This is a genomic window from Mesorhizobium huakuii, from assembly GCF_030160235.1.
Taxonomy (GTDB): Bacteria; Pseudomonadota; Alphaproteobacteria; order Rhizobiales; family Rhizobiaceae; genus Mesorhizobium; species Mesorhizobium huakuii.
Genome location: NZ_BSNY01000030.1, coordinates 1 through 221988, shown reverse-complemented (window position 1 = coordinate 221988; position 221988 = coordinate 1). Strand labels below are relative to the sequence as shown.

General features: G+C 63.7%; 222 protein-coding genes, 1 tRNA gene and 4 pseudogenes (1 of these 227 only partly in view). 109 read left to right on the top strand and 118 right to left on the bottom strand.

The window, feature by feature from the left end; all coding sequences use genetic code 11:
• Positions 1 to 246, top strand: the 3' portion of a protein-coding gene (locus QQK95_RS17010) for a GNAT family N-acetyltransferase (protein ID WP_284274795.1). 222 nt of this gene lie to the left of the window's left edge; the window shows 246 of its 468 coding nt (coding positions 223–468); its start codon lies beyond the left edge, outside the window; it ends in the stop codon at positions 244 to 246.
• Position 247: 1 nt separating this feature from the next.
• Complete coding sequence (locus tag QQK95_RS17005; protein WP_284274794.1) at positions 248 to 559, top strand: DUF6665 family protein; 312 nt, start codon at positions 248 to 250, stop codon at positions 557 to 559.
• A gap of 3 nt (positions 560 to 562) precedes the next feature.
• Here QQK95_RS17005 and QQK95_RS17000 read toward each other — a convergent pair whose 3' ends face one another.
• On the bottom strand, positions 563 to 907 hold the full coding sequence (locus QQK95_RS17000) for a cupin domain-containing protein (protein WP_284274792.1): 345 nt from the start codon (positions 905 to 907) through the stop codon (positions 563 to 565).
• A gap of 315 nt (positions 908 to 1222) precedes the next feature.
• Between QQK95_RS17000 and petA the strand changes: the two genes are divergently transcribed.
• The 6 genes from petA (at position 1223) to QQK95_RS16970 (ending at position 6841) form a co-directional block, all read left to right on the top strand.
• Positions 1223 to 1783, top strand: a complete 561-nt coding sequence (gene petA, locus QQK95_RS16995) for a ubiquinol-cytochrome c reductase iron-sulfur subunit (protein ID WP_010911121.1) — start codon at positions 1223 to 1225, stop codon at positions 1781 to 1783.
• A 16-nt stretch (positions 1784 to 1799) separates the two neighbouring features.
• Complete coding sequence (locus tag QQK95_RS16990; RefSeq protein ID WP_284274790.1) at positions 1800 to 3101, top strand: cytochrome b; 1302 nt, start codon at positions 1800 to 1802, stop codon at positions 3099 to 3101.
• A gap of 27 nt (positions 3102 to 3128) precedes the next feature.
• Positions 3129 to 3986, top strand: a complete 858-nt coding sequence (locus QQK95_RS16985; protein WP_284274788.1) for a cytochrome c1 — start codon at positions 3129 to 3131, stop codon at positions 3984 to 3986.
• Between the two features lie 129 nt (positions 3987 to 4115).
• On the top strand, positions 4116 to 4811 hold the full coding sequence (locus QQK95_RS16980) for an acid phosphatase (protein ID WP_284274786.1): 696 nt from the start codon (positions 4116 to 4118) through the stop codon (positions 4809 to 4811).
• Between the two features lie 170 nt (positions 4812 to 4981).
• The gene (locus QQK95_RS16975) at positions 4982 to 6127 is read left to right on the top strand and encodes an alpha-hydroxy acid oxidase (RefSeq protein WP_284274923.1); all 1146 of its coding nucleotides are present in this window, start codon (positions 4982 to 4984) and stop codon (positions 6125 to 6127) included.
• Positions 6128 to 6295: 168 nt separating this feature from the next.
• Positions 6296 to 6841 (top strand): adenine phosphoribosyltransferase, encoded by a 546-nt coding sequence (locus QQK95_RS16970; RefSeq protein ID WP_284274783.1) that lies wholly within the window; start codon positions 6296 to 6298, stop codon positions 6839 to 6841.
• Positions 6842 to 6985: 144 nt separating this feature from the next.
• On the opposite strand, the gene QQK95_RS16965 is transcribed toward QQK95_RS16970, so the two are convergent.
• The 8 genes from QQK95_RS16965 to QQK95_RS16930 all read right to left on the bottom strand — a co-directional run bounded on the left by QQK95_RS16965 (position 6986) and on the right by QQK95_RS16930 (position 13227).
• Positions 6986 to 7459, bottom strand: a complete 474-nt coding sequence (locus QQK95_RS16965) for a MaoC family dehydratase (protein WP_284274781.1) — start codon at positions 7457 to 7459, stop codon at positions 6986 to 6988.
• Positions 7456 to 7926 (bottom strand): MaoC family dehydratase, encoded by a 471-nt coding sequence (locus QQK95_RS16960; RefSeq protein WP_284274778.1) that lies wholly within the window; start codon positions 7924 to 7926, stop codon positions 7456 to 7458. Before QQK95_RS16960 ends, QQK95_RS16965 begins: the two co-directional genes overlap by 4 nt.
• Before the next feature lie 114 nt (positions 7927 to 8040).
• Entirely contained in the window at positions 8041 to 9015 is a 975-nt protein-coding gene (gene corA, locus QQK95_RS16955; RefSeq protein ID WP_284274776.1) for a magnesium/cobalt transporter CorA, read from the bottom strand.
• Between the two features lie 150 nt (positions 9016 to 9165).
• Entirely contained in the window at positions 9166 to 9957 is a 792-nt protein-coding gene (locus QQK95_RS16950) for an APH(3')-II family aminoglycoside O-phosphotransferase (RefSeq protein ID WP_284274775.1), read from the bottom strand.
• 18 nt (positions 9958 to 9975) lie between these two features.
• Positions 9976 to 11079 (bottom strand): redox-regulated ATPase YchF, encoded by a 1104-nt coding sequence (gene ychF, locus QQK95_RS16945; protein WP_284274773.1) that lies wholly within the window; start codon positions 11077 to 11079, stop codon positions 9976 to 9978.
• A 95-nt stretch (positions 11080 to 11174) separates the two neighbouring features.
• On the bottom strand, positions 11175 to 11897 hold the full coding sequence (gene pth, locus QQK95_RS16940; protein ID WP_284274771.1) for an aminoacyl-tRNA hydrolase: 723 nt from the start codon (positions 11895 to 11897) through the stop codon (positions 11175 to 11177).
• A 22-nt stretch (positions 11898 to 11919) separates the two neighbouring features.
• Positions 11920 to 12561, bottom strand: a complete 642-nt coding sequence (locus tag QQK95_RS16935) for a 50S ribosomal protein L25/general stress protein Ctc (protein ID WP_284274770.1) — start codon at positions 12559 to 12561, stop codon at positions 11920 to 11922.
• A 237-nt stretch (positions 12562 to 12798) separates the two neighbouring features.
• Positions 12799 to 13227, bottom strand: coding sequence for a MarR family winged helix-turn-helix transcriptional regulator (locus QQK95_RS16930; RefSeq protein ID WP_284274768.1), 429 nt, complete (start codon positions 13225 to 13227; stop codon positions 12799 to 12801).
• Positions 13228 to 13375: 148 nt separating this feature from the next.
• Here QQK95_RS16930 and QQK95_RS16925 point away from each other — a divergent pair, with 148 nt between their 5' ends.
• Positions 13376 to 14233 carry an alpha/beta fold hydrolase gene (locus tag QQK95_RS16925; RefSeq protein ID WP_284274766.1) on the top strand — a complete coding sequence of 286 codons (858 nt, stop codon included), beginning with the start codon at positions 13376 to 13378 and terminating at the stop codon, positions 14231 to 14233.
• Between the two features lie 68 nt (positions 14234 to 14301).
• Here the strand turns inward: QQK95_RS16925 and QQK95_RS16920 are convergent, their stop codons facing one another.
• On the bottom strand, positions 14302 to 15543 hold the full coding sequence (locus QQK95_RS16920) for an MFS transporter (RefSeq protein ID WP_284274764.1): 1242 nt from the start codon (positions 15541 to 15543) through the stop codon (positions 14302 to 14304).
• A gap of 151 nt (positions 15544 to 15694) precedes the next feature.
• Here QQK95_RS16920 and QQK95_RS16915 point away from each other — a divergent pair, with 151 nt between their 5' ends.
• On the top strand, positions 15695 to 16573 hold the full coding sequence (locus tag QQK95_RS16915) for an AraC family transcriptional regulator (protein WP_284274762.1): 879 nt from the start codon (positions 15695 to 15697) through the stop codon (positions 16571 to 16573).
• Between the two features lie 51 nt (positions 16574 to 16624).
• Here QQK95_RS16915 and QQK95_RS16910 read toward each other — a convergent pair whose 3' ends face one another.
• The 10 genes from QQK95_RS16910 to QQK95_RS16865 form a co-directional block, all read right to left on the bottom strand.
• On the bottom strand, positions 16625 to 17602 hold the full coding sequence (locus QQK95_RS16910; protein WP_284274760.1) for a Bug family tripartite tricarboxylate transporter substrate binding protein: 978 nt from the start codon (positions 17600 to 17602) through the stop codon (positions 16625 to 16627).
• Positions 17603 to 17741: 139 nt separating this feature from the next.
• Positions 17742 to 18677, bottom strand: coding sequence for a ribose-phosphate pyrophosphokinase (locus QQK95_RS16905; RefSeq protein WP_019860650.1), 936 nt, complete (start codon positions 18675 to 18677; stop codon positions 17742 to 17744).
• Positions 18678 to 18845: 168 nt separating this feature from the next.
• Complete coding sequence (locus tag QQK95_RS16900; protein ID WP_284274755.1) at positions 18846 to 19469, bottom strand: hypothetical protein; 624 nt, start codon at positions 19467 to 19469, stop codon at positions 18846 to 18848.
• Between the two features lie 43 nt (positions 19470 to 19512).
• A complete protein-coding gene (locus QQK95_RS16895) occupies positions 19513 to 20664 on the bottom strand; it encodes a M24 family metallopeptidase (RefSeq protein ID WP_056578952.1) in 1152 nt (383 codons plus the stop codon).
• Complete coding sequence (gene pgeF, locus QQK95_RS16890; protein ID WP_284274750.1) at positions 20664 to 21458, bottom strand: peptidoglycan editing factor PgeF; 795 nt, start codon at positions 21456 to 21458, stop codon at positions 20664 to 20666. The genes QQK95_RS16895 and pgeF overlap by 1 nt, the downstream gene beginning before the upstream one ends.
• A 116-nt stretch (positions 21459 to 21574) precedes the next feature.
• Complete coding sequence (locus tag QQK95_RS16885) at positions 21575 to 22663, bottom strand: class I SAM-dependent methyltransferase (RefSeq protein WP_284274748.1); 1089 nt, start codon at positions 22661 to 22663, stop codon at positions 21575 to 21577.
• Complete coding sequence (gene lgt, locus QQK95_RS16880; RefSeq protein ID WP_284274746.1) at positions 22660 to 23520, bottom strand: prolipoprotein diacylglyceryl transferase; 861 nt, start codon at positions 23518 to 23520, stop codon at positions 22660 to 22662. Before lgt ends, QQK95_RS16885 begins: the two co-directional genes overlap by 4 nt.
• Before the next feature lie 133 nt (positions 23521 to 23653).
• Positions 23654 to 23887, bottom strand: a complete 234-nt coding sequence (locus tag QQK95_RS16875; RefSeq protein WP_284274744.1) for a BrnA antitoxin family protein — start codon at positions 23885 to 23887, stop codon at positions 23654 to 23656.
• A gap of 102 nt (positions 23888 to 23989) precedes the next feature.
• The gene (locus QQK95_RS16870) at positions 23990 to 24292 is read right to left on the bottom strand and encodes a type II toxin-antitoxin system RelE/ParE family toxin (protein WP_284274742.1); all 303 of its coding nucleotides are present in this window, start codon (positions 24290 to 24292) and stop codon (positions 23990 to 23992) included.
• The gene (locus QQK95_RS16865) at positions 24289 to 24549 is read right to left on the bottom strand and encodes a type II toxin-antitoxin system ParD family antitoxin (RefSeq protein ID WP_284274739.1); all 261 of its coding nucleotides are present in this window, start codon (positions 24547 to 24549) and stop codon (positions 24289 to 24291) included. Before QQK95_RS16865 ends, QQK95_RS16870 begins: the two co-directional genes overlap by 4 nt.
• Before the next feature lie 157 nt (positions 24550 to 24706).
• Here QQK95_RS16865 and QQK95_RS16860 point away from each other — a divergent pair, with 157 nt between their 5' ends.
• The 3 genes from QQK95_RS16860 to QQK95_RS16850 all read left to right on the top strand — a co-directional run bounded on the left by QQK95_RS16860 (position 24707) and on the right by QQK95_RS16850 (position 26225).
• Positions 24707 to 25009, top strand: coding sequence for an accessory factor UbiK family protein (locus QQK95_RS16860; RefSeq protein WP_027055368.1), 303 nt, complete (start codon positions 24707 to 24709; stop codon positions 25007 to 25009).
• A gap of 344 nt (positions 25010 to 25353) precedes the next feature.
• Positions 25354 to 25854 (top strand): type III secretion system chaperone family protein, encoded by a 501-nt coding sequence (locus QQK95_RS16855; RefSeq protein ID WP_013893499.1) that lies wholly within the window; start codon positions 25354 to 25356, stop codon positions 25852 to 25854.
• Positions 25855 to 25865: 11 nt separating this feature from the next.
• Positions 25866 to 26225, top strand: a complete 360-nt coding sequence (locus tag QQK95_RS16850) for a tRNA-binding protein (protein WP_284274722.1) — start codon at positions 25866 to 25868, stop codon at positions 26223 to 26225.
• 128 nt (positions 26226 to 26353) lie between these two features.
• On the opposite strand, the gene QQK95_RS16845 is transcribed toward QQK95_RS16850, so the two are convergent.
• The 4 genes from QQK95_RS16845 to QQK95_RS16830 form a co-directional block, all read right to left on the bottom strand.
• The gene (locus QQK95_RS16845) at positions 26354 to 27376 is read right to left on the bottom strand and encodes a glycosyltransferase family 4 protein (protein WP_284274720.1); all 1023 of its coding nucleotides are present in this window, start codon (positions 27374 to 27376) and stop codon (positions 26354 to 26356) included.
• Positions 27377 to 27631: 255 nt separating this feature from the next.
• Entirely contained in the window at positions 27632 to 29047 is a 1416-nt protein-coding gene (locus QQK95_RS16840; protein ID WP_284274717.1) for an ATP-binding protein, read from the bottom strand.
• A gap of 147 nt (positions 29048 to 29194) precedes the next feature.
• Complete coding sequence (locus QQK95_RS16835; protein WP_115142172.1) at positions 29195 to 29914, bottom strand: response regulator; 720 nt, start codon at positions 29912 to 29914, stop codon at positions 29195 to 29197.
• The gene (locus QQK95_RS16830) at positions 29901 to 30434 is read right to left on the bottom strand and encodes a MarR family winged helix-turn-helix transcriptional regulator (RefSeq protein WP_284274711.1); all 534 of its coding nucleotides are present in this window, start codon (positions 30432 to 30434) and stop codon (positions 29901 to 29903) included. Before QQK95_RS16830 ends, QQK95_RS16835 begins: the two co-directional genes overlap by 14 nt.
• Positions 30435 to 30694: 260 nt before the next feature.
• On the opposite strand from QQK95_RS16830, the gene QQK95_RS16825 reads away from it, so the two are divergent.
• The 3 genes from QQK95_RS16825 to QQK95_RS16815 all read left to right on the top strand — a co-directional run bounded on the left by QQK95_RS16825 (position 30695) and on the right by QQK95_RS16815 (position 32832).
• Positions 30695 to 31588 carry a branched-chain amino acid aminotransferase gene (locus QQK95_RS16825; protein ID WP_284274709.1) on the top strand — a complete coding sequence of 298 codons (894 nt, stop codon included), beginning with the start codon at positions 30695 to 30697 and terminating at the stop codon, positions 31586 to 31588.
• A gap of 145 nt (positions 31589 to 31733) precedes the next feature.
• Positions 31734 to 32051, top strand: a complete 318-nt coding sequence (locus tag QQK95_RS16820) for a hypothetical protein (protein WP_140889270.1) — start codon at positions 31734 to 31736, stop codon at positions 32049 to 32051.
• 142 nt (positions 32052 to 32193) lie between these two features.
• On the top strand, positions 32194 to 32832 hold the full coding sequence (locus QQK95_RS16815; RefSeq protein ID WP_284274707.1) for an MBL fold metallo-hydrolase: 639 nt from the start codon (positions 32194 to 32196) through the stop codon (positions 32830 to 32832).
• 173 nt (positions 32833 to 33005) lie between these two features.
• On the opposite strand, the gene QQK95_RS16810 is transcribed toward QQK95_RS16815, so the two are convergent.
• The 3 genes from QQK95_RS16810 to QQK95_RS16800 all read right to left on the bottom strand — a co-directional run bounded on the left by QQK95_RS16810 (position 33006) and on the right by QQK95_RS16800 (position 34380).
• A complete protein-coding gene (locus QQK95_RS16810) occupies positions 33006 to 33449 on the bottom strand; it encodes a BA14K family protein (protein ID WP_284274705.1) in 444 nt (147 codons plus the stop codon).
• Positions 33450 to 33637: 188 nt separating this feature from the next.
• On the bottom strand, positions 33638 to 33850 hold the full coding sequence (locus QQK95_RS16805; RefSeq protein ID WP_008877668.1) for a cold-shock protein: 213 nt from the start codon (positions 33848 to 33850) through the stop codon (positions 33638 to 33640).
• Positions 33851 to 34167: 317 nt separating this feature from the next.
• Positions 34168 to 34380 carry a cold-shock protein gene (locus tag QQK95_RS16800; protein ID WP_006202520.1) on the bottom strand — a complete coding sequence of 71 codons (213 nt, stop codon included), beginning with the start codon at positions 34378 to 34380 and terminating at the stop codon, positions 34168 to 34170.
• A 501-nt stretch (positions 34381 to 34881) separates the two neighbouring features.
• Between QQK95_RS16800 and QQK95_RS16795 the strand changes: the two genes are divergently transcribed.
• Entirely contained in the window at positions 34882 to 35295 is a 414-nt protein-coding gene (locus tag QQK95_RS16795) for a Kazal-type serine protease inhibitor domain-containing protein (protein WP_284274630.1), read from the top strand.
• Between the two features lie 59 nt (positions 35296 to 35354).
• Here QQK95_RS16795 and QQK95_RS16790 read toward each other — a convergent pair whose 3' ends face one another.
• The 6 genes from QQK95_RS16790 to QQK95_RS16765 form a co-directional block, all read right to left on the bottom strand.
• On the bottom strand, positions 35355 to 36917 hold the full coding sequence (locus QQK95_RS16790) for an EAL domain-containing protein (protein WP_284274627.1): 1563 nt from the start codon (positions 36915 to 36917) through the stop codon (positions 35355 to 35357).
• Between the two features lie 146 nt (positions 36918 to 37063).
• The gene (locus QQK95_RS16785; protein WP_019860622.1) at positions 37064 to 37282 is read right to left on the bottom strand and encodes a hypothetical protein; all 219 of its coding nucleotides are present in this window, start codon (positions 37280 to 37282) and stop codon (positions 37064 to 37066) included.
• A gap of 96 nt (positions 37283 to 37378) precedes the next feature.
• The gene (locus QQK95_RS16780) at positions 37379 to 37516 is read right to left on the bottom strand and encodes a hypothetical protein (protein ID WP_284274623.1); all 138 of its coding nucleotides are present in this window, start codon (positions 37514 to 37516) and stop codon (positions 37379 to 37381) included.
• Between the two features lie 40 nt (positions 37517 to 37556).
• Positions 37557 to 37823 (bottom strand): hypothetical protein, encoded by a 267-nt coding sequence (locus tag QQK95_RS16775; protein ID WP_284274621.1) that lies wholly within the window; start codon positions 37821 to 37823, stop codon positions 37557 to 37559.
• Complete coding sequence (locus QQK95_RS16770; RefSeq protein ID WP_199644013.1) at positions 37820 to 38089, bottom strand: hypothetical protein; 270 nt, start codon at positions 38087 to 38089, stop codon at positions 37820 to 37822. The genes QQK95_RS16775 and QQK95_RS16770 overlap by 4 nt, the downstream gene beginning before the upstream one ends.
• Before the next feature lie 168 nt (positions 38090 to 38257).
• Positions 38258 to 38464 (bottom strand): cold-shock protein, encoded by a 207-nt coding sequence (locus QQK95_RS16765; RefSeq protein ID WP_284274618.1) that lies wholly within the window; start codon positions 38462 to 38464, stop codon positions 38258 to 38260.
• 326 nt (positions 38465 to 38790) lie between these two features.
• On the opposite strand from QQK95_RS16765, the gene QQK95_RS16760 reads away from it, so the two are divergent.
• Together QQK95_RS16760 and QQK95_RS16755 are read left to right on the top strand one after the other, a co-directional pair.
• Positions 38791 to 39015 (top strand): hypothetical protein, encoded by a 225-nt coding sequence (locus QQK95_RS16760; RefSeq protein WP_284274616.1) that lies wholly within the window; start codon positions 38791 to 38793, stop codon positions 39013 to 39015.
• A gap of 42 nt (positions 39016 to 39057) precedes the next feature.
• The gene (locus tag QQK95_RS16755) at positions 39058 to 40836 is read left to right on the top strand and encodes a tetratricopeptide repeat-containing sulfotransferase family protein (RefSeq protein WP_284274614.1); all 1779 of its coding nucleotides are present in this window, start codon (positions 39058 to 39060) and stop codon (positions 40834 to 40836) included.
• Between the two features lie 130 nt (positions 40837 to 40966).
• On the opposite strand, the gene QQK95_RS16750 is transcribed toward QQK95_RS16755, so the two are convergent.
• Both QQK95_RS16750 and QQK95_RS16745 read right to left on the bottom strand, forming a co-directional pair.
• Positions 40967 to 41320: a DUF1428 domain-containing protein gene (locus QQK95_RS16750; protein ID WP_284274612.1), complete on the bottom strand. Its 354-nt coding sequence runs from the start codon at positions 41318 to 41320 to the stop codon at positions 40967 to 40969.
• Positions 41321 to 41413: 93 nt separating this feature from the next.
• On the bottom strand, positions 41414 to 41836 hold the full coding sequence (locus QQK95_RS16745; protein ID WP_284274609.1) for a VOC family protein: 423 nt from the start codon (positions 41834 to 41836) through the stop codon (positions 41414 to 41416).
• A 244-nt stretch (positions 41837 to 42080) separates the two neighbouring features.
• Here QQK95_RS16745 and QQK95_RS16740 point away from each other — a divergent pair, with 244 nt between their 5' ends.
• Positions 42081 to 42695, top strand: coding sequence for a glutathione S-transferase family protein (locus QQK95_RS16740; protein ID WP_284274607.1), 615 nt, complete (start codon positions 42081 to 42083; stop codon positions 42693 to 42695).
• 49 nt (positions 42696 to 42744) lie between these two features.
• On the opposite strand, the gene QQK95_RS16735 is transcribed toward QQK95_RS16740, so the two are convergent.
• From QQK95_RS16735 to QQK95_RS16710, 6 genes are all read right to left on the bottom strand, one after another.
• Positions 42745 to 42918, bottom strand: a complete 174-nt coding sequence (locus QQK95_RS16735; RefSeq protein WP_284274604.1) for a hypothetical protein — start codon at positions 42916 to 42918, stop codon at positions 42745 to 42747.
• A 92-nt stretch (positions 42919 to 43010) separates the two neighbouring features.
• Complete coding sequence (locus QQK95_RS16730; protein WP_284274602.1) at positions 43011 to 43397, bottom strand: nuclear transport factor 2 family protein; 387 nt, start codon at positions 43395 to 43397, stop codon at positions 43011 to 43013.
• Positions 43398 to 43536: 139 nt separating this feature from the next.
• The gene (locus tag QQK95_RS16725) at positions 43537 to 45060 is read right to left on the bottom strand and encodes an ABC-F family ATP-binding cassette domain-containing protein (protein WP_284274600.1); all 1524 of its coding nucleotides are present in this window, start codon (positions 45058 to 45060) and stop codon (positions 43537 to 43539) included.
• A gap of 247 nt (positions 45061 to 45307) precedes the next feature.
• Complete coding sequence (locus tag QQK95_RS16720) at positions 45308 to 46213, bottom strand: DMT family transporter (protein ID WP_284274597.1); 906 nt, start codon at positions 46211 to 46213, stop codon at positions 45308 to 45310.
• A gap of 161 nt (positions 46214 to 46374) precedes the next feature.
• On the bottom strand, positions 46375 to 49461 hold the full coding sequence (gene uvrB, locus QQK95_RS16715) for an excinuclease ABC subunit UvrB (protein WP_284274595.1): 3087 nt from the start codon (positions 49459 to 49461) through the stop codon (positions 46375 to 46377).
• 126 nt (positions 49462 to 49587) lie between these two features.
• Positions 49588 to 51219 carry a tlde1 domain-containing protein gene (locus tag QQK95_RS16710; protein WP_284274593.1) on the bottom strand — a complete coding sequence of 544 codons (1632 nt, stop codon included), beginning with the start codon at positions 51217 to 51219 and terminating at the stop codon, positions 49588 to 49590.
• A gap of 518 nt (positions 51220 to 51737) precedes the next feature.
• Between QQK95_RS16710 and QQK95_RS16705 the strand changes: the two genes are divergently transcribed.
• The 4 genes from QQK95_RS16705 to QQK95_RS16690 are packed head-to-tail and all read left to right on the top strand — an operon-like array spanning position 51738 to position 56597.
• Positions 51738 to 52607: a protein-L-isoaspartate O-methyltransferase family protein gene (locus QQK95_RS16705; protein WP_284274591.1), complete on the top strand. Its 870-nt coding sequence runs from the start codon at positions 51738 to 51740 to the stop codon at positions 52605 to 52607.
• 22 nt (positions 52608 to 52629) lie between these two features.
• Positions 52630 to 55338: a spermidine synthase family protein gene (locus tag QQK95_RS16700; protein ID WP_284274589.1), complete on the top strand. Its 2709-nt coding sequence runs from the start codon at positions 52630 to 52632 to the stop codon at positions 55336 to 55338.
• Positions 55338 to 56273 carry a hypothetical protein gene (locus tag QQK95_RS16695; protein ID WP_284274586.1) on the top strand — a complete coding sequence of 312 codons (936 nt, stop codon included), beginning with the start codon at positions 55338 to 55340 and terminating at the stop codon, positions 56271 to 56273. Before QQK95_RS16700 ends, QQK95_RS16695 begins: the two co-directional genes overlap by 1 nt.
• 39 nt (positions 56274 to 56312) lie before the next feature.
• A complete protein-coding gene (locus QQK95_RS16690) occupies positions 56313 to 56597 on the top strand; it encodes a hypothetical protein (protein ID WP_284274585.1) in 285 nt (94 codons plus the stop codon).
• A gap of 57 nt (positions 56598 to 56654) precedes the next feature.
• Here the strand turns inward: QQK95_RS16690 and QQK95_RS16685 are convergent, their stop codons facing one another.
• A complete protein-coding gene (locus QQK95_RS16685; RefSeq protein WP_284274583.1) occupies positions 56655 to 57911 on the bottom strand; it encodes a hypothetical protein in 1257 nt (418 codons plus the stop codon).
• A 160-nt stretch (positions 57912 to 58071) separates the two neighbouring features.
• Here QQK95_RS16685 and QQK95_RS16680 point away from each other — a divergent pair, with 160 nt between their 5' ends.
• Complete coding sequence (locus QQK95_RS16680; protein ID WP_284274582.1) at positions 58072 to 59094, top strand: CapA family protein; 1023 nt, start codon at positions 58072 to 58074, stop codon at positions 59092 to 59094.
• Between the two features lie 107 nt (positions 59095 to 59201).
• The gene (locus QQK95_RS16675; RefSeq protein ID WP_284274580.1) at positions 59202 to 60155 is read left to right on the top strand and encodes a hypothetical protein; all 954 of its coding nucleotides are present in this window, start codon (positions 59202 to 59204) and stop codon (positions 60153 to 60155) included.
• Between the two features lie 13 nt (positions 60156 to 60168).
• Here QQK95_RS16675 and QQK95_RS16670 read toward each other — a convergent pair whose 3' ends face one another.
• The gene (locus tag QQK95_RS16670) at positions 60169 to 60663 is read right to left on the bottom strand and encodes a YegJ family protein (protein WP_284274922.1); all 495 of its coding nucleotides are present in this window, start codon (positions 60661 to 60663) and stop codon (positions 60169 to 60171) included.
• Positions 60664 to 61104: 441 nt separating this feature from the next.
• Here QQK95_RS16670 and QQK95_RS16665 point away from each other — a divergent pair, with 441 nt between their 5' ends.
• The 3 genes from QQK95_RS16665 (at position 61105) to QQK95_RS16655 (ending at position 63806) form a co-directional block, all read left to right on the top strand.
• Entirely contained in the window at positions 61105 to 61347 is a 243-nt protein-coding gene (locus QQK95_RS16665) for a DUF1344 domain-containing protein (RefSeq protein WP_027047290.1), read from the top strand.
• Between the two features lie 198 nt (positions 61348 to 61545).
• Entirely contained in the window at positions 61546 to 63168 is a 1623-nt protein-coding gene (locus tag QQK95_RS16660; protein WP_284274576.1) for an FAD-binding oxidoreductase, read from the top strand.
• Positions 63169 to 63182: 14 nt separating this feature from the next.
• A complete protein-coding gene (locus QQK95_RS16655; protein WP_284274573.1) occupies positions 63183 to 63806 on the top strand; it encodes a hypothetical protein in 624 nt (207 codons plus the stop codon).
• 88 nt (positions 63807 to 63894) lie between these two features.
• Here QQK95_RS16655 and QQK95_RS16650 read toward each other — a convergent pair whose 3' ends face one another.
• From QQK95_RS16650 to QQK95_RS16640, 3 genes are all read right to left on the bottom strand, one after another.
• A complete protein-coding gene (locus QQK95_RS16650; RefSeq protein WP_284274572.1) occupies positions 63895 to 64416 on the bottom strand; it encodes a hypothetical protein in 522 nt (173 codons plus the stop codon).
• Positions 64417 to 64578: 162 nt separating this feature from the next.
• Entirely contained in the window at positions 64579 to 65709 is a 1131-nt protein-coding gene (locus QQK95_RS16645) for a hypothetical protein (protein WP_284274571.1), read from the bottom strand.
• A 6-nt stretch (positions 65710 to 65715) separates the two neighbouring features.
• Positions 65716 to 66150, bottom strand: a complete 435-nt coding sequence (locus tag QQK95_RS16640) for a hypothetical protein (RefSeq protein WP_284274570.1) — start codon at positions 66148 to 66150, stop codon at positions 65716 to 65718.
• A gap of 715 nt (positions 66151 to 66865) precedes the next feature.
• Between QQK95_RS16640 and QQK95_RS16635 the strand changes: the two genes are divergently transcribed.
• Positions 66866 to 67804 (top strand): diacylglycerol/lipid kinase family protein, encoded by a 939-nt coding sequence (locus tag QQK95_RS16635; RefSeq protein ID WP_284274568.1) that lies wholly within the window; start codon positions 66866 to 66868, stop codon positions 67802 to 67804.
• A 93-nt stretch (positions 67805 to 67897) separates the two neighbouring features.
• On the opposite strand, the gene QQK95_RS16630 is transcribed toward QQK95_RS16635, so the two are convergent.
• From QQK95_RS16630 to QQK95_RS16620, 3 genes are read right to left on the bottom strand one after another with little or no spacing between them, the layout of a single operon-like run.
• Entirely contained in the window at positions 67898 to 68815 is a 918-nt protein-coding gene (locus tag QQK95_RS16630; protein WP_284274566.1) for an NAD(P)-dependent oxidoreductase, read from the bottom strand.
• On the bottom strand, positions 68812 to 70026 hold the full coding sequence (locus tag QQK95_RS16625; protein WP_284274563.1) for a mandelate racemase/muconate lactonizing enzyme family protein: 1215 nt from the start codon (positions 70024 to 70026) through the stop codon (positions 68812 to 68814). The genes QQK95_RS16630 and QQK95_RS16625 overlap by 4 nt, the downstream gene beginning before the upstream one ends.
• Entirely contained in the window at positions 70023 to 71639 is a 1617-nt protein-coding gene (locus QQK95_RS16620) for a GMC family oxidoreductase (protein ID WP_284274561.1), read from the bottom strand. The genes QQK95_RS16625 and QQK95_RS16620 overlap by 4 nt, the downstream gene beginning before the upstream one ends.
• A gap of 266 nt (positions 71640 to 71905) precedes the next feature.
• Here QQK95_RS16620 and QQK95_RS16615 point away from each other — a divergent pair, with 266 nt between their 5' ends.
• Together QQK95_RS16615 and QQK95_RS16610 are read left to right on the top strand one after the other, a co-directional pair.
• Positions 71906 to 72880: a phosphoribosylaminoimidazolesuccinocarboxamide synthase gene (locus QQK95_RS16615; protein WP_284274559.1), complete on the top strand. Its 975-nt coding sequence runs from the start codon at positions 71906 to 71908 to the stop codon at positions 72878 to 72880.
• A gap of 72 nt (positions 72881 to 72952) precedes the next feature.
• Positions 72953 to 73348, top strand: coding sequence for an acyl-CoA thioesterase (locus QQK95_RS16610; RefSeq protein WP_010911043.1), 396 nt, complete (start codon positions 72953 to 72955; stop codon positions 73346 to 73348).
• A gap of 495 nt (positions 73349 to 73843) precedes the next feature.
• On the opposite strand, the gene QQK95_RS16605 is transcribed toward QQK95_RS16610, so the two are convergent.
• Positions 73844 to 74212 (bottom strand): winged helix-turn-helix transcriptional regulator, encoded by a 369-nt coding sequence (locus QQK95_RS16605; RefSeq protein WP_010911041.1) that lies wholly within the window; start codon positions 74210 to 74212, stop codon positions 73844 to 73846.
• 92 nt (positions 74213 to 74304) lie between these two features.
• Here QQK95_RS16605 and QQK95_RS16600 point away from each other — a divergent pair, with 92 nt between their 5' ends.
• On the top strand, positions 74305 to 74910 hold the full coding sequence (locus tag QQK95_RS16600; RefSeq protein WP_284274555.1) for an NADPH-dependent FMN reductase: 606 nt from the start codon (positions 74305 to 74307) through the stop codon (positions 74908 to 74910).
• A gap of 122 nt (positions 74911 to 75032) precedes the next feature.
• On the opposite strand, the gene QQK95_RS16595 is transcribed toward QQK95_RS16600, so the two are convergent.
• A complete protein-coding gene (locus tag QQK95_RS16595) occupies positions 75033 to 75755 on the bottom strand; it encodes an MBL fold metallo-hydrolase (protein WP_284274920.1) in 723 nt (240 codons plus the stop codon).
• A gap of 155 nt (positions 75756 to 75910) precedes the next feature.
• Entirely contained in the window at positions 75911 to 76318 is a 408-nt protein-coding gene (locus QQK95_RS16590; RefSeq protein WP_284274554.1) for a winged helix-turn-helix transcriptional regulator, read from the bottom strand.
• A gap of 97 nt (positions 76319 to 76415) precedes the next feature.
• Here QQK95_RS16590 and QQK95_RS16585 point away from each other — a divergent pair, with 97 nt between their 5' ends.
• The gene (locus QQK95_RS16585; protein WP_284274553.1) at positions 76416 to 77396 is read left to right on the top strand and encodes a quinone oxidoreductase family protein; all 981 of its coding nucleotides are present in this window, start codon (positions 76416 to 76418) and stop codon (positions 77394 to 77396) included.
• Positions 77397 to 77401: 5 nt separating this feature from the next.
• Here QQK95_RS16585 and QQK95_RS16580 read toward each other — a convergent pair whose 3' ends face one another.
• Complete coding sequence (locus QQK95_RS16580) at positions 77402 to 78082, bottom strand: TetR/AcrR family transcriptional regulator (protein WP_284274551.1); 681 nt, start codon at positions 78080 to 78082, stop codon at positions 77402 to 77404.
• Between the two features lie 193 nt (positions 78083 to 78275).
• Here QQK95_RS16580 and QQK95_RS16575 point away from each other — a divergent pair, with 193 nt between their 5' ends.
• Positions 78276 to 78746, top strand: coding sequence for a RidA family protein (locus QQK95_RS16575; protein ID WP_284274549.1), 471 nt, complete (start codon positions 78276 to 78278; stop codon positions 78744 to 78746).
• Positions 78747 to 78777: 31 nt separating this feature from the next.
• Here the strand turns inward: QQK95_RS16575 and QQK95_RS16570 are convergent, their stop codons facing one another.
• The 3 genes from QQK95_RS16570 to QQK95_RS16560 form a co-directional block, all read right to left on the bottom strand.
• Complete coding sequence (locus QQK95_RS16570; protein ID WP_284274547.1) at positions 78778 to 83805, bottom strand: autotransporter outer membrane beta-barrel domain-containing protein; 5028 nt, start codon at positions 83803 to 83805, stop codon at positions 78778 to 78780.
• 289 nt (positions 83806 to 84094) lie between these two features.
• Positions 84095 to 85336, bottom strand: a complete 1242-nt coding sequence (locus QQK95_RS16565; RefSeq protein ID WP_284274545.1) for an RNA polymerase sigma factor — start codon at positions 85334 to 85336, stop codon at positions 84095 to 84097.
• The gene (locus tag QQK95_RS16560; RefSeq protein ID WP_284274544.1) at positions 85333 to 85737 is read right to left on the bottom strand and encodes a YciI family protein; all 405 of its coding nucleotides are present in this window, start codon (positions 85735 to 85737) and stop codon (positions 85333 to 85335) included. Before QQK95_RS16560 ends, QQK95_RS16565 begins: the two co-directional genes overlap by 4 nt.
• 234 nt (positions 85738 to 85971) lie before the next feature.
• On the opposite strand from QQK95_RS16560, the gene QQK95_RS16555 reads away from it, so the two are divergent.
• From QQK95_RS16555 to QQK95_RS16540, 4 genes are all read left to right on the top strand, one after another.
• The gene (locus tag QQK95_RS16555) at positions 85972 to 86850 is read left to right on the top strand and encodes a DMT family transporter (protein WP_409371696.1); all 879 of its coding nucleotides are present in this window, start codon (positions 85972 to 85974) and stop codon (positions 86848 to 86850) included.
• Positions 86851 to 87204: 354 nt separating this feature from the next.
• Positions 87205 to 88698 (top strand): endo-1,3-1,4-beta-glycanase EglC, encoded by a 1494-nt coding sequence (gene eglC, locus QQK95_RS16550; RefSeq protein WP_284274542.1) that lies wholly within the window; start codon positions 87205 to 87207, stop codon positions 88696 to 88698.
• A 35-nt stretch (positions 88699 to 88733) separates the two neighbouring features.
• Positions 88734 to 90479: a type I secretion system permease/ATPase gene (locus QQK95_RS16545; RefSeq protein WP_284274540.1), complete on the top strand. Its 1746-nt coding sequence runs from the start codon at positions 88734 to 88736 to the stop codon at positions 90477 to 90479.
• On the top strand, positions 90479 to 91798 hold the full coding sequence (locus QQK95_RS16540; protein ID WP_284274538.1) for an HlyD family type I secretion periplasmic adaptor subunit: 1320 nt from the start codon (positions 90479 to 90481) through the stop codon (positions 91796 to 91798). The genes QQK95_RS16545 and QQK95_RS16540 overlap by 1 nt, the downstream gene beginning before the upstream one ends.
• Positions 91799 to 91832: 34 nt before the next feature.
• Here the strand turns inward: QQK95_RS16540 and QQK95_RS16535 are convergent, their stop codons facing one another.
• Positions 91833 to 93143: a hemolysin family protein gene (locus QQK95_RS16535; protein WP_019860558.1), complete on the bottom strand. Its 1311-nt coding sequence runs from the start codon at positions 93141 to 93143 to the stop codon at positions 91833 to 91835.
• A gap of 158 nt (positions 93144 to 93301) precedes the next feature.
• On the bottom strand, positions 93302 to 94009 hold the full coding sequence (locus tag QQK95_RS16530) for an LssY C-terminal domain-containing protein (protein WP_284274534.1): 708 nt from the start codon (positions 94007 to 94009) through the stop codon (positions 93302 to 93304).
• Between the two features lie 110 nt (positions 94010 to 94119).
• On the opposite strand from QQK95_RS16530, the gene QQK95_RS16525 reads away from it, so the two are divergent.
• Entirely contained in the window at positions 94120 to 94836 is a 717-nt protein-coding gene (locus QQK95_RS16525; protein ID WP_284274532.1) for a gamma-glutamylcyclotransferase, read from the top strand.
• 7 nt (positions 94837 to 94843) lie between these two features.
• Here the strand turns inward: QQK95_RS16525 and QQK95_RS16520 are convergent, their stop codons facing one another.
• From QQK95_RS16520 to QQK95_RS16510, 3 genes are all read right to left on the bottom strand, one after another.
• Positions 94844 to 95650 carry an extensin-like domain-containing protein gene (locus QQK95_RS16520; RefSeq protein WP_284274530.1) on the bottom strand — a complete coding sequence of 269 codons (807 nt, stop codon included), beginning with the start codon at positions 95648 to 95650 and terminating at the stop codon, positions 94844 to 94846.
• A gap of 111 nt (positions 95651 to 95761) precedes the next feature.
• Entirely contained in the window at positions 95762 to 96349 is a 588-nt protein-coding gene (locus QQK95_RS33525; protein WP_407660557.1) for an extensin-like domain-containing protein, read from the bottom strand.
• A gap of 667 nt (positions 96350 to 97016) precedes the next feature.
• The gene (locus tag QQK95_RS16510; RefSeq protein ID WP_284274528.1) at positions 97017 to 97442 is read right to left on the bottom strand and encodes a DUF3775 domain-containing protein; all 426 of its coding nucleotides are present in this window, start codon (positions 97440 to 97442) and stop codon (positions 97017 to 97019) included.
• A 142-nt stretch (positions 97443 to 97584) separates the two neighbouring features.
• On the opposite strand from QQK95_RS16510, the gene QQK95_RS16505 reads away from it, so the two are divergent.
• Entirely contained in the window at positions 97585 to 98121 is a 537-nt protein-coding gene (locus tag QQK95_RS16505) for a tetratricopeptide repeat protein (RefSeq protein ID WP_284274527.1), read from the top strand.
• On the opposite strand, the gene QQK95_RS16500 is transcribed toward QQK95_RS16505, so the two are convergent.
• The gene (locus QQK95_RS16500; protein ID WP_284274525.1) at positions 98122 to 98397 is read right to left on the bottom strand and encodes a hypothetical protein; all 276 of its coding nucleotides are present in this window, start codon (positions 98395 to 98397) and stop codon (positions 98122 to 98124) included.
• On the opposite strand from QQK95_RS16500, the gene greA reads away from it, so the two are divergent.
• A complete protein-coding gene (gene greA / locus QQK95_RS16495) occupies positions 98396 to 98869 on the top strand; it encodes a transcription elongation factor GreA (protein ID WP_008877613.1) in 474 nt (157 codons plus the stop codon). The two genes, QQK95_RS16500 and greA, sit on opposite strands and share 2 nt — an antisense overlap.
• A gap of 355 nt (positions 98870 to 99224) precedes the next feature.
• Here the strand turns inward: greA and waaC are convergent, their stop codons facing one another.
• Genes waaC through rfaD form a run of 3 tightly spaced genes read right to left on the bottom strand, consistent with a single transcriptional unit; the run spans position 99225 to position 102141 of the window.
• A complete protein-coding gene (waaC, locus tag QQK95_RS16490) occupies positions 99225 to 100214 on the bottom strand; it encodes a lipopolysaccharide heptosyltransferase I (RefSeq protein ID WP_284274515.1) in 990 nt (329 codons plus the stop codon).
• Complete coding sequence (gene waaF, locus QQK95_RS16485; protein WP_284274513.1) at positions 100211 to 101218, bottom strand: lipopolysaccharide heptosyltransferase II; 1008 nt, start codon at positions 101216 to 101218, stop codon at positions 100211 to 100213. The genes waaC and waaF overlap by 4 nt, the downstream gene beginning before the upstream one ends.
• The gene (gene rfaD, locus QQK95_RS16480; protein ID WP_284274511.1) at positions 101191 to 102141 is read right to left on the bottom strand and encodes an ADP-glyceromanno-heptose 6-epimerase; all 951 of its coding nucleotides are present in this window, start codon (positions 102139 to 102141) and stop codon (positions 101191 to 101193) included. The genes waaF and rfaD overlap by 28 nt, the downstream gene beginning before the upstream one ends.
• 143 nt (positions 102142 to 102284) lie before the next feature.
• Between rfaD and QQK95_RS16475 the strand changes: the two genes are divergently transcribed.
• The 6 genes from QQK95_RS16475 (at position 102285) to gmhB (ending at position 106434) form a co-directional block, all read left to right on the top strand.
• On the top strand, positions 102285 to 102407 hold the full coding sequence (locus tag QQK95_RS16475; RefSeq protein WP_284274509.1) for a type II toxin-antitoxin system Phd/YefM family antitoxin: 123 nt from the start codon (positions 102285 to 102287) through the stop codon (positions 102405 to 102407).
• 165 nt (positions 102408 to 102572) lie between these two features.
• Positions 102573 to 102929, top strand: coding sequence for a hypothetical protein (locus tag QQK95_RS16470; protein WP_284274507.1), 357 nt, complete (start codon positions 102573 to 102575; stop codon positions 102927 to 102929).
• Between the two features lie 41 nt (positions 102930 to 102970).
• Complete coding sequence (locus tag QQK95_RS16465) at positions 102971 to 103603, top strand: LysE family translocator (protein ID WP_172349016.1); 633 nt, start codon at positions 102971 to 102973, stop codon at positions 103601 to 103603.
• Between the two features lie 114 nt (positions 103604 to 103717).
• The gene (gene rfaE1, locus QQK95_RS16460) at positions 103718 to 105208 is read left to right on the top strand and encodes a D-glycero-beta-D-manno-heptose-7-phosphate kinase (protein WP_284274503.1); all 1491 of its coding nucleotides are present in this window, start codon (positions 103718 to 103720) and stop codon (positions 105206 to 105208) included.
• A 7-nt stretch (positions 105209 to 105215) separates the two neighbouring features.
• Positions 105216 to 105788 (top strand): D-sedoheptulose-7-phosphate isomerase, encoded by a 573-nt coding sequence (locus QQK95_RS16455; protein ID WP_284274501.1) that lies wholly within the window; start codon positions 105216 to 105218, stop codon positions 105786 to 105788.
• The gene (gene gmhB / locus QQK95_RS16450; protein WP_284274499.1) at positions 105781 to 106434 is read left to right on the top strand and encodes a D-glycero-beta-D-manno-heptose 1,7-bisphosphate 7-phosphatase; all 654 of its coding nucleotides are present in this window, start codon (positions 105781 to 105783) and stop codon (positions 106432 to 106434) included. Before QQK95_RS16455 ends, gmhB begins: the two co-directional genes overlap by 8 nt.
• A 15-nt stretch (positions 106435 to 106449) precedes the next feature.
• Here gmhB and QQK95_RS16445 read toward each other — a convergent pair whose 3' ends face one another.
• Positions 106450 to 107238 (bottom strand): glycosyltransferase family 2 protein, encoded by a 789-nt coding sequence (locus QQK95_RS16445; RefSeq protein WP_284274497.1) that lies wholly within the window; start codon positions 107236 to 107238, stop codon positions 106450 to 106452.
• 247 nt (positions 107239 to 107485) lie between these two features.
• Entirely contained in the window at positions 107486 to 107965 is a 480-nt protein-coding gene (locus QQK95_RS16440; RefSeq protein WP_019860544.1) for an Lrp/AsnC family transcriptional regulator, read from the bottom strand.
• A 248-nt stretch (positions 107966 to 108213) separates the two neighbouring features.
• On the opposite strand from QQK95_RS16440, the gene trxB reads away from it, so the two are divergent.
• Complete coding sequence (gene trxB / locus QQK95_RS16435; RefSeq protein WP_202358310.1) at positions 108214 to 109188, top strand: thioredoxin-disulfide reductase; 975 nt, start codon at positions 108214 to 108216, stop codon at positions 109186 to 109188.
• A gap of 90 nt (positions 109189 to 109278) precedes the next feature.
• On the top strand, positions 109279 to 110175 hold the full coding sequence (locus QQK95_RS16430; RefSeq protein ID WP_010911008.1) for a LysR family transcriptional regulator: 897 nt from the start codon (positions 109279 to 109281) through the stop codon (positions 110173 to 110175).
• Positions 110176 to 110211: 36 nt separating this feature from the next.
• Here QQK95_RS16430 and QQK95_RS16425 read toward each other — a convergent pair whose 3' ends face one another.
• The 3 genes from QQK95_RS16425 to QQK95_RS16415 form a co-directional block, all read right to left on the bottom strand.
• A complete protein-coding gene (locus QQK95_RS16425; protein WP_284274492.1) occupies positions 110212 to 110712 on the bottom strand; it encodes a methyltransferase family protein in 501 nt (166 codons plus the stop codon).
• Between the two features lie 833 nt (positions 110713 to 111545).
• Positions 111546 to 113597 (bottom strand): elongation factor G, encoded by a 2052-nt coding sequence (locus QQK95_RS16420; protein ID WP_284274490.1) that lies wholly within the window; start codon positions 113595 to 113597, stop codon positions 111546 to 111548.
• Positions 113598 to 113790: 193 nt separating this feature from the next.
• Positions 113791 to 115320, bottom strand: coding sequence for a putative bifunctional diguanylate cyclase/phosphodiesterase (locus QQK95_RS16415; RefSeq protein ID WP_284274489.1), 1530 nt, complete (start codon positions 115318 to 115320; stop codon positions 113791 to 113793).
• A 247-nt stretch (positions 115321 to 115567) separates the two neighbouring features.
• On the opposite strand from QQK95_RS16415, the gene QQK95_RS16410 reads away from it, so the two are divergent.
• A complete protein-coding gene (locus QQK95_RS16410; protein ID WP_284274487.1) occupies positions 115568 to 115963 on the top strand; it encodes a (R)-mandelonitrile lyase in 396 nt (131 codons plus the stop codon).
• Between the two features lie 26 nt (positions 115964 to 115989).
• Here QQK95_RS16410 and QQK95_RS16405 read toward each other — a convergent pair whose 3' ends face one another.
• The gene (locus tag QQK95_RS16405) at positions 115990 to 116649 is read right to left on the bottom strand and encodes a TetR/AcrR family transcriptional regulator (RefSeq protein WP_284274484.1); all 660 of its coding nucleotides are present in this window, start codon (positions 116647 to 116649) and stop codon (positions 115990 to 115992) included.
• 118 nt (positions 116650 to 116767) lie between these two features.
• Here QQK95_RS16405 and QQK95_RS16400 point away from each other — a divergent pair, with 118 nt between their 5' ends.
• Entirely contained in the window at positions 116768 to 118285 is a 1518-nt protein-coding gene (locus QQK95_RS16400; protein ID WP_284274482.1) for an MFS transporter, read from the top strand.
• A 70-nt stretch (positions 118286 to 118355) separates the two neighbouring features.
• Here the strand turns inward: QQK95_RS16400 and QQK95_RS16395 are convergent, their stop codons facing one another.
• On the bottom strand, positions 118356 to 119558 hold the full coding sequence (locus QQK95_RS16395) for a pyridoxal phosphate-dependent aminotransferase (RefSeq protein ID WP_284274481.1): 1203 nt from the start codon (positions 119556 to 119558) through the stop codon (positions 118356 to 118358).
• Between the two features lie 220 nt (positions 119559 to 119778).
• Between QQK95_RS16395 and QQK95_RS16390 the strand changes: the two genes are divergently transcribed.
• The 3 genes from QQK95_RS16390 to QQK95_RS16380 all read left to right on the top strand — a co-directional run bounded on the left by QQK95_RS16390 (position 119779) and on the right by QQK95_RS16380 (position 122425).
• A complete protein-coding gene (locus QQK95_RS16390; RefSeq protein ID WP_284274479.1) occupies positions 119779 to 120675 on the top strand; it encodes an EAL domain-containing protein in 897 nt (298 codons plus the stop codon).
• Positions 120672 to 121520 carry an EAL domain-containing protein gene (locus QQK95_RS16385; protein ID WP_284274477.1) on the top strand — a complete coding sequence of 283 codons (849 nt, stop codon included), beginning with the start codon at positions 120672 to 120674 and terminating at the stop codon, positions 121518 to 121520. The genes QQK95_RS16390 and QQK95_RS16385 overlap by 4 nt, the downstream gene beginning before the upstream one ends.
• A 293-nt stretch (positions 121521 to 121813) precedes the next feature.
• The gene (locus QQK95_RS16380; protein ID WP_284274475.1) at positions 121814 to 122425 is read left to right on the top strand and encodes a glutathione S-transferase family protein; all 612 of its coding nucleotides are present in this window, start codon (positions 121814 to 121816) and stop codon (positions 122423 to 122425) included.
• Between the two features lie 374 nt (positions 122426 to 122799).
• Here QQK95_RS16380 and QQK95_RS16375 read toward each other — a convergent pair whose 3' ends face one another.
• Positions 122800 to 123012 carry a cold-shock protein gene (locus tag QQK95_RS16375; protein ID WP_010910991.1) on the bottom strand — a complete coding sequence of 71 codons (213 nt, stop codon included), beginning with the start codon at positions 123010 to 123012 and terminating at the stop codon, positions 122800 to 122802.
• A 273-nt stretch (positions 123013 to 123285) separates the two neighbouring features.
• Between QQK95_RS16375 and QQK95_RS16370 the strand changes: the two genes are divergently transcribed.
• Positions 123286 to 123615, top strand: coding sequence for a hypothetical protein (locus QQK95_RS16370; RefSeq protein ID WP_284274434.1), 330 nt, complete (start codon positions 123286 to 123288; stop codon positions 123613 to 123615).
• A 23-nt stretch (positions 123616 to 123638) separates the two neighbouring features.
• On the opposite strand, the gene QQK95_RS16365 is transcribed toward QQK95_RS16370, so the two are convergent.
• A complete protein-coding gene (locus QQK95_RS16365) occupies positions 123639 to 124208 on the bottom strand; it encodes a methylated-DNA--[protein]-cysteine S-methyltransferase (RefSeq protein ID WP_284274433.1) in 570 nt (189 codons plus the stop codon).
• A 181-nt stretch (positions 124209 to 124389) separates the two neighbouring features.
• On the opposite strand from QQK95_RS16365, the gene QQK95_RS16360 reads away from it, so the two are divergent.
• Entirely contained in the window at positions 124390 to 125334 is a 945-nt protein-coding gene (locus QQK95_RS16360; protein ID WP_284274431.1) for a lytic transglycosylase domain-containing protein, read from the top strand.
• A gap of 5 nt (positions 125335 to 125339) precedes the next feature.
• On the top strand, positions 125340 to 125828 hold the full coding sequence (locus QQK95_RS16355) for a GNAT family N-acetyltransferase (RefSeq protein ID WP_284274429.1): 489 nt from the start codon (positions 125340 to 125342) through the stop codon (positions 125826 to 125828).
• Positions 125829 to 125848: 20 nt separating this feature from the next.
• On the opposite strand, the gene QQK95_RS16350 is transcribed toward QQK95_RS16355, so the two are convergent.
• On the bottom strand, positions 125849 to 126187 hold the full coding sequence (locus QQK95_RS16350) for a hypothetical protein (protein ID WP_284274427.1): 339 nt from the start codon (positions 126185 to 126187) through the stop codon (positions 125849 to 125851).
• Between the two features lie 177 nt (positions 126188 to 126364).
• Here QQK95_RS16350 and QQK95_RS16345 point away from each other — a divergent pair, with 177 nt between their 5' ends.
• From QQK95_RS16345 to QQK95_RS16325, 5 genes and pseudogenes are all read left to right on the top strand, one after another.
• The gene (locus tag QQK95_RS16345; RefSeq protein ID WP_284274425.1) at positions 126365 to 127108 is read left to right on the top strand and encodes a DUF899 family protein; all 744 of its coding nucleotides are present in this window, start codon (positions 126365 to 126367) and stop codon (positions 127106 to 127108) included.
• Between the two features lie 174 nt (positions 127109 to 127282).
• Entirely contained in the window at positions 127283 to 128284 is a 1002-nt protein-coding gene (locus QQK95_RS16340; protein ID WP_284274423.1) for a YihY/virulence factor BrkB family protein, read from the top strand.
• A gap of 126 nt (positions 128285 to 128410) precedes the next feature.
• On the top strand, positions 128411 to 128956 hold the full coding sequence (locus tag QQK95_RS16335) for a DUF4142 domain-containing protein (RefSeq protein WP_284274420.1): 546 nt from the start codon (positions 128411 to 128413) through the stop codon (positions 128954 to 128956).
• Between the two features lie 381 nt (positions 128957 to 129337).
• Positions 129338 to 129731, top strand: a pseudogene (locus tag QQK95_RS16330) (Rid family hydrolase).
• 174 nt (positions 129732 to 129905) lie between these two features.
• Positions 129906 to 130298, top strand: a complete 393-nt coding sequence (locus QQK95_RS16325; protein ID WP_284274416.1) for a RidA family protein — start codon at positions 129906 to 129908, stop codon at positions 130296 to 130298.
• 110 nt (positions 130299 to 130408) lie between these two features.
• On the opposite strand, the gene QQK95_RS16320 is transcribed toward QQK95_RS16325, so the two are convergent.
• The 4 genes from QQK95_RS16320 to QQK95_RS16305 all read right to left on the bottom strand — a co-directional run bounded on the left by QQK95_RS16320 (position 130409) and on the right by QQK95_RS16305 (position 137727).
• Positions 130409 to 131881, bottom strand: coding sequence for a TIR domain-containing protein (locus QQK95_RS16320; RefSeq protein ID WP_284274414.1), 1473 nt, complete (start codon positions 131879 to 131881; stop codon positions 130409 to 130411).
• 160 nt (positions 131882 to 132041) lie between these two features.
• Positions 132042 to 135545, bottom strand: a complete 3504-nt coding sequence (gene carB, locus QQK95_RS16315) for a carbamoyl-phosphate synthase large subunit (RefSeq protein WP_284274412.1) — start codon at positions 135543 to 135545, stop codon at positions 132042 to 132044.
• Between the two features lie 266 nt (positions 135546 to 135811).
• On the bottom strand, positions 135812 to 136798 hold the full coding sequence (locus QQK95_RS16310; RefSeq protein ID WP_284274410.1) for an SH3 domain-containing protein: 987 nt from the start codon (positions 136796 to 136798) through the stop codon (positions 135812 to 135814).
• Between the two features lie 170 nt (positions 136799 to 136968).
• Positions 136969 to 137727, bottom strand: a complete 759-nt coding sequence (locus tag QQK95_RS16305; RefSeq protein WP_284274408.1) for a metallophosphoesterase family protein — start codon at positions 137725 to 137727, stop codon at positions 136969 to 136971.
• Between the two features lie 238 nt (positions 137728 to 137965).
• Between QQK95_RS16305 and QQK95_RS16300 the strand changes: the two genes are divergently transcribed.
• Complete coding sequence (locus QQK95_RS16300; RefSeq protein WP_284274406.1) at positions 137966 to 138436, top strand: nucleoside deaminase; 471 nt, start codon at positions 137966 to 137968, stop codon at positions 138434 to 138436.
• Between the two features lie 33 nt (positions 138437 to 138469).
• Here QQK95_RS16300 and QQK95_RS16295 read toward each other — a convergent pair whose 3' ends face one another.
• On the bottom strand, positions 138470 to 138826 hold the full coding sequence (locus tag QQK95_RS16295; RefSeq protein ID WP_010910977.1) for an ArsR/SmtB family transcription factor: 357 nt from the start codon (positions 138824 to 138826) through the stop codon (positions 138470 to 138472).
• Between the two features lie 205 nt (positions 138827 to 139031).
• On the opposite strand from QQK95_RS16295, the gene QQK95_RS16290 reads away from it, so the two are divergent.
• Positions 139032 to 140210: an MFS transporter gene (locus QQK95_RS16290; protein ID WP_284274401.1), complete on the top strand. Its 1179-nt coding sequence runs from the start codon at positions 139032 to 139034 to the stop codon at positions 140208 to 140210.
• Positions 140211 to 140320: 110 nt separating this feature from the next.
• On the opposite strand, the gene QQK95_RS16285 is transcribed toward QQK95_RS16290, so the two are convergent.
• Positions 140321 to 140776, bottom strand: a complete 456-nt coding sequence (locus QQK95_RS16285; protein ID WP_284274399.1) for a MarR family winged helix-turn-helix transcriptional regulator — start codon at positions 140774 to 140776, stop codon at positions 140321 to 140323.
• A gap of 211 nt (positions 140777 to 140987) precedes the next feature.
• On the opposite strand from QQK95_RS16285, the gene QQK95_RS16280 reads away from it, so the two are divergent.
• Positions 140988 to 141782, top strand: a complete 795-nt coding sequence (locus QQK95_RS16280) for an SDR family NAD(P)-dependent oxidoreductase (RefSeq protein WP_284274397.1) — start codon at positions 140988 to 140990, stop codon at positions 141780 to 141782.
• An 85-nt stretch (positions 141783 to 141867) separates the two neighbouring features.
• Here the strand turns inward: QQK95_RS16280 and QQK95_RS16275 are convergent, their stop codons facing one another.
• The gene (locus tag QQK95_RS16275) at positions 141868 to 142467 is read right to left on the bottom strand and encodes a LysE family translocator (protein WP_284274395.1); all 600 of its coding nucleotides are present in this window, start codon (positions 142465 to 142467) and stop codon (positions 141868 to 141870) included.
• 95 nt (positions 142468 to 142562) lie between these two features.
• Here QQK95_RS16275 and QQK95_RS16270 point away from each other — a divergent pair, with 95 nt between their 5' ends.
• A complete protein-coding gene (locus QQK95_RS16270) occupies positions 142563 to 143432 on the top strand; it encodes a LysR family transcriptional regulator (RefSeq protein ID WP_284274392.1) in 870 nt (289 codons plus the stop codon).
• A 28-nt stretch (positions 143433 to 143460) separates the two neighbouring features.
• Here the strand turns inward: QQK95_RS16270 and QQK95_RS16265 are convergent, their stop codons facing one another.
• The 3 genes from QQK95_RS16265 to QQK95_RS16255 all read right to left on the bottom strand — a co-directional run bounded on the left by QQK95_RS16265 (position 143461) and on the right by QQK95_RS16255 (position 146492).
• Positions 143461 to 144111: a dihydrofolate reductase family protein gene (locus QQK95_RS16265; protein WP_284274391.1), complete on the bottom strand. Its 651-nt coding sequence runs from the start codon at positions 144109 to 144111 to the stop codon at positions 143461 to 143463.
• A 117-nt stretch (positions 144112 to 144228) separates the two neighbouring features.
• The gene (locus QQK95_RS16260) at positions 144229 to 145071 is read right to left on the bottom strand and encodes a protein-L-isoaspartate O-methyltransferase family protein (protein ID WP_284274389.1); all 843 of its coding nucleotides are present in this window, start codon (positions 145069 to 145071) and stop codon (positions 144229 to 144231) included.
• 56 nt (positions 145072 to 145127) lie between these two features.
• Positions 145128 to 146492: an Nramp family divalent metal transporter gene (locus QQK95_RS16255; protein WP_284274387.1), complete on the bottom strand. Its 1365-nt coding sequence runs from the start codon at positions 146490 to 146492 to the stop codon at positions 145128 to 145130.
• A 230-nt stretch (positions 146493 to 146722) separates the two neighbouring features.
• On the opposite strand from QQK95_RS16255, the gene mntR reads away from it, so the two are divergent.
• Together mntR and QQK95_RS16245 are read left to right on the top strand one after the other, a co-directional pair.
• Positions 146723 to 147175 carry a manganese-binding transcriptional regulator MntR gene (gene mntR / locus QQK95_RS16250; protein WP_027044183.1) on the top strand — a complete coding sequence of 151 codons (453 nt, stop codon included), beginning with the start codon at positions 146723 to 146725 and terminating at the stop codon, positions 147173 to 147175.
• Between the two features lie 86 nt (positions 147176 to 147261).
• The gene (locus QQK95_RS16245) at positions 147262 to 147450 is read left to right on the top strand and encodes a hypothetical protein (RefSeq protein WP_258609216.1); all 189 of its coding nucleotides are present in this window, start codon (positions 147262 to 147264) and stop codon (positions 147448 to 147450) included.
• Between the two features lie 122 nt (positions 147451 to 147572).
• Here QQK95_RS16245 and QQK95_RS16240 read toward each other — a convergent pair whose 3' ends face one another.
• On the bottom strand, positions 147573 to 149642 hold the full coding sequence (locus tag QQK95_RS16240) for a hypothetical protein (RefSeq protein WP_284274384.1): 2070 nt from the start codon (positions 149640 to 149642) through the stop codon (positions 147573 to 147575).
• Between the two features lie 180 nt (positions 149643 to 149822).
• Here QQK95_RS16240 and ypfJ point away from each other — a divergent pair, with 180 nt between their 5' ends.
• The 3 genes from ypfJ to QQK95_RS16225 all read left to right on the top strand — a co-directional run bounded on the left by ypfJ (position 149823) and on the right by QQK95_RS16225 (position 153081).
• On the top strand, positions 149823 to 150743 hold the full coding sequence (gene ypfJ, locus QQK95_RS16235) for a KPN_02809 family neutral zinc metallopeptidase (RefSeq protein ID WP_284274382.1): 921 nt from the start codon (positions 149823 to 149825) through the stop codon (positions 150741 to 150743).
• A 155-nt stretch (positions 150744 to 150898) separates the two neighbouring features.
• Complete coding sequence (locus tag QQK95_RS16230; RefSeq protein ID WP_284274380.1) at positions 150899 to 152164, top strand: TCR/Tet family MFS transporter; 1266 nt, start codon at positions 150899 to 150901, stop codon at positions 152162 to 152164.
• Positions 152161 to 153081 carry an aldo/keto reductase gene (locus QQK95_RS16225; protein ID WP_284274379.1) on the top strand — a complete coding sequence of 307 codons (921 nt, stop codon included), beginning with the start codon at positions 152161 to 152163 and terminating at the stop codon, positions 153079 to 153081. Before QQK95_RS16230 ends, QQK95_RS16225 begins: the two co-directional genes overlap by 4 nt.
• 2 nt (positions 153082 to 153083) lie before the next feature.
• Here QQK95_RS16225 and carA read toward each other — a convergent pair whose 3' ends face one another.
• Positions 153084 to 154289, bottom strand: coding sequence for a glutamine-hydrolyzing carbamoyl-phosphate synthase small subunit (carA, locus tag QQK95_RS16220; RefSeq protein ID WP_284274377.1), 1206 nt, complete (start codon positions 154287 to 154289; stop codon positions 153084 to 153086).
• Between the two features lie 271 nt (positions 154290 to 154560).
• Here carA and QQK95_RS16215 point away from each other — a divergent pair, with 271 nt between their 5' ends.
• From QQK95_RS16215 to QQK95_RS16200, 4 genes and pseudogenes are all read left to right on the top strand, one after another.
• The gene (locus tag QQK95_RS16215) at positions 154561 to 155010 is read left to right on the top strand and encodes a GatB/YqeY domain-containing protein (RefSeq protein WP_284274376.1); all 450 of its coding nucleotides are present in this window, start codon (positions 154561 to 154563) and stop codon (positions 155008 to 155010) included.
• Between the two features lie 202 nt (positions 155011 to 155212).
• Positions 155213 to 155539, top strand: a complete 327-nt coding sequence (locus QQK95_RS16210) for a PadR family transcriptional regulator (RefSeq protein ID WP_284274374.1) — start codon at positions 155213 to 155215, stop codon at positions 155537 to 155539.
• Positions 155536 to 156101, top strand: a pseudogene (locus tag QQK95_RS16205) (DUF1700 domain-containing protein). Before QQK95_RS16210 ends, QQK95_RS16205 begins: the two are co-directional and overlap by 4 nt.
• A gap of 48 nt (positions 156102 to 156149) precedes the next feature.
• Positions 156150 to 156857 carry a GIN domain-containing protein gene (locus tag QQK95_RS16200; RefSeq protein ID WP_284274371.1) on the top strand — a complete coding sequence of 236 codons (708 nt, stop codon included), beginning with the start codon at positions 156150 to 156152 and terminating at the stop codon, positions 156855 to 156857.
• Between the two features lie 82 nt (positions 156858 to 156939).
• Here the strand turns inward: QQK95_RS16200 and QQK95_RS16195 are convergent, their stop codons facing one another.
• Positions 156940 to 157863 carry a LysR family transcriptional regulator gene (locus tag QQK95_RS16195; RefSeq protein WP_284274369.1) on the bottom strand — a complete coding sequence of 308 codons (924 nt, stop codon included), beginning with the start codon at positions 157861 to 157863 and terminating at the stop codon, positions 156940 to 156942.
• A gap of 100 nt (positions 157864 to 157963) precedes the next feature.
• On the opposite strand from QQK95_RS16195, the gene QQK95_RS16190 reads away from it, so the two are divergent.
• Positions 157964 to 158755, top strand: coding sequence for an alpha/beta fold hydrolase (locus QQK95_RS16190; protein ID WP_284274368.1), 792 nt, complete (start codon positions 157964 to 157966; stop codon positions 158753 to 158755).
• A 40-nt stretch (positions 158756 to 158795) separates the two neighbouring features.
• Here the strand turns inward: QQK95_RS16190 and QQK95_RS16185 are convergent, their stop codons facing one another.
• Complete coding sequence (locus QQK95_RS16185) at positions 158796 to 159794, bottom strand: hypothetical protein (protein ID WP_284274366.1); 999 nt, start codon at positions 159792 to 159794, stop codon at positions 158796 to 158798.
• A gap of 377 nt (positions 159795 to 160171) precedes the next feature.
• On the opposite strand from QQK95_RS16185, the gene QQK95_RS16180 reads away from it, so the two are divergent.
• Positions 160172 to 160882 carry a DNA helicase gene (locus QQK95_RS16180; protein ID WP_284274364.1) on the top strand — a complete coding sequence of 237 codons (711 nt, stop codon included), beginning with the start codon at positions 160172 to 160174 and terminating at the stop codon, positions 160880 to 160882.
• A 31-nt stretch (positions 160883 to 160913) separates the two neighbouring features.
• Complete coding sequence (locus QQK95_RS16175) at positions 160914 to 161471, top strand: GNAT family N-acetyltransferase (RefSeq protein WP_284274362.1); 558 nt, start codon at positions 160914 to 160916, stop codon at positions 161469 to 161471.
• A gap of 18 nt (positions 161472 to 161489) precedes the next feature.
• On the opposite strand, the gene QQK95_RS16170 is transcribed toward QQK95_RS16175, so the two are convergent.
• Both QQK95_RS16170 and QQK95_RS16165 read right to left on the bottom strand, forming a co-directional pair.
• Positions 161490 to 162518 (bottom strand): DmpA family aminopeptidase, encoded by a 1029-nt coding sequence (locus QQK95_RS16170; protein WP_284274359.1) that lies wholly within the window; start codon positions 162516 to 162518, stop codon positions 161490 to 161492.
• Positions 162519 to 162584: 66 nt separating this feature from the next.
• A complete protein-coding gene (locus QQK95_RS16165; protein WP_143973511.1) occupies positions 162585 to 163001 on the bottom strand; it encodes a MerR family transcriptional regulator in 417 nt (138 codons plus the stop codon).
• Positions 163002 to 163112: 111 nt separating this feature from the next.
• On the opposite strand from QQK95_RS16165, the gene QQK95_RS16160 reads away from it, so the two are divergent.
• Positions 163113 to 165362 carry a heavy metal translocating P-type ATPase gene (locus QQK95_RS16160; RefSeq protein ID WP_284274355.1) on the top strand — a complete coding sequence of 750 codons (2250 nt, stop codon included), beginning with the start codon at positions 163113 to 163115 and terminating at the stop codon, positions 165360 to 165362.
• A gap of 14 nt (positions 165363 to 165376) precedes the next feature.
• Here QQK95_RS16160 and QQK95_RS16155 read toward each other — a convergent pair whose 3' ends face one another.
• The 3 genes from QQK95_RS16155 to QQK95_RS16145 all read right to left on the bottom strand — a co-directional run bounded on the left by QQK95_RS16155 (position 165377) and on the right by QQK95_RS16145 (position 168715).
• The gene (locus tag QQK95_RS16155; protein ID WP_284274353.1) at positions 165377 to 166561 is read right to left on the bottom strand and encodes an MFS transporter; all 1185 of its coding nucleotides are present in this window, start codon (positions 166559 to 166561) and stop codon (positions 165377 to 165379) included.
• Between the two features lie 148 nt (positions 166562 to 166709).
• The gene (locus QQK95_RS16150) at positions 166710 to 166919 is read right to left on the bottom strand and encodes a DUF2061 domain-containing protein (RefSeq protein WP_019860487.1); all 210 of its coding nucleotides are present in this window, start codon (positions 166917 to 166919) and stop codon (positions 166710 to 166712) included.
• A 131-nt stretch (positions 166920 to 167050) separates the two neighbouring features.
• Positions 167051 to 168715 carry a Na/Pi cotransporter family protein gene (locus QQK95_RS16145; protein WP_284274351.1) on the bottom strand — a complete coding sequence of 555 codons (1665 nt, stop codon included), beginning with the start codon at positions 168713 to 168715 and terminating at the stop codon, positions 167051 to 167053.
• Between the two features lie 377 nt (positions 168716 to 169092).
• Here QQK95_RS16145 and QQK95_RS16140 point away from each other — a divergent pair, with 377 nt between their 5' ends.
• The 9 genes from QQK95_RS16140 (at position 169093) to QQK95_RS16100 (ending at position 178023) form a co-directional block, all read left to right on the top strand.
• The gene (locus tag QQK95_RS16140) at positions 169093 to 169461 is read left to right on the top strand and encodes an RcnB family protein (protein ID WP_284274349.1); all 369 of its coding nucleotides are present in this window, start codon (positions 169093 to 169095) and stop codon (positions 169459 to 169461) included.
• A gap of 142 nt (positions 169462 to 169603) precedes the next feature.
• Entirely contained in the window at positions 169604 to 171538 is a 1935-nt protein-coding gene (gene dnaG, locus QQK95_RS16135) for a DNA primase (RefSeq protein WP_284274348.1), read from the top strand.
• 366 nt (positions 171539 to 171904) lie between these two features.
• A complete protein-coding gene (gene rpoD / locus QQK95_RS16130; RefSeq protein ID WP_019860483.1) occupies positions 171905 to 173929 on the top strand; it encodes an RNA polymerase sigma factor RpoD in 2025 nt (674 codons plus the stop codon).
• A 182-nt stretch (positions 173930 to 174111) separates the two neighbouring features.
• Entirely contained in the window at positions 174112 to 174405 is a 294-nt protein-coding gene (locus QQK95_RS16125) for a GYD domain-containing protein (RefSeq protein WP_183462185.1), read from the top strand.
• 108 nt (positions 174406 to 174513) lie between these two features.
• Positions 174514 to 174783, top strand: coding sequence for a putative hemolysin (locus tag QQK95_RS16120; RefSeq protein ID WP_038654549.1), 270 nt, complete (start codon positions 174514 to 174516; stop codon positions 174781 to 174783).
• A gap of 25 nt (positions 174784 to 174808) precedes the next feature.
• On the top strand, positions 174809 to 175867 hold the full coding sequence (locus QQK95_RS16115) for a DMT family transporter (protein WP_284274346.1): 1059 nt from the start codon (positions 174809 to 174811) through the stop codon (positions 175865 to 175867).
• 13 nt (positions 175868 to 175880) lie between these two features.
• On the top strand, positions 175881 to 176273 hold the full coding sequence (locus tag QQK95_RS16110) for a thiol-disulfide oxidoreductase DCC family protein (protein ID WP_284274344.1): 393 nt from the start codon (positions 175881 to 175883) through the stop codon (positions 176271 to 176273).
• A 102-nt stretch (positions 176274 to 176375) separates the two neighbouring features.
• Positions 176376 to 176990, top strand: coding sequence for a GyrI-like domain-containing protein (locus QQK95_RS16105; protein WP_284274342.1), 615 nt, complete (start codon positions 176376 to 176378; stop codon positions 176988 to 176990).
• Between the two features lie 346 nt (positions 176991 to 177336).
• A complete protein-coding gene (locus tag QQK95_RS16100) occupies positions 177337 to 178023 on the top strand; it encodes a PadR family transcriptional regulator (protein WP_284274340.1) in 687 nt (228 codons plus the stop codon).
• Positions 178024 to 178093: 70 nt separating this feature from the next.
• Here the strand turns inward: QQK95_RS16100 and QQK95_RS16095 are convergent, their stop codons facing one another.
• Positions 178094 to 178234, bottom strand: a complete 141-nt coding sequence (locus QQK95_RS16095; protein WP_284274338.1) for a hypothetical protein — start codon at positions 178232 to 178234, stop codon at positions 178094 to 178096.
• 135 nt (positions 178235 to 178369) lie between these two features.
• On the opposite strand from QQK95_RS16095, the gene QQK95_RS16090 reads away from it, so the two are divergent.
• From QQK95_RS16090 to QQK95_RS16080, 3 genes are all read left to right on the top strand, one after another.
• On the top strand, positions 178370 to 179011 hold the full coding sequence (locus QQK95_RS16090; RefSeq protein WP_284274336.1) for a TetR/AcrR family transcriptional regulator: 642 nt from the start codon (positions 178370 to 178372) through the stop codon (positions 179009 to 179011).
• 51 nt (positions 179012 to 179062) lie between these two features.
• Entirely contained in the window at positions 179063 to 179356 is a 294-nt protein-coding gene (locus QQK95_RS16085; RefSeq protein ID WP_095792876.1) for an HlyU family transcriptional regulator, read from the top strand.
• A gap of 130 nt (positions 179357 to 179486) precedes the next feature.
• Positions 179487 to 181925, top strand: coding sequence for a GcvT family protein (locus QQK95_RS16080; protein WP_284274330.1), 2439 nt, complete (start codon positions 179487 to 179489; stop codon positions 181923 to 181925).
• A gap of 63 nt (positions 181926 to 181988) precedes the next feature.
• Here QQK95_RS16080 and QQK95_RS16075 read toward each other — a convergent pair whose 3' ends face one another.
• The 6 genes from QQK95_RS16075 to QQK95_RS16050 all read right to left on the bottom strand — a co-directional run bounded on the left by QQK95_RS16075 (position 181989) and on the right by QQK95_RS16050 (position 187504).
• Positions 181989 to 182219, bottom strand: coding sequence for a hypothetical protein (locus QQK95_RS16075; protein ID WP_284274328.1), 231 nt, complete (start codon positions 182217 to 182219; stop codon positions 181989 to 181991).
• Positions 182220 to 182333: 114 nt separating this feature from the next.
• Positions 182334 to 183128: an ATP-binding cassette domain-containing protein gene (locus QQK95_RS16070; protein ID WP_284274326.1), complete on the bottom strand. Its 795-nt coding sequence runs from the start codon at positions 183126 to 183128 to the stop codon at positions 182334 to 182336.
• Entirely contained in the window at positions 183128 to 184225 is a 1098-nt protein-coding gene (locus QQK95_RS16065) for an ABC transporter permease (protein WP_284274324.1), read from the bottom strand. Before QQK95_RS16065 ends, QQK95_RS16070 begins: the two co-directional genes overlap by 1 nt.
• Before the next feature lie 51 nt (positions 184226 to 184276).
• Complete coding sequence (locus tag QQK95_RS16060; RefSeq protein WP_284274322.1) at positions 184277 to 185233, bottom strand: rhizopine catabolism ABC transporter substrate-binding protein; 957 nt, start codon at positions 185231 to 185233, stop codon at positions 184277 to 184279.
• A 256-nt stretch (positions 185234 to 185489) separates the two neighbouring features.
• Positions 185490 to 186389, bottom strand: coding sequence for a myo-inosose-2 dehydratase (gene iolE / locus QQK95_RS16055; protein WP_284274320.1), 900 nt, complete (start codon positions 186387 to 186389; stop codon positions 185490 to 185492).
• Positions 186386 to 187504, bottom strand: a complete 1119-nt coding sequence (locus QQK95_RS16050) for a Gfo/Idh/MocA family protein (protein ID WP_284274318.1) — start codon at positions 187502 to 187504, stop codon at positions 186386 to 186388. Before QQK95_RS16050 ends, iolE begins: the two co-directional genes overlap by 4 nt.
• Before the next feature lie 99 nt (positions 187505 to 187603).
• On the opposite strand from QQK95_RS16050, the gene mocR reads away from it, so the two are divergent.
• Positions 187604 to 189073: a rhizopine catabolism transcriptional regulator MocR gene (gene mocR, locus QQK95_RS16045; RefSeq protein ID WP_284274315.1), complete on the top strand. Its 1470-nt coding sequence runs from the start codon at positions 187604 to 187606 to the stop codon at positions 189071 to 189073.
• 50 nt (positions 189074 to 189123) lie between these two features.
• Here the strand turns inward: mocR and QQK95_RS16040 are convergent, their stop codons facing one another.
• Positions 189124 to 190830 carry a BTAD domain-containing putative transcriptional regulator gene (locus tag QQK95_RS16040; RefSeq protein WP_284274313.1) on the bottom strand — a complete coding sequence of 569 codons (1707 nt, stop codon included), beginning with the start codon at positions 190828 to 190830 and terminating at the stop codon, positions 189124 to 189126.
• 145 nt (positions 190831 to 190975) lie between these two features.
• On the opposite strand from QQK95_RS16040, the gene QQK95_RS16035 reads away from it, so the two are divergent.
• Positions 190976 to 191644, top strand: coding sequence for a peroxiredoxin (locus QQK95_RS16035; protein WP_284274311.1), 669 nt, complete (start codon positions 190976 to 190978; stop codon positions 191642 to 191644).
• Positions 191645 to 191681: 37 nt separating this feature from the next.
• The gene (locus QQK95_RS16030; protein WP_284274309.1) at positions 191682 to 192815 is read left to right on the top strand and encodes an NAD(P)/FAD-dependent oxidoreductase; all 1134 of its coding nucleotides are present in this window, start codon (positions 191682 to 191684) and stop codon (positions 192813 to 192815) included.
• 53 nt (positions 192816 to 192868) lie between these two features.
• Here QQK95_RS16030 and QQK95_RS16025 read toward each other — a convergent pair whose 3' ends face one another.
• Both QQK95_RS16025 and QQK95_RS16020 read right to left on the bottom strand, forming a co-directional pair.
• Positions 192869 to 194071: an MFS transporter gene (locus tag QQK95_RS16025; protein ID WP_284274307.1), complete on the bottom strand. Its 1203-nt coding sequence runs from the start codon at positions 194069 to 194071 to the stop codon at positions 192869 to 192871.
• A 389-nt stretch (positions 194072 to 194460) separates the two neighbouring features.
• Positions 194461 to 194919, bottom strand: a complete 459-nt coding sequence (locus QQK95_RS16020) for an Lrp/AsnC family transcriptional regulator (RefSeq protein ID WP_284274305.1) — start codon at positions 194917 to 194919, stop codon at positions 194461 to 194463.
• 169 nt (positions 194920 to 195088) lie between these two features.
• On the opposite strand from QQK95_RS16020, the pseudogene QQK95_RS16015 reads away from it, so the two are divergent.
• Both QQK95_RS16015 and QQK95_RS16010 read left to right on the top strand, forming a co-directional pair.
• Positions 195089 to 195822: pseudogene (locus QQK95_RS16015) on the top strand (AzlC family ABC transporter permease).
• Positions 195819 to 196118 carry an AzlD family protein gene (locus QQK95_RS16010; RefSeq protein WP_284274303.1) on the top strand — a complete coding sequence of 100 codons (300 nt, stop codon included), beginning with the start codon at positions 195819 to 195821 and terminating at the stop codon, positions 196116 to 196118. Before QQK95_RS16015 ends, QQK95_RS16010 begins: the two are co-directional and overlap by 4 nt.
• 6 nt (positions 196119 to 196124) lie before the next feature.
• Here the strand turns inward: QQK95_RS16010 and QQK95_RS16005 are convergent, their stop codons facing one another.
• The 3 genes from QQK95_RS16005 to QQK95_RS15995 all read right to left on the bottom strand — a co-directional run bounded on the left by QQK95_RS16005 (position 196125) and on the right by QQK95_RS15995 (position 200876).
• Positions 196125 to 198701, bottom strand: a complete 2577-nt coding sequence (locus QQK95_RS16005; protein ID WP_284274301.1) for a polynucleotide kinase-phosphatase — start codon at positions 198699 to 198701, stop codon at positions 196125 to 196127.
• Positions 198698 to 200128 (bottom strand): 3' terminal RNA ribose 2'-O-methyltransferase Hen1, encoded by a 1431-nt coding sequence (locus QQK95_RS16000; RefSeq protein ID WP_284274299.1) that lies wholly within the window; start codon positions 200126 to 200128, stop codon positions 198698 to 198700. The genes QQK95_RS16005 and QQK95_RS16000 overlap by 4 nt, the downstream gene beginning before the upstream one ends.
• Positions 200129 to 200243: 115 nt before the next feature.
• A complete protein-coding gene (locus tag QQK95_RS15995) occupies positions 200244 to 200876 on the bottom strand; it encodes an FMN-dependent NADH-azoreductase (RefSeq protein WP_284274296.1) in 633 nt (210 codons plus the stop codon).
• Between the two features lie 107 nt (positions 200877 to 200983).
• On the opposite strand from QQK95_RS15995, the gene QQK95_RS15990 reads away from it, so the two are divergent.
• Entirely contained in the window at positions 200984 to 201952 is a 969-nt protein-coding gene (locus QQK95_RS15990; RefSeq protein ID WP_284274294.1) for a LysR family transcriptional regulator, read from the top strand.
• Positions 201953 to 202015: 63 nt separating this feature from the next.
• On the opposite strand, the gene QQK95_RS15985 is transcribed toward QQK95_RS15990, so the two are convergent.
• Positions 202016 to 202621: a TetR/AcrR family transcriptional regulator gene (locus QQK95_RS15985; RefSeq protein ID WP_284274291.1), complete on the bottom strand. Its 606-nt coding sequence runs from the start codon at positions 202619 to 202621 to the stop codon at positions 202016 to 202018.
• Positions 202622 to 202687: 66 nt separating this feature from the next.
• Between QQK95_RS15985 and QQK95_RS15980 the strand changes: the two genes are divergently transcribed.
• Entirely contained in the window at positions 202688 to 203113 is a 426-nt protein-coding gene (locus QQK95_RS15980) for a VOC family protein (protein WP_284274288.1), read from the top strand.
• Between the two features lie 2 nt (positions 203114 to 203115).
• Here the strand turns inward: QQK95_RS15980 and QQK95_RS15975 are convergent, their stop codons facing one another.
• Complete coding sequence (locus QQK95_RS15975) at positions 203116 to 204066, bottom strand: S1C family serine protease (protein ID WP_284274286.1); 951 nt, start codon at positions 204064 to 204066, stop codon at positions 203116 to 203118.
• A 168-nt stretch (positions 204067 to 204234) separates the two neighbouring features.
• Between QQK95_RS15975 and QQK95_RS15970 the strand changes: the two genes are divergently transcribed.
• Both QQK95_RS15970 and QQK95_RS15965 read left to right on the top strand, forming a co-directional pair.
• Entirely contained in the window at positions 204235 to 205107 is an 873-nt protein-coding gene (locus tag QQK95_RS15970; protein WP_284274284.1) for a S1C family serine protease, read from the top strand.
• A gap of 8 nt (positions 205108 to 205115) precedes the next feature.
• Complete coding sequence (locus QQK95_RS15965) at positions 205116 to 205751, top strand: helix-turn-helix transcriptional regulator (protein ID WP_284274280.1); 636 nt, start codon at positions 205116 to 205118, stop codon at positions 205749 to 205751.
• 40 nt (positions 205752 to 205791) lie between these two features.
• Here the strand turns inward: QQK95_RS15965 and QQK95_RS15960 are convergent, their stop codons facing one another.
• Together QQK95_RS15960 and QQK95_RS15955 are read right to left on the bottom strand one after the other, a co-directional pair.
• Positions 205792 to 205980, bottom strand: a complete 189-nt coding sequence (locus QQK95_RS15960; RefSeq protein ID WP_284274278.1) for a type II toxin-antitoxin system VapC family toxin — start codon at positions 205978 to 205980, stop codon at positions 205792 to 205794.
• On the bottom strand, positions 205977 to 206192 hold the full coding sequence (locus tag QQK95_RS15955; protein WP_284274276.1) for a hypothetical protein: 216 nt from the start codon (positions 206190 to 206192) through the stop codon (positions 205977 to 205979). The genes QQK95_RS15960 and QQK95_RS15955 overlap by 4 nt, the downstream gene beginning before the upstream one ends.
• A 99-nt stretch (positions 206193 to 206291) precedes the next feature.
• Here QQK95_RS15955 and QQK95_RS15950 point away from each other — a divergent pair, with 99 nt between their 5' ends.
• A complete protein-coding gene (locus tag QQK95_RS15950; RefSeq protein ID WP_284274274.1) occupies positions 206292 to 207158 on the top strand; it encodes an SDR family oxidoreductase in 867 nt (288 codons plus the stop codon).
• Between the two features lie 98 nt (positions 207159 to 207256).
• Here QQK95_RS15950 and QQK95_RS15945 read toward each other — a convergent pair whose 3' ends face one another.
• Positions 207257 to 207775, bottom strand: a complete 519-nt coding sequence (locus QQK95_RS15945) for a TIGR00645 family protein (RefSeq protein WP_284274272.1) — start codon at positions 207773 to 207775, stop codon at positions 207257 to 207259.
• Between the two features lie 319 nt (positions 207776 to 208094).
• Positions 208095 to 210317, bottom strand: a complete 2223-nt coding sequence (locus QQK95_RS15940; protein WP_284274269.1) for an OmpA family protein — start codon at positions 210315 to 210317, stop codon at positions 208095 to 208097.
• Positions 210318 to 210515: 198 nt separating this feature from the next.
• On the opposite strand from QQK95_RS15940, the gene QQK95_RS15935 reads away from it, so the two are divergent.
• Both QQK95_RS15935 and QQK95_RS15930 read left to right on the top strand, forming a co-directional pair.
• Positions 210516 to 210962 (top strand): YcgN family cysteine cluster protein, encoded by a 447-nt coding sequence (locus QQK95_RS15935; RefSeq protein ID WP_284274267.1) that lies wholly within the window; start codon positions 210516 to 210518, stop codon positions 210960 to 210962.
• A gap of 204 nt (positions 210963 to 211166) precedes the next feature.
• Entirely contained in the window at positions 211167 to 211550 is a 384-nt protein-coding gene (locus QQK95_RS15930; RefSeq protein ID WP_284274265.1) for a hypothetical protein, read from the top strand.
• 227 nt (positions 211551 to 211777) lie between these two features.
• Here QQK95_RS15930 and QQK95_RS15925 read toward each other — a convergent pair whose 3' ends face one another.
• A complete protein-coding gene (locus tag QQK95_RS15925; protein ID WP_284274263.1) occupies positions 211778 to 212491 on the bottom strand; it encodes an SIMPL domain-containing protein in 714 nt (237 codons plus the stop codon).
• A 134-nt stretch (positions 212492 to 212625) separates the two neighbouring features.
• Between QQK95_RS15925 and QQK95_RS15920 the strand changes: the two genes are divergently transcribed.
• A tRNA-Ile gene (locus QQK95_RS15920) sits at positions 212626 to 212701 on the top strand.
• Positions 212702 to 213950: 1249 nt separating this feature from the next.
• Positions 213951 to 214172, top strand: a complete 222-nt coding sequence (locus QQK95_RS15915; RefSeq protein ID WP_284274262.1) for a hypothetical protein — start codon at positions 213951 to 213953, stop codon at positions 214170 to 214172.
• 236 nt (positions 214173 to 214408) lie between these two features.
• Here QQK95_RS15915 and QQK95_RS15910 read toward each other — a convergent pair.
• The 4 genes and pseudogenes from QQK95_RS15910 to QQK95_RS15895 form a co-directional block, all read right to left on the bottom strand.
• A pseudogene (locus QQK95_RS15910) lies at positions 214409 to 214600 on the bottom strand (Hsp20 family protein); the annotation flags it as partial.
• Positions 214601 to 215108: 508 nt separating this feature from the next.
• Complete coding sequence (locus QQK95_RS15905; protein ID WP_284274260.1) at positions 215109 to 215918, bottom strand: metallophosphoesterase family protein; 810 nt, start codon at positions 215916 to 215918, stop codon at positions 215109 to 215111.
• A gap of 15 nt (positions 215919 to 215933) precedes the next feature.
• The gene (locus QQK95_RS15900) at positions 215934 to 216896 is read right to left on the bottom strand and encodes a diacylglycerol/lipid kinase family protein (protein ID WP_284274258.1); all 963 of its coding nucleotides are present in this window, start codon (positions 216894 to 216896) and stop codon (positions 215934 to 215936) included.
• Positions 216857 to 217570: a phosphatase PAP2 family protein gene (locus QQK95_RS15895; RefSeq protein ID WP_284274256.1), complete on the bottom strand. Its 714-nt coding sequence runs from the start codon at positions 217568 to 217570 to the stop codon at positions 216857 to 216859. Before QQK95_RS15895 ends, QQK95_RS15900 begins: the two co-directional genes overlap by 40 nt.
• Before the next feature lie 214 nt (positions 217571 to 217784).
• Between QQK95_RS15895 and QQK95_RS15890 the strand changes: the two genes are divergently transcribed.
• The 3 genes from QQK95_RS15890 (at position 217785) to QQK95_RS15880 (ending at position 221473) form a co-directional block, all read left to right on the top strand.
• On the top strand, positions 217785 to 219272 hold the full coding sequence (locus QQK95_RS15890; RefSeq protein ID WP_284274916.1) for an ATPase domain-containing protein: 1488 nt from the start codon (positions 217785 to 217787) through the stop codon (positions 219270 to 219272).
• The gene (locus tag QQK95_RS15885; protein ID WP_284274255.1) at positions 219269 to 220309 is read left to right on the top strand and encodes a sensor histidine kinase; all 1041 of its coding nucleotides are present in this window, start codon (positions 219269 to 219271) and stop codon (positions 220307 to 220309) included. Before QQK95_RS15890 ends, QQK95_RS15885 begins: the two co-directional genes overlap by 4 nt.
• Positions 220310 to 220396: 87 nt before the next feature.
• Positions 220397 to 221473 carry a histidine kinase dimerization/phosphoacceptor domain -containing protein gene (locus QQK95_RS15880; protein WP_284274254.1) on the top strand — a complete coding sequence of 359 codons (1077 nt, stop codon included), beginning with the start codon at positions 220397 to 220399 and terminating at the stop codon, positions 221471 to 221473.
• Positions 221474 to 221988: the final 515 nt, after the last annotated feature.

Below are 221988 nucleotides of genomic sequence, written 5' to 3'. Positions count from 1 at the left end.
GATCCCTATGTCGAGGGCAGGGACCAGGGTCGGGTCCGGCACCTGTTCGTCAGCGCGCCTCACCGCCGCGCCGGCCTCGGCCGCATGCTGGTCGAGACCGTCATCGATCGGGCACGCCGCTATTTCACCGTGTTGAACACCCGCGCGCCGCAGGAAGCCTTTGGCTTCTATGAAAGGCTTGGCTTTCGGCGCGTGGAAGGCGAAGAATTCGTCACCCACCGCATGGTGTTCGGGAAGGGGAACTGAAATGTCCTTGCGTCCGCCATCTCATCTTGCCGGCTCCTCGGCCGCTGAAGCCGCCTTCGACGCGCTTGGCCACGAAGTCCTGGCCGAGAAGGCGGCCGCACTTGGCCGTGCCGGCCAAAAGGTCGAGGAAACGCTGGCCAGGCTGCGCGACAATGCCGATGAGGAGTTGCGCCCCAAGCTTCTCAAGCAGGCCGCCGAGGCGGTGCACGCCTATTTCATCCAGCGCGAGCTGTGCGGGCTGCGCAAGCACGACGGCGTGATCCGCGAATACGGCATCCCCAGGGCCGTGCTGGTCAGGCTCGGCGCCAAGTAGGGGTCACTCAAGCCACTTGGTGATGAACGTGCCGTTCTCGTGGATATCGGTCGTTTCCAGCGGGCCCGGACCGAGATTGGTGAATTTGTGCGGCGTATGGGGTGGCACGATGACGATCTGGCCGGCGGAAGCCTCGATTTCCTTGTCGCCCACGGTAAACAGGCCGGTGCCCTGGCGGATGATGAAGATCTCCGCATAGGGGTGCGAGTGCAGCCGCGGGCCACCGCCTTCATCGGGCAGGTAGTTGAAGATCAGGCAGGAGTTGGAGCCGTAGGCGCCGCCTTGCAGCTCGCCCTTCCAGTGGTCGGAACGAACCGCCCATTCCTCACGGTCTATGACGTGTGCCATGCCTGGGAGGATAGATCACACCGGCGCCCTGTGTCGAGGCAAGCTGGAGCCTTGGATTTTGCTGATATTTCCCGGTTGTTTAGGCGCCTTTTGCGGCCATTCGCCGTCCCGCCGGACAATAGGGGATTTTGTCCCCGCGACAATCTGCCCTTGTGCCTTGACCCGTCTGGACAAAAACAGGCTTCACGCATAAACCGAAGTCCAAATGCCGGAGGAATTCGCTAGCCTGTTCGCCATGCGCTGTCGGGTTGGCGTGATTGAGCGGGGAACAAGGCTCGGCCACCGGCGCGGAAGAGGCGAAAGGATCAGGCACCCGTGAGCGCAACCGACATCCACGATCCCAATCGTCGAGATTTTCTTTATGTCGCCACGGGCATGGCCGCAGTGGTCGGGGCTGGCGCCGTCGCCTGGCCGTTCATCGACCAGATGCGCCCCGATGCCTCGACGCTGGCGCTCGCCTCGGTGGAAGTCGATGTCGCCTCGCTGACGCCTGGCATGTCGCTGATCGTCAAGTGGCGCGGCAAGCCGGTCGTGGTGCGCAACCGCACCGAAAAGGAAATGAAGGACGGCGAGGCCGTCAACCTCTCCGATCTCAAGGATCCGATCGCCCGCAACGCCAATCTGCCAGCCGATGCGCCGGCGACCGACGCCAACCGCACCACGCCCGGCAAGGAAGCCTGGATGGTGATGGTTCAGGTCTGCACGCATCTGGGCTGCATCCCGCTCGGCCAGGAAGGCGATTTCGGCGGCTGGTTCTGCCCGTGCCACGGCTCGCAGTACGACACCGCCGGCCGCATCCGCAAAGGCCCGGCGCCCGAGAACATGGCTGTGCCGGTATTCAAATTCATTTCCGATACCAAGATCCTTATCGGTTGAGGCAGGGGATATTTCGATGAGCGAGGGACACTCGACCTATACGCCCAAGACCGGTATCGAACGCTGGTTCGACGCCCGCATGCCGCTGCCGCGGCTGGTCTATGACAGCTTCGTCGCCTATCCGGTGCCGCGCAACCTCAACTATGCGTGGACCTTCGGCGGCATCCTGTCGATCATGCTGGTGGCGCAGATCCTGACCGGCATCGTGCTGGCCATGCACTACACGGCCGACACCAATCTCGCCTTCGGCTCCGTCGAGAAGATCATGCGCGACGTCAATTCGGGCTGGCTGTTGCGCTACATGCACGCCAACGGCGCGTCGTTCTTCTTCGTCGCCGTCTACATCCACATCTTCCGCGGCCTCTATTACGGTTCCTACAAGGCGCCGCGCGAGCTGCTGTGGATCCTGGGCTGCATCATCTACCTCCTGATGATGGCGACCGGCTTCATGGGCTATGTGCTGCCATGGGGGCAGATGAGCTTCTGGGGTGCCACCGTCATCACCGGCTTCTTCAGTGCCATCCCGCTGGTCGGCGACTGGATCCAGCAGCTGCTGCTCGGCGGCTTCGCCGTCGACAATCCGACGCTGAACCGCTTCTTCGCGCTGCACTACCTCCTGCCGTTCATGATTGCCGGCGTCGTGGTGCTGCACGTCTGGGCACTGCATGTGGTGGGCCAGTCGAACCCGACCGGCATCGAGGTCAAGTCGAAGACCGACACCGTCGCCTTCACCCCCTACGCGACCATCAAGGACGCGTTCGGCATGATCGTGTTCCTGTTCTTCTTCGCCTATTTCGTCTTCTACCTGCCGAACTATCTCGGCCATCCGGACAATTACACGGTCGCCAACCCGCTGAAAACCCCGGCCCATATCGTGCCGGAATGGTACTTCCTGCCGTTCTACGCGATCCTGCGCGCCATCACCTTCAACATCGGGCCGATCAATTCCAAGCTCGGCGGCGTGCTGTGCATGTTCGGCGCTATCGTCATGCTGTTCCTGGTGCCGTGGCTCGACACCTCCAAGGTGCGCTCGGCGGTCTACCGGCCCTGGTACAAGCTGTTCTTCTGGCTGTTCGTGGCCGATGCCATCCTGCTCGGCTGGCTGGGCTCGCAGCCGGCGGAAGGCAGCTATGTGTTCATGGCCCAGATGGCGACGCTGTTCTACTTCGCCTTCTTCCTGATCGCGCTGCCGGTGCTCGGCCTGATCGAGACGCCACGCAGGCTGCCGAACTCGATCACCGAGGCGGTGCTCGAAAAGAACAAGGGTGGCAGCGGGCATCCGGCGGGCGCCACGGCCGCGCCAGAGACCAAGGGCTGAGCGGTAGAGAATCTAAGGGGATTTGGCATGAAAAAGATTCTCACCTCGCTGGCGCTGGTCGGCCTTGTGGCCGCCGGTACCGCAGCGTTCGCGGCCGAAGAGGCGCACAACGCGGCGGCACCCACGCATTTCCCGATCAACGAGCCGAAGGAAATGAGCTGGAGCTTCACCGGCCCGTTCGGCACCTATGACAAGGCGCAGCTGCAGCGCGGCCTGAAGGTCTACAAGGAAGTCTGCTCGGCCTGTCATTCGATGAACCTGGTGGCGTTCCGCACGCTGTCGGATCTCGGCTACAACGAAGCCCAGATCAAGACGCTGGCCGCCGGGTACACCATCCATGACGGCCCCAACGACGCCGGCGACATGTACGACCGTCCCGGCAAGCCGTCCGACCATTTCCCGGCGCCATTCGCCAACGAGGAAGCCGCCGCGGCCTCGAATGGTGGCGCGGCTCCGCCCGACATGTCGCTGCTGGCCAAGGCGCGCGGCGTCGAGCGCGGCTTTCCGCAGTTCGTCTTCGATATCTTCACCCAGTATGACGCGGGCGGCCCCGATTACATCCATTCGCTGCTGACCGGCTACGACCAGACGCCGCCGGCCGGAATGGTCATCCCGGAAGGCACGCACTACAACCCGTACTTCATGTCCGGCGTCTCGCTGAAGATGCCCAAGCCGCTCTCCGACGGCCAGGTGACCTATGATGACGGCTCGCCGCAGACTGTCGACCAATATGCCCGCGACGTATCGGCCTTCCTGACCTGGGCGGCCGAGCCGCACATGGAAGACCGCAAGAAGATGGGCTTCCGCGTGCTGGTGTTCCTGCTGCTCTTCGGTGCGCTGGTGTATCTGACCAAGCGCAAGGTGTGGGAAGGCGTGGCCCACTAAGCCGGCGTAGCCAACAGATTTCGAAAGGGCGCCGAAAGGCGCCTTTTTGCATTTCCGGCGGCAGGCTGTGTCACATGGCCGTCAACGCCAACAGCGATCCTGCGTCATTCCCACCAAAGGATCGCACCCATGAAGAAATACGCATCGCTGGCAGCTGGTCTGCTGCTGCTGGTCATCGGCTCAGCCGCCCAGGCCGAAGACGCCAAACCCTTCGTCACAAACAAGGACATCGACCTGACGATGATCCTGCCGCCGCCACCGGCAAACGATTCGGCGCAGACCAAGGCCGAACTCGGCGAGGTGCTGACGCTGCAGGTGACGCGCACGCCCGAGATGGTGGCCAGCGCCGTTGCCGACTCCGAGGAGAATGTCTGGCGCTTCGCCAATGTGATGGGGCCGAATTTCAACAAGGAGAAGCTGCCGAAATTCAGCGCCTTCTTCGATCGTGTGGTCGAGACCGAAGGCGCCGTCGTCGATCCGGCCAAGGATGTCTGGAAGCGTCCGCGTCCGCATCAGCTCAGCGACCTCGTCAAGCCGGTGGTCAAATTGTCGAGCTCCGGCTCCTGGCCGTCCGGCCATGCCACTGTCGGCACCATGATGGGCATCATCCTGGCCGACATGGTTCCGGAAAAGCGCGCCGAGATCATGGCGCGCGCGGCCGAATACGCGCACAACCGTGAGGTTGGTGGCATCCACTATGCGTCCGATGTCGAGATGGGCAGGATTTCCGGCAGCGTCATTGCCGCGGTCCTGCTCAACCGGGACGACTTCAAGGCCGAATACGAAGTGGCCAGGGCCGAGCTCCGATCCGATCTCGGCATGTAACCTCGTCAGCAGCCGGTTTCGACACGAGGGGCGCTTCAGGCGCCCCTCTTTGTTTCCGGTCATGCTTCGCGGGAGTCCAGCAATTAGCCCGTTGGCAGGGCGGCACCGGATTGATATTCGAGGCTTCGAAGGGCGGCGAAGGCTGACCCGCCATGGCCTGGGAATCGATGATGCGGCTTAACGACTGTCATAACTTTTCCGATTTCCGCCGCATGGCGCGGCAAAGGCTGCCGGGGCCGATCTTCGACTACATCGATGGCGCGGCCGACGACGAGGTCACCTATCGCCGCAACGCCGATAGCTTCGACACCTGCGACCTCGTTCCCAACGTGCTGCGCGGGGTGAGCGAGATCGACATGTCGGTGACGGTGATGGGGCAGAAGCTGGCAATGCCGTTCTATTGCTCGCCGACCGCCTTGCAGCGGCTTTTCCACCATCAGGGCGAGCGCGCAGTGGCCAAGGCCGCCGCCAAATACGGCACCATGTTCGGTGTCTCCTCGCTTGGCACCATCAGCCTCGAGGAGGCGCGCGGGATCAGCGCCAGCCCGCAGGTCTACCAGTTCTATTTCCACCGGGATCGCGGCCTCAACCGGGCGATGATGCAGCGGGCGAAGCAAGTTGGCGTCGAGGTGATGATGCTGACCGTCGACAGCATCACCGGCGGCAATCGCGAGCGCGACAAGCGCACCGGCTTTGCCATTCCCTTCAAGCTCAATCTCGCGGGGATGGCGCAGTTCGCGCTCAAGCCGGCCTGGGCGATCAATTACTTCACGCATGAGGGATTCAAGCTGCCGCAGCTCGACGAACATGTCGACATGGGCGGCGGCACCATGTCGATCAGCCGCTATTTCACCGAAATGCTCGATCCGTCGATGACTTGGGACGATGTCGCCGACATGGTCAGGCAGTGGTCGGGGCCGTTCTGCCTCAAGGGCATCATGTCGGTCGAGGACGCCAAACGCGCCGTCGAGATCGGCTGCAGCGGCATTGTGCTTTCCAATCATGGCGGCCGGCAGCTGGACGGTTCGCGGGCGGCATTCGACCAGTTGGCCGAGATCGTCGATGCCGTCGGCGACCGGATCGACGTCATCATGGATGGCGGCGTGCAGCGCGGCACGCATGTGCTGAAGGCGCTGTCGCTCGGCGCCAAGGCGGTCGGCATCGGCCGCTACTACCTGTTTCCGCTGGCGGCGGCCGGCCAGCCGGGTGTCGAACGGGCGCTTGAACAGATGCGGGTCGAGATCGAACGCGGCATGAAGCTGATGGGCTGCAGTTCGATCGGGCAATTGTCGCGCGAGAACCTGCGCTTCCGGTAACTCGGCAGGGCATCGGCGCGGACAATCGCCGCGCCGGCAAGACCAATCCTTTGCCGGATGCGCTTGTCTCGGCCGCCACATCGCGCTAGCCGTTGTCGGTCGCGCCGGGCTACGATCAGCCTCCCGCGCCGTTTCAAACCTGTCAGCTGGATCATCCGGAGCCGCCTCATGAAACCTTCGCTCGAAGACACGCTGCTGGCGGCGATCCGCACCATCCCGGACTATCCGAAGCCCGGCATCCTGTTTCGCGACATCACCACGCTGCTCGGCAATGCGCGCGCTTTCCGCCGCGCCATCGACGAACTGGTGCATCCCTATGCCGGCCAGAAGGTCGACAAGATCGCCGGCATCGAGGCGCGCGGCTTTATCCTGGGCGGCGCCGTCGCCCATCAGCTCTCGGCCGGTTTCGTGCCGATCCGCAAGAAGGGCAAGCTGCCTTTCGAGACGGTGCGCGTCGCCTACAGCCTGGAATATGGGCTGGACGAGATGGAGATGCACAAGGACGGCATTGCCCCAGGCGAAAAGGTGATCCTGGTCGACGACCTGATCGCCACTGGCGGCACGGCGGAAGCGGCGGTCAAGCTGCTGCGCCAGATCGGGGCCGATATCCTTGCCGCCTGCTTCGTCATCGACCTGCCGGATCTCGGCGGGCGCGCCAAGCTCGAGACGCTGGGCGTGCCGGTCAGGACGCTGATCGGGTTCGAGGGACATTGAGAGGCGCGAAATCCGCACGGCAGACAAATACGGGATCGAGCTTGATGTCCGCGGCCTGCCGGGTCCCCGCTGCTTCGCAGCGATCCGGCGTTCGTCGGCCTTTCATCGTGCCACTGGCACGATGAATTCGCTTACGCGAACCGGCTACTCACCCACTTTCACCAGCACGGCGCTTTCAAACTCCAGCACCTTGTCGCCGGTCGAATCGAAAGCTTCGGCGCGCAGCGACAGCATTCGCCAGCCGGGGCGCGAGGCGATGGCGCGATGGGACAGCGCGGTGCGGCTGAAGGTGACGGTCTCGCCGGCATGGACCGGCTTCAGCCACCTAAGGTTCTTGAAGCCGGGCGAGGGGCCGAATTCAGGGACCGGACCGGGGCCGTTCCAACCGGCCCCCTCGGCATCCATGCTCGCTTCGAGGTTGAGCTTCATCCAGGTGGCGGCGGTGTGCCAGCCGGAGGCGCAGAGCCCGCCCAGCACGCTCTTCCGAGCGGCCTCCTCGTCGATGTGGAAAATCTGCGGATCGTATTTGCGGGCGAACGCCTTGATCGCCTCGGGCTCGAAAGTGTGCGAGCCCAGCGTCATCGTGGTGCCGATGCGGAAGAATTGGTCGAGGGTCATGCCGCATTCCCCGCGGCATCGCGTGTCAGGAACATGACGGAATTCTCAAGCTCGAAGACGCTTTCGCCGCGCTGGTTGACCAACTCGCTGCGCATGGTGATGAAGCCGAGCTGCGGCTTCGATCGCGACAGGCGCTTGGCCAGGACAACCAAATTGCCTCTGAGCGTATCGCCGGCCAGGACCGGTTTCTTCCACTTGACCTGATCGACGCCGGGCGCGCCCTGGCAGGTGGAGTCCAGCAGGAAGGCGTCGCAGAGCATGCGCATGAACATGGCGCAGGTGTGCCAGCCCGAAGCCGAAAGGCCGCCGAGAATGCTGGCCTTGCCGGCTTCCTCGTCGAGGTGCATCGGCTGGGCATCGAATTCGCTGGCGAACTCGATGATCTCGGCCGCGCTCACCTGTTTCGTGCCGAGGTCGAACGAGGCGCCCTCGACGAAATCCTCATAGGCCCATGTCTTTGCGGTCATGTCGGCAATCCGGTTAAATCCCAAGGATCGGGCAACCCGGATGCAGGCCGGCAGCGTTTTGGTCAAGTCCTTTCTGGTGAGCCAGCCTGAGGCAGCCAGCGCCGCCGGCTGCGGTCAGAGCCAGCCGCGGCGTCGGAAATACCAGAAGGGCAGGATCGCCGACAGAATCATCAGGCCGATGGCGAAGGGATAGCCAAACTCCCATTTCAGCTCGGGAATGATGTCGAAATTCATGCCGTAGATCGAGGCGACCAGTGTCGGCGGCAGGAAGATGACGGCGGCGACCGAGAAGATCTTGATGATGGCGTTCTGCTCGATCGAGATCATGCCGAGCGTGGCGTCGAGCAGGAAGGAGATCTTCTGCGACAGGAAGGTGGCATGGTCGGCGAGCGACAGCACGTCGCGCGACAAGGTCTTGATGCGGGCGCGGACATCCTTGCTCATCTTGGTCTGGGTCGCGACATGGGCGAGGAAGCCGGCAAGGCGCTGCAGCGAGATCAGGCTGTCGCGCACGGACGAGGCGATGTCTTCCTTGCGGCCGATGGCCTTCAGCAGTTCCTGGAAGTCGCGGTTGCGCTTCGATACCTTGGTCGAGCGTGCTTGGAAAATGTCGCGCGAAATCGCCTCGATGTCGCGGCCGGCGCGCTCGAGGATGTCGGCGAGCCGGTCGACGATCGCTTCCAGGAGGCCGATCAGGATGGTGTCGCCACTGGTGCAGCCGGTCGCCACCTTCTCGGCGCGCAGCGGGAAGGTCTTGAAGGCCTTCGGTTCATGATAGCGAATGGTGATCAGCCTGTTGCCGGCAAGCGCGAAGGTGACCGGCGACATCAGGGGATCGTCGACCTCGGTCTGGGCGGGCAAAGTGGCGGTCATGAAGTAGGCGCCATCCTCGATGTAGAGGCGGCTGGAAATCTCGATCTCCTCCATCTCCTCGCGGGTCGGGATGGCGACGCCGAGCCAGCTTTCGATGGTGGCTTCTTCTTCCTTGGTCGGACTGACCAGATCGGCCCAGACAACCCTATCGCCCTCGGCCAGCAGGTCATCGACGACGCGCAGGCGATCATTGTCCACGACAAAGGCCTTGATCATCGCCAGATCTCCCCTGCGAAGGTGCGTTCGGATTGCGCGTCGTGTCGGATTGCACGGCTCCTCGTCGTGTGCGCGACCGTGTGCAAGCCGCTTAGACCTGTGGCATGACGAAATCAAGACAAGCCCGTGGAGCCGGCCAGGATCGGCCGCTCAGAAAAACTCGTCGAGCAGGCGGTACCAGGAACATTTCGCCGGTTCGGTTTCCGGCGGCCCGTACCGTTCTAGAAAAGGCTCTATCCAGGCCCCGCCGATGTTGTAGCGGATGCTCCGGCAGGCGAGCGCCAGATCCTGGTGGCGATCCGCCACGCCCAGCCGGCCGCAATCGATGAACCCGCTGAAACGGCCTTCGGTCGCCATGACATTCGGCAGGCAGGCGTCGCCATGGGTGACGACAAGGTCCTCGGTCGCCGGCCGGAGCGCCTCAAGCTCGGCGAAGACCTCGGCGGCGGTTCGCCCTTGGCGTTCCTCGTCGAAATCACTTTCGTCGACTTCGCCGGCTTCCATGCGGGCCCGCGCCGCCGCGATCCGCCTGAAGAGGCGATGGTCGAAGGGGCAGGAGCGGATGTCGAGCGCGTGCAGGCCGCGAAGCGCGCTGGCCATGATGGCGATGACGTGGGCCGGATCGATGGCCGCCGACGCCAGATCCTCGCCGGCGACGGCCGACATCAGCAGCCAGTCGTGACCGGCATGGCTTTCCAGGGCAATCACATCGGGGCAAGCAATGCCTTGTCCGGCAAGGCAGCGCAGCCGCGCGGCCTCATCGGCAAGTTCGGCAAAGGGGCCGTTGCGCTCATATTTCAGGAACAGGGCCGGCTTGCCGTCGGCCGCCAGCCGGAACACGCCGGCCTGCGACTGGCCGATGGTCTGGCGGTGCCAGCGATAGCCGGATGCCAGCTGGCGGAACCCGTTCGGCAGGTCGGTTTCCGGAGGACGGCTGGGCATCGTCTGCCGCCTGAGGCGTCAGGTGTTGAACTTGAACAGCATGATGTCGCCGTCCTGGACGACATATTCCTTGCCTTCGTCGCGCGCCTTGCCGGCTTCCTTGGCCGCCACTTCGCCGCCCAGCGTGACAAAGTCGTTATAGGCGATGGTCTGGGCGCGGATGAAGCCGCGTTCGAAATCGGTGTGGATGACGCCGGCCGCCTGCGGGGCCTTGTCGCCCTTGTGGATGGTCCAGGCGCGCGTCTCCTTCGGCCCGACGGTGAAATAGGTGATGAGATGCAAAAGCTCATAACCGGCGCGGATCACCTTGTTGAGGCCCGGCTCGTCGAGGCCGAGCGAGGACAGGAATTCCATCTCCTCCTCGTCGGAGAGCTGGGCGACTTCAGCCTCGATCGCGGCCGAGATCACCACGGTGCCGGCGCCTTGCGCGGCGGCCATCTTTTCCACGGCCCTGGTGTGCTCGTTGCCGGTCGCGGCATCGGCCTCCGCGACGTTGCAGACATAGAGCACGGGGTGCGAGGTCAGAAGGTTCAAGCCCTGCAGGATGCGCAGATCCTCGGTGGAAATACCCTTGAGCAATACACGGGTTGGCTTGCCGGCCTGCAGCAGTTCGAGCGCGGCCTCCATCATCGGCAGCACGGTGGTGGCTTCCTTGTCCTTGCTGCCGGCGCGCTTGCGGATCTGGACGATGCGGCGCTCGAGGCTGTCGAGGTCGGCGAGCATCAGCTCGGTCTCGACCGTCTCGGCGTCGGCGACGGGGTCGATGCGGCCTTCGACATGGGTGATGTCGTCATCCTCGAAGCAGCGCAGCACATGCACGATGGCGTCGACCTCGCGGATATTGGCGAGGAACTGGTTGCCCAGTCCTTCGCCCTTTGAGGCGCCGCGCACCAGGCCGGCAATGTCGACGAAGGAGATGCGGGTCGGGATGATCTCCTTGGACTTGCCGATGGCCGCGATCTTCTGCAGGCGCGGGTCGGGCACCGCTACCTCGCCGGTGTTCGGTTCGATGGTGCAGAACGGATAGTTGGCGGCCTGCGCCGCCGCCGTCCTGGTCAGCGCGTTGAAGAGCGTCGACTTGCCGACGTTGGGCAAGCCAACGATGCCGCATTTGAAACCCATTTTGTCCAGTCCTATCGGAAAAGCGAAATTTGATGAGGGCTATGGGCGATAGGGGTGATCAACGTCAAGCCCTGTAAGGCCGCATGCGGCTCCGCTCAGTCCTTGTTGCCGAAGAGTTTCTTCAGCATGGCGGCCATCGGGCCGGATTCCGGCAGCTTGGCGGGCGCCTGCGGCGGGCGTGCCTGGCGGATGTGGCTCTGTTGCTTGGGTGCCTGCTTCTGCGCCGGCTTTTCCAGTTCGGCTATCGCCTTGCCCTGGACGGCAAGGGCGGCCTTGTTCATGAAGCCGGATTCGTCGCCCTTGACGATCATGGCGGCGTTGTCGGCGATCGCATCGAGCAAGGGATCGAGCCATTCGCGGTCGGCCTTGGCGAAATCGCCGAGCACATGGTGCTGGACCATTTCCTTGACGCCGGGATGGCCGACGCCGATGCGTACCCTGCGATAGGCGTTGCCAACATGGCCGTCGATCGAGCGGATGCCGTTGTGGCCGCCGGCGCCGCCGCCGGTCTTGATGCGCAGCTTGCCTTCGGCGAGGTCGATCTCGTCATAGAAGACGGTGAGCGCGGCAAGCTCGAGCTTGTAGAAGCGCAGCGCTTCGCCGACCGACTGGCCGGACAGGTTCATGAAGGTCTGCGGCTTGATCAGGATGATCTTTTCGCCGGCGATCGTGCCCTCGGCGATCAGGCCCTGGAATTTCTTCGACCAGGGCGAAAAGGAATGGCGGCGGGCGATAGCGTCCGCCGCCATGAAGCCGACATTGTGCCGGTTATCAGCGTATTTCGCGCCCGGATTGCCGAGGCCTGCAAAGACAAGCATCGTCTGCTCCGGGCGGAAAGAGTTACTTCTCTTCGGCGGCAGGAGCCGCTTCAGGTGCAGCCACCTCAACCGTCTCTTCCGTCTCCGGCTTCATCGCCGACGAACCGGCAATGGTCGCAATGGTGAAGTCGCGATCGGAGATGACCGGCTTGACGCCGGCCGGCAGCTTGACTGCCGAGATGTGGATCGAGTCGCCGATGTTGGTGCCGGTGAGATCGATGGTGATGAATTCCGGGATCGCATTGGCCGGGCAGTGGAACTCGACTTCGTGACGCACGATGTTGAGCACGCCGCCGCGCTTGATGCCGGGCGACTTGTCCTCATTGATGAAGTGGACAGGCACGTCGACATTGACTTCGGTGTCCTTGCCGATGCGCAGGAAGTCGACATGGACAGGGAAATCCTTGACCGGGTCGAGCTGGAAGTCCTTCGGCAGGACCTGGATCTTCTTGCCGTCGACATCGATCGTGGCGATCGTGGTCAGGAACCCGCCGCCATGGATCTTGTAGTAGATGTCCTTGTAGGTGAGAGCGATAGCCAGGGGAGGCTGCTTGTCACCATAGATTACTGCAGGCACTTTACCGTTGCGGCGAACTGCACGGGCGGACCCCTTACCGACCTGTTCGCGCGCTTCGGCCTTGAGCTCGTAAGTATCGTGGCTCATGGCTTTTCCTTTCGCGTGTTATGGAGCGTTTTCGGAGAGCAAATTGCCCAAGCCGTAAACGTCGAAAGCCGCCAGACCTCGATGTCCGAATGAGGGCGCCCGCCTTGAGACGGAGCTTTGTTCGGAATCACAAGGGAAGGCAGCCTTCCGCCGCGTTGCCTCCAAGGGTGTCTACGCGGGTGGCGGCTCTATAGCGGAAGGCGGGCGAGGGTGCAAGCCGGAGCGGGAGGCGCGCGGCTACCGATCTCCGCTCAGCGCATCCCGCAGCGCCTGGATCTGCCGGTTCAACGCATCGAGCTCGGCCAGCGTCATGCCCGAGCGCTCGATCAGGGTCTCGTTGAGGCAGTTGCACTGGGTAAGCAGCGCGCGCCCGGCCGATGTCAGGTCGACCTGGACCTGGCGCTCGTCGGTGTGGCTGCGTTGGCGGGTGACCAGCCCGGCGTGTTCCATGCGCTTCACCAGCGGCGTGACGGTGCTCGATTCCAAAGCGAGCCGGTGCGCAATCGAGCCGACCGACATGCCGTCGGCCTCACCCAGTGCGTTGAGCACGAGATATTGCGGATAGGTGATCCCCATCTCGTCCAGCATCGGCTTGTAGGTGCGGTTGATCGCCATCGAGGTGGCGTAGAGCGTGAAGCAGAGCTGATTGTCCAACGGGAGAGGCACGACACATTCCTTTGCCGATTAATCAAGAAATATGTACCACGAAAAATGATATCGCGATACATATTTTTGTAGACAAGGGCTCAAGGTCGCGCTAGCCATATGGATATCGCGATATTGTTTATCGCGAAAACAATCAAAGGAGATTGAGATGGCTTCGCAGACGAAATCCGGTTCCGGCAGCGGCACGATCACCACCAAGGACGGCACGCAGATTTTCTACAAGGACTGGGGAACCGGCCAGCCCATCGTCTTCCATCATGGCTGGCCGTTGAGCAGCGATGACTGGGACGCCCAGATGCTGTTCTTCCTGGCACAAGGCTACCGCGTCATCGCCCATGACCGGCGCGGCCACGGCCGCTCGACGCAGACGGATATCGGCAACGAGATGGACACCTACGCCGCCGATGTCGCTGAACTCGCCGCGCATCTCGATCTCAAGAACGCCATCCATGTCGGCCATTCGACCGGCGGCGGCGAGGTGGCGCGCTATGTCGCCAAGTACGGCTCGGGCGGCCGCGTCGCCAAGGCGGTGCTGGTCGGCGCCGTGCCGCCGATCATGCTCAAGACGGCCGCCAATCCCGGCGGCCTGCCGATCGAGGTCTTCGACGGTTTTCGCTCCGGCGTCGCAGCCAACCGCGCCCAGCTTTACCGGGATGTCCCCGCAGGCCCGTTCTATGGCTTCAACCGTCCGGGCGCGGCAGTCTCGGAAGGGGTCATCGACAATTGGTGGCGCCAGGGCATGATGGGCGGCACCAAGGCGCATTATGATTGCATCAAGGCATTCTCGGAAACCGACTTCACCGAGGATCTGAAGGCGATCGACGTGCCGGTGCTGGTCATGCATGGCGACGACGACCAGATCGTCCCGATCGCCGATTCGGCGCTGCTGTCGATCAAGCTGCTCAAGAAGGGCGAGCTCAAGGTCTACAAGGGTTTCCCGCACGGCATGGCGACAACCCACGCCGATGTCATCAACGCCGACCTGCTGGCCTTCTTCAAGGCCTGAATTCTCTAAGAAAAAAGGCACCCGCCAATGGCGGGTGCCTTTCCGTATCCGTTCAGGGTCAGCCGAAGCTAGGCTGTTGCCTGAGCCTTCCGGGCTTCCTTCATGTTGGGCAGGAACACCGTCAACAGTCCCAGGAACGGCAGATACGAGCAGATCTGGAAGACGAAATCGATGCCCTTGATGTCGGCGACGACGCCGAGCACGGCCGCCGCTATGCCGCCCATGCCGAAGGCGAAGCCGAAGAAGATGCCGGCGATCATGCCGACGCGACCCGGCACCAGTTCCTGCGCGAAGACGACGATGTTGGAGAAGGCCGATGACAGGATGAGGCCGATCAGCACGGTCAGCACCATCGTCCATTCCAAATTGGCGTAGGGCAGCGCCAGCGTGAAGGGCAGCACGCCGACAATCGAGAACCAGATCATCGCCTTCTGTCCGTAGCGGTCACCGAACGGGCCGCCGAGCAGGATGCCCAGCGCCGATGCGCCGAGGAACAGGAACAGCATCACCTGGCTCATCTGCACCGACACCCCGAATTTATGGATGGAGTAGAAGGTGTAGTAGCTGGCGAGGCTGGCGATGTAGGCGTTCTTGCTCAGCACCAGAAGGGTCAGCACGACCAGCGCGCTCATGACCTTGCGGCGCGGGAAGGGCGAGACGAAGCTTGCCGCCTTGCGGGTGCCTTGCGCGGCGCGGAGCCGGCTGTACCAGCCGCCGACCTGCCACAAGACGACGATGCCGATCAGCGATCCGACGGCGAACCAGGCGATGCTGGTCTGGCCGAACGGCACGACGATGAAGGCGGCCAGCAGCGGCCCCATTGACTGGCCGAAATTGCCGCCGACCTGGAACAGCGACTGCGCCAGGCCAAAACGGCCGCCAGAGGCAAAGCGCGCGATGCGCGAGGATTCGGGATGGAAGATCGCCGAGCCGATGCCGATCAGCGAGGCGCCGATCAAGAGCAGATAGTAGTGTCCGGCATAGGCCAGCACGACCAGGCCGATCAGCGACGAGGCCATGCCGTAGGGCAGGGAATAGGGCATCGGCCGCTTGTCGGTGATCATGCCGATCACCGGCTGCAGCAAGGACGCCGTCACCTGGAAGGTGAAGGTCAGCAGGCCGATCTGCCAGAAATCGAGGCCATAATTCTGTTTCAGAAGCGGGTAAATGGCCGATAGCAGCGACTGCATGATGTCGTTGATGCAATGGCAGAAGCTCACCGCCAGGATGACGGTGAAGGCCGTCGCCTGGGCTGAGGCGTGACTGGCGGTCGCTGGTGACGCGACGCTGGCGGCTGTCGTATCGGTCAAGGCAGGCTCCGTGGTCTTTTTGGCGGGCAAGCCCGCGGGCAATCAGGCGGACGCTCCCGCGGCCGCCTTAGGGACGGTTGCCTTATAAGCTGCTTGCCGCGCGACTTCTTTCGTGGTTTGGTCCAATAGTTTCGCAAGTGGGCCATACCAGATGCCGCATGGCAGGGAAATTTTCCGCGCCGGCAATGCCGATCTCGGCCAACTGCACCAGAGCCGCTGGCAATGGCTGGAGGAGGTCGCCGGCCCGGCGGTGGCGTTGCCGACCGAATATCCCGACGGCTACCACGTGCCGCAACACCGCCACAGGCGCAGCCAGTTGCTGCACGCGCTGGTCGGCGTGGTGCTGGTGACGACGCGGCACGGGCGCTGGATGGTGCCGCCAGACCACGCGATGTGGATCCCGGCCGGCATCGAGCATTCCGTCGAGATGCTGGGCGATGTCTCGATGCGCTCGGTCTATGTCATGCCGGGCGCGATTCCGGGGCTGCCGGAGGGCTTGCGCGTCGTCGGCGTCACCGAGCTGATGCACAGCCTGATCGTGGAATCGGAGAAACTGCCGCAAGGCGGCGAGCTGGAAGGGCGCGGCGGGCTGATCATGAAGCTGTTGCTGCATGAGATCCCGACCTTGCCGGAACGGCCGCTCGGCCTGCCGTTCCCGTCCGATCCCAGGCTGGCGGCGCTGTGCCGCCGCTTTGTCGCGGCACCTTCGCCGCATGCGACGATCGACGAATGGGCTGACGCCGCCGGCATGAGCCGGCGCTCCTTCACCCGCGCCTTCCAGCGTCAGACCGGCCTGTCGCTGTCGACATGGCGCCAGCAGGCTTGCCTGTTCGCGGCGTTGCCTCGGCTCGCCGATGGCGAGCCGATCACGAGGGTGGCGCTCGACCTGGGCTATGACAGCGTGCCGGCCTTCATCACCATGTTCAAGCGCATGCTGGGCTCGTCGCCGCGCGGCTATATGCGCGGCGCGCGAGACAATGGCGAAGGCATAAGGCGAGCCACGCCTCGCCTCGAGGCCCCGGCGCCGTGAGGCAATCCCAGGAAAAGCGCGAAAGCGATTCCTGGAATTGCATCGGTGGGTCTAATCCATCTGAACGCCGCTCGCCTTGACGATCGGCTCCCACTTGGCGAGTTCAGCCTTCACGTGGGTTGCCAGCTCTTCCGGAGTGGAGGCCACGATAGAGGCGCTGAATTGGCCCATGCGCGCAATCACGTCGGGATCCTGCAACGCCTTGGCTGCCGCCTTGTGAAGAACCTCGATCACGTCCGCCGGGGTACCCGCGGGCGCGAACAGGGCGTTCCAGCTGTAGGTTTCATAACCGGGAATGGTCTCGGCGATCGCCGGGACGTCGGGGAAGGAGGGAACGCGCTGCTTGGTGGTGACGCCCAAGGCTCGCAGCGTCCCACCCTTGATATGCCCCGATGAAGACGGCAGGTTGTCGAACATCATCGGCACCTGATTTGCGATGACGTCGTTCAGGGCCGGTCCGGCGCCCTTGTAGGGTATGTGCTGCATGCTGACGCCGGCCATCGTCTTGAAAAGCTCGCCGGAGAGATGCAGCGGGGTGCCGTTGCCCGACGAGGCGTAGGCATATTTGTCCGGGTCCTTCTTCAACAGGTCGATCAGTTCCTTGACGTCCTTGGCGGGAAATTGAGGGTTCACGACCAGGACGTTCGGCACCAGCACAAGCAGCGATATCGGAGCAAAATCCTTCTCCGCATCGTAGGGCTTGGTCTTGAGGATGAGCGGGTTGAGCGCGTGTGTCGCGACCGTGCCCATCAAAATCGTGTAGCCGTCCGGATCGGCCCGGGCGACCTGGGCCGCGCCGATGCTGCCGCCGGCCCCGCCGACATTTTCAACGACAATCTGCTGCCCGAGGCTCTCGGACATCTTGTTGGCGACGAGGCGCGCGACCAGGTCCGTTGAGCCGCCCGCGGAAAAGGGAACAACCATCGTGATGGTCCGGTCGGGAAAATCGGCGGCAGAGGCTATCGGCGCCGAAAAGAGAGCCGCGACGGAAACGGCAAGCCCAAGCAAAGTCCTTCGCCGGATTGGCATGTGCTACTCCTCCATTGTTTGGAAGGGCAGTATGCCATGGCAAGCGCGTAAGGAAACCTCTGCTGGCGGCACAAGGCAGGCGAGCGGTCGATACTAGGGCGTCCCGCTGCGCCTTGCCGACATTTCGTTGAAAGAGGTTTTAGTCGAACAGGCTCGACACCGATTCCTCGGTCGCCGTGCGCGAAATCGCCTCGCCCATCAGGTCGGCGATCGAGATGACGCGGATGTTGGGGGCGTCGAGCACGCCTTGCGTCGGCTGGATGGAATCGGTGATGACCAGTTCCTGCAGCTTCGAGCCGCTGATGCGGGCGACGGCGCCACCCGACAGCACGCCATGGGTGATATAGGCGGTGACGCTGGTGGCGCCGTTGGCCAGAAGCGCATCGGCGGCGTTGCACAGCGTGCCGCCGGAATCGACGATGTCGTCGATCAGCAGGCAATCCTTGCCGGCGACCGCGCCGATGATGTTCATCACTTCCGATTCGCCCGGGCGCTCACGGCGCTTGTCGACGATGGCGAGCTGCGCATCGAAGCGCTTGGCCAGCGCACGCGCCCGCACCACGCCGCCAATGTCGGGCGACACCACCACGACATTGCCGAGCTGCTTGTATTTCGCCTTCACGTCGCGGGCCATCACCGGCACCGAGAACAGATTGTCGGTCGGGATATCGAAGAAGCCCTGGATCTGGCCGGCATGCAGGTCGAGCGTCAGAACGCGGTCGACCCCGGCGCGGGTGATCATGTTGGCGACCAGCTTGGCCGAGATCGGCGTGCGGCCGGAAGCGCGGCGATCCTGCCTGGCGTAGCCGAAATAGGGAATCACCGCCGTGATGCGCTTGGCCGAGGAGCGCATGAAGGCGTCGATCATGATGAGCAGTTCCATCAAATGATCGTTGGTCGGGAACGAGGTCGACTGCAGGATGAAGACATCCTCGCCGCGCACGTTTTCCTGGATCTCGACGAAGATTTCCTGGTCGGCGAAGCGCCTGACGCTGGCCTTGCCCAGCGGGATGTTGAGATAGCGGGCGACCGCTTCGGCCAGCACCCTGTTGGAATTGCCCGCGAAGAGTTTCATGCACCGTTCCTGGTGGGGGATGGGAAGGCCTGACAGACTCTCCCGCACCTTTTAATCGGGCTTTTAGCGGCCCGCGCTGGTATTGCAAGCGCCGAGATCGGGAATCCGCCGGCTAAGCTGAAGAAAGGTTCGTGCCATCGCCGAGAGGCAACACTCAAGCATGCCTTGCTAGCCAGCCTTGCCGCCAAGAAATGCCGCGAACTGGTCGATGGTCTGGTCGGCGATCGCCTGCATGGTGGCCGGCGAGACCCCCTTCCAGCTGTCGGCGCCTGCGCCGGAATTGGCCGAAGGCGCCTTCATCTGGCCGTTGATGCGGTGCAGGCGGTTGCCTGAGGGGTCGTAGACGTCCCAGACATAGATGACGGTGGTGTCCTTGCCCTCCGAAATCGCCGAGAAATAGCCCTTCAGCACATGAGTCGCGGTCTGGTCGGCGCTGCCGGCAAGCGTGATGCCGCGCTGCCTGGCGCGCGTCTGCAGTTCCGCCGTCAGCGGGGTCGCGGCCTCGACCGAAGCGCCGACGATCGGCGCGATCTGCAGCCGGGTCTTCGACAGGATGGCAGCGCTTTGGGCCGGGGTGAGCGGCGTGGTGGTGGCGGACGCCCCCGCCGTAGTGGTCGCGGGCGCAGCTGTCGATGGGGTGGGAACCGTGGCCGCCGTGCTGCCCGGCGCTACCGGCCCCGAAGTCGCCGGCGGGGTGATGGCGGAAGGTTCGAGAACGTCCTTTGCGTTGGTGCAGGCAGCCAGAGTCAATGCCACAAGCAATGACACGGTCGTCACATGCGATCGTCTCATTTGCCTTCTAACTCCTTGGCGAAGAACGCCTCCCATTATGGATTCACTGTACGATCAAGTCGAGATCATGGCGGGAAAGCGGCTTCGGCTGGGATTCGGTGGTCAGGTAGGTGCGGCCAAGCGTCATTGCCGTCTCGGTCTCGGAATCCATGATGATCATGTGGGCGAACAGCGTCATGTGCGGCGCGATCGGCTCCGGATTGCCCTGGTAGAACATCGGCATGTCCATCCAGGACGGCGTGAAGCGGGCGCCGACGGAGTAGCCGCAGGCGTTCAGCCGGTGCTTGGTCAGGCCATGCGCCTCCATGGTGCGGGCGTGGGCGTCGAAGACGTCGCCGAACGTGTTGCCCGGCGTCATCGCCTTTTCGACGGCGAGAAGGGCGGCGCGCGCGGCGTCGAACAGTTCCTGATGGCGCTTCGACACCTTGCCAGTCAGCACGGTGCGCATCATCGGCGCGTGGTAGTGATGGAAGACACCGGCCCATTCGAGCGTCAGCTGGTCGTTCTTGGTGAGCTTGCGGCGGCCGGCCTTGTAGCGGCACAGCAGAGCATCGACACCCGAACCGATGATGAACTCGTTGGCCGGATAGTCGCCGCCGCCGGCGAAGACCGCGCCCTGCATGGCGGCCAGAATCAGCGCCTCGTCGCCGCCCTGCTTGATCAGCGGCAGTGCCGCGTCGAGCGCGTCGTCGGAGAGATTGGCGGCCTTCTCGGCCTTGGCGATCTCGGCCGGGCTCTTGAACAGGCGCAGCCGGCCGACAATGCCGGACGCATCGGCGATCTGTCCGAAGGTCTGCAACTGCTCGTCCAGCCGTCGGCCATTATAGGCGGTCAGGCCATGGGTGTCGTATTCGACCCCGATGCGGGCGCCGAGGAGGTTGAGGTCGTTGAGCAGATTGCGCAGGTCGACCGCCGGGTTGGCGCCGTTGCGGTCGGTCCAAAGCACGATGTTGTCGATGATCGAGGTATGCCGCGCCTGGCGCAGGTCGGCCGATCGCGTCAAAAGCACCATCGAGCCGTCGGCCTTCACCACCAGGCACTGGAAGAAGCAGAAGCCGAACGTATCGTAGCCGGTCAGCCAGTACATGCTTTCCTGCGCGAACAGCAGGATGGCGTCGAGTTTCTTCTCGGCCATCTCGATCATCAGCCGGTCGCGCCGCGCGTCAAATTCCGATCGTTCAAAATGCAGCGCCATTATTCACTCTCCAAAACGATGGCCGAAACCTGCCGGCCGTAATCGGGTTCCTTGCGGTGCGTGGTGCGCCGGTAGGAGTAAAACAAATCTTCCTCGGCATAGGTGCAGCGGCCGAGGCCCTCGGCGGTCACGCCGGCCCTGATGAGCCGGTCGACCGTGTAACGGTTGAGGTCGAACATGGCATGGCCTGATGTGGCGGAGGGCGAGAAATAGCCGATGTTCTCCGCGTCGGCCTCGACGAAGCGGGCGACGAATTCCGGCCCGACCTCGTAATTGGCGGGGCCGATCGAGGGGCCGAGCACGGCGACGATGTTTTCGCGCCGGGCGCCCAGGCTTTCCATGGCGGCAACGGTGTTCTCCAGCACGCCCGTAAAAGCGCCTTTCCAGCCGGCATGCGCCGCGCCGATGATGCGCGCGCCGGAATCGGCAAACAGCACCGGGCCGCAGTCGGCAGTCGAGGCGCCGATGGCGATGCCTGGGCGGTCGGTGACGATAGCATCGGCCTTGGGCCGTTCGCCGGCAAAGGGTTCCCTGACGACAATGACGTCGGGCGAATGGACCTGCCAGGCAGTCAGCAGATGGTTCGCCGGCACGCCCATCCAGGCGGCGACACGGGCGCGATTCTCGGCCACCAGCGCCTTGTCGTCATCCGACCCGGTGCCGATGTTAAGGCCCTCATAGATGCCCGTCGAGACGCCGCCCGTGCGGGTGAAATAGCCGTGGCGGATGCCTTGTGCCTGCGCCTTGTCCAGCAGCGGCGACCGAACGGGATCCGGTTTGGTCTGATTCAGCATGCGGGCGTTGTTGTCCGTGTGGGCGGTTTCGTCAAGAAAAAGTCCGGAAGCGAGGTGGCCGGCGGTTCGGCCGCTCTTTTACCGGACGCGAGATTGGGAGAGGCAGCGGTGAAAAGTCAATCCGCCGTCGCAAAGGGCCGGATCGGCACGCCGCGCGGCAGGACGGCAAGCACCTTGAACAGGTCGCCCATGGCCTGCGGGCCAGCAAGACGCTCGACATCGCCTGATATCTTGTCGCGGGTCGCCTGGCCGGCATCGGCGCCAAGCCGGCCGGCGCGCTCGAGAATGCCCATGCCGAGCAGGAAATTGCCTTGCGTCGACAGATGGGCGTCGAGACCGTGGGCGCGCACCGTTGCGGCAAGGGCGGCGAAATCGACATGCGAGGTGAGATCGGCCTCGCCGGGATTGGCCAGCACATCTTCGTGATTGTGCCGGCGCAAGGCCTGCAGCGTGTCGCCGACCCCCGGCTGCAGATGGCCATAGTCGAGAAACAGCCCGGCGCCGCCGTTTCGGGCAATGCGCCCGGCAATGGCGGCCATCAGGGCGGTGCGGGCCGGTGCTACTTCGACGATCGCGCCTTGCGGCGCTTCAGCGGCGTCGAGGGGCAGCAGCGTCGAGTCGACCGAGCCGGCGCCGGCGAAGAAACAAAGGGTGTCCTCGTCGTCGAGGCCGACCACGCGCTCGCGCCAGCCCGTGCCGGCGCGGACGAACTGGCGGACCGGCACGGCGTCGAACAATTCGTTGCCGACGATGAGCAGCGGCTGATCAGGCAGTGTCTCGATGGTCTCGTGCCAGCCTATCGCGAATGGCGTCGCGCCAAGCGTCTGCTTCTGGATTTCAGTCAGGCGCGGGCTGGTCTCGATCATGGCGAAGGCCGCGCCATTGGCCAGGGTAGGATCCAGCCGCGACAGCGTGCGCAGCATGTCCTTCATCAGCGTGCCGCGGCCAGGGCCGATCTCGGCGATGGTGACCGGCATCGGCCGGCCAATCGCTGTCCAAGCCTGGTAGAGCCAGACGGCGACGAGTTCGCCGAACATCTGGCTGATCTCCGGCGCGGTGACGAAGTCGCCGGCGGCGCCGAAGGGCTCGCGTGTGGTGTAGTAGCCGTCCGCGGGGTCGAACAGGCACATCGCCATGTATTCGTTGACGGGAAGGGGGCCGAGCGCCTCGATCAGGTCGACGACGCGGGTCTTCAGCCGCGTCATGTCGCCTGCGGCTGTGACTGCGTCGCCGGCTTGGCGGTCGCCATCGCCCAGATGCCGGCCAGCACCATTGGCGTCGACAGGATCATGCCCATGGTCAGCCAGTTGGTGCCGAGGAGGTAGCCGAGCTGCTGGTCGGGTTCACGGAAGAACTCGACGAAGATGCGCGACAGGCCGTAGCCGCAGATGAAGGCGCCGCCGACGAAGCGCGGCGTCTTCAGCTTGAGGCGCGAATGGGTGAGGATGCGCAGCACGACAAACAGCACCAGGCCTTCGAGCAGGGCTTCGTAGAGCTGGCTCGGATGGCGGGTGAACGGTCCGCCATTGGGGAATTCGATCGCCCAGGGCACGTCGGTCGGCCGGCCCCAAAGCTCGGAATTGATGAAGTTGGCGATGCGCACCAGGCCAAGCCCAACCGGCACGCCGGCGGCCACGACGTCGAACAGCGACCAGGTGCGGATGCCGCGCTTGATGGAAAACAGCGTCATGGCGAGGATGACGCCGAGCAGGCCGCCATGGAACGACATGCCGCCTTGCCAGACGGCGAAGATGTCGAGCGGATGCGCGATGTAGCGCGGCAAGTCATAGAAAAGCACATAACCGGTGCGGCCGCCGAGCACGACGCCGATGGCCGCCCAGACGATGAAATCGTCGAGGTCCTCCGGCTTCATCGGCAGGATGCCGTCGGGCCACAGTTTCGGGTTGGCGGCGAGCCGCTTGGCGTACCACCAGGCAAACAGGATGCCGACGATGTAGCCGACGCCGTACCAGTGTACCGCCAGCGGCCCGATCTGGATGAGGATCGGGTTGATGTTGGGGAAGGGCAACGAGGCCAGCGGCAGCAGGAAATATTCGTTCAACGGGGAGCTCTCGGTTGCGGTCGCGTTCGGGCGCGGACCATGCGGCAGGGTTTTGGCAGGGTCAAGGCAAGGTGGTTGCCGTCAAGTGCTGGGACGGATCCCGTTGCGAGCCATCGCGTCGCGCGTGGTCAACTCACCCCTTGGCGGCCAGCCACTGCCGCAATGCGTCGTTGATCCTGTCCTGCCAGCCTGGACCGTCTTCCTGGAAATGGTCGAGCACGGCCCGGTCGATCCGGATCGAGACAAGCTCGCGGACATTCGGCGTGGCCGAGGGTTCGCGAACGGGCGCTGCCGGCTTCTTAACCGGCTTGAAGGCCGCTTCGGCGGCCGCGAACGGATTTGTCGGTCGGCGCGGGGGCATTGCCATTGGGGGACCCTGACTGGAGGCGACTCATGCTTGACGCCGGTCGCGAGGAAAACGCCACAATATGCGACTTGGCGCCACTTCGTATAGGGCGCGGTCATGTCGTCAATTCTCGGGAAACAAGATCGTCCTTAGGTCCATCGCATCGTGTAATATGTGTAGTACCTCCACGGCGTCGGCGCTAACGCGATAGAAAATCAGATAATTGCCGTGAACGCGCCGGCGGATACCCGGAGATCGAGGCCGCTCAAAGAGTGGATACCGCTCCGGCATGGAGCGTAAATCCAGACAATCGCGGCGCAACTCCTGAATGAACGTGACGGCCCGAAATGGGCTGTCGAACGCGATGTAGTCGCCAATGGCTTCAAGGTCTGCCTCGGCCTGGTCTGTGAAGACCAGCTTCCTCACCTGGTCTTCTCTGCCATCGCCTTGTATTTGGCTTCAAGTCTGTCCAGCACCTCGTCGCCAGCCTTGACCCTGCCTGCGTCGGCATCCGCAATGCCTTTGGCGAGGGCTGCATCGAGCGCGGCGAGACGCTTTTCCCGTTCTTCGACGAGGCGAACACCCTCACGCAGTACTTCGCTCTTTGAATTGTAGCGTCCGGTGTTGACGAGCTGGTTGACGATATCTTCGAGGCGGGCTCCCAAGTCTGCGCTGATGGCCATGGCGGCACTCCTACAAAACACTCTTGAATAATAATAGTTATTAATCCGGCTTGCCAGTGATTTTGGAGGGTTCGACTTGATGCCGCAGCAGCCCTCAACGTTCTTGCATTCCTCGCCCCGCGCCACTACGTCATTTCGAGCAAAGCGAGGATTTGCCATGTCGACCGGACCGAACCGCATTCTCGATGAATTCGCCAAGCTGATGACCGATGCCGCGGGTGCCGCGCAGGGTGTCCGGCGCGAGGTTGAGACCGCCTTCAAGGGGCAGGCGGAGCGTATCCTCAATTCGATGGACGTGGTGCAGCGCGAGGAATTCGAGGCCGCGCGCGAGATGGCCGCCAAGGCCCGGGACGAGAATGCCAGGCTTGCCGCCCGCATCGAAGCGCTCGAGGCGAAGCTCGCCGAACTCGCCGGTGATGCCGCACCAGCGGCGGCGGCGAAGCCCCGTGCAAAAAAATAATCGTTAAACTTTTCCACATAGTGCGATCCTGAAAATCGCTTTGCCGTGAATCGCTTAACGGCATTGCATGAATCTTTGTGACAGCGCCTTTCCACATGCGAATGACGCAGTGCGAAAAATTGGGCTGTTCACGCGACTCCCGATCAATAGACTGAATTTGTTGCATGATTCGGAGCAGGGTCATGCGACCGGGCGGTGGGGTCCGGTCTGGGGTCTTTGCGTCGAGAAGTAGTCTTCAGCGCGAAGTAAGTCTTGGCCGTCCGAGTTCTAGATCAGATTGTTCGTTGTGTGTGCCCTCCCGCGGAGCGTGTGGCGGCGCTCCTCAGAACGACAGGAAGCATTCCATGGAACTTCTCGAACTCGAATTCTCCCGCGAAATCCATCCGGTGGATGTTATCGAGCAGGTGGCCCACAACAATGACTGGTCCTTCGAACGGGCCGGCGACGATGAAATTTCGATCTCGGTCGCAGGCAGCTGGACCGACTATCACGTCTCCTTCTCCTGGATGGAGGATTTCGAGGCGCTGCATCTGGCCTGCGCCTTCGACATCAAGGTGCCGGAGACCCGCGCGCTGGAAGTGATGCGGCTGTTGTCGCTGATCAACGAACAGATGCTGTTCGGGCATTTCGACCTCTGGGAGCAGGAAGGCGCGATCATGTTCCGCCAGTCGCTGCTTTTGGCCGGCGGGGTCGAGCCGTCGAGCCAGCAGGTGGAGGTGCTTCTGTCGTCGGCGCTGGAAGCCTGCGAATGCTATTTCCAGGCCTTCCAGTTCGTCGTCTGGTCGGGAACCTCGGCCAAGGACGCACTGGCCGGCGTGCTGTTCGAGACCTACGGCAACGCCTGAGCAGGACGCGCATGAGTGCAAGCAAAGAGCGTAAGCCAGAGATCAGTTTTGCCGATTTTGATCGTGTCGACATCCGTGCCGGCACCATCGTCGAGGCGGAACCGTTTCCACAGGCGCGCAAGCCTGCCTTCAAGCTGAGGATCGATTTCGGACCCGACATCGGCATCAAGAAATCGTCGGCGCAGATCACCAAATATTATACGCCGGAGACTCTGGTAGGCCGGCAGGTGTTCGCGGTGGTGAATTTCCCGCCCCGCCAGATCGGGCCGTTCATGTCGGAAGTGCTGACGCTCGGCTTTCCCGACGAGGAGGGCGCCGTCGTGTTGGGCGCCATCGAGCGCAAGGTGCCGGACGGCGGGCGGCTGTTCTAGGGTTCGCCGCCGATAGTTGCGGTCGTCGCGCATTACCCGCTGTCGTCATCCACGGGCGGAGCGGGCGATCCTCGGGGGTCTGCGCGCCGGCTTCGCCGACGCTCCGCCCGTGGATGACGAAGGGAGGGTCAGGCCGCCAGCTTGCGCGTCCTGCCGAGTGCTTCCTCGACCGTGTCGAGGAACATTTCCGCACAGGCTTTCCAGCTATAGCGCATCGCGCGATCTCTGGCCTCGGCGCGGTCGACCTTGAGGGCGGCGAGCGCGGCTTCGCGCAGATCGTTGGAGACCGCGCCGCCAAAACCATCGCCGACGATGTCGATCGGCCCGGTCACCGGATAGGCGGCGACCGGCGTGCCGCTGGCCAGCGCCTCGATGATGACGTTGCCGAAGGTGTCGGTGCGGCTGGGGAAGACGAAGACATCGGCCGAGGCGTAGATCTCGGCCAGCTCGTCATTGGGACGGTGACCGAGGAAATGCGCGTTGGGATATTTCGCCCTCAGCTTGGCTAGCTCCGGACCTTCGCCGACGATCACCTTGCTGCCGGGCAGGTCGAGGTCGAGGAAGGCGGAGAGGTTCTTCTCGATGGCGACGCGGCCGACGCAGAGGAAGACCGGACCGGGGAAGCCGAGGTCCTTGCGCTTGTCCGGGCGGAAATGCTCGGTGTCGACGCCGCGCGTCCACGGCCTCAGCTTGTTGAAGCCGCGCGCCGCAAGGTCGTCGGCGAGCGACTGGGTGGCGACCAGCGTGCCCTGGCCGGAATTGTGGAAGTCGCGCAGCCAGCGATAGGCCCAGCTTTCCGGTACCGGCAGGCGGGCGCTGAGATATTCGGGAAAGCGCGTGTGATAGCTGGTGGTGAACGGCCGGCCGGCATTGCGGCAATAGCGCCGCGCCATGATGCCCAGCGGCCCTTCGGTGACGATGTGGATATGGTCGGCCTTGTAGGCGTCGATCAGGCGCGCGACATGGCCTGGGGTGGTCAGCGCCAGGCGGATGTCGGGGTAGGTCGGCAGGGGCAGCGTGCGAAAGATGTTGGGTGTCAGGAAATCCACCGCGACGTCGAAGGATTTCAGCGTTTCGGTGAGCCGCTCCAGCGTGTGGACGACGCCGTTGACCTGCGGGCGCCAGGCGTCGGTGACCATCAATATGCGCATGGCGGCCCTTTGCTGGAAAGGTCGACGGTTGCCTTGAGACGATGCCGCAACGGCGACCAGCCGGCGGCCCGCGCTTCGCTCCAGCGCACCCGGGCGGGCACGGGATCGAAGTGGGGCGGCAAGGTCGAATCAAGTGATGTCGCGCGTTTCATGCGCGCTCTTCACCATGATTTCATGACGGGCGGATGAAGCAGTCCTTCCGGGAGCATGATCTTATCCGAAAACCGGTTTCCACTTTTCGGGATCATGCTCCGCCTAGGCTGGAACCTTGATCACCGCGCGCAGGCCGCCGAGCGGGCTGTCGTCGAGGGTGATGTCGCCGCCATGGCTGCGGGCGATGTCGCGGGCGATCGAAAGGCCGAGCCCGGTGCCGCTGGCATCGAGGTTGCGGGCTTCGTCGAGCCGCACGAAGGGCTTGAAGACGTCCTCGCGCCTGTCGGCCGGAATGCCGGGACCATTGTCGTCGACGGTGACCACGAGCGAGCCACGGCCGTGATCGGCGCTGACCTCCACCGTCTTGGCATAGCGGAAGGCATTGCCGATGACGTTGGACAACAGCCGCGCGAAGGCGTTCGGCCTGACATGCACGGTCGGATCGCCGGAAAGCGTCGTCGACAGCTTGCATTTGCGCAAGGCGGCCTCGTCGCTGAGCTTCTGGAAATAGGCTTCGAGATCGAAACGTCCCGGGTCCTCCAAGGCTTCGCCGCGGGCAAAGGCGAGATAGCCTTCCAGCATCGACTGCATGTCGTCGATGTCCTGGTTGAGCGCCGCCTTGGTCTCGGCCTTGCCGCCGGCCAGCGCCAATTGCAGCTTGAAGCGGGTGAGGATGGTCCTGAGATCATGGCTGACGCCGGTCAGCATGGCGGTGCGCTGGTCGATCTGGCGCTCGATGCGTTCGCGCATCTGGATGAAGGCAAAGCCGGCGCGGCGAACCTCCTCGGCACCGCGCGGGCGAAAATCGCGCGGCATCGGCCGGCCCTTGCCGAAGCTTTCGGCGGCCTCGGCAAGCGTCAGGATCGGCCGGATCTGGTTGCGCAGGAAGGGGATGGCGATCATCAGGAGCACCAGCGAGGTGCCGACCATCCAGATCAGGAAGATGTGGGTGTTGGAGGCATAGGCCTGGCTGCGGCGCACGAAGACGCGCAGCACCTTGTTCTCGAGCTGGACGCGCACCTCGACGATGTTGGAATTGCCGACCGTGTCGATCCAGAACGGCCGGTTGATCTGGCGGGTGATCTCGGACGAGAGAACGTCGTCGAGGATCGAGAAGAACGGTTTTGGACCGGGCGGCGGCAAGGGATCCGGGGGCAGCAGATCGACCTTCAGCTGCATGCGGTCCTGGGCGATGCGGATGACGTTGGCGTAGTCGGCGTCGTGCGGGTAGGTCTCGATCAGGTCGATGATGGCGGCGATGTCGCGCACGGTGGCCTGCGACAGGCGCTGCGTCACCGTTGCCCAATGACGCTCCATGAAGACGAAAGCGACCACCGATTGCAGAAGGATCATCGGCGCGATGACGATGATCAGCGAGCGCGCGTAAAGGCGCTTGGGCATGTAGAGCGAAACGAGGCGCCAGAACCGGTTCCAGATGCGCGGCACCGCCTTGAGCGTTCGCGTGGCGCGTGCGCTCAAGCCGTCAGGTCCCGGCCCTTCCAGTTCCGTCGTCGCCATTGGCTCTTTTCATTTCGCCCGCGGCCCTCGATCAGGATGACGTTCCGTTGGATCGTCTTCCTGATCTAACTCTTTGTTGGAGCATGATCTTTTCCGAAAATCGGTTCCCACTTTTCGGGATCATGCCCTAGAGCCGCGGCCGGTATTCTATTCCACGCTAAGCCGATACCCAATACCGCGAACGGTCTGCAGCCAGACCGGGTTGGACGGATCGCGCTCGATCTTGCGGCGCAGCCGGTTGATCTGCACGTCGATGGTGCGCTCGCCGACCTCCGAATCGTCGCCGACCAGTTCGTGGCGCGGGATGGTCTCTCCGGCCCGCGCGGCAAAGATCGCCAGGATCTCCTGCTCGCGATCGGTCAGCTTCAGCGCCTCGCCGCCGCGCTTCAGTTCACGCCTGGCGATCTGGAAGGTGTAGGGGCCGAAGACCAGCTGTTCGACCTTGGGCGTGGTCGCCGGGCCGCCGCGGCGCAGGATGTTGTTGATGCGCAGGATCAGTTCGCGCGGATCGAAGGGTTTTGGCAGATAGTCGTCGGCGCCGGCCTCCAGTCCGGAGATGCGGCTGTCGGTTTCCGAAAGCGCGGTCAGCATCAGGATCGGCACGTTCTTTTCGGCGCGCAGCGATTTGGTGAGATCGACGCCGCTTTCGCCGGGCATCATGACGTCGAGCACAAGCAGGTCGAAGTCGAGGCCGGCGAGCTTGCGCCTGGCCTCGCCGGCATTGCCGGCAACGGTGACGCGAAAGCCGTTTTCGGTCAGATACTGTTTGAGAAGATTGCGGATGCGGGTGTCGTCGTCGACCACAAGCAGATGCGGCGCGTCGTCGTCCGGTGCGGCCGCCTGATCGACCCTCTCAGTGCTCTCCATGGCTTTTTCCTGACATTTTTGCGGACCCAACGTCGATCTGAGCTCTCAGTTCCGGATTGACCATCGCTTCGAGGAAGCGTTCCACCAAGGCCCGTTCGGTGGCGCTGGAATCTTCCAATGCAGCACGGATGCGGCGTGACTGTGGCCGCGCCAGGGCCAGCGCCAGGGCGCGGCCCTTGGCGGTGGGATAAAGTTCGCGCTGGCGGCGGTCGCGCGGACCTTGCAATTGCACGACATGGTCGGTGTCGATCAGTTGCTTGAGCACGCGCGCCAGGCTCTGCTTGGTGATCTTCAGCACGTCGAGCAGTTCGGCGACCGTCAGGCCCGGCCGGCGGTTGACGAAATGCAGCACCCGGTGGTGGGCACGGCCGAAGCCATAATCTGCCAGGATCTGATCGGGATCGGAGGTGAAGTCGCGATAGGCAAAGAAGAACAGTTCGATGATGGCGAAGTCTATGCCGTCCTCGACTGACATCGCGGTCCTGATCGGCTTTCCGGCGGCTGGGCTTCGATCCGTCATCATTTCTCCATGGGAACGGGAGATTATGTCAGTACTATTGACGTAATTTCCCTGCAATGGTAATTTTTGACAAGCTTTTGGGCGGATTGCGAACGAAAAGGCAAGGCAGGCCGGTTTTTCCGGAACTTCCTGAGTTTGCCAGAGCGCGATTATCCGCCTACGCTTCGCAACACTGGCCGGCTCCCCAATCACACGGCGCGGCCAAAAAGAACACGCTACGACACCAAGGATATGCGGGCCGCGACCCGCGGGAGGTTACCATGGCATCCGTTCCCTTCGATCAACTGGACGGCTTCATCTGGATGAATGGCGAATTCGTTGCGTGGGGCGACGCCAAGATCCATGTTCTGACGCACGGTCTGCACTACGCCAGCGCGGTCTTCGAGGGCGAGCGCGCCTATGGCGGCGAGATCTTCAAGCTCAACGAGCACACCGAGCGCCTGCATGAATCGGCGCGCCTGCTCGGCTTCAAGATTCCCTATTCGGTCGCCGAGCTCAACGACGCCTCGACCACGCTGTTGAAGAAGCAAGGGTTTCAGGATGCCTATGTCCGGCCGATCGCCTGGCGCGGCAGCGAGCAGATGGGCGTTTCGGCGCAGAACAACCGCATCAACGTCGCCATCGCCATCTGGCAGTGGCCGAGCTATTTCGATCCGGCGCAGAAGCTGAAGGGCATCCGCCTCGATGTCGCGGAATGGCGCCGGCCCGACCCGCGCACGGCGCCGTCGAAGTCGAAGGCCGCCGGTCTCTACATGATCTGCACCATGTCCAAGCACGCCGCCGAAGCAAAAGGCTATGCCGACGCCATGATGCTCGACTGGCGCGGCCAGGTTGCCGAGGCAACCGGCGCCAATATCTTCTTCGTCAAGGACGGCAAGATCCATACGCCCAAGCCTGATTGCTTCCTCGACGGCATCACCCGCCGCACGGTCATCGGGCTCGCCAGGGACCGTGGCCTGGACGTGATCGAACGCGCTATCCTGCCGGAAGAACTCGAAGGCTTCGAACAATGCTTCCTGACCGGAACGGCGGCGGAAGTAACGCCGGTTTCGGAGATTGGACCTTACCGATTCGAGGTTGGCGACATCGCCAAGAACCTCATGAATGACTATTCTGCGGCCGTTCAGCCAAAGCACGCGATCGCCGCAGAATAACGATAGTCACAGCTTTTCGCGCAAGCAGGGGCGGTTTTCGAGCCGCCCCTTTTATTTCAGCGTTTCTGCATTTGACTTTCAGTCAATTCGGCGTCTCATGATGGTGTCGGCCCGGGAGGCTGGCAGCTATGGAGGGACTAATCATATGGACATGAACACGCTTCTTCCGATCATTGTACAGGTGATTACGGGTATCATCGGTGGTCAGGCGGTCGGTGTTGCACTCAAGAACGCTGCGATGGGTCAGCTGCCCAAAATCCTGGGCGGTGCCATTGGCGGCGTCGGCGGAGCGGCGATCCTCGGCAGCCTGCTTGGCCACGGCGCCGTCGATCCGGCAGCGGCCGCTGCAGCGACGAGCGGTCTCGGCAGTGCGCTCAACCTCAACAACATCGTTGGCGGCGCCGGCGGTGGCGCGATCCTGACCGGGATCATCGGCGCGGTCATGGGCGCCATGAAGAAGTAAGTCTGACTGTCTCAGGTCTGTTCAAATGGGCGGCTTCGGCCGCCCATTTCCGTTTGTGCAACGTCTGACTGTTCGTGTTTCGAGGGGTGGACGCCTTTAACCGACGTCTCTACATCACCGCGTGAACATCGAAAGGACGAACATGGGTCAGCTCAATGCCGGCATCGTGCCGGTCACACCGTTCCAGCAGAATTGCACCATCCTGTTCGACATGGACGACAAGCACGGCGTCGTCGTCGATCCGGGTGGCGACATCGACAAGGTGCTGGCGGTACTGAAGGACAATGCGATCACCGCCGAGGCGATCTGGATCACGCACGGCCATATCGACCATGCCGGCGGCGCCATGGAGCTGAAGGAAGCGCTCGGCCTCGATATCATCGGCCCGCATGCAGCCGACAAGCCCTTGCTCGACAATCTGGAGAACCAGGGCAGGCGCTACGGCATTGACGGCGCGCGCAACTGCGTGCCCGACCGGTTCCTCACCGAAGGCGAGACCGTGTCCTTCGGCGGCCATTTGTTCGAGGTGCTGCATTGCCCCGGCCACGCGCCCGGCCACGTCGTCTATTACAACCGCGCGGCCAAGTTCGCCCATGTCGGCGATGTGCTGTTCCGTGGCTCGGTCGGCCGCACCGACCTGCCGGGCGGCGACCACGCGACGCTGATCGCCTCGATCAAGGAGAAACTCCTGCCGCTTGGCGATGACATCGGCTTCATCTGCGGCCACGGCCCTGGCGGCCGTTTTGGCGAGGAGCGGCGGACCAACCCCTTCCTAGTCTAGACTAGGATCAGCGCCTCCACCCGAGGTCGTAGGGTCAAAACAAAAGAGCGCTGGCCTTGCGGTCAGCGCCCTTCTTGTTCGGGGCAGGGAAGCCCTAAGCGCTTTCGCGCTTCAGAATTTAGTTTGGTCCAAGTCGCTATCCCAAAACCGCTGCGCGCTTTTGGGCGACATACTCAGTTTGCAGTGCAGAAATGCTGCTCGCCGTCATTGCCGGTGAAGGTGCCGGTGCGGGAGTTGAAGCTGCGGTAGCGGTCCGAGCAGTATTCGTACCAGTCACGCGTCCACGGTTCGGCATAGCGATCGGCATAGACCACCCGAGGCTCCGCGTAGTAGCGGCGAACCGGTGCCGGGCGGATCCGCACGTCACGATCGTAGTAACCGTCATTGTAGTAACCGTCACCGTAGTAGCGGTTAGCGTCAGGCGGTGGCTGGTCATTGGCCAGCGCGCCACCGATCAGGGCGCCGGCGGCAAGGCCAAGCACGCCGGCGGCAATGGCGTCGCCATTACCGTGGTGGCGGTGATGACGCCATTCATCGGCATTGGCCGCGGGCAGGGCCACAAGCATGGTAGCGGCCATGGCGGCGGACAGCACGGCTGTCTTGAAAATTCTGTTCATCTTGGTCTCCTTCGTACCAGACCGTGCAGTTTTGCAGGGGATGCGGTCCGGCTTTACCCAAGACTAATATGCGACCGTGGCTGAACGGAGGCTGAACGGATTTCGACCTGCCGGCTAAGAGGGAGCGTCAAGAACCAGGCTCCGATCGAGCTGGGCTGCCCTGCTGGAGCCGACAGTCTGAAGCCGGCTCAGCCGACCGACAGGTTGACGGCCTTGGGTCCCTTGCCGCGCTTGTCCGGCTCGGTGTCGAATGTTACTTTCTGCCCATCTTCGAGACCGGGAAGACCCGACGCCTGCACGGCCGAAATATGGACGAAGACATCCTTCGCGCCATCGTCCGGCGTGATGAAGCCGAAGCCTTTGGCATGGTTGAAGAATTTGACGGTGCCGGTCTGCGGCATGGGAAACTCCTTTGATCCCATAAACTCCAGTCTCGGGCCGGCAAATGCCCGAGAGGAAATTTGTCCTTTATTTTAGCGTCATCGGCAAGAGAAAGTTTTGCGGGCACTTAAAGCGCCTTAAGCCCTTGTTGTGATGCATGTCGTTGACCGGGAGCCGGATCCACTTCCGGGCTACATGCACTTATGCTGCGCCGCGGGTATGAAAAAAGGCGCGACGAAAATCGCCGCGCCTTTCAAAAATCTGTCTGCGTGCCCACAGGCTGGGCAAGCTGCGAACCCTCGTTCGCTCGCCGTCAGGGACGCGCGGCGCCGAAGGTTCAGGCAGCGCGGAGGTTGACCGCCTTCGGGCCCTTGCCCATGCGGTCCGGCTCGACGTCGAAGGTGACCTTCTGGCCGTCGACGAGCGTGCGCAGGCCCGATGCCTCGATCGCGGAAATATGGACGAACACGTCCTTGGCGCCGCCGTCGGGCGTGATGAAACCGAAGCCTTTGGTCGCGTTGAAGAATTTAACGGTGCCGGTCTGGGCCATTGGGGAAACTCCTTCACCCGTTCAGTCTTTGGTGGTCCTGCCCGCCACCTGGCGTCGAGGGCAGTTCCCGGTGGTTGCTTTCGGCAGTCATGCATTGGCGCATGGTCAAACCCCCCGCCGAAAAACGGGGCCGTCAGAGATTCACAGTATCGGGGAAAGGTCGTCCAAAACGTTCCGCTCTCCGGGTCGCAAATGCCCGAACACGGAATTTATCGCACGGAAACGTGAAGGTTGCAAGATAGCGCCGCGGGCCGCCACACTGAGCGCATCCCGACGCAAGAATCGACCGATCTGAGCGTCGACGGGCCGCAAATAGGCCTCGTTGCCGGGCCGGTCATTGACCCACGAAGGGGATCGCGCATGGGCCAGTGTCGCCAGCGGACGCCGGTCATGGCCTGTAACCGCCGTTTCGTCGCAACCGCGGTTGCATCAGGCTGCGTTGCATTTGGCAGGGGAATGGCGAGGATCGCGATCGGGGATGGGATCGAGGGAGAAATCACCATGAAATTCCTGGCGTCGGTTTTTTCGCGGCAAGGGTTTGCCGTCCTGTTCCTGTCGGCGATTCTGGCCGCCTGCACCGTGGTCGTCGATGACGGGCCGGGACCACGCCCGCGTCCGCCGCGTCCCGAACCGGAATTCTGCACCAGGCAATACGAGCCGGTCTGCGCCCGGCGCGGCGGCGACCGCCAGACCTTTGCCAATAGCTGCCTCGCGGACCGCGCCGGCTACCGCATCGTGCGCGACGGCCCCTGCCGCGGCGACGGCGGCGATGGTGGTGGTGGCGAAGAGCAGACGTTCTGCACCCGCGAATACGCCCCCGTCTGCGCCCGCCGCCATGGCGAGATGCGCAGCTTCTCCAATGCCTGCGAAGCCCGCGCCGCGGACTACCGCATCGTCGGCGATGGCCCGTGCTGAGACGGCAGGTCCGCCTTCTCCTACGCAGGGGAGAAGGCGGATGCTGCTTGAAACAAGAGTTAGGCCTTGCCAGCCGGCACTTTCGCCCGCCGGCAATAGGCAATGAACTCGGCCGCGGGCATGGGCCCGGCGAACAGCCAGCCCTGGCCGTAGTCGACATCGCGTTCCTTGAGGTAATCGGCCTGGGCCCGCGTTTCGACGCCTTCGGCGACAATCTTCAGCTTCAGCGTCTTGGCCATGTCGATGATGTGCGGCGTGACCGAGCTGGTGGCGGAGTTCGTGCTGATCGTGTCGATGAACGACTTGTCGATCTTGAGTGCATCCAGCGGCAGCCCTTCGAGATAGGACAGGCTCGAATAGCCGGTGCCGAAGTCGTCGATCACCACCGCATGGCCAAGTTCGCGGGCACGCGCGAGCGTCGATCGCGCCGCCTCGATATCCACGAAGCCGCGCTCCGTCGCCTCGAGCCAGATCTGCCGCGGCTGGATTCCCGTATGCTGCAGCGCCTTAGAGATAACCGGCAGAACCCGCTCCGTGCCGACGTCGGTCGCGCTGAGGTTGATGGCGATGTGAAGGGAACGATCGGCAACCAGAAGGCTGTTGAGATCGGACACGACGAGCGCAATGACCTGATCGGTGATCGCCGTGATCAGTCCGCTCTCCTCGGCAAGCGGAATGAAATGATCGGGCCGGACCAGGGATCCGTCTGGCCGCTTCCAGCGCACCAGCGCTTCCGCGCCGATGCAAATGCCGGTCCTGAGTTCGACGATCGGCTGATAGTGGACGATGAATTCGCGCTTGCGCACGGCGATCTGCAATTCGCCCAGGGGCGAAAGCCGCCTTCGCGACAGCCAGACGACCAGGCCGATGATGAAGGCGGCAATGAAGGCGCCAAGCGGGAGCAGCAGACGCTGTTGCCGGCGCACGCCGTCCAGGATCTGGCTTTGCGGTTCGGTGGCGACGGCGATCCAGCCGGTCCCGCGCGCCGTGGCAAACAGGAGATCGTCGTCCATGCCTTCTTCAGGACCGGCGACGATCTTGCCGATGCGGGCGGGATCGGGGCCGTTCAGCGCGCCGACCAGAATGCCGTTTTCCGTCGTCAGGGCAAGTTGGACGCCGGGGTCGACGATAATGTCGGCAAAGCGCACCGGATCGACAAGGGCGTTGTGGTCCTTGTAGCGCAGCGCCATCAGCGTGTGGCCCGCGCTCATCACCGGCTGCATGCGAGCGGTGACGGCAATGCCGTCGCTGGTGACGAAGTCCGGCTTCGATTGCGCGACGCGGCCGTCGGTCGGTCCCCATGACGAGCATTTGAGCAGGCCATTTTCGAAATAGCCCATTTCCTCGATGGTGCGTGTGTTGATGGTGAGCTGCCGCATGCGGGCGATGTGGTCCGCCGAACAGGGGATGCCGGTGAACCGGCCGATCTGCCGCAAGGCATCCCGCGCTTCGTCGAGTGACATGTCGGCCCTGGCGATGGCGCGGCTGGCGAACAGATGCAGCCGTTCGTGTTCGTTCTGGACGGCCTGGATCCATGAAAGGTGAAACATCGCCGCGATGGGCGCGATGGCGCCAGCCAAGCCCAGCACCACCGCCGTCACGATGATGCGTGGCCTGTCCATGCGCCTCCTGCCTCGGCCGTGGCCGGCGATCTTGCCAGCTGAAATAGTCTCGAGCCCCCGATTTCGGCGGCAGGCGGATCTTATGTCTTCGTCCTTACACGAACTTTAATGGGGCCCGCGGCAAGCGCGGCTTCTTCAACAGCCGGCTAGGATGGATAGGCTCCATCGGCCGGCCCGGCATAGAGCTCGCTGCCGTGCTCATCGGAAATGCGCAGGCGGTCGGGGATTTGCGGCATTGCGAGCGTGTGGAAGAGTGCGGCCGCGGCCTGCAAGGCGGCGCGCAAGGTCGGCGCTTCCAGCGACACCTTGTCGAGCGTTGCCTCCTCGGCGTCACGCGACCGGTAGAACTCGATGACGAAGTTCAAGCGAGCCTCCGTGGCAGGACTTGGATGGGCCTGTTGTCAGTTCATCGCCTGCCCAAGGCAGGGGATGGGGCGCATGCGAGGCGCGCCCCAAGGCTGTCAGCCCTTGGGCTTCGGCTTCAGGCCGCTCTCGGCCTGCTTGACCGACGAACCGAACGGGGAGGCGGGCTTGGCCACCACCTTGTCTTTCTTCGGCTTGCGCGCTTCGCGATTGCTTCGCTGTTGACCTTTGGACATGGACTGCTCCTTGTTCGTGTTGGTTGGCCGTTCGGGGGGCTCAGATCGACGGGTTGTTGGCGACAGCCGGATTGTCGGCCGGTTCCAGATTGTCTTCCGTGGTGACCCGCTCGTGGGTCTCCTGCTCGCTGCGGATACGGTATTGCGGCGAGCCGTCCTTGACCGGCAGCCTGCTCTTGATCTGGAACAGTTCCGCCGTCTTCTGGACGAGGCCGGTGCGGCTCTTCATGCGCACCGTCTGGCCGATGGCGAAAAGATGCGAGGGCGTATCGGTGCGCGGACGCGCATTCTGCTGGAAACGGATCATGCTGCATTCTCCCGGTCGCGCTTCAGCGCGGATTCGAGTTCGAGGTGGTCGATGGCGACAAGCTGGCTGGTTGTGGGATTCTTCACCGCCCTTGCGGGCAGGTGGATGAAGGTGGCGACGCGGCGCCAGGCGATGCGTGACATGCCCTCGATCAGCTCTTCATCATGATCGATGTCGTAGTCGCCGGCCGGCAACGGTCCTTCCAGGCCTCCCAGCATGAAGGATGCCGTGAAATGGGCGATGGAATGGGTGGTGCGGTCCGGCATTGTCCTGGCCTTGGTTGGTTCACGCCTTGGGCGTCACGTAAAACAGCGGCCTGAACGCAAAAAAGCGGGGACGAGCCCCGCTTTTCTATTTCCGGCAATCGCTGGAAATAAGCCGCTTTCGAGAGCTGCCAGTACATCCGTGGTCAGCGTTCATCGAATTCGGCCGGATCAGATCAGTTGCAGATTGGCGGCGGACTCGCGGCCCTTGCCGTCAGGCTCCAGGTCGAACTGCAGCTTCTGGCCCTCGGCGAGGCCGGGAAAGCCGGCACGCTCCAGCGCGCTGACATGGACGAAGACGTCCTTGCCGCCTTCGGCTGGCTGAATGAAGCCAAAACCCTTCTGGCCATTGTAGAATTTCACGATTCCGGTGGTCATATCTGTCTTTCGCGGATTGAAAAATCGTCGCAGGGCGAACGTGCCGTGCGTCCAGTATCGACGATTTGGGATGAGATTGGCGGGTCGAGAACCTCTGACGCCGCGAGATGCCAATTCTGGCCAAAACGATCTTCTCTATATAGATCGATTGGGGTCCCTGTTCAAGGTGATTCAGAAATCAATCCCGCTCTGATCGAAAAATAGATCGCTATATGCGTTCAGATATTTCTGCTATGGGTTGCGCATATTTCAAAAAAATCTTGAGAGCGCGCCGAGGTATTTCCTCTGCGCACATATTTTTATTTACTCTAGAATGAGGACGAACCATGGTTTCCACAAGAGGCTCAAGGGGTAAGACCGTCGCGGTCAATCCGGTCATCAAGCCAATCGCCATCCACGCCATTGCCGTTGGTCCCACCGGCCAGCCCATCATCGTCAAGTCGGCACGGCTGACCATCAGAAGCGATGAGGCGGCAAGGCGGACGATCTCCGATACCGATGGCACGGTGAGGCGGGCGAGGCAGGTTGCCGAGACCAACCGCCTGATCTGATCGCTCAAGGCATCCCGAAAGACCTCGGAACCCTGCGAAGACTTGAACCTGCCGCGCCAATGGCCTAGATCGCAGCAGGCGGACAAACACGGCAGGTTTCCCATTAACAGAGATCAAAGACGAGCGGCGAGTGCGGGGACAAGGTCTGGCGCGGGCGGACAGCCGCCGCTGGGTCTCGACCAGTATGTCCAGCAGGCCCTGCAACTGCACCAGGCCGGGCGCCGGCAAGAGGCAGAATCGATCTATCGGCAGTTGTTGGCGCGCCAGCCCAAACACGCGGCGGCGGCGCATTTCCTGGGGCTGCTGCTGCACCAGACCGGGCGCAGCGAAGAAGGGTTGGATCTCATCGAGCGGTCGGTGAGCCTGCAGCCGACGAACGCCGATTTCCTCAACAATTTCGGTACGGTGATGCGCGATCTCGGCCGTGTCACCGCGGCAATCGACTTCTTCCGCGGCGCGGTGGATCTGCGGCCGGAGCAGCTCGCCGCGCGCGACAATCTCGGCTCGTCGCTGAAGCAGATCGGCCGGTTCGAGGAGGCCGAAGAGATTTACCGCGGCACGGTCGCGCGCAATCCCTTCCATGTGCGCGCCCGCATCGGGCTTGCCGAAACCCTGCAGGAAGCCGCTCGCCTGGACGAGGCGCTGGCTGTGTTTCGCGAGTCGCTGACCATCCGCCCCAGGGATGCCGACCTTCTGCACGGGCTCGGCGTCGGGCTGATGGAAAAGGGCAAGCTCGACGAGGCGGCCGACCTGTTCCGGCAGGCGCTGGCGGTCAACCCGGGCATGGCCAAGGCCTGGCTGATGTTGTCGCAGGTCAAGCGCCAGAAGGAGCGCGATGCCGAATTGGCCGGCATGGAAGCGCAGCACGCCAAGGTGCCGCAGGACAGCCTGGCGCGCATGCAGCTGTCGTTCGGCCTCGGCAAGGCCAATGACGACTTGAAGGATTATGAGAAGGCCTTCGACTATTTCGCCGAAGGCAATGCCATTCGCCGCAAGGGGATCAACTATGATCCCGTCAGGACGCGCGAGGAATTCGCGGCGATGAAGACGGTGTTCGATGCCGGCTTCTTCGAAAGGCACAGACCGAGCCCGATCACCGATGACGCGCCGATCTTCGTCGTCGGCATGCCGCGTTCGGGCACGACGCTGGTCGAGCAGATCATCGCCAGCCATCCGCAGGTCTATGGCGCGGGCGAGCTCAGCATCCTGAAGAACGCGGTCGGCAAGCAGTTCCCGGCGACCATGCCAGGTGGCTTTCCGTGGGGCGTATCGGATACGGACGATGCGGATTTCGCCGAGGCGGGCCGGGCCTATCTCGACATGCTGCATGCCCGCTATCCGCATGTCAGCCACGTCACCGACAAGATGCCGGGCAATTTCCTGCTTGTCGGCTTCATCCATATGATGATGCCGAAGGCCAGGATCATCCATTGCGCCCGCGATGCGGCGGCAACCTGCCTGTCGATCTACAAGGTGCATTTCCGCGGCGACAGCCACCGCTATGGCTATGACCTCGGCGAGCTCGCCGACTTCCACAATCTCTACACCGACATCATGGCGCATTGGCACAAGGTGCTGCCCGGCGTCGTGCATGATGTGCGCTACGAGGATTTCGTCGCCGACCAGGAAGGCCAGAGCCGGGCGCTCATCGACTATCTCGGCCTGCCATGGGACGATGCCGTGCTGTCGTTCCACGAGACCGACCGGCCGGTGCGCACGGCGTCCGCCGCGCAGGTGCGCCAGCCTATGTATCAAGGCTCGGTCGACCTGTGGAAACGCTATGGCGACCGGCTGAAGCCGCTCCTCGACAAGCTGGACTGATATTGCGGTGAGGCCGAGCCGAGAGCGGCGGTTCTCTCCGCTTCCGGTACTCACGTACTTGAAGTACGTTCCGTTCCGGTTCTCGGAAACGGCCTGACCTCAATCTCAACCTACCTTGGGGCAGAGCAATTCAGAGCTCGATGAAGGGCTGGAAGCCGCCGAAGATCATCCGCTTCATGTCGAACGGCATGGCGCCCATATCGGGTGTCAAACGCGGGTCGGCCATCACCTTGGCCATCACCGTGTCGCGGCTTTGCCTGGATTCGTAAACCGCCCAGGCGAAGACGACGATCTCGTCGTCAGTTGCCTGAACGGCACGTGGAAACGAGGTCAGTTCCCCGTAGGGAATGTCGTCGCCGATGCATTCGACATAGGCCAGTGCACCGTGCTCCATCCATATGGGGCCTGCGAGGTTGGCCAGTTTCTTGTAGTCGTCGAGTTTGGCCTTTGGCACGGCAAGCACGAAACCATCGACATAGGACATGGTGAACTCCTTTGCTGAAAACCGGGCGCCGGGTCGGCGGGGATACGACCCGGCGCGGTGAGCGCGTCAGCCCTGACGGGCGACGCCTGCTCGCTACTTCACGGGCGCGTTCATCGCCCAGGCGACGCCGAACGGATCGTTCAGCTGGCCCCAGCGGTCGCCCCAGAACATCACCTGCAGCGGCGTGACCACTTCGCAGCCGGCATCGACGGCGCGCTGCCACCAGTCGTCGATGTCGCCATCGTCGAGATGGAGCTGCAGCGTGTAGCCTTGCGCCGCCTTGTGCGGATGGCCGTGCTCGGGATAGGCATCGCCCAGCATCAGCGTCGAGCCGTTGACGTGGAGATGGATGTGCATGGTGCGGCCCTGCTCGTCGGCCGGGTAGGCGAAGACCTGCTTGGCGCCAAAGGCCTTCTTGTAGAAATCGGCGGCCTTGAAGGCGCCGTCCACCTGCAGATAGGGGGTCAATCCGCCGAGCACTTCTGCCCTGGGCTGAACGGGGGTCTGGTCAGTCATGTCTTGCTCCTCTTTGCGTTCGGCTTGGCCTTGCGAACCAAAGGACGCACGAGGAGACGGCAATCCTACATGGCCGCGCGAATTTTTTTGGCGAGCCAGTCTCCGACGGGCCGTACAAGCGGCGGCTTGAACGGAAGGCGTGAAACGAACTTGCGCCCGCGGCCCTCAATCAGAGCGCAATTCTCGCAGCCCGCAAGCTAGAAAGGGTGGATCACGCGCCGCTTCCTGAACCCCTGAGACGACCATGATCCTCTATTATCAGACCCACTCACCTTTCGCGCGCAAGGCGCTGGTCTTCGCGCATGAGGCCGGCATTGCCGATCGGCTCGAGGTCATCCATCACGAAACCAGTCCGACCTTGCGCAACGATCGTGTCTACGCCGAAAACCCACTCGGCAAGGTGCCGGTATTGCTGCGGCCAGGCGCATCGGCGATCTTCGATTCCGATGTCATCTGCGCCTATCTCGACACGCTGCATGAGGGCCGCAAGCTGCTGCCGCGGGACGGCGAGACACGTTGGCAGGCGTTGCGGCTGCAATCGGTCGCCCAAGGCCTGGCGCAGACGGGCATCGCCTTGCGCTGGGAGACGGAAAGGAGACCCGAACCGCTGCGCTATGGCGCTCTTGCGCAGGGATACCGGGACAAGATCGAGGCGAGCTACGACTGGATCGAAGGCGCCCTGGACGACGAAGCGCCGCTGCATGTCGGCCATATAGCGCTCGCCACCACGCTGTCCTGGATGGCGTTCCGCCATCTTCCGCCGTTTCGCGCGCGGGCGCGGCTGACGCGGTGGTTCGAGGCTTTCGAAAAGCGCGCGTCGATGCAGGCGACGCCGCTTTCCGGCGACACACATGATTGAGCAACGGTCGCCCCGTGGTGACCCGCATCGATATTTTCCGACCGCATGGTCAGGGCGCCCTGCGGATCCGCGGGGCGTTTTGCGCGTTGATGACGATTTCCGGCCAGCCGATATCCTTGCGCAGTTCGATCGGCAGGGACAGCAGTTCGCGCTCGCTGCGGTGCCGGGCGCGGTTCTGTACGTAACGGGTGGCAACGCGACCCAGGGATGACAGAATGGACATGATGCTTTCTCCTCGGATGAAGCCGGCATCATCGTGTCGGCATCCCAAGGACGCGGCAGGTTCAGGTGATCCGACAGGGCCCCGAAATTATTTCAGAGGACCGAGGCGGCCAGCGCGGTGTCGTAATACTCCACCATCGCGATGATCTTGCCGTCGCGTATCGTCCAGAAGTCAGCGGTATGCATGACAAGCTCCTGGCCGGTGGTTCTGTGCGTCAGATGGATTTCGACCTGCGCCGCAACCTTGTCGCCACCATCGATGTATTCGATCGGGACGAAGCTCCGGTATTCGAAATCCTTGTCCAGCGACATGAGGCGGTCGAGGAATTGCTGTTTGCCGTTGCCCGCCGCGATGAAAGGTGCATGCGGTTCTGCGACCCAGCGGAAGACGACATCATCGGAACAGTGGCCCAGCGCGCCCACGATGTCGCGTTTTGCATAAGCATCATAAAGATTCTTGACGACGTCCACCCCGCGCATGACCGGTTTCCTCCCTCGGTTTGCGAGGGGGCAGGATGCGCCTTTTTCGGGCGACAGGAAAGTATTATTGCAAGCTAATACTTCCTTGCAGGCCGGGACTATTTTGCAGTGCCGGCCCGCGCGTGTGTAGTGTCGTCATTTAGGCCCCTTCGGCCACCTCGCGGAAGAACCCTTCCGGGTCCTCGACCTCCGTCAGCTTCCGCTTCTCGATCAGCCAGAAGCGGTTGCCGATGGCGCGGATGAAGGAGCGGTCATGCGAGGCGAGCACGCAGCTTGCCTGGTGCTTGAGCAATTCCTCCTCCAGTGCTTCCTGGCCATCGATGTCGAGATGGTTTGTCGGCTCGTCGAGCAGATAGAAGTTGGGGTTGGCGAGCCTGAGCGCCAGCATCATCAGCCGCGCCTTCTGGCCGCCGGACAGCACGCCGATCTTTTTCTCCTGCATCTCGATGACCACGCCGGCGCCGGCAAGCAGCGAGCGGGCGCGCTGTTCGCCGACATCGTAGCGGCGCGAGACCATCGCCAGCGGCGTGTCGTCGCCGCTGATGCCCGACAGCGCCTGGTCGCTATAGCCGAGCACCGTCGACGGCGTCACCTTCACGTTCGCGACCGCGTCGGGCTCGGCGATGGCGCTGCGGATCAGGCTGACGAAGCGCGACTTGCCGACGCCATTGCGGCCGAGCAGCACGATGCGGTCGCCCTGGCAGATATGGCGCTTGCCAGTCCTGAACAGAAGCGTGCCGTCGGGCGTTTCCACGGCCGTATCGTCGAGCGTGATCAGCACCTTGGCGTGGGTGCCGCGATTGGCAAGCCGGATCGCTCCGGCCGATTTTTCGCGATGTGCTGATACCGCCGCCTCTTCGAGCTTCTCCGCCCGTTCCCTGAGCTGCTTGGTTTTCACCACCAAAAGGTCGCTGCCGGAATTGATGCCGATGTTGTTGAGCTTGGCGGCCTGCTTTCGCAGCTGCTGGGCGACCTTCATGTCGCGCTCGAACTTGCGCGCCGTCGAGGCGTCGACCTCGTCGAGCGCTTGCCTGGCGCGGGAGTAGGGCAAGGCAAACACCGGCGACTGCTCCGGCCGCAGGAACAGCGTCCGGTTGGTGGTGGCGTCGAGGAAGGCACGGTCGTGGCTGGCGATGACGACGGGCACTTCGCGCGGCAGTGCGTTCAGCCAGCTTTCCAGCTGGCTTATGCGGGCAAGGTCGAGATGGTTGGTCGGTTCGTCGAGCAGCAACACGTCGGGATCGGTCACCCAGACGCGGGCGATCAGCGCCAGCCTTTGCCAGCCGCCGCTCAGCGCCTGCATTTCCCGCTCGCGCATCGCCTCGGGCACATCGAGCGAATCCAGCACCACGTCGATGCGCCACATCTCGCTTTCGGCCTGCTCAGCGGGCAAGGCGTCGGCCACCACCTGATGGAAGGTGCTGCCGAGAAGGGCAGGGGGAACGGACTGCTCGACATGGCCGACGCGCAAGCCGCGCGTGCGGGTGATGTCGCCTGATGTCGGCTCCATCTCGCCGGTCAGGCATTTGAGCAGGGTCGACTTGCCACGGCCGTTGGCGGCAACGATGCCGAGTCGGTCACCGCCGCCGATTGTGAGGTCGAGATTGGAGAAGAGCGGCGCACTCATGGTGACGCCGAGGGATTTGAGGCTGATCAGGGCCATTTGGATTTCTCTGGTCTTGGCCGATATACGGCTCAATGCACTTTGACGGTGCGCTTGCTGGCCATCAGGCTCTGCGTTGCGGCACCACGAAGGGCAGACCAAAAAATCGAAGCGGGAAAAACCCGGACCGTCCCTGGTCAGCCCTGCAAGCTGGCTTGCAGGGCAGAAATCGGGCCACGCTGACGATGGTGACGATGAAACGTGAACACGTGAGCCCTCCTTTCAGACGTTCGATTGTGCGAAGCGATTACACCAAGGGCGGGGCGGATGGCAAGGCCGCCGCCTTCATGCGGCGCGGGAACGGATCCAGCACCAATATGCAGCCGCCGATGATCGCCGCTGCGCCGAAACCCTGGATGATGGTCAGCGACTCGCCAAGCATGACAGTGCCAACCAGTACGGCGATCGTGGTCACGGCGAATTCGACGCTGATCGTCCTGGTCGCTCCAATGCTGGCCACCAGCCGGAAATAGACGACATAGGTCAGCGCGCTCATCACGCAGGCGAGAAGGGCGAGGTAGAGGAAATCGACAGGACGCGGCATGGCCGGAACCGGCACGGCCAGCAGCAACGGCAGCGTCATCAGCCCACCGAACAGGAAAGCGGCGCCGGTGAGTTCGAACGAGCCGGCCGAGCGCAGATGGCGATTGGCGTAGTTGCTGCCGAAGGCGGCGGAGAAGGAGCTGAACAACGAGGCGGCGCAGCCGAAGGCGAAGGACGGCGTGATCGGCACAGAAGGGAAGCCGACCAGGACCACGATACCCGCGGCGCCGAGCAGCAAGCCAGCCAGCCCGCGAACGGTGATGCGCTCGAGACCCCATAACTGGCCAAGGATCATCGAGAACAGCGGGATCGCGGCAACGAGGATGGCCGCCATCGCGGTGCCGATACGCGGCGTGGCGTAGGACAGGCCGATCAGCTGCGCCGCGACCGTCGTCGCGCCAACCACGGCGAAGTGCCGCCAGCCGGCGCTGAAATCGAGCCGGCGCCGCGTCGCCGCCGCCAACAGGAAGAGCGTGATGCCGGCGATCAGCGAGCGCAAGGTCACGGCGCCGACCCAGCCGAAGGCGTGTACGACTTTGAGCAGGACGAGAAACGACAGGCCCCAGGTGACGGCCAGGAAGGCGTAGGCTGAGATGTCCCTGGGTTTCATGGGGGATTCGGTGCGGAGCGTGCAGAGGCAGGATTGCAGCCGTGCGTATCGCTTCCGCCGCCTGGCGGCAAGCGCGAGCGCATAGTCCAGAGGCAGTTCCGACTTAAGGTGCACTCGTGGAGCGCTTTCCCTTCTCCCTCAGGGGAGAAGGGAAAGGCGCTCTACTTGCCCGGCCGACCCGTCTTGCCTGGCCGGCGCTTTTCGCGGCGCGCATCGCCCGGATCCTCATAGGAACCAATGCCGGCGCGTTCGCGCTTGACCGGCTTCTCGCCTTCGATTGGGGTCTCCGTGCGCCGCACGGTCATCTCGTCCAGCGAGTTCTTCTTGAACAGCGGCTTGACCGGCTCGCCCGGAATACCGAAGTCGGAGCCATGCGCTTCGGACGCCGATTGTTTCTTGAACAGCGAGCGTGACACGGCCCCTGCCGGCGTCGGCATGTCGGTGCCAGGTCCCATGTCGTCGATCGACGGCTTGGCGAACAGCGGCTTTTTCACCGGCACGGCGCCGTCGGCGCCCATCTCGTCGAGATCAGGCTTGCGGAATAGGTTGGGCCGGGCAGCCCTGGCCGCCTCTTCGGCGGCGCGTGCTTCGTCGAGCTTGCGGAAACGCTCCTGTTCCTCCGCCGTGCGATGCTTGGCCACGCCCTTGTTGTGCTTGCCCTTTTCGCGGCCCGAGACCGGGCTTTCCATGTCGGCATATTTGGCCAGCGGGTCTTCGGATATGGACAGTTCCATCTCGCGCAGGCGCTTGATCTCGTCGCGGATGCGGGCGGCCTTCTCGAAGTCGAGATTGGCGGCGGCGTCGCGCATCTGTTTTTCCATCGCGTCGAGATGCGCCTTGAGATTGTTGCCCATCATGGCGCCGGCGCTGTCGGTGAACTGCGAGATGTCGGCGCGGACATGGTCCTTCTCGTAGACCGAGTCCAGAATGTCGGAGATGCGCGACTTGACCGATTCCGGCGTGATGCCGTTGGCGGCGTTCCACTCCATCTGCTTCTCGCGACGACGGTTGGTCTCGGCCATCGCCCGCTCCATCGAGCCGGTGACCTGGTCGGCATAGAGGATGACCTTGCCGTCGACGTTGCGGGCGGCGCGGCCGATGGTCTGGATGAGCGAGGTTTCCGAGCGCAGGAACCCTTCCTTGTCGGCATCGAGAATGGCGACGAAGCCGCATTCGGGGATGTCGAGGCCTTCACGCAGCAGGTTGATGCCGACCAGCACGTCGAAGGCGCCGAGACGCAAATCGCGCAGGATCTCGATGCGCTCCAGCGTGTCGATGTCGGAGTGCATGTAGCGCACGCGCACGCCCTGTTCGTGCAGATATTCGGTCAGGTCCTCGGCCATGCGCTTGGTCAGCACGGTGACCAGCGTGCGGTAGCCGGCCTTGGTCGTTTCGCGGATTTCGCCGACGACATCGTCGACCTGGCTTTTCGCCGGGCGCACCTCGACCGGCGGGTCGATCAGGCCGGTCGGGCGGATGACCTGCTCGGCGAAGACGCCGCCGGACTGTTCCATTTCCCAACCGCCCGGAGTCGCCGAAACGGCGACGGAGAGCGGACGCATGGCGTCCCATTCCTCGAAGCGCAGCGGCCGGTTGTCCATGCAGGAGGGCAGACGGAAGCCATACTCCGCCAGCGTCGCCTTGCGCCTGAAGTCGCCGCGGTACATGCCGCCGATCTGTGGCACGGTGACGTGGCTTTCGTCGATGAAGACCAGCGCATTGTCGGGAATGTATTCGAACAAGGTCGGCGGCGGATCGCCCGGCTGGCGGCCGGTGAGATAGCGCGAATAGTTCTCGATGCCGGCGCAGGAGCCGGTGGCCTCCAGCATTTCGAGGTCGAAGCGCGTGCGCTGTTCCAGCCGCTGCGCTTCCAGCAGGCGGCCGGCGCGCTCGAGTTCGACCAGCCGCTGCTTGAGCTCTTCCTTGATCGACTTGATCGCCTGGTTGAGCGTCGGGCGCGGCGTCACATAGTGGGAATTGGCGTAGATCTTGACGCTTTTCAGCTCGCCGGTCTTCTGGCCGGTGAGCGGGTCGAACTCGGTGATCTGCTCGATCTCGTCGCCGAACATCGAGATGCGCCAGGCGCGGTCCTCAAGGTGGGCCGGGAAGATCTCGATCGTGTCGCCGCGCACGCGGAACGAGCCGCGCACGAAATTGATGTCCTGGCGCTTGTATTGCTGGGCGACGAGGTCGGCGAGCAGAGCGCGCTGGTCGAGCCGGTCGCCGATCTGCATCTGGAAGGTCATCGCCGTATAGGTCTCGACCGAACCGATACCGTAGATGCAGGACACCGAGGCGACAATGATGACGTCGTCGCGCTCCAGTAGCGAGCGCGTCGCCGAGTGGCGCATGCGGTCGATCTGTTCGTTGATCGAGGATTCCTTCTCGATGAAGGTGTCGGTGCGCGGAACATAGGCTTCCGGCTGGTAGTAGTCGTAATACGAGACGAAATACTCCACCGCATTGTCGGGGAAGAATTTCTTGAACTCGGAATAGAGCTGCGCGGCCAGCGTCTTGTTGGGCGCCAGGATCAGGGCAGGGCGCTGCGTCTCCTCGATCACCTTAGCCATGGTGAAGGTTTTGCCGGAGCCGGTGACGCCGAGCAGCACCTGGGTGCGGTCATTGTTGTCGACGCCTTCGACAAGGTCCTTGATGGCGGTCGGCTGGTCGCCGGCCGGCTCGAAGTCGGACACCATCTTGATGGCGATGCCGCCTTCCGACTTTTCCGGCCGGGCAGGGCGGTGCGGCGTCCACAACACGCCGTCCTTGTGCAGCGGATTGCCGGATTCGATCAGCGCCGAGAGCGCGGCGACCGTCGCGGTGACGCCGCTCGACGTCATCGTCTCGGCTTCTTCCAGCGAGATGTCGAGGCCGGCGACCGGATTGAGCCCGGCGGCCGTCCGTTCACGGGCAGTGGCCGCGCCGCCCATCGAGGTGCCGCGCGCCGTGCGTCCGGGCGCGGCGGAGCGCTCGGGAATCTTCTTCGACGGTTTTGGCGCTTTGCCGCCGTCGCCCTTGCCGGCCTGGCGCCCATCGCGCTCTGCCTCCTGCTCGATCTGCTCGGCCCAGTCGGCGATCGAGCCGGTCAGCGGCGTGCCCGACAGTCCGGGCTGCGGCATCTCGGCGAAGCCCCCTCTGTGCAGCGGCTCCGAGGCGTCGAGGAAATCGGTCAGCGGGCTACGCCGCTTCGGCGCGGCGCGGTCGTCATTCGCCGTCGGCGGCGTTCTTTTATCGGGGGATTTGGCCATGCCCCGAATATGGGAGGTCTTGGCGAAAATGGAAAGAGCGCGATGCGGCGAGGCGCATGCCCGAATGCGGCTCCTGACAGAAGGCTGTCAGGAGGAGGCAGTTGCCGAGGAGGTGCCTGGTCGCGGTCAGGCGCCGCGGGCGTTGTCCGTGGCCACCTGGGTCGGCGATCCGCTCAGGCGCGGCACCACGACGAGACGTGTGACCTTGCCCTTCTTGAAGGCGGCGAGGAAGCGGGCATAGTCCCTGAAGACGACGCAGCCATTGGACTCGGCGCGGCCGCCGCGCAGCATGTAGGTGTGGGCGAGCAGGCCGTTGCGGTTATACTTGTTGCCGCCGTTCACCGGCGTCAGGCGCAGGGCCTCGACGCCATGGAAGCGCGATTCACGCAGCGACAGATTGTAGGTGTTGGGCGGCGTCGGGCCACGATCCTTCACGTGGACATAGCGTGGCTGGTCGACCATGGCGCCGAGACCGGAATGCGCCTCGAGCCGCTGGCCATCCGGCATGTAGACGGTCTTGGCGCTGATGTCATAGACGGCGACGCCGTGGCCGGCTCCGCTTCCGCCGCCCGGTCCGTTGAAGAGGTTCCTGAACGCTTGGCCAAGGCCGCCCGAGGGCGTGTCCGGCTTGGCATAGGCCAGCACATCGCCGCCCTCGCCAGCCCGGCCTGCCCGGGCCGGCCTTGCCGGCTGGGCCTGCTGGACCGGCTTTGCCTGCGGCGCCGGCTTCTGCTGCGCGAGCTTGGGCTGACCAATCCTGGGCTGTGGCGCCGGTTCATCCTGTTCCACCACGGCCTTTGGCTGCCGCGGCGCGTCATATTGCGGGCGGCGGGTCGGCAGCGGCACGTCGTCGGTCAGCGCATCCGGCAGCGAGGCGGCGTCGCCGGGCTGTTGCGGCTGGGTCTCGGCAGGTGCAACCGCGACATCGGCGGAGGATTCGGTCATCGGCAGCGGCGAGGCAAATGCTTCGTCCTCGACCGGCAGCGACTGGACGAGGGCCAGCGCCAGCTGCGTGTTGTCGGGCGTCTGCGACTGGCCGAGGCCCGTCGGCGCCGGCGCGGTCTGGACCACGGCGCCGGTATCGGCACGGGCGAAGCGTTCCGCCATGGGAGCCGGCATGTCGTTCGACAGGCTTGCCATCACCTGGACTGACGGAACCAGTGACGCCTCGGTAATCTGCGGCGCGGCACTGGAAATCACAGGGCGCGCCTCGGCCGTGGCGACGGGCTTGCCGGCGCCGGCAAAGGCGGCGGCGAGCTTGGTCGGCGACAGCGACGCCTCCATGCGTTCGAAGCGCTCCTGCGCCTTCGATTTCAGGATTGGCTGTTCGGGCCTTGCATGGACAGCGAGGCGCGCGGATTTCTCACCCAGCGGGCTCACACGGGCCAGCTTGAAGCAAGTGGCGCCGCATTGCACGGCATGATCGTGCAGGGCCTGGGCGCCGCCATGGGCATTGGCCAGCACGAACGGCGCCGAAGACCTCAGGAAATGCTGCTTCAGCGGATCGGCCATCGCCAGCGAGCCCGGCATGGCCAGTGTCTGCGGCAGGCTGCTCGATGTCGCCGACAGCGAGGCGCCGACGGAGCTGAGGCCGGCCATGGTGCCGATCAGCCAGAGGCCGACAGCGGCGCTGGCACCGGGCACCGCGACCCAGCGGACGATCCGTTTCGGGTTGAAGGAAGGGATGCGCTGCGCATCGACGAGCTCGCCGCCCTCGCGCTGGTCCCGGATTATTTTGTGTTTACTCAACAACGCCATGCAACCAATCTCGCTCCAATCGGTTTTCCCCGTACGTGGCCTTGTCAGCCGCGACGACCATTCTGCGAGTGATCCCAGGGTGGTCCCCGACGCGTTTGCCGCGCCTGTCGTTGATTGCCGATTGCTTCAAAATATGGACAAAGTTGGTTAACCAATCCCTCTCAAAACCAACCGAGAGACGTGGACTTTGTGCCAAAAAAGGCTCGTCCACGATCATGCACGCGGTATTTCAGCCCTTCCGATCCAGGTTTGCTGCCTGTTTTTGCCGGCCGAGTCAAGCAAAACAGCCCCTGCTAATATAAGGCCGCGGCGTTCCAGCCGGCCCTGCGGCAATGCGGCGCGCCGTTCCATGGTCCTGAAAAAGCCAATGGCATCGGCAAAACTGTTGCCCGCTTGCCACATTTTTTCGGCCTGGACGCCGGCCTCTCGCCGGCCATTGACTCGTTTTGGGAGGCGGTGCAATCGGGTTGAAGTGCTTGGTTTTGGGGTGGCAAAGGCCACTTTTGGAGGCTTTTTCCATGAAGCGTCGGGATTTCTTGACGCTGTCGGCGGGTGCGGCGGCGTTCTCCATTCTTCCAGCCACGGTCAGGGCCAACGTGCCGGTGCCCTACGACCGCAATGCCGAAGTGCCGTTCAACGACAAAAAATCGTTCATCGACTGGATGGTGGCCAATCGCGGCGAGGATCCGAAGTTTTTGGCGCAGCGATTCGATCGCTTCCAGATCATGGTCTACAACAAGGACGTGCTGGACGACCGCAACAAGCGCGCCTTCCTTTTGACACCGCGTGAGGAATTCGTGCTGCCGCAGAATCTGGGGCGCGCCTATGACCATGCCTTTCTCGACATCGGCTATGGCGTGACGATTTCGGGTCCGCACCTCGTCGGGCGGATGACGACGTCGATCGACGTGCAGTTCGGCGAGGCCGTGCTCGAGATCGGCACCGGCTCGGGTTACCAGTCGGCCTATCTCGCCAACCTCACCGACAAGGTGCACACGATCGAGATCATCAATCCGCTGGCGCAGCGCACGCGGCGCACCTATGACGGGCTGGTCGAGCGCGGCTACAGCGAATTCGGTTCGGTCACCAGCCGCAATGCCGACGGCTATTATGGCTGGGAAAGCGTCGGCCCGTTCGACAAGATCATCGTCACCTGCGGCATCGACCACATTCCGCCGTCGCTGCTGCAGCAGCTCAAGCCGAACGGCGTGATGGTCATTCCGGTCGGCCCGCCGGGAGCGCAGCACGTGCTCAAGGTGATCAAGCAGCAGCTCGCCGACGGCACGTTCAACATCGTCCGCTCGGATATCTACAATGGCAAGGTCGTGCCGTTCGTCCCGTTCACCAAGCTGGAAGGCGATCAGATCGTCGGCACGCACAACGGCTGAGTTGCCGTATCAAGGGACCTGAATGGCAGCCGTCATATCGAATTCCCGTCTGACTGTTCCTTCCCTCGAGGCGCCGCGGCTCGCGCATTATCTTGCGGTCGGGCTGATCGCCGGCGCCATCATCGCCCTGCAGATCGCTGTCATGCGGGTGTTCGCCGTCGGCAGCTGGTCGCATTTCGGCTCGCTGGTGGTCAGCCTCGCCATGCTCGGCTTCTCGCTGTCCAGCGTCGTCATCTTCGCCGGCAAGGGCTGGTTCGACCGCCACTGGCAAGGAGCCGCCACCGCCGCCCTGCTGCTGATCGGCCCGCTCGCCGTCGGCTCCAACCTGGTAGCCCAGACGGTGCCGTTCAACGCCATCTTCCTGGTGTCCGACCCCGCGCAGAAATGGCGGCTGCTCGCCAATTTCCTGCTCTATCTCCTGCCGTTCCTGGCCGGGGCGTTCTTCCTCGGCATCGTCTTCCTGAAAAGCCGCACCGCCTTCGGCCGTGTCTATTTCGCCGACCTCACCGGCTCGGGGCTCGCCGGCCTCGTCGTGCTGGTGTCGCTCTATCTGTTCGCGCCGGAAACCATCATCGTCGTGCCGCTGCTGTTGTGGGCCGCCGGTTCGCTGCTGTGGTTCCTTGCTTTCGGCGCCTGGAAGAGCGTCGTCGCCGGCGTCGTGGTCGCGGCGCTGTCGATATCAGGCTATCTCATGCTGCCCGGCCTGCTCGGCATACCCGACATTGCCGTATCGCAGTACAAGGGCGTCGCCTATGCCCGCAACTTTCCGGACGGCAAGCGCATCTACCGCAGCGTCTCGCCGTTCGGCGACCTGCAGGTCTATGCCAGCTCCTACATGCATTTCGCGCCGGGGCTGAGCGACAATGCCGCCTTCGGCATGCCCGAAGTGCCGGCCAACACCTATGTCGGCATGTATCGCGACGGCGACGGGCCGGAAGGCATCATGCGCAACCTGGCGCCGGCCGAGCAGGTCTATTTCCGCTACCTGCCGATGCACTATCCCTATGTCATCAAGGACAAGCCCAAGACCTTCGTCGTACAGTTCGGCGGCGGGATTTCCACGCAGGCCGCGCTCAACGCCGGCTCGACCTCGGTGACCGTCGCCGAGAGCAATCCAATGACATTGCGGGCGTTCCGCGACCCCGTGTTGAAGGATGTGACCGGCGATATACTGGCCGAGCCGCGGCTCAAGGTCATCGACTATGACGGGCGGCTGTTTCTTGCCAACACGACGGAGCGCTACGACGTCATCGACCTCAGCCTTGCCGACAGTGTCGGCCTGTCCAATCCCGGCGGCTTCGCCATCTCGGAAAAATACGCCTACACGCGCGAAGCGATGCTGAGCTACATGCACGCGCTGGCCGATGGCGGCGTGCTGTCGATCACCTTGTGGAACAAGGAAGAGCCGCCGAAATCGGTGCTGAAGCTCTATTCGACCGTCGCCGAGGCGGCCACCACGTTCGACCCGAAGGGCGCGGCCAACGACATCTTCGCGGTCTCAAGCTATCTCTCGACCACGACGGTGCTGTTCAAGCGCGGCGGCTTCACCGAGACCGAGATCAAGACGCTGCGCGACTACACCAAGTCGATGTCCTGGGAGGAAGTCTACTATCCGGGAATGACCTATGATGGTTCGGGCGCGCAAAAGGTGCTCGACGACTATCGCGCCTCGATCTTCGGCAGCGGACAGGACGCGACGCTGACGCAGCAGCCGGCCGCCGATGCGACCGCGCCTGCCAACCCGACCGCACCGGCAAATCCAGATTGCGACCCGACCGCGCCAGCCGATCCAACGCTAGACGCCTGCGCGGGGGCCGGTGGCGATGCCGGCCCGCAAGTGTTGCCGGCGACGGAAATGCAGCGCATGACCTGGCACGCGCTTTTGACCGGCGGCTGGGGAAAACTCGCCGGCGACTATGTCTTCGACACGCGGGCGCTGAGCAACGACCAGCCTTATTTCGCGGCCTATGTGAAGGTCGCCGACCTGCCGCGCACGCTGGACCGGCTCGACCTGTTCCAGGACGATTGGGGTTACCTCCTGATCTGGGCGACGCTCGGCATTGCCTGCGTCACGGCGGCGTCGCTGGTGCTGCTGCCGGTCATCTTCGGCTGGCGCATCGTGTTCTCGCGCTCGCGCGGCAAGCTCGGCACCATCCTCTATTTCGCCTGTCTCGGCCTCGGCTACATCATGGTCGAGGTTGGGCTGATCAGCCGGTTCACCGTGGCGCTGGCCAATCCGACCGTTTCGGCCTCGGTGCTGATCTCCTCGATGCTGGTGTTTTCCGGGCTCGGCAGCCTGTTCGCCGAACGCATCTTCGACCGCGCCAGGACGCTGCTGCCTCTCGTGCTGCTGGCCGTCTGCGTGCTGCTGCTCGCCTATGGCTTCTATTTGTCGCCGGTGCTCGACCGGATCGGTGCCTATCCCTATGCGGTGCGGCTGCTGCTCTGCTTCCTCTTGGTGTCGCCGCCGGCCTTCCTGATGGGCATGCCGATGGCCACCGCCATGACCTGGCTGGCGCGGCTCGGCAAGGAGCATCTGTTCGTCTGGGCCTGGGGCATCAATGGCTGTTTCTCGGTGATCGGCTCGGCCGCCGTGCCGATCGTCGCCACCAGCTTCGGCTTGAGCGCCGTGCTGCAATGGGCGGCCATCGCCTATCTCATCGCCATTCCGGCCTTCTTTGCCGTGCTGCTGCCGTCGAAGGCGCCGGCCGTGCGGCTGGTGGCGGCCTGATGCCGGACCGGCGCGCCATCGTCGCCGGATTGCTGGCCACGGCGGTGTTTCCGGCGGCAAGCCAGGGGGCGCGCTTGCGCAAGGCCATATCCACCATCGTGCCGTTCAAGGCATCGCCCTTTCCCTATCGGGGCAAGCTGCCCGATGGCTCCGCGCCGTTTCTCGACGTCACGGCGGCGGATGGAAGGCGCGGCCACACCTCGCCGCGCGGCGGCATCTACTGGGAAGACGAGACCTATTCCGACCGCTCGACGCTGCTGGCGGTGCCGAAAGGGTTCGATCCGGCCAAGCCGGCGGTCATCGTGGTGTTCTTCCACGGCAATGGCGCGACCTTGCAGCGCGACGTGGTCGGCCGCCAGCGTGTCGTCGCGCAGGTCGAGGCGTCCGGCCTCAACGCCGTTCTGGTGGCGCCGCAATTCGCCAGCAATGCGCAGGATTCCAGTGCCGGCAATTTCTGGACGCCGGGCTATTTTGCCGGGTTCATGGCCGAGACGGCGCAAGGCCTGGCCAAGCTCACCGGCGCCAAGGCGGCAAAGTTCGACGCCATGCCGGTGGTGCTGGTGGCCTATAGCGGCGGCTACAATCCGGCCGCTTCCATTCTCAGGAACGGTGACATCGGCGGGCGCCTGCTCGGTGTCATCCTGCTCGACGCGGTGTTCGACGAGGCCGATATTTTCGTCAGCTGGGTCGCGCAGCACCGGAAGAGTTTCTTCGTCAGCGCCTATGGCAAATCCTCCGCCTCCGGCAATGCCGAAATCAGGCAGTTGCTGGCGGGCCAGGGCATCGACGCCAGTTCCGATCCGCCCCGCCGCCTCGAAGCCGGCACTATCGCCTTGCTTGCCTCCGATGCCGCCCACGATACGTTCGTCACCCGCGCCTTCGTCGGCAATCCGCTGCAGTGGCTGCTTGGCAGACTCCACGGCTTTCCGCGCTAAGGCTTTTTGGCACTCCAGTTCCAGTTCTCGCACATGCTTATGACCGCCATTGTCATCACCCAGATATTGGACCCGCTCAGGATCCTGCTGGTCGGGATCGCCTATTTCTTCAGCCGGTTGGTCAAGCGGCCGGGCATGGGCTGGCTTGGATTGCTCGCGGCGATTGTGGTGATCGCGGCCGGATTTCCGTTCGTTATCCTCGGCCAGTCCGGCGACATCGCCTGGACGACCGCCGCCATCGGCGTGATATCGAACGCGCTGTTAGCCGCCGCCATGGCCGGGCTGCTGCGGCTCCAGCGGCGGTTTTTCCAACTCTTTGTTTGACGCGCAGGTCTTGGGCTTTTCCCCCACGTCCGTGGGGGCGAGGAACCCAAGCTTTCGTCAGTTGAACCACAGCGCGAAGGTCAAAAACCCGCCGCCGCCGAATTCGCGCTGGATCTGGTCGAAATCCTCGCTGGTCAGGATCTTGCCGCTTTCGAGATAGGGCGCAATCCCAGGGCCGGTGATCGACAGCACGAGGTCGAAAGGCTTCGGCTCGTCGAAGAAGCGCTTCATGTTGATGCCTTTGCCGGTGATGCGGAAATGCGGCAGCAGCGCGCGGCCCTCCAGCAGGTCCTCGGCCATGGTCAAGGTGGCGAGCCAGGCCTGCACCTGCTCCTCACCGACTTCGAGGCCGGTCAGCGGATTCTCGCCCTTCTGCTGCCGGCCGGGCAGCCATTCGCGGTCATTGTCGGTCTCGGCGCGGATCGCCTTCCAGTCCTCGCGCGACAGCCGGATCATTTCGAGCAATTCCTGGCGCGCCGCCTTGCGGCGCTCCGGCTCGACCACCGGCCAGTTGATCATGTGCACCATCGAGATGAAGTCGGCGATGCGCCATTCCGAGGAGAAGATGCTCGAGCCCATCTCGCTGGGCGGCGGCACGAGAATATCCTGCAACGGCAGTTTTGCGCGCGGAAACAGCATGTGGAACGAGCCGTCGAACGTGCTCTTGAAATCATGCGCCAGCCAGAAATCGGCCTGCGCCATCAGGAACTCGGCATAGCCCTGCAGCCAATAGCCGTCGGCGCGGTCGAAACGGAAGGTCAGCGCCGGTGCGGTATCGCCCTGCGAAATGCTGCCGTGCGACAGCGCGGCCATGATGGCCGCCATGCTTTCGCCCGGCGCGATCGTGCCGTCCTCGTTGAGGTCGATGCCGACATGGGTGAGGTCGATGACCATGCCGATATCGGCATCGGCCGGCACCGAGCCCAGCGTCGCGGCGGATTTTGCCAGCCTGTCGCGGAAGGCGACCAAGATGGCGCGGAACTCTTCGTAGGTCAGCGGCTCGGGATTGGGATTGGACGGCACCGGCAGCTGCATCAGCGGCAGCATGAAGGATTGCGGGCTTTCGAAACCGTGGCGGTGCAGGCCGCTGGCAAGCAGTTCAAGCGCGGTGAAGAACTCGCCGGCGCCGGCCGCATAGGCCGAAGCCGGATCTTTCGGCGCGGCGGCCTCGAGCGTCGAGAGCGCGCTGTCGCGCGCGGCCACGGTCTTTGCCTCGAACAGCGCGGTTGCCGCCTCCGGCATGGCGGCACTGGCGGACGACCAGGGTAGAAGCACAATGAAGGCGGATGCCAGCAGGCTAGCAATTCGTGTCATCTTTTCCTCCCAAGCATTTGGCACCGGCGACCATACACAGATTTGCGGCTATTTGCGGTGCCGCGCCCGTCAGTGCCGATGCGCTGTTCACATCGTTGATTGGCGACGGCTTCAACCTGCCCTCTGGACGGTCTAAACAAGGCAAACGATTGGGCGTCGCGTGTCGAACTATCCGCTTTCCTATAAACTGTCCTGGCTGCCGCGTTTCCTGAAGCCGTCGCTTGGCGGTGGCAGCGACGGGTTTGCGCCGATGGCGGCGAGGTTGATCGAGCCGCCGCCGATGCGAAAGGTGCGGCTTGCCTTCATCGGCGACATCTCGGCCGTGGCCAACAGCAGTGCGCCGGTTTGTGATCCGGCGATCAAGGCGCTGCTTGGCACTGCCGATCTGGTGATCGGCAATTGCGAAAGCCCTGTCGTGGACAGGCCGAGCGCGGTGCTCGGCACAAGGCTCGGCACCCATCATGCGATGAGCGCGCGCTTTCTGGCCGAGGCGCTGGCGGCGGTCGGTATCGGGCACGAGAAACTGGTGCTGTCGCTGGCCAACAATCACTTGCTCGACCAGGGCGTCGCCGGTTTCGACGAGACGGTGGCGGCGCTGAGGCGGCTCGGCATCCGCAGCATAGGCCTTGCCGCCGATGGCCCGGTGCAGTCCGTCAAACTCGGACCGCTCAACGTCGGCTTGGCTGCCTTTACGCTGTGGCGCAATGCTGACGAAGACTTGTTTGCCGGGCGCGTTTCGATGGCCAGCGATGCAGAGCGCCGGCCGCGCGTCGATCTTCTCTGCGCGGTGCCGCATTGGGACTGGGAGTTCCGGCATTTTCCACGGGCCGGGACGAAGGCGCTGGCGAGGCGCCTGGCCGGGCAGGGCGTCGGGCTGATCGCCGGCCATCACGCCCATGTGCTGCAGCCGGTGGAGCGGATCGGCGATGCGATCGTCGCCTACGGGCTTGGCGATTTCCTCGGCACCGCGCTCGCCCGCCAGCCATGGCCGGGGCGCATTGGCGGGATTTTCGTGGTCGATGTCAGCGCGGATGAGGGGTCGCGCGGCGCGATTGCGGCTTATCGGATGTATCCGTTCGTACGGCTGCGGAGCGGGGATCATGAGCGGCTGGTGCCGGTGGAGGGATTGGATGGTGCGATGAGGGGGAAAGTCGAGGGGCGGTTGGACGCAATCTTTCCTTAGTGCGGCAAGCGACGAGACGTTGAGGCGCCGTAGTCGATACATCCGACAAAACCAGTTATCATGGACTTGTCGAGGCGACGGGGGTGGCGGTGGAAGCAGCGGATTTCATGCCAGATGAGGCCGTCATCGCCGGCATCCGGAAGAACATCGAGGCCTATGAGGCGGCGCGGGCTTCGGCGGTGCGGCAGGCGCGCTGGCGGGTGCCGCTGTTCGTCGGGCTGGTGCTGGTGGCCGTGGCGGTGATCGCCTGGCTGTTCAACAAGGTCGCCGATCCCCATGAGCAATGGTTCTCGACGCCGCATGTGTTCCTCTATGTCATCGGCTTCGCGGTTTCGATCCTGGTCTACTTCCGGGCCAGAAAGCCGGCCACGCGGCTGCAGCAATCGTTTCGCGAGACGTTGATGCCGATCATCTTCGGCTTCATCGGGGATATGCGCTACCAGCACGATTTGACGCCGAATTCCTTCGACCGGTTGCCGCGCGAGACGGTCGGCGGCGCCAGCATGAGCCGCTTCGACGATATCATATCGGGACGCTATGACGGGTTTGCGTTCGAACTCTACGAAGCTGACCTTTGGGACGGGGCGTCGACCAAAACCAAGGCGACAACCTTCAAGGGCGTCATCGTCGCTTTCGAGGCCATCGAGCCGTTCCCGGGAATACTGGTGGCGACGCGGCGCACCAATGCGGTCATGGGCTTCTTCCGCGGCATGTTCGCCAGCAAGATGCAGGACCTGCCGTCCGGCGTGCCCGAACTTGACGCGGCCTACGAATTCCGCACCGACAATGTCGAGGCAGCGCGGCCGTTGGTGACCGGCCGGCTGGCGCAAGCGCTGAAATGGCTGGGAGAAACCTGGCCCGACGATCCGGCCCGCGTCGCGCTCAACGGCGGCGACGGTTTCCTGCTGCTGCCGCAGGCAAAGAATTTCTTCGAGTTGCCGGAGATTTCGGTGCCGCTCGACTACACCAGGCATGTCGCGCCGATGATCTCCGACATGGGCGCCATGCTGGCAACGGCCTCACTGGTGCGCAAGATCGGGGCGAAGGACGAGATCGGTTGATCGGATCCCGCCGTCAGCAGTCGAAGCCATATTGTTTGCGCGCGGTGTCTGCTTCTTCTTTGGACATTCTCTTGAACATCGCGCAGACGGTGAAGCTGCCAACTTGACGCCCACCGCTTCTATAGCCCCAGTCGGAAATGTCGTCCCTGGTGAATTCTATGGTCTGGCCGAGGACGACATTGTGCACCCCCTCCGGCTGGTTTGCCAGGATGCCGACAAATCCGGCCTCGGTGCGGCGGAATGGGATGACCCAGAAGTGCTCGGTGACGTTGCCGTCGCGCACCTTAACCTTCAGTTTGAACCTGTCTGTCCCAGGGGGAGGAGCCTCGGACAAGGCGAGGAATTCATCCAGTCTGGCGCGCGCCTTGGCGGTAGCCAGAGCCATATCGGGATCGTCGGGAGTAAAGATGACCGTTTTGTCGTCGCCTGGATCCACGCCTTGTGCGCCGGCCAATCCCGGAGCAAACGCGAGCATCAGGGATATCATGGCCCGGACTGCAAGTTTCATCGTGCCTACCCCGTCGCGACTGTTGAAATCATCGCGCATTCATTTCGAATCTGCAACCATAGCGCGAGTTTATCCACCTTTTTGAGATGGCGGTTGAGCTGATCCATGAAACAAGATTTGTATCAACTGAAGATCAGCAGGCTGTTCCGTGATGCAATCCAGGGCGGATTATGGCGGCTGCGTGATGGCCGCGAGGTACCCGCCGCAATCGCCTAAACGATTCTTTTCTTGGACGAACTGCGCGCGTCGAGGCAAACGATACGGCTGCAAATCGCGCCGGCCGCAAGCAATGTGTCAGAATTAAGCCTATGATTTCCTTTGCGAAAAGTCACTCAATGTGATTTGCGGCCAGCAGGCTTTCAGGCCCAGTGTCGGTTCGTTCGGTGCTGTCGTTGCCCAAAGCGGCGGCCCGGAAAAGTGAAACAGCACGGAGTGCTATCGATGAAGAAGACCCTCGCAACCACCGCCGCTCTGCTCGCCTTCCTCGGTACGGCCTATGCCGCTTCCGTTCAGGGCACCATCCAGGCGGTCGATCCGACGACCAAGTCGATTACGCTCGACGACGGCAAGATCTACCAGCTTTCGCCGGAAGCGAAGATCGGCAAACTCAAGGTCGGCGCCAAGGTGGCGGTAACCGTCGATGACAAGACCGGCATGGTCACATCGATCAAGAAGGCTTCGTAGACACGAGCATCATGCGTCGGCAGACCTGCCGACCGAATTTTCGAGACCCTGTTCCAATCCTGGCCGGTTCCTTCGGGGATCGGCCATTTTCATGCTGCTGTTCACTCAGGCCAGCGAGGTGGCGGAATGCTGCCCCGGCGGTGCCCCTATGGTTTTCGCCGGAGAGCCGCGCTATCCCTTGGCCAACGGGGGATACGCATGGCTGACGAACAGAAGGGGTTTCGCCTGTCGCGCCGGCTGGTGCTCGGCGCGACGGTGGTCGGCGGCGCGATGCTGTGGGGCGGAACCACAATGGCGCGGCTGGCGCGCGGGCCTTCGGGGCCGAAGAACGCCGGGCGCATCGCCGATATTGACGGCATTGCCCTGCCGCTGAAGCCGATTGCCAGTCCGCCGGCCTTTGACCCTTCGCTGCCCTGGTCGGCCAAGGGTGGCGACATCAACGATGCCAGCGGCCTGTCGCGGACGCCGGTCTATGGCGTGGTCGAGGTCAGCGAGGAGGACCATGTCGCCAGGGCGTTGGCCTTCGCCCGCGCCAACGGGTTGAAAGTGTCGCTGGCCGCCATCCGCCATTCGATGGGCGGCCATGCCTTCGACGACAATGCGCTGGTGCTCGACCTCAAGAAATTCAACAAGGTCAGCGTTGACGCGGCAGCCAGAACCATGACGCTGCAGCCTGGTGCGCGCTGGCACGACATCCAGAACCTGCTGCATCCGCGCTTCGCGGTGAAGGCGATGCAGTCGACCGACATCTTCTCCGTCGGCGGCTCGCTGTCGGTCAACGCGCATGGCATGGACCACCAGGCAGGCTCGGTTGCCGGCTCGATCCGCTCGATGCGAGTGATGCTGGCCGACGGGTCGGTGACGACCTGCTCGGCCACGGAGAACAGCGAGCTGTTTCGCCATGTCGTCGGCGGCTATGGCCTGTTCGGCGTGGTGGTGGAGGCAACGCTCGATATCGTCGACAACGCCGTCTACCGCACCTCGCGCGAAATCATCAAATCGGACGATTTCCCGAAGTTCTTCGCCGAGGTGCTGGAGCCGAACAAGGATATCGGCCTGTTCTACGGCCATCTGTCGACGGCGCCGGGCAATTTCCTCGAGGACATGATCGTCTACCGCTACGACAAGGTGGCCGACCAGCCGCCGCCCAACCAGCCTGCTATCGGCGAGCCGGGCTCGGTCGGGCTGAAGCGGGTGATCATCAACCTGGCGAAATGGGGCAGCCTGTTCCAGGAGCTGAAGTGGTTCACCGAAAAGACGCTGGAGCCGAAATTCGAGAGCTGCACGGTGGCGCGCACCGCAGCCATGGCGCAGGGCGAGGCCTGCCTCGTCACCCGCAACAACCCGATGCACGATTCGGTGCCGTATCTGTTCAACGATCTGACAGACGAGACCGACATACTGCACGAGTATTTTATTCCACGTGCTGCGTATGTCGAGTTCATCACCGAAGCGCGCGATATCCTGCGCAATCAGTCGTTGCCGGTGCTCAACGCCTCGGTGCGCATCGTCCACAAGGAGGATGTGGCGCTGACCTATGCGCCGGAGCCGGCCTATTCGCTGGTGCTCTACATCAACCAGCCGACCGATGCCGACGGCAATGCGAAGATGCGGGCGCTGACACGGGCGCTGATCGACGTGACGATCAAGCATGGCGGGCGCTTTTTCCTGCCCTACCAGCTGCACTACACGGCCAGGGAATTGCTGGCCTCCTATCCCGAACTGCCGGCCTTCCTGGCGGCGAAGCGGCACTATGACCCGACGGAACTGTTTTCCTCGACCTTCTACCGTGGCATCAAGGCGCTGAGCGGGGTGGCGTAAGCAGGAGACGATCAATGCGCATGGTATCAGCGGCAGCCCTCACTCTCATCGCGCTGTGCGCTGGACCGGCCGGAGCCGAGGACCTCAAGGCCTTCAAGCTGACCATCGACGGCGTGGCGGTCGATATCGATCCGGGTGAGAGCACGACCATTACGCTGCCCGGCGGCAAGCAGAGCAAGGTGACGCTCGAGCGCAACGACTTCGCCACCTTCTCCGGCGACAGCTTCTCCTTCGTCCATCCGAGCGGCATTTCGGTGACCAAGACCGATCTTGGCGAAAACATCACGCAATATCTGATGGCTTCGGCGCTGGGCACGATCGTCGTCGTGCAGGAATATGGCAAGATGAACCCGGTGTCGCTCAACCAGCTGATGCTGCAGGAGATGACCAGGGAATCGGTGCAGGCCGGTGCGGAACTGACGCAGCAGCCGACGACGCGCAAGCTCGCCGACGGCAAGGAGTTGACCGGCATCCGCGCCGAGGTGAAGACGCGCACCGACACAGCGTATTTCGAGATCGTCGGCTATGGGCTTGCCGATCAGGGGCTGTTGTTCGTCACGCGCGTCGGCAGCGAGGACCTGGCCACGGAACAGCCGCTGATCGACAAGTTCTGGGCGAGCCTGAAGGTCAAGATGTAGGGGGCTGTTTTGTCTTGGCGCAATTCCCAAGGGAAAGCGCTCCGCGCTTTTTCCGGGAAAACCGTTTCACACTTTTCCTGGAATTGCTCTAAAGCCCCGTCGGCACCAGGCCGGCCAGCCAGTTCACGGAGCGTTTAGCTGCATCGGTCGTCGCGGAAGCCGCGCGGCCGAGACCGGTCTTGACCACGGCATAGCCGTTCTTCGTGCGGTAGAGCACGCCGGTTCCGCCATCGACCACCTGTTCATAGGCGACGGGCCGGGCAGCGTCCGCGTCGACGGTTGTCGTCGGCGAGCCGACGGGCACGCTCGGCCGATGGCTCAGCTCGGGCGGCAGCGGGCTTTCCGTCCGCACGACCCTGCTGGCGGGCTTGAGTTCCGGGCGGGATGCGGTTGCCGCCAGCTGCGAAGAGGACGACGAACCCTTGGTGCGGCAGATGCCTGACACCAGCGGATAGTTGAAATTGTGCTGGTGCAGGATCTGGCTCTTCATCGCGGCTTCGCATTCGGCGATGGTCGACCACTTGGCCGGCGTCTCGCCGATATATTCGCACAGTTTGGCGTCGCAGTCGCAGCCGACAATGGTCATGGCGACAAGGGCGGTCTTGATCACGGTCTTGTCCCTTCGAGATGCCCCCCGGCAGCCCATTCAGGTGCATGTCGCCTGTCAGGCAACATGCCCATTCCATCGCGCGCGAACAAGGCGGGATTTGGCCGCGATTGTGGAATGAGCATGGCGGCGCGCCTGATCTCGGCCGGGCGTGGCCGAAAGGCCTCAATAGTCGTAGACGTGTTCAAGCTTGGCGCCGGCCTTCATCAGCGAAGGCAGCACCAGATGCAGCTTGCGCACGGCCACGACCATGCCGGTGCGGCGCGTCGAGGGATCGGCCGGCAGCGGATAGCTGAACAGGATGCGCATGCCTTCGGGAACGGCGATCGAGTCGGTCGACAGCGTGGTGACCATGATCTCGTCATTGCCGCCGATCTCGACGAAGGAGACGCCCTTGTCGATCAGCCGCGGGATCATCTCGGTGAAGACCTGATAGCGCCTGGTGACGAAGATGGTGCCGTCGGCGCCGTAATCGCGCTCCAGCAAGGTGTCCGGCTCGTTGCGGGTGGCTTCGCCGACCGGACCCTTGGCCCAGACATGGACATCGAGGAAGGCCGGGTCGGAGGTGGCTGCGAGCGCCTTTTTGATCAGGTCGGCATAGCCCTGCTTGATGGTGTCGGCGAGACCGAAGGCGAGCTTGCGTTCGCTGGTGCGGACGGAACTGTCGCCCGGCGCCGGCTGCACGGCAAACAGCCCGGCGCGCTTTTCGGCATAGGCGAACTGGTACCACGGCACCTGGTCGAGAAAGCCTGCGTATTCGGCCGCCACCTTGGCCTGGTAGATGTCGGCGGCGGTGCGCTTTGCCGATGTCGCTTCGGTGACGCGGCCGACCGTGTTCTCATAGGCCCATTGCAATATGTGCTCGATCGAGTGGCTGGTACCGATGATGACCAGCATCTGGTGGTTGGCATAGTTGAACTTGTAGGGGGAGCTGGCGCGGATCACCGTGGCGTAGTCCTGCCAGAAGCGGCCGACATAGGACCAATAAGGAAAGCCGCTCGGCTGGTCCTTGGCGACGAAGCCGGCATATTCGCGCGCGGCGTAGACGATCGCCCATTCGGGATAGGTGAGGAAGGTCGATTCCTCCGGCCGCTGGTAGCCGGGAATTTCTGCGCGCACCTTGTCGGCCAGCGCCTTGGGTGGCGCGCCATCGGCAATGCCGGGCAGGGGCGTCCTGTCGAGTGACGGCGTCGTCAGGAAACCGTAGCTCAGCCCGACGACCGGGATGAGGATGATGATGACGACCAGCCAGACGATCGTCTTGATGATGCGCTTCAGCCAGCGGAACAGGAACATGGCCGGTCAGGCCGTGGCGAAGTGGTCGTGTATGCGCTTCGACAGCCAGAAGCCGACATAGACGGCGAAGCCGCCGATGACGAGATGCGGCAGGTTGGCGAAGAAGCGGGTGGGGAACTCGATGTCGTTGAGGGAGCGGAAACCGTTGATAAAGATGCCGGCATCGAGGCAGCCGGAGCCGGTGATCAGCCCGAGCACGCCGTCGAACAGATAGACCGATCCGAACAGCTTGAAATAGAACACCGCCTGGCGGTGCGAGATGAAGGCGGCGGCCAGCGCCCAGACGCCGGAGAAGGCATGCAGCAGGTCGTCGTACCATTGCAATGAGAACAGGCCGAACAGATTGCCGTTGGCATCGTTGAACGCCGGTATGTAGCCGATGGCGACGACGCCGAAGAACAGGAAAGCATAGGCAACGGCAAGCTTTTGGATCAGCGTCATGAAGTATCCCCCTTCAATTGCCGTCGAACGTTAGCTGATTTTGCCGCCGGTTGCAGCCCCAAGCGGAAACACCGTAAAAATTGTGCGGGATGGAGAAACGACAGTCGGCGCCGGGATTTCTCCCAGCGCCTCCCTGTCAGATCAGGACACGGTCGCGGCAGCAACTTCCGCAAAGTCGTCGCGCCATGCCGGCCTTGATTTTGACGGTCCTGCCAGCCACCACCCGAAGGCGGCGTCCGTTCCAGACCACGCTGGTCTTGGCCCTTGCGGGCTTTGCCCTGCGTGCCATCGAAGGTTTTTGCCGTCCTTCATGGCAGCATCGGTCCGCCGTCGGCGTTGGCACGCTTTCCGCGGCCCCGTAGGTCTCGGCTACCGTCCCTCGAAACAGGCAAGCCTGCTCTCGCTCCGGGCCGTACGGGCCTCAGGAAATCCGCCTTTCACTTTCGCCTTTCGGCTTGGCGATCGGTAGCCGCCTGAGATGGGTTCAACGTACGCCGGGTAAGGGTCCTGGGGAATGGCCCCGGGCCTGTGGATAGCGGGATTATCGGGGACCGTTTGCCGGGAGCCCCGGGAACTTCGGCGCCCGCTGCCTTAGACAGCCTGCCCTCCTTTTCGACGTTGCTATCGACAGCGCCCCTTGCTCCGCCGACAGGCGCGGGCTTCAATGCCGGCAAACGATCGGACATGGATGTCCGGCGCCGGGGAGGGCGAGTCTTTGAAAGTCGGGGTGGTTCTCAATCCGATAGCCGGTGGCGGCCGGCTGAAGCGGCATTGGCCTGAAGTCGCAGCTTCGCTGAAAAAGCACTTCGGCGACTTCGAGCTGCGCGAGACGCAAGCCGAGGGCGACGCCGAACGGCTGGCCATCGACCTCGCCGCCACCGGCTTTGACCTGGTGATCGCGGCCGGCGGTGATGGCACCGCCAGCGAAGTGGCCGACGGGCTGCTGCAGGCGTTCGAAGAGAGTGGCAGGACGACCGAGCTTGGCCTGCTTCCTTGCGGTACAGGCATCGATTTCGCACGCGGTCTTGGCCTGCCGAAAGCGGTGGACGCGACCTTGAAGCGGATTGCCGGGGCAGAGGGCCGCAAGGTCGATGCCGGCCGCATCTGCTACATCGACGACCATGGCGCGCTGGCCAGCCGCCACTTCATCAACATCGCCAGCCTCGGCCTGTCGGGCGCCACCGACCGCGCCGTCAATGCCGACAAGCGCAAGGGCAAGATGTCGGCCAAGGCGCTGTTCCTGTGGCGCACCGTGGTCGAGTTCATCCGCTACCGCTTCCAGCATGTGCGGATCACCGTCGACGACGGCGCACCGGTCGAGGCACGCATGGCGCTGGTGGCGGTGGCCAACGGCAAATTCTTCGGCGGCGGCATGATGATCGCGCCGGATGCCGAACTGACCGACGGGCAATTCGACATCGTCATCCTGCGCGCGGCTGGCAAGCTGAAGCTGATCTGGGACATCCGCCTGCTCTATGGCGGACGGCACCGCAACCATCCGGCAATCACCATCCTGCGTGGCAAGAAAGTGGTTGTCGAACCGCTCGGCGATGTGGAAAAGAACGGCGCGTTGGTCGACATAGACGGTGAGTCGCCCGGACGCATACCGGCGACCTTCGAGATCCTGCCTGGCGCGCTGACGCTCAGATATTGAATCAAGGCGTTGCCAGATTGATTCAAGTCTTTTCGAAACTGAATCCGGCTACCGATTCAAGCAGGTGAAATTGCTTGGTTTTCCGGTCTCCGGTCAGATTTCCAGTCTGGCAGGAAAACCGGGCGCACGCAGGTCGGTGCCGACGGCATCCTCGAGCAATTTGACGATCTGGGTCGACCAGGCGCCGCCGCCATAGGCCGCCTTGCCCTGTTCGAAAATCGCGTTGACTCGGGATGCCAGCTCCAGCGGCACGCCGAACTCCTTGCCCATGCCCAACGCGAAGCCGAGGTCCTTCAGCGCCAGGTCCATGGTGAAGCCGATGTCGTAGGAGCCGTTGAGGACGAGCTGGCTTTCGGTCTCGTGGACGAAGCTGTTGCCGGAGGAGGCAACGATGGCGTGGTAGGATTGGGCGAGGTCGAGCCCGCCCTGCTTGGCCAGCATCAACGCCTCGCCGGCGGCGACGAGGTGGATGAAGGCCAGCATGTTGGTGATCACCTTGATCACCGCCGCCGAGCCGACTGGCCCCATCAGGAAGGAGCGCGCGCACATCGCTTCGATGGCCGCGCGATGGCGTTCGTAGAGGGTGGCATCGCCGCCGACCAGGGCGGTGATTTTGCCGACCGCCGCCAGGTGCACGCCGCCGGTGACCGGGCACTCCAGCGTCTCGACGCCCTTGGCCGAAGCGAGGGCGGCAAGCCGCACGATCTCGTCGCGGCCATTGGTCGACATCTCGATCCAGGTGCCGCCCTTCGGCAAACCTTCCAGCAAGCCGCTAGGTCCGGCCAGAACGGCCTCGCTGATCTTCGGCGAGGGCAGGCAGGTGATGGCGTTGCCGGCCCGCGCCGCTGCCTCGGCAGGGCTGTCGGCAGCGGTGGCACCGAGCGCCACGAGGCGCTCGACGGCGGCCGGGTCGCGATCGAAGACGGCGACGGCAAAGCCATTGCGGATCAGGCTGGCGGCAAGGTTGCCGCCGAGATGGCCGAGGCCGATGAAGGCGTAGCTCTCGCTCACGGCATCAACGGGGTCTGCATCATCTGCAGATGCAAATCCTTGCCGGTGTACGGGTGCGCATCGCAAACCGCCTCGTCGAGTTCGACACCCAGCCCGGGTTCCTTCGAGGGGATGACGTTGCCGTCCTGCCACTCGATCTTCTTCTTCAGGAGCGTGGCGTGGAAACCGTTCCACTGTTTCAGCGATTCCAGGATGAGGAAGTTGGGCAGCGTCACCGCCAGCTGGATGTTGGCGGCGCCGACGATCGGCCCGCAATAGCAGTGCGGCGCGACCTGGATGTGATAGGCCTCGGCCATGGCGGCGATCTTCTTGGTTTCGAGGATGCCGCCGGAGCGGCCGAGATCCGGCTGCAATATGGTCGCGGCGCGGTTTTCGATGACGCGTGCGAATTCGAACTTGGTCGTCAGCCGCTCGCCGGTGGCGATCGGGATCGACGTGCCCCGGGCGACCTGCGCCATCACTTCGGGCATGTCGGGCGGCACCGGTTCCTCGAACCACAGGGGATCGTAGGGCTCGATGGCGCGTGCCATGCGCAGCGCTCCTGATGCGGTGAACTGGCCGTGCGTGCCGAACAGTATGTCGGCGCGGTTGCCGACCGCTTCGCGGATCGCCTTGATCATGCGGGTGGAGACGTCGATGTCGGTGAGGCGCGGCTGGTGGCCGTCGAAGGCGGTATAGGGACCGGCCGGGTCGAGCTTGACGGCATTGAAGCCCTGCTCGACATATTCGAGCGCGCAGGCCGCCGCCATTTCGGGGTCGTTGTAGACGTTCCTGCCATCCGGCGCGTCCTCGGAATGGACGCTGCCGGTGTGCGGGTAGAGGTAGGTGTAGGAGCGTAGCGTCTCATGCACCTGGCCGCCGAGCAGCTTGTAGACCGGCTTGTTCGCCTCCTTGCCGATAATGTCCCAGCAGGCCATTTCGAGCGCCGAGAAACAGCCCATCCCGGAAACATCGGGGCGCTGGGTGAAGCCGGAGGAATAGGCGCGGCGGAAGAAATTCTCGATATCGTGCGGATCGCGGCCGACGAGGTAGCGCTCGGCCATGTCCTCGACCATCTTCGCCGTCACATGGGCGGAGAAGGTGGCGTTGTAGGCCTCGCCATAACCGACCACGCCGCCATCGGTGGTGAGCTTGACGAAGATGAAATACTTGCCGCCGATGCCGGGCGGCGGGTTGCCGACAACCCAGGTCTTGACGTCGGTGATCTTCATTTTTGGTCCTCCAGAACCAGTTCGGCGCCCTTCCACCCGGTCATGACCGAAGCGGCGTTGGTGTTGCCGGTGATGTTGTCGGGAAAGATGGAGGCGTCGATGACGCGCAAGCCTTCAAGCCCATGCACTTTGAGGCGCGGATCGACGACGGAGCGCGCGGGATCAGGCCCCATGCGGCAGGTCGAGACCGGGTGATAGACGGTGCCGGAGCGCTTCCTGAAATCGGTGATCAGGTCGGCGTCGGACTGGATCGACGGGCCGGGCAGGACCTCTTCCCTGATGATTTCGGCGATGGCCGGCATCGAGGCGATCTTGCGCACGAACTTCACCGCCGCCAGCATCTCCTCGACATCGGCATTGGTGGAATAGGCATTGGCGGTGATCTTCGGATACTCCAGCGCATTGCTGGAGCGGATCATGATCTCGCCCCGGCTCGACGGGCGGCAATTGGACAGGCCGATGGAGAAGCCCGGCCATGGGTCGGGCGTCAGGATTGGCCGCTCACCGCTTTTCGGGATGACGGTCGAGAAGGCCTGGAAATAGAGCTGCATGTTGGGGCGCGAAAACGCCGGGTCGGTGCGGAAGAAACCGCCGCCATGGTTCATCGACAGCGACAGCGGGCCTGAACGGGTGAGGATGTACTGCATGCCGACCAGCAGCTTGCCCCACCAGGGGCGCAGGATCTGGTTGAGCGTCGGCACCTTGCCCTTGAAGGTGTAGTTGATGCCGACATGGTCCTGCAGGTTGGCGCCGACATTCTCGTTGGCCTGGATGAGCGGGATGCCTAGCCCTTTCAGAAGTGCCGAGGGGCCGACACCGGATAATTGCAGCAGCTGCGGCGAGTTGATCGAGCCGGCGGAGAGAATGATTTCGCGGCCCGCGCGGGCGGTCTTGGTCTGGCCGTTCTGCAGATATTCGACGCCGACGGCGCGCTTGCCTTCAAACAGGATGCGGCTGGCCAGTGCATTCGTCTCGACGCGGACATTGCCGCGTTTCATCGCCGGGCGCAGGAAGGCGCGCGCGGCGGACATGCGGCGGCCGTTCTTGGTCGATATCTGGTAGGTGCCGACGCCTTCCTGGGCAGCGCCATTGAAATCGGGATTGAGCGGCAGGCCGGCCTGCTGGCCGGCGGCGAGATAGCGCTTTGTCAGCGGGTGGACGGCGTTGGCCGTGTCGCTGATGTGCAGGGGACCGCCTGTACCGCGCCATCTGTCGGCGCCGGCCTCATTGTCCTCGAGCGCCTTGAAGATCGGCAACAGTTCGTCATAGCCCCAGCCGGGATTGCCGGCGGCGCGCCAGTCGTCGAAATCCTCGCGCGCGCCCCGGATCCACACCATGGCGTTGATCGAGCTCGAGCCGCCGAGCAGCTTGCCGCGCGGCCAGTGGTCGACATTGCCGCCGAGACCGGGATCGGCTTCGGTCTTGTAGTTCCAGTTGACGGCGGGGTCGAAGAAGGTCTTGCCGTAGCCGAGCGGCATCTGCACGTAGAAGCGCCGGTCCGTGCCGCCGGCTTCCAGCACCAGCACAGAAAAGCGGCCCGAAGCCGACAGTCTGTCGGCGAGCACCGAGCCGGCCGAGCCGGAGCCGACGATGATGAAGTCAAAGATCTGCATGATGGAAACAGGCGGCTCCGGAAATCTGGCCGCAGCCTAGACGCGACGGGTTCGCCGCGTCGCAGCGCCTTCCGGCATGCGTTGTGAAAAAAGCGACTGGGATGCGAGGTCGAGTGGCGGGGAATACCGACAATGGCGCTTGATATGCATGGGGTCGACAGCTTATGCGAGGGCATTATCATTATTTGGGCGCATGATTTTTTCCGAAAAGTCTGCAACTTTTCGGAATCATGCTCTGGCCAAATCTGCGGAAGGCAGGAAATCATATGCGGACCCTGTCGGATGCGTTCATTCCCGAGCTGCCGGGTTACTACAAGGGCAAGGTCCGCGAGAATTACGATCTGGCGGACGGGCGGCGCATCATCATCGCCACAGATCGTCTCAGCGCCTTCGACATCATCCTGACCTCGATCCCGTTCAAGGGCGAGATCCTGACCCAGACGGCGCGCTACTGGTTCGAGGAGACCGCCGATATCTGCCCGAACCATGTGCTCGAATATCCCGACCCCAACGTCGTCGTCGGCACGAGGCTCGACATCCTGCCGGTCGAGATCGTCGTGCGCGGCTATCTGGCTGGCACCACCAGCACGTCGATCCTGACTCGCTACAAGCGGGGCGAACGGGAGATGTACGGGATGCGCCTGCCGGAAGGCCTTCGCGACAACGAGAAGCTGGCCGAGCCCGTCATCACGCCGACGAGCAAGGCCGCGGATGGCGGCCATGACGAGCCGCTGTCGAGGGCGGAGATCCTCGAACAGGGCCTGCTCACGCAGGCGCAATGGGACACCGTCTCGGATTACGCCTTGAAGCTGTTCGCCCGCGGCCAGGCGCGCGCCGCCGAGCGCGGCCTGATCCTCGCCGACACGAAATACGAATTCGGCACCGACAAGAACGGCACCATCATCCTGGCCGACGAAATCCATACGCCCGACAGCAGTCGCTATTGGATCGCGGCAAGCTACCAACAGGCCTTGGCAAACGGCACGCGGCCGGACAGCTTCGACAAGGATTTCATTCGCTCCTGGGTGGCGGCGCGCTGCGATCCCTACAAGGACCCGATACCCAGGATTCCCGACGAGATCGTCGAACAGGCCTCGCGCATCTATGCCCAGGCCTACGAGGCGATCACCGGCAAGGCATTCGTTCCCGACCTTTCCGGGGATACGGTTCTCGATCGCATCCGTTCGAACCTGGCGCGCTTCTTCCAGCGGCCAGGCGAAGCTTTGCCCGGGGCGCGTTGACGCGTCCGCGCCATGACGCTACGGGATCGAGGGCAGCCGATCTCAAGCCATCGACCTCAAGGGATTTCTCGCATGGTGCACTACGCGGACGGACGGCCGATCGGAGACCTGACGCTGCGCACGTTGGCCATGCCTTCGGACGCCAATGCGGCCGGCGACATCTTTGGTGGCTGGGTGATGGCGCAGATGGACCTTGCCTGCGGCATCCGCGCCGCCGAGCGCGCCAGGGGCCGCGTGGTGACGGCGGCGGTCAAGGAGATGTCCTTTGCCAAGCCGATGAAGATCGGCGACACGCTGTGCATCTACACCCATGTCGAACGCGTCGGCCGCACCTCGATGACGCTCAAGGTCGAAGCCTGGGCGCAGCGCTATCTCTCTGACCTCATGGAAAAAGTCACCCACGCCGATTTCGTCATGGTGGCATTGGACGGCGAAGGCAAGCCGAAGGCCGTTCCGGCCGAGGGTTGACGAAAGCCCGCTTCCCACGCCTCGTTCTCCCAGAACAGGGCAATTGTAACATCGCCCGTTCCGGCGATGCGCTCTGCGACATTCAATGGTTGCCTTCACGCCCGATTGTGCCGGCGTTGGGGGAAAGACAATGCGTCAACACATACTGAACAGCTGGCTCGTGGCAGCCCTTGTCGCCCTGGTCTGCCTGCTCGGCGTAACCGCTTATGCCGAAGTCAAAAACGACCTTCGGCCCATCGCCTGCAGGCAAGGCGACAAAGGTGACCGGAAGCTGGCCGCGACATGCGCGCCCTGAGCACCGCGATGGCCTGACGCCAACAGCCTGAATGATTGCCTTTGATCCGCGATTGCCGTCGTCAAAGCAGCGTGTGCGTGGTCGCGCTCAAGCGCCATGGGGCTACATTGACGGATCGCGTTTGGAGAACGGCGACTTCAATTGCCGTCACGCAATTCCGCTCAATGCAAAACCTTCGGATTCCTTGCCGCGCAAGGGGTTCAGCCGTGCATGCCGTCGAATTTTTCGCGGGCCTCGCGCACGCGCTGCGTGTTCCTGCGTGCCCATTCGCCAAGCGCGCTGACCGGTATCAACAGTTCGTGGCCGAGTTCGGTCAGTTCGTAGTCGACGCGCGGCGGAATGGTCGGAAACACGGTGCGGGTGACGAAGCCATCGCGTTCCAGCCCGCGCAAGGTGGTGGTCAGCATCTTCTGCGAGATGCCGCCGACGGCCGCGCGCAGCTCGTTGAAACGCAGCGGTCCGTGGCCAAGTTTGCCGACCACGAGCACGGTCCATTTGTCGCCGACGCGCTGCAGGATTTCCGAAATCGCACGGCAGTCTTCGGTGTTGTGCGGGTGCCTCAGTAACAAAACGGTGCCTCCTTGCGTCGGCTGTTGACAGTATCTCATATAGCGCCGGTATCTAAACGATACCAGCTTATTACTGGAATGGAGAGCCCCCCATGTCAAAGCCGAAAATCGCCATCATCGTCGGTTCGACGCGCGCCGCGCGCTTCGCCGACGTGCCCACGCAATGGATCGCCAAGATCGCCAAGTCGCATGCCGACATCGATGTCGAGGTCGTCGACCTGAGAGACTTCCCGCTGCCCTTCTTCGACGAAGTCGCCTCTTCCGCCTGGGTGCCGTCGACCAACGAAGTGGCTCAGCGCTGGCAGAAGAAGGTCGCCGAATTTGACGGCTTCATCTTCACCGCCGCCGAATACAATCACGGCCCGACGGCCGTGCTGAAGAACGCCATCGACTACGCCGCCAACGAATGGAACAAGAAGCCGGCCGGCTTCGTCGGCTATGGCAGCGTCGGCGGCGCCCGCGCCGTCGAGCAGCTTCGCCTGCATGCTGTCGAACTGCAGATGGCACCGGTCAAGTCGGCCGTCCATATCGCCTGGGGCGACTTCCTCGCCGTGCGCCAGGGCGAGAAGAAGCTCGAAGACCTCGATCACCTGAACCAGGCCGCCACCGCGCTGGTCAACGATGTCGCCTGGTGGGCCAAGGCATTGAAGAAGGCCCGCGATGCCGACGTGGTCGACGAGGAAATCAAGGCGGCCTGACCGCCGGTCGAATTATCCTCCCAAGGGATACGGGGCGGCGCTTGCGCCGCCCTTTTCAGACTCTTTATTTTGACGCAATTCCGGACGGAAAACCGCTCACACTTTTCCTGGAATTGCTCTGGCTATAGCGGCTCAAATCGAAAGCCGCCGCCAGAGCGGGCGACACGGCCAATGCCGGGCGAATCCAGATGCGCGCCGGCAACGAAACAGTGATCGTCCGCCGCAAGCGCCAGCAGCCGCAACCGGCTCTCGCGCGCCTGGTCCTGATCCGTGTCGAACTCCCACGTCACCTCGGGCCGATCGAACTGCAGCGATGGGACGTGAACGGTATCGCCCCAGATCAAGATGCATTCGCCGCCGCTCGAAGCGCGAAAGCAGCTGTGACCCACTTCATGGCCGTGAGCGCCGATGATGTCGACATGTGTCCCGAGACGGTCTCCAGCCTCGAATGGTTCCGCCATGTCGTGAAACCGTTTCAGCCGCGCTTCGGTGCGGAAGAGGTCGAGTTCCTCTCTGGGAACGAGCAAGCGCGCCAGGCGCGGGAAAGCGTCCCGGCCGTCGGCAAGCACCAGACCCTGGATGTGGTCGAGATGCGTATGGGTGAAGCAGACGATGCGGATTCGTCGGGCATCGATGCCGGCCTCGTCCAACGCCTGGGGAAGCCTGCCCATGGTCGGATGCCAGGCATTCGCGGCACCAGTATCGATCAAGATCACTTCATGTCCATCGTCAATCGCGAAGGCGTTGACGGAAAGCCTGAGTTGGCCGCCGACCAAAGCGACCTGCTTCGGCAAGTCATCGCCAAATGGCTTGTCGCCGTCTTGCCGAAGCCGCCCTACCGGCATGTCGACATAGCCATCGCGCAAGGCAGTGATGCGCAGGTCACCAAGAGTGTAGGTCTGATAAAGTTCGCCCGTAGCTATGCGGTGCATTTGCCGATCCGTTCTGCAGACAATCTGTGATGGGCAGCCGGCGTCGGCAACCCGCATGTCAATTCGATTTAGGCGATGTGCGCCTGCGTCGCCTGCCGTGGCCGGATGATGCAGTCGGCGAGACGATGCTTCTCGTCCAGCGCATCCGCGTGGTGCTGGCCCCACTGGCAGAGCGCCAGCAGGATCGGCTCGAGGCTGAGGCCCAGGCTGGTTGCCGAATATTCGACGCGGGCGGGCACTTCGGCGAAGATCTCGCGGCTGACGAGGCCGTGCTCCTCCATTTCGCGCAGCTGCTGGATCAGCACTTTCTGGGTGATGCCAGGCATCATCGCCTTCAGCGCCGACAGCCGCCTTGGGCCATCGAAGAGATGGTAGAGGATGACCGCCTTCCAACGCCCGGCGATCACCTTGAGCGCGCGCTCCGCCGGCAGCATCGGCAGTCGCTTGATCGGCATCTTCCCGGCTGGACCGGCCATGGTCACCTCCTGGTCAGCAGGGGACAAATGAGTGTGTAGTCGCGGCTTCGCAGATAGTGGCAAACCACCGCCGATGCCAGTGCGATCGGAGTTTGCCATGAAAGCCGTTCAATTCAGCCGCTTCGGCGGCCCCGAAGTGCTCCAGGTCGTCGAACTGCCGGCGCCGCTGCCGCAGGCCGGCGAGGTGCTGATCCGCGTTCATGCCGCCGGCATCAACTTCTTCGAGGTGCTGATGCGCGCGGACCGTTACGCGGTGACGCCGCAGCTGCCGATGTCTCCCGGCGTGGAGGTGTCGGGTGTCGTCGAGGCCGTCGGCCAAGGGGTGGATGCGGCGCTGCTGGGAAGACGTGTCGCGGCGCCGCTGTTTGCCTCGCAGCGTCCTTATGGCGGCTATGCCGAGCAGGTGACGATGCCGGCCGATCTTGCCGTGCCGCTGCCGGATGATGTCCCGTTCGAAGAAGCGACGGCGCTGATGGTGCAGGCGCTGACGGCGCTGCATTTGCTGTGCCAGAGCCCGCCAGAGGGCAAGACGGTGCTGGTGCCGGCTGCTGCCGGTGGCGTTGGATCGCTGCTTGTCCAGCTGGCCAAGGCAAAGGGCGCGGCCAAGGTGATCGCGGTCGCCGGCGGTGCGGGCAAGATCGAGCTTGCCTTGTCGCTCGGCGCTGACGTGGCCATCGACCACACCAATCCGGATTGGCCCGCGCGCGTCCGCGAGCCGGCAGGCGGGGAGGGCGCCGACATCATCTACGACACGGTTGGCGGCGCAATGACGGCCCTGTCGCTGCAGGCGCTGGCTCCTGGCGGCGAACTGGTGTTCGCGGCGCTCGGCCGCTATGGGCTCGAACCTTCCGATCTGGAAGCCATGATCGGCCGCAACCAGTCGCTGAGGGGCTTCGCGCTGCTGCCGCTGCTGTCGCCGGACGTGTTGCGGGCGAGCCTGTCGGAGCTGTTCCAGCTGGCCGCGAGCGGGCGGCTGCGGGTCGCGATCGGTGGCCGGTTTCGGCTCGACCAGGCCGGCGAGGCGCACCGACTGCTGGACGAGCGGCGCTCGACCGGCAAGGTCGTGCTTGTGCCTTGACGATGTTATCTCCTGGAGAGGCCATCGAGCAGGAAGTCGAGGCCTTTGCGGAAGGCGCCATCCCAATCATTGTCCAGGAGCAGGCGAGAACGTTCGATCGTCGGGTAGCGTTCGCTGGCCAGGCGCTGCTGCGCGGCGGCCCTGTCGCCGTCCGAGAGGTCGAAGCTCGCCCGGGTGACAGTGGCGCCCATCACATAGTTCCAGAGCGACCATATGGCGGCGTTCACATCCGCGTCCGCGACGCCGGCGCTGGACAAGATCTTGCTCATGCGCTCCAGGCGACCGAGGATGTTCGGACCAAGCGCCCGGCGCGGCAGCAGGGATGCCGACCAGGGATGGCGCAGCATGCCGGCCCGCCAGTCTTCCAGCATGTGAACGATTTCCGCGCGCCAGTTTTGCGGTTCGGCCATTTCGGGCGGCCCGCGATAGTCGAGCACCGAATCGAGCGCCAGGTCGAAGACGTCCTCCTTGCTGTCGACATGCCAATACAGGCTCATCACGCCCGAGCCGAGGCGATCGGCCAGCCGGCGCATGGTCAATCCGTCGAGCCCTTGAGCGTCCAAAAGGTCCACGGCGGTCGCCACGATACGCTCGCGCGAAAGAGGCGATTCACCTGATGGCTCCTGCACGGGCTCGCTTGTGCGTCGAGACCGTTTGCCGCGAGCGCCGCTGCGTTTGGCCGCCATCCATCTTCCTCGCTGGTCGGAACCTCATTTTTGGCAGGCAACGTCAGGAATGTCGATCCCAAGCGGTTGACTCGTACGGGGTACTATATGATGACTGGTACGTCGTATGGTACATTGTACTATAGATGGCCAGAAACTCAATCATGCCGGCTTCGAACACGTCGCTGGCAGGCCGCGAAGCGCGAGAGAAATCATGTCACGCGCAATCACGCATCTGCTTATCGGAGGACTAATCATCATGACCACTGCGGCTACAGCCAATGAGAGGGAACTGACCATCGTCAATCCGCGGACCCTCTACGACCCGTCGCCGAACGGCTACAGCACGGCGGTGATCACGCCGCGCGGAGCCCGGTTGGCCTACATTTCCGGCCAGGGTGGCCAGGACAGCACCGGTGCCCTGTCGCCCGACTTCGCTGTCCAGGTGACACAGGCCTACGCGAATCTGCGCGCCGCGCTTGACGGGATTGGCGCGAAACCCGATCAGGTCGCCAAGCTCACGGTCTTCGTGGTCGACCACGACATGTCCAAGCTCGAAGTGCTGACCAGGAACGTCAAGGAGATGTTCGGCGAGACGTTGCCGGCGCAGACTCTGGTCCCCGTACCCAAGCTTGCCATCGACCCGATGTTGTTCGAGGTCGAGGCCGTGGTCGTACTTGATTAGCAGCGAGGCGTGCCGGCCGCCGGCAGCTGACCTACCATTTCACCTTGAAGCCGACCGAGCCACCAACCGCGTAGCTGTCGCCGAAATCCTGCAGGGAACTGCGTGCCAGCACTTCGCCGTGGATGGAATAGCGGTCGTCGGCCCAGCTCAGCGAGCCGCCGAGGCCGAGCCCGCCCCACAGCGCCTGCGTCTTGGTGGAGATGGCGACATCAGACACATCGGCATCGGTGCCGTCGAGGAAGTCGTGGTAGAGGTTGGCGATGCCATAGACATGCGAGCGGCTCGTCTGCCCGGCTCTGTCCTTCCATTGGCTCTCATAGTCGGCCGACAGGCCGAGGCGGCCGATCAGGCTGTTGCTGACGCCGTTCGAGACCAGGGCGCCATAAGGATCGGTGAAGCTGTCGAAATCGACGGAGGCATAGCTGAGCTGCGCCTGCGGCGTCAGCGACCAGTTGCCCTGGAGCGCGATCTTCCGCCCGGCCTCGATGCCCAGACCATAGCCGAAGCCGTTATTGCCCTTGGCAAGCGTCCGGCCCAGCGTCGTGGACGAGAGGTCGCTGTTGAACCAGGTCAGATCGGCCTGGGTGTCGATGTAGAAGCCGTTCTTGCCGTACCAGGTCAGCGTGCCGCCGAACCCATAGCCGGTCGCGTCGATCGAGCCGAGGCCGAAGGCCGAGGAGACATCCGACTTCACCGTGCCGTAGTGAACGGTCAAGCCACCGACCACGGAACCGGATTGCGTCTCGGAAAGCAGGACGTCGAGGCCGGCCTGCAGCCGCCACAGATCCGCGTCATAGTCGGCCCCGGTCGTGCTCGTGCCCGGATCGAACGCGCTGTGCGCCGCTTCGATGCGGCCCCAGATCGGGCTGCCTCCCCCGGCATTGTCGCCTGTAGCTGACGGGTCCGCTCCGCTCCATGAGCGGTTGCCGACGCGCTGCTGCAGCGTGCCGAGCCGGGTGAAGCTCTGCAGCACGCCGGCATAAGCCTCGTAGACCGGCAAGGCCGGCGAGTAGAGCGGCGACGTCGGACCGCCGGGATCGACGGGATTAATCAGTGCGGACCGCAGGTACCAGTCGCCGTCCGCCGGCGTGGAGATGCCGTTCTGGTAAAGCCTGTAGGCAAAGGCGCCGGCAACGACTGCCTGGTCGCCCTGGAAGACATAGTCGCCCTGCAGGCTGAACGTGCCGGCCGAGATGCCGCCGACATCGACGATCTTGATGCCGTCGCTGGTCTGCGCGCCGCCGCCGCCCAGAGGGATCACCTTGACATTGGTGGCGCCTGACGTGTCGCCGGTGACGACGAGCTTGTCGGCGGAAGAGGTATCGCCGCCAAGCATGGCCTCGATCTCCAGCGTGCCGCCGGCGCCGACATAATTGCCGTTGACCGTGAGCGTGCCGATCGAATTGCCGGGCGCGATCACGCCGCCGGCCTGAAGCGTCGTGGTGCCGACCGTGCCGTTGCCGCCAAGGGCGCCGCCATCGAGAATGGCAACAGTGGAATTGGCAAGCGAGCCGTTGACCGAGAGCTTGCCGGCTTCGATCGTGGTCGCGCCGTTGAGGGTGTTTGTCCCCGTAAGGTTGAGATTGCCCAGGCCCGTCTTGGTGAGCGAGCCGCTACCACTGATGACGGCGGCAAAGGCGGCGTCGGCCGGCTGGTCGATGACCAGTGCGGCATTGTCGAGGATGCCGCCGGTGCCGAAGCTCGAGGCCTGGCCGATCAGCGTGCCGGCGGAGATCGTGGTACCGCCGCTGTAGCTGTTCGCACCGGTCAAGGTCGTGCTGCCCGAGCCCTCCTGCACCACCGTGCCGCTGCCGGAGATGGCACCGGCAAGCGTCATGGCGTTGGAGCGGTTGAAGGCCAGCGTGCCGTTGTTGACGACGTTGCCCGATATCGAGCCGGTAGCGCCGCCATTGCCCAGTTGCAATGTGCCACTGGTGATCGTCGTGCCGCCGATGTAGCTGTTGTCGGCGGTCAGGGCCAGCGTGCCGGTACCGGTCTTGGCGAGACTGCCGGCGCCCGAGATCGCGCCGGACAAAGTGAGGTCGGCCACTGTGTCGAAGATGCCGCCGGCTACCGAAAGCGTGACGTCGCGCGCCGAGCTGAACGCTGCTGTGTTGCGCAGCGTGCCGCCGGAAAGCGTCAGGCCGCCAGCGGCAGCGCCGAGATTGTTGTCGGCTGAGACAGAAAGCACGCCGCCCAGGACGGTGGTTCCGCCCGTATAGGTGTTGGCGCCCGAAAGCACCAGCGTGCCGGCATCGGTCTTGGTGAGGCTGCTGGCCCCGGTCAGCACGGAGGCGATGGTCGCTGTATAGCCTGCTCCAGCCGCACTGCCGTCACCAACCCGGATGATGCTGTCGCCGCCGGCGCCGGCCAGTGTGATGGCGTCGCCCTCGATCCGATAGCCATCAGCCGCGAACTGCATGCCGGTGACCGCCAGCGTGCCGGCGCTGTCGTCGGCGGTGACGAGGCCGCCGAGGGTCTGGAAGACGGCAAAGCCGGGTTGTGGCTTCATGGCGCCGTTCACAAGCCCGGTGCTCGTTGTCCAGTTCGGGCTCGTCGCCGTCCAGATGCCGTTGCCGCCGTCGACCAGGTCGTTATTCGCATTGCCGGCAGCGTCGCCGTCCCAGAACAGCAGGTCGGTGCCGACACTGCTGATCAGATTGACCTGGTTGGCCACCGAGGTCTGCACGGTGAGGTCGGCCGCCGTGACGCCGACCGGCAGATTGCCGAGCTCGAGACCGTTGTCGGTGAGCATCCCGCCATAATTGATCAGCCGGTAGATTCCAGGGCCGAAGCCGCCGACATCGGTGATGTTGAGGGTTCCGTCCAGCGTCAAATTGCCGGCCACGTCGATGAGGTCGTTGACCCCGCCGCCGACAATACCGGCCTGGCCAAGTTCGTAGTCCAGGGTAGAGCTGGAACTCAGGATAAGCGATCCGACCGTGAGCGTGCCGGGGCTGGAACCCGGCGCCAGCACGCCGCCATCGGCGACGATCACCGCGCCGCCGATGGAGCCGGAGCCGCCCAGCGTGCCGCCGCTGTTGACCGTTGTCTCGGTATTGCCGAGCGAGCCTTCCACGACAAGCTTGCCGCCATCGACGGTCGTACGTCCGCTATAAGTGCTGTTGCCGGTCAGGATCATGGTGCCGGCGCCTTCCTTGTAGAGGCCACCCAGACCTCCCAATTGGCCGCCGACACTCAGCGTCACGCCCGTCGCCGTGCGGAAATAGCCATAGGCGGGGGTAAGGTTGATGTCGCGGCTCATCGCAAAGCTCGCAGTGGCCTGGAGTTCACCGCCGTCGAGCGTCAGCAGACCTGTCGCGGCGCCCAAATTCTTGTCTGAAGCGACCGAGACGCTTTTGCCGACCCCAATTTTGGAGCCGCCGCTATGGGTGTTGGTGCCGGTCAACGTCAGCGTGCCGATACCCTCGACGTCGAGGCTGCCCGTTCCGGAGATGTTTCCGCTGAATGTATTGGGGCCGAGGTCGAGGAACGAGACGGCGCCATTGTTCAGAATGTCGCCGCGGATCGCCACCGTGTTGCCGGCAAGAGTGCCGCCATTGACGATGTTGCCGCCCGTATAACTGTTGGAATAGCTGGTCACGTTTAGCGTGCCGGCGCCGTTCTTGACGAGCGTGCCGGTGCCAGTCACCTTGCCCGACACGTCCAACTGTGTGCCTGCGGCCGTGTCAAAGGCACCGGTCGAGTTGATCAGGACATTGCGGCTGGTCGTAAAGCTCGCGGTCGTGCGCAGTGTGCCGCCGTCGAAGGTCAGATTGCCCGATGCCGCACCCAGATTGCTATCGCTTGAGATCTGCAGAATACCGCCGGACAATGTCCAGGGGGTGACGGCGGTCGTCGTCCCGGTCAGCGTCCAGGTGCTGTTGCCTGTCTTCTCGTAAAGCCCGAACCCGTCATATTTGGCGCCGGGGCCGATCTGGGACACATCGAAACTGGCGCTGGTATCGCCGCCTAGCTTGAAAGTATCGGCGGTGCTGAAGGCAACCACATTGCCAGATATGGTCGAGCCGGCCCGAATTTCCAGCGAATTGACCCCACCGGTGAATTGGATGGCTTTGCCGGCCAGCGGCGTTCCACCGCCTGCACCGACGGCGCCGCCGCCGATCGTTCCCGCATTGACGATGGCGATGTTGGCGCCCTTGATTCCCGCGCCGCCATCGCCGGCCGTCCCGGCCGCCCCGGCCTGACCGCCGGTCCCGCCAAGGATTGTCGCCCCCGTGCCGTTGAAGACCGTTCCGCCCGAAAGCAGGAGAACGCCGGCTCCGCCGTCGCCACCGCCCGCCGCCGCTTGGGTTCTTCCGCCTGTTCCGCCATGCAGATTTCCACCGTTCCGGACCGTCCCGCCGCCGGTCAGGACGATGGCGGCCGCACCGCCGCCGCCGCCGCTCTGAGTGGTGCCCCGGCCGCCAACGCCGCCCGTGACGCTGCCGCCGGCATCGACGGTGACATCGGCTGACGAAAACACGCCGGCACCACCACCGCCGCCGCCGCCATTGGAGGCGGAGCCCGCAATGCCGCCGGTACCGCCTGTAACCGATCCGCTGCCGGTTACGACAGTGTCCGCCGTGGCACTGACGCCGACACCACCACCACCGCCGCCGCCGCCGCGGAGCGAGCCGTTCACGCCATCGGGACCAGCACCGCCCGTACCGCCGCTGACACTGGTGGAGATGGTCCCACTCGTGGAAATGACCTGGCCTGTAGCCCCGGTCGCACCTGGAGCGCCGTTCGGGGCGTTGAATGTCGTACCTGTGCCTCCCGAACCGCCTGGCGCGCCGTTGCCCGTTGTGAGGTCGACGCCGCCACCGCCGCCGCCGGCAGTCGCGCCATTGGCGGCATTCTGGCCCGTGGCCCCCGCCAACGCGCCATCCACGCCACCTTGTCCGGCGCCTGGGGCGCTGCCATTGCCGCCATCGGCCCAGGCGGGTGCGGTGCTCAGCGCCAGGGCGACAGTAAGGGCCGCAAGGGCGGAAGGTCGCTCGCTCCCCAAAATCCGCCCCGCCATGCGCAACGCAACCGTGCCATTGCTCGATTTCATGGATCGCCCCCGCCTTTGGCCGCCAATGCAATCTCGATGTTTGCAGCCTGGCAGCGTGCGCCAACCAAAGCGTCAACAGGTTAACCTGACGTTCGATTCGTGTCTTTAAGTTGATCTGTTCAAAACTGATTTTCCGAGCCTAGTTACTTCTGAGCAACATAGATGTTAAATATAAGTTTGATGAAAATAAGCGCCAGCTTAAGTATATCGCCGTTGGTGCCGAAAGGCGAAAGCCGGCGGTGCACAATCCTGCTGGGTGATGACGCCGACCGCCGACAAGGCCTATGAGCTAATCACCCGCGCGGGCGAGCAGCAGGGCGCGCTCCCTGTCGTTGCCGGTCAATTCTGCGGCCTGGCGGAACGCGGCGCGGGCTTCCGCCCGATGTCCCAGTTTTTCCAGAAGGTCGCCGCGCACCGTGGGCAGGAGATGCGAGTCCTTCAGGCGGGGCTCGTCCTTCAGCGCCTCGACGATGGCGAGGCCCTGCGCCGGTCCGAACGCCATGCCGACGGCCACCGCCCGGTTGATTTCGACGATGGGCGAGGGGGCGGCCAAGGCGAGGGCCTGATAATAGGCCGATATCGCAATCCAGTCGGTGTCGGCGGCCGTTGCCGCGCGGCTATGGCAGGCGGCGATCATCGCCTGCAAGAGATAGGGGCCGGGTGTCGATGTCAGGATCATGGCGCGGTTCAGACCGTCGAGGCCGCGCCGGATGAGCGACCAGTTCCAGCGCGCGCGGTCCTGGTCGAGCAACAGGATCGGCTCACCCGCTTTGCCGGTGCGGGCAGGGAAGCGCGAGGCGTTGAGTTCCATTAGCGACACCAGCCCCTGAACCTCGGGCTCATCAGGCATCAGTGCCGCCAGGGAACGGCCGAGGCGCAATGCCTCGCCACAGAGATCGGCGCGCAGCCAGTCGGGTCCAGCGGTTGCCACATAGCCTTCGTTGAAGATGAGATAGACCACCTCCAGCACGGCCGCGAGGCGTTCGCGCCGCACCTCGCCGCGCGGTGTCTCGAACGGGATGGCGGCATCGCGAAGCGCCCGCTTGGCGCGCACGATGCGCTGGGCGGCGGTGGCTTCGGGCACCAGGAAGGCGCGGGCGATCTCAGGTGTCGACAGCCCGCCCAACAGTCGTAGCGCGAGGGCCGCACGTTGCTCGGCCGGCAAGACGGGATGGCAAGCGGTGAAGATCAGCCGCAACAGGTCGTCGTCGATATCCTCGTCGAGCGCTGCCTCGATGTCGGGCATCTCGCGCTCGAGCCCGGCGAGGTCGATGGCGAGTTCGCGGTGCTTGCCGTCGATCATGGTGGTGCGGCGCAGCCGGTCGAGCGCCCGGTTCCTTGCGACCTCCGTCAGCCAGGCGGCCGGGTTGCGCGGGATGCCGTCCCGGGGCCAGCGCTCCAGCGCCAGCAGGAAGGCATCGCCGGCGACCTCCTCGGCCAGCCCGACGTCCCTGAGATAGCGGACGAGCCTGGCGGTGAGCTTCGGCTGCTCGATCCGCCAGACCGCTTCGATGGTGCCGTTGGCCGTCAACCCTTCAGCTCGCCAAAGCCTTCCGCCACCTTCTGGACGTCTTCGGGGAAATCGCTCATCTCAAAGACGCGTCGAACCTCGATCAGGTCATTCTCCCCAGCGGGGCAGCGGCGGGCCCATTCGATGGCTTCTTCACGCGAGCGCACGTCGATCACCCAATAGCCGCCGAGCACTTCCTTGACCTCCGCGAACGGCCCGTCGGTGACAACGGGCTTGCCGCCCTTGAAGCTGACCCGCGCGCCCGATGACGGCGGATGCAGCCCATCGAGCGCCAGCAACACGCCGGCCTTCTTGAGTTCCTCATTGTATTTCATCATTCCCTCCACCCCCTTGGCGTCGGGCCTGACGTCGGGCGCCGCCTCCGCGTAGCCGCCGGGGATCATCAGCATCATGAACCGCATGGTCTTCTCCTTGGTTGGCTTGGTTCGATGATACGACGAACAAAGGGTGGCGGAATCGACACGTGCTGCAAAAAAGTTCGAATCGCGATTACGCCTCCGGCCGACAGCGTTGGACCGCCATATGGGCGGGGCTGCCATCTGGCCTTGCCAGTTCGCCCTGATATGTCAGCTTGCATCCATCACCTCGAGTGAGCCCGCGTGAAATCATCCAGCCTGGCCGGCGCCGTTTCCCCCATGATCCCGGTGCTCGTCTGCGCATTCGGCATCTTCCTCTTGTCCGGCATGGATGCGGCGATGAAGGTGCTGGTCATCGCGGTCGGCGTCTACAACACGGTGCTGTGGCGCAGCATGCTGGCGACATTGGTCGCGGGCGCGGGCTGGCTGGCGGGGCCGCGCTCGTTTCCCGCCGTCTCGGTGCTGAGGCTGCATGCGCTGCGTGCGGTGGTTGTCGGCATTGTCCTGCTGTCATTCTTCTGGGGGCTTGCAAGGCTGCCGCTGGCGGAGGCGGTCGGGCTTAGTTTCGTGGCGCCGCTGTTTGCGCTCCTGCTGGCCGCGCTGCTTCTGGGCGAACGGATACAGCGCAGGGCGATCTGGGCGTCGCTCGCCGGCATTGCCGGTGTCGCGATCATCGTGGCCGGCCAGTTCGGGCACACGAGCTATGCCCAGGATGCCCTGCTCGGCACGGCGGCGGTGCTGGTCTCGACGGTGTTCTACGCCTACAATCTGATCCTCGCGCGGCGGCAGGCGCTGCTGGCCAAGCCGATCGAGATCATGCTGTTCCAGAACCTTTGCGTGGGGCTCATGCTCAGTCTGGCCGCACCCTGGCTCGCCATTGCCTTGCCCGGCAATCTCTGGCTTCCGCTCGCCGGGGTGACGGCCCTGTCGCTCGCCGGCCAGTTCCTGATGAGCTGGGCCTATGCCCGTGCCGAAGCGCAATATCTGATCCCGACCGAATATTCGGCCTTCATCTGGGCGATCGCGCTCGGGTGGTTCTTCTTCGACGAGGCCGTGACCTGGACGACGCTGGCGGGAGCCGGCCTCATCGTGGCCAGCTGCCTGATCGCCGCGCGCTCCAACCCCAGACTTGCCGAGCCGATCGAAGTCGCGGTTTGAGGGGAAGCGCCCGCCACGACGCGTCGACGCATCGTTCTCACTGCAGAAATTGCACGACCCGTCAAAGCAGGGGGCGCTCGTGCGTAGCCTGCATCAAGCGCGGTTGTAAGTAGATCTGTGTCTACAGTAAAATTTTATTAAATATTTCGCCGAGAGAATTACCACCTGTAGACCATTCGTCGGGTTGTTGTGCTTTAAGCCCGGAAAACGTCACTGAAGGGTCGATGTAATGGCGAACTATGTGGCAAGTTCCTGGAACGGTATCATGCATCGCGACGTTGGTCCGGATGCGGTCGCCTGGAACTCGTATCGAGCGATCCGAGCAGGCCAGGCATCACGAGGAGGATTTATCCGATGAGCTTCTTCGTCAATGCCCTGGGCGTTCCTCTTCCCTACAGCGGCGCTTCCAGCCATTGGTACTCGGCGGCAGGGTCCGGGCCGGACTTGTACGGCAGCTCCGGAAACGACTCATTCTACGGAGCATCCGGTGTCAACGTCACCATGCACGGAGGCACAGGCGATGACATCTATTACCTCTATGCGGCGGGCAACAAGGTGGCGGAGGGCGCCGGGGCAGGCATCGACACGATCAGCACATGGATGAGCTACAAGCTCCCCGACAATCTTGAAAACCTCGTCGTCACAAACGCCAATAACTATGCTTTCGGCAACGGGTTGGACAACATCATCACCGCCAAGGCCGGGCACCAGACCCTGGACGGCGGCGCGGGAAACGATGTGCTGATCGATGGCGGGGGCGGTTACGACACCTTCATCGTCTCGAAAGGCAACGGAAGCGACCTGATCGCGAATTTTGCCGCCACCGACACGGTGCGCCTCAATGGCTACGGGTTCACCTCGTTCGACGCCATCCACTCGAACATGATCCAGGCGGGATCGAACGTGCTGCTGAACCTCGGCTCCGGCGAGATCCTCGAGTTCAAGGACACGACCATCGACAAGCTGCAGCCCAGCCAGTTCGAATTGCCGATCGACAAATCCGGAATGCAGCTCTCCTTCAGCGACGATTTCAACACGCTGAACCTTCACAATAGCCAGGGCGGCACCTGGGATACCAACTTCTGGTGGGGAGCGCCGAACGGCAGCACGTTGAGCAGCAACAACGAGCTGCAATGGTATATCGACGCCAATTACGCACCGACGAGTGCCGTCCACCCGTTCAGCGTGAACAATGGCGTGCTCACCATCACCGCGGCGCAGGCGCCGGCTGACATCAAGCCGCTGATCAACAATTACGAATACACCTCCGGTATCCTGACGACCCACGATTCCTTCTCGCAGACCTATGGCTATTTCGAAATACGGGCCGACCTGCCCGAGAACACCGGCGCCTGGCCGGCCTTCTGGCTGCTTCCTGAAGACGGTTCGTGGCCGCCGGAACTCGATGTCGTGGAGACGATCGGCCAGGCCCCGAACTCGCTGATCATGACGGCGCATTCGAATGAGACGGGAACGCACACCAAAGTCACGTCGACGGTGAGCGTCTCGAACCCCGCCGGCTTCCACACCTATGGCCTGCTCTGGACGCCGGACAAGCTCGTCTGGACCTATGACGGTGTGCAGGTCGCGGAAGCGGCGACGCCGTCCGACATGAACAAGCCCATGTACATGCTGGTCGATCTCGCGGTCGGCGGCTTGGCCGGCGCTCCTCCGGATCATCTGGCCACGCCGGCCGAGATGAAGATCGACTATGTCCGGGCCTATACGCTGGACAGTGCGCCGGCAAGCGCCCTGAACATCACCAGCAGCAGCATCGGCACGCACAGTGTCGCAACGCACGGCAACAGCACGCTGCACGGCGGTTCCGAGTTCGGGGGCCACGCGTAGGGTCTCGGGAACATGCGACGTCGAGGAATGCGGAAATGACTGGACCATCCGGCCTGCGTCCGGTCTTCATGCGCGCCATCGCCGATGTCGGCGTCTTCTCGCTGTTGATCAACATCCTGCTGTTGGTGATTCCGCTCTATTTGCTGCAGGTCTATGACCGCGTGCTGCCGTCCTCCAGCGTCGAAACGCTTGTCTATCTTTCAGCCATCGCGGTTCTCGCACTCGCTTTCCTCGGGCTTCTGGACGCGATACGCGCCGTTTACACGCAGCGCGTCGCGGCGACCCTCGACCGGAAGCTGGGCGCCAGCACATTCGCCGTTTCGCTTGGCGCGAAACATGCCGGAGGCCTGTCGCCGCTGCGCGACCTCGCCTCTGTCTGCGCCTTCATCAGGTCGCGCGGGGTGGCGGTGTTGTTCGACCTGCCTTTCGCCCCTGTCTTCCTCGCCTTGCTCTATCTCATCCATCCCGTGCTGTTCTGGGTGACGGTCGCCGGCGCGGCGCTTCTGCTTCTGCTGGTCTTGGCCAACCAGCTTGCCATCGGCAGGAACGACGCCTTGTCCGCGGAGCGTTCGGCCCTGGCCAGCCAGGCGGAACAGGCCTTTGCCCGCAATGCGGAGACGCTGCGCGCCATGGGCATGGTGGAGAACGCCGCGCGGGTCTGGGGACGGCACGTGGCGGCGGCGCTCACCTTGCATGACCGTTCCTCGAGTGCCAATGCGATCTTCAGCGGTGCCTCGCGGGCGCTGCGCATGATGTTGCAGCTGGCGATCCTCGGCGCCGGCGCATGGCTGGTGCTCAAGGGGCAGATGACGGCAGGCATGATCTTCGCCTCCTCGCTGGTGTCGTCGCGCGCGCTGCAGCCGCTCGACCAGTTGATCGGCGCCTGGCGGCAGATCGCCGACGCCCGACGATCGTGGAAACGGCTGGAGACGGCGCTTGCGGCGCGTCCGGCCGAAGCGCGCAAACTGATCCTGCCCGATCCGGAAGGCGCGATTTCCGTGCAGGACGTTTTCTTCATGGCGCCGAATGCGCTGCCCGGCACCGAACCGATCCTCAAGCGGTTGAACTTCCAAATTGGCGCCGGCCAAGCGTTGGCCATCGTCGGCCCGAGCGGCGCCGGCAAATCGACGCTGGCGCGGCTGCTTGCAGGTGCTGTCCGGCCGACCGGCGGCGCGGTCAGGATCGACGGCGCCGACCTCAGGACCTGGGACGAAAACCAGCTCGGAAAGCATGTCGGCTACCTGGCGCAGGAGGTCGAGCTCTTTCCAGGATCGATCGCTCAAAACGTCGCCCGCTTCGACCCCGATGCGGATGACGCCTCGATCATCGAGGCAGCAAGGCGGGCTGAGGCGCATGAGCTGATCCTGGCGCAACGGGACGGCTACCAGACATTGATAGGTCCGTCGGACAGAACGCTGTCGGGCGGCGAACGCCAGAGGATCGGCCTGGCGCGCGCCTTCTACGGCAGTCCCAGAATTCTCGTCCTGGACGAGCCAAGCACCCATCTCGACGGCACGGGCGAAGCGGCGCTCGAGGCGGTACTCGCCGCCGCGAAGGCGGCCGGCGTCACGATGGTCGTGATCACGCATCGCCCTTCGATTGCCGGGTCCTGCGACCGCGTGATGCTTCTGCGCGGCGGCACGATCGAAGCCTTCGGCCCAAGCAGCGAGGTGCTGCGGCATTCGGCCGTCGGCAAAGGCCTGCCCGCGCAGCCGAATACGGTGGTGACAGGGTCATTCGCCACGACCGCACGCATAACATCCGTTTTGGGTCGTAGATGATGGCGGTGCAGAGCCTCGCCTGGGAGGGCAACCCGCGTACCAACATAAGGCGCGTGGCATTCGCCGGATACGCGGCAACGGCGCTGTTGGTGGGTTGCTTTGGTTATTGGGCCGTCAGCGCGCCCTTGTCCGGAGCGGTGATCACGCAAGGCACGATCTCGGCGACCGGCGGAAACATCCTGATCCAGCATCCGGAGGGCGGCATCATCGAGGAGCTGCTGGTCCATGACGGCGATCGCGTGCAACAGGCGCAGGATCTGATCGTGCTGGATCCGACAGCCGCGCAGGCCGAACTCAACCGGCTGACGAGACAGTCGATCGCGCTCAGGGCGGCCGCGGCGCGGCTGGAGGCGGAACGCGACGGGCTGGACAGGCTCGCGCCGATCACCAAACCGGCGCCAGCATCGCTCCAGGCCGATTTCGAAGCCCTGATCCGAGAGCAGCAGAAGGAATTCGATGCCAGGCTCGCCCGGTTCCGATCGGAACAATCGATCCTCGCCCAACGCTTAGTCATGCATCGGCAGTCGGTCGTTGGGTTGGAGTCCCAGAAAGAGGCCGTTCAGCAACAGGCTGAAATCGTGAAGAAGGAGCTCGGCATCAAAGCCGGCCTGCTGGACAAGGGCCTCACCAATCGCACCGAATACTCGCAGCTTTTGCGCAGCGAGGCCGATCTCATCGGGCAGGCCGGGGCGCTGGAAGCCAATCTGGCGGCGGCCAACACCCAGATCGTCGAAGCCCAGGAACAGATCGAGCGCCTGACCACGCAACGCGTGGAGGAGGCGCTGACGAAGCTGGACGAGGTTCGTTCCAACCTGGCCGACGTCGAGGAACAGATCAGGGCGGCCGAGGCGGTGCTGCGGCGCACGACGATCAAGGCACCGGCCGCGGGCATCGTGGTGTCCTCGACCTATAATGCCAAGGGCAGCGTGATTGCCCGCGGCGAAAAGATCATGGAGATCCTGCCCACGGCGCCGGGTCTGATTGTCGATGCAAGGCTGCGGCCGAAGGACGTCGATCAGGTCCGTGTCGGCCAACCGGCGAAACTGCGACTGTCCGCCCTGAACATGCGGCTCACCCCCGAGGTTTCAGCCACCGTGGCACAAATTTCCGCGGACCGGCTCATCGACGAGGCGACACACGAGCCCTACTTCCGCGTCAAACTCAGGATTGCCGCCGACCTGCCGCCCGGCGTGAAGCCCGAGCAGCTTTACCCCGGAACGCCGGTCGAGGCGTTCATCAGCACTGGCGACCGGACTTTCCTCGAGTATCTGGCACGGCCGATGCTCGATTCCTTCGCTCGCACGTTCACGGAGCGGTAGCCGGCCGCGCAATCCGAAGCTGACATTGAAACAATCAGCGCACCGCCTCGCGGTGGGTGCCGGGCAGGCGGGTGGCGATCAGCTTGTCGATGCGGCGGCCGTCGAGGTCGACCACCTCGAAGCGCCATCCCTGCGCGTCGACGCATTCGCCGGTCGCCGGCAGATGGTGCATGTGCGACAGCACGTAGCCGGCGACGGTCTCGTAGTCGCGGTTTTCGGGCAGGTCGAAGCCCAGAATCTCGGCCATCTCGTCGGCCTGCATGTAGCCGGCGAGCAGCCATGAGCCGTCCTCGCGCTTGACGGCGTTTTCCTCGTCGCCTGCATCGAGGTCGGCGCGGAACACGCCGGTGATGGCTTCGAGAATATCGGCGGGCGTGACGATGCCTTCGAAATGGCCGTATTCGTCATGCACCAGCGCCATCGGCACGTCGGACTCCTTGAGCTTGTGCAGCACGTCGAGCGCGTCGGCCTGGTCGTAGACGATGGGCGCGGCGCGCACATGCTTGCGCGGGTCGAGCGTGCGGCCGGCAAGGATCGCGGCCAGCACGTCGCGCGTCTGGACGACGCCGACCATGACATCGACGCCGCCGTCACCCGCCGGCAGTCGCGAATGCTGGGTTTCCATCAGCAGCTTGCGGATCGTCGTGTCGTCGGACTGCAGGTTGATCCAGTCGACCTCGGTGCGCGGCGTCATCACCGCGCGCACGGCGCGGTCGCCAAGCCGCATGACGCCGGCGATCATGCGCCGCTCGTCGGATTCGATGGTGCCGTGATGCTCGGCCTCGGCGACCAGCATCTTGATCTCCTCGTCGGTGACCTTCTCCTCGCTTTCGCCGCGCTGGCCAAGCAGCCACAATATGGCGCGGCCGGAAATGTCGAGCAGGAACACCAGGGGCGCCGAAACGGTGGCTAGGATGGTCATGGCCGGGGCCGCGCGGGCGGCGACGCGCTCGGGGTCGCGCAGCGCGATCTGCTTGGGCACCAGTTCGCCGACGATCAGCGAGAAATAGGTGATGATGGCGACGACGATGCCGACGCCGAGCGGATCGGCGACGCTTTCGCGCATGCCGGTCGTGGCCAGGAACACGGACAGCCGGTCGCCCAGCGTGGCGCCGGAGAAGGCGCCGGAAAGCACGCCGACCAGCGTGATGCCGATCTGCACCGAGGACAGGAACTTGCCGGGATTGGAACCAAGATCCAGCGCCCGGCCGGCGCCGTTGACGCCACGGTCGATCATCGCCTTGAGCCGTGCCGGGCGCGATGAAACGATGGCGAGTTCGGACATTGCCAGAAGGCCGTTCACACAGATGAGGACGACCACGATAGCGATTTCGACGTATAGCATGAGGGCTCAATAGCATTGCGGCGGGCCGCTCGAAAATAGCGGGCCGGCTTTTTTAGAGAATGACAGTTCGGGCTGATGAAGCGATACGGTCGCGCGGCATCGCACAGACGATGCATTTTAGACCGCTTCCGACCACGGCTCTGTCTCAAGGGCCATTTTCACTGCGGCTGCTTCAGCACGCCGATGATTGCCTTGCCGTCGGTGAAATAGGAATCGCCGCCGCCATTGCGGCCGGTCCTGGTGGCGCCGATGCCCGCCATTTCGCTGGTCGATGCCAGCAGACCGGCCGCGTTGAGGTCGCCGATCAGGAAGTCGCGTTCGGCGTCGATGTCGGGACCGATGTGATGGGTGATGGCGCCAGTGTCGTGGCTGAGGCCGACGCCGCGGTCGAAGCTGGCGGCCCCCAGCCAGAGCGGGCGGCCGTCGTCGCCGACGGCATCGGTCTGCCAGAAACGGACATGGTGGCGCCGGTCGGCGCTGTCGCCAACCGGCTTTTCGAAAGCGAGATCCTGGGCGCGGCCCTCGAACAGCAGGCGGCTCATCGGCGCATCAGGATAGGGGCGGGAAAACAGGACACTTTCGCCGATGTCGATGGCGGTTCTCAAGGTGACAGCGTCGGCAGTGTCCCAACCGGCGACGGCGAAGGCATGGACCACCTCCCTCTCGGTGCCGACAAGGCCGACATTGATCGGGTCGCCCGGAATGCCCTGCGGCGTGTGCGTCACCATTTCGAAGCGCTGGTCGCGAAAGCCGCGCTCCCGGAACGTCCAGAATTCGGGCGCCGCGACATAGGCGAGCGCCAGATAAGCGGCCAGCAAGGACGCCAGCCAGATTGTCACGCGTCGCCGAAGGCTTCGTTGGCTCATGAAGGAGGCTCGATCCGTACGGTATCTGTTGCCTGACGGTCCCTGGAAATCAATGGCCAGCGATGCGCAGCCGGTCTATCGTCGGCCATCGTTTTTGCGTGGGGGCGAGAATGAAGGGGAAACCGGCAGGCCGCGGACCGATGGCGTTGACCGCCGACCTTGTCGCGAGGGTCGAGCGCATCGAACCGGATCCCGGCCCCGAGCCTGGAACAGCCGAGCATAGCGACGCGGAGTTCGACGGCCTTGTCGAGCAAGTGTTGTCGCAATACCGGCCTGAAGCGCTGTGGGTGTTCGCCTACGGCTCGCTGATCTGGAATCCGGAATTCGTTCCTGTCGAGCAGCGCCCAGCCACGGCGCCGGGGTGGCACCGCTCATTCTGCCTGAAACTGACCCGCTGGCGTGGGACCCGCGAATTGCCGGCCCTGATGCTGGCTCTCGACCGCGGTGGCAGTTGCAACGGCATTGTTTACCGGCTGCGGGAAGATCATTTCGGGCAACTCGGCCAGTTGATGCGCCGCGAGATCGATGCCAACCCGCCAACCAATGTGCCGCGCTGGATCAAGGTCCGGACGAGGGAGGGTCCGCTACGCGCCCTGGCCTTCGTCGCCGCGCCAGATGGCAGGGCCTATGCAGGAAGGCTGCCGCCGGAGCAGGTCGCGGATACGCTGGCGCGGGCCGCCGGACATTGGGGTTCGTCGGCGCAGTATCTCTTCCGGACTGTCAGCAAGCTGGAGGAAAGCGGTATCCACGACCGGAACCTCTGGCGCATCCAGGATCTGGTGGCACGGCAAATCATCGCTTCCGCCGCTGGCGCAGAACCCGCCTGATCATTTGCTAGCGGCAGGCGCGATAGCCGTTCCTGCGGTTCTTGATGTCGAAATGGAAATGGTTGCGGTGGTCGTAATTGTAGCCGGGTCCGAGCACGGTGGTGAAATACTGGCAGCCGTCCGCGCGCACATTGTTGAGGAAGCCGCGCGTGCGGAAGGCGAACAGGCCGGGCTTGCGCACGTCGATGTCGTCGCCATTGTTGAGTTCGATGCTCATCACGTCGAGTGCGTTGCCCTTGCCGTGCTCGGATAAAACACCCTCGCCGGCGATGTTGCGGCAGGAATAGCTCGAGCCCTGGTGGATGGTCTTGACGCCGGAGAAGTAGCGCCAGCGGGCGGAGGGAACGAGTTCGTTCTTCGTCCAGGCGGCGAAGGTCGCGGCCATGTCGCAGGTCAGCGTCGCGGCCGGCTTCATTTCGACGCTGCCGATGGCCGTGACTTTTACGGGATAGTCGATGCCGCACTGGCCCTCATGGATCGGCGCCACATCGGCATAGGCGACATCAAGGCGCTTCAGCTGCTGGCGGCAGTCGATTTCGCTGGCCGGTATCTGTTCGACCGGCGACATCGGCTCATCCATGCGCGGATAGGCGGCCTGCGTCATGTAGGGATTGGACGGAACAAGCTTCTGCATGCCCGTATATTGCGGCACGGCCGAGGTTTGGGCGCCGACATCGACCGCCGGCTGCAACGACAGGACGCTGCCGGTGTTGCAGGCCGAAACCGCGGCCAACGCAAGACCGGTGGACAGCAGTGCCGCAGGTTTGAACCGGCGGAAGATGGTGAAAAACACGGCACGAAATTTGCCGGCCATGGGCGGAAATCCTTCTGGATATCCGGCATTTTAACGATCAAGGGTAAAGGAAAACTCAGCGCCCGCGTTCATGCCTGCGGCTGAATTGCGGCGGCCATCCTGCAGCTGCGTTTATTGGCAGAACGTGCCGCCATGCCGGCGTGGCTCGAGATCGAGGTGGAAGTGCAGCGCGTGGTCCGCGTCGGCACCCGGCCCGAGCACGGTCTTGAACGGACCGCAGGCGGCCTTGCGTACGGCGGTGAGGAATTTGGCATCCTTTTCAGGGGGCGTCGGACCGACCTCGACCTTTCTGCCGTCGGACATGGTGAAGCTGGCGATGTCGAGCGCGTTGCCGAAGGCGTGCTCCGACAGTTTCCTGGTGCCGTGGCGCGGGCGGCAGACGAAGGCCGATGCCTGGCCGATCGATTTGAGGTCGGCGCCGAATTCGGCTTTCGCCGCCGGTTGGATGACGTCGGCGGCAAACCGTGCCGCCGCCTCGGCCATTGGACAGTTGAGCTCCGTGCCGGGGGCAATGGCGATCGACTTGCCAAGGCTCTTAAGAACCAGGGGGTAGGGGATCGAGCAGCCGATTTCGGGATTGCTTTCCGCACTGTGCTCCTCGAATTCGACGCCGAGCGCCTTCAGCCGATCGCGGCAGGCGACTTCCCCGGCGGGCAGCTTTTCTCCGGGCCGGTCGGCCGAGCGCGGGTCGGGAAGCATTTTCTCATCGCCGGCATCCGCTGGTTTTGGCGGCGGCTGCGGGGCTATGGCAGGAGGCCCAACCTCTGGTTCCGTGGCGTCGGGCCTTTGTGTCGGGATCGGCACCTCGGCTGGCGGCTCCGGCTCGCTTTCCGTTTGGGTTGACGGCTTTCGGGCTGAAGGTTCGGGGGCTGACGGCTCGGGATGTGCCTGCTTTGCCTGACGAGCCTTTTCCTCATTGAGCTGGTTGGAGGCGTCAGGGGCCTTTGGACCTTCCGTCTTTTGCTCTTCCGCCGGTGCGGCGTTGGCCTTTGGAATGTCCGTGGGGCGCGGCTCTGGCAAGGGAATTTCGGCGGGCGAGGTTTGCTGCTCCTGCGTTTCCTGTGGCGTCTGTTTCGGCGCGATCTGCTGCCTGCCGCGTGATCTGCCGCGGTGCTTGCTTTTCGGCCTCAACGGCTGGTCGAGACGCTGTATCGACGACTGATCCATCCGAGGGGATAGCGGCTGGTAATGCCTGTGACGATGTCTGGCGTCGGCCGGCGTCGCCAGCAGGACCGCAGCCGCCAGAGGCAGCGCCAAGGTGCAAAGTCGGGAAAAGCTCAGCGTTGCCATCGCTCCGAAACGGCGCCGGCATGCCGAAGTTGCCTGGACGGACGCTTTCGGCCGATCACAATCGGTTACCGCAGCGTTACGCGCCGATCGCTTCGAGGCCTTCCTCCAGCCAGTCGGCGAGCAGCGGCATGCCAAGCAGGTACTTGGCCGTGCGCTTGTTGGCGCGTTCGCGCGCCGCCGTCACGGCATCCACCCATTCCGAGGCGTCGTAGTCGCCGCGACCGACCCAGGCGAGCGCGACCAGTTCGGCGGCTTCATCGACATTGAGGTCGTCGATCAGCTCGCGCAGTTCTTCCTCGGTCAGGTTTTCCGAACTTTCCTCGGCAAGGCCGTCATGGTGATGATTGTCGTGCGTGTCGCCGTCGAACTCGATCTCGTGTTCGGCGCCGTCGGCATAGTCCTCGTTGACGGCGGCACTCAGCGCCTTGGCCTTGAGGATGAACAGGCGCACGGTGTCGGGGCCGATCGTAAGATCCCAGTCCTTTTCAAGCCGTCGCTGCACGGGCCGCCTCCGTCAGTCGTTTGCCCGGATGATAGCGGATTTCCGGCCTCCGTCACCTGATGTTCTCCATGTGATTTTTTCCGGGATGAAACGCGGGGCGCTTAGCGTTAGTGTTGCATTCTCACCCCTCAAGGAGGCTTCGATGCATAAAAGAATGCTGATCCAGGCCGCGACTGCCCTCGTCGCGCTGCAGTTCTTCGCCGTCCCGGTGTTCGCGGCAGGCAGCAGTGGTGGCAGCGACCAGACCGTCACCCAGTGCAAGAAGGGAGAGGTCTGGGACAAGAAGAAGAAAAAGTGCGTCGCCCCCCAGGAAGGCATGCTGGACGATGACAGCATCTATGATGCAGGCCATGCGCTGGCGATGGCCGGGCGCTATGACGAGGCGATCTCGGTGCTCACCCTTGCCGCCAACAAGCAGGATCCACGCATTCTCAACTATCTCGGCTATTCGCACCGCCATTCCGGCCGTGTCACCGTCGGCCTCGGCTATTACGAGGAAGCGCTGCGCATCGACCCGAACTACACGCTGGTGCGCGAATATCTCGGCGAGGCGCATCTGCAGATCGGCGACCTGGCCGGCGCCCAGCAGCAGCTGATGGAAATCGAGAAGCGCACCGGCAAGGGCTCGCGCGAATACGGCATGCTGTCCGAGCAGATCGACCATTTCATGCGGAGTTGATCAGGCCCCCAAAGATTTACCTAAGCGGCCGCGAGCAATCGCGGCCGTTTTTTCATTGCCTCCTGCCTCATTAGCCGCCTCCTTTGGTGAAAGCGGGGATGATTTTTGCAAAACCGCTTTTTTGGGCGTGAAAAACCCGCGAAGATTGCTATATTGGGGCAAATTGCGGTGAAACGGTTCCGTTAGCCCGAGGCTGCCGGACCGTTTTCTTTTTGTACCCAACGACAAGGCTTCCCCCGAAACGCGGGGGTGGCGGCAGGAAAGGTCAGGCATCATGAACAAGGTCCCGATGACAGGCGAGGGGTTCGCGTCATTGAAGGAAGAACTGCGCTGGCGCCAGCAGGAAGAGCGGCCGCGCATCATCGAGGCGATCTCCGAGGCGCGCTCGCATGGCGACCTGTCCGAAAATGCCGAATACCACGCCGCCAAGGAGGCGCAGAGCCTCAATGAGGGCCGTGTCAACGAGCTCGAGGATCTCATCGCGCGCGCCGAGGTGATCGACGTCACCAAGCTCAGCGGCGACAAGGTCAAGTTCGGCGCCACCGTCGTGCTGGTCGACGAGGACACCGAGGAAAAGAAGACCTACCAGATCGTCGGCGACCAGGAGGCCGACGTGAAGTCCGGCCGCATCTCGATCTCCTCGCCGATCGCGCGGGCCCTGATCGGCAAGGAAGTCGGCGACGCCATCGAGGTCAATGCGCCCGGCGGTGCCAGGGGCTATGAGATCGTCCAGGTGCAGTTCATCTAGAGCGTTTCACCGTTTCATGGAAACGGCGAGCCGCTCTAACTCTTTGTTTTAACGCAATTCCCAAGGGAAAGCGCTACGCGCTTTTCCCGGGAAAACCGCTCACATTTTTCCTGGAATTGCTCTAGGGGATTTGGGCGCGGCTTCGCGTGGGTTGGCGCGTTTCAACCGGCGTCGGCGCCGCCCCTCATCTGGCTGCCGCCATCTTCTCTCCGTAAACGGGGAGAAGGACGCCGTCATCGATGATTTCGCCAATAGCCAGCGCTGCAAACAGCTTCTTTCTCCCCGTTTACGGGGAGAAATGCCCGGCAGGGCGATGGGGCAGCGCTGGCCTTTCCGATTGAATTGATTGAGAAAATCAACTCTTGGCAGCGCTGGCTTGACCAAGGGTCTGGCGCTCCAGCAACCTCTCCACTTCCGCCACGACCTCCACCGGCGCCAAATGTCCACCAGGCGCGGCCAGCAGTGTCGATGCGAATTGCCCCCGTGGACCCGTCAAACCCGGTTCCGTCGCCAAGAACACGGCAACCGTCGGCAGGCCGAAGGCGCTGGCGAGGTGGGTCAGGCCGGTGTCGGCGCCGATGACCAGCGTCGAGCGGCCGAGGATGGCGGCGATGTCGGCCAGCGGCGATTTTGGCACCACGACCGTGGAGGGCACGGCCCTGGCGATGGCTTCGGCGACTGATTTCTCACGTTCGTTCGACCAGGAGGTGACCGGTGTCATGCCACGCTCGACCAGCAGGCGGGCGGTTCCGATCCAGTCTTCAGCAGGCCATTTCTTGTCCTCGCGGCTGGTGCCGTGCAGCAGGAAGGCGGTTTTTCCGGTGATGCCGGCGAGGGCGCCGGGTGGCGGCACGATGCCTGAAGCGAGCGTCGACAGATCGGGCTGGTAGCCGAGCGCCAGCCCGAACAGCCGCCGCGTCCGCTCGATGGCGTGCAGGTTGCGCGGCACGCAGTAAGTGACGTCGTAGAACAGGGTCGCCGACGGTTCGCGCACGCTCGATCGGTCGAAGCCGGCGATCGGCGCGCGCGCCTGCCGCGCCACAAGGGCCGATTTCAGCAGACCCTGTGCGTCGATGACCAGGTCGTAGCGGCATTCGCGCAAGGTACGGCGCAGCGCGGCAGCCTCGCGCCAGGTGCCGCCCTTGAACAGCGCCTTGCGCCAGCGCCGGATTGCCACCGTGTGAATCCCATCGATCGCCGGGTGCAGGGCGACGATGCCGGCAAACGCCTCCTCGACGCACCAGTCGAAGGAAACGTCCGGCCGGTGCAGGCTGGCATCCTCGACGGCCGGAAAGGTGTGGATGACATCGCCCATGGACGATGTCTTGACGATCAGGACCTTCATGCCGCGGCCGGGATTTCCAGCAGCCGTTCCGCAGCCGCCACGACTTGCCCGACTTCCAATGTCTTCAGGCAGTTGAGATGGCCGAGCGGGCAGACCTTCTGGTGGCACGGCGAGCAGGACAGGTGCAGCCAGACCAGTTCGCGCCGCTCCGCCAGGGGCGGCGTGTTTTCAGGCGAGGTCGAACCATAGACGGCGACGATCGGCGTGCCGACGCCTGCCGCGACATGCATCAGCCCACTGTCGTTGGACACCGCCAGACTTGCCGCGGCGATCAGGTCGATGGCGTCCTCCAGCCGCGTCTGGCCGGCGAGGTCGACGACGCCTGGGGCAAGGGCTGCGATCTCCGCGGTGACATCGCGGTCGTTCTTCGAACCGAACAGGGCGACCTTCAATCCCTTGTCCATGAACTCGCGGGCAAGGCCGGCGTAGCTTTCGCTCGGCCAGCGCTTGGCCGGGCCGAATTCGGCGCCGGGCATCAATGCCGCGAATTTCTGCGGCGCCAGCCCGAAACGGTTGAGCAGGGCGGCCTGGTTGCCAAGATCCACGGTCAGATGGGGCGCGCGGAAACTGCCGCCCCTGGCAAGACTGAAATAGGCCTGCGCGGTGCGCCGTTTCACGGCGTCGGGCAGTGGCACGATGTCGGTCAGCAGGCCATAGCGCATCTCGCGCAGATGGCCGACACGGCGCGGAATGCGGGCAAAGAAGGGGATCAGCGCCGATTTCCAGCTGCCCGGCAGGACATAGGCCATGTCGTAGCGGCCGCGCAGCAGGCGACCGAAGCGGCGGCGATGGGTGAATTCCAGCGCGCCAGGCTTCAGCGGAAAGTCGATCTGCTGGCGGATCTCGGGCATGCGCTTGACCAGCGGTGCCGCCCAGGCCGGCGCCAGCACGTCGATCGCGGCGTTGGGATGAAGCTCCTTCAGCGCCGAGAACAGGCACTGCGCCATCACCATGTCGCCCACCCAGCGTGGGCCGATCACGAGGATCGTTGGGCTTTCAGCCATTCGACATAGTCTCTGACACCGGTTTCCACTGTCCGGAACTGGCCATTATAGCCGGCCGCGCGCAAGCGGGACATATCAGCTTGCGTAAAGCTCTGGTAGCTGCCCTTGAGGTGGTCGGGGAAGGGGATGTATTCAATCTCGCCCTTGCCCAGCGTATCGATGACGGTTTCGGCGATGGCGCGGAACGGCTGGGCGCGGCCGGTGCCGCAGTTGAAGATGCCGCTCGAGCCTCGCTTCCACAGCCACAGATTGACGTCGGCGACATCGCCGACATGGATGAAGTCGCGGCTCTGTTCGCCGGGGCCGAAACCGTCATAGGCGCCGAACAGTTTCGGATTTTCGCCGCGCTCGACCTGGTTGAACAGATGGAAGGCGACGGAGGCCATGGCGCCCTTATGCGCCTCGCGTGGGCCATAGACGTTGAAATAGCGCAGGCCGGCGACCTGCGAATGGTCGGTCTCGAAGACGGTGCGCCTGACATAGTCGTCGAACAATTTCTTCGAATAGGCATAGACGTTGAGCGGCCGCTCGAGCGCCGGCTCCTCGCGAAACTCCGAACCGCCGCCATAGACGGAAGCCGAGGAGGCGTAGAGGAAGGGCACGCGCAGCGCCTGGCAGGCATGCAGCAGCCGCTTCGAATAAGCAAAGTTCACCTCCATCATGAACTTGCCGTTCCACTCGGTGGTGGTCGAGCAGGCGCCCTGGTGGAAGACGGCCTCTATGCGGCCGAGCGCCCCGGCCTCGATGCGGGTTAAAAGATCGTCCTTGTCGAGATAGTCGGCAATGCTGAGATCGGCGAGATTGGCGATCTTGTGGCCGTCGGTGAGATCATCGACGACCAGGATGTCGTCATGGCCCTCGGCATTGAGCGTGGCGACGATGTTGGAGCCGATCATGCCGGCGCCGCCCGTGACGATGATCATGAAGGCCTCTGGTTGCTTGCGATTCCGGTCCTTATAAGGGAGCCCGGCCGGGCTGTCGACAAAGCAGGTCGTCGCTCCGCCTCACCTTTTCAAGTTTGTCTGTTTTGTCCATTTTATCTATTACGGGTAAAACGGAGTGTCGCATGAAACACTATCCATCAACCGATCTGAAACAGAATCTCGGCGACGTGCTTGCCGCTGCCAGCCAGCAGCCCGTCTCCATCACTCGTCACAACAAGCCCGCGATATGTCCTGATGAGCATTGAGGCTTACGAAGCTCGCTTTGGTAACGACAGCCGTAGCGTCTACGCTGCAGAGGACGCACCATCCGAAGATGTGGCGATGCTCGAGGAGTACGCTGCGGAATTGGACCGTGATTAGACCCGTCCCAGCGGACGTCCGGCGATATCCATATCTGTGGCATCGCCAACATGGAGACGGCGAGACCGAAGGCCGCAAGGCACGACCTGTCGCGTTCGTGGCCGTCCTTCCTGGAAAGGCTGGAGGGCACGAACCTTTTCATCCTCGCAATCACCTCCACGCAGCCGGGCCGTGATCGCGTAGCCGTTGGCGTTCCGGAAATTGAACGCCGCCGCGCCGGCCTTGACCCTATCCCTCTTTGGGTCATAGTCGACAAGTACAACCACGATATTCTGGAATCGTCGGCCTATTTCGAACCGGGTGCGCGCATCGGAGCCTTCAGTCCGTCATTCCACAAAAAAGTCATGTCGGCTTTCATTGCGGCTGTTCGCGCAGGCCAGTCCAAAGTCATCCCACGGGCTGACTGAACGGCCTGCAATCGGGCAGGGCAGGATCATGAGGGACAAAAATGCCGTCGACCGAACTGCTCATTGCGTTCTTCGCCACCACGGCGATCTTCGCCTATATCCCCGGTCCGGCCATGCTTTATGCCGCCGCGCAGACGATGGCGCGCGGGCGGTGGTCTGGACTGACAGCGGCACTCGGCATCCATCTCGGCGGCTATGTGCATGTCTTTGCCGCCGCCGCCGGCCTGTCGGTGCTGTTCCATGCCGTGCCGCCGCTCTACATGGCGGTCAAGCTGGTCGGCGCGCTCTACCTGATCTGGCTTGGCGTCTCGCTGTTCCGCAAGCGAGTGGAGGGCGACGTGGCGCTGCCCGCCATCGAGCGGAAATCGGCCCGCCGCGCCTTCTTCGAGAGCATCACCGTCGAGGTGCTTAATCCGAAAACCGCGATCTTCTTCATGGCGTTCCTGCCGCAGTTCATCGATGCCTCGGCGGCCTTTCCGGTCTGGCTGCAATTCGTCGTGCTGGGCACCATCGTCAATCTGATGTTCTCTTCGGCCGACATCGTCTGCGTGTTCCTTGCCGGCCTCGTCATCGGCCGGCTGCGGCGTTCGAGCCGGGCGCAGCGGCTGATGCAGCGGGCCGGCGGGGCCGTGCTGGTCGGGCTCGGCGTCCACGTTGCCCTGCAGAAGAGCTGACCCGGCGCCGCCGTTGCGCCGGTTCGAATTGCGGTATATCGGCAGGCATGAACGACCGCCAGCCGACACCCTATATGTTTCAGCGACTGTTTTTCCCCGCGCGTTGCCAGTGATATGATCAAGCACAATCCGCCTTCTCCCGAACCCTTGCACCGCGCCATTGCCCGCTTTGGCGGCGTCACCGTGCTGGTGGTCGGCGACCTCATCCTCGACCGCTTCGTCAACGGCGTCATCGAGCGGATTTCGCCGGAGGCGCCGATCCCGGTGCTGCATGGGCGCGGCGAGACCTCGGCGATGGGCGGCGCCGGCAATGTCGTGGCCAACATCGTCTCGCTTGGCGCGCGCGCCATTCCGGTTTCGGTGATCGGCACGGACACGGCCGGCGACAGCCTGGTGCGGATGCTCGGCGAGCTTGGCGCCGACACGGCCGGGCTTTCGCAGCAGCGCGGCCGCATGACCTCGTCGAAGAGCCGCTTCAGCGCGCTCAACCAGCAGGTGCTGCGCTTCGACGAGGAAGAGATCAAGCCCCTGGACGAGGCGGAGCGGGCAGGGCTGGTCCGGCATTTCCGCTCGGCACTGGCGGGAGCCGACATCGTCATCCTGTCCGATTACGGCAAGGGCATCCTGCTCGACGGCGTCGCCGCCGAACTGATCGCCATCTGCCGCGAGGCCGGCAAGCCGGTGCTGGTCGATCCCAAGGGCCGCGACTATGCCCGCTATGCCGGCGCGACCGCCATCACGCCCAACCGCAAGGAACTTGGCGAGGCGGTTGGCCATGCCGTGTTCGCCGATGACGAGATCGTGGCCGCGGCGCGCGAACTGATTTCGGCGCATGGTTTCGACTTCGTCGTCGCCACGCGCAGTGAAAAGGGCATGAGCGTGGTCGGCCCGGAAGAAGCGCGCCACATCGCCACCCAGGCGCGCGAAGTGTTCGACGTCTCTGGCGCCGGCGATACGGTGATCGCGACGTTCGCGCTGGCGCTTGCGTCGGGTGCCGATCCCGTCGCGGCGGCCTCGATCGCCAATGCCGCCGGCGGCGTCGTGGTGGGAAAACGCGGCACCGCGCGGCTCACGGTCGAGGAACTGACCGGCGCGCTGTTTCGCTCGCACGGACCGACCGCCCACAAGGACGCCATCCTCGACGCCGCATCGGCTGCGCGCATGGTGGCGGCCTGGAAGGAAGAGGGCCTCAGCGTCGGTTTCACCAATGGCTGCTTCGATATTCTGCATGCCGGCCATGTCAGCCTGCTGCACGCGGCGCGCAGCCAGTGCGACCGGCTGGTGCTCGGCCTCAACAGCGATGCCTCGGTACGGCGGCTGAAAGGGCCGGGCCGCCCGGTCAACGACCAGCATGACCGCGCCTGCGTGCTTGCCGCCCTTGCCTCGGTCGATGCCGTGGTGGTCTTCGAGGAGGACACGCCCCTGGCGCTGATCGAGGCGCTGCTGCCCGACATCCTGGTCAAGGGCGCGGATTATACGATCGACACCGTGGTCGGCGCCGATGTGGTGCAAAAGGCCGGCGGCCGCGTCGTGCTGGTCGATCTCGTCGCCGGCAAGAGCACCACCGGCACCATCGGCAAATTGCGTGCCGGCTCTACAAGCTGAGGTTTTGATGTCTGAACTGAACGACTATCTGGTCCGCTCGGCGGCCGCGATCACGGCGATGGTCGAGCGTGACCTGACCGGCGAGATGGAGCGGGCGGCGAGCGCCGTGGTGAGCGCGCTTTCATCGGGCAAGGCCCTGCTGATCGCCGGCAATGGCGGTTCGGCCAGCGACGCCATCCATATAGCCGGCGAACTGGTTGGCCGTTTCCTCAAGGAGCGCAAGGCCTACAATGTCATCGCGCTGCCGGCCAATGCAGCAGTGCTGACCGCCTGGGGCAATGATTACGGCTTCGACACGGTGTTCTCGCGCCAGGTCGAGGCGCATGGTTCGGCCGGAGGCGTACTCCTGGCGATCTCGACCAGCGGCAACTCGCCGAGCATTCTCGCCGCCGCCGAACAGGCGCGGATGATGGACATGACGGTGATCGGCCTGACCGGCGACACCGGCGGCAAGCTCAAGCCGCTGTGCGACATCCTGCTCAACGTGCCCTCGACCTCGACGCCGATCATCCAGCAGGGGCATCTGTGCCTCTACCATCATCTCTGTGAAGTGGTCGAAGCGCGCCTCTCGAATGGCTGACACGACGCAGGCGCCGCATCCCCTAACCGAGCCGGGTGTGTGGATCGAGCGGATCGGCGCCCGGGTTTTCCCGCCGCATCCGCCGGCGTTGTTCCTTGACCGTGACGGCACCATCAACGTCGATACCGACTATCCCAGCGACCCGGCGGAGATCGTGTTGCGCGACAATATCGTGCCGGCGATCGCGGCCGCCAACCGGGTCGGGATTCCGGTTGTCGTGGTCACCAACCAGTCCGGCATCGCGCGCGGCTATTTCGGCTGGAGCGCCTTTGCGGCGGTGAATGGCCGGGTGCTCGAGCTGTTGGGCGATCAGGGCGTGTTCGTCGACATGGTGCTTGCCTGCGCCTACCACGAGGCCGGTGTCGGGCCGCTCGCCATCCCAAATCATCCCATGCGCAAGCCCAATCCGGGCATGCTGGTCGAGGCGGGCAAACGCCTTGCTCTCGATCTCCAGCGCTCGCTGATCGTCGGCGACAAGTTGGCCGATATGCAGGCGGGAGAGCGCGCCGGTCTGGCGCAGGGCTGGATGGTCGACGGCGAGGCGGAGGTTCAGCCCGGCTTCGCCATCAGGCCGCTGCGGAACAGCAGCGACCTCGGTGACCTGCTGGCAGCCATTGAAACGCTCGGCCGGGACAATCGCTCCTGATCCAGGCCTGACGGCTCACGCAGGATCGTCCGAGGCCTCGTAGAGCTTTGCCTCGGTGGCGAAGGAGTAGATCATCACCGACATCGAGTAGACGAAGCCGTGCCGGCCGCACAGGAAATAGCGCTTGGCCAGGTAGAATTTCAGGAAGTTGCCGAACGGCGACAGCACCAGCCGCACCAGGCCCGGCTTCTTGCCCTTCTCGACCAGCGTGACGGCCTTGAGGCTGGAATAGGCGTTGGCCCGGGCGAGATCCTCCTCGACCGATATTTCACGGCGATGCAGCAGGACACCCTCCTGGATCGTGCCGGTCTCACCGGGAACGTGGAAGGCTTCGTGTACCCGCGCGGTGAGATCCATGGTGGCGCCCTGCCTACGGAAAAGCCGCATCAGCCTGTTGTGCAGCACCCAGCGGTGCGCATAGCCATAGCCCTTCAGCCAATCGCGGCGGCGGATGTACCAGCCGCTGATCTTGTCGTCGGCGGCCTGCGTGATGGCCACGATCGACTGCCGCAACTGGTCGTCGACGCGCTCGTCCGGGTCGATCGAAAGACACCAGGGTTGGGTTGCGTGGTCGAGCGAGAATTGCCGCTGGCGGGGAAAACCCGGCCAGTCATTGTGCAAGAGCCTTATCGGGTAGCCCTTGGCGATATAGCTTTGCACGCATTCGACAGTGCCGTCCGTCGAGCCGGAATCGACGATGATGATCTCGGCGCAGAAGTCGATGCTTTCCAGGCACGGGCCGATCATATCGGCCTCGTTCACACAGATGATAAGCGCCGAGACCGGGCTTGCAAATCGAGTCATGGTCCCCTTCCCATGGCGGGCCGCCCCCAGAGCAACGCTGCTTTCGCCGTCTGTTCCCAAGCAATTCCGCGCGGAAAAGCGTTACACACTTTTCCTGAAATTGCTTGAGAAACCAATCGAGCGGTCAGTCAAGCGGCGAAGTCCGGCAGAGCGGTCCAGCCTTGTACATCAGCGTCTGTCGAATACCAACGCGGCGCCGGTGTGGCGAAGGCCAGGGATTCGCCCGCGCACAAGCATTCGCCAGGCCTCAGGGGCGTTCGAAGGAAACCAGGCCTTCATCCTTGACCCGGCGGATGGTGAGAGCGGTGCGCACCGTGTCGACATTCGGCGTCGAGGTCAGCTCCTCGATCACGAAGGTCTGGAAGGCGCCGAGGTCGCTTGCCACGCAGTGCAGCAGGAAATCGGATTCGCCCGAGACCATCCAGGCATCGCGCACGATCGGCCAGCCGCGTGTGCGCTCGGCGAAGGTGCGCAGTTCGGCATCGGCCTGGTGATGCAGGCCGACCAGGCAGAAGGCGACGACATCGAGGCCGAGCGCCGGGGCATTGAGCAGCGCGCGGTAGCCGCGGATGATGCCGGCCTCCTCCAGCCGCTTGACCCGGCGCAGGCAGGGCGGCGCGGAGATGCCGACGCGGTTCGACAGCTCGACATTGGTCATGCGCCCATCCGCCTGCAGCTCGCGCAGGATCTTCCAGTCGATGGCGTCGAGGTCGGCTTTCAGGGGCATGGCGGTCACAGCTCGGCGCAAGAATCTTTCGCGATTTTGTAATTAAACGACTTTTGTGTTGGCGCCAGCCCTCGTCAACGCGATTTTTGAACGGTAACGAAAAGCGGCGATGACGCGAATAACCGCTTGGGCCGAAGCTTTCCGGGGACGACGGCCCGTTCGTCTTGCTGGCGTGGTTGGCAACCCTTACATTAAACGCGAATTCCACGTCTTTTTCCAAAGGCACTGTCTGCCCCGCAGAGGTTTAGATGACCACCAAGCACGCGCCCGTACTCATCATCGGTTCCGGTCCAGCCGGCTATACGGCGGCGGTCTATGCCGCGCGCGCCATGCTGAAGCCGATGCTGGTCGCCGGCCTGCAGCAGGGCGGCCAGCTGATGATCACCACCGATGTCGAAAACTATCCCGGCTTCGCCGATCCCATCCAGGGACCGTGGCTGATGGAACAGATGCTCAAGCAGGCCGAGCATGTCGGCACCGACATCATCAACGACATCATCACCGAGGTCGACCTCAACGTGCGGCCGTTCCGCGCCAAGGGCGATTCCGGCACCACCTACACCGCCGACGCGCTGATCATCGCCACCGGCGCGCAGGCCAAGTGGCTGGGCATTCCGACCGAGCAGGATTTCATGGGCTTTGGCGTCTCGGCCTGCGCCACCTGTGACGGCTTCTTCTATCGCGGCAAGGATGTCGCGGTGGTCGGCGGCGGCAATTCGGCGGTGGAAGAGGCGCTCTATCTGTCGAACCTCGCCAAGAGCGTCACGGTCATCCATCGGCGCAGCGACTTCCGCGCCGAGCGCATCCTGCGCGAGCGGCTGCTGCAGAAGGACAATGTCCGCGTCATCTGGGACACGGTGGTCGACGAGATCACCGGCCGCCCCGGCAAGGCGCCGCTGCCGCCGTCGGTCGAAGGGCTGAAGCTCAAGCATGCGGTGACCGGCGCCGAAAGCCACCTCAAGGTCGACGGGGTGTTCGTGGCGATCGGCCACGCGCCGGCGGTAGAACTGTTCGTCGGCAAGCTGAAGCAGAAGCCGAACGGCTATCTGTGGACGGCGCCGGATTCGACCCGTACCGACGTGCCCGGCGTGTTCGCCGCCGGCGACGTGACCGACGATGTCTACCGCCAGGCGGTGACGGCGGCGGGGCTCGGCTGCATGGCGGCACTCGAAGCGGAAAAGTATCTGGCCGGCATCGAGGTGCATCGCGAAGCGGCGGAATAGAGGCCGCTTCAAACTGTTAAAAAAACGGCTTAGAAACGCCGTGTAAAAGCCTGATTTTTCATTCAGACGCCAAACAGAACGAGGGGAATCATGGCGTTGGACTGGGACAAGCTACGCGTGTTTCACGCTGCGGCGGAAGCGGGGTCGTTCACGCACGCGGCCGAGACATTGCATCTGTCGCAATCGGCGATCTCGCGGCAGGTCAGTGCGCTCGAGCACGATGTCGGCGTGCCGCTGTTCAACCGCCATGCGCGCGGCCTGGTGCTGACCGAACAGGGCGAGATGCTGTTCCGCACGGCGCATGACGTGCTGATGAAGCTCGAGACCATCAAGTCGCGCCTGACCGAGACCAAGGACCGGCCCTCCGGCGTGCTTCGCGTGACGACGACCGTTGGCCTCGGCGCCGGCTGGCTGACCGAACGGGTGCAGGAGTTCATCGAGCTCTATCCCGAGATCAGCCTGCAGCTGATCCTCGCCAATGAGGAACTCGACCTCACCATGCGCCAGGCCGACTGCGCCATCCGGCTGCGCCAGCCGCAGCAGCCGGACCTGATCCAGCGCCGCCTGTTCACCGTGCATTTCCATCTCTATGCGGCGCCCTCCTATGTCGCCAAGCATGGCAAGCCGGCCTCGGTCTCGGAGCTAAGGAACCATCGCATCGTCACCTTCGGCCTGCCGGTACCGTCGCATCTGTCGGAATTGAACTGGCTGGAGACGGTCGGCGATTTCGAGGGCGGCCAGCGCGTGCCGTCGCTGCAGATCAACGACATCTTGTCGATCAAGCGCGCGGTGCAGGGCGGCGCCGGCATCGCCATGCTGCCCGATTATGTGATCAACAAGGACTCCGGCCTGGTGCAGCTTTTGCCGGAAACCGAGGTGCCGTCCTTCGACACCTATTTCGCCTATCCCGACGCGATGAAGAACCAGGCCAAGCTGCACGTGTTCCGCGACTTCATCATCGCAAAGGCCAGAAGCTGGTCCTTCTAGCCCAAGCGGACGATCGGTAGCTGGTTGGGTGATGGTCTACTCGTCCCGCCAGGGCGTCAGGCGCGGCAGCCAGCCGGGGACGTTGCGGCGGTAGGTTTCATAGTCGGCGCCGTAGCGGCGGGCGAGTGTCGGCTCCTCGTAGAACCTGACGAAGGAACCCATGACAACAGCGCCAATGACGGCATAGGCGACGAGCGTCCAGCTCGAGAACAGCAGCGCCTGGCCGAGTATGATCGACAGCACGGCGACATACATGGGGTTTCGGACATGCCGGTAGATGCCGCCGATCACGAGCTTCTCGGTCGGCGCGACCGGAGCCGGCGTGCCCAGCCCCTCTAGCGCGAAGCGGGCGAAGGCATGCAGCAGAACAGCGGCCGCGGCGACGATGAGGACGCCGCCGGCAGGAACAAAGCCCGGCACGGTGGACCAGGGCAGGCGATAATGATCGCTGAGCAGCCAGGGAACCAGCCCGGCGACCACGCCGGGTGCCGCGATGAAGAAGGCCGTGCTGCCGGCGATCGCCGAAAACGTCCGCATTGGCTGCTTTCCCTCCGATTGCCTCAGAAATGAACGTCTGCTGCCTGCTTCGACATCATTGCGTAGTTTTCGTGGTTTGGGGCGAAAACCGGTCGCGATTCACGCTTCTGTAGTGACGATCGCGCGGTTGAACACCCCATTTTTGACGATTCTGCTGGTCCTATTGGCCCCTGGAATGGGTTGGACCACAGCCTATGTCTTTTTGCATGCGTGTGTTGCAAAATAGATGCTTGTTTCTTGGGCATGTTGAGCACATATATAGATCATCTCCTGGGCGCGTTCTCCTCCCATTAGCGCCCTCGAGTGTTCCCCTCTGGAGGTTAGCCTTAACAGGCACTTCCAATCAAACTCAGCCGGATCTTCATTGATCCGGCTTTTTTGTTGCCCGGACCCTGCCGGGATGGCTGAGAATTTCACGAGAATTGCCACGTAACAGTGTCATGTAACCTCTGGTAACATGACAACGATGCCTTCCGCTGCTATGAAGGGCGCAGGACGCGGTGTGGTTCGGACGGGAGATGGGGGCATCACTCGTACGGCCCGGGCTCAGGCGGCTACCGCGTCCGAACCCTTTTCCGCCGAAAGCGGCGACTGTACATGCGGCGGACCTGCCGTTTCCCCTCCCAAGAAAACGGTCCGCGAACAAAACGACGTCCGGCTTCCCGGGCGTCGTTTTTCGTATTTGTCCCCTCGAACTAATGCATGTCGCCCAAAAGTGACCTCGGTTTTGGGAGAACGACATGTTTAAAAACAAATACCTAAGGCGCGTCGCGTTGAAATGGATTCAACGCGACGCGCTTTAGGGTTCGAGGGGAGGCGGGTCGAGATCGGGATCAGGCAGCCTTGCCGTTGGTGTTCATCGCTTCGTCGGCGAGACGGCCAGTGAGTTCGGCCATATGGTCGAAGACGGCGCGATAGCTGGCGACGCCCGCGGTCGCCGAGCGCAGTTCGATGATCAGATCGCCGATCTCGGCCTGCGGCATGGTCGCCTCGACGACATCCCATCCAGGCCATCCCGGTCGCGCGTCATAGCCGAGGATCTGGCCGCGCCGCTGCGGGATCAGCGCGATGATCTTCGACGTCGCGTCGGACGGCGTGACGATCTCGACCTTCATCACCGGCTCCAGCAGCACCGGCGAGCAGGCGGCCATGCCTTCCTTCATGGCGAGCTTGGCCGCCATCTGGAAGGCCATGTCGGAGGAATCCACCGCATGGTAGGAGCCGTCCGACAGGTTGACGGCGACGTCGACGACGGGGAAGCCGAGCGGACCGGTCTTCAGGTAGTCGCGTATGCCTGTCTCGACCGACTGGATGTAGGTCTTCGGCACGACGCCGCCGGTGATGGTGTCGGTGAACTGGAAGCCGGAGCCGCGCGGCAGCGGCTTGATCTCGATCACCACATCGCCGAACTGGCCGTGGCCGCCCGACTGCTTCTTGTGGCGGCCGCGCTGCTGCGCCGATTTGCGGATCGTCTCGCGGTAGGGCACAGCGGGCGCGTGGCCTTCGACGGGGATCTGGTTCTTGCCCTCCAGCCGCTCGCGCACGACGCGCAGATGCATTTCGCCATGGCCCGACAGCACCGTCTCGGCCGAGTCCTGGTTGTGGCGCAGGCTGAGCGAAGGATCTTCCTCGGCCAGCCGCTGGATGGCGGCCGACATCTTGACCTCGTCCTTGCGTTCCTTCGGCCGGAGCGCGAAGGCGAAGACCGGCTGCGGCGGCTCGAACGTGAACAGCTGTTTGGTGCCGCCCTTGGCCGAGGTCAGCGTCTGGCCGGTCTTGACCTCGTCCAGCTTGCCCAGCGCCACGGTGTCACCGGCCTTGGCGGTGGTGAGCTTGAACTGGTCCTTGCCGAGCATCTTGTAGATGCCGGAGATCTTGGCGGTGTCGCCCCCGGGCAGCCATAGTTCGGAGCCGTCGGCGACCTGGCCGGACAGGATGCGCGACACCGACAGCTTGCCGCCATGCGGCGTGTGGATGGTCTTCATCACCTGGACCACGGTGGCGCCGCCGTCCGGCGCGCCAAGCCGCTTGCGGGTCGCCTCGATGTCGGGTGCATCGTGGCGGATCGCCTTCAAGAGGCGCAGCACGCCGTTGCCCTTTTCGGCGGTGCCGATCAGCACCGGCGTCACGACGCCGTCGCGCAGGTCGGCGGCGAGGTCGTCGAAGATCGCGTCCTTCGGCGGCTCGATCTCCTCAAGCAGCTGTTCCATCAGCTGGTCGTCATGGTCGGCCAGGGTTTCCAGCATGGAGAAGCGTGCTTCCAGTTCTCGCGCCTTGTCGTCGCCCGGTATCTGAGCCACCTCGCTTTCGGCATATTCGCGGTAGATGTAGGCGCGCTCCAGCGCCAGATCGATCGAGCCGATGACGACGCCGTCCTTGCGCAGCGGAATCTGGCGCAGCAGCAGCGGCACCGAGCTTGCCGGCTGCAGCATCTTCAGCGTGTCGCGCACGCCTGAAATCGCCTTGTCGACCTTGTTGAGGAAGAGGATGCGCGGCACGCCGAGATCGTCGAGCTTGCGCATGATGAGTTGCAGGGCAGGGATCTTCTTTTCGTCGGCCTCGGCGACGACCACCGCGAGGTCGCAGGCGGCCAGCACCGGCTCGGCCTCGAAGGAGAATTCGATCGAGCCGGGGCAATCGACGAAGGTGATCTGCTCGCCCATGAATTCGGTGGTGGCGATCGTCGCCTCGACGCTCATGGCGTGGGCGCGCGCCTCCGGCGAATGATCCGAGACGGTGCTGCCTGATGAAACGGGATTTTGTCGGGGGATGGCGCCCGTGCGGGCCAATATGGCTTCGAGAAGTGTCGTCTTACCGCTTGCAAAGGGACCGACTATGGCAATGCATTTCGGTCCCGTGCGTCGTCCTCCGGCGCGAGTACCCATGGCTGACCTCCACTCAGGCGTTTCCCTAGGGACCGACTGGCATGCATGGTTCAGGCGTGGTCAATCGGTCCTGAGCGGCGGCCGGCCTGTTCGACCGTCGCGGGCGGGGTTCTTTTCCTGTTGCCACCTGCCCTGAAGCATCGTCCCACTTGTTTGCCGGCAGGGCAAGGAAAATAGAAATCCGCTAGCGGTCTCAGGCGCTCAGCGCCAGGGGTTCGGCATCGATGGCGCGCAAGGGAGCCACCTTGTCGCGCGGCGCCGGCCTGCCGAAGAAGTAACCCTGGAAACGGTTGCAGCCGGCGGCCTTGGCCAGTGCGAACTCTTCCTGCGTCTCCACACCTTCCGCCACGATGGTGACGTCCTGGATCCGCGCGATCTGCGCCAGCGCCGACACGAAGATCTGCGCCACCTGGTCATGGGCAAGGCTGCGTATGTAGGAGCGGTCGATCTTGATGCTGTCGATGGGCAGGGTTTTCAGATAGTTGAAGCCGCAATGGCCGGTGCCGAAATCGTCGAGCGCGATGTGGAAGCCGAGGCCGCGCAACGCTTCGAGGCGGCGCAGGATTTCGGGCGTGGCGGCGGTCGCCACGGTCTCGGTGATCTCGATGATGAATTGCGTCGCCGAGCGACCGGTTTCCTTCAGCACGCGGTCGCACATGGTTACGATCTCGTCGCGCTTCAGCTGCTCGCCGGAAACATTGATGGAGATGCGGCGCCCGGGGAGATGGCCGACATCGGCGCAAGCGCGCTTGAACACCCATTCGCCGAGCATGTCGATCAGGGTTGAGCGTTCGGCGATGGGGATGAACTCGGCCGGCGAGATCAGCCCGCGAACCGGATGGCGCCAGCGGATCAGGCCTTCGAGAGCATAAGTGGATCCGTCCGGATTGACGATCGGCTGGTAGTGCAGTTCGAGTTCGCCCAGATAGACTGCCGCGCGCAACTCCCGCTCGACCAGGCGCCGGTAGCGCTTGTCGGACAGCATCTCCTCATCGAACACGGTGATGCGGCCTCGGCCGGCCGCCTTGCTTTCGTAAAGCGCCAGGTCGGCAACCAGCATCAGTTCCGCCGTGTTGGAGGCATGGGCCGGCGCCAGCGCCACGCCGACCGAGATGGAGAGCGGAATGGTCTTGCCTTCATGCGATTTGCCGGCCCGCATCGCATCGAGCAATTGCCTGATGTCCTTGTTGATGGCGGCGAGGTCGCCATGGGGAATGATGACGCCGAATTCGTCGCCGCCCAGCCGACCGACCATGCCGCCGGCGAAGACGCGTTCCGACGTCTTGACCAGGTGCACCAGAGCCAGGTCGCCGAACTGGTGCCCGAACGTGTCGTTGAGCTGCTTGAAGTGATCGACATCGATCAACAGCAAAGTCGCCTCGCGCCGGTCGCGCATGGTGCCCAGGCTGTCGCGCAGCGCTTCGAGGAAGTAGCGCCTGGTCATCGCCCCGGTCATGGCGTCCCTGGTCAGGAAATGATGTTTTTCTGCCTCAGCCGCCTCGGCCGAGCGCAAGCGATGGACGACGCTGCTGCGCATGTACATCAGTGCCAGCAAGGCAAGGCCGGTGGCCAGGATCGAGACGGCGAAGGCGCCGCCCGAGGACAGGTTGCGCGAGATGTCGAAAGCGCCGAGCGCGGCCGCGCCGATGCTGAGCACAAGCAGGGCCTGGATGCCGCGATAGATCCGGCCGCTATGGTCCTTGATCGTCGCCAGTATGCTCATCCGCCGGCCCCCGCAATGCTGGCTCACGGCTAGTGGCGAGCCGTTAAGAAGACATTGAATTCGCCGTTGTTTCGCCCTGTGCCGTGATGCGCGAAAGGTTCATGGTTAAGGAGAGAAAACCGCGTCTTCCTGCAGGCAGCCGAAACAGCCGGTTGCGCCTCGGGCGATATCGGCCGACAATGCTTTTGCCTCGACGAGCAGCGGCGTTTGCCGCCGGTCGCTTCACCACCAGTTTCAGGATCAGACGATGAAGATCATTGCCTGCGGCAGCGTGCCGACCATCATAGCGCCGGAAAAATACTTCACCGGCCGGGTCCTGCAGACGCCGATCATCGAGGCGGAGGCGCCGGCGCGGCTGAGAGCGACACTGGTCAGCTTCGAACCGGGGGCGCGCACCCACTGGCACACACATCCGCTCGGCCAGACGCTCTATGTCACCTCGGGCGCCGGGCTTGCCCAAACATGGGGCGGACCGATCCAGGAGATCAGGGCCGGCGACGTGATCTGGTTCGCACCCGGCGAAAAGCACTGGCATGGTGCGGCGCCGAAGACGGCGATGACGCATATCGCCATGCAGGAAGCGCTCGACGGCGTCCATGCCGATTGGCTGGAAGCGGTTTCCGGCGAGCAATATGGCAGCTGAGTCCTGACCATTTTCTGACAGCAGGCCTATTCGGGCCGCACCATCCTCAGGAACAGCGCGGAAAGGTTTGCCGCGAGTTCACTGCCGTCGCGCACGCCGCGTTCGATCGCATGATCGACCGCGCCGTGCAGCCCGTTGAACAGGACGATCGCGGCGAGGTCCGGATCATCGACCGACCAGGCGCCAGCTTTCGCGCCGGCCGCCAGCAGGGCGGAGAGATCGCCGAGCAACGGATTGTCGCCTTTCATCTGCCGCTGGTCAGGGCGATGGTCGTGGAAGACGACGTCGTGCAGCCTGTGATCGTCGAGATAGGCCGCGATGCCGGCGCTGACGAAACTCATCAGCCGCCCGGTCCAGTCATCGGGCGGGCGGGCCTCGATGGCGCTCAGGATACGGGCGCGAAATCCCGCCACGAACCGCTCGCGCAGGGCGGCAACGACATCCTCCTTGGAGGTGAAGTAGAGATAGAAGGTGCCCTTGGCGACTTCGGCCCGGGTGGCGATCTCGTCTATGGTCGTGGTGCCGACACCCTTGGCAACGAACAGCGACGTGGCGGCCCGCAGGATATCGTCACGGCGCACCTCGGCCGGCTTGGTGCGTGGCTTCAGTGCCTTCCTGGCAATGACAGGCATAGGGTTCGGCTCACCGTTCGGGTCTTTCCGCAGCACTGGCTTATCGATTTCCATTACCCTGCTTCTAACGGTCGAGACAAGCTTTTTATAATGGTTCCAAAGTGGCTTACCAGTATTGACTGACCGTCGGTCAGTGGCGTAGATGGCTGCACGCTTCATGTTGGGATAGACCATGCCGAAGAACCGCCTGCCGCTCGTCGCCGCCGTCTATCTCGGCACGTTCGTCGCCTTGCTCGACGTCAGCATCGTCAATGTCGCGCTGCCGACCATCCAGCAGGCGCTGCATACCGATTTCGGCGGCCTGCAATGGGTGGTCGACGCCTACACGCTGTGCCTGTCGGCCTTCATGCTGTCGTCGGGGCTGATCGGCGACCGCTATGGCCGCAAGCGCTCCTGGCTGGCCGGCGTCGGCATCTTCGTTGCCGGTTCGCTGATCTGCGCCGTCGCGCCCAATTTGCCGGCGCTGCTCGCCGGCCGGGTGGTGCAAGGCATTGCCGGCTCGCTGCTTATTCCTGGCGCACTGTCGATCCTGACGCAGGCTTTTTCCGATCCACGCGAACGGGCCGGCGTCATCGGCGGCTGGGCCGCGTTCGCCGCCGTTTCGCTGGTCGTCGGCCCGGTGCTGGGCGGCATTCTGGTGCAGACGGTCGGCTGGCAGAGCATCTTCCTGATCAACCTGCCGCTCGGCCTTTTCACCATCGTGCTGGGGGCTGTGTCGATCGAGGAGACGGCGCATCCCGAACATGCCCATCTCGACCTTGTCGGCCTGGCGCTCTCGATCCTGTGGCTCGGCGCGCTGACCTTCGGCCTGATCTCGGCCGGTGAGAGCGGCTGGGGCGATCCCAGGACCATCACGGCGATTGTCGCGGGTGTCGTTGGCCTGGCGCTCTTCCTTGGCTTCGAGGCGCGCACGCCACGGCCGATGTTGCCGCTCGGCCTGTTCCGCGACGTGCGCTTTGCCGTTGCCAACGTCGCTTCGTTCGCGCTCGGCTTCACCTCCTATAGCTGCGTGTTCTTCTTCTCGATGTTCTTGCAGCAGGTGCAGGGCTGGTCGCCGACGCAGACCGGCCTGCGCATGGCGCCGGCCTTCCTGGTCCAGATTGTCGTGTCGCCATGGATCGGCCGGCTGAGTGCCCGCTATGGGCATTCGCTCTTGATGACGGCGGGCTATGTGCTGATCGGGCTTTCGATGCTCGGCATGTGCTGGGCCGGGCCGTCGACGCCATACGCGGTGCTCTGCGCCCTGTTCACCATCAACGGTCTCGGCAATTCGCTGGCGATACCGACCGGCAGTGCCGCCGCCATGTCCTACGCGCCGCGCGAGCGCTCCGGCATGGTGTCGGCCGTCATCAACGCCACCCGCCAGAGCGGGCTGGCCATCGGCATCGCCCTTCTTGGCGCACTGATGAGCATGCGGGCGACGAGCCTCTTGACCGGATATCTCCGCGACGCCGGTGTCGCCAACGCCGAAGCGGTGGCTCGTGCCGCCATATCACGGCATGATTTCGCGACCGACGCGGCGATCGGCGAGGGTGGCGTGCATCAGCTGTTCGCCTCCGCCTATGCCGGCGGTTTCCACGCAGCGATGCTGACGGCGGCGATTGCCGCGTTCCTCACCGCCGCTCTGCTGGCCATGGTCCTGGCGCCGGCCGAGGCGCGTTCGGCCAGGCAAGCAAAGCAGCAGGCGTAAAGTGCCTCGTCTCCAACAAAAAACCCGGCGATGATGGCGCCGGGTTCTTTCTGTCGTCAGGTCGATCCGATCAGGTCAGCGATGCCGTGAAGCGCTGGATGCGCGTGCAGGCTTCCTCCAGAAGTGCGTCCGAGGTGGCGTAGGAAATGCGGAAGTTGGGGCCGAGGCCGAAGGCCGAGCCGAACACCACGGCCACGCCTTCGGCCTCGAGCAGTTCCGAGCAGAAGGCCTCGTCGGTGTCGATCACCTTGCCGGCCTTGGTCTTCTTGCCGATCAGCTGGGCGCAGGACGGATAGACATAGAAGGCGCCTTCCGGCGACGGGCAAGAAATGCCGCGCGCCTGGTTGAGCATCGAGACAACGAGGTCGCGCCGCCCCTGGAAGATCGCCTTGTTCCTGGCGATGAAGTCCTGGGGGCCGTTGAGCGCCTCGACGGAGGCCCATTGCGCGATGGTGCAGGCGCCCGAGGTCTGCTGGCCCTGGATCATGTCCATCGCCTTGATCAGCTGGACCGGGCCGGCGGCATAGCCGATGCGCCAGCCGGTCATGGCATAGGCTTTCGACACGCCGTTCATGGTCAGCGTGCGCTCATAGAGCTTCGGCTCGACCTCGGCGATGGTCTTGAAGACGAAGTCGCCATAGGTCAGGTGCTCGTACATGTCGTCGGTCAGCGTCCAGACATGCGGATGCTTGAGCAGCACGTCGGCCAGCGCGCGCAGTTCAGCTTGCGTGTAGGCGGCGCCCGACGGGTTGGATGGCGAGTTCATCAGCAGCCATTTGGTCTTCGGCGTGATCGCCTTTTCCAGCACTTCGGCCGTGAGCTTGAAGCCATTCTCGATCGAGGTGTCGGCGAACACTGACGTGCCGCCGCAGATCGCCACCATCTCGGGATAGCTGACCCAGTAGGGGCGGGGGATGATGACCTCGTCGCCGGGATTCAGCGTCGCCATGAAGGCGTTGAACAGGATCTGCTTGCCGCCGGTGCCGACAATGGTCTGCTCGGGCTTGTAGTCGAGATTGTTCTCCCGCTTGAACTTTTTTGCGATCGCCTCGCGCAGCGGCACGATGCCCGAAACCGGCGGGTACTTGGTCTCGCCACGGCGGATCGCTTCGATCGCCGCATTCTTGATGTTGTCGGGCGTGTCGAAATCCGGTTCGCCGGCGCCGAGGCCGATAATGTCACGGCCGGCATTTTTCAGCTCGCGCGCTTTCTGCGTCACCGCGATGGTGGCGGAAGGCTTTACGCGGGAAAGGGTGTCGGCAAGAAAGGCCATGACCGGATATCTCTCCTTGGGAAGATCGGCGCGGCCAGAAGCGGCCGCGGCGCTTCTCATGTCGCATGATTTCGCTCAGTGCAAGCATTGTCGGCTGATCCAGGCCTCAAGGAGCCGTGATTGCAGCCTGTGAGCGGCAACAAAAAATTCATTAACGGGCGGTAAGGGCTTGAGTGGCAGGATCGCAATCCATTCCGCCATTTCGCGGAGCGAGGAACCTTTGTCGCGCAGCATCGGGCTTGCCCATATCATCCGTCATGATGACGGCACCTCGTCAGGTGTCTGGGGCATCTACACGCTGCAAAGCGCCTTTCAGCCGATCTTCGCCTTCAAGGAGGGCAAGCTGTCGGTTGCCGCCTTCGAAGGGCTGATCCGGCCGTTTCGCGACGGCGAGCCGCAATCGCCGATGACCTTCTTCTCGACCTGTCCGGCCGCCGACCGCCTGCATGTCGAGGCGCTGACCAGAACATTGCATCTGCTCAATGCCGGCGCCTGCCTGCCGCAGGAGGCGTCGATCTTCGTCAACTTCGACCCATCGGTGTTCACCGAGCGGTCGATCGCCGACAATGCCTTGCGCGAAATGCGGCTGGTGCTGCACGAGGCCGGCATCGATCCCGGCCGCGTGGTGTGCGAAGTGACCGAGCAGAGATCTGCGTCGCAGGAGACCCTGCACAGCTTCGTCGCCGCGCTCAGGGGCAACGGGTTTCGCATCGCCGTCGATGACTATGGCGCCGACGATTCCGACATCAACCGCATCAAGGAGCTGCGGCCAGACATCGTCAAGTTCGACGCCACCTGGATTACGCAGCTGATGGAGTCCGGCGCCGGCTTCGCGCTGTTGACGACGATGGTGAAAAGCTTCGAGGAACAAGGCATCCGCACGGTGTTCGAGGGCATCGAGGAAGGGTGGCAGCTGGAGCTCGCCGAAAAGTCCGGCGCTTCGATGGTCCAGGGTTTCGTGCTGGCGCGGCCGGAACTGGCGCCGACCAGCTTCCGTGTTTTCGGGAAAACACCGGACCCGGTCGCCGCCGCAGGCGATACGTCCGCCGCCGCCGTCGTGGTCGCACCGCGTACGGCGCGGCCGGCAAAAGCCTTCGGGCGCAGGGCCGCGCCATGAAGCTCGAGCGGCGGCGCATTGTCGGCGAGGCGATCTTCGCCGACGAGATCGGCATCGAATACGGCATCCATGGCGAGTTCCGCCTGCGCAGCGCCTACCAGCCGATCTTCGCGCCGCTTGGGCGTTCGCTGCACGCCGTGGCGGTCGAGGGCCTGATCGAGCCGCACCGCGCCGGCAGGGCAGGGTCGGCACGGGCGTTCTTCGAAAGCGTTGCCCCGGCGGACCGGCTGTTTGTCGAGACCATGTGCCGGGTGCTGCATCTCAGGAATTTCCACAATATCGGCGTCGACGGGCTCGATCTGTTCTTCAACTACAATCCGATGGTCAACGACCATCCGGGGCGGGCGCTGGCCGAAATCCGGCTGATGAGCAGGCATCTCGACGAGCTCGGCCTCGCCCCGGGCATGCTGGTCTGCGAAATCACCGAACAGGCGGCGGACGACGCGCTTCTGGCCCGGCTGGTGCGTGAGATGCGGCGCGACGGCATCCGCATCGCCATCGACGATTTCGGCACCGGCCATTCGACCGAGGAGCGGGTGAGCCTGCTTCAGCCCGACATCGTCAAGATCGATGGCGGCTGGTTCGCGGAGTTCTGCCGCCACGCCGCCGCCGAACGCTTCTTCCGCCCGCTGGTCTCCAGCCTGCACGACCGCGGCGCCAGGGTGCTGGTCGAAGGCATCGAGCAGCCGGTCCATCTGCGCGTCGCGCTCGACGGCGGCGTCGACCTGCTGCAGGGGTATCTTCTCGCCCGACCGGCTCTGGCCGGCACCATCTTCAACGAAGAGCCGCTCGTTATCGATGCGCTGCTGGGCAGGGAGAACAATGTCGTGCCGCTGTTCGGCTAGGTGGCTGGCGATTGGCGAAAGCGGTGCCATAGCGTCCTTCTCCCCGTTCTACGGGGAGAAGATGGCGGCAGCCAGATGAGGGGCAGCGCCGGCCTTCGTTGTTATCGGCTGTATGATCATTTCTCTTGAAACGTCAGCGCCGCCCCTCATCGCCCTGCCGGGCACTTCTCCCCGCAGAACGGGGAGAAGGATGCTCTCATCAGCGCCGCTGATAATCGCGCCAAAACAAATCATTGGTTGAAGGCACGGCGGCTGCGATAATCGCCTGGTCAAGGCAGCTCCGGGGACCGTCCATGATACTTTACAGCATGATCGACAGCGGCAATTGCTACAAGCCGCGCCTGCTGATGGCCAAGCTTGGCCTGGCCTTCACCACGATCGAGGTGAGTTCGCATACAGGCGAGACACGGAAGGCGGACTTCGTCGCCAAGAACCCGAACGCCATGGTGCCGCTGCTGGAACTCGACGACGGCCGCCGGCTGGCCGAATCCAATGCCATCCTGCTCTATCTCGCCGAAGGGACGCGCTTCCTGCCGGCGGACAAATATGAGCGCGGGCTTGCCTATCAATGGCTGTTCTTCGAGCAATACAGCCACGAGCCCTATATCGCCGTGCGCAAGGCGCTGCTGACGTTCCCCGAACGCGCCGGGGATGCGACGCCCGAGCGGCTGGCGATGACGCTGGAGCGCGGCCACAAGGCGCTCGGCGTGATGAACAGATATCTGGAGAATAACGCCTTCTTCGCCGGAAACGCCTTCAGCGTCGCCGACATCGCGCTCTATGCCTACACGCATACGGCCGAGCAGGGCGGCTTCCAGCTCGACGCCTATCCTGCTGTCGTGGCCTGGCTTGGCCGCGTCGAGGCGGATCCGGGGCATGTGCCGATCGAGTGGGTTGGGCAGTAGAGCGTCCTTCTCTCCGTTTACGGGGAGAAGGGGGCGGCAGCCGGATGAGGGGCGGCGCCACAATTCGTTATGCTTGGCTCTGCGATCGTTCCTCGTGAAGCGTCAGCGCTGCCCCTCATCGCTCTGCCGGGCACTTCTCCCCGTAAACGGGGAGAAGGACGCTCACTGAACCCCAGACAAACAAAAAGGCGGGATAAATCCCGCCTTCCCATGCTTGGTAGCCTGATTGGGAGCGTCCGGTCCGGGCTGGCAGCTATCTGCTGTTCCAGCGTATCGGGTCTTTCCGCTCCGGGCCCGCTTCTCGCGCGACCGTCAGTACATCCGTGACTTGCCGCGCGCCCCGGGCTCTCGCCCGGCGCGCGCCATTCGCAAAATCAGGCTGCCTTGCTCAGAGATCCAGCGGACGACTTGCCAGTGCGGCGGTCCTGCTCGATCTCGAAGTTGATCTTCTGGCCTTCGACCAGGGTCGACAGTCCAGCGCGCTCGACAGCGGAGATGTGGACGAAAACGTCCGCGCCGCCCGCGTCAGGCTGGATGAAGCCGAAGCCCTTGGTGGCGTTGAACCACTTGACCGTTCCAGTTGCCATAAAAATAGTCCTTGCATTTGCTTTGGTTTGACCGGACCGAAGTCCAGCCGGTGTGCATCGAGATTTTGGAGATAGACGTCAGCAAACGCGAAGATCGCGAGGCCCGGATCGATCGGCCGAAATATCAATGGGGCTGATATAGGCTGCTTTCGTTCCAAAAACAAGACTGCGTGAGAAAGCCGTGATCGAGGACTGCCCAACGGCCGCCCCAATCTGGTGAAACCGTTGCGGCAGATCGCGCCGTCCGTGGGCGGCGGATCAGGGGAGGAGACCATGAAAACCATAGTGCTTGCCGCCTGTCTGACGCTGGTGGCCGCCGAGGCGCAGGCGATCTCGCGCTATGACCCGACGCATATGAGTTGCGACAAGGTGCAGTCGACGATCGCTCGCCAGGGCGCGGTCATCCTGCGCTACCAGTCGAAGCGGGTGCCGGGACTGCCGCTCTACGACCGCTATGTGCAGAGCCAGCAATTCTGCACCATGGGCGAGGTGAGGACGCGCGCCTATGTGCCGAGCGCCGACACCAAGTCCTGCCCGGTCTACAACTGCAAGCGGCCGGACAATGACCGGCATTTCCGCCGGCGGTTTTTCCACCACAATTAGGGTAGCGCGTCCGCGCCGGCGGTTCAGAACCCGAAGGACACCTGCGCCGGCGGCGGCGGGCCGACGCGCACGCCTTCCATGGCCAGCATCTTCTCCTTGGTGACGGAGCCGCCGGGCGCCGAGAAGCCGCCGATCTTGCCGCCGGCCGCCAGGATGCGGTGGCAGGGGATGACCAGCGGCACGGGGTTGGCGCCAAGGGCGGCACCGGTTTCGCGCGGCAGGCCGGCATGGCCGGCGCGCCTGGCGAGTTCGCCATAGGTGGTCGTCTCGCCATAGCTGAGTTTGCGCGCCGCGTCGTAGATGGCCAGGCGGAAGTCGTCGACGCCGTCGAGATCGACCGGAACATTGGAGAAATCGACGTCCTCGCCGGCGGCGTAAGCCTTGATCGAGGCAATCAGTTCGACCACCCATGGCGGCTGCGCCGTGGAGGCGGAAACGCCGGCGTGGCGCATCAGCCGCCGCTCCACTGATTCACGGCTGCGTTCGGGCAGGCAGAGCCGGATCAGGCCCTTTTCGCTCCAGGCGATGCCCATGAAACCGATCACTGTTTCTAACACTGCGTGGCCAGCTGTGATCGACGGTGTCGTTTTCATGATGCGCTCCTTTCCGCAAAGCGGCGAAATCCGGGATTCCTGCCGGTACATATCAGGAACAATATGGCACCGCCGCCCGCGTCTCGCCACCCGAAAACCACCAGATGGCCCCGATTGCTACCCTGGAATCGCTGGTGTAAGGAATTTCTTAACACCCCGACGAACCGGACCCGTGCGCGGCTTGCCAGCAAAACAAACCCTTATCGTGATCGGCGTGATCGTGGCAGCAGCCGGCATCAGCGGCTGCACCTCGACCTCGCAGATGAAACCCGCGCCGTCCCTGACCGAAACCGCGACCGTTGCCGGCAGCGATGCCGGCTTCACCATCCCGTTGCCGGAGACGGTTTCGGTGCTGCCGCAATCGTCGGGCATCGCTCCTGTCCAGACAGCCGAATTGACGCCAGGTGCTGCGACCGCGCCGGCGCTTGATCCAGCCGCCCAGCCGGCCGCGGCGACCGCCGCCTTTGCCGGCTCGACGCCGGCCGCACCCGCCATGCCCGCAGTGATGGCCGCCAATGCCTGGCAGGCGCCGCCGCCGACCAAGGCGGGCCAGCCCGTCAAGGCGGCTCAAGCGGCCCAGACCTACACCACCGCCGGGCTCATCGTGCCGGCGGTCGCCGGCAGCGGCCAGAAACTGCCAGGGGTGCAGCAGGTCGCCTATGTCGTGCCGCAGAACCCGGCTTCCCTGGTGCAGTTCCCCTCCGCGCCGGTCGGTCCGGCGCAGGAAGAGCATACGGGCGTGCGCGGCGACGTCGACCGTCTGATCCTCAAATACGCCGCGCTTTACCAGGTGCCGGTCGATCTGGTGCGCCATGTCGTCAACCGCGAGAGCACCTTCAATCCCAAGGCCTACAACAATGGCCATTGGGGGCTGATGCAGATCAAGCACGCGACGGCGCGCGGCATGGGCTATGACGGGCCGGCCAAGGGCCTGTTCGATGCCGAGACAAATCTGAAATACGCGGTCAAATATCTGCGTGGCGCCTGGCTGGTGGCGGGCGGCAACGCCAAGAAGGCCGACTGGCTCTACCAGACCGGCTATTATTTCGACGCCAAGCGCAAGGGCCTGCTCGAGGCGACCGGCCTCGGTGTCGACCGCAAGCGGCGTCCGCAGCCCGACGCCTGAGCGCGATGCCTGAACCGCGCCCGCCGGCCCTCAACGATATCCGGCTGCGCAAGATCCTCGACGAGACGCTCGTTGCACCGCACTGGCCAGATGGTTTTGCCATGCGCTGCACGGAGCCCACCGACCTGCATGCCTTGCATGCGCTGTTCAGCGACGTATTCGATGACCGGGCCGACGGGCCGTTCGCGGACTGGTGTATGCGCCTGCTCGACGATCCCGAATTCGACCCGGCGCTGTGTTTCCTCGTCATCGACGCCAAGGGCCGGCTGGCGGCAGCGGCGCTGTGCTGGACCTCGGCCTTCGTCAAGGATCTTGCCGTTCATCCCGAGGCACGCGGCAAGGGCATCGGCGAGGCGCTGATGTGGCATGCCTTCGCCACCTTTCGCGACCGCGGTGCGACCCATGTCGACCTCAAGACCAACACGGTCGAAAACGCCGCCGCCATCAGGCTCTACGAGCGGCTCGGCATGTTCGAGGTGGACTGGTACAGCTAGAGGAACCTGGCGCCCCGGCGTCAGATATCCGGCGCGTTGCCGATCTTCCGCTTGATGTCCAGCGCCCAGGCACGGCCCTCGTCGCCGCCCCACAGCAGCCAGGCGATATGGCCGGCCGACGGGTTTGCCTCATTGCCGTAATTCCTGCCGCGCTTGTCGACCTCGTGGCGGGCGAAATAGCTGACCATGCGGCGGATGGTGGACGGCGCGAGCTTCTCGCGGTTCTTCAGTTCGTTCGCCCGCGCGACACCGATCTCGTTGCCGCCGCGGCCGAATTGCGCGCGCAGCCGCAAGCCCTTGGCGGCGTTGTCGGCCACCGCTTGCGGGCAGCGCAGGTCGATCTCGTCGGCTTCGTGCATTTTGTCCCCCAAGGCTCGCTTTACACTGCCGTGAGAATGCCGGGAAGGCGGGGAGGTTCCCTTGCAGGCAATCGCCGTGCGCCATCCGAAGAAATGTCGGGAACCGGTCGTCGCCAAACGTCCTTGGGTCGCAGAACAACAGCGCCGGGACGCCGGCGCGGACCCAAGGAGCTGGTCATGATCACCTTTCCCAACGAATCCGCCAAGTACCGCACCGCCCGTGAAAAGCTCCTGAAGAAGGAAATCGAGCTTCGTCGCGCCATGGAAGCCGTGGCCGAGGCGCGGCGCGCGCTGCCGCCGGGCGGGCTGATCCGCCAGGACTATGTCTTCGATGCGCTCGGTGCCGACGGCCGGCCGGCGAAGACAAAACTGTCGGAACTGTTCGCACCGGGAAAAGATAGTCTCATCCTCTACCAGATGATGTTTCCGCGCCATCCCCAGGAAACGCGCGACGTGGCGACGTCAGGCGGCACGGCGAAGCTTGCCCGGCCGGACCAGCCATGCCCGTCCTGCACGGCGCTGCTCGACCAGTGGGACGGCGCCGTCGGGCATCTGGAAGCCGCCGGCTTCAACTTCGCCGTGGTGGCCAAGACCGCGCTGGAAAACCTGGTCACGCTTGGCCGCGACCGCGGCTGGAAGAACATGCGGCTGGTGTCGTCGGCCGCCAACAGCTTCAAGCGCGACTACAATGCCGAGACGGCCGACGGCGCGCAGATCCCGCTGCTGTCGGTGTTCCACCGCGACGGCGACTGTATCAGGCATTTCTGGTCGTCCGAGCTCGGCTTCGCGCCGCCGGAACCCGGCCAGGACCCGCGCGCCATCGGCACCTGCGAGATCCTCTGGAACCTGATGGATTTCACGCCGGAAGGCCGGCCGGATTGGCATGAGCAGCTGCAGTATGGCGAGGCGTGCTGTCACTGACATCAGGACGTTTCGGCTTCAGTCGCCGCGCTTCAGCCTGGAATGGCTTTTCGGCAAGTGGTCACTATCCCACGTGCCCGATGAGCCGGGCGGGCTCGTGCCTGCTTCGGCCGGAACATCGGAAGGCCCGCTGCATTGATAGGAGACGGTTTCGACTCCTTTCACGGATACGAAATGCGACCGACAACAGTTGGCAGCCTGTGGGACCTGGTGCGAGAAAGCCTGGTTGGCTTTGTCAACGACAATGCCCTTAGCCATGGCGCGGCGATGGCTTTTTATGCCGCCACGTCGCTGGCGCCGGTTCTGATAATTGTCGTCGCGATAGCAGGCATTGCGTTTGGGCATGACGCAGCCCAGTTGGCTTTATCTGCTCAGATCTCGGGGCTGATGGGTTCAGAAAGTGCGGCGCTCCTTCAAACCGCGCTCGAAGGGGCATCCAGCAAATCATCGGGCACCTTGGCGGCCATCATCGGCATGGCCACTTTGCTCGTCACCGCCTCTGCGGTGTTTGGCGAGATGCAGCAGGCCCTGAATGCAATATGGAAGGTTGAGGCGAAAGGGAGTTCGCTGTCGCGGCTCTTGCGCGCCCGTGCGGCGAGTCTTGGCTTAGTCGCCGCCCTCGGCTTTATGTTGCTGGTCTCTTTGGTGGCGAGCGCGGCGATCTCGGCTTTCGGCAACGCGATCAGCGCTCAATTGCCGTTCGGCGAATTTGTTCTGAGCGCGATCAACACCCTGATATCCTTTTTCCTGATCACCGCGATGTTTGCCGCGATCTACAAAGTTCTGCCGGACCGTGCCTTGGAATGGCGGGACGTCTGGATCGGCGCCGTCGTGACCGCCGCCCTGTTCACATTGGGGAAGTCGCTTATCGGTTGGTATATCGGCACAAGTGCAATCGCTTCGTCATATGGCGCGGCCGGAGGGCTGCTCGTCATACTGCTCTGGGTCTACTATTCATCACAAATCTTTCTGCTCGGTGCGGAGTTGACCCGCGCCTATTCCGTTCGGCATGGCAGCAGGTCGGACTTGTACGGGCTGGTTCACAATGCGCCCGCTTCAGAAAACCTTGTTTCAATTCGCCGCAGGACCGACGCTTCGGGCGTCGTTGCGTTGTTGGCGGTGGCGTGCGTGAGCGCAACGATGACGGCCTTCCTGCTGGGGCCTCGCCGCCCGTAGAGAAGCAGGCACGCTGCAATCGTGAGGCCGCTTTTCATCCCTTCCCGGACGGGAGAAGGGGCGCGTCGGCAACCTCACCGCCTCTGCCGCGTTGGGCCTTCGAGGACACTCTCACGGAGCGTTTCAATGAAACCGCATCTCGCCACCGCCATGCTGGCCCTTCTGGCCGGAGCGCCTTCAGCCTTTTCCCAACAGCCGTCCAGCGATGTGCCGCCTGTCTCTGAGAACAAGGTCGACACCGAGACCTTCACCAGGACCCTGGTCAGCGCCAGCCGCTTCGAGATCGACAGCAGCAAGCTGGCCGAGAAAAAAGGCGTCGCGGCCGATGTGAAGGATTTCGCCGCGCTGATGGTCAAGGACCACACCAAGGCCGGCGAAGATTTCAAGGCGGCGCTAGAAAAGAGCCAGACCACGGCGTCCGTCACCCCGCAAGGCCCGCAGCTGCTGCCGAACGACCAGGCGATGCTCGACCAGCTCAAGGCGCTCGACGGCGACGCCTTCCAGGCCAAATACATCACCTTGCAGACGCAGGCGCACAAGCAGGCCGTGGCGATGGTTTCGACCTATGCGCAGTCCGGCGACGACCCGGCGCTGAAGGAATTTGCCAAGAAGACGCTGGAAACGCTGAAGATGCACGAGATGCATCTGAAGGATTTGGCGGCGGTGCATTAGGGCGCGGCTTGACCAGTCAGGGGGCCGGCCATCGTTCTGGATCTTTGGAGCCGCCCTCCGCTTCTTCATTCACGTACGGAGAAGGGGCGCAGCGACGCGGCGCTTCGACGACTTCCGCCGGTTGTTTGGTAAACCCACTGCCGCCATGTGGCTCTTTTGCCGCGTCGGCCTTGCCATACGCTGCCGCCAGCAACTCATGGAGCCGCCCACGCCCAGGATCGACCTCTCCGCCGTGCCTGTCCGCAAAGGCTCGGGCTACCCCGCGCAGAGAGGGGGAGCGCCCTATGCGATTGTCTGCGGCGGTAGCCGCTGGACCATGCCTCCCCGCTGGCGTTCCCCCGCCGCCACGATAAGCTCCCCCCCAACCCAGGGAGCATCACCATGAAGAAACAAGTCATCGAAGTGCCTGTCATGTCGGACAAGGTGCGCTCGCTCGGCCTGCCCTGTTCGACGGCGGTGAAGGCCAATGGCTTCGTCTTCATCTCGGCGACGCCGCCGGTGGACATGGTGACCGGCGAAATGGTGCGCGGCGACATCGAGGTGCAGACCGAGGCGTCGCTCAAGGCGCTGAAACATTGCCTGGAAGCGGCCGGCACCTCGCTGGACAATGTGGTGATGGTGCGCATCTACGCCGTCAATTCCGGCTTCTACAACGCCATCAACCGGGTGTACGCCAGGTACTTCAGCGTCAACCCGCCGGCGCGGGAGTTTCGTGCCGGTGGCGTCGTGGCCGATGGAGTTCGATATCGAGATCGAGTGTGTCGCGGTGGCGTGAGTTTCCTTCGCGAACCGGCATCCATGCTGATTGTTTCCTGAAATTTTGGGCCAGCAAACGCCGCTTCATGGTGACGCGTGGCTTCCATTGAGCGGCGACTTGCCGACGACAATGCCGAGCACTGGCGTTGAGCCTGGAGCGGGATAAGCTTGCCGTAACCACAGGGAGATCGTCATGAGCAAGGAAATCGTCGAAGTGCCGGTGCTGTCGGCGGCGGTGCGGGCGCTGGGCGTGCCGTTGTCGCTGGTGACCAAGGCCGCCGGGCTGGTCTTCGTCTCCGGCACGCCACCGCTCGATCTTTTGACCGGCAGACTGGTCAAGGGCGACATCGAGGTGCAGACCGAGGCGTCACTGAAGGCGCTGAAGCATTGCCTGGAAGCGGCCGGCACCTCGCTCGACAATGTGGTGATGGTGCGCATCTACGCCGTCAATGCCGGCTTCTACGGCGCTATCAACCGGGTTTATGCGCGGTATTTCCCGGAAAACGCGCCATCGCGGACGTTTGTGCCGGTGGCGTCCTGGCCGATGGAGTTTGATATCGAGATCGAGTGTGTGGCCGTGGGATGAGGTATACCGCGTTTCGCTGGCGCGACCCTTCAGGTTAACGCTGGCAATCGGCGCGAACGCCAACGCAGCACATTCCCGTATGGTAGAGAACGTTGCGAAGGCTCTGAAGATTATTCCGTCAGCTTTTCAACTAGTTTCATTGTGATCTGCTCATCGGCAATCGACCGCCAATTTTCATCTGTCGGGTCGAATTTAAATTTGAATCCTATGATGTCAGAGGGAATGCCCACAAATTTGGTGTCGTCCAAATAGATCGGAATAATGCTCCCGTCGGCTACGCGTGGCGAGAAATGCTCTCGCTCGAATGTCGGCCAAATCTTTTCCAAATGGTGCACATCTAAAAGACATACGACAAAACGGTTTTTTTCGGCGAAAATGTCTCGAAAAACTTTAGTCCAGGCCTTTCCAAGAAAATTTACTTCAAACATCTCATCATAAAAGACAGGGACATCGAGTTCCTCCAATTGAGTGGCAATGTGACTGGCCAGCTCTCGATTTTCACCTGCAAAGGAAAGGGCAATATCGTAGTCGAAATTCTCGGCAACGATTCGAAATCCGCAGTCTTTACGAAGTTGATCCCAGTCCAGGTGCTGAATAAAATAGAAAAGAGCAGGGTCGTCAATTGAGAAGCTCTTTGTCTCTTTGTTGTAATAGAAACTGCGCGCTACGAGAGGTTTACTCTCTATCAAAGTCGGGAGTCGGTGCTCTTTTATATTGTTAATGCTTCCTCTTACGTCCGGCTCAGAGTTTGCCAACTCGTTTAAGTCGACGTTAGAGCTTCCGTTCTGACCTATTGCACGCAAGAGCTTATAGTACGGCTGGTTGCTCGGCCTAAATCGACGGCCTCTGCAGAACTCTTTTACGGCAGGATAGTGCGCTGACTGTAACTGCTCAACAACCTCTTTGCGAATCTTATCTATATCGAATTCTATTAATTTATCTTCTTTTAGAGTCTCGAGGACGCCGGCCGAGAGGCAGATGGATTGGCAAAGTTGTTGAGTGAGCCAGTAGTCACCGCGTGTCTCTCGAAAAATTACATCAAGCTGAAGTATCTTGACGTTCAATTTAGAGGCACCTGTTCTAATAAGCTGCGTAATTTCTGGCTCTCCGCCAGGCTGGATACGGTGGATGCCCATGCGCTTTGCAATGTCGGGCACCAATTGTATCAAGGCTGAGCCTACTTGATTGATGCCGACTATTATGAGTTTCGTTGCCTTGGATGGATCAGGGCTCTCGGCCGAGAGCTTTGCAAGGTCTGCAAGCGACGTTTGTAGTCCCGCCGAAAGTCGATGAAAGTCGTCGATGACAAAACGGCCAGATGGTCGTTCCCGAGCAATAGCTTCAATCCGCGATACGTCGACGGCTTCACGAGCGGTAAGATATTCCGTCGCAGCTCTGTCGCCCAGATCAACCAGGATTTGTCTAATGCAGGTTGTCTTTCCCGTCCCCGATTGTCCTTCGAGGATCACAGGTTTGCCGGGGCTCCTCACATCAACAAAAATTCGATTGTAGTTTGGCGGCCGTACGAAGGTGAATGCGGGTACGCCCTCGGTGACGAATACCTCCTCGACCAGCAACGACATCATGTTTTCCTCGACAATTGCGCGACACGAATTTATGAAGCAGTCGTCACAACACCGAGAATATTGTCAATCTCAATGAGTACAATAATTTTTTTCGTTGTTGATGACCTAGATTTTGTAAATCAACGGTTTGAAATGTACCCCTTTGGGGGCTAGTCGCCTACGCAAAATACTCCTGCAGCGGCCTGACCTCCAGGCTCCCGGCCTTCAGCGCCGCAATCGCTTCCGCCACGGCAGCCGCACCCGAGAGCGTCGTGTAATACGGCACCTTCTGCATCAGCGTGGCGCGGCGCAGCGACTTGGAGTCCGACACCGCCTTCTGGCCATCCGTGGTGTTGAAGACGATCTGCACCTGGCGGTTGCGGATGGCGTCTTCGATGTGGGGGCGGCCTTCGAGGACCTTGTTGATTTTTTCAGCCACCACGCCGTTTTCGGCGAGGAAGCGCTGCGTGCCTGAGGTGGCCAGCACCTTGAAGCCGAGGCCGGCGAGGCGCTTCACCGCCGGCAAGATGCCGGGCTTGTCCTCGTCGCGCACCGAAACGAACAGGGTGCCGGAGCGCGGCAGGTCGACGCCGGCCCCGAGCTGGCTCTTGGCGAAGGCAAGCGCAAAATCGCGGTCTAGGCCCATGACCTCGCCGGTCGAGCGCATTTCCGGGCCGAGCAAAATGTCGACGCCGGGGAAGCGGGCGAAGGGGAAAACGGCTTCCTTGACCGCGATGTGGCCGGGGTTCCTGGGGTCGGGCATCGCGCCATAATGGGCGAAGGCGTCTTCCAGCGTCTCGCCGGCCATGATGCGGGCGGCGATCTTGGCAATGGGCCGGCCGATGGTCTTGGCGACGAAGGGCACGGTGCGCGACGCGCGCGGGTTGACCTCCAGCACATAGACCGTGCCGTCCTTGATCGCATATTGCACGTTCATCAGGCCGCCGACATTGAGCGCGCGGGCTAGGGCCGCCGTCTGGCGCTCCAGCTCGTCGACCAGTTCCGAAGGCAGCGAGTGTACCGGCAGCGAGCAGGCCGAGTCACCCGAATGGATGCCGGCCTCCTCGATGTGTTCCAGAATGCCGGAGACAAAGGTCGCCTTGCCGTCGCAGAGGCAGTCGACATCGACCTCGATGGCGCCCGAGAGATAGGTGTCGAACAAAAGCGGGTTCTTGCCCAGAAGCGTGTTGATCTGGCCGGTCTTGTCGTTGGGGTATTTCTGCTTGATGTCCTCCGGCACCAGGCCTGGCACGGTGTCGAGCAGGTAGCTCTGCAGCATGCTCTCGTCATGGATGATCTGCATGGCGCGGCCGCCGAGCACATAGGACGGGCGCACCACCAAGGGGAAACCGAGCTCGCCGGCGACGAGGCGGGCCTGCTCGACCGAATAGGCGATGCCGTTCTTCGGCTGGCTGAGGCCGAGCTTGTGCAGGAGCTTCTGGAAGCGGTCGCGGTCTTCGGCGAGATCGATCATGTCGGGCGAGGTGCCGAGGATCGGGATGCCAGCCTTCTCCAGCGCATCCGCCAGCTTCAGCGGCGTCTGGCCGCCGAACTGGACGATGACGCCGACCAGTTCGCCCGAAGCCTGCTCGGCGCGCAGGATCTCCAGCACGTCCTCCGCCGTCAGCGGGTCGAAATAGAGCCGGTCCGACGTGTCGTAGTCGGTCGAGACCGTCTCCGGGTTGCAGTTGATCATGATCGCTTCATAGCCGGCGTCGCGCAGCGCGAAGGCGGCATGGCAGCAGCAATAGTCGAACTCGATGCCCTGGCCGATGCGGTTCGGGCCGCCGCCGAGGATGACCACCTTCTTGCGCGACGAGACCTGCGCCTCGTTGGCGAGCGCGCCGGCGAACGGCACTTCATAGGTCGAGTACATATAGGCGGTGGGCGAGGCGAATTCGGCAGCACACGTGTCGATGCGCTTGTAGACGGGATGAACGTCGAGCTTGTCGCGGATCTTCGCGACCACTTCGGCGTCGGTCCTGGTCAGCGACGCCAGGCGGGCGTCGGAGAAGCCCATGGCCTTCAACATGCGCAGATTGACGGCGTCCTGCGGAATGCCGTGCTCGCGGATGCGGGCTTCCATGGCCAGGATGCCGGCGATCTGTTCGAGGAACCACGGGTCGATCTTGCACATCGCATGCACGTCTTCCAGCGAGGTGCCCATGCGGATCGCCTGCGCCACCATGCGCAGCCGGTCGGGCGTCGGCGTGCCGAGCGCCGCGCGGATGGCATTGCGGTCGTCGGCATGGTTGGCGGCCGTCGCGCCATGGCCGAGGCCGGGGATCTCGATCTCGTCGAGGCCGGTCAGGCCGGTTTCGAGGCCACGCAGCGCCTTCTGCAGCGATTCCTGGAAGGTGCGGCCGATGGCCATGACTTCGCCGACCGACTTCATCGCGGTGGTCAGCACCGGCTCGGCGCCGGGGAATTTCTCGAAGGCAAAGCGCGGGATCTTCGTCACCACGTAATCGATCGACGGCTCGAACGAGGCGGGCGTCGCGCCGCCGGTGATGTCGTTCTCCAGCTCGTCCAGCGTGTAGCCGACGGCAAGCTTGGCGGCGATCTTGGCGATCGGGAAGCCGGTCGCCTTGGAGGCGAGCGCCGACGAGCGCGAGACGCGCGGGTTCATCTCGATGACGACGAGGCGGCCATCGGCCGGATTGACGGCGAACTGCACGTTGGAGCCGCCGGTCTCGACGCCGATCTCGCGCAGCACCGCGATCGATGCGTTGCGCATCATCTGGTATTCTTTGTCGGTGAGGGTCAGCGCCGGGGCGACGGTGATGCTATCGCCCGTGTGCACGCCCATCGGGTCGATGTTCTCGATCGAGCAGACGATGATGCAATTGTCCGCCTTGTCGCGGACGACCTCCATCTCGTACTCCTTCCAGCCGAGCACGCTTTCCTCGATCAGCACTTCGGTGGTCGGCGAGGCGTCGAGGCCGGACTGGACGATGTCGTAGAACTCGGCCCTGTTATAGGCGATGCCGCCGCCGGTGCCGCCCATGGTGAAGGACGGGCGGATGATGGCGGGCAGGCCGACATGGTCGAGCGCCTGGGCGGCGATCGCCATGGCGTGGCTGATGTAGCGCTGCTTGCGGTCGCCTTCGCCGAGGTTCCAGCGGGTTTCCAGCGCGTCGAGTTCGGCGTCGAGGTTTTCAGGCTTCTCGGCCTTGAGCGCGGCGCGCTCGGCTTCATGCGTCTTGCGGTCGGCGTTCTTGACGTCGGTGGCGTTGGCCAGCATCGACTTCGGCGTTTCCAGGCCGATCTTGCTCATCGCCTCGCGGAACAGCGCGCGGTCCTCGGCCTTGTCGATGGCCGTGGCGTCGGCGCCGATCATCTCGACATTGTAGCGGTCGAGAACGCCCATGCGGCGCAGCGACAGGGCAGTGTTGAGCGCGGTCTGGCCGCCCATGGTCGGCAGCAGCGCGTCCGGCCGTTCCTTGGCGATGATCTTGGCGACTACTTCAGGCGTGATCGGCTCGATATAGGTGGCGTCGGCCAGTTCCGGATCGGTCATGATGGTGGCCGGGTTGGAATTGACCAGGATTACGCGGAAGCCTTCTTCCTTCAGCGCCTTGCAGGCCTGGGTTCCGGAATAGTCGAACTCGCAGGCCTGGCCAATGACGATGGGGCCGGCCCCGATGATCAGGATCGACTTGATGTCAGTGCGTCTTGGCATGTCATAGGTCCGTTCGGCGGGCGGCTTGCACAAAAAACCGGGACGGGAAGACCCGGCCGGTTGTGCTCGCGATTCTGGTATCAGGCTAGGTGGGCCTTATAGGGAAGAGTTTTGGGAGATGTAACCCCGAAAATGCGAGGGAAAGGCAGTAGGGATTGGGCAGTAGGGATTAGGCAACGGACGGTAGGGAAGTTTCAAGCGCCTTGAGCGAACGGCCCTATTGCCTACTGCCTATTGCCTACTGCCTAATCCCTACTGCCCAATCCCTAATGCCCAAACGCCACCACGTCCGTGATCTCGAAGCGTTCGGAGACGCCGATGCGGATCATGCTCAGGCTGCCTTCGCGGGTGAAGCGGAAATCGCTCTTGGCGTCCGAGCCCGTCGGCAGGCCGGCGTCGAAGGAGATGAGGCGCGTGCCGCCATCGGGCCAGGTCACGGTGATATCGGCCTTGTCGGCGCCTTTGTGTACGATGGCTGCCGCGCAGCGCTGCATCGGCTGGCCGACATAGCGGGCGCAGGGGATTTCGACGCCACCGCCCTGGGCAAGCGAGGTCGGCTGCGGCGGCAGTTCGGCAACGGTCTGCGTGTCGACGGCGGGCGCGGCGCCGTCAGGACGCGGCGTGGGAACGGGAAGCGATCCCGCCGCCGAGCCGCTGTCCGCGGCCGCATCCTGGGCGAGGGCGGGGATTTCTCCGGTCGGCGGGGTTTCATTCGCCGCCAGCGCCAGGCCGTAGGCATCCTGCATGGCGATTTCGGCGGCTGACTTGATCGGGGCTTCAGGCGCGGCGGGATGGGCCGAGCCGCCGAGCCGCGCCGTCAGGTCGGGCTGTGCCGCCGCCGCATCGGGCGCCGCGCCTGCATCCGCCTGGTCGAGGGGCACCGTCGCCGGGTTGACGGGAATGAGGTAGCGCGCCGGGGCCCAGCCGATGGCTTTGGGATTGTCTGATGCGACCTTGCACCACGGGTGTCCGTCAATGTCGTTGCAGCCGAGGTTCCTGACGCTGGCGCCGGCGGCCAGGCGCGCCTCGGTCTTGCCGATCGCCGACGGCTTGGCGCGGACATTGAGCAGGTCGTCAGGCGCAAGACCGGTGACGACGGAGATGAAGGGCGTCTCTTCGGAATGGGCCGGGACCACGGCGACAAGCGCCGCCATCAGCAGCGGAGCGGCCATCAGCGCCAAGAGCGTTGTCCGCAGCGTAATTCGGCGCCTTGTCACTTGGCTGTCGGCGATCAATTGCATTCCCAAAGGCACCGCCAGAACCCGAAAACGCTGCCGCACGCGAAGCGGTTTTATAAGCGACGCTGCGCCGCCGTGTCTATAAGCCAGATGTTTTACGCCTTGAGTGTGGCCGCGAAGGCGTTTCAGCCGGCCCTCGGCCGGGGAGCTGCATGCAAGGCATTCCGCTGAGGCGCGAGCTTCGATCAGCCCGGCATGAATCCAGTCCTGAGCGCATAGGCCCATTCCGGCCTGCCCGCCTGTTCGGCCTGTCGTGCCGCCACCTCGTGGTCGTAGTCGACCGCGATCGTCTCGAAACGGTCGGGCCGGCCTTCGCCACCCAAGGTGACGAAGCCGTAGCGCGCATGCGGCGAGCCCTGTTCGGAAACATGCGCCGGCGGGGTGGAATCGTCATAGGCGGGGCAGCCGATGCTGCCGGGATTGAAGATGACGGGACCGTCGGGGATGCGGACGAGCTCCGGACGGTGGCTGTGGCCGCACAGCGCGATGCGGCAGGCCGGGTCGAGCGCCTTCAGCCGCCGCCTGATCGCCGCCAGCGGCGCACGCACCAATTGGCCATCGACGATCGCGTCGAGCAGGTATTTCTCGTCATGGTCGGGACAGGCGTGGAAGGCGACGATGCCGGGCGCGATCTCCAGCGTCAGCGGCTGCGCGAAAAGCACGTGGCGCTGCGCCTCGGTCAACCGCTCCTGCGCGTAGACGTCGGACGCCCACATGGTCTCGTCGGCCGGATCGACCGCGACGCGGCGGTCATGGTTGCCGCGCACCGTCGGCAGGTTCAGCGCTTCCAGGCGCTCAAAGGTCTCGCGCGGCCAGAGCGGCCCGGAAACGCTGTCGCCGAGATTGACGGTGAGGTCCGCGCCGCCGCGACGGGCCAGATCCTGCAGCACGGCGTCGAGCGCCAGGACGTTGCCATGGATATCGGCGAGGACGGCTATGCGCATGCGGCGGGCTCCCATGGTGCGGCCCCATCGGGACTCCGGCCCGTCTTCGTTATCAAGCCGCCGCCTTTGTTATCAAGTCCCCGCTTTCGTCATCAAGTCGTTGAGATCGTTCGGGCAGGCGGGGCACCGCGCGGCCCGCCCACGGCTATCGCGGCAGCATTGCATCTGCTAGCGTCCACGCCATCCCAGAGTTCATGTAGGACTATCCGCTTAGACAGCCTCGAAAGGCACCCAGGCGATGACCCGTGACCAGATGTTCGCTCACCTGCGCGCCGCCAATGACGTCGCTCACGAGGCCGCCGCGCATGGGCACCATCCTTTCGGCTGTGTGCTCGTCGGCCCCGACGATCGCATCCTGATGCGGCAAGGCAACATCAACACCGTGCGCCACGCCGAAACCGAGCTCAGCCGACGTGCCGCGGAGGCCTATCCGCCGGAATTCCTGTGGTCCTGCACGCTGGTCTCGACCGGCGAGCCCTGTGCGATGTGCACCGGAACGTTCTACTGGGCAAATATCGGCCGGCTGGTCTACGGCTTCGAGGAGACCAAGCTTCTCGCGCTGACCGGCGACCACGCCGGGAATCCGACGATGAACCTCTCGTCGCGCACGGTCCTAGGCTCCGGGCAGAAGCAGGTCGAGGTCCACGGCCCCTTCCCCGAGATGGAAGAGGAGCTTCTCGCCCCGCATATCGGGTTCTGGCAGCGCTAGCGACGACAGAACCTCAGCTCGGAACCTGCAGGCCTAGGCCGGCATCTCAATATCGTGCCCGCCGACCGCCGGCAGAGCCGGGTCATCGACAGCGGCGGCGATGACGCTGTCGAGCAGGCCGGGGAAGCGGGCGTCGAGGTCGGCGCGGCGCAGCGTGATCATGCGGTTGGTGCCGACCACTTCGGCGCGGGTGACGCCGGCCTCTCGCAGCTTGGCCAGGTGGTAGCTGAGATTGGTCTTGGAGCCGAGATCGAGGAACTGGCTGCAGTTCAGCGCCACGCCTTCCTTGCTGGCAAGGTAGCGCACGATGGCGAGCCGTGTCGGGTCGCCGAGCACGCCCAGCACGATGGGCAGGCTGATCTGGTCCGTATTGGGATGAGGTAACGTCATGGCTGGAACCTAAGCGCAGTCCGGGCCGATTTCAACGCATCCGTCCTCGCCGGCCCGTACACACTGTTTCTCCATTTCATTCGTACCAAACGACCGTGCTGACACAGGGCTGTCAGGATGGTTCAGCTATTTTGCCCTGGCTTCATTGACATCATGCCCTGTTATGTCCAATTGTTCAATAACTTTTGAACTAAGGACACATGCCATGGACAAGCGGCTCTTCTGGCTTGCGCTCGGATCGTTCACGATCTCGACCGAGGGCTTCGTCATCTCCAGCCTTCTGCCAGACATCGCCAGGGATGCCGGCATTTCCATTCCACTCGCCGGTACGCTGATCACCGCCTTCGCGCTCGCCTACGCCATCGGCACGCCGATCCTGGCGACGCTGACCGGCGAATGGGACCGGCGCCGCGTCATATTGTGGACGCTGGTGTTCTTCGTCATCGGCAACATCGCCGCCGCCTTAAGCTCCTCCTTCGAACTGCTTCTGATCGCGCGCATCATCATGGCGCTGTCGTCGGGCCTGTTTGCCGCGACCGCGCAGGGGGCGGCGGTGGCGCTGGTCGATGACCACCACCGGGCACGCGCCATTGCCGTCGTCGTCGGCGGCACCACGGTGGCCGTCGCCGTCGGGGCGCCGCTCGGCGCGCTGGTCGCGACGATCGCCGGCTGGCGCGGCACCTTCTATGCCATCGCCGGGCTCGGCGCGCTTGCCGGCGCCATCCTGTGGTACAGGCTGCCGCGCGGCATCATCGGCACAAGGCTGCCGCTGAAGCGCAGGCTGGCGGCCGCCATGCGGCCTGGCGTGATGCCGATCCTGGTGACGACATTGCTGGCGCTGACCGGCGCCTTCACCGTCTTTGCCTATGTCGCGCCGCTTGCCATCGAGGGCGCCGGGCTCAGCCAGATCGCGCTGCCAGGCATGCTGCTCGCCTTCGGTGTCGGCGCCGTCATCGGCAACATTGCCGGCGGCCAGGCGGCCGACCGGTTCGGCGCCACCCGCACCGTCGGCTGGTCGCTGACGCTGAGCGCCGCCATGCTGGTGATGCTGTCGGTCGTGCCGGCCTTCCTGCCGCAGCACATTGCCGGTCCGGCGCTGATGGCGATGATGGTGCCGTGGGGCATTGTCGGCTGGGCGTTCCCGCCGGCACAGGCCAGCCGCATCATCAAGCTGGCGCCCGATGCCGCCCCGATCGTGCTGTCGCTCAACGGCTCGGCGCTCTATCTCGGCGTGGCACTGGGCGCGGTGGTCGGCGGTGGCGTGCTGCGCTACGGCGCGCCGGCCGATCTCGGCCTGGTCGCGGCTGCCTTCCCGTTGATCGGGCTGGGCATCGTGCTGGCCGGGCGTATGCTGGCGCGGCCGGTGGCGATGCCGGCCGAATAGTCTCTTCGAAAGCCGTCGGCGGCCAATCCATTTTGTCTTAACGCAATTCCCAAGGGAAAGCGCTGCGCGCTGTTCCCGGGAAAACCGTTTCACACTTTTCCTGGAATTGCTCAGGCTGCCGGCGGCAGGTCGAAATCCAGCGCGCTGATGTCATCCAGCACCGCGCGCAGGCGTTCCGCCTTTTCCTTGCCCACCACATCCTCGAAGCGTTGCTGGGCGACCTGCCACAGCTTCATCGCCTCATCGAGCTTGATGAGCCCTTGCCGGGTCAGCCGCACCCGCTTGATGCGGCGGTCGTCCGGATCGGCGAAGGTCTCGACAAAGCCGTCGCGGATCAGCGGCTTCAGCGTGTGGCCGAGCGCCGACAGGTCCATGACCAGGGCAGCAGCGATGGCGCCCATCGCCGGTTCGTCGCCGATATGGATCTGGTAGAGCAGGCCCTGTTGCGTGGCCTTGAGGCCGGACGGCGCCTGCACATCATCATAGAACTGGCCGAGCTTGCGCGTCGCGCGCCGCAGCATGGCGTAGTTGCAGGCTGTCAGCCCGGGCAGAGTGTCTTTCGGCATGGTGGTTCCTCGGCGCCGGAGAAAATCCTGTCCGGCCGCTGCCCGACAAATAATCCTGAAGGCACTCATTGACAAGATAGTGGCATATACCTACTTCGTCGAAAGTGGTATATGCCACTAAATCAATCAGGCGGCATGCCGGCGCGCCGAGGCGAATGCCTGCGGTGCCGGCGGCCAGGTCGAAGCGAACAGAGACAGAAGGAACAGGACAATGAGTGGACAGGCAAACAAGGGCACGGCGGTCGTCACTGGCGCCTCATCGGGCATCGGCGCGGTCTATGCGGACCGGCTGGCCGGGCAGGGCTATGATCTCGTGCTGGTGGCGCGGCGCGCCGACCGGCTCGAGGAACTGGCCGAAAAGCTGCGCTACGCCTACGATCGCAAGGTCAGCTTCATCGCAGCCGATCTGTCCGACGACGACGATGTGCGCCGTGTCGAGCGGATGATATCGGCCGACGACAGCGTGACGCTGCTGGTCAACAATGCCGGCCTTGGTGGCCAGCAGGTGGTGGCAACGGCCGACGCCGACGCGGCCGAACGCATGATCAAGGTCAATGTCATCGCCTTGACCCGCCTGACCCGTGCCGTGCTGCCGGGTCTTCTGGCGCGCAACCGCGGCGCCATCGTCAACATCGCCTCGGTGCTTGCCTATGAAACCTCGTTCGGCGGCATCTACAGCGGCACCAAGGCCTATGTCGTCAACTTCACCGAAGCGCTGCAGCGCGAGGTCGCGGGCACCGGCGTGAAGGTGCAGGTGGTGCTGCCGGGCGCCACCCGGACCGATTTCTGGGAACTGGCGGGCAGCGATATCGACCAGCTTCCAAAGGAAATCGTCATGTCCGCCGACGATATGGTCGATGCCGCGCTTGTCGGCCTGGCCAGGGGCGAAGCCGTCACCGTGCCGGCACTTGCCGATGCCGGCAAGCTGGACACATTCCTCGGCGCCCGCCAAGCCTTCTACGGCAGCCTGCACGCCGACAAGCCGGCGGCGCGTTACGTGGGTTGAGGCCGGGGCTGGTTCGCCTTGCGAACCAGCCCTCCACCCCTTTGCTTCGCAGCGGCGGTATTCGCGCAGATTTAGGTGGGGTGCTCTAGGCCGACCGCCACATCGGGATGATCGACGCTGCCAGCACCAGCGCCAGCGCGATGTTGAGCGCGCGCCATTGCCATTCAGTCTTGAGCAGCCGGGCCAGCACCATGCCGGCGACGCACCAGATGGACAGCGAAATGGCGGCGGTGAGGCCGAAGGTCGAGCCGAGCAGCAAGGCGAGTTGTCCCGGCCCGTCGGCCAGTGCGGCGAACGAGGCCGCCGCGCCCAGCCCCATCGCCCAACCCTTGGGGTTCATCCACTGGATGCCGGCGCCGCCAAGGAAGCTGTTTGGCCTGGCCATGGTCACGTCGAGATTGGGCGGACCGGCGCGGCCGATCTTAAGCGCCAGCCACAGGAGATAGAGCGAGCCGATCACCTTCATCGCCAGTTGCAGCGACGGCACCGCAAGCAGCAGGCCCGCGAGCCCGGCGGCTGCTGCCGCCGTCACGGTAGCGAGGCCGGCGGCGCTGCCGACCATCAGCGGAATCGAACGGCGAAAACCGAACTGCGCGCCCGAGGCGGTCGACAAGGTCGTGGCGATGCCGGGCGTGGCGGTGGCCACGAAGGCAAACAGGATGAGCGGCAGGATCGGCTGGAGCATGGGACGTCCTTTGTCGGAGGCTCCATGGTAGGCTTGACTTGGCATCAGTAAATGCAATGTTTGCGATGATTGGCATTAGCGGATATAATGTAGCCATGATCCGCAATCTCGATACGGCGCTGATGCGCACCTTCGTCACCGTCGCCGACAAGGCCAGCATGACGGCGGCCGCCAATGCGCTGCACCTGACGCAAGGCGCCATCAGCCAGCAGGTCAAGAGGCTGGAGGAGACGCTTGGCTGCAGCCTGTTCGAGCGCGACCGGCGCGGCCTGCGCCTGACGCGGTCGGGCGAGCGGCTGTTCGACAAGGCCAAGCGCCTGCTCAGCCTTAACGACGAGATCTGGGCCGAGATGGCGGGCTCGACTGTGGCCGGCCAGGTACGGCTCGGCGTGCCCTACGACCTCATCGGCACCTTGCTGGCGCCGGTGCTGAAGGCCTATGCGGAAACCTATCCGCAGGTCGAGATCTCGCTGGTCTGCGCGTCATCGCCGGAACTGGCGTCAGCACTGGCGGCCGGGACCATCGACCTTGCGGTGATCGAGGAACGGGTCGGCCCGACATCGGGCGAATGCCTGGCCATCGACCGGCTGGTCTGGGTTGGCGCCCGAGGCGGTACTGCCCGCGCCAAGCGGCCGCTGCCGGTGTCGATCGTCGCCGACACCTGCGCCTTCCGCCCGGTGGTGCTGTCAGCCCTCAACGAGCACGGGCTGGAATGGCGCACGGTGTTCGAGAACGGCAACATCGACGCCACGACGGCGACGGTGCGCTCCGACCTCGCCGTCACCACCTGGCTGGCCTCCACCGTGCCGGCCGATCTCGACATCCTGCCGTTCGATGTCGGGCTGCCGCCACTGCCGAATTTTGCCATCAATTTGCATCTGCCCAGGCACGGCGTCGGCCCGGCCGCGCAGGAGTTCGCGCGGCATATCAGGGATGGGCTGGCGCGATGGCCGCAGGCGGCTTGAGACCTGGAAGAACCCAAGTCCTGCAAAACTACTTCCAGTTCCTGCGCCGCTCGAGTTCGGCGTCGGAAGGTTCGCCCGTGACGAAAGACCCGACCTTGATTTCGCCTGATCGTTCGTAGGTCGCGATGATGACGCCGGTGCCTGATGTCTGCGACTTCACAAGCTTGAACGCTGCCGGCATCGCGTCATCGCCGAACAGCCGCTTGCCCTTGCCCAGCAACAGCGGGAAGATCATCAGCCGGATCTCGTCGATCAGTCCGTTGGCGAGCAAGGTCTGGATCAGGTCGGCCGATCCCTGGATGAGCAGGTCGGGTCCGTCCTCCCGGCTGAGGCGACGCAGCGCCGCGACGATATCTTCCCCAAGCCATTGCGTATTCTGCCAGGTGAGTGTGTCAGGCCGATGCGTCGCCACATATTTGGTCGCGGGGTTGAAGGCATCGGCGATCGGATCCTTCTGGTACGGCCAATACGCAGTGAAGATGTCGTAGGTTCTGCGGCCGAGCAGCAAGGCGAAGGGCCTGGAGAACAGCTCGTCCATTGCCGCGCCGCCCACCTCGTCAAAGTAATGGAAGGTCCAGCCGCCGAACTTGAAGCCGCCGACCGGATCCTCTTGCGGCCCACCGGGTGCCTGCATGACGCCGTCGAGGCTGACGAAGGTGGCGGCGATGATCTTTCTCATGGTTCTCTCCCTTGTTCCATCCACGCCGTCGCGGCCGGATTGTGGCCCAAGGACGGCTGGCCCGCGCCCATCCCGACAGGGCCTTAGAAATTCTGGCCAAATCCGCGCGTCGACGCGTCAGTTGCCGGGTTTGGCGCGGACGTCCTTCGTCGAGAACCAGACGTCGCCGAAGATGGCCGTGGCGGTGCGGTCCGGCGCCTTGTCCTGCGTCAGCCAGATCGAGCGGCTGCGCATTGCCTGCTCGCGGGTCGGGATCTTCGCCGCAAGATCCGCGATCGAGGCACCGAAGCAAGGGATGAACCAGGAGCGCATGAAGGGATCGCAGGCAAGGCCTTTTCCGGTGCGGGTCACCATCACCGCCAGCGGGACGCGTTCGGACGGGCGCCAGGGGAAGATCATGCGGCCGCCGGGACGCAGCGCCTTCAGCCATCCGACCGGAGGGGCGACGACGCCGGCATTGACATAGATGATGTCGGACGGCGGCAAGGGCGTGGTCACGGCGTCGCCGTGGACGACCGTCGCATTGCTATAGATTTCGAGATTCTTGCGTGCCAGGTCGGCCAGCCTGCCGTCGAGCTCGAAGGCGGTGACAGTGCCGCCAGGTGAAACCAGCCTGGCCAGCACGGCGGAATAGTAGCCGGTGCCGGCGCCGATATGAGCGACGACTTCGCCGGGTTTCGGCGCCAGCCTTCCGATCCACATGGCGTGCAGGAAAGGTTCGCCATTGTTGATGCCCTTGTCGGCATCGAGCGCCACCAGCACGTTCTGGTAGACGTGCGCCGGATCGGCGCTCGGCGTCGTGACCTTGCCGCTGCCGGCGACGATCGTCCAGGGTCCCGGGCCAAGAAAGGCTTCGCGCGGAACAGTGGCGAAGACCTCCTCCAGGCGTGGATCCGATGAGGCGGCGTTGGCCGCCATCAGCCGGGCGTAGAATTTCCTGATGTCCTCGATGTTGCTCATGACGCGAGGAAAGATAGCGCGATTTGGCGGCTTGTCGCGACGGCTCGGTCGAAACCTCAGCCGACCCCGAACATCGTATCGTAGAGCAGCTTGAAATTGAGCACCAGGATGATCGCCGCGACCACCCAGGCGAGTGCGGCCACGCCGCGCGGAATGGCGAGGTTGCCCATCTTCTTCTTGTCGGAGACGAACTGCACCAGCGGCACCACCGCGAAGGGTAGTTGCATCGACAGGATCACCTGGCTGAACACCAGCAGCTGGCCGGTGCCTTTCTCGCCATAGAGCGCGGTGACGACCACCACTGGAATGATGGCGAGGCCGCGCGTCAGAAGCCGGCGCGCCCAGTTGGGGATGCGCAGGCGCAGGAACCCTTCCATGACGATCTGGCCGGCAAGCGTCGCCGTCACCGTCGAATTCAGGCCGGAGGCGAGCAGGGCCACGGCGAACAGGATCGAGGCGATGCCGAGGCCCAGCAGCGGTGAAAGCAGCTCGAAAGCCTGGTCGATCTCGGCGACATCCTGGTGGCCGGTGTTGTGGAAGGCGACGGCCGAGACGATCAGGATGGCGGCGTTGACGAACAGAGCCAGCATCAGGGCGATGGTGGAGTCCGTCGTCGCCCATTTGATGGCGTCGCGCTTGCCCTTTTCGGTGCGCTCATAGGCACGGGTCTGCACGATCGAGGAGTGCAGATAGAGATTGTGCGGCATGACCGTCGCGCCAATGATGCCGATGGCGATGTAGAGCATCGCCGGGTTGGTGACGATCTCCGAGGACGGCACGAACATCGAATGCAGGATCGTGCCGGCCGGCGGGGCGGCGACGAAGATCTGGATGGCAAAGCAGCTGAAGATGATGATCAAAAGCGCGATGACGAAGGCTTCGAGATAGCGGAACCCCTTGTTCATCAACAGCAGAACGAGGAAGGCGTCGAGCGCGGTGAGGATCGCGCCGCCGATCAGCGGAATGCCGAACAGAAGCTGCAAGGCGATCGCGGTGCCGATGACTTCGGCGAGGTCACAGGCGATGATGGCGAGTTCGCAGGCGATCCACAGCACGAAATTGACCGGGCGCGGATAGTAGGCGCGGCAGGCCTGGGCGAGATCGCGGCCGGTGGCGATGCCAAGCCGGGCGGCCAGTGCCTGAAGCAGGATCGCCATCAGGTTGGACAACATGATGACGAACAGAAGCGTGTAGCCGAACTGGGCGCCGCCGGCGAGGTCGGTCGCCCAGTTGCCCGGGTCCATATAGCCGACCGAAACCATGTAGCCCGGCCCCATGAAGGCAAACAGCCGGCGGAACCAGACGCCTGAACTCGGCACGGCGATGGTGGAATTGACTTCGCGCAGGCTCGGCTGGTCGTCCTCGTCCCGTCCGGCGAACCGCCATGAGGATCGAGGGGCTGTGGCTTCTGCGTCTGACATGAAAAGGCTTTCCGAGACTTCCGGGCGATGTCCATAAGCTATGCCATGGCTCAACATTATGCAATAGGCTATATTTCATTGTTTGTGCTTTTGCCGGGCGCTCGGCCGGTTTGCGAAGCGGCGATTGGAAACGCCGGTTGCGCCTGTGGGGGAATGCAAATAAACGGCCTGAAGAATCAGAGCCCGTGCTATAAAGCAGGAATGGCTAAACTCCCGAGGAGGAGCGCGCATTGGCGCTGAAGAACAGACCTGTCCCGCGTGAGCCATTGCCCGATGCCGATGTCCATTCGGAAGGGTTTCGGCAACAGCGCCAGGCGCGCCGCAGCGCGCTGGTCGAGGACTATGTCGAGCTGATCGCCGATTTGATCGAGGACGGCAACGAGGCGCGCCAGGTCGACATCGCCGCGCGTCTCGGCGTCGCGCAGCCGACGGTGGCCAAGATGCTGACGCGGCTCTGCGCCGACGGGCTGGTGTCGAGAAAACCCTATCGCGGCGTGTTCCTGACCGAGGCCGGCCGCAAGGTGGCGGAGGAAAGCCGCATCCGCCATCAGACGGTGGAAGCCTTCCTGCGTTCGCTCGGCGTCAGCGCCGAGACGGCGCGCATCGATGCCGAGGGCATCGAGCACCATGTCAGCGCCGAGACGCTGGAAGCGTTCCGCAAGGCGATGACGGCGCCACGCTAAGGCGCTCTCGGAAAGACCGCCGGAACCGCAGCCCCTTACGCACGTTGCTCCTGACAGTGCGCGATATCGCGCCAAGGGAGGAAGCAATGGGCGTTGAACAGGCACCGACCGCGAAGGGCAAGCAGGCCGCCAAGGGATTGAGGCAGGCGGCGGCGAAGGACGAGCGCAAGACCGAGGCCGAGACCGGCCATCCCCTGAAGAAGGGTGCGGCGCGTTTCGAGGAGCGTTCGAAAAGCTCCGACGGCAAGAGTGCCGGCGCCAAGCAGAAAAGCTGAGGCGGACCGACATCGGCGGCGGGCGGAACCTGTCTGTTCGACGGCCGGTTGCCCTCCGCAATGGCTTGGGGCCTTTGAAAGGCCCACCGGACCTTTCAATTTGTCTGCGGCAAACCGTTCTTTCATTCCCTGACGTCCTGCACCCAGCTTCTGGGGTGGCCGTCGACACGGAACTGGAAGATGAAATAGGGCGGGATGCAGGTGCCTTCGCCAGGCTTGGCCTGGGGCAGGTCGTCATAGCCGGCGGTGCAGATATAGTCCTCGCGGCAGGGATGCGCCTTGTCGCAGGCGCGCAGGCCGGCGGTCTTGGTGAACTCCCTGGTGCAGAATTTGTGGTCCTTGCCTGAAGCGATGCAGTCGTTGAAGCCGGTCTTGGCCAGACGGCCGCATGTCGCCTCGCCGGGAAGCTTGTCGCAGCTCGCCTTGCGCAGCATGCCGCCGGGAAAGCCGCCGGTCTTCTGCTCGGGATTGTCGTAGCGCTGGCGCGCGGCACCGTAGCCGGCGAGCTTGACCACCGGCTTCTTGTCACGAGCCGGGTCGATGGCGCAGGCCTTGGCGGTGGCCGGCGACAGGCGGCAATACTGGTCGTTGCCCCATGTCGACATTTTGATCTCGCCGAATTCGACGGGGTCGCCGACCGCCGTGCCCTTCTCGCTGACGCAGGTGCCGAAGCCAGGATGGATGGCGCTTTCGTGGACGCCGGCGCAGCGCAGGCCGGCGCCGCAGGTCCAGTCCTTGAAGCTTGCGTCGTCACCGCGATAACAGATCGAGCCCCAGCCATTGTAGAGGTCGGTGCCCTTCAGCGCCTCGGCATATTTCTGGTCCGGCCGGGCGGCAAAGCCGCGCGTGAAATCCGGGTGGCCGCCGGCGGCGAACTGCTCGACGATGGCGCGGCGGCGCGGCAGGTCGGCGAAGAACACCGCCGAGCCCGGTACGAAGACGGCGTTGCGGCGCGGTTCGCTGGCCGGATCGGCGCCGGTGTAGTGGAAACCGGCAATGCCGTGCGTCTGATGGCAGCCGGTGCAGCTCATTTCGTTCAGCCGCAAATTGAAGCCTGCGACCGACTTGATCGTGGCGAGCGTGTTGCCCCTGGCGACATAGTCCTTCAGCGCCTTGTCGATATCGGCGTCGTCGACCAGCCCATGGGCGATGTTGTTCTGCGAGCGGCTCAGGCCGCCGGGTGCGACGGAAACGGCGCTCTTGGCCAGGAATTTTTCGTCGATGACCAGCCGGCCATGGTCGAGATCGTAGATGTTGCGATCAGTGAGCAGCCATTTGGCGAAGGACGGCCTGTCGGCCTGCACCGTCGCCCGGTCGATCTGGTTCTCCATCTTCGATTCATAAAAGCTCGAGGTCGACGGATCCCATTTGAAGATTTTCAGGAGATATTCGGCATGGCCGCCGAAATCGCGCCGCGTCGAGGCCGACAGGCGCAGCACCTGCATGTTGAGTTCGAGCCGCATGATCTGCGAGGAATTGAGCATGGCGCCGGACAGCGGGCCTTCGTCGGAGCGCAGCCACGCGGCCAATTGCTCGGGCGGCAGGTCCTTCTGGCCGGCGGCCAGCCAGCGCTGGGCGACGTCGGCGCAGGATACGTCGGTGGCGGCAGGCAGATCCTTCGAGGCGCGCGCCTGCGCCCGCCTTGGCTTGGCGTTGAACACCAGGCTCATGGTCAGCGGCAGGCGCGAGGAGATGCGCTGCGCCACCTTGCCCTTGGCCGGCTTTTCGGCGACCGAATAGTGGAAGCGGTAGATCAGCCTGATCTCGCCGCATTCGGTGTGGCCGAGATAGCCGCGATCCATGCGGTTGACGACGCCGGTCAGGTCCAGCGTCGAGCCGTCGTCGTCGATGTATTTCGGATTGAATTTCTGGCTGGTGTCGTTCGATCTGGCCATGGCGGCGACATAGGGATCGGGGCTGGTCTTCGGCTCGTCCGATATCTCCTGCTTGACCGTGTCACGCACCGTGGCCAGCGCCGGCACGGAAAACAGGCCGTGATTGTCGACGTCACGGGTGAGGCCGAGTGCCGGGCCGAGCAGGCGGCTGATCGACAGGCCGCCGCGCTCCAGCGCCTGCAAGGTGGCGGGGTCGGTGACGGCGACGCTGGAATCGAGCGTCACCGCGCCGGCGCCTGTGAGACCAAGGCAAAGCAGCGATGCAAGCAGCGACAGGAATTGGCCGATCGTCTTCAAGTCTCGCTCATCCCCCCATGGGGACGATGCTACAGACCTTAAGCGCGCGGGGCCAGAGCGATGTCCACGTGGTACCGGCATCGAAAAACACTGTGACTTGGCGCAACCATTGGGATAATTGTTTGTTGGGTTGAGCCGGCCTTGCCGGAGCAACGAGGAAGTTCATTACGGGGAGTTGCCATGCTCTGGAGAGGCCGTCGTCAGAGTGACAATATCGAGGACGACCGCAGCGACAGCGGCGGTGGTGGGATCGGCGGCGGCGGCGGGTTCCAAATTCCTATCGGCGGCCGGACCGGTGGCGGCGGCAGCATCCTCCTCGTCATCCTAGTGGTGATCGCCGGATGGTATTTCGGCTTCGATCCCTCGGCGATCCTGGGCGGTGGCGACGGCGGCCTGCTGCCGGGTGGCGGCGGCCAGATATCAGACAATAGCGGCGGCCAGGGCAGCGGTACGGCACCCGCAAATGACGAGATGAAGCAGTTCGTCGCGACCGTGCTGGCCGAGACGGAAGACACATGGACCGGCATCTTCAAGTCGCAAGGCCTGACCTATGAAGACCCGAAGCTGGTGCTGTTTTCCGGCCAGGTCCGCTCGGCCTGCGGCTTTGCCTCGGCGGCTGCCGGACCGTTCTATTGTCCAGGCGATCACAAGGTCTATCTCGACATGACCTTCTTCCAGCAGCTCGACCAGCAATTCGGTGCCTCGGGCGAGTTCGCGCGGGCCTATGTCGTCGCGCATGAGGTCGGTCACCACGTGCAGAACCTCACCGGCATCATGTCCAAGTTCAACCAGATGCGGCAAGGCATGAGCGAGGCCGACGCCAACCAGCTGTCGGTGCGCATCGAATTGCAGGCCGACTGCTTCGCCGGCGTGTGGGCGCATTACACCGCGCAGAAGGGCATATTGGAGCAGGGCGACATCGAAAGCGCGCTGAACGCCGCCAAGCAGATCGGCGACGACACGCTGCAGAAGAAGATGCAGGGCTATGTCGTGCCGGAAAGCTTCAACCACGGCACCTCGCAGCAGCGCCAGACCTGGCTGGCGCGCGGCTACAAGAGCGGCAAGCTTTCGGACTGCAACACGCTGAGCGGCCCAATCTAAGCACTTGTCTCACGCGAGCGGCCTGACGGCGAAGTCGCCGTCAGGGAGAGTCAGGATCAACGACTCCTGGCTGTTCTCGCATTGTTCCTTTTTGCGGCCTCGCCTATAAGGTTCGTCCGCCTGCGCCCCGGGCGACCAGAGGAGCCTGACCCATCATGATCGACCCTAAAACCGCCAGGCGGGGCCTCGCGCTGGTTTTCACCACGTTGCTGCTCGATATTATCGGCTTCGGCATCATCATGCCGGTGCTGCCGGCCTATTTGCAGGAATTGTCCGGTGTCAGCATCAGCGGCGCGGCGATCGAGGGCGGCTGGCTGTTCTTCGTCTACGCAGCCATGCAGTTCTTCTTCGCGCCGATCATGGGCGGCTTGAGCGACCGCTTCGGGCGACGGCCGATCCTGCTTGCCTCGGTGCTGACCTTCTCCATCGACAATCTGATCTGCGCGGTCGCCTGGTCCTATCCGATGCTGTTCATCGGCCGTGTGCTGGCCGGCATTTCGGGCGCCAGCTATTCGACGACGTCGGCCTTCATCGCCGACATCTCGAACGACGAGAACCGGGCGAAGAATTTCGGCCTGCTCGGCATCGCCTTCGGCGTCGGCTTCGTCATCGGCCCGGTGCTGGGCGGATTGCTGGGCACGTTCGGACCGCGCGTGCCGTTCTATTTCGCCGCCGGGCTCGCCTTGGTGAACTTCCTGATCGCGATGGTCTTCCTGCCAGAAACGCTCGATCAAAAGCATCGCCGCCGCTTCGAGTGGAAACGCGCCAACCCGGTCGGCACGCTTCTGCAGATGCGCCAATATCAAGGCATCGGCTGGATCGGGCTCGTCTTCTTCCTGATGACGCTCGGCCACATGATGTACCCAGCGGTGTGGTCGTTCGTTTCCAGCTACCGCTATGGCTGGAGCCAGCAGCAGATCGGTTTTTCGCTCGGCGCCTTCGGCCTGTGTGGCGCGATCATCATGGGGACGGTGCTGCCACGCGTTATCCCCAGGCTTGGCGAATGGAAGACGGCGGTCATCGGGCTCACATTCACCGCGCTCAGCGCCTTCGGCTACGCCTTCGCCACGCAGGGATGGATGATCTACGCGGTGATCGTCGTCGGTTGCCTGGAAGCGCTGGCCGATCCGCCTCTGAGAAGCCTCGCCGCCGCCAAGGTGCCGCCCTCGGCGCAGGGCGAGCTGCAGGGCGCGATGACCTCGCTGTTCTCGATCACCTCGATCATCACGCCGCTGCTCTACACGGCGATCTTCTCCTGGTTCACCGGGCCAAGCGCGCCCGTCACCTTCGGCGGCGCGCCGTATCTGGTCGGGGCGTGCTTCCTGCTGCTGGCGCTCATCGTCTTCGTCACCAAGGTGGCGAGGCCGGCGACGGTCACCAACGCCACCACCGACATCGCGGAAGATGGAGCGCAGGCATGAGCCATGACGGCCGCATCGCGCTGACCAGGGACGGGGTGGCGCTGTCGCGGCTGGTCTTCGGCGCCTGGCGCCTGCTCGACGGCGGCGTCCGCCCGGATGCCGATCAGGTCGCGCGGCTGATCGGCACCGCCGTCGATCTCGGCCTGACCAGTTTCGACCATGCCGACATCTATGGGAATTACGAGGTGGAGGCGGCGTTTGGAGCCGGGCTATCGCGTTGGAACGGCAAGCGCGAGGAGATCGAGCTGATCTCGAAATGCGACATCATGCTGGCCTCGGCCAACCGGCCGCAGAACCGGCTGAAGCACTATGACACCAGCGCCGCCCACATAAATGCCTCGGTCGAGCGCTCGCTCGGCAATCTCGGCACCGATTATCTCGACCTGTTGCTGCTGCATCGGCCGGATCCGCTGATGGACGCCGACGAGACGGCGGCGGCACTGGCCGGACTGGTCAAGGCGGGCAAGGCGAGGGCGGTCGGCGTTTCCAATTTCACGCCGTCGCAATTCGATCTCCTGGCCTCGCGGCTGCCGTTCGCGCTCGCCACAAACCAGATCGAGATGTCGGTGCTGAAAACGTCGGCGTTGACCGATGGCAGCCTCGACCACGAGCAGCGCCTGGCCTACGCGCCGATGATCTGGTCGCCGCTCGGCGGCGGCTCGCTGTTCACCGGCAAGGAAAGCCGGGAGGCAAGGGTGCGTGCAGCGCTTGCGGCGGTGGCCGCCGAGGTCGGCGCCGGCGATCTCGCCGCCGTCGCCATCGCCTGGCTGCTGCGACATCCGGCCCGGCTGGTGCCGGTGCTCGGCTCGATGAAGCCGGAGCGGCTCGCCGCCATGGTCAAGGCGCAGGAGATCAAGCTCGACCGCCAGCAATGGTTCGCAATATTGGAAGCGAGCGAAGGGCGGCCGGTGGCGTAAGGTCAGGCCCGCTCGGCCAGCAGCTCCTCGCCGCGCTTTTCGCGGATCAGGTTGACGAAGCGGCGGAACAGATAGTGCGAGTCCTGTGGGCCGGGCGAGGCCTCGGGGTGATGCTGGACCGAGAACACCGGGCGGCCGGTGAGCGCGATGCCGCAGTTCGAGCCGTCGAACAGCGAGACATGGGTTTCCTCGACGCCCTCGGGCAAAGAGTCGGCATCGACGGCAAAGCCGTGGTTCATCGAGACGATCTCGACCTTGCCGGTGGTGTGGTCCTTGACCGGATGGTTGGCACCGTGATGGCCCTGGTGCATCTTGGCGGTCCTGCCGCCGAGCGCCAACGCCAGCATCTGGTGGCCGAGGCAGATGCCGAACACCGGAATGTCGGTCTTGAGCAGGTCCTGGATGACCGGCACGGCATAGCCGCCGGTGGCTTCCGGGTCGCCGGGGCCGTTGGACAGGAAGATGCCGTCCGGCTGCATGGCGAGGATCTCTTCCGAACCGGTGCTGGCCGGGACCACGGTGACCTTGGCGCCGAGGCCGGCAAGCAGGCGCAGGATGTTGCGCTTGACGCCGTAGTCGATGGCCACGACGTGCAGCGACGGCTCGGTCTGTTCGCCAAAACCTTCGTTCCACACCCATGGCGTCTCGCGCCAGACCGAGGACTGGCCCGAAGTGACTTCCTTGGCAAGGTCGAGCCCGATCAGGCCGGACCAGGCGGCGGCGCGCTGCTTCAGATCGTCGAGGTCGAAGACGCCGTCCGGCGCATGCGCGATGACGGCGTTGGGCATGCCCTTTTCGCGGATCAGCGCGGTCAGCGCCCGGGTGTCGATGCCCGAAAGCGCCACGATGCCGCGCTTCTTCAGCCACTGGTCGAGGTGGCCGGCGGCGCGATAGTTGGACGGGTTGGTGACATCGGCCTTGAACACCGCGCCGACGGCGCCGGCCCGCGCAGCCGGGTTGAGGTCCTCGATGTCCTCGCCATTGGTGCCGATATTGCCGATATGCGGGAAGGTGAAGGTGACGATCTGCCCGGCATAGGACGGATCGGTGAGGATCTCCTGGTAGCCGGTGAGCGCGGTGTTGAAGCAGACTTCGGCGACGGCGGAGCCGGTGGCGCCAAGGCCGCGACCCTCGATGACGGTGCCGTCGGCCAGCACCAGAAGGGCGGTCGGCTTTTCGGTTGCCCAGGCGGGCGTCATCTCGGCCATGGCGGCACTCCTATCAGGCTGTGCGCTTCGATGACGGACCATCCGCGCAGCAAACGGCGTGGCAGCGATTTCTCGAGCCCCAGCGCGTCAATTCATTGTCTTATGCAAGGCCGAGTACATAGGGGAAGGTGCCAGAACGGTCAATGATACAGCCAAGGCCCGGCATCGATTTATTTCGTCGAACAATATCAGTGGTTTGTCGGTCAGGTCGAGATTTGCCTTGTGCTCCCGGCGAGGTTATGGTCCGCGCCGTTTGTAGGAGAAGAGCACGATGCGCGGAAAAATCGCCGAATCCCTGAAGAGCGCGATGAAGGCGCAGGACAAGCACCGGCTGCCGACATTGCGGCTGATCCAGGCCGCCATCCATGACCGCGACATCGCCAATCGCGGGTCGGGCAAGGAGCCTGCCAGCGACGAGGAGATCCTGCAGATCCTGGCCAAGATGGTGAAGCAGCGCGAGGAATCGGCCAAGGCATTCGAAGACGGCAAGCGCCCGGAACTGGCCGCGCAGGAGCGCGGCGAGATGGAGATCATCCGCGGCTTCCTGCCGACGCAGCTTGACGACGCAGCGATCACGGCCGCGGCCCGCGAGGCGATCGCGGCGACGGGTGCCGCCAGCCAGAAGGACATGGGCAAGGTGATCGCCGCGCTGAAGCAGAAATATGCCGGCCAGATGGATTTCGGCAAGGCCAGTGGCATCGTCAAAGGGCTGCTGCAGTAGGTTGGCGGTTACCTGGCCCGATAGGGTCAGCAGGCCGAATATGCGCGGTTCGGCCGTGCCGGCGGCGCGACATGGATTGTCCAAACCGTGACTTTGGAGCTCGCTGCCCCACACAAGGGCCGCGGGATCCAACAGACGTCTACCCACTACCTTGCATAAACAGGTAGCGTGCTATATACAGGTCGCGAATTCGAGGCCTGCCATGACCGACTCCATCCTCGTCCAGTTGCGAAAAGGCGCGCTTGATCTGTGCGTCCTGGCCGTGCTGTCGCGGGGTGAGAGCTATGGCTATGAAATCGCCAGCACGCTGGTCGCCGCGGTGAACATGGGGGAAGGCACGATCTATCCCCTGATGCGCCGGATGCAGAATGACGGGTTGGTCGCCACCCGCATCGTCGAGTCGAGCAGCGGGCCGCCGCGCAAATATTACCGGCTCACGCCGCTCGGCCAGCAGGCTTTCGAAGCTCACCGCCGCGACTGGCGATCCTTCGCGGGGGCCGTCGACAAACTTCTCGAGGATTTGCCATGACCAGGGATGCCTTCCTGCGCACGCTGAGACAGGGACTCGCCGGCCTGCCGCCGCAGGAGATCGAGGATATCGTTGGCGACTATGCCGCCCATTTCGCCGATGCTTCGGGCCGCGGCGAAGCGGAGGTCGCGGCGGCCCTGGGTGATCCGACCAGGATCGCCCGCGAGCTGCGCGCCGAGGCGGGCCTGCGCCGTTTCGAAGCGCATTGGAGCGTGTCGAACATGCTGGCGGCGACGATCGCCCTGGCCGGCCTTGCCTTCGTCGACATCGTCTTCCTGTTGCCTCTGCTCATCCGGCGGTCGTGCTTGCGCTCGGGCTTGGCATCACGCTCGTCGCCATCGGCGTGCTCGGCATCAAGATCATTCTCACCACGCTGCTGTTCGAGCCGGGCACTGCCGTCTCGCTCACGCTGGGTCGCCTCTTCATCGGGGCCGGACTGGTGAGCGGCTTCCTTGGCGGCGGCGCCTTGTTGCTGCTGGCCATGGGCGCGGGCGTACGGGTTGTCGGGCGCTACGCCCGACTGCATTCCCGTATCATGCAAGCCGACCGCAGCTCCGTTTGAGGGCTGTCAGGCGCCTGCAATTTGTCATCACGTTGAAGGAAACGGATCATGACTGGAAAACTGGCACTCGTCGCGACAGCCGGGCTGGCTGGCGCTGCCCTGTTCTTGGCCGTGGGCATCGGGCTTGCAGGGCCGGATTGGGTCAACGCGGGAGGCTCGTGGATCGCCGGCCAATCCACCTGCGGCGCGATCACGTCCGTCAGGAAGGAAGTTACGCTGCCGTTCAGCGCCAATGGCAGCTTCACCATCGCTTTGCCGGCTTCGGTCCGTTACCAGCCGGGCGACAAGGCCGAAGCTGTCGTCAGCGGCGATTCCACGCTCGTCGATCATGTGCGCATGGAGGGCAGCCAGCTCAGCCTGGATTGTGAGACGGGCTGGTTTTCGCCCCGGCTCGAGGTCACCGTGTCGGGGCCGGCGATTTCGGACTGGCGACTGGTCGGCAGCGGCGAGCTTGCCCTGTCGCAGGTCAACCAGCCCGAGCTGCGGCTGAACATTCGCGGCAGCGGCAGCGTGGTCGCCACCGGAACCACCCAAACGGTCGGTCTGGAGATCTCTGGTTCTGGCTCGGGGCGGCTCAAGGACCTGATCGCCCAATCCGCACAGATCGAGATCCGCGGCAGCGGCGACGCGGAAGTTACCGCACGGGCGGATGCGGATGTCTCGATTTCCGGCAGCGGTGACGTCGATCTCTATGGGCACCCGACCATGCGACGGTCGCAGGTCAGAGGCAGCGGCAGCATCACGCAGGTGCCGTAGCTGGCGGCCTGCAATCCTCGAAGTGCTGGATCGTGACAGGCTTTAGGGCTTGCCAGCCCGGCCAGGTAGCGCTCGGCGTCTCTCAGGAGATTTTCCGAGGCTCCAGCGCGCGGCGCAAGGCCGGTGCCTCCTGCTGGATGTGATCCCATAACCGGTTCGCGATCGGCCCGTGCGGCCGGTCGCGGCGGCGCGCCACCACCAGTTCGTCGGTGCGGCCAGGCATGTGGCGGCCGGCGATGGACAGCAGGCGTCCGTCGCGGAGTTCTTCCTCGATCAGGAAGCGGGGCAGGTGGCCCCAGCCAAGGCCCTGCAGGATGATCTCCTTCTTCATGCCCTGGTCGGGCACCAGACATTGCGGCGCGCCTTCGACCATGAAGTAGTCCTGCCGAGGCGAATGGCGGGCGGTGTCGCGCATGACGCATTGGGCGAGCGCCCGCATCTGGTCCAGCGTGATCGGCTGCATGAGGCGCTCGGGCAAAAAGCCTGGCGCTGCCACGGGAATGAACGGCACCTTGCACAGATCGATCCATTCCACCCGCGCGTCGCCCTTGTCCACCCAATGCAGGATCAGGTCGGCCTCGTCATCGAAGAGCCGCTCCCAAGGGCCGCCGACGGCTTCGAAATGCAGATGCAGGCGCGTGCCCGGGCATTGGGCGAAGAACCGTCCGAGCATGCCCAGCACCTGCGGCCTCGGGCAGAGGTCGCCGATCACGACATGGATCTCGCTTTCCTCGCCCATCGAGAGCTGGGCGGCATGGACGCGCAGGCCTTCCAGTTCGCGCAGCAGCGATTGCGCCCGGCGGTGGAACGACAGTCCCGCCTCGGTCGGGCGCACGCGATAGCCGCTGCGATCCAGCAGAACGAGGTCGAGCTGCCGTTCGAGCTTGGCGACAGCGGCGAACACCGCCGGGTGCGAGCGATGCAGCAAGGCCGCCGCCGGCTGAAAGCCGCCGGTGCGGATCACCGCATCGAAGCATTGCAAATCGTGCAAGGTGAATTCGGCCATGTCAGCTTTGACTACAGAGTTTGTCCTATCTTTGTAATATCAACAAAAGCTCGTCGCGACTACGTTCCGTTCATTCAACGTTCCAGAAGGATTCTTCATGATGAGTGAGCTGAATTTCGTGACTGTCGGCGACGGCACGCGCATCGCCTATCGTTTCGATGGCGATGCCGCAAAGCCGGTGCTGGTGCTGTCGAACTCCATCGGCACCACGCTGCATATGTGGGACGGGCAGGTCGGCGAGCTGTCCAGGCATTTCCGTGTTCTGCGCTACGACTTTCGCGGCCATGGCGGGTCAAGCGCTCCGGTCGGTGCCTATTCGCTCGACCGGCTTGGCCGCGACGTGATCGAGCTGCTCGATGCGCTCGGGCTTGGGCGGGTGCATTTCCTCGGCCTGTCGCTCGGCGGCTTCGTCGGGCAGTGGCTCGGCATCCATGCGCCCGAGCGCATCGACCGGCTGATCCTGAGCAACACCTCGTCTCATCTCGGGCCGGCAAGCTATTTCGACGAGCGGATTGCCGTTGTCCGGCAGGCGCCTGACATGGCGGAAACCGCCGAAATGTTCCTCAACAACTGGTTCCCCGCGCGGATGGTGGCGGCCAACGAACCGGTCATCGAGGCGTTCCGAACCATGCTGCTCGCTATCGACCGGCAAGGCCTGGCCGGCCTGTTCGCCGCCGTTCGCGATGCCGATCTTCGCCGCACCGTCGCGCTGATCAACCGGCCGACGCTGGTGATCGCCGGCGAGCATGACACGGTGACGGAAGCCAGCCACAGCGAACTGATCGCGGCGGCCGTGCCCGGCGCGAAGCTGGTCGTGCTGCCGGCGGTCCACCTGTCGAACGTGGAGTATCCGGCGGAGTTCATGGAGGCCGTGCTCGGTTTTCTGCGCTGACCGAAAGTCTGCTCCCGTGGGGTCTGCTGCAGAGCGGACCTCACGGCCCCTTGCACATCGGCACCGGCTGCGGTGGCGGTGCCGGGTGGTCCTGCCTGTATTGGGCGATGATCGGTTCGAGGGTTTTTCGCGGCCAGAATTTCGGCGCGCCGATTTCCTTCAGGCAGGATGCGTTCCAATAGGGTGCTTCGCCCGATGGCGAATGGCTTTTCGCCGCCTGCGCGACGGCGGCGATGTCGCGCGATTCCGGATAGATGTAGAGCGTCGTCGGATTGTCCTTCACCATCGCGATGATCTGCTGCGCATCCGTCGGCGACCAGCTGGTGCAGCCATTGCTGCGGCCGCCGGCATAGTCCACCAGCTTGCCGAACGGCACCAGGCCGTCATGGTCGGCGTATGAGCTGTTGGGGCTTTTGCGCATGCACATGCCGCGCAGCACCTGCGCCGCATGGCCGCCGATCACGCGCTGCCTGGCATTGGCGGCTTCGCCTTCGCCGTCGAACTGGATGAAGGTGCGCTGGAAAGCCACGTCCTGTTTCGCGCCGGTGCGATAAAAACCCTTGAAGGATGTTTTCGCCTCGCTGGTCATATAGGCGCCGCCGGCGGTCAGTTCGGAATCCATGGCATTGCCGAAGTTCTTGGAGCACCGCCTGCCGTTCGAAAAATCGGCCGTGCCTTTCAGATTCCGGCCGCCGCCATGACCCGACGAGATGGCGTGAAACGACTGGCTGGCCTCGCAGATGACGTAGTACCGGCGCCCGAGCACGCCGTTGCCCATGTCGCCGGGACGCGTCGCGTCCATGGCGAAATAGCAGGGGTTCCTGACCGCGCCTTGCGCCACCTTTTTCAGGTAGAGCGCGCGTGCCCGCTCCAGCACCACGGTTGAGATCTGGCCGTCGCTGTCGCCGACATGCGCCTGCAGCCAGGCCGGGGTGGCCGAGGGCGCGGCAATGGACCGGACCGTCGCGGTCAGGGCAATGACGATGACAAGAAGGCTGAGGGTGACGACTATACCCAGAGGGAAAAATCTCAACCGCATCGGTTCAATTCTCCTGCCGAAGCCATGCGAATCCCTGCGGTGTCATATCCGCAATCCATCATAAAATGTCTCGCGGCAATCGGCGAAACACATCTTGTTTAGCGCGCCCGCAAGTCCGAACGAAAAACCGGGGCCGGCGCGCGCACCGCCCATAGACCGGGATGCTGGTCCAAGGCTTGCGGCCGATGTCTCCAGCGACATGCGCGATTTTCGATCCGCAAGGGTTAAGCTATGATGTGATTCTGGCGTGGCCCGCGCCTCCTCCCTCCAATGGGAAAGCATCAGTTCATGCGGGGCACTCTCATCACTGAACCGACTGTTCGAGCGCAAGGCATAAGGAGGGGTTGCGAAGACGGCTCGCACCAGGAGGTTTAGCCATGAAACTATCCGCGCCCATCTACCATCTGAAGCGCCAGGCCAGGCTGTTGTCGCGCCAGGCAGGAATTCCGCTCCACCAGGCGCTTGATCGTATTGCCGCGCAGCAAGGTTTTGCCAGCTGGAGCCTGCTTGCGGCCAAGCTGTCCGAGACAGCGCCCGCCGGTAGACTGTTCGCGCAACTCAGACCTGGCGATCTGGTCCTGGTCGGCGCGCGACCCGGCCACGGCAAGACGCTGATGAGCCTCGAACTCGCGGTCGAAGCCATGAAATGTGGCCATCGCAGCGTGTTCTTCACGCTGGAATATACGCAACGCGATGTGCTGGAGCGTTTTCGCGCCATCGGCGTGGAGCCGGCCCGGTTCGACAGCCTGTTCGAATTCGACACGTCCGATGCCATCAGCGCCGACTACATCGTCAGGATCTTGCGATCGGCGCCACGCGGCACGCTGGTGGTCATCGACTATCTGCAACTGCTCGATCAGAGACGTGAGAACCCCGGCCTGATGGAGCAGGTGCGCACGCTGAAGGCTTTCGCGCGCGACAGCGGCGTCATCCTGGTCTTCATCTCGCAGATCGACCGCTCCTACGATCCCGCGACAAAGCCGGTACCCGATATCGGCGACATCAGGTTGCCCAACCCGCTCGATCTGTCGCTGTTCGACAAGACCTGCTTCCTGAACAAGGGCGAGATCCGCTTCCAGGCGGCTTGAGCGTTTTCTCGGCCATGGCTATGCATGGATCATGGTCGAGATCGTCAAACCCGCGCTTGAACATCTGCCGTCCTACAAGGCGGCGCTCGAGCGCGGCTGGTCGCCGGACAATGTGCGGCTCCAGGAGGCGACGCGCGAGCAGTTGGCGGCGATCGAGCAGGATCCGGTGGCCTTCCTGGCCAGCCTCGAAGATCCCGAGGCCAGGGGTGGCCCGATCACCTTGCCGGACGGCAGGCAAGTGGCGCGCCTGCCGGGTTTCCGCCGCTGGATCTGGGATGGCGAGGCATCGGGCTCGATCGGCTTGCGCTGGCAAAAGGGCACGGCGCAACTGCCCTCACATGTGCTTGGCCATATCGGCTATGCGGTGGTGCCATGGAAGCGGCGGCGCGGCTACGCCACGCAGGCCTTGCGGCTGATGCTTGACGAGGCGAGGGCGGTCGGCCTGCCCTATGTCGAGATCACCGCCAAGCCTGGCAATCCGGCCTCGCACAAGGTGATCCTGGCCAATGGCGGCAGGCTGGTCGAGCGCTTCTTCGAGGATGCCGCCTATGGCGGGGTGGAGAGTTTGCGGTTCCGGATCGAGCTGTAGATCGCCTTCTGGGCGACATCAGCGCTGATCGCGCAGCCAGTCGGCCAGCGATGCGCGATGCTTGCCGGCCCTGCCGGTGAAGGCCTCGGCGGACAGCATGGAGTTCAACACCGCCTCGTGCGTCGCTTCCGCCGCCGCGCGGAAAAGCATGTCGATGCGCGCTTCGTTGAGCGCGAGCGGGGGCACCAGGTCGCGGCTTTCATCGTGGTCGACCAGATTGCCGGTGCTGAAGGCGATGGCGATGTCGCCACTGCCATGGCCCCAGAAGGAACCGAGCCGGGCGATGCCGGCCCCGGCGCGGCGCGCCACCCTTTCTAGCTGGCGGTGTTCGATCGGCACATCGGTTGCCAGCACGATCATCACCGAGCCGCGCTCGACCCCGGCCGGTTGTCCGGGGTCCGGCCGGCGCCCATCGGGCAGAACGAGGTCTCCGGGCCTGCCGAAATTCGACAGAACGAGAACGCCGAGGTGATGGCCGCCGGCGAGCGCGATTCTTCTGGACGCCGAGCCGATGCCGCCTTTGAAGCCGAAGCAAGTCATTCCCGTTCCGGCGCCGACATTGCCTTGTTCGACTTCGCCTTCATGCGCGTCCGCCAGCGCGGCGAGGGCGTGTTCCTCTGATATCGCCAGGGCCTGGATGTCGTTCAGCGGACCGTCATTGCATTCGCCGACCAGCGGATTGACGGTTCCGGTGGTGCGGCCGATATCCGGGTTCTGGCGTATGGCGTCGCGGATCAGCGCCGTGGCGCAGGTGCCGACCGAGAGCGTGTTGGTCAGGAGAACAGGCGTTTCGATGGTGCCGAGTTCCTGCACCTGCGCCAGGCCGGTGGTCTTGCCGAAGCCGTTGATGACATGGCTTGCCGCCGTCACCTTCTTGCGAAACAGATTTCCGCCATGCGGCAGGATCGCGGTCACCCCGGTGTTCGTGTCGCCGTTGCGCAGCGTGCAGTGGCCGACGCGTACACCGGGCACATCGGTGATCGCATTGTGTGCGCCCGCCGGCAAGATGCCGCAGCTCAAGCCGAAATCGCTGACGGTGCTTGCCATGTCTGCTCCTGGTCTCACGAGCGGCCCGCGCCCGAGCCGAGGTCCACGTCGGACCGGATTTCCGTATCAGACGTGCTCGTCCGCACACAGCGCATGGTCTGACAGCGCGCGGATGACATAGCAGTCGCCGACCGTCTTGCCGTCGCAGCAGGAGGCGATGCGTTCCAGTTCGGTTTCCAGCCGCTTCAGCTGGGCGATCTTTTCGCGCACCGAAATCAGTTGCTCCTGCGCGATCTTGTCGGCATGGCCGCAGGGCTGCTCCGGGTGGCCGCTGAGATCGATCAGGGCGCGGATGTCCTCGACGGCAAAGCCAAGGTCGCGGGCGTGGCGGATGAAGGCCAGCCGTTCCAGCTCCTGCCTGCTATAGCGGCGCTGGTTGCCTTCCGAGCGCTCGGGCGCCGCGACCAGGCCCATCTGCTCGTAATAGCGGATGGTCGGCACCTTGACCCCGGTGCGACGGGAGAGATCACCGATCGAAAACATGCATTTTGCCTCTTGAAGCTATAGCGACTAGAGCAATTACAGTGCCTGGCATCAGGGTTCAAGACCCGTGAGGCGGCGCGTCGCGCGGGTGAGAAAGCAGACGGGTGATGGATGACTTCTCCTCTAAGGCAGACACGGTTCAGGATCGGCGGCATGGACTGCGCTTCCTGCGCGGCCAAGATCGACACGGCGGTGCGCCGCCTCGACGGTGTCGCCGACGTCTCGGTTTCGGTGACCGGCGCCAGCATGACGGTCAGCCATGGCGGCCTGCTCAATGACGACAAGGTGCTGCGGCAGGTGGCGCGGCTGGGTTACGGCATCGTCAAGGCGGAGGGCAGGGCCGATGGGCCGTCGGCCAGGGCGCATGACCATGCCGATCATGATCACGAAGGCCATGACCATGAAGGTCACGGCCACGAAGGCCACGGCCACGGCGGCGGCCAACAAATCACCGACGAGGCCGCTGGCTCATCCCACCTTCACAGCCACGCTGAGCCGGGGCAGGCGTGGTGGCGCAGCCGCCGCTCGGCGCTGACGCTGGCCTGCGCGGCGGCGCTTCTCGCCGCCTATGGCATCGGCCATCTGCTTCCTTCGGCCGAGCGCTGGGTTTTCCTGGCTGCGTTGCTGGTCGGTCTCGTACCGATCGCGCGGCGTGCGCTGATGGCGGCGCTGGCCGGCACGCCGTTCTCGATCGAGATGCTGATGACCATCGCCGCTGTTGGCGCGGTGATGATCAATGCAACGGAAGAAGCGGCCGCCGTGGTGGTGCTGTTCCTGATCGGCGAGCTGCTGGAAGGTGTGGCCGCCAGCCGGGCGCGGGCCAGCATCCAGGGCCTGGCCGACCTGGTGCCGAAGACGGCGCTGGTCGAGCGTGGAGGCGGCACGGTTGAAGTTCCCGCGGACCTGGTTGCCGTCGGCGACGTCATCGTGGTGCGGCCCGGCGACCGCATTCCGGCCGATGGCGAGATAACAGAGGGTTCGAGTGACATCGACGAGGCGCCGGTGACCGGCGAGAGTACGCCGAAGCGCAAGGGTGTCGCGGACATCGTCTTCGCCGGCACGATCAACAGCGATGGCGTGCTGAAAGTGCGGGTGACGGCTGCCGCTTCCGACAACACCATCGCCCGCGTCGTGCGCCTGGTCGAGGAGGCGCAGGAGGCCAAGGCGCCGACCGAGCGCTTCATCGACCGCTTTTCAAGATACTATACGCCCGGTGTTCTGGCCGTCGGCGCGCTGGTGGCCGTGCTGCCGCCGCTGATCGCCGGCGGCGACTGGAACGAATGGATCTACAAGGGCCTGGCGATCCTCTTGATTGGCTGCCCCTGCGCGCTGGTGATTTCGACGCCCGCCGCGATCGCGGCGGGGCTCGCGACCGGCGCGCGGCGCGGCCTGTTGATGAAGGGCGGTGCGGTGCTGGAAGGCTTTCGCCGGATCACCGCGGTTGCCTTCGACAAGACCGGCACGCTGACCGCGGGCAAGCCTGTCGTTACCGACATCGTCGCCTATGGCCGCGATGAGCGCAGCGTGCTGGCGCTGGCGGCGGCACTCGAACAAGGCTCCAGCCATCCGCTGGCGGCGGCGATCCTGGATAGGGCGAGGGCGGACAAGGCGCCGGTCCCGCCGGCGCTGGCGGCCAAGGCGATTTCTGGCATGGGCGTCGAAGGCAATGTCGGCGGCGTGGCTGTGTTCCTCGGCTCCGGCCAGGCGGCGGGCGAACGCGCTGCGATGACGCAAGCGCAGCGTCTTGCCGTCGACGGTCTCAACGGTGAGGGCAAGACCGTGTCGGTGCTGGTGGCGGATGGCGTGGTGGCCGGGCTGATCGCCATGCGTGACGAGCCACGGCCGGATGCGGCAGCCGGCGTCGCGGCACTCAAGGTAGAGGGCATCCGCGCGGTGATGCTGACCGGCGACAATCGCCGCACGGCGCAAGCCATCGCCGGTTCGCTCGGCATCGAGGCGCGGGCGGAATTGTTGCCGCAGGACAAGCAGCGCATCGTCGGCGAATTGCAGCGCGAAGGGTTCAAGGTGGCCAAGGTCGGTGATGGCATCAACGACGCGCCGGCGCTCGCCGCCGCCGATATCGGCATCGCCATGGGCGGCGGCACCGATGTGGCGCTGGAGACGGCCGACGCGGCGATCCTGCATGGCCGTGTCCGGGACGTTGCCCGCATGGTGCGGCTGTCGCGGGCGGTGATGGCCAATATCGGCCAGAACATCACCGTGGCGCTGGGGCTGAAGGCAGTGTCCCTGGTCACCACCATTGCCGGCATCACCGGCCTGTGGCCAGCGATCCTGGCCGACACCGGCGCCACCGTGCTGGTCACCGCCAACGCCATGCGCCTGTTGCGCTGGCGCGGGTGAGGGCTTGTCGCGGGCTATTCGGCCGGGGCCGTCAGTGGCGGCGTGGCGTTGCTGCGGGCTTCCCAGAGCTGGGAGACGACAGCCACCACCACGGCGACCAGCATGGCGAAAGCGCCGACCACCGGCAGGCTGCGGTAGCCGTAGCCGGCATTGAGCATGGCGGCGCCGAGCGACGCTGCCAGCGCGATGCCGACATTGAAGCCGGACGGGATCAGCGAGGAGGCAAGATTGGACGCGTCGGCCGTCCAGGCCAGGATGCGGGTCTGGATCGGCGTGCCGATGGCGAAGTTGAGGCCACCCCAGATGACGATCGCCACGATCATCGGCAGGGGATAGGGGCTGACGGCGTAGATGACCGCCAGCGTCACCGCCTGCAAAGCGAGCATGGTGATCAGCGACGGCATCAGCTTCCAGTCGGACAGCTTGCCGCCGAGGAAGACGCCAAGCGTCGCGCCGACGCCATTGAGCAACAGCACCCAGGGCACCAGGTCTTCGTCGAGCCCGGTGACCTCAAGCAAGGTCGGCGTGATGTAGGTGAACAGGCAGAACTGGCCGAGCATCAGCATGAGCATCAGGATCAGCGAGGTCCAGACCTGCTGGCGCGCCAGCACGCGGACCTCACGCGCCAGGCCGGCGGGCTTGGCCTGATATCCGGCGGTGCGCGGCAACAGCGCCGCCATGGCGCAAGTTGCCGCCACGCCGAGCGCGCACATCACCCAGAAGGTCGCGCGCCACCCCCAGATGTTGCCGATGGCGGTGCCGGCCGGCACGCCGATGACGTTGGATACGGTGAGGCCGGACAGGATGACCGCGACTGCCATGCCGCGTTTGTCCTCGGGAACGAGGCCGACCGCGACCACCATGGCGACGCCGAAATAGGCACCGTGCGCGACGGCCACGGCGATGCGCAGCAGCAGCATCGAGGTGAAGTCTGGCGCCAGCGCACAGGCCGCCTGGCCGATGGTGAAAGCGATGGCGAGGCCGAGCAGCAAGGTCTTGCGCGGCAGCGATTTGGTGGCGAGCGCCAGCAGCGGGCCGCCAATGGCGATGCCGCAGGCGTAGCCGGAGACCAGATAGCCGGCGGATGGAACCGAAACGCCGAGCCCCTCAGCCACTTGCGGCAGCACGCCGGCAATGACGAATTCGGTGGTGCCGAAAGCAAAAGCGGCAATGAACAGGGCAATGAGCGGAAGCGACATGGGAAAGCCTTGGCTGGAATGGCGTCAAACCACGGATGGGCGGCGCGGGCAATCCAGAAATTTTTGTCGCGACTTTAGCTTTTCTTGACCGCTCCCCTTGCCGCTGGCGCGCAATCTCGAAAAGGGCATGCCGGCAGCGGGCAAGCCGCTAAACAGGGGTCCTGCGCCCGTAAGGGATCTTCAGCCATGCACGCTCATGAAAATAATAGAGCAGCGATTTGGTGAAGACCTCCGTCACGCCGATGGCGGCGGCCAGCTTGATGCTGCCAGTCACCACAAGTGAGATGATCATCGTGTCGATGGTGCCGGTTATTCGCCAGGAAAGCGCCTTGGCGAAACTGCGCGAATGGGTATCCATCGATTTCCTCCCGGGGGCATCAGATGCTTAGCCGACGGGCGGCAGGGTGAGCAAAGACTAATTTTTCCGTTCAAGCCGGAATGACGCAAGCTTGTTCCCAACTTGACGCCGCCGCGGCAAATCCGTTCTCGCTAGCTTGCCTTCAGTCGGGATCCTGTGAGAAGGCCGCGCTCTTCCAGCACCGGATAGGCCATCGAGGCCAGCAGCGAATTGATCTGCTTCAGGTCGCGGATGGTGTCGAGATGGATCGAGCTGGTCTCGACGCTTTTGGCGGTGCCTTCGCGCAGCCGCAGGAAATGGCTGGCGCTGGTTTCCTTCTCGCGGTCGCGCAACTGGTCCTTCTCCAGCACCAGCTGGCGGGCCGTTTCGGGGTCGCGCGAGACCAGCACGTTGAAGGCAAGCCTGGCGTTGGCCAGCACCGAGCCGTGGAAGGCGCACAATTCGCTCCAGCCCTCGTCGGTGAATTCCAGCCCGCGATCGACTTTCTTCTTCACATGCACCAGCATGTTGCGCACGATGATGTCGCCGACCTGCTCGAGCTTGACGCAGGCGCCGATCAGTTCCTGGCAGCGCAGCGCCTCGTCCTCGGTCAGCGGGTTCTTGGTGACCTTGGCGAGATAGAGCTTGATCGCAGCATGCTTGCGGTCGACACGATCGTCGAGCGCGGCCAGCGCCTTGATCTTGTCGGCGTCGGCGCTCTCATAGAGCTCGATGATGCGCTTCAGCATGATCTCGACCGTCTCGCAGACCCGCACCACTTCGCGCGTCGCGTTGGCCAGAGCCTGGCTCGGCACGTCGAGCGCGCTTTCGTTGAGCGCGGACAATTCGATGACGTCGAGCGAGGCGGCCGGTGCTGCCCTGGTACCGAGTTCGACGATCTTCTCCGAGGCGCGGTAGACGAAGCCGGCCAGCGGCAGGCCTGCGAGCAGGATGATGACGTTGAACAGGATATGGGCGTTCACGATCTGGTCGGCCGCCGTCGCGCCGAGGAAGCCGACATGGGGCCGGACGATCATGAACAGGACCAGCATGACCAGCGAGCCGAGCCCGCGCATCAGCAGATTGCCGATCGGCACGACGCGCACGGCTGGCCCGGCCGACCGGGTCAGCATTGGCGCGATGATCGAGGAGCCGAGATTGACGCCGAGGATGAGGACGACGCCGAGTTCCGGGCTGATCAGGCCGCGGCCGGCCAGCGTCGCCATCAAAAGCACCGCGGCGATGCTCGACTGGAACAGCCAGGTGATCAGCGCCGCCAAGAGATAGGCGGTGATGGAATCGCTGGAGAAGTAATTGATGATGACCGGCATGAGCTGGCTGTTGCGCAGCGGCTCCGACGCCTGGCCGATCATTTCCAGCGACAGGATCAAGAGGCCGATACCGACCAGGATGCGGCCGGTCTGGCGCCAGTCGCGCCGCTCGGTGGCCATGAACATCACCGTGCCGGTGATCAGGCAGAGCGGCACCAGCAGCGTAAGGTCGAAGGTCAGCAGCTTGACCACCAGCGCCGAGCCGATCTCGGCGCCGCGCACCGCCAATTGGCCGGCCGCGCCCGAGACGATGCCGGAACCGGCGAAGGAGCCGACCAAAAGTGTCACGGCGGTCGAGCTCTGCAGGGCGATGGCAAGGCCGGTGCCGGCCAGCACCGCCATGATCGGATTGCGCATGGTGGCGCGCAGCCTGTGGCGCAGCACGTCGCCATAGGCGCGTTCGACGCCGGTCTTCACCATGCGGGTGGCAAACAGCATCAGCGCGACGGCGCCGGCTAGGTGCAGGAGGACGACGGAACCGCTCATTTCGGCGCCGGCATGCGGACAGGGCACGCGGTGCGGGCGGCGCGGCGAACAGGCGGAAAAGCAAGGGTTCGAATCATGGCCATGGCACTGTGAATAATAGCCGGAATATTTTAGCCGAATAATAAAAATTTGGCGATTTCAAGAGGCCGTCGCGGCGCGACATGCCGTGTCGGGAAATGGATGGGTGCGCAAATGGTTGCAGTGGCCGCTCAGGAGAACGGCCACTTTGCCGGTGGTCTAGCCCCCCGTCTTTGCGAGAATGTTCAAATATCGGCATTAAGCGGAAGATTTCATTACGTAATTGTAATGCCGATGTTCAGTTTCAGTTCATCCGCTGGCCACTATTCCTCGGGCATCGACAACAAAGGAGATTTCTGATGAAGCGCATTGTTCTTTCTGTCCTTGCCGTCTCGATCCTGGCCGCCACCTCACTCACCGGCCAGGCCGCGCCGATGAGCGCGCCGGCCGCGCCGCAGTCGAACTACGCCAAGGTCGACTGGCAGAAGCCCGGCCACCACAATGATGTGAGGAAGCGCGTCTTCAAGAAAAAAGTCGTCGTGAAGCGGAACCACTGGCGCAATGGCCAGAAATATTCCGGCTGGCGGCAGCACCAGCCGATCCGCGACTATGGCCGCTACGGCCTGCATCGTCCCGGCCGCGGCCAGGAATGGATCCGTGTCGGCAACGACTATGTGCTGGTCGGCATCCTCTCGGGCGTCATCTTCGGCGCGCTTGCCGCGCAATAGGTTCCCGCATAGCGGGACTGGGAAGGAAGGCGGCCCGCAACGGCTGCCTTTCTTTTTGCCCTGTGGAAACCGGGTATGGCCCGTATTGGGGGTCGTCGGAATTCGCTGGCATGATTATATGGTGGGGAAACGAGTTCCCTCAATGCGCTTTCCGCCCGCCTTTCTCGACGAGATCCGCGACCGCGTGCCGATTTCATCGGTTATCGGCCAGCGCGTGGCCTGGGACCGCAGGAAGACCAACGCGTCGCGCGGCGACTTTTGGGCCTGCTGCCCGTTCCATGGCGAGAAGAGCCCGTCCTTCCACTGCGAGGACAAGAAGGGCCGCTACCATTGTTTCGGCTGCTCGGTCTCGGGCGATCATTTCAAATTCCTGACCGAACTCGACGGAATGAGTTTCCCTGAAGCGGTCGAGAAGATCGCCGACATGGCCGGCGTACCGATGCCGGTCCGCGACGCCCAGGAGGAGCGCCGCGAGAAGGAACGCGCCAGCCTTACCGACGTCATGGAAATGGCGACCGCCTTTTTCCAGGAACGGCTGCAGGGTCCGGAAGGAGCGAAAGCCCGCGCCTATCTGCGTGATCGTGGGTTGACGCCGGCCACGCAGCAGTCATTCCGGCTTGGCTTCGCGCCCGATAGCCGCAACGCACTGAAAGAGCATCTCGCGGCAAAAGGCGTGCCGAAGGCGGATATCGAGGCTTGCGGACTGGTGCGTCATGGCGACGACATTCCGGTCTCCTATGACTGGTTCCGCGACCGCATCATGTTCCCGATCCCGGATTCGCGCGGCAAGATCATCGCTTTCGGTGGCCGTGCGCTGGCGCCCGACGCGCTGGCCAAATACATGAACTCGCCCGACACCGAGCTCTTCCACAAGGGCAATGTGCTCTACAATTTCGCGCGTGCGCGCAAGGCGCTCGCCAAGGACGGCACGGTCATTGCCGTCGAAGGCTATATGGACGTGATCGCGCTGGCGCAGGCCGGTTTCGAGAATGTCGTGGCGCCGCTCGGCACCGCGCTCACCGAAAACCAGCTGGAGCTGTTGTGGCGCATGGCGCCGGAGCCGATGCTGTGCTTCGACGGCGACAAGGCTGGTCTGAAGGCGGCGTGGCGGGCCGCCGACTTGGCGTTGCCTTCGGTGCAGGCCGGCCGCTCGGCGCGCTTCGCGCTGCTGCCGGAAGGCAAGGATCCCGACGATCTCGTCAAGGCCGAGGGACCGGAGGCTTTCCGCGCCGTGCTTGCCGAAGCGCGTCCGCTGGCCGACCTGTTGTGGATGCGCGAGACGTCAGGCGGCGTCTTCGACACGCCGGAGCGCCGGGCGGAACTGGAGAAGCGGCTGCGCGAACTCACCAGCCGCATCCGCGACGAGAGCCAGCGCTACCACTACCAGCAGTGGATGCGCGAGCGGGTGCTGAACTTCTTCAGCGCCCAGCGCGATGCGCGGCAAGGCCGTCAGGACTGGAAACCGGGACAGGGCAAGACTTCGGCGCCCGGCGGACAATTCGCCAAGCCGGGTGGCGGCCGCATGGCAATCACCGAAAGCCTTGGCCAGTCGGCGCTGGTCAAGCGCGGCAGCGAGGGCATGTCGGTGCGCGAGGCGACGATCATCGTGGCCTTGGTCAACCATCCGGCGCTGATCGACGAGAATTTCGCCCACGTCGAATTTCTCGACCTCGCCAATTCCGAGCTCCAGCGGCTGCATGCCGCCATCCTCGATGCGATGGCGCACGACATGGCCAATGATCGCCATGCCGTGGTGGCGACGATCGAGCGTGCCGGCTGCGCCGAGATCTGGGAGCGCGCCGTCGGCCTGATCCGGCGGGCGCGGCAATGGCCGGCGCTGGAGACGGCGGCACTCGACGACGCCCGCGACGCTCTGAACCAGGCCCTGCACTTGCAGCGCAGCGCGCGCACCTTACATAAGGAACTGAAACAGGCGGAAGCGGCGCTCGAAGCAGATCCCTCGGACGAAAACTTCCGCCATCTGATCGAAATTCAGGCGCAATTTCAGGATGTACAGGCGACGGAAGCGCTGATCGAAGGATTTGGCGTTTCGTCGGGCAGGGCTGGGCGAGCCTAAGTGCAGCTGAGTGCAGGAATGAGAGCGTGGCCAGGCTTCCCAGTGGAGCAAGGCGCGCTAAGTCGGGTAATTGATTCGCTTTTTTCATGCGAATCATGCCAGAGGCGCTTGACCTTCAGACAGAATGGCGGAATCAGGACGATTCGAAACGTTAACCCGCACCCGCGCCGACGGGAAATGAGCGATGTGAGGTACTGGTCACTGGACAGGCAGGCCGCCTGCCACAGATATCAGGGTTAATCTGGACTTAACGATCAATGAAGTTAGTGGCCCGGTGAAGCGCGTTTCGAAACGAGCCTATCCGATTTGACTGGTCCGACAGCTTACGCGGCCCCGATGCCCGGCCGCTAGGAGAAGATAAAAATTATGGCGACTAAGGAAAAGGAAGAGGTCGAGACCGAACGCGAAGGCGCCACCGATGGCCCTCTGCTCGACCTTTCCGATGATGCTGTCAAGAAGATGATCAAGGCCGCCAAGAAGCGCGGCTATGTCACGATGGACGAGTTGAATTCGGTGCTGCCTTCCGAGGAAGTGACCTCCGAGCAGATCGAGGACACGATGGCGATGCTGTCCGACATGGGCATCAACGTCGTCGAGGATGACGAGCAGGGCGAAGAGGCCGAGGCCGGCGACACCGCGGCGGACGCCGAGGAAGATGCCAACGAGCTGGCCGAACAGACCGGCACGGCGGTTGCCGCCACCACCACCAAGAAAGAGCCGACCGACCGCACCGACGATCCGGTGCGCATGTATCTGCGCGAGATGGGCTCGGTGGAGCTTTTGTCGCGCGAGGGCGAAATCGCCATTGCCAAGCGCATCGAGGCCGGCCGCGAGACGATGATCGCGGGCCTGTGCGAAAGCCCGCTGACCTTCCAGGCCATCATCATCTGGCGCGACGAGCTCAACGAATCCAAGATCCTGCTGCGCGAGATCATCGATCTCGAAGCCACCTATGCCGGCCCGGAAGCCAAGCAGGCGCCGGTGGTCGAGCGCATCGAGGAAGCGCCCAAGGCCGAGGAAAAGCCGCGGCGCGGGCGCGACGATGAAGACGACATCACCAATGTCGGCGCCGATACGCGCGGCATCGGGGACGACGACGAGGAAGACGAGGACGAGGCGAGCCTCTCGCTGGCGGCCATGGAAGCGGAACTGCGTCCGCAGGTCATGGAGACGCTCGACGTCATCGCCGACACCTACAAGAAGCTGCGCAAGCTGCAGGACCAGCAGGTCGAGAACCGTCTGGCCGCGGCCGGCACGCTATCGCCCAGCCAGGACCGCCGGCTGAAGGAGCTGAAGGACCAGCTGATCAAGGCTGTGAAGTCGCTGTCGCTCAACACGGCGCGCATCGAGGCGCTGGTCGAGCAGCTCTACGACATCAACAAGCGCCTGGTGCAGAACGAGGGCAAGCTTTTGCGCCTCGCCGAAAGCTATGGCGTGCGCCGCGAGGAGTTCCTGAAGGAATATCAGGGTTCCGAGCTTGACCCCAACTGGACGCGCGCGATCGGCAACCTGACCTCGCGCGGCTGGAAGGAATTCACCAAGAACGAGAAGGATGCGATCAAGGACCTGCGCGCCGAGATCCAGCACCTGGCCACCGAAACGGCGATCTCGATCCTGGAATTCCGCAAGATCGTCAACCAGGTGCAGAAGGGCGAGCGCGAAGCCGCGATCGCCAAGAAGGAAATGGTCGAGGCCAATCTGCGCCTCGTCATCTCGATCGCCAAGAAATACACCAATCGCGGCCTGCAGTTCCTCGACCTCATCCAGGAAGGCAATATCGGCCTGATGAAGGCGGTTGATAAGTTCGAATACCGCCGCGGCTACAAGTTCTCGACCTACGCGACATGGTGGATCCGGCAGGCGATCACGCGTTCGATCGCCGACCAGGCGCGCACCATCCGCATTCCGGTGCACATGATCGAGACGATCAACAAGATCGTGCGCACCTCGCGCCAGATGCTGCACGAGATCGGCCGCGAGCCGACGCCGGAGGAACTGGCCGAAAAGCTAGCCATGCCGCTGGAAAAAGTGCGCAAGGTGTTGAAGATCGCCAAGGAGCCGATCTCGCTCGAAACGCCGGTCGGCGACGAGGAGGATTCGCATCTGGGCGATTTCATCGAGGACAAGATGGCGATCCTGCCGATCGACGCCGCGATCCAGGCCAATCTGCGCGAGACGACGACGCGCGTTCTGGCCTCGCTGACGCCGCGCGAGGAGCGCGTGCTGCGCATGCGCTTCGGCATCGGCATGAACACCGACCACACGCTGGAGGAAGTCGGCCAGCAGTTCTCGGTCACCCGCGAGCGTATCCGCCAGATCGAAGCCAAGGCGCTGCGCAAGCTCAAGCACCCGAGCCGGTCGCGCAAGCTGCGCAGCTTCCTCGACAGCTGAGACATACCGACAGCAAGAATAGAAGGGCGCCACCGGCGCCCTTTTTCGTTTGCGGCACGCGCTCTTGCGGCTCGCCCCCTTCAGGAGGATAATTTCCAGGTCGGATGCATTTTCTGGGCGACAACCCGGATGCCCGCCCCGGCGAAGAGGCCGTGCTCCGTGGCCCCGGAGGGAGGCGTACCATGACGACCTACATCATGCTGATGAACTGGACCGAGCAGGGCGCGAAGAACGTGCGCGATTCGCCCAAGCGCCTCGACGCCGCCAGGAAGCAGCTGGGCGACATGGGCGGATCATTCAAGGCGTTCTACCTGACCATGGGCGAATACGACATGGTGGCGGTGGTCGAAGCGCCCGATGATGCGGTGCTTGCGCGTTTCGCGCTGATGCTGGCCGCGAACGGAAACCTCAAGTCACGGACGCTGAAAGCTTTCCCGGAATTCGCCTACCGCGAGATCATCTCCTCGCTTGGATGAAGCAAGCGACAGGGCCTCATGAAGGCAGCGGCCAAGTGCCGGCCTGACGGCGCTTTGCCGCAGGACAGGACGCGTCGGCGTGATAGACTGCGGCCAGGGGAGATTGCGATGAAAAAAGCCTCGATTTTGGCCGCCGGCCTTGCCTTGATGTCGTCGATGCCGGTTGCCGCCGGTGCCGCCGCGCAAAAACCGGTCGGCATGGCCAATCCGGCGTCCGTCCATTGCGGCGAGATCGGCGGGCACCTGGTGATCAGGAAAGACAGAGCCGGCAACGAATACGGCTTCTGCCGGCTTCCCAAAGGGCGCCTCTGTGAAGAGTGGGCGCTGTTTCGCGACAACAAATGCGTCGGGCCAAAGGCGGCCATGCACGGCAAGTGATGCGCACGCTCTATAGGGTGAGATGATGTCCGAAACACATTCGCATCTTTGGCCCGGCGTGCCGCTCGCCCTCGGCTCGGCTGCTCTGTTCGGCGCGACGCCACCGCTTTCCAAGCTGCTGCTCAATGCCGTGAATCCCTTCATGCTGGCCGGCCTGCTCTATCTCGGCGCCGGTGTCGGCCTTGCTCTCTATCGCTTGCTTCGCGGCAAGCAGGCGGCGGCCGGTGAAGCGCAACTGGCCGCCCGGGATATCCCCTGGTTGGCGCTGGCAATCGGCATGGGTGGCATCCTAGCGCCGGTGCTGCTGATGTTCGGTCTCAGCCTCAACACGGCGTCCAGTTCAGCCCTGCTGCTCAACCTGGAAGGGCTGGCGACGATGGCGATCGCCTGGCTCGTCTATCGCGAGAATGTCGACCGGCGCCTGCTTTTCGGCGCCTTCGCCATCCTGGCGGGCGCGGTGCTGTTGTCGTGGGATGGCGGCGGCGTTGCTTTCAACCCGGGCGCTCTGCTGGTGGCGGGAGCTTGCGTGGCCTGGGGGCTGGACAACAATTTCACGCGCAGGATTTCGGCCACCGACCCCGTGGTGATCGCCATGCTGAAAGGGCTGGTGGCGGGTGTGGCCAATGTCGGGTTGGCGCTTGCCGCCGGAGCGTCTTTTCCCGCGATGTCGGTTGTCGCGGCCACGGCCGCGGTCGGCTTCCTCGGCATCGGCGTCAGCCTGGTGATGTTCATCCTGGCGCTGCGCCATCTCGGGACGGCGCGGACAGGCGCCTATTATTCGCTGGCTCCGTTCATCGGCGCGCTGCTGGCCATCGCCATGCTGGGCGATGCCGTCACCCTCAAACTGGTGATTGCTGGGCTCCTGATGGGCGTCGGCCTGTGGCTGCATTTGTCGGAGCGCCATGAGCACGAGCACGACCATGAAGCGCTGGAACATGAGCACAGCCATGTGCATGACGAGCACCACCAGCACGATCATGACGGGCCGGTGAGCGAACCGCATTCGCACTGGCACCGGCACGCGCCGATGCGCCACCGGCATCCGCATTATCCGGACCTGCATCACCGGCATAGCCACGGCTGAGCATGCCAGGATCATGCTCAAGCAAACACCCAAGCCTGAACTGACCGTCTGGTACAACACGCGTTGTCCTGTCTGCGATGCGGGCATCAACTGGCAGAAGCGGCGGCTGGTCGAAGCGGTCAAGGCCGGGCGGATCGAGTTTCGCGACATCAATCTGGAGCCGTCGGCACTTGGCCATTTTGGCGCGTCGCTGGAGGATATCCGCCGCCGGCTGCACGCCACCGACGCGGCCGGCCGGCTGCTGGTCGGTGCCGATGTCGCGATCGCCATATGGCGGGCGACACAAGGCGAGGGCTGGCTGGCCGCGCTTTTCGGCAATCCGGTTGCCTTGCCGCTGACGCGCCTTGCCTATGACCGGTTCGCCGACCTGCTCTACGCCTGGAACCGGCGCAAGGGCCGCTGGTAATCCTAGCCGTGCCGGTTGCCTCTCTTAGCATTGACTTCAATCAATGCTGCTCTGCTGGATGGCACCGATCATGGAACCATCATTTTTTGATGAGGGTATGGGATGGAGAAGATCGACTTCAAAAAAATCATGAAGGCGTTCTGGCAGCCTCCTGCTGGTGTGTTTTCCCTGGTCGATGTTCCCAAGCTGCAGTTTGCCATGATCGACGGCAAGGGTGACCCAAATACCTCCGAAGAATACCGGCGTGCGATCGAATGGCTCTACTCGGTAAGCTATCCCCTGAAGTTCATGTCGAAAAAGGAGTTCGGCAAGGATTATGGCGTGGCTCCGTTGGAAGGCCTCTGGTGGGCCGAGGACATGTCGAGTTTCCTGACAGGCAAGAAGGATCTCTGGTCGTGGACCATGATGATCATGCAGCCAGACTGGATCACGGCCGAGATGTTCGAGGCGGCCCTCGAAAAGGCGCGCGCGAAGCTCGGCCAGCCGCCCGAAAGCCTCAGATTGCAGTTCTTTCACGAAGGGCTGGCGGTGCAAATCATGCATATCGGACCCTATAGCGCTGAAGGACCTACGATCCTGCGCCTGCATGAGGAATTCCTGCCCGCCAACGGTCTCGTCGAAAGCGGGAAACACCACGAGATCTACCTGGGTGACCCTCGCAAGGCGGCACCAGAAAAACTGAAAACGGTGATCCGCCAGCCGGTCAAGAAACGATAGGCCTGGCGCCAACGCAGGTCGAAGGGGCCTGAAATTATCTTCGAGCCTGACGTCAGACGCTTGCGCAGCGGTCATCGACCCGCGAAGCTCCTTCTGGAGCCTTTCGTCGTTTCATGGAAACGGCGAACACTCTAACTCCTTGTTTTGACGCAATTCCCAAGGGAAAGCGCTACGCGCTTTTCCCGGGAAAACCGCTCACACCTTTGCTGGAATTGCTCCAGCCGCGCGTCCCGGCGAAAGCAAGCCTCTGGCGCGGCATTCAGATACATCGTAAGATATATCTTGACTCCATGGAAGCGCGTGCCTACTTAAGATATATCGTAAGATAGAACTCAAGGAGCAATCAATGCACAAGGATAGTCATTTCGGGCGCGGTCATTTCGGTGAGCGCATGTTCATGCACATGGCCGGCAAATTCGGCGGACGGGGTGGTGGTTTTGGCCCGTTCGGCCATGGCGGTCGCGGTGGCGGACGCGGTGGCCCGGGCGACATGTTCCGCGCCGGCCGCATGCTGGCCGACGGCGATCTCAAGCTGATCACGCTGTCGCTGCTGGCCGAGGCGCCGCGCCACGGCTACGACATCATCAAGGCGCTGGAAGAGCGCACCAGCGGCATCTACAGCCCGAGCCCGGGCGTGGTCTACCCGACGCTGACCTTCCTCGAAGAGGCCGGTTATGCCGTCTCGTCGAGCGAAGGCAACAAGAAGGTGTTTTCCATCACCGAGGCCGGGCAAGCGCATCTTGCCGACAATCGCGAGATGATCGACGGCGTGCTCGACCACCTCGAGCGCTTCGGCCGCAAGATGGCCAAGGCACGCGACTGGTTCGGCTGGAACGATGACGGCGAGGACCGCCGCGGCGGCCGGGGCGGGCGTGGCGAGCGTTCGGAAACGCGTGACGAATTCCGCGCCATTCGCCACCGCCTGCGCGCGGCGCTCGGCGAGATCGTCGATGCCCCGGCCGACAAGCAGGCCGAGGCGATCGCCATTCTCGAAGCAGCGGCGGAAGCGCTGGAAGCGCTGACGCATCGCTGAGCCAAGCGCGATAAACGCATGAAAAAAGCCCGGGGCGACCCGGGCTTTTTTGCGTCAGCGGAAATGCGGATCATTCCTTGCCGCCATGCTCGCTGATCAGCTTTTCGTTGCGGGCCTTTTCGATCCTGGCGGTCATCTCGGCCGACTGGCGCTCGTCGGCGCGGTACTTGACCAGGTTCGCCGGGCTGCCGGTCAAGAGCAGGATACCCATGGCCAATAACCCTTGGTCGGCAGGTCGACTGCATTTTTGAACACTGTTCACAAAATCCCGGATGTGATAAACAGGGGGGAATTCGCGGTTCGAAGCAGCGCGCCGCGAAAGGCAAGGGCATGTACAAGGACTGACATGGCACTGGACAAGGAAGAGACGGGCGAGCGCGTGCTGGCCATTGCCGAGGTGCTGCTCAACGAGGGCGGCATGGACAATTTGAAGGCCAGGACCATCGCCGAGCAGGCGGGCATCTCGGTCGGCTCGGTCTACAATCTGTTTTCCGACCTCGACGGCGTGCATCGTGCCGTCAACATGCGGCTGCTCGACCGGCTGGGGGCGGCAGGGGCGGCGGCGATGGCGGATCTTTCCCAGCGCGGCATCACCGATGTGCGCCAGCGCCTCCTGGCGCTGGCCGGCGCCTATGTGCGCTTCGTCGAGGCGCATCCCGGCAGCTGGCCGGCGCTGCTCGCTTTCAACAGGCGGCGTCCGACGCTGGTCGAGCCGGATGCCTATGAGGCGCGGCTCGACCAGCTGTTCGAGATCATTGCCGGCGTGCTCGCCGGCGGCGATTTCGACCTCGACGACGATACGCGCCGGATCGCCGCGCGCACATTGTGGTCAAGCGTGCATGGCATCGTCACCAGCGGCTACGCCGGCAGGTCCGTTCGCCGGCAGGTCGACGAGATCGACCAGCAGATCGAGCTGCTGGTCGCCGTCTTCATCAGGGGGCTGGAACGCGGCGGCACATTCGCGCATGCTGGGACAACAGCGTCGTGAATCGCGAACAGGGCAGGCCGCGATTGCAGGGCGAAAAAGGAGATTTGAGCGATGTCTTTTCTGAAACGTCTTTTCGGTGGCGGCGGCGGTGAAGCGGCCGAACCCAAGAGTGCCGCACCCGCCAAGCAGGTCGAGCACAAGGGTTTCCTGATCAGCGCCACGCCTTACAAGAACGATGGCCAGTACCAGACATGCGGCATCGTCTCCAAGGAGATCGACGGCGTGGTGAAGGAACACAAATTCATCCGTGCCGACCGCTTCGCCGGCCTCGACGACGCCGTCGACATCTCGATCAAGAAGGGCATCCAGCTGGTCGACGAACAGGGCGAGCGGATTTTCGGGTAGGGCTTCGGCCACATACCGCCTGCATAAATCCAGCTTATCATCACCCCTAGTTTTTGAAGACGTTACACCGACTTCCACCGCCTGTAGCTTCGACGCTACACATTGGAAATGACTGGGATTTGGTGGGTCGATGCAGACATATGCGCGGGTGGTGGTTGTTGGCGGCGGGTGCGTCGGCGCGGGTATCCTTTACGGCTTGGCCAAGCGAGGCTGGACCGACGTCGCCCTGCTCGAACGCATGCAGCTGACGGCCGGCTCGACCTGGCATGCGGCCGGCCTCGTCCCGTCCTATGCCCGCAACATCAATATCGGCCGGATGATCAACAAGACCATCGAGATCTATGAAGGGCTCGAGGCCGAGACCGGGCAGCCGGTCGGCTGGCACAAATGCGGCCAGCTGCGGATCGCCAATTCCAGGGACCGGCTCGACGAATACAAGAGCTATATGAGCGTGGCTGGCGTTCAGGGCATGCGGGCGCACTTGCTGTCGCCGGCGGAGGCGAGGGCGCTCTGCCCGCTTCTCGACAACAAGCATATGCTGGGTGCGCTCTATCATCCCGATGACGGCCATATCGCGCCGGCCGACGTGACCCATGCCATGGCCAAGGGCGCGCGGGATCTGGGCGCCAGGATCCACCTGAACACCGAGGTCACCGGATTCCAGCGGACCGTCGGCGGCGAATGGCGGGTCCAGACGAACAAGGGCGACATCATCTGCGAGCATGTGGTCTGCGCGACAGGCAATTATGCGCGCCAGACCGGCGCGCTGCTCGGCCTCGACATCCCCGCCATCCCGATCCTGCATCAGTACTGGATCACCGAGCCCGTGCCGGAGATCGTGGAGCGCAAGAAGCAGGGACGCGCGGAAATGCCGATCCTGCGAGACGAGGGTTTCGAGGGCTATCTGCGCGAGGAAGGCGACGGCTTCATGTTCGGGCCTTATGAGCGCACCGAACACTTAAAACTGTTCGCCGAGGATGGCGTTCCCGCCTGGTTCGGCGCCGATCTCGTCGAAGAGGATTTCGAGGCGGTGTCGTGGAACTGGGAACAGGCGACGCAGCTCGTGCCGTCGCTGGGGCGCGCCGGGATCAAGGCCAATGTCCGCGGCCCTTTCCAGATGACCGCGGACGAGCTTCCGCTGATGGGGCCGGCCTGGGGCCTGCCCAATGTGTGGCTGGCCGAGGGTGTGCCGGGCGGCATATTGTGGGGCGGCACGATCGGCTATTATCTGTCGGAGCGGATCGTCGAGGGCGGTAACAGCCTCGACACTTCCGATCTCGACCCGCGCCGCTTCGGCGACTATGCCAACAAGGCCTGGACGCGCGAGAAAGTCCGCGAGGCCTGGGGCACGCATGCGGAGCAGAAATATCCGGGACAGGACATGCCTGCCGCCCGGCCGCAGAAGACCGCGCCGTCCTATGCGCGGCTGACCGAACTGGGTGCGGTGTGGGGCGTGCTCAACGGCTGGGAGATGCCCAACTGGTTCGCGCCCAAGGGCGTCGAGGCCAAGGACCAGTACAGCTGGCGCTGGACCGAAAAGGGCGTGTTTGTCGGCGAGGAGGTGCGGGCGGTGCGCAGCGCCGTTGGCCTGGTCGAGATGACGCCGATGACCAAGTTCGAGGTGTCTGGGCCAAGCGCGGCCGCCTGGCTGGACAGGATCCTCGCCAACCGCTTGCCGGCGGCCGGCCGGGCGGTGCTGGCGCATCACCTTACCGCTGCCGGCGGCGTACAGGCGGAATACATGGTGGCGCGTTTTGGCGACGACAGTTTCTACCTGATTTCGACGCCGCGCGCCGAGCGCTGGAATTTCGACGATCTCGCAAAACTGCTTCCCGCCGACGGCAGCGTCAGCCTGAGGAATGTCACCAACGAGCGCGGCTGCTTCACGGTTGTCGGGCCGAAGGCGCGAGACGTGCTGCAACCGCTGACCGAGATCGACCTCTCGAACGCGGCCTTTCCCTGGTTCGGCGTGAAGACCGGCAGCGTGGCGCTTGCCAGCGACGTGCGGCTGCTGCGCGTCAACTACGAGGGCGAGCTCGGCTGGGAACTCTATCATCCCATGGCCTACCAGCGGCAATTGCTCGACGCGATCCTGGGAGAGGGCGCCAAGCACGGAATGCGCCTCGTCGGCCTGCATGCGCTGGAATCGCTGCGGCTGGAGAAATCCTACCGCGCCATGTACCGCGACATGAATCCCGAACTCAACGCGCTGGAGAGCGGGCTCGAACGCTTCATCCGCCTCGACAAGGGCGATTTCGTCGGCCGTGACGCGGTCCTGAAATACAAGGCGAGGAACGACCAGCGCCGTTCGGTGACGCTCAGAATAGAGACCGACGGCGCCAGCACGCTTGCCAGCGAAGGGCTGTATATCGGCGGCGAGCTTGTCGGGCGCATCACGTCCGGCGGCTATGGCTACACGCTCGGGCATGATGTGGCGCTGGCGCTGTTGCCCGAACGTCTCGGCACGCCCGGCACGAAGCTCGACGTCGCCATACTGGGGGAATGGAAGACCGCCGAGGTCATCGCGGATTCGCCCTACGATCCCACCTCGGCCAGGGCGCGGATGTAGCGCGCGATAGACATCCAGTACAAGGTCTCTGGCGGCGCGCTTGAGATCGCCCGCGCGGCTTTCCTAATCCGAAAACGTCACGCTCACGCCGCGCTGGCGAAAATAGGCCTGCATCAATTTACGGCCCTGGCGGTTGCTCTGCGCCAACTTGGTCGGGTCGAACACCGCCTGTTTCATCCCCTCGCGTGTCAGCGCGGCCTTGAGCGCCGCGATATGGGCGTCGATGTCGGCATTGTCCGCCCGAAGCGATGCATAGATATTCTCGGTCGCCTCGGCCACGGTCAGTTCGCTCACAGCTGTCGTCCTCTTGTTGATTGGGCGGCGGCTTAGCACAGATTCGCGGCTCCGCCGATACCGGTGCGTACCGGCCAGACCAGGCAGCCACAGGGATCCGATCAGCACCGCGCCTTAAGCCGGGCCATTCCTGGCCGATTTGGCCAGCTCCTGTTCCAGATCCACCAGTTCCTTGCCGCCGGCCATCAGGTTGAGCAACTGGTCGCGGGTGATTTCGCCCTTGGCGTAGGTGCCGGTGCTCCGGCCGCGCTTCAACAGCGTGAAGCGATCGCCGACGACATAGGCGTGGTGGACGTTGTGGGAGATGAAGATGACGCCGATGCCGCGCGCCTTGGACTGGACGATGAGCTTCAGGACCACGGATGCCTGGTGGACGCCCAGCGCCGATGTCGGCTCGTCGAGGATGAGCACCTTGGCGCCAAAATAGACGGCACGCGCTATGGCCAGGCATTGCCGTTCGCCGCCCGACAGCGTGCCGACCGGCTGTTCGGGGTCGCGCAGCTGGATACCCATCGCCGACATCTCGTCATAGGCGGTGCGGTTGGCGAAGTCGGCGTCGAACTGGCTGATCGGCCCGAACTTGCGCATCGGCTCGCGCCCGAGGAAGAAGTTGCGCGCCACGCTCATCAGCGGCACCAGCGCCAGGTCCTGGTAGACGGTCGCGATGCCGCTGTCGCGCGTATCGGCGGGCGAGGCAAACCGTGTCGGCTTGCCCTGGACGCGGATTTCGCCTTCGTCCGGCGTGTAGACGCCCGACAGCGTCTTGATCAGCGTCGACTTGCCGGCGCCATTGTCGCCGAGCAGGCAATGCACCTCGCCGGGGCGGACATCGAAGGACACGTCCTTCAGCGCCACGACCGAGCCGAAATATTTGCTGACCGACTTCAGTTCGACATAGGGCTCGGCCATCACCGGCTCCTCATGGCGCGGTTGCGCACATAGCTGTTGAACAGCACCGCGATGACCATCATGGCACCCATGAACAGCTTGAACCAGTCGGTGTCGATGCCGGTGTAGAAGATGCCCATCTGCACCACGCCGAAGATCAGGGCGCCGAACATGGCGCCGATGGCCGACCCGTAGCCGCCGGTGAGCAGCGTGCCGCCGATGACGACGGCGATGATGGCCTCGAATTCCTTCTGCGTGCCGCGCAGCGTGTCGGCGGAGCCGGTGACCAGCACCTGGATCGCCGCGAACAGGGCGGCCGCGAGTGCCGTCATGACGAACAGCGTGATCTTGGTGCGCGCCACCGGCACGCCGAGATTGCGCGCGGCATTGGCTTCGCCGCCGGCGGCGAAGATCCAGTTGCCGAAGCGGCTGCGCGTCAAGAGCCAGGTGCAGGCCAATGTCAGCACGATCCACCACACGATCGATACCGGGATGCCTGATATCGCCGGCATTCCGTCCGCCCGCTTGCCGATCAGGCCGAGGTTGGCAAGCCAGGCGATCGGGCCGGACAACACCTGTCCCGAAAACAGGCTGTTGAGGGGATCGTTCTGCGCCAATTCATGCACGCCCGACACCTGGGTCCGCCCTGAAATGCCGCGTGTAAGACCAAGTGTGAGGCCGCGCAGCATGAACAGGCTGCCGAGCGTCACGATGAAGGAGGGCAGTCCGGTCCTGACGACCGCCAGCCCGTTGAGTGCACCGATGCCGCCGCATACCGCAAAGGTGAACAGCAGCGAAAGCCAGATCGGCCAGCCCCAGAACACGGAAGGGATGGCGATGAGGATGCCGGCAAAGCCGATCATCGAGCCGACCGACAGATCGAACTCGCCGGCGATCATCAACAGGGCCACGGGTGCGGCGAGAATGCCAAGCTGGGCCGAGACTTCGAGGAAGTTGACGATCCCCTTGGCGCTGAACAGTCCGGTGTTTCCCGCCGTGATGGCGAAGAACACGAAGACCAGCACCGTGCCGGCGGCCGCGCCCAGCTCCGGCCTGCTTAGCAGGCGGCTGAGGCGTGAAACGGACCGGACCCGCTCGTCGCGAATCTCTGAAAGCATGGCTGCGTTACCTCAAAATGAAGCGGCCGGGGCGAGACCCGGCCGCCAGTGTTAGCGCTTGCCTTGTTTCGACAGCTCGATGACCGAGGCGGCGGTGTCCTTGGTGACGAAGCCGGGGCCGGTCGGATAGTCGGCGATCGGCATGATCTTGTACTTCTTCCAGAGGTCGAACATCGCGACCGGGATGTAGCCCATGGCATATTGCTGGGCGTCGATGCCCCACTCCATCTTGCCGCCGACGACGGCCTGCAGGATCGTGGGCGAAAGATCGAACGTGCCGGTCTTCACCTTGCCCGACAGGCCCATTTCATCAAGCGCGGCCAGGGTCGGCTCGGCGCCGCTGGCGCCGACGGCGAGGATGAACTGTGTATCGGCATGAGCGGTCATGTAGGCGATCACGCGGTTCTTCATTTCGGTCGGGTCGATGACGCCGTTCATCACCGGCACGTCGACGCCCAGACCCTTGGCGAAGCCGGCGCAGCGGTCGTCGAGGCTCGAATTGCCGACCTCGTGATTGGCGCAGACCGCCTTGGTGAGGCCGAGCGCCTTGATGCGCTCGCCGGCCATGACGCCCGCCTGGAACTCATCCTGCCCCATGAACAGCAGGCCGCCAAGGTCATGGGTGAGCTTCGAGCCGCCGGAATCGATGACGATCACCGGAATACCGGCGGCGACGGCGTTCTTGACCGGAGTTGTAAGGGCGGCCGCATCGGGGATCGAAACGACCATGCCGTCGGGCTTGGAAGCCGCGATGGCGTCGATCATCTGCCCCATCTTGGCCATGTCGAAGGTTTCGGGGGCCAGATACTCGGCCTTGACACCGAGCGTCTTGGCGGCGTCGTCCATGCCGTTCTTGACGACCGACCAGTAGGGGTCGCCGCTCTGGCCGTGGGTGACGAACACCACCCGCGTCTCGTCGGCGGCCGCAAGGGTCGTGGCCGCCGCCATCATCGTGAAGCCGGCCAGCAGGCCGAGCGCAGGCTTTATTAATTTCGCAAGCGAAAACATAACAACCTCCTGTTTGTTTTCCGCCGCCGCAACTACGGTCGGCAGTCCAGTTGCCCCTTTAAGCTGTGTTGATGTTCAGGTGATGCCGGCCTGCAAATGGCGGCTTTCTGCGCTTCCGGTGCTCACGGACCTAATGTCCGCTTCGCTCCGGGTTCTCGAGAGCCGTCATTTTCGGCTCGGCCTGACCTGAATCTCAACACACCTTTTCCAGTTTCATTCCTCAGCACTGGTTCCCTGGAGGCCGAATAGGCCTCGATCATTCCATGACGGTAAATCCGGCTTGCCTCGCCATGCGCGACAGGTTCTGGAATCCCATCGTCGCATAGGTCAGCGGGTTGGCCTTGTTGGGGTCCTGCTCGGCTTCGACGACCAGCCAGCCGCTGTAACCATTGTCGGCCAGCACGCGCAAAATGGCGGGATAGTCGATGAAGCCGTCGCCGGGGACGGTGAAGATCCCGTCCATGACCGCGCCCATGAAACTCATGTCCTCGGCGCGCGCGCGCTCCAGCACGGCCTTGCGCGCGTCCTTGCAATGCACATGGACGACACGTTTGACCTGCGCCTTGATCAGGGCGAGCGGGTCGCCGCCCGAAAATATCGAATGGCCGGTGTCGTAGAGCAGGCCGACCGCCTCACCGGTGTGGCGCATCAGGAGGCCGACCTCGGCATCGGTCTCGACGATGGTTCCCATATGGTGGTGAAAGGCCATGCGCACGCCGAAATCCGCCATCCTTTCGGCGAGTGCAGTCAGCTTGCGGCCATAGGCCGGCCATTCCTCCGGGCTCAGGGCCGGGCGTTGCGAGATCGGTCCCCAGATGGCGTTGTGGCGCCCGCGCGAGGTGTCGGCGTAGACGACATGGGTCGAGCCCATATCCTTCAAGAGCTGGAGATGCGGCGTGATCGCATCCATTTCCGCGCCGACATCCTTCTCGTCGCAGCGGCCATCATACCAGCCGGAAATCACCGCGAGGCCATAACGCTCCATTATGGGCTTCAGCTCGGCCGAGCGGCGCGGAAACTTGCCGCCGAGTTCGGTGCCGGCATAGCCGGCCTGCCTGGTCTCGCTGAGGCAGACCTCAAGCGGCGTGTCGCCGCCGAGTTCCGGCACGTCATCATTGGTCCAGGTGATCGGATTGATGCCGATGCGAACCGTCACGGGCGAACTCCTGATTGCTTCGACTGGGCAAGGTGGTGGCGGGTCAGTCCGGCCAGCAGCGTCATGTCGCGGCGCGCATGCTCGGCGGTGTTGCGCACGGGCGCGCCTTCGACGATCGCCGACCAGAAGCCTTTCAGTTCCTCGACGAATGCCTCCTCATAGCCGCTGCGGACGTCGCGGCTGGAAAGCGTGTGGCCGTCGCCGGTGCGGACGGTCAGCCGCGTCGGCTGGTGGTTGAGATAGGGCGAGGGGAATTCCAGCTCGAGCGCGGCGTCGTCGAAATGGAGCGTGATGCGCTCGCGGTAATCGGGCAGGCCCGGAGTGGCGATATGGGCCATGGTCCACAATGCCTGGCCGCCGAGCAGCCGCACGGAGCCCTGGCCAGCTTCGCCCTTGGCGAAGAGCGAGGCGCCGACGATTTCGCCATCGGCGACGCCGAGCGCATCGAGCAAGCCATGGACGGCGTTGACGTCGTGCACGATCGACGAGGAATAGGCGCCGACAAAACCTTGGAAGGCGTGGGGATCGTCGATCCCGGGCACCGCGCGGTCGACCTGCTCGCGCTGCCTGGCTTCGGTCGAGGCAATCAATTCCGCCGCGACGTCGTCACCCCGGCAAGTGGAGGCGTGCCGGATGAAGGGCCAGGCGTCGGGATCGTTGACCTCGACCGAAATGTAGCGAAGCGTCCGCGCCGTGCCGGGCAGCATCCTTAGCGCCGCCTCGTAGCTCGGGTCGAACCGCTTCATGTAGCCGACCTGAAGCACCTTTCCGGCGCGATCCCTGGCGGCGATCAGGTCGTCGATGTCCTGCGCGCCATAGCAAAGCGGCTTTTCGCAGAAGACATGCAGGCCCCTGGCAAAGGCGGCGAGGCTCTGTTCGCGGTGCAGCGCATCCGGCGAGGCGATGACCACGGCGTCAAGCGGCATGGCGAGCAGCGCGTCGAGATCGGAAAATGTTTCGAGGCCGAATTCCTCCGCGACGAAAGCGCGGACCTTTCGCGACGGATCGTAGACGCCAAGGATCTTGAACTGCCGGTGCAGCTTGAGCAGGTTCGGAATGTGCTCGACCTGGGCGACGCCGCCCGCCCCGATCACTCCCACCCTTATGCACTGCATCGGCCAGCCCCATCTGAACCCGAACGCTCTTTTTTCTTGAGGGTAGGCCTCCTTTGGTTCCATTGTTAGAACCAGATTCCATTGATTTTTGGGAACCAGATGAAGACCAGCTTTCCCGTCGACGGCATTGCGCTCGATCGCGACAGCCCCGCCAATCTGCACCGGCAGCTCTATGTCCAGTTGCGCGGCCTGATCGAACGGCGCGTGCTGCCGAGCGGCCACGCACTGCCCTCGACGCGGGTCATGGCGCGGGACCTGAATGTCGGGCGCAACACGGTGATTGCCGCTTGCGACCAGCTGGCGCTGGAGGGCTATCTGGCGATACGGCCGCGCAGGCCATCGGTGGTGATGGACCTGCCGACGCGTTCGGCGGTTGCGGAACAAATGTCGGTCGAGGATGCCAATCCGCTATCGCGGCGCGGGCAGACCATGCTTGCCCAACCCTATCATCATGGCCGGCCAGGCATGCTCGCCTTTCATCCCGGCATGCCTGACCCGGATAATTTTCCGTTCAACACCTGGTCGAAACTGCTCAGCCGCCGCGCAAAATTCGCCCATATCGATCTTTTCGGCACCTATCACGTCAAGGGCTATCCGCCGCTCTGCGAGGCCATAGCGCGCTACCTCACCGCCTCTCGGGGCGTGAAGTGCACCGCCGAGCAGATCGTCGTGACCAATGGCGCGCAGTCGGCATTCGATCTCCTGGCCCGGTTGCTGATCGATGATGGCGACACGGTTTGGATGGAGGAGCCTGGCTATTACGGCGCCGGCTCGGCCTTCGTCTCGGCCGGGGCGAAACTGGCGCCGCTGCGCGTCAGCAATGCCGGCTGGGATCTCGATCCGCCTGATGTCGTGCCGCGCATGATCTTCGTGACACCCTCCTGCCATCACCCGCTCGGCATAACCATGCCGATGGAGCAGCGGCTCAACCTGCTGCACATGGCCGAGACCTGGCGCTCGTGGATCATCGAGGACGACTATGACGGCGAATACCGTTTCCAGGGCCAGCCGATCCCGGCGCTGCAAGGCATCGGCGCATCGAACCGCGTGGTCTATGTCGGCACCTTCGCCAAGATCCTTTTCCCGGCCATGCGGCTGGGCTTCATGGTGGCGCCCAAGGCGATCGACCACACGATCGTCTCGGCGCTGAGCGTCAGCGGCCAGTTCGCCCCCTTGCTGACCCAGGCCGCGCTCGCGGACTTCATGAATGAGGGGCATTTCACCCGCCATCTGAGGCGCATGCGGCGTCTCTACGCGGAGAGACGGCAGTTCTTCCTGGAAAGCGCGCAACGGCATCTCGGGGAATGGCTGGATTTCCACACCACCGAATCCGGCATCCAGGTCGTCGGCATTTTCCGCGACAGATGCAGCGACACGGCGGTTGCGGAGGCGGCGCTCCAGCAAGGCATCAATGTCTCGGCCCTGTCGATCCAGTATCGCCACGGCACGCAGCAGAACGGCCTCGTCATGGGCTTTGCGGCGGCCGATGCGCAGATGACCGAAAAGACGATGCAGAAGTTTCGCACCGTGCTGCAAAGTCATTTTTCGCGAATGAATAACCCCGGGTAAGAAACTGGGATCATTTTCTTTTTAAGCCGAACACGCGCTGCTGGGTGGTGCTAGTCGAGATATGCCATCCGTGCCCGACAGCGTACCTCGTCGATCGGCCTGCCAAGCGCGGCAAAGCGCGAGGCCGCTTCCTCAAATGCCGCCATGGCGCGGTTTTCGCTGTGCTCGGCGCGGCGCTGCACGCCGCGCGCTTCCCAGACGGCCGCCACCCAGGGGCCGCCATTCCACATGCCGGCCACCCGCTCAGCCTCGTCGAGCCGGCGGTTGACCTGTTCGACTTCGCCCGCCTCGGCCAGGGCAACGGCCGCGGCGGTGCGGAAGGTCATCGAGCAAGGCTGGCAATTGCAGCCCGATGACAGCATGCGGTCGCCTTCCTGGATGGTCGCGGCGATCCTTTCGGGCGTAGAGGCGGCCCGCACCTCTAGACCCTTCAGGCTGATCAGCAGATGCGGCGCAAGCCAGGAGGATTGGGCAAGGGTCGTGGCGCGCCGGATCAGCCGTCCCGCTTGCCATTTCTGGCCACGCGCCAGGGCAAGTTCCGTCAGGCGCTGGAGCGCCAGCACGCGGCCGGCAATGGCGCCAACCTGCGCATAGAGTTTCTCGGCTTCCGCCAGCATGCGTTCGGCCTCGGCCAACTGGCCCGAAAACAAGGCAGCTTCTCCCAGCACCAGGGAGGCAAGGCCGCGCCCGGCAAGCGAGCCGGCGCCCTCGGCGACCGATAGCAGCTCACGCGCCGAAGCGGCGATGTCGTGATGGCCCTTGGCGCTGCAAAGGCAGAATTCGGCCAGGCAGAGATGCCCGTCAAAAATGTTGGAGACGAAGGCTGGCTTGGAGCGGACCCATTCGATGAACTCCGCCCTGAACAGCTCGCGCCATTGGCCCTGCATGTGCGCCACCAGCCCGATCAGGGCGCTGGCCTCGCCAACCTCGCGGGCCAACCCCGCGCCCATCGCCAGCTCACGGGTTTCCCTGCCGACCTGAGCGGCCTTGGCGAAATCGCCGCTTTGCAGATGCAGCAGGCCCCAGGCCAGCGAGGCGCGGATGCGGTCGCTCAACCCGACGGGGTCGATAGAGGGCACGGCCAGCGCCTTTTCGTAGAGCTTCACGGTTTCGGCGCCCGGGCCGACGCCAAGATCGATACGCAGGCTTTGGCTGAGCTGATTGAACAGCCTGATTGCTTCGGCCCTGTTGCCGGCGTCCAGCGCCGACTGCATCAGAGCGCATTGGGCCTGCTCATCGGCCGGGTCCATCGCGATCAGGCGCTGCCAGAGCCTGCCGGCCCGCAGCACCTCGGCATAGCGCTGTCGCAGGGCCTGGCGGGGCGTTTCGAACCAGTCGACATAGGGGTCGTCCGGCAGCAGGTCGCCGGCGTAAAGATCGGCAGCCATTTCGCAGGCGGCAGGGTCGGAGCCTCGCAAGGCAAGTTTGACGGCGGCCTCGAAAGCGTCAACGTCAATTTCAAGATCGGCCGTCGGGGCGAGGGCGATGACATCGGCCGTCTGCTCGATCAGGTCATGAGCACCCAGCGCGCGGCGGGCGAAGTGGATGGCCTTGCGCAGGTTCGCTCCGGCAGCCTCGGGATCAAGATCAGGCCAGAAGGCCTCCATCACCTGTTCGCGGTGGATGCGGTGCGAACGGGTGACGGCAAGCAGCTTCACCAGCGCCGCGCCACGGTCACGACGCCAGGCCGCAGCCGGAATGACTTGACCGTCAAGGCCGACACTGAACCCGCCGAGCAATTGGACTTGAACGCGCACTCGAAGCACCCTTCAGCAAGCGATCCGCCGTTGCCGCCAAAAAACGGCCGTCGCAAGCGTCTGTGGGGCGGGGAACGCTGGCGGAACATAGGTTGCCTAGTCTGCACCCGTAGTCAATTCCAACCATCTCCCGCAGGAGGATCAAATGTCTCTTCGCATCGCCGACATGGCACCCGACTTCACCGCCGAAACCACTCAAGGCCCAATCAGCTTCCACGACTGGCTGGGCAATTCATGGGGCATCCTGTTTTCCCATCCCAAGGATTTTACCCCTGTCTGCACCACTGAACTCGGCTACATGGCCAAGCTGAAGCCCGAGTTCGACAAGCGTAACGTCAAGATCATCGGGCTTTCCGTCGATCCGGTCGAGCGTCATGCCGGATGGGCCGATGACATTGCCGAGACCCAGGGGCACGCGCCGAACTTTCCGATGATCGGCGACCCGATGCTGGCCATTGCCAAGCTCTACGATATGCTGCCCGCCACTGCCGGCGACAGCGCCGAGGGGCGTACGGCGGCTGACAACCAGACGGTGCGCCATGTCTATGTCATCGGGCCCGACAAGAAGATCAAGCTGATGATCGCCTATCCGATGACCACCGGCCGGAACTTCGACGAGATCCTGCGTGTGGTGGACTCCATGCAACTGACCGCCAAGCATCGCGTCGCCACGCCGGTGAACTGGCGGCAGGGCGACGACGTGATCATCGCGGGTTCGGTTTCGAACGACGAAGCCAAGGTGCTCTACCCCGACGGCTGGAAGCAGCCCAAGCCCTATATCCGCATCGTGCCGCAGCCGCACAGCAACGCGTGAGCCTTCTTCCAGGCACCCGGCAACAGGAGGTGACAGCATGAAACCCCGTATCCTTATCCTTGGGGCCGGCTTCGGCGGGCTCGAGCTCAGCACGTCCTTGTCGGAAGCTTTGGGTGACAGCATTGCTGTCACCCTGATCGACAAGTCGGATTCCTTCGTGTTCGGCTTTGCCAAGCTTGACCTGATGTTCGGCCGCGCAACCGAAGCGGCCGTGCGGCTGCCCTACGCCGACTATGCCAAGGCCGGCGTTATGATGAAGCGCGAGACGGTCACCGCCATCGACCCGGAACGGCGGCGCGTGACGACGGATAAAGGTGTGCACGAGGCGGACATATTGGTGATCGCTCTCGGCGCCGACTATGACGTCTCGGCTACACCCGGCATCACGCTCGGCCGCAACGAATTCTACTCGGTTGCGGGTGCCGCGCACATGGCCAAGGTGCTGCCCGGCTTCACCCACGGGCATGCCGTGATCGGCGTCTGCGGCGCGCCTTACAAATGCCCGCCCGCGCCCAGCGAATGCGCCTTGATGCTGCATGACTACTTGACCGAGAGGGGCGTCCGGGGCGACTGCCAGATCACCTATGTGAACTCAATGTCGAGCCCGGTGCCGCCTTCTCCCGAAACGTCGAAGGCGCTTCTGGCCGCCTTCGCCGAGCGCGGCATCACCTTCATCCCCAGCACCCGCGTGGTTTCCGTGGACGAGGGCCGCAAGGTTGTGACGCTCGACAATGGCGGCGAACTGCCCTGCGATCTGTTCCTGGGCGTGCCCCGGAACCGCGCGCCCGATGTCGTCGTCGAGGCCGGCATCACCGAGGGCGGTTGGGTCACAATCGATCCGCGCACACTCGAAACCCGCTTTCCCGGCGTCTATGCGCTGGGGGATCTGGCCAATACGGGCGCGCCGAAGGCGGGCGTATTTGCCGAGGGCGCAGCACGCACCGTTGCGGCGAACCTGATCGCCAGGCTCCGCCATGAGGAACCGACGGCAAGGAATCCGGGCGCGGGATCCTGCTACATCGAATTCGGCGCCAACCGGATCGCCAGGGTGGATGTGGATTTCTTCTCTGGTCCAAAACCCACCGGTGCTTTCTATGAACCGTCGGAGGCTTTGCGGGTCGACAAGGTGAATTTCGGCTCCAGCCGCAAAGCCCGCTGGTTCGGGCATTGACCTTCGACAAAGGCGGGCGCCGATGGGTTATCGCCAGCGCCCGTCCATCCGCTTTAGGCCGCCTGCAACTCCCTTCGCGGCAGGGGTGGGAAGGCGATCGCTATGCCCACCGCCCCCAGGCCGACAAGGGCCGAGCCGATGAACAGCCAGTGGTAGCTGGCATAGGCGTCGAACACCATGCCGCCGGCAAGCGGTCCCAAGGCCATGCCGAGGCTGGACATCATCGTGGCGGCGCCGAACACGGCGCCCAGGATGCGCTGGCCGAAATACTCGCGCGCCAGCACCGCGTAGAGTGGCATGACGCCGCCATAGGTGGCGCCGAAGATGACGGCCAGCACGTAGAACTGGTCAAGCTGGCTGACCGAGAGGTAGGCGGCAATGACGACCGCCTGGATCGCCAGGCCCGCGATCAGCACCGGCTTGACGCCGAGCCGGTCGGCCAGGACGCCGTAGAGAAGCCTGCCGCCCAGGCCGGCGAGACCCTCGACGCTGTAGATCGTGACCGCCGCCATGGGGGCGACGCCGCACAGCATGGCATAGCTGACCATATGGAAGATCGGCCCGGAATGGGCCGCACAACAGGCGAAAAAGGTCAGCCCGAGCACGATGAACTGCGGCGAACGCAAGGCCTGGGCCACGCCCATGCCGTCACCCTCGGCGACCGGCGCCGAAGCCCCGCCCGCCACGGCGGGCTTTGGCGGCTGGCGCACCAGGAGCACCGCCGGCAACAGCAGCACCCAGGCCATGATGCCGATGTCGAACATGGCGGCGCGCCATTCATAAGCCGAAATCAGCCAGCGGGCGAAGGGCGAGATCGTCATCGGGGCGACGCCCATGCCGGCCGAGACCAGCGAAACCGCAAGGCTGCGGTTGGTGTCGAACCAGGCCGTGGTAAGCGCGATCATCGGCGCGAAGAAGGCGCTGGCGGCAAGCCCGACGAGCACGCCATAGCTGATCTGGAAGGTCAGCAGCGAGCCGGCGCGGCTCGCCACCACCAGTGCCAGGCCGAGCAGCACGGCCCCGATCGCCACCACGATGCGGGCACCGAAGCGGTCGGACAGTGCGCCCCAGGCGAAGCCGCCGAGGCCCATCACCAGGAAGTTGAGCGTCATGGCGCTCGAAATGCCGGCGCGCGACCACTGCGTGTCGAGCGCCATCGGTTCAAGGAAGATCGCCAGCGAAAACATCGTTCCGATGGCGACACAGGACATCAGCGCACCAGCGGCGACGATGACCCAACGATAGGAAAGGTTCATGCAAATCTCCCATGCCAGAGGGCAGCGCTCAGCGCTGCTTGCGTCCGAAGGACGATGGCACCGAAACCGATCCTACAATCCGGTTGCATTTTTTATCCAGTCTGGACTGGCCCCCCCTTTTCCCGCGTGGGTGCGGGTCACGATGGGTGTGGCATCGGTTGACTTACTACGGTATTCGATGGGGTGATCCCTCTTCAAGGCGGCCGGATATGCCAAGACATCCGTTTCATGATCCTGGTCTTCAAGCTTTCAGCACGCCGCTCCTTATCCTGTGATTTGTCGGGGCCTCTCCATTGATTGGTCCGGTCGCCGTCACCCAGCCGAACATCTCGCGCGAGAATGGTTCGCCCTGAAAGTGGAAAGCCTGACGCCAGCCTGCGTGACAGGCGTCAGATCGGCAGTTCCGAGGTGTACTTGATCGTCCAGCTCGGCACATCGGTCTTGACGTTCTGGACGCCCTTGATGCGGCTCAGATGCTCCGACTGGAAGCGGCGATAGTCGTTGACGTCGGCCGCCACCACGCGCACCAGGGCATCGCAGTCGCCGAGCATCAGGTAGCATTCCATGACCTGCGGAAGCTTGGCCACTTCGGTGGCGAAGTGCTGGATCGTGTCCTCGTCCTGTGTCTTCAGCCAGATGCGGGTGAAGAAGGTGAGGCCTTTGTCGATGCTGGCCGGGTTGAGCACGGCGACATAGCGGTCGATGACGCCGGCCTCCTCCAGAAGCTTCACGCGTCGCAGGCAAGGCGAGGGAGACAGGCCGACCTCGTTGGCCAGATCGTTGTTGGCCATGCGGCCGTTGCGTTGCAGCGCCCGCAGGATGCGCTTGTCGATGTCATCGAGCTTCATGGCTCTGGATTCCATTCTATCCGATATCTGTGACATTCAATGCCAGAAATGGATGAATTGCAACAATCTTCGCAACCAAATTGCGGAGAAGCGAGGGTATGTTTGCCGCCGGTATCACGAGAGTTCAAACGCAGGAAGCGGCGACCGCGAGGCCGGCCGACGGCAGAGCATGAGCATTTCACAGACAGTCGAAACGGCGAGCGACAGCTCGGGATCCGAGTTCCGCCGGGGCGTAGCGTCCTGCGCGCCGGTGCTGCTCGGCACCATCCCCTATGCGCTGGTCCTTGGCGCCCAGGCGACCCAGAAAGGGTTGAGCACGGTCGAACTGTCCATGATGACGGGGCTGAATTTCGCCGGTGGCTCGGAATTCGCGGCGATCCAGTTGTGGACGTCGCCGCCGCATATCCTGCTCATCGTCGCCATCACCTTCCTGGTCAACAGCCGGCATCTGCTGATGGGAGCAGCACTTGCGCCGTTCCTGCGCGATCTGCCGCGGCGCAAAGTGTTTCCAGCACTTTTCTTCCTGTGCGACGAAAGCTGGGCGCTGGGCCTGGCCGACGCCAAACAGCGCGCCGCGGCGGGCATCGGGCCGGCCTTCAGCCCGCGCTATTATATGGGCGCGGCGCTGGCCATGTACCTGACCTGGTTTTCTTCACCACGCTCGGCGCCTTGCTCGGGCCGATGCTCGGCCATGTCGAGACCTATGGTTTCGACATGGCCTTTCCGGCCGTCTTCCTGGTGCTGATGCGCGGCATGTGGAAGGGCGTGAAGGCGGCGCGGCCCTGGCTGGTCAGCCTGATCGTCGCGGCCCTTGTCTATCTCTTCATTCCCGGCGCCTGGTATGTCGCGGCGGGAGCGGTGTCGGGGCTGCTTGCCGCCTGGCTGATGGCAGGTGACGCATGATCGACAGGACAACCCTTTTCACCATCGTGCTGATGGCCGGCGTCACCTATCTCACGCGGATCGGCGGCTACGCCGTGCTGCGCAACCGCGTGCTCAGCGCGCGAGCCACGGCGGTGATGGAGGCTGCGCCCGGTTGCGTGCTGATCTCGGTCATCGCGCCGGCCTTCGTGTCGCGCAATCCGGCCGATCTTCTGGCGCTGGCCATTACTTTTATCGCGGCGACGCGGCTTTCCATGCTGCCGACCGTGCTGATCGGCATCGCTTCGGCGGGCCTGCTTAGGCATTTCATCGGCTAGCCTAGACTACAGCCTTGGATCGATCGGCTCGCTCTCCAGCGCCAGGACGCCGAAGACACACTCGTGAACACGCCGCAGCGGCTGCCTGTCGACAAACCGCTTAAGCGCCTCGTGACCGAGGGCGAACTCCCTGAGTGCCAGGCTACGCTTGCCGCTTAAGCCTCGTTCCCGAAGGCGCACGAGATTGTCCGGCGCGTCGTATTCGGGGCCGTAGATGATGCGCAGATACTCCCGGCCACGCACCTTCAGCGCCGGCTGGATGAGCCCCTTCTTGTTCCGGCTGACGAAGTCGCGCGGCTTCACCACCATGCCTTCGCCGCCCAAGCCGGTCAGCGTCTCCCACCAGGCGACAGCCTCCGCACAAGCGCTGGCGTCGGCCAGATCAACCACCCGCCATTGTGTTCGCGTTACCACCCCGTCGCCGGCAGCCAAACGCTCTGCAAGCGTCATGTGCCAAACGTGATCATGGTCGTACCAGACACGTCCCTCGCTGGCGAGCAGGTGGAACGGCGCGACCTTCAGGTCCTCTATTCCCGAGACCGGCCACACGTAAGGCGCCCAGGCGGTGGCGTATCTGGCCGCACGTGCGGCCCGGTCCTCAAGGCGCGCGTCAAGCGCGGCCGCATCGACGCCGCGTGCCATCGCAAGGGCAAGTGCTTCGCGGCTGGCCTGGAGGCCAGCGGCTGCAGACGTCGCCACGGGGGCGTATTGGCTTTCGATAAGGCTGCTTGCCTTAGCCGACCATGGCATGATCTCAGCATCCAGCAGCAGCCAGTCGCTGTTCAATTCCTTCCACAGACCCGCAGCGTCAACGCTGGCGCGCAGGCGGGCAAGCAAAGCCTCCGTCATGCCGGTGTCGTTGAAAAAGGAGCGCCCGGTCCGGGTCCAGATCGCGCCGGTCTCGTCGCCCGGGACCCCGAACCGGCCGCGCGCGGTCTGCGCGTTTCTGCACAACGCGATGACTGCCCGCGAACCCATGTGCTTCTCCTCGCACAGGATTTGGGTGACGCCACGCTCGCGGAAATGGGCGAAGGCTTCCTCGGGACGCTCCAGCCAGCCGCCTTGGCTGCAGGTCTCGGATGGCGACATCGTGGGCGGCAAATATACCAGCCACTGTGGCGACAGCGCAAAGCGGCTTATCACCTCAAGTGCCGCCGACGCGTTCTCCTCGGCCACGACGACCCGGCCCCTTAGTTCGGTCTCGATCCAGCGGCGCCCGGATACATCTTGATAGTCGAGCACGCCGTCGGCATCGGCCTGTGCCGATTTGCCGAGGCCGGATCCGCCGAGCGGACGCACTGGTTCGGACCAGATCTGGATTGCCGGGACGTCGACCAGCTCGCGTTCCGGCCAACGCAATGCCGTCAGTTTGCCGCCGAACACGCACCCGGTGTCGATACAGAGGGTGTTGTTGACCCATTCGGCCGACAGCACTGGCGTGTGTCCATAGACTACGCTCGTCTTGCCGCGATAGGCCGCCGCCCAGTCGGCTCGGACGGGGAGGCCAAATTCGTCGATTTCGCCCGTGGTTTCGCCATAGAGGGCGAACTCACGCACTGCGCCGGAGCCGCGGCCGATCATGTCTTCCTTGAGACCGGCATGGGCGACGGCGAGGCGTCCCTCGTCCAGCCAGACGTGGCTGCGCAGGCTGTCGAGGAAGGCCGGCAAAGCCTCTCGCAGGCCACGATCCTGAGCGTCCAACTGGTCGATGGTCTGTTGCAGTCCGTGGGCGATCGTAACCTTGCGGCCCTCCAGCCAGCGGCTGAGTTTGCGTTCGTGATTGCCCTGGACACAGTAGGCGGTTCCGGCCGCGACCATGCTCATGGCGATGCGCAAGGCGTCGGGCACATTGGGACCGCGATCGACGAGGTCGCCGACAAAGACGATCTTGCGGCCTTCCGGCGGCGTCACAGTGACGGTTCGTTCGCCATGAACCTCGGACCAGGCGACGCTGTAACCGAGTTGCCCAAGCAGGGCCTGAAGTTCATCGGCGCAGCCGTGGATGTCGCCTATGATGTCGAACGGACCATGGTCGCCGCGCTTGTCGGTCCACAATGGCTGGCGCGAGACCTTGGCCGCGTCGATACCGGCCTCGCTAGTAAGCTTCCAGACCTGACGGAAACCTTCGCGTTGCAGGCCGCCGAGGCCCTTGCGGATTTCGGTTGTCATGCGCTGGACCACGCCAGCGCCGAATGGCCGGTCGGGCCGCAACGCGTTGCGCGCGACGCAGACATCGACGCCCGGATCGATAACCAGAGCAACCGGCAAAGCGTGCCACTTTCGCGCCAGTTCAACCCAGGCCTTGCGGTCCGCGGCCCGCACATTGGTGGCGTCGATGACCGCCAGCTTGCGATGCTTGAGCCGTTTGCCGGCGATCTCGCGCACTAGATCGAAAGCGTCGGCAGAGACGTCCTGATCAGTCTCGTTGTCGCAGACGAGTGCGCGGCAGCGATCCGAGGAGATGATTTCGGTCGGCAGGAAGTGCCTGGCGGCGAAGGTCGACTTGCCTGATCCGGTCGAGCCGATCAGCACGACGAGAGCGAAGTCAGGGATGGTAAGGTCGATATTGTCGGGCTCTCTCATCGGGTGAACACCGCCATCTGTGTCGGCGCGCCAAGCATGGGGTGCACGGCTCCGATGCCACTGAAGGCAGCACCATAGCCATAGGTCTCGCCGATCTTGGCCGCCCAGGCTTCAAACCGAACTCGGCTCCATTCGAAACGATGATCCGGATGGCGAAAGGCGCCGGGAGCCAGATTGGGGAACAACGCGTTGTAGTCAGCGTTCGGCGTGGTCACTATCACGGATTTGGGCGCTGTCTCGCCGAAGACCACACGTTCGATCAGAGGCAGCTTGTCCTCGTCGAGATGTTCGATGACCTCGACCAGCACGGCGACGTCAGCTTCAGCCCAGCGGCTGTCGCGATATGTCAGCGATCCATGCAGCAGCGTGACACGACCTTCGGGCGGCCCGCCGAACTCGTTCAGCTTGAGGCGCTTGGCAGCCCATTCCAGTTCACGGACTGCGGGGTCGAGTCCGAACAGCCTGTGGACCCATCGCTCGCGTACGAGCCGATACAGCAGCTTGCCTTCGCCGCATCCCAGATCCGCAACACTGGTCGCGCCGGTCGCCCGAATGGCTTGGACCACAGCATCCATGCGCAGATCATTCAGCCGGATGGGCGCCTCCAGCGCCTCCTCAGGCGCAACCCGAGCTTCCGGAGGCAGGGCCTCACCGACGGTTTCGGGGGCCAGTCGCTCGAGGGCAATACGAGCCAACGCACCCCGGTTGCGCAGATAACGACGCACGATCAGGTCTTTGGCCGGATGGTTCTCCAGCCAGCCTTCGCCCTTGGACAGCAGCTTGTCGATCTCGGCCTCGCCAACCCAGTAATGCTTGGCGTCGTCCATCACCGGGATAAGGACGTAGAGGTGGTTGAGAAGGCTGCTTAGCCGGCCAGTGCCAGTCAGCCTCAGATGACCGTATCGTGCCCCGCCAGCTCCAGGTCCTATATTTTCGATCGGCGTCAGGTCGACGGCCCATCCCAGAGGTTCGAACAGATCTCGAACCAGAGCCTCACCGCCGCGCATCGGCAGCGGGGTCACCACGGCTTCGAGCGGCAGGTCGCTGTCGGCCAGTTGCTGGCGCTCCTTTGATATGCCGGTCATCGCGGTCCGCAGCGCCTTGTTCATTGCCACCGACAGGAAGGACGATGCCGCATACGGCCGATCGTTTACATACTGATCCAGCAAGCCTTCCGCCTGACCTTTGCCCCGCACGAGCCCTATCGGATCGACGTCCAGTAGAAGCACAGCCTCGCAACGCTCATCGGTCGCTTCCGGATAGAACAGCCAAGCCTTGCCGAAGGACAGCTCGGTCTCATGCAGACGCTCGGGATGCTTGTGCAGCAAGAAGCCGAGATCTGTGGCTGGACGATGCGTTGTGGCGACGGAAAGGAACATCGGCGACCGATAACGCAGACGAGCAGAATAACCAATGGCGCGCGGCAATCTATCCAACGCAGTACATTCATTTCCCATACGCAAGCTGTTGCGCCACTTGCCAAACAAAGAGGCAGGCGCCGAGGCGCCTGCCTTTTTAATTCGGGTGGATGAGCGAGGCGCCTTACGCGGCAGCAGCTGCCTGCTGGCTGGCCACCACCGCGTCGACCTTGGCGGTCGCCTTGGCGAGCGCCGCGGTAACCGCGTCAGGGCCCATGCCGACACCTTCGATGCGGATGACGTCGACGTCGGTCATGCCGAGGAAGCCGAGCACGCCGCGCAGATAGGGAATGGCGTGATCGAACTGCACGGCCGCGCCTTCCGAATAGATGCCGCCCGAAGCCAGCACGATATAGACCTTCTTGCCGGTGACGAGGCCCTTGGGGCCGTTCTCGCCATAGGCAAAGCTGCGGCCGGAGCGGGCGATGTGGTCGACCCAGGACTTCAGCGTCGAGGAGATGTTGAAGTTGATGAAGCCGGTGGCGAGGATCACCGTGTCAGCGGCGAACAACTCGTCGAGCACGACGTCGGAGACGCCGACGACTTCAGCCTGGCGCGGCGTGCGCGCTTCAACCGGTGTGTAGATGCCGGTCGAATAGTCGGCATCGATATGCGGCAGCGGGTTGGCGACGAGGTCGCGCACGACAAGCGTGTTCGACGGATCGGCGGCGACGAGCTTTTCGGCGAATTCAGTAGCAATGCGGGTCGAGTGCGAGGCAGCGCCGCGCGGGCTCGAGGTAACGAGAAGAATGGACATAGCGGGTCTCTCCAGTGGAATGAATTGTCCCGCTACATATGGGGTATCTATCCATCAGATAAACTGGTATATTTTATATACGATCCATCCACAAAATAGATACATCGATGCAGCCCAATCCGACACTCGACCAGCTTCAGATATTCGTTGCCGTCGCCGATAGCGGGAGTTTTTCGGCCGCCGGTCGCAAGCTCAACCGGGCGCAATCCGTCATCAGCTATGGCATCGCCAATCTCGAGGCGCAGTTGGGGCTAAAGCTGTTCGAACGCGAGGGCACGCGCGAGCCGCACCTGACCGAAATCGGCCGATCGATGCTGGAGGATGCAAGGCGCATGATCGGCGTGCTGCAGCGTATGCGTTCGCGCGTCGATGGCCATCATCACGGACTGGAGGCCGAAGTGGCGCTGTCGGTCGATGCGACATTGCCTTCGCCGGTGCTGGTGCGGGTGCTGAAGGCGTTCGAGACGCAGTTTCCGACCGTGATGCTGCGCCTGCATATCGGCTCGCTTGGATTGATCCCGGACCACGTCGTCAATGGACAGGCGGATCTCGGCATTGGCGGCCTGCTGGGCGAGGTCGACGTCCATCTCGTGCGCATCGGCTTCATGTCGATGGTGCCGGCGGCGGCCCCCGGCCATCCCCTGGCGCTGCTGCCGAAGCCGGTGAAGATCGAGGATGTGCGCGAGCACACGCAACTCGTCGTCATCGATCAGTCCGAACGCACCAAGGGGCGCGACTATGGCGTCTTTGCCTACCGCACCTGGCGGCTTTCGGACATGCGCACCAAGCACACGCTGATGCGCGAGGGGCTGGGTTGGGGTGGGTTGCCGCGCTGGCTGATAGCCGACGACCTGGCCACTGGCCGCCTGGTGGAACTTGATCTCGAACCCTACGAGGAAGTCAGTTCGCCACTGTTTGCCATGCACCGCAATGACCGAAGCCCGAAGCCGGCCGCCGCCTGGCTGATCGAACGGTTCAAAAGCGAACTCGGCTGCTTCAACGAGTTCAAGCCGGGCGAGGTGCCTGCAGCGCCGCGCGTCCCTGGGGAACGCGCAAAGGACGCTGTAGAACTTTGATTTGCGCATGATGCCTAGCGAAAATCGATTCCGATTTTACCGATGCGCACCTTTGGTTCGGGGTCATGCGCTGGGACGAGCCGGAGACAATCCGTCAATCAGCGCCATGAGCACGACGCGATAATCCTGCGCCGAAGCGCCGGCCTCGATGGCCAGCGCCGCGCGGTCGAAGGCGGAGGCAAGCAGCGCGGTCAGCGCATCCACCGGCAATCTCGCCATCGTGTTGGTCCGCATCGCCGCGACCAGGCCCTCACGCAGTGAGCGGTTGCCGTGGCGGTTGTCGATCGCATCCATGGCGGCGCGGCCGAGCACGGCAGGGCCGTCGAGCAGCAACAGCCGCGTGCGGCCGGGCGCGCGCATGGCGGCAAGATAGGCCTCGGAGCCGGCGATCAGCGCATCGCGGGCTTCGAGCGAAGGTGGCGAAGCGCGGTCGATCTCTTGCGCCACCGCCTGCGCTTCCTGCTCGACCACGGCGGCGAACAGCGCCTGCTTGTCGGCGAAGTGGTGGTAGAGTGCGCCGCGCGTCACGCCGGCCGCGGTGACGATCTCCGGCGTGCCGGTCTCGGCATAGGATTTTTCCGTGAACAGCTTTCGCGCCGCCGCGATCAAATCGGCGCGCGTCGCCTCGGTGCGGTCGCGATTGGAACGGCGCGCGGATTCCTGTTGCATACATGCAGCCTGTATGTTAATTCGATTTGCATACAGACTGTATGTTATGTCCAAGGAGAAAGAAAGATGAAGACCACGAGCTATTACCCTGTGCTGATGACCGGCGATGTCGCCGGGACGGCGGCCTTCTATGTCGAGCATTTCGGCTTCCGTCCGCTGTTCGAAAGCGACTGGTATGTGCACCTGCAATCGGCGGACAACAAACGCGTCAACCTCGGCATCGTCCAGGGCGACCACGAGACGATCCCGGAAGAGGGGCGAGGGCGCACGTCAGGCCTGTTGATCAATTTCGAGGTCCGCGACCCCGACGCGGTCCATGAGCGGGTTCTCGCCGCCGGCCTGCCGATCCTGCGAACGCTGCGCGACGAGCCCTTCGGCCAGCGCCATTTCATCACCAGGGACCCCAACGGCGTGCTGATCGATGTCATCAAGCCGATCCCGCCCAGCGAGGAATTTCTGGCGCAATATGCCGAGGGCGCGGCGGGGGTTTAGTCTCAGCTCGCCCTTGCCACCGGCGTCACCGTCACCTGGCTCACGCCTGTGCGGCGCACCACCGTGCACAGCGTCTCGCGGCCGATGCGTTCGGCGTCGAGCATGCGCACGAGGTCGTCGACGCCGGTGACCGGGCGTCCGTCGATGGCCGCTATGATGTCGCCCTCCTTGAGGCCGGCCTTGGCCGCCGGGCAGTTCTTTTCGACGCTGCGCAGTCGCACGGCCGTGCTGGTCGACACTTGCGACAACAGCGCCGCGCGGCGCGGCAGATTGGTGGTGTCGGCCGAGATGCCGATGAAGGCGCGCCGGACGCGGCCGAAGCGGATGATCTCCGAAATGACGAAATTGGCGGTGTTGGAGGCGACCGCGAAGGCAATGCCTTGCGCGCCGTGGATCATGGCGGTGTTGACGCCGATGACCTCGCCGGCCGACGACACCAGCGGTCCGCCGGAATTGCCGGGATTGAGCGCCGCATCGGTCTGGATGACGTCGTCGATCAGCCGACCGGTCGAAGCGCGCATCGAGCGGCCGAGCGCCGAGACGACGCCCGATGTGACCGTCCATTCGAAGCCGAGCGGATTGCCGATGGCAATGGCGATCTGGCCGCGCCGCAGCCGCTTGGAATCGCCGAGCGGCGCCACGTCGGTGAAGCTGCCATCGGCGCGCACCAGCGCGATATCGGTGTCGGGATCGCGGCCGAGCACGCGGCCCTCGCTGGAGGCGCCGTCCGGCATCGACACGCGCACCGTCCTGGCATCGCCAACGACATGGAAATTGGTGACGACCAGCCCGTCCGGCGCAATGACGAAGCCGGAACCATGGCCGCCCTGGCCGCCAATGCGCTCGATGCGGCAGACGGCCGGGCCGATGCGGTCGACCGCATCGGCCACCGTCGTCGAATAGGCGTCGAGCAACGTCTCGTCAGATTGGAATTCGGCCGCGGCGAGTGCCATGGATGGGCTCCGTGTTTTCACGCTTGATCGTGACTATATGTGCGGAGCGGCCGGAACGGCCGCGACCTGACCAGATGGCCAGTCAAACCGCCAACTAGCCGTCAGGCGAGTACCTCCAGGGGCGCCGTCGGGCGATATCTGGGACATGACGAACCCCAGGAGACATCCATGAGTGATTTCAATCTGAATGCGTTTTCGCAAGCCGTTGCAGACCTTGCCGCCAAGGCGACGCCCGCATTGGCGAGCTTCGCTACCCATCACCACCGCACGGCAAGCGCCTTCCACTGGAGCGACGGCTATTTCGTCACCGCCGAGGAGGCTGTCGAGGCCGGCGAGGAGATCGAACTGACGCTGGCTTCGGGCGGGACGGTGAAGGCTGAACTCATCGGCCGCGATCCTTCGACGGGCGTCGCCCTGCTGAAACCCGCGGATGCGGCCGGCGCGCCTGTCCTTGCCAGGGCCGATGCCGTTCGGCCGGGCAACATCGCCATCGCCATCGGCAACAGCCAGGGCTCGGCGCTGGCGGTATCGGGCTCGGTCGGCGAAGTCGGCCCGGCCTGGCGCTCGATGCGCGGCGGCACGATCGACCGTCGCATCCATCTGGCCGTCGGCGCCGGCGGGCGCTTCGAGGGCGGTCCGGTGCTGGACGCCAAGGGTGCGCTGATCGGCATGCTGTTGTTCGGGCCGCGCGGCCGTGCGCTGGTCATGCCCTATGAGACGATCGAGCGGGCGGTGGCGACATTGCGCGAAAAGGGCCATGTGGCGCGCGGCTATCTCGGCGCCGGCCTGCATCCGGTGCGCGACCGTGATGCCCATGGCGCGATGGTGATGAGCCTCGACGACGCCGGTCCGGCCAAGGCCGCCGGCCTGTCGCTGGGCGATATCATCGTGGCGTGGAACGGCGAGGCCATGCATGGCCCGCGCGACCTGATCCGCAGGCTCGGGCCCGACAGCGCCGGCGCTTCCGTGACGCTTGGCGTGGTGCGTGGCGGCGAGCAGCGCGACGTGACATTGACCATCGGCGAAAAGCCGCTGAGCTGAGAGGATTGATGGAAACGCTTGCCGGCGACCGGATCGTGAGTGACGCTGCCGCTTCGCGGCGGCTGGTGGTGCTGATCGCGCTTGGCGATGCCGCGCGCGCCGAGCGCCTGGCCGCCACTTTTGCCGCCAGCGACGACCTGCTGCCGGTGGTGGCGGGCGGCGGCAGGGCTGATGTCGCGATCGTCGACGACAGGAGCGGGAGTGCCGTGCCGGCCTCCATGCCGCGCGTGCTGTTGTCAGGACGCACCGGCAGCGAGCGGCCCACCGGCGAGGTGTTTGCCGTTATGCCCACGGGTGCGGACGACCTGCTGATCGCCGCGGCGGCGCGGCTGGCGGCGGCCGGCTATCGCGTCACGGGGGAGGACAGAAGCGGGCACCACGAGGATTTCCGTGCCGGCGAAGGCGAGCCGTTCGAGGACGACGTCCTGGACGAGCATGCGGCCCGGCCAGCGCTGTCGCCGCGCGAGGCCGAAGTGCTGGCACTGCTGGCCGAAGGCGCGCCCAACAAGGTGATCGCGCGGCGGCTCAACATTTCCGTGCACACGGCGAAATTCCACGTCGCCGCGATCCTGATCAAGCTGGGCGCCGCCAACCGCACCGATGCCATCGCCATTGCGATGCGGCAGGGGCTGGTGCTGGTCTGATATTGCTCACACCGCCGCTTCGATGTCGGTCAGCCGGAAGTCATCGCCCTTGAACAGCAGCGGCATCCAGGATTTCGTCTTGCCGGTCGCCCGCGAGCCCCATGGTCGTTTCAAGAAAGGTCGGTGCCGCCAGCAGCCGCCTCCTGGCTTGCGTGATCGCGAGCGCGAGACGTTCGTAGCCCGGCTCGAGACGCAGAATGGCGATCAAGGCCGAGGAATCGATGATCATTTCGTCGGGATTCCGAGCTCGTCATAACCGAGGATTTCGTCATCGGTCATGGCATTTTCTCGTTTGGGGATTTTCCCGGCGCTGTCGGCAATCGCCATCAACCGCTGCAACAGATCCGTGCTTTCTTCGCGCGGCACCAGCCGTTCGCGCGCGACCTCGCGCTCAAGGCTCTCCGGTGAATCCAATAGGTACCGCGTGCTGTCGATCGACAAGTCTCCGCAGCGTCACCATGGCCTCCCACCGCAAGCTCTTGTATCCCGTTGCGGCCCGGGCAAGGATCGCGCAAACAAGACAACGCATGCGGAGGAAAAATGTCGCTCAAGGGAAAGACGCTGTTCATCTCCGGAGGGTCGCGCGGGATCGGGCTGGCGATCGCGCTGCGCGCGGCGCGTGACGGCGCCAATGTGACGATCGCGGCCAAGACCGCCGAGCCACATCCGAAACTGCCGGGCACGATCTACAGTGCGGCGCAGGAGATCGAGCAGGCCGGCGGCAAGGCGCTGCCTGTGCTGTGCGACATCCGCGAGGAGGCGCAGGTGGCCGAGGCGGTTGCAAAGACGGTGGAGAAATTCGGCGGCATCGATATCTGCGTCAACAATGCCAGCGCCATCCAGCTCACCGGCACGCTGGAGACCGACATGAAGCGCTACGACCTGATGCACCAGATCAACACGCGCGGCACCTTCCTGGTCTCCAGAATGTGCATTCCGCACCTGAAGTTAGCCGACAATCCTCACATCCTGAATCTGGCGCCGCCGCTCGACATGAAGGCCAAGTGGTTCAAGAACCATGTCGCCTACACCATGGCCAAGTTCGGCATGTCGATGTGCACGCTGGGGATGAGCGCCGAGTTCGCCAAGGACGGCATCGCGGTCAATTCGCTCTGGCCGATCTCGACCATCGACACGGCGGCGGTGCGCAACCTGCTCGGCGGCGCGACGGTCGCGGCGATGAGCCGGTCGCCCGACATCATGGCCGATGCCGCGCATGCCATCTTCATGCGGCCCTCGCGCGAGGCATCAGGCAATTTCTACATCGACGAAGAGGTGCTGCGCGCCGAGGGTGTCAGCGATTTTTCGATCTATGCGCCCGGTGCGACCGGACCGCTGGCTGGCGATTTCTTTGTGCCGGACGAGGTGTTTGCGCGGACCGACAGCAAGATCAAGAGCATCTACTGACGCCGCCGGCGCTGCCCTCATCCGCCCGCCGGCGTTCATCGCTCGAAAAAAGCCAGGCAATTGGCTTTCGTTCGTCGTGCGGAGCGCTTTTCGCTGCTTTACGCCTCGTCCTTCTTGCCTTTGCTCAGGCCCATCAGCCGGTCGATATAGGCCAGCATCAGCGCCGAGACGACGAAGGCGAGGTGGATGATGGTCAGCCACATCAGCTGGTCGGTCGAATAGGAGGATGAGTTGAGAAAGACCTGCAAGAGGTGGATGGAGGAGATGGCGACGATGGTCGATGCGACCTTGACCTTCAGCGATCCGACATCGATCGTGCCCAGCCAGTGCACGCCGCCGCCGTCCTGGTCGTCGAAGCGGCTGGCGAAGTTCTCGTAGCCCGAGATGATGACCATCACCACCAGCGAGGCGACCAGGGCGGCATCGATCAGGCCGAGCATCTTCAGGATGGTGTCGGTGTCGCCGAGCATGAACACCGTGGTGATGAACTCGTAGAGCTTCTTGCCGAAGGACAGCGCATAGACGGCCAGCGCCAGGCCAAGCCCGATATAGAAGGCGACCAGCAGCCAGCGCGAGGCGAGGATGATCGATTCGATGGCGAGTTCGAGGCGCTTCATGAGTGTTTCCGGTTGTTCCCTGGTCGGTGGTCAGGCCGTGTTTCGGCCAGGCCGACGCTTTTTGCAAGATGGCAAAAAACCCCGCCGGAGAGGGCCGGCGGGGCTCAATGCGTCCCGCTGGAGTCGGGACGGGGCAGGGAATGCCCAGCCCTGAATCTGGAGTCAGCAAGCCTGTGATTCAATGAGCCGGTTCCAATGCCGGCACAAATCGTCTTGAGCCCGGGGCCGGGATGCGAACCTTTCCCATCCCCGATCGAGCCGGGGATGGGTGCTTCTCGCCTTGAGTCCGCAAACCAGGTCATGGTTTTGAAATCATGACCTAATTGTTGCTGGCGACCGGTGCCACCAACGAGGTGATGCGGCGGATGGCGACACGCCGGTTCTCGCGGTTGGGCGCCGAGGTGTTGACCTTCAGATACTCCTCGCCATAGCCCTGCGTCGTCAGGTTCTCCGGCGGGATGCCGAAGGCATTGGTCAGCGCTTCGGCGACCGCTTCGGCGCGGCGGTCCGACAGGGCAAGGTTCGCCTCCGGCGTGCCGACGGCGTCGGTGTGGCCCTCGATCAGGAAGGTCTCGGCCGGGTTCTTCTTCAGCAGTTTCTCCATGGCGCTGGCGACGCCCTCGAGCTTCTGCACCTCGGTGTCGGAAATCGAGGAGGAGCCGAATTCGAAGTTCAGCGTGTCGAGGTCGACGCGGCGTGCGATGTCGCGCACGCGGGCCGAACGCTTGACCTCGTCGATCGAATAGAGGCGCTGGACCCTCTCCACCGGCGGCTGGTCGAGGAAGGTGTAGTAGTCGTCGGGACTCTGTACATCCTCCGAATCCAGGATGTAATCACGACGTGGGATGGTCAGCCGCATCGGCGGCAGGTCGTCGCCGGGATCGCGCCAGTCGCCCTCGTCCTGATAGTTCCGCTCGTCGACATAGCTCAGCACATATTCGCGCCCATCCGGCGTGATGCGCGAACGCTGGATGACATCGCCGTACCGGTTGCGGATGGTGACGATCTGGACGCCATTGTCGCGCTGGACCGTCTCGCGTGTACGGCCCTGCGACAGATCCTCGTAGTAGACGTCCTTGGCGCCGCGATTCATGCGCGAGCCCTCATTGCTCTGGACGATTGTCTGGCCGCCGAGCTGGATGATGACGCGGTCACCGATCTCCTTGAGCACGTCGACGCCCTTGGGACGACGGCGGTCGCGGATGTTCTCGTCCGGCGCCCGGTCGAGGCGCTTGCCCTTCTCTTCCGTTACGGGGACCAGCTTTTCAGGCTTGATCTCCTGCTGGGCTGCCTTGTCGTCGGTTGGAGGCGGACCCTGGTCGACAGGAGCGGCCACCGGCTTCTGGCCCTGGTCTCCGCCTTGCTGGGCGTTCTGGCCACCATTCTGCTGTTCGCCATTCTGCTGGCCGTTCTGGTCGCCATGCTTGCGGCCGCCGCCCTTGCGCTGGGCATCCTTCTGGCTGTCGAGGATGGGCGCAGCGTTCTTGTCGGCAGGCGCTTCGCCCTGCACCGGATTTTCGCCCTGGGCAGGCGCGGCCGTGTTGCCATTGGCAGGCTGTTCACCGGTTGCCGGCTTCACGCCATTGGCCGGTTGCTCGCCCGTCGCGGGCTGCTTACCCGTCTGCGGCTGTTCACCTGTCGCGGGCTGCTTTCCCGTCTGCCGCTGTTCGCCTGTCGCCGGCTGCTCGCCATTGGCGGGCTGTTCGCCCACCGGCTTCTTGCCGTGCTTCTTTGTCTTGTCCTGGGGCTGTTCGCCCTGGGTCGCGGGCTGTCCGCCGGCAGGTGCCGGTTCAACCTTCGGCGTCGTTGCTTCGCCGGCCGGAGCTTCCTTCGGCGTGGGCGCGGCTTCCGGCGTCACTGCCGGGGCAGCAGGCGCTTCCTTCTGCTGGTCCTGCTTGTGTTTCTTGCCGGGCTTGACGGGCTGGTTGTCGTTGGCGGGCTGTGTCTCACCAGCCGGAGCCTGTTCGGCCGGCGCCTGCTCGGTCTGTTGCTGCTGATCGCGCTTCTTCTTGCGCGGCTGTTGCTCTTCGGCGGGCGCCGCCTGCTCGGCCGGCGCCTGCTCGGTCTGCTGCTGCTGGTCGCGCTTCTTCTTGCGCGGCTGCTGCTCTTCGGCGGGCGCCGCCTGCGCGGCCGGCGCCTGCTCGGTCTGCTGCTGCTGGTCGCGCTTCTTCTTGCGCGGCTGCTGCTCTTCGGCGGGTGCCGCCTGCGCGGCCGGCGCCTGCTCGGCCTGTTGCTGTTGCTCGTGCTTCTTCTTGCGCGGCTGTTGATCCTCGGCCGCTGGAGCAGGCTGTTCGGCGGCGGGGGCTGCCTGCTCTGCTGGCGCCTGTTGGGCCTGCTGATCGCGCTTCTTCTTGCGCGGCTGCTCCTGGTCGGTAGGCTGTGCGTCGCCGGTAGGTGCGTCCTGTGCCAGGATCAGTGGCGTTCCACCGCCTTGCATGGCGCTGAACGCGGCACTTCCCTGAAGCGGGAACGCGCCCAACGGCGCGGATGCCATCAGCAGGCCAAGTGCGGTGCCTGCCAGAATCCGTGGTTGGCGTTTCATCGAAAACTCTCCTTGTGGGGTCCCATCCTTGCCGAAACCGATCTTGGCCCGATTGGTTCCAGTTTGGTCGGGATAGATGTCGTACAGGGCGATTGGCCGGCCTTTTGAAGGCAACTTCGTGTCATTCGGCCGGGTTGCGGCCGCATTTCAACCGTTGTCGCGCTTGACGTTGGCGACGGCTGGGGCCACATCCCCAAAATGGAAACGCCGTTCTGGAAAACGAAGACGCTGGAGGCGATGAGCCCGGCCGAGTGGGAATCGCTGTGCGATGGCTGCGGCAAATGCTGCCTGTCGAAGCTCGAGGACGAGGACACCGGCGAGATCTACTGGACCAGTGTCGGTTGCCGGCTGTTCGACGCCCAGACCTGCCGCTGTTCAGACTATGCCAACCGGCTGGCGCGCGTTCCCGATTGCGTCGGGCTGACGCCGCAGAATGTGCGCACGATCAGCTGGTTGCCAAGCACCTGCGCCTATCGGCTGGTGGCCGAGGGCCGAGACCTCTATTGGTGGCACAGGCTGGTGTCGGGCAGTGCCGAAACCGTGCACGAGGCCGGTATGTCGATGCGTGGCCGGGTCAAGGCGAGCGAAACAGATCTGGCCGAGCCTGAAGATTATTTCGACTATATGCTCGACGACGAGCCTTGAGATCCGCTCCCCACGGGTCCGAACAAGGAACACGAGCAAGAGGGTTTGGGCGCTCATTGTCCGAAACCTGGCGAAGATTTCCTTTTCCCGCCACATGAACCGCAGATGAACGCCGGGTTCGTAAACAGTTCAGGCGCGCTGGCGCATTCTCCCATCATCGCTTTCAAGAGGACGGGCACCAGCCCGCAACAAGGAGAGAAGACCATGTTCAACACGGTGAAAACGGCAGCCCTCTCGGCCCTGGTCGGCCTCGGCGCGCTGATGGCCGTTCCTGCCCATGCCGACAGCCTCTATCTCGGCTTCGGCAACAACCAGGATCCCCGCTTCGGGGTCTACGCCGGCGACGACGGCTATCGGCATCGCCGCGATGAGCGCCGTGACTGGCGCGGTGACGACTGGCGTCGCGACGGCTGGCGCCGCGGCTGCTCGCCGGATCGCGCCCTCGACAAGGCGGAGCGCATGGGCCTCTATCGAGCCCGCATCGTCGACGTCAACCGCCGCGTGGTCAAGGTCATGGGCCGCCAGGATGGCGACCGCGTCGTGATCGTGTTCGCCAACGAACGCGGTTGCCCGGTCATCTATCGCTGAGGCTGCGGCATAACCCTGTGCGAGGGTTAGCCAGGAGACATGACCTCTGAGGGGTCCTGTCTGGAGACACGACCTTCTGCGAAGGTCGGTCTGGACTAGCGGAGCCCCTGTCCCATCGGGCGGGTGCGGCTCGGAAAAACCCCGCGGGAGCAATCCCGCGGGGTTTTTCATGCGTGGCATTTGCCGTTGGCGTGGCCGGGCAGGGCCCGACCACGCATCCGAACTGCCTATTTCAGCTCGAACGTGACGGTTACTTGAACATTGTAGGCGTTCTCGCCGGCCTGCGTCGGCACCGCCGCACCCGCGGCGGCATCGAAGGCCTTGGCGTTGATCGCCATCGGCGGCGGCGCGATGTTCTGGTCGGAGATCTCCAGCACCCGGCCGATGCTGACGCCGGCGGCTTCGGCAAGCGTCTTGGCCTTGGCGATCGCGTTGGCCACCGCTTTCTTGCGGGCAGCGTCGATGGTTGCCGCCGGATTGTCGTTGGTGAAGGAGATACCGCCACCCTGGTTGACGCCGAGCGACACGGCCTTGTCGAGGATCTCGCCCGTCTTGTCGATGTCGCGCACGCGCACCGCAAGCGTATTGGTCACCTGGTAGGCGACGAGTTCGGCCTCCTGGCTGCCATCGGGCTTGTTGGTGTAGTTGTAGCGCGGGTTGATCTGGATGCCCGCGGTCTGCAGGTCGCGATCCTTGATGCCCGCCGCCTTCATCGCCGCGATCACGGCGGCCATGGCGTCGTTGTTGGCATCAAGTGCCGCCCGCGCCGTCTTGGCTTCGCGCATCACGCTGAGCGACAGCAACGCCAGATCGGGAGGGATGGTCGCTTCGCCTTCACCCGAAACAACGATGCGGGCGGGCGTCGGCGAATCGGCGGCTCCAGCCATCGCCGGAAAAGCGATTGCAGCGGCGAGCGCGAGGGGCAAAAGATATCTGGTCATGAAAATCTCCTTGGTCTGCGATCCAGTCGCACGGGTCGCGTAGGGCGCAATTATGGGTTGATTTGGGCGATCCGCGAAAGCCCGTCGGGAAAGCCTTGTGCCGGAAAGCGAAAAACATTAATCCAGCCCGCGTGGGGCCTGTAGCTCAATGGTTAGAGCCGGCGGCTCATAACCGCTTGGTTGGGGGTTCGAGTCCCTCCGGGCCCACCATTGTCATTCTCTATCAATCTCTATCAATGCTTTAGAGGGCGGTTCGCCACGAGGTTCGCCAACAGGTTCGCCAAGCATCGGCTTGCGCGTCACGAGACGCACGACTCGATCCTTCCCCTGGACCGTGGCCGAGCAGGGCGTATCCGTATGACTGTAGATCGTAGGTGAATTGCGGCAAGAATGCAGGCGCATCAGCTGGTAGGATACCCCCGCGCCAGATCATTGATCGGGCTTGACCGCGCGCAAGCAGACGGGCGCGGAACCCTGGTTCTGTCGCTTCGGCAATGGCCGCTTGAATGGCGTCAACCGTTGTTGCCATTGATCACCAGCCCGTAAACTGTCTCAACAAAGTGACCGTGTTGTTCGACGCGAACACCCGCACTGGCCTGCGCAACTTCCCGGCATATCCCTGGAGTGCACCCTCCGCATATGATGGTAGAAAGTCCGTCGATGCGGCGCACAAGACATTTACGACTTGGGCTCGCAGGGTCGGTGTGATCGAGGATGTACCCACGGCGCCGCCGTGGATGACAGGGCCTAAGATTGGCGGTGCAGGCCATCCTACAGAAATTGACCACTGATTTCGCTTGCGGCGGCAAATCGTACCGCCGCCGCATCGGCCGACGCGTCACCAGTGCCATCGGGAGGAGTAAATCGATCAGGACCCTGGGCGATCTTTGCGATATGGATCGGAAGCAAGACGTCGCCGGCCCAACGAGCTACCCAACTCGTCGGGAATTTGCCCATAGCCTACTGTACATTGAAGCGATGACCGAGACAGATGCAGCGTGGGGCGGTTAACGAGGCTTGACTAGCGGAGACTACGCTTGCCGTTTATTCGCTTGATTATCATTGTCGTCATGATGGCATGTTTCGCACTCTTGTTTGCGAAACTGGTCCGGCAGACAGAGAAGGCAAAATTCAGATCGTTGCCCGATACCTCTCGCTGCGGCGAAGCGGTTGACTGTGTGCCAAAACTGCCCCCGACCAAGGATTAGTAGCTGGTCTTGCGATCGTGCTTGCTGTTGAAGTGCCAGCCGGATCGAGGCAGGCGACTGCTACAGCACGGCAGGGCGACAGATGAAAAAACGCCCCCGTTGAAGCGCATGATAGGCCGGTCGGTGCCCCAAGGCGTGTCACCTCCGAGGCCTGCGCGATGCGTCGGGTCTTGATGTCAAAATGGCGCCAAAATCGTTGGCGATCAAATTCAACCTGCCCTCTTTGGGCTGGCATTGAATGGAGGTTAGCAATGATCCGCAAAGTCGCAATCACCAGCGCTCTTATCGCCATTTTCAGCATCCCTGCATTTGCAGCCACGGAGTACTGGGTGGCTAAGGATGCGGCGACCAAGAAGTGTGAGGTGGTGACCAAAAAACCGGACGGCACAAAACTGACCGATGCCGGCAATAAGACGTATACAAGCAAGGCCAATGCCGACAAGGCGTTGAAGGAACTGGCAGCTTGCAAATGAACTGACAGGCTAGTGTAGGTCGCCCCCTCCACCTTCTCACGGGCGGCCTACACTGTCGGCCAGTCTTCGCAGTCTTTCAGGAATAAGGGCTCGAAGCTGGCAAGACACTTGCAGCGACGGCCTCGCGAATTGTCATGCCAACGACACGCCGTTGCTGGGCGAGGCTGTCCAAATCTGCGAGCATCCTCAAGGACCCACGACAGGACGGGGGTCTGCCGCGGGCCGACTGCCAAAGATCAGGCCGCCGCGCTTTCAATGCGCTTGGACGCCGCCTTCTTGTCGGTCTCGACATTGATCGCGATGCGGCGCGGCTTCATCTCCTCGGGAATTTCCTTCTTGAGGTCGATAGTCAGCAGACCGTTTTCGAGCTTTGCCCCGACAATGGTCACATGATCGGCCAGTTCGAATTGGCGCGCGAACGACCTCAGATGCTCGACCGATAGAAGGGAGAAAAGTCCAGGTTCGTTCTCATAGCTACATCCTCCTTGGAGCAACATAGACACGAGGGAACGCCAAGAAGCCTGGCGCTCCCTGACACGCCGGCCCCTTGCATGGCGACCGACAAAGATGAGTTGGGAATCGATTTCCCCTGCGTCAAGAGCGATCGCTAAAGCAGTTTCGCGACCGCCTTCGAATGGCTGGTGGCAAGCGCAGTCTGGCTTTCCTTGCCCCCGTGCAGGTTAAAACCAATGACTTGACACACGACAGCAACTCGGCGCGGGAGGCGCTGGTATTCTTGAATCAATGGCCGAAGGGCCGTCGAGGACCGGTATACAGCAGCAGTCGAAGTCGCATTGGGTGGCACAAAGCTTGTTCAGCGGCATCGAGTGACACCTCGCAAAACTATGGGAAATGTCTAGCAAACCTCTCGGCGCCGGCGCGGCGGCTGAAAGGGTGCATCATCTAGGGTGAGGGGCGCCCGTGTCTAACCGCCATTCAAGCAGGTTCCCACCCGCGTGGTCCTTGCCGAAAGGAATAACTGGCTGAGGTTTCGAACCCGGGCTGCGAAGACTGCCATGCCCGACATTCGATTGAGATCCTCGGGTGCTCGACGCGAATGATGTTAAACGAATTTGCAGCTTGGCGTACCCGCGACGAAACCGCCGTTCCCGCTTGAACAAGCAGTGCCGCATAGCCGTCGATAAGGTAGCGCCGTGCGCTCGAACCAGCGCGGTGAAGATGCTGGTGCCCAGACAATATGATGTCTACGCCGCTGCGCGAGAAGGCGTCCATTGCCAGATCGGCCCGGCCCACGATGCCGTCGTCGTTTTCCAGGTTCAGCCCTTCGAAAGGATGATGCGTGACCACTATCCGGGTAACGTCATCGGACATATGTGCAAATTTTTCCGTCGCCGCCTCGAGCTGGCGGACGTTGATCCTGCCGTCCTTTATTGTCAGGGATCGTGCCGTGTTGATCCCGACCACAGCGATTTCGCCGTCGGCATAGAACGGGTCGGTGTCCGCCTCGATGTAGCGCCTGTAACGCGACAGAGGCGTCATGGCGCGCGCGAAGACATTCCAGAGCGGCACGTCGTGATTGCCCGGCACCACGATGCGGGGGCCAGGGAGGGAATCAAGGAAGGCCCGCGCCTGCAGGAATTCCTCTTTCCGGGCACGCTGCGTCAGATCTCCTGACACGACGAGCAAATCAGAGTCGACCGCAAGAACCTCCGTCGCAATCGCGTCCACAAGTCGGCTCTCTGTCTTTCCAAAGTGCAAATCCGAAAGGTGGACCAGGGTTTTCACTGAAGTTCTCCGCTTTCAGCTACGGTCGCCGGTTCTGGCTTTTTTGGCAGGTAGGAGGACCTTCAGGGCTGCTGGCCGAATCTGAAAATTCAGGGGCGTGTCCATGCTGACGGCTTCGCCGTCCAGAGAAACCAGCATGGCGCGTCGATGCGATGTGATTTGAAGTGAACCAGCCCGATAGATTTCCAGATCTCGGGCGGAGTCGATCATGCCGAACGCGATCTTGAACGGAAGCAGTGCCAGTCCAAACCAGGACTGCTGCTTGACGACATAGACGCACAGTTCTTTTGACGTGAGGCTGGCGCGGTGGCCAAGATCGGCGATGTCGTAGAAATTGTTGCCAACAAACACACAAGGCGTCCGCAGTCTTTCGCGGGTGCCCTGGGCTGCGACGTGGACAGCCTGCCACGAGGCGGATCTCAACGTTCTCATGAGGGCGGGTCCGATGGCGGCAAGCTTGCCGAACCCGCGGCGGCGCTGTTCGGTTGAACGCTTTGCAACAAAGAACGGATAGATCCCAATCGATGAATTGTTGAGAAAGACTCGGCCGTTGACCTCGGCGACATCGACTGTGACAGGCTTGCCGGTCGCGATTGTATCGATCGCCGCCGTCAGGTCGAGCGGCACACCCAAATCCTTGGCAAAGTGGTTCAATGTGCCGAGCGGAAGGACGCCAAGCACCACATCCGTCCCCGCCAGCGCCGAGGCCGCGCTGCCTAGAGTGCCGTCGCCACCGCCCACCACCAATATCGATCCATGACCGGACCTCGACTTGTTTTCGGCAACGAAGCGCTGAGAGAGCTCTCCAATCTCTCGCCCTTCCACCAGTCGCACATCGGCCTCGACGCCACGTGCGGCGAACCCATCCCGCACGGCTCTATCGATGTCGCCCTTGCGCGCTACGGCGCCGGCACTTTTGTTGATGAGCGCCACAACCTTCAAGTTTTTGGCCCCCGCTTCGGCCTTTCCTGAAACCATAAAGCGACTATCCAACACAGGATGGCCCAGCCTGAACCAATGCACCAGCCGGCCAAGACATCCGTGGGATAGTGGACCGCGAGATAGACCCGGCTAATGCCAACGGCCACCGTCAGAAACACGGCGAGGGTCATGAAATACACTTTGAGGCGCAGATCCTGACTTGCGTGTGAAAGGAGGGCGCCCACGGTCAGGAACGTGATCGCCGAAAGCATAGCATGGCCACTCGGGAAGCTTGCAGTGAACACCCGCGTGACATGAGGAATCTCCGGCCTGGGCCGGTTGAAGCTTAGCTTGAGGATCGTGCCAAGCAGTTCCCCGCCGGCCACCGCCACTGCCATCCAAATGGCCAGAGCCCGCTTGTGGACAAGAAGCAGATAGGCAACCCCTGCCATCAACACGAAGCCAAGAAACACCACGCTGCCGATCGAGGTCACATCTCTGGCCGCTTCCTGAAGCCATGGCGGACCGATCGGGTAGGCCTGATCGGCTCCACGAAGGGTCGACATGATCGCCAGATCAAATTTGGTCGTATCGCCTTCCCGGACCTCCTCGGCGAGCACTCCGAAGCCGAGAACGAGGCATGCAACGAGCATCCCCACAATGAGCCTGTTCTTGCCTTGCGGAGAACACCCGAAGGGCCGGCGCTCGATATCTGGGACTGGTTCGCTCAAGCGCCGGACCTCATTGGTGAGGCACAACGGCCTCGCGAGTACGAGGTTCCCTCAGCCATCACTGCGGTCTGACGGCAGAAATCTGCGGCGGCGCTTCGCGACAGCCCCGACAACACGACGTCGTTGGAATGGCCGTGAGACCCTCACTTCTTCAAGAGGGGAACCATTGAAAATTCTATCCGTTGAGGTGTTCAAGAAAAGCGAGCGGGGCAACGTGGATCAAGACGACGCTTCACCAATATCATCTGGCGTGGAAGGCCTCGACTATGTCCTGCGAGGCGGATACGCAAAATTCCGGTCACATCTTGTAGAGGGCAGGCCTGGTTCAGGTAAGACCACACTTGGTCTGCAGTTTCTGATCAAAGGTGCGGCGGATGGCGAGAAATGCCTCTATATAACGCTGTCCGAGAGCAAGCGTGAACTGCACTCGGTCGCGCAACGGCATGGATTTTCTCTTGACGGGATCGAAATCCTCGAGCTGGTGCCACCGGAGTTGAGCCTCGACCCATCGCAGTTACAGACTCTGGTTCATTCGTCCGATCTTGAGCTCGGTGAGACCGTGCAGTCCGCGCTCGCCGAGATCGAGCGCATGAAGCCGGATCGCGTGGTGTTCGATTCCCTTTCGGAAATTCGCCTCTTGTCGCAGGGCTCGTTACGCTATCGGCGGCAGGTCCTGGCTTTGAAAAGCTTTTTCCTGCTCAACAATGCGACGGTGCTTCTGCTTGACGATCTCACCGCTGAACATGACGATCTAAACCTGCATTCGATCAGTCATGGCGTCATCCGGATGGAACAGCTTTCGCCGATCTATGGCGGAGAGCGCCGGCGGCTGCGCATCATCAAAATGCGCGGCGTTCAAATTCGCGGCGGCTTCCACGACTTCGTCATTCGACCGGGCGGCGTGATGGTGTTTCCGCGCTTGGTTGCCTCCGAACACGAGATGGCCGAGCATGGAACGCCGGCAACCGGTAATGGATCTGTCGACACGCTCGTGGGTGGCGGGCTGGACCGCGGCACCAGCACTCTCCTGATGGGACCTTCTGGTGTCGGCAAGTCGACCATCGCATGCAGCTATTGCCATGCGGCTCTCAAGCGCGGCGAACATGTGCTGGTGCTTTTGTTTGATGAAACCAAGCGGATTTTCCTGGCGCGCGCGTCTGGCCTCGGCATGGATCTGGGGCCATTCGCCGACAATGGAAGCTTGCTGCTGGAACAGGTGGATCCTGCAGAATTGTCGCCTGGTGAATTGTCGTCGCGCATCCAGTCTGCTGTGGAGCGCTCGAATGCAAGGATCGTCGTCATCGACAGCCTGACTGGGTATCTCAATGCCATGTCGGAGGAGCAGCATCTTGTGCTGCAGATGCACGAGATCCTGACATATCTCAATCAAAAGGGCGTTGTGACGATCCTGCTGTTGGCCAATCATGGGCTGATAGGGCAGATGTCAGCCTCCGTCGACATGACCTATCTCTGCGATTCCGTAATGCTCCTGCGCTTCTTCGAAAGCGGCGGCCGTCTGAGACGGGCTATTTCCGTGGTCAAGAAACGCGTCGGGCCGCATGAGGACACCATTCGCGAATTCAAGATAAGCGCAACCGGACTGTCCGTCGGTGAACCATTGGAGGAGTTCCGGGGGATACTGACTGGCGTGCCAACCTACGAGGGTAAGCAAGGCAACCTGTTGCAAGACAAGGCATCATGATGCCCTCAGACAGCAGTGTGCTCGTATTGGCACCAGTCGGGCGCGACGCGAAGGTCGCGTCGGCAATCCTCACGGAAAACGGCATCAAGTCCCACATCTGCGCGACGCTCGACGAAGCAGTTCCGCTGTTGGACCAGGCCCAGTGCTTTTTGGTTACCGAAGAAGCCTTGATCAGCTCTGATCGAAATCAGTTTGCATCCTGGCTCAACCATCAACCGGCGTGGTCCGATTTTCCGATCGTGTTGCTGACGATGCGGGGAACGGAGATCGACAAACGCCTCGCCTTTCTGGACCGCTATCTGATCGTTCTCGAGAGACCATTCCTGGCGTCGAGCCTGGCAAATTCTGTGCGCTCGGCCCTGCGTGCCCGCGCCCGTCAGCTCGAGGTCAAGTCATACATTGAACAGAAGCAAGAGGTCGCGGACCGGCAGAAACTGCTGATCAGGGAGCTGCATCATCGCGTCAAAAACACGTTGGCAAATGTCCGGGCGATGATGGGGGCAACTGCCAGATCGAGTGGCAGCGTGGATGATTTCGTGCGCGATTTCTCCGCCAGGATCGTCTCTCTCGCCGACACGCATTCGATGCTGACCGATGACTATTGGCAGATGGCTTCGTTGCACAAGCTGCTGGAATCGGAACTGCGCCACTACGATACGACCGACAAGTCGCGTGTGATGCTCGAAGGGCCAGACGTCGCGCTTGTCGCCGATATCGCGATCCCGATCGGGATGGCCTTTCATGAACTTGCGTCCAACTCATCGAAATATGGCGCGCTGTCCCGCCCTCACGGCCGTCTCGAAGTCAGGTGGTCGGTGAACAATTCGGACAACGAACGAACCCTCAATCTGAATTGGCTTGAAAAGGGCGGACCGAAGGTGGAGCAACCAAGGCGGCGCGGTTTTGGCACGACTCTGCTGGAGAAAGTTGTCGCGGTGCAGTGCCACGCCGAGGTTGAGTTAAACTATCATCCTGACGGCCTTCGGTTCGCAATGGCCTTGCCGCTACGCGACACGAGGCTGGTCCCGGCCTATTGACCTCTGCAGGTGGAGCCCCCGCTTCGGTGGTGGCCTATCTGCCCCATCGCTGATACTGGTGACCTTTCCTTACGGCGTAGGCGTAAAATGACATCGGATACAGGGAAGCCAGAGGCGGTCGAGCAGCTGCTCGAGACGCCCGACCTTGCCACCGCGCTGGAGAGCGAACAATTCAAGAAATTTCTAGACCAAGTACCTATCGCGATCGCCGTTTCAGACCTGATCGAGACGGAGCGCGTCGTCTATGCAAATCCTGAATTCGAAAAACTCTCAGGCCTGAAGTCTGCCAGTCTGGCACGGAAAAACTGGACAGCGCTTTCGGGGACCGGAGTCCGTGAGCAGAAGGACAAGGCGCTGGCCGAGTGCGTTGTCAATGAAACTGATTTCGTGGGTACTTTCCGCCTGGAGCGCGGCGCCGACGGACCAGCAGTCGTCGACGCCTACTCAAATTTGATAGTGGACGACGACGGCAAGAATTGTTTCCGGCTGGTTGCCTTGGTGGACGTATCCTTTCACGCTGAGGAGGCGCCCACGGTCGAGGAGCGTGTTCGGGAGAAGGACACCTTGCTGCGGGAACTGCAGCACAGGGTAAAAAACAATCTCCAGATGATCACCGCACTCATCCGGCTGGAGACCCGCAACGCAGCGGAGCCCGATCAGAAACGGTTCGAGAGGTTGGCCGGGCGCGTCGACGCTCTTGCGATACTCTACCAGGCACTGTCGAATGACGAGCAGAGCGATGAGATCGATCTCGGCATCTACCTCAGCCAGATAGCATCCGCGGTAATGGCTTCACATGCCGTCGAAGGCATACGCCTGGACATGAAGGTGGATACCTATCCCGTCTCGATCAATGTTGCGATGCCAACGGGGCTGGTTGTGAATGAACTGCTGACCAATGCGCTCAAACACGCCTTCAAGGGACGAGAAGGCGGCACGATAACGCTTCACAGCGTGGTCGATGGCGACGGATGCCGCATCACTATCGCCGATGATGGAATTGGTTTGCCGGAGGGCGAGACATGGCCGAAGCCCGGCAAGCTCGGTGCTCTCATCGCGCGCTCTTTGACCGAGAACGCCAAAGCGCAATTCGAAGTTAAATCCAGCGCCACTGAAGGGACCAAGGTTACCATTGTTTTCAAGCGATCGGCGGCGTCGAGCTGACGATGTCTATGCTGGGGTCCGAGTGGCTGGTCGATGTCCAAAGGGACGCCGACCGTGCAAGCCCATTTCGATGACGGCTCGTCCAGCCGAAGGTCGCGCCGTAAGCCTGGGCCTTCCGCCCCCCGGTCCACGCGGAATGGTAGAGCGTCTGCACGGTCCCGACGTCAATATGATCGCTCCGCAGCATCCTGTTGGTTTAGCTTGGGCGCGGGTATGGCGAGACATCCCCGCGCACTCTCAAATGCATGTCGGTTGCATAAATGCCGGAGGCCCCCGGAGAACTAGAGCGTTTCACCGTTTCATGGAAACGGCGAACCGCTCTAACTCTTTGTTTTGACGCAATTCCTGACGGAAAACCGCTCACACTTTTCCTGGAATTGCTCTAAGCGGCGGCAACCACCTTTGCTATCTCTTGCGCTGAATGCCCCGTAAGATCCTTGGGGATCTCGCCTACAAGTGCGTATTCCGACGAAGCCGGCCATCGATTCCGATTTGAAGCCGGCCAGTCATTCCGA

Bases quoted from the DNA above. Each gene is read 5' to 3' on its own strand.
- QQK95_RS16705 (WP_284274591.1), top strand. From the start codon at position 51,738: ATGAAGCGTCGGGATTTCTTGACGCTGTCGGCGGGTGCGGCGGCGTTC.
- QQK95_RS16195 (WP_284274369.1), bottom strand. From the start codon at position 157,863: ATGGCCGAATTCACCTTGCACGATTTGCAATGCTTCGATGCGGTGATC.
- QQK95_RS16420 (WP_284274490.1), bottom strand. From the start codon at position 113,597: ATGGGTACTCGCGCCGGAGGACGACGCACGGGACCGAAATGCATTGCC.
- QQK95_RS16190 (WP_284274368.1), top strand. From the start codon at position 157,964: ATGAGTGAGCTGAATTTCGTGACTGTCGGCGACGGCACGCGCATCGCC.
- rpoD (WP_019860483.1), top strand. From the start codon at position 171,905: ATGGCGACTAAGGAAAAGGAAGAGGTCGAGACCGAACGCGAAGGCGCC.
- QQK95_RS16695 (WP_284274586.1), top strand. From the start codon at position 55,338: ATGCCGGACCGGCGCGCCATCGTCGCCGGATTGCTGGCCACGGCGGTG.
- QQK95_RS16375 (WP_010910991.1), bottom strand. From the start codon at position 123,012: ATGGCAACTGGAACGGTCAAGTGGTTCAACGCCACCAAGGGCTTCGGC.
- QQK95_RS16810 (WP_284274705.1), bottom strand. From the start codon at position 33,449: ATGAACAGAATTTTCAAGACAGCCGTGCTGTCCGCCGCCATGGCCGCT.
- QQK95_RS16365 (WP_284274433.1), bottom strand. From the start codon at position 124,208: ATGAAAACGACACCGTCGATCACAGCTGGCCACGCAGTGTTAGAAACA.
- QQK95_RS15980 (WP_284274288.1), top strand. From the start codon at position 202,688: ATGAAGACCACGAGCTATTACCCTGTGCTGATGACCGGCGATGTCGCC.
- QQK95_RS16105 (WP_284274342.1), top strand. From the start codon at position 176,376: ATGGAGAAGATCGACTTCAAAAAAATCATGAAGGCGTTCTGGCAGCCT.
- QQK95_RS16415 (WP_284274489.1), bottom strand. From the start codon at position 115,320: ATGAGCATACTGGCGACGATCAAGGACCATAGCGGCCGGATCTATCGC.
- QQK95_RS16970 (WP_284274783.1), top strand. From the start codon at position 6,296: ATGAAACCTTCGCTCGAAGACACGCTGCTGGCGGCGATCCGCACCATC.
- QQK95_RS16520 (WP_284274530.1), bottom strand. From the start codon at position 95,650: ATGGCCGGCAAATTTCGTGCCGTGTTTTTCACCATCTTCCGCCGGTTC.
- QQK95_RS16535 (WP_019860558.1), bottom strand. From the start codon at position 93,143: ATGCTATACGTCGAAATCGCTATCGTGGTCGTCCTCATCTGTGTGAAC.
- QQK95_RS15975 (WP_284274286.1), bottom strand. From the start codon at position 204,066: ATGGCACTCGCCGCGGCCGAATTCCAATCTGACGAGACGTTGCTCGAC.
- QQK95_RS16125 (WP_183462185.1), top strand. From the start codon at position 174,112: ATGACGACCTACATCATGCTGATGAACTGGACCGAGCAGGGCGCGAAG.
- waaC (WP_284274515.1), bottom strand. From the start codon at position 100,214: ATGAAGGTCCTGATCGTCAAGACATCGTCCATGGGCGATGTCATCCAC.
- QQK95_RS16350 (WP_284274427.1), bottom strand. From the start codon at position 126,187: ATGCACGAAGCCGACGAGATCGACCTGCGCTGCCCGCAAGCGGTGGCC.
- QQK95_RS16660 (WP_284274576.1), top strand. From the start codon at position 61,546: ATGGCTGACGAACAGAAGGGGTTTCGCCTGTCGCGCCGGCTGGTGCTC.
- QQK95_RS16725 (WP_284274600.1), bottom strand. From the start codon at position 45,060: ATGGCCCTGATCAGCCTCAAATCCCTCGGCGTCACCATGAGTGCGCCG.
- QQK95_RS16780 (WP_284274623.1), bottom strand. From the start codon at position 37,516: ATGTCCAAAGGTCAACAGCGAAGCAATCGCGAAGCGCGCAAGCCGAAG.
- QQK95_RS16860 (WP_027055368.1), top strand. From the start codon at position 24,707: ATGTCGACCGGACCGAACCGCATTCTCGATGAATTCGCCAAGCTGATG.
- QQK95_RS16060 (WP_284274322.1), bottom strand. From the start codon at position 185,233: ATGTTTTCGCTTGCGAAATTAATAAAGCCTGCGCTCGGCCTGCTGGCC.
- QQK95_RS16675 (WP_284274580.1), top strand. From the start codon at position 59,202: ATGCCAGATGAGGCCGTCATCGCCGGCATCCGGAAGAACATCGAGGCC.
- QQK95_RS16270 (WP_284274392.1), top strand. From the start codon at position 142,563: ATGATCCGCAATCTCGATACGGCGCTGATGCGCACCTTCGTCACCGTC.
- QQK95_RS15960 (WP_284274278.1), bottom strand. From the start codon at position 205,980: ATGATCATCGATTCCTCGGCCTTGATCGCCATTCTGCGTCTCGAGCCG.
- QQK95_RS16430 (WP_010911008.1), top strand. From the start codon at position 109,279: ATGGCGTTGGACTGGGACAAGCTACGCGTGTTTCACGCTGCGGCGGAA.
- QQK95_RS16620 (WP_284274561.1), bottom strand. From the start codon at position 71,639: ATGCAGATCTTTGACTTCATCATCGTCGGCTCCGGCTCGGCCGGCTCG.
- QQK95_RS16825 (WP_284274709.1), top strand. From the start codon at position 30,695: ATGGCATCCGTTCCCTTCGATCAACTGGACGGCTTCATCTGGATGAAT.
- QQK95_RS16915 (WP_284274762.1), top strand. From the start codon at position 15,695: ATGCCGCATGGCAGGGAAATTTTCCGCGCCGGCAATGCCGATCTCGGC.
- QQK95_RS16580 (WP_284274551.1), bottom strand. From the start codon at position 78,082: ATGGCGGCCAAACGCAGCGGCGCTCGCGGCAAACGGTCTCGACGCACA.
- QQK95_RS16470 (WP_284274507.1), top strand. From the start codon at position 102,573: ATGGAGACGGCGAGACCGAAGGCCGCAAGGCACGACCTGTCGCGTTCG.
- QQK95_RS16840 (WP_284274717.1), bottom strand. From the start codon at position 29,047: ATGGCGACGACGGAACTGGAAGGGCCGGGACCTGACGGCTTGAGCGCA.
- QQK95_RS16640 (WP_284274570.1), bottom strand. From the start codon at position 66,150: ATGACGCTGATCCAAAAGCTTGCCGTTGCCTATGCTTTCCTGTTCTTC.
- QQK95_RS16730 (WP_284274602.1), bottom strand. From the start codon at position 43,397: ATGCGCGGGGTGGACGTCGTCAAGAATCTTTATGATGCTTATGCAAAA.
- QQK95_RS16005 (WP_284274301.1), bottom strand. From the start codon at position 198,701: ATGAGAGAGCCCGACAATATCGACCTTACCATCCCTGACTTCGCTCTC.
- QQK95_RS16070 (WP_284274326.1), bottom strand. From the start codon at position 183,128: ATGGCCGAGCCCTATGTCGAACTGAAGTCGGTCAGCAAATATTTCGGC.
- QQK95_RS17000 (WP_284274792.1), bottom strand. From the start codon at position 907: ATGGCACACGTCATAGACCGTGAGGAATGGGCGGTTCGTTCCGACCAC.
- QQK95_RS16395 (WP_284274481.1), bottom strand. From the start codon at position 119,558: ATGGCCTTTCTTGCCGACACCCTTTCCCGCGTAAAGCCTTCCGCCACC.
- eglC (WP_284274542.1), top strand. From the start codon at position 87,205: ATGAGCTTCTTCGTCAATGCCCTGGGCGTTCCTCTTCCCTACAGCGGC.
- QQK95_RS16615 (WP_284274559.1), top strand. From the start codon at position 71,906: ATGCGGACCCTGTCGGATGCGTTCATTCCCGAGCTGCCGGGTTACTAC.
- QQK95_RS16790 (WP_284274627.1), bottom strand. From the start codon at position 36,917: ATGGACAGGCCACGCATCATCGTGACGGCGGTGGTGCTGGGCTTGGCT.
- QQK95_RS16295 (WP_010910977.1), bottom strand. From the start codon at position 138,826: ATGACGTTACCTCATCCCAATACGGACCAGATCAGCCTGCCCATCGTG.
- QQK95_RS16555 (WP_409371696.1), top strand. From the start codon at position 85,972: ATGATCCCGGTGCTCGTCTGCGCATTCGGCATCTTCCTCTTGTCCGGC.
- QQK95_RS16590 (WP_284274554.1), bottom strand. From the start codon at position 76,318: ATGGCCGGTCCAGCCGGGAAGATGCCGATCAAGCGACTGCCGATGCTG.
- QQK95_RS16155 (WP_284274353.1), bottom strand. From the start codon at position 166,561: ATGTCGCTTCCGCTCATTGCCCTGTTCATTGCCGCTTTTGCTTTCGGC.
- QQK95_RS16775 (WP_284274621.1), bottom strand. From the start codon at position 37,823: ATGATCCGTTTCCAGCAGAATGCGCGTCCGCGCACCGATACGCCCTCG.
- QQK95_RS16285 (WP_284274399.1), bottom strand. From the start codon at position 140,776: ATGCCGAAAGACACTCTGCCCGGGCTGACAGCCTGCAACTACGCCATG.
- QQK95_RS16750 (WP_284274612.1), bottom strand. From the start codon at position 41,320: ATGTCCTATGTCGATGGTTTCGTGCTTGCCGTGCCAAAGGCCAAACTC.
- QQK95_RS16850 (WP_284274722.1), top strand. From the start codon at position 25,866: ATGAGTGCAAGCAAAGAGCGTAAGCCAGAGATCAGTTTTGCCGATTTT.
- QQK95_RS15950 (WP_284274274.1), top strand. From the start codon at position 206,292: ATGTCGCTCAAGGGAAAGACGCTGTTCATCTCCGGAGGGTCGCGCGGG.
- QQK95_RS16160 (WP_284274355.1), top strand. From the start codon at position 163,113: ATGACTTCTCCTCTAAGGCAGACACGGTTCAGGATCGGCGGCATGGAC.
- QQK95_RS16830 (WP_284274711.1), bottom strand. From the start codon at position 30,434: ATGACGGATCGAAGCCCAGCCGCCGGAAAGCCGATCAGGACCGCGATG.
- QQK95_RS16820 (WP_140889270.1), top strand. From the start codon at position 31,734: ATGGACATGAACACGCTTCTTCCGATCATTGTACAGGTGATTACGGGT.
- QQK95_RS16560 (WP_284274544.1), bottom strand. From the start codon at position 85,737: ATGCGGTTCATGATGCTGATGATCCCCGGCGGCTACGCGGAGGCGGCG.
- QQK95_RS16080 (WP_284274330.1), top strand. From the start codon at position 179,487: ATGCAGACATATGCGCGGGTGGTGGTTGTTGGCGGCGGGTGCGTCGGC.
- QQK95_RS16030 (WP_284274309.1), top strand. From the start codon at position 191,682: ATGAAACCCCGTATCCTTATCCTTGGGGCCGGCTTCGGCGGGCTCGAG.
- QQK95_RS16975 (WP_284274923.1), top strand. From the start codon at position 4,982: ATGCGGCTTAACGACTGTCATAACTTTTCCGATTTCCGCCGCATGGCG.
- QQK95_RS15940 (WP_284274269.1), bottom strand. From the start codon at position 210,317: ATGAAACGCCAACCACGGATTCTGGCAGGCACCGCACTTGGCCTGCTG.
- QQK95_RS16735 (WP_284274604.1), bottom strand. From the start codon at position 42,918: ATGTCCATTCTGTCATCCCTGGGTCGCGTTGCCACCCGTTACGTACAG.
- QQK95_RS16425 (WP_284274492.1), bottom strand. From the start codon at position 110,712: ATGCGGACGTTTTCGGCGATCGCCGGCAGCACGGCCTTCTTCATCGCG.
- gmhB (WP_284274499.1), top strand. From the start codon at position 105,781: ATGGCTGACACGACGCAGGCGCCGCATCCCCTAACCGAGCCGGGTGTG.
- QQK95_RS16935 (WP_284274770.1), bottom strand. From the start codon at position 12,561: ATGAGCCACGATACTTACGAGCTCAAGGCCGAAGCGCGCGAACAGGTC.
- QQK95_RS16795 (WP_284274630.1), top strand. From the start codon at position 34,882: ATGAAATTCCTGGCGTCGGTTTTTTCGCGGCAAGGGTTTGCCGTCCTG.
- QQK95_RS16200 (WP_284274371.1), top strand. From the start codon at position 156,150: ATGACTGGAAAACTGGCACTCGTCGCGACAGCCGGGCTGGCTGGCGCT.
- ypfJ (WP_284274382.1), top strand. From the start codon at position 149,823: ATGCTCTGGAGAGGCCGTCGTCAGAGTGACAATATCGAGGACGACCGC.
- QQK95_RS16185 (WP_284274366.1), bottom strand. From the start codon at position 159,794: ATGCGGTTGAGATTTTTCCCTCTGGGTATAGTCGTCACCCTCAGCCTT.
- QQK95_RS16115 (WP_284274346.1), top strand. From the start codon at position 174,809: ATGTCCGAAACACATTCGCATCTTTGGCCCGGCGTGCCGCTCGCCCTC.
- QQK95_RS15925 (WP_284274263.1), bottom strand. From the start codon at position 212,491: ATGACCAGATATCTTTTGCCCCTCGCGCTCGCCGCTGCAATCGCTTTT.
- QQK95_RS16845 (WP_284274720.1), bottom strand. From the start codon at position 27,376: ATGCGCATATTGATGGTCACCGACGCCTGGCGCCCGCAGGTCAACGGC.
- QQK95_RS16275 (WP_284274395.1), bottom strand. From the start codon at position 142,467: ATGCTCCAGCCGATCCTGCCGCTCATCCTGTTTGCCTTCGTGGCCACC.
- QQK95_RS16090 (WP_284274336.1), top strand. From the start codon at position 178,370: ATGGCACTGGACAAGGAAGAGACGGGCGAGCGCGTGCTGGCCATTGCC.
- QQK95_RS16180 (WP_284274364.1), top strand. From the start codon at position 160,172: ATGAAACTATCCGCGCCCATCTACCATCTGAAGCGCCAGGCCAGGCTG.
- QQK95_RS16120 (WP_038654549.1), top strand. From the start codon at position 174,514: ATGAAAAAAGCCTCGATTTTGGCCGCCGGCCTTGCCTTGATGTCGTCG.
- QQK95_RS16685 (WP_284274583.1), bottom strand. From the start codon at position 57,911: ATGACACGAATTGCTAGCCTGCTGGCATCCGCCTTCATTGTGCTTCTA.
- QQK95_RS16065 (WP_284274324.1), bottom strand. From the start codon at position 184,225: ATGCTTTCAGAGATTCGCGACGAGCGGGTCCGGTCCGTTTCACGCCTC.
- QQK95_RS16525 (WP_284274532.1), top strand. From the start codon at position 94,120: ATGAAGGGGAAACCGGCAGGCCGCGGACCGATGGCGTTGACCGCCGAC.
- QQK95_RS16225 (WP_284274379.1), top strand. From the start codon at position 152,161: ATGAGCCATGACGGCCGCATCGCGCTGACCAGGGACGGGGTGGCGCTG.
- QQK95_RS16645 (WP_284274571.1), bottom strand. From the start codon at position 65,709: ATGTTCCTGTTCCGCTGGCTGAAGCGCATCATCAAGACGATCGTCTGG.
- QQK95_RS16710 (WP_284274593.1), bottom strand. From the start codon at position 51,219: ATGGCGTTGTTGAGTAAACACAAAATAATCCGGGACCAGCGCGAGGGC.
- QQK95_RS16625 (WP_284274563.1), bottom strand. From the start codon at position 70,026: ATGAAGATCACCGACGTCAAGACCTGGGTTGTCGGCAACCCGCCGCCC.
- waaF (WP_284274513.1), bottom strand. From the start codon at position 101,218: ATGGCTGAAAGCCCAACGATCCTCGTGATCGGCCCACGCTGGGTGGGC.
- QQK95_RS16380 (WP_284274475.1), top strand. From the start codon at position 121,814: ATGATACTTTACAGCATGATCGACAGCGGCAATTGCTACAAGCCGCGC.
- QQK95_RS16400 (WP_284274482.1), top strand. From the start codon at position 116,768: ATGCCGAAGAACCGCCTGCCGCTCGTCGCCGCCGTCTATCTCGGCACG.
- QQK95_RS16610 (WP_010911043.1), top strand. From the start codon at position 72,953: ATGGTGCACTACGCGGACGGACGGCCGATCGGAGACCTGACGCTGCGC.
- dnaG (WP_284274348.1), top strand. From the start codon at position 169,604: ATGCGCTTTCCGCCCGCCTTTCTCGACGAGATCCGCGACCGCGTGCCG.
- QQK95_RS16150 (WP_019860487.1), bottom strand. From the start codon at position 166,919: ATGGATACCCATTCGCGCAGTTTCGCCAAGGCGCTTTCCTGGCGAATA.
- QQK95_RS16500 (WP_284274525.1), bottom strand. From the start codon at position 98,397: ATGATGCCTGACCTTTCCTGCCGCCACCCCCGCGTTTCGGGGGAAGCC.
- QQK95_RS16745 (WP_284274609.1), bottom strand. From the start codon at position 41,836: ATGACTGACCAGACCCCCGTTCAGCCCAGGGCAGAAGTGCTCGGCGGA.
- QQK95_RS16885 (WP_284274748.1), bottom strand. From the start codon at position 22,663: ATGACGCGGCTGAAGACCCGCGTCGTCGACCTGATCGAGGCGCTCGGC.
- QQK95_RS16095 (WP_284274338.1), bottom strand. From the start codon at position 178,234: ATGGGTATCCTGCTCTTGACCGGCAGCCCGGCGAACCTGGTCAAGTAC.
- QQK95_RS16985 (WP_284274788.1), top strand. From the start codon at position 3,129: ATGAAAAAGATTCTCACCTCGCTGGCGCTGGTCGGCCTTGTGGCCGCC.
- QQK95_RS16950 (WP_284274775.1), bottom strand. From the start codon at position 9,957: ATGCCCAGCCGTCCTCCGGAAACCGACCTGCCGAACGGGTTCCGCCAG.
- QQK95_RS16900 (WP_284274755.1), bottom strand. From the start codon at position 19,469: ATGAGACGATCGCATGTGACGACCGTGTCATTGCTTGTGGCATTGACT.
- QQK95_RS16010 (WP_284274303.1), top strand. From the start codon at position 195,819: ATGATCGACAGGACAACCCTTTTCACCATCGTGCTGATGGCCGGCGTC.
- QQK95_RS15900 (WP_284274258.1), bottom strand. From the start codon at position 216,896: ATGGTTTCAGGAAAGGCCGAAGCGGGGGCCAAAAACTTGAAGGTTGTG.
- QQK95_RS16805 (WP_008877668.1), bottom strand. From the start codon at position 33,850: ATGCCGCAGACCGGCACCGTCAAATTCTTCAACCATGCCAAAGGCTTC.
- QQK95_RS16025 (WP_284274307.1), bottom strand. From the start codon at position 194,071: ATGAACCTTTCCTATCGTTGGGTCATCGTCGCCGCTGGTGCGCTGATG.
- QQK95_RS16020 (WP_284274305.1), bottom strand. From the start codon at position 194,919: ATGAAGCTCGATGACATCGACAAGCGCATCCTGCGGGCGCTGCAACGC.
- QQK95_RS16455 (WP_284274501.1), top strand. From the start codon at position 105,216: ATGTCTGAACTGAACGACTATCTGGTCCGCTCGGCGGCCGCGATCACG.
- QQK95_RS16815 (WP_284274707.1), top strand. From the start codon at position 32,194: ATGGGTCAGCTCAATGCCGGCATCGTGCCGGTCACACCGTTCCAGCAG.
- QQK95_RS16600 (WP_284274555.1), top strand. From the start codon at position 74,305: ATGTCAAAGCCGAAAATCGCCATCATCGTCGGTTCGACGCGCGCCGCG.
- QQK95_RS16545 (WP_284274540.1), top strand. From the start codon at position 88,734: ATGACTGGACCATCCGGCCTGCGTCCGGTCTTCATGCGCGCCATCGCC.
- uvrB (WP_284274595.1), bottom strand. From the start codon at position 49,461: ATGGCCAAATCCCCCGATAAAAGAACGCCGCCGACGGCGAATGACGAC.
- QQK95_RS16720 (WP_284274597.1), bottom strand. From the start codon at position 46,213: ATGAAACCCAGGGACATCTCAGCCTACGCCTTCCTGGCCGTCACCTGG.
- QQK95_RS16740 (WP_284274607.1), top strand. From the start codon at position 42,081: ATGATCCTCTATTATCAGACCCACTCACCTTTCGCGCGCAAGGCGCTG.
- QQK95_RS16255 (WP_284274387.1), bottom strand. From the start codon at position 146,492: ATGTCAGACGCAGAAGCCACAGCCCCTCGATCCTCATGGCGGTTCGCC.
- QQK95_RS15915 (WP_284274262.1), top strand. From the start codon at position 213,951: ATGATCCGCAAAGTCGCAATCACCAGCGCTCTTATCGCCATTTTCAGC.
- QQK95_RS16290 (WP_284274401.1), top strand. From the start codon at position 139,032: ATGGACAAGCGGCTCTTCTGGCTTGCGCTCGGATCGTTCACGATCTCG.
- QQK95_RS16035 (WP_284274311.1), top strand. From the start codon at position 190,976: ATGTCTCTTCGCATCGCCGACATGGCACCCGACTTCACCGCCGAAACC.
- QQK95_RS33525 (WP_407660557.1), bottom strand. From the start codon at position 96,349: ATGCTTCCCGACCCGCGCTCGGCCGACCGGCCCGGAGAAAAGCTGCCC.
- QQK95_RS16165 (WP_143973511.1), bottom strand. From the start codon at position 163,001: ATGTTTTCGATCGGTGATCTCTCCCGTCGCACCGGGGTCAAGGTGCCG.
- QQK95_RS17005 (WP_284274794.1), top strand. From the start codon at position 248: ATGTCCTTGCGTCCGCCATCTCATCTTGCCGGCTCCTCGGCCGCTGAA.
- trxB (WP_202358310.1), top strand. From the start codon at position 108,214: ATGACCACCAAGCACGCGCCCGTACTCATCATCGGTTCCGGTCCAGCC.
- QQK95_RS16505 (WP_284274527.1), top strand. From the start codon at position 97,585: ATGCATAAAAGAATGCTGATCCAGGCCGCGACTGCCCTCGTCGCGCTG.
- QQK95_RS15970 (WP_284274284.1), top strand. From the start codon at position 204,235: ATGAGTGATTTCAATCTGAATGCGTTTTCGCAAGCCGTTGCAGACCTT.
- QQK95_RS16875 (WP_284274744.1), bottom strand. From the start codon at position 23,887: ATGGCAATGCCCCCGCGCCGACCGACAAATCCGTTCGCGGCCGCCGAA.
- QQK95_RS16305 (WP_284274408.1), bottom strand. From the start codon at position 137,727: ATGCGCATAGCCGTCCTCGCCGATATCCATGGCAACGTCCTGGCGCTC.
- ychF (WP_284274773.1), bottom strand. From the start codon at position 11,079: ATGGGTTTCAAATGCGGCATCGTTGGCTTGCCCAACGTCGGCAAGTCG.
- QQK95_RS16925 (WP_284274766.1), top strand. From the start codon at position 13,376: ATGGCTTCGCAGACGAAATCCGGTTCCGGCAGCGGCACGATCACCACC.
- QQK95_RS16385 (WP_284274477.1), top strand. From the start codon at position 120,672: ATGAAGCTCGAGCGGCGGCGCATTGTCGGCGAGGCGATCTTCGCCGAC.
- corA (WP_284274776.1), bottom strand. From the start codon at position 9,015: ATGATCAAGGCCTTTGTCGTGGACAATGATCGCCTGCGCGTCGTCGAT.
- carB (WP_284274412.1), bottom strand. From the start codon at position 135,545: ATGCCAAGACGCACTGACATCAAGTCGATCCTGATCATCGGGGCCGGC.
- QQK95_RS16265 (WP_284274391.1), bottom strand. From the start codon at position 144,111: ATGAGAAAGATCATCGCCGCCACCTTCGTCAGCCTCGACGGCGTCATG.
- QQK95_RS16245 (WP_258609216.1), top strand. From the start codon at position 147,262: ATGGGCGTTGAACAGGCACCGACCGCGAAGGGCAAGCAGGCCGCCAAG.
- QQK95_RS16230 (WP_284274380.1), top strand. From the start codon at position 150,899: ATGATCGACCCTAAAACCGCCAGGCGGGGCCTCGCGCTGGTTTTCACC.
- QQK95_RS16340 (WP_284274423.1), top strand. From the start codon at position 127,283: ATGCGACCGACAACAGTTGGCAGCCTGTGGGACCTGGTGCGAGAAAGC.
- QQK95_RS16170 (WP_284274359.1), bottom strand. From the start codon at position 162,518: ATGGCAAGCACCGTCAGCGATTTCGGCTTGAGCTGCGGCATCTTGCCG.
- QQK95_RS16335 (WP_284274420.1), top strand. From the start codon at position 128,411: ATGAAACCGCATCTCGCCACCGCCATGCTGGCCCTTCTGGCCGGAGCG.
- QQK95_RS16965 (WP_284274781.1), bottom strand. From the start codon at position 7,459: ATGACCCTCGACCAATTCTTCCGCATCGGCACCACGATGACGCTGGGC.
- QQK95_RS15930 (WP_284274265.1), top strand. From the start codon at position 211,167: ATGTTCAACACGGTGAAAACGGCAGCCCTCTCGGCCCTGGTCGGCCTC.
- QQK95_RS16855 (WP_013893499.1), top strand. From the start codon at position 25,354: ATGGAACTTCTCGAACTCGAATTCTCCCGCGAAATCCATCCGGTGGAT.
- QQK95_RS16980 (WP_284274786.1), top strand. From the start codon at position 4,116: ATGAAGAAATACGCATCGCTGGCAGCTGGTCTGCTGCTGCTGGTCATC.
- QQK95_RS16475 (WP_284274509.1), top strand. From the start codon at position 102,285: ATGAAACACTATCCATCAACCGATCTGAAACAGAATCTCGGCGACGTG.
- QQK95_RS16465 (WP_172349016.1), top strand. From the start codon at position 102,971: ATGCCGTCGACCGAACTGCTCATTGCGTTCTTCGCCACCACGGCGATC.
- QQK95_RS16355 (WP_284274429.1), top strand. From the start codon at position 125,340: ATGCCTGAACCGCGCCCGCCGGCCCTCAACGATATCCGGCTGCGCAAG.
- QQK95_RS16300 (WP_284274406.1), top strand. From the start codon at position 137,966: ATGACCCGTGACCAGATGTTCGCTCACCTGCGCGCCGCCAATGACGTC.
- QQK95_RS15935 (WP_284274267.1), top strand. From the start codon at position 210,516: ATGGAAACGCCGTTCTGGAAAACGAAGACGCTGGAGGCGATGAGCCCG.
- QQK95_RS15880 (WP_284274254.1), top strand. From the start codon at position 220,397: ATGACATCGGATACAGGGAAGCCAGAGGCGGTCGAGCAGCTGCTCGAG.
- carA (WP_284274377.1), bottom strand. From the start codon at position 154,289: ATGGCCGAGATGACGCCCGCCTGGGCAACCGAAAAGCCGACCGCCCTT.
- QQK95_RS16085 (WP_095792876.1), top strand. From the start codon at position 179,063: ATGTCTTTTCTGAAACGTCTTTTCGGTGGCGGCGGCGGTGAAGCGGCC.
- QQK95_RS16800 (WP_006202520.1), bottom strand. From the start codon at position 34,380: ATGGCCCAGACCGGCACCGTTAAATTCTTCAACGCGACCAAAGGCTTC.
- QQK95_RS16140 (WP_284274349.1), top strand. From the start codon at position 169,093: ATGAAGCGCATTGTTCTTTCTGTCCTTGCCGTCTCGATCCTGGCCGCC.
- QQK95_RS16260 (WP_284274389.1), bottom strand. From the start codon at position 145,071: ATGAGCAACATCGAGGACATCAGGAAATTCTACGCCCGGCTGATGGCG.
- QQK95_RS16655 (WP_284274573.1), top strand. From the start codon at position 63,183: ATGCGCATGGTATCAGCGGCAGCCCTCACTCTCATCGCGCTGTGCGCT.
- QQK95_RS16370 (WP_284274434.1), top strand. From the start codon at position 123,286: ATGAAAACCATAGTGCTTGCCGCCTGTCTGACGCTGGTGGCCGCCGAG.
- QQK95_RS16905 (WP_019860650.1), bottom strand. From the start codon at position 18,677: ATGAAACTCTTCGCGGGCAATTCCAACAGGGTGCTGGCCGAAGCGGTC.
- QQK95_RS16530 (WP_284274534.1), bottom strand. From the start codon at position 94,009: ATGAGCCAACGAAGCCTTCGGCGACGCGTGACAATCTGGCTGGCGTCC.
- QQK95_RS16575 (WP_284274549.1), top strand. From the start codon at position 78,276: ATGTCACGCGCAATCACGCATCTGCTTATCGGAGGACTAATCATCATG.
- pth (WP_284274771.1), bottom strand. From the start codon at position 11,897: ATGCTTGTCTTTGCAGGCCTCGGCAATCCGGGCGCGAAATACGCTGAT.
- QQK95_RS16570 (WP_284274547.1), bottom strand. From the start codon at position 83,805: ATGAAATCGAGCAATGGCACGGTTGCGTTGCGCATGGCGGGGCGGATT.
- QQK95_RS16990 (WP_284274790.1), top strand. From the start codon at position 1,800: ATGAGCGAGGGACACTCGACCTATACGCCCAAGACCGGTATCGAACGC.
- QQK95_RS16595 (WP_284274920.1), bottom strand. From the start codon at position 75,755: ATGCCGGTAGGGCGGCTTCGGCAAGACGGCGACAAGCCATTTGGCGAT.
- QQK95_RS16895 (WP_056578952.1), bottom strand. From the start codon at position 20,664: ATGGCGCTGCATTTTGAACGATCGGAATTTGACGCGCGGCGCGACCGG.
- QQK95_RS16145 (WP_284274351.1), bottom strand. From the start codon at position 168,715: ATGAGCGGTTCCGTCGTCCTCCTGCACCTAGCCGGCGCCGTCGCGCTG.
- QQK95_RS16100 (WP_284274340.1), top strand. From the start codon at position 177,337: ATGCACAAGGATAGTCATTTCGGGCGCGGTCATTTCGGTGAGCGCATG.
- QQK95_RS16410 (WP_284274487.1), top strand. From the start codon at position 115,568: ATGAAGATCATTGCCTGCGGCAGCGTGCCGACCATCATAGCGCCGGAA.
- QQK95_RS15985 (WP_284274291.1), bottom strand. From the start codon at position 202,621: ATGCAACAGGAATCCGCGCGCCGTTCCAATCGCGACCGCACCGAGGCG.
- QQK95_RS16665 (WP_027047290.1), top strand. From the start codon at position 61,105: ATGAAGAAGACCCTCGCAACCACCGCCGCTCTGCTCGCCTTCCTCGGT.
- QQK95_RS16700 (WP_284274589.1), top strand. From the start codon at position 52,630: ATGGCAGCCGTCATATCGAATTCCCGTCTGACTGTTCCTTCCCTCGAG.
- QQK95_RS16585 (WP_284274553.1), top strand. From the start codon at position 76,416: ATGAAAGCCGTTCAATTCAGCCGCTTCGGCGGCCCCGAAGTGCTCCAG.
- QQK95_RS16960 (WP_284274778.1), bottom strand. From the start codon at position 7,926: ATGACCGCAAAGACATGGGCCTATGAGGATTTCGTCGAGGGCGCCTCG.
- QQK95_RS16345 (WP_284274425.1), top strand. From the start codon at position 126,365: ATGATCACCTTTCCCAACGAATCCGCCAAGTACCGCACCGCCCGTGAA.
- rfaD (WP_284274511.1), bottom strand. From the start codon at position 102,141: ATGATCATCGTCACGGGCGGCGCCGGCATGATCGGCTCCAACATCGTC.
- QQK95_RS16320 (WP_284274414.1), bottom strand. From the start codon at position 131,881: ATGTCGTTGCTGGTCGAGGAGGTATTCGTCACCGAGGGCGTACCCGCA.
- QQK95_RS15995 (WP_284274296.1), bottom strand. From the start codon at position 200,876: ATGTCCATTCTTCTCGTTACCTCGAGCCCGCGCGGCGCTGCCTCGCAC.
- QQK95_RS15965 (WP_284274280.1), top strand. From the start codon at position 205,116: ATGGAAACGCTTGCCGGCGACCGGATCGTGAGTGACGCTGCCGCTTCG.
- QQK95_RS16910 (WP_284274760.1), bottom strand. From the start codon at position 17,602: ATGCCAATCCGGCGAAGGACTTTGCTTGGGCTTGCCGTTTCCGTCGCG.
- QQK95_RS16325 (WP_284274416.1), top strand. From the start codon at position 129,906: ATGAGCAAGGAAATCGTCGAAGTGCCGGTGCTGTCGGCGGCGGTGCGG.
- greA (WP_008877613.1), top strand. From the start codon at position 98,396: ATGAACAAGGTCCCGATGACAGGCGAGGGGTTCGCGTCATTGAAGGAA.
- QQK95_RS16835 (WP_115142172.1), bottom strand. From the start codon at position 29,914: ATGGAGAGCACTGAGAGGGTCGATCAGGCGGCCGCACCGGACGACGAC.
- QQK95_RS16215 (WP_284274376.1), top strand. From the start codon at position 154,561: ATGCGCGGAAAAATCGCCGAATCCCTGAAGAGCGCGATGAAGGCGCAG.
- QQK95_RS16760 (WP_284274616.1), top strand. From the start codon at position 38,791: ATGGTTTCCACAAGAGGCTCAAGGGGTAAGACCGTCGCGGTCAATCCG.
- QQK95_RS16210 (WP_284274374.1), top strand. From the start codon at position 155,213: ATGACCGACTCCATCCTCGTCCAGTTGCGAAAAGGCGCGCTTGATCTG.
- QQK95_RS15885 (WP_284274255.1), top strand. From the start codon at position 219,269: ATGATGCCCTCAGACAGCAGTGTGCTCGTATTGGCACCAGTCGGGCGC.
- QQK95_RS16110 (WP_284274344.1), top strand. From the start codon at position 175,881: ATGCTCAAGCAAACACCCAAGCCTGAACTGACCGTCTGGTACAACACG.
- QQK95_RS16405 (WP_284274484.1), bottom strand. From the start codon at position 116,649: ATGGAAATCGATAAGCCAGTGCTGCGGAAAGACCCGAACGGTGAGCCG.
- QQK95_RS16765 (WP_284274618.1), bottom strand. From the start codon at position 38,464: ATGACCACCGGAATCGTGAAATTCTACAATGGCCAGAAGGGTTTTGGC.
- QQK95_RS15945 (WP_284274272.1), bottom strand. From the start codon at position 207,775: ATGAAGCGCCTCGAACTCGCCATCGAATCGATCATCCTCGCCTCGCGC.
- QQK95_RS16770 (WP_199644013.1), bottom strand. From the start codon at position 38,089: ATGCCGGACCGCACCACCCATTCCATCGCCCATTTCACGGCATCCTTC.
- QQK95_RS15990 (WP_284274294.1), top strand. From the start codon at position 200,984: ATGCAGCCCAATCCGACACTCGACCAGCTTCAGATATTCGTTGCCGTC.
- QQK95_RS16280 (WP_284274397.1), top strand. From the start codon at position 140,988: ATGAGTGGACAGGCAAACAAGGGCACGGCGGTCGTCACTGGCGCCTCA.
- QQK95_RS16440 (WP_019860544.1), bottom strand. From the start codon at position 107,965: ATGCCCCTGAAAGCCGACCTCGACGCCATCGACTGGAAGATCCTGCGC.
- QQK95_RS16445 (WP_284274497.1), bottom strand. From the start codon at position 107,238: ATGACTCGATTTGCAAGCCCGGTCTCGGCGCTTATCATCTGTGTGAAC.
- pgeF (WP_284274750.1), bottom strand. From the start codon at position 21,458: ATGCTGAATCAGACCAAACCGGATCCCGTTCGGTCGCCGCTGCTGGAC.
- QQK95_RS16175 (WP_284274362.1), top strand. From the start codon at position 160,914: ATGGTCGAGATCGTCAAACCCGCGCTTGAACATCTGCCGTCCTACAAG.
- QQK95_RS16690 (WP_284274585.1), top strand. From the start codon at position 56,313: ATGACCGCCATTGTCATCACCCAGATATTGGACCCGCTCAGGATCCTG.
- QQK95_RS16050 (WP_284274318.1), bottom strand. From the start codon at position 187,504: ATGCAGTGCATAAGGGTGGGAGTGATCGGGGCGGGCGGCGTCGCCCAG.
- QQK95_RS16865 (WP_284274739.1), bottom strand. From the start codon at position 24,549: ATGGCCATCAGCGCAGACTTGGGAGCCCGCCTCGAAGATATCGTCAAC.
- rfaE1 (WP_284274503.1), top strand. From the start codon at position 103,718: ATGATCAAGCACAATCCGCCTTCTCCCGAACCCTTGCACCGCGCCATT.
- QQK95_RS16540 (WP_284274538.1), top strand. From the start codon at position 90,479: ATGGCGGTGCAGAGCCTCGCCTGGGAGGGCAACCCGCGTACCAACATA.
- QQK95_RS16670 (WP_284274922.1), bottom strand. From the start codon at position 60,663: ATGAAACTTGCAGTCCGGGCCATGATATCCCTGATGCTCGCGTTTGCT.
- mocR (WP_284274315.1), top strand. From the start codon at position 187,604: ATGAAGACCAGCTTTCCCGTCGACGGCATTGCGCTCGATCGCGACAGC.